Here is a 228,491-nt window from a genome sequence, read left to right as displayed (position 1 = left end):
TGTGCTGACCGGCTCTGGCGGGCGGCCGGTCGAGAGTGGTCGGCGTACGGGAGAAGCGCGGCGCGGGCGCGGCCTGGCGGACGCCGTCCTTGTCGACGAAAACGCCGCGAGCTTCCAGATGCGGGTGGTCACCGGCCATTGGGAGGACTGGCGCGACACACGCGTCAGAGCCGTCGAAGAGTTCGGTCCACTCGGCCTGCGGGCGCTGGCGGAACGTCTCGGCCAGCACCTTGTGAAGGTCCGGCCAGTTGGCCGGGTCATAGCGGTCCGGGGCGTCGATGCCGAGCTTGTCGATCAGCTCGGCGTAGAACTGCGGCTCGATCGCGCCGACCGCGACATGCTTGCCGTCGGCGGTCTCGTACACGTCGTAGAACGGTGCGCCGGTGTCGAGCAGGTTCGTCCCGCGCTCCTGCTTCCACGCTCCCCCGGCGAGCGCGCCGAGCAGCATGGTCGTCAGGTGCGCGGAGCCGTCGACGATCGCGGAATCGACGACCTGCCCTTCGCCGGTGCGCTGGGCGTTGTGCAGAGCAGCCAGCACGCCGACCACCAGGTACAGCGAGCCGCCCGCGAAGTCACCGAGCAGGTTGGCCGGGACCTGAGGTGGTCCACCGGCCCGGCCGATCAGGTGCAGCGCACCGGACAAGGCGAGGTAGTCGATGTCGTGGCCGGCTGACTGCGCAAGCGGCCCGTCCTGGCCCCAGCCGGTCATCCGGCCGTAGACGAGACGCGGGTTGAGTGCGTGACAGTCCTCCGGACCGACCCCGAGCCGCTCGGCAACCCCGGGCCGGAACCCCTCGACCAGTACGTCGGCCTCCGCGACCAAGCGCCGTACGACGTCGATCGCGGCCGGGTTCTTGAGGTCGAGCGCGACGCTGCGGCGACCGCGGTTGACCAGCTCCAGCTCCGGCGGTCCCATCGCGAGGCCGCCGCCGGGCCGCTCGATCCGCAGCACGTCGGCGCCGAGCTCGGCCAGCAGCATGCAGGCGAACGGCGCCGGGCCGAGACCGGCCAGCTCGACGACCTTCACGCCTTCCAGGGGTCCCATGGAGCCATTGTGACAGTTCTACTGTCACAGTCGTCAAGTCATGATCTGTTCTTCTCGTGGCCTTGACGGGTTCACGGCCGACCGCTAGAACCGGATGCGCAGTACTGCACGCTACCGCCCCGAACGAACAGGTAAGCACATGACGATGGACAGGCGTGACTTCCTCCGCACGACCGGACTCACGGCTGCGGCCGCCGGCGTCTTCTCCGCTCTCCCCGAGAGCCTGCAGCGGGCACTCGCGGCGCCGGCCGCCACCGGCGGGCTGGAGACGATCGAGCACGTGGTGATCCTGATGCAGGAGAACCGCTCCTTCGATCACTACTTCGGCACGCTGCGCGGTGTCCGCGGTTTCAACGATCCGCTGGCACGCACACTGTCCACCGGCCGCTCGGTCTTCCACCAGCCGAACGGCACCGGCTACGTCCTGCCCTATCCGGTCGCGAGCCAGTACATGACCGGCACTCCGCATGACTGGGCCTCCGGGCACAACGCCTGGAACCACGGCCGGAACGATCAGTGGATTCCGCAGAAGACGAAGTACACGATGGCGACGCATCTGCGGTCCGAGCTGCCGTTCTACTACGCGCTCGCCGACGCCTTCACGATCTGCGACGCGTACCACTGCTCCGAGCTCGGGCCGACCAATCCGAACCGGTTCTACCTGTTCACCGGCATGCTCGGCTACGAACCCGGTACGTCGACCCGTGCCATCGGCAACGATGCATGGCAGAACGCGAGCCATACCGGCTACACCTGGACGACGTACGCCGAGCGGCTCGAAGCGGCGGGCAAGAGCTGGCGCGTGTACCAGGAGTGGGACAACTACGGCGACAACTCGCTCGACTTCTTCAAGACGTTCCTCGACATCGGGCGCAAGGCGCTCGCCAAGACGTCGTACAGCAAGCTCGAGTTCTTCTACGACAAAGGCATCCGCCCCGGCACGGCCGCCCAGCGCGCAACCTTGCTGCAGCAGCTTGCGGACGGGGTCGCGACGCTCTCCGCGGCCGAGCGCCGGCTCTACGATCGGGGCCTGGCCCGGGTGGCCGCGGACCAGCTCGTGCCTGCCTTCGCCGCCGACGTGGCCAACGGGCGGCTGCCGGCGGTTTCGTGGATCGTGGCTCCGGAGCCGAAGTGTGAACACCCCGCGTGGGGTCCGGCGGAGGGTGCCAACTTCACCAAGGAGATCCTCGACAAGCTCGCCTCGAATCCGGCAGTCTGGAACAAGACCCTCGTCCTGATCACGTACGACGAGAACGACGGCTTCTTCGACCATGTGCCGCCGCCGGTGCCACCCGTCTCGACGAGCGAGGGTCAGTCGACTCCCGGCGTTGCCGACGAGCTGGTCAACGGCGAGCCGATCGGGCTCGGCACCCGGGTGCCGATGCTGGTCGTCTCGCCCTGGAGCCGCGGCGGCAACGTCTGCTCCCAGGTCTTCGACCACACCTCGGTCCTGCAGTTCCTCGAGAAGTGGTCGGGGATCGCCGAGCCGAACATCTCGCCGTGGCGGCGGGCGGTCTGCGGTGACCTCACGTCCGCGCTCGACCTGACCACGACGAACCCGAGTTACCCGACGCTGCCCTCGACACCGCCGACGCCGGGCTGGGAGACGACGTACCCGGCTCCCCCGGCTGTGCAGGCCCTGCCGGTTCAGGAGCCCGGGCCGCGGACGGCCCGGCCGTTGCCGTACGCACTGACCGCGTCCGGCAGAGTTGCCGCCGACAAATTCTGGATCGACTTCGCCAACACCGGAACCGCCGGAGCCCACTTCTACGTTTATGCGAACGCCTTCCGTACCGATGGCCCCTGGCGCTACACAGTCGGTGCCGGAAGCAACCTTTCCGACTACTGGCAAGCCGGTACGCCCAGTGGCGCGTACGACCTGACCGCCGTCGGACCGAACGGCTTCGTCCGGCGCTTCACCGGCAACCGGGTCACGGCGACGACGAGCGGCAACGCCAATCCCGAGGTCACGCTGCGGTACGCGCCGGCCGACAACCTGGTCTGGTTGAAGATGACCAACACCGGGACCAAGGCGTGCGTGATCACGGTCCAGACCAACAACCGCGCGGGCGGACCATGGACGTACGGCGTCGCTGCCGGTGCGACGGTCGAGGACTGGTTCAGCACGGCCAACGGCGCCGGTGGCTGGTACGACCTCACCGCCACCGCCGACACGACCGACGGTTTCAGTCGCCGGTTCGCGGGACATCTCGAGAACGGCACTGCGAGTATCAGTGACCCGGTCATGTCGTCGGGCCGGCTGGCCTGCACAGTCCGCTCGTTCGACAGCCAGGAGACGGTCGGCGAGAACGCACCGGCGAGTGCGGCGATCGACGGCAACACCTCGTCGTACTGGCACACCCGGTGGAGCGACCCGGCGAGCCCGCTGCCGCACGAGATTCAGCTTGATCTGGGTTCCGCGCGTACCGTCACCGGACTCACCTATCTGCCGCGGCAGGACGGCGGCGCCAACGGGCGCATCGGTCAGTACGAGTTGTACCTCAGCACCGACGGCACCACCTGGGGTTCGGCCCACGCCACCGGACGGTTCGCCGACACCGCAGCCGCCAAGACGATCCGCTGCTGGCCCACCACCGCTCGCTACCTCCGCCTCCGCGCACTGAGCGAAGCCGGCAACCGAGGCCCGTGGAGCAGCGCCGCCGAGCTCACCCCACTGGGCTGGTGATCTACTTGAACGTCTCGGCCGCCCGCTGAATCGTGGTGTAGTACTCCGACCAGCCGGCCTCGTCCAGCATCGTGCTGTCCTTGCCTCCTTGGCCATCGATCAGCTCGCGGACGATGTCGGCATGGCCGGCGTGATGCGCGGTCTCGTCGACCACCCGCACCAGCAACGCCCCGAACGTCGTCCGCCGCTCCTCCGCAGCCCAATGCGGAACCTCGGCCGGCGCATCCAGCTCCAACTCGGCGATCGACCGATCGCTGTGCGCACAAGCCTCGCGGTACAACCCAGTGATGTAGTCGGCGCTCTCGTCCGGCTTCACCCACATGTCGGCGCCCTCCCACACCGACCCATCCGCCTCCCACGGCAACGGCCCCGCCGGCGGCCGCCCGACGCTCGTCCCGAGATACACGTACTCGATACCCGCCAGGTGCTTCACCAGCCCGAGCAGGTTCGTCCCTGAAGGCACCAGCGGCCGACGCTGGTCGTAGTCGCTCAACCCCTCCAGCTTCGCCAGCAGCAGCGCCCGGGTATCCCTCAAGTAGTCGTGCAACACCGTCTTCATGGCCGCACGCTATCCGCCCCCTCAGACAGTTTTCGGCGCGCCCGGCGGGATGAAGGGGACGGTGGTGGGGCCGGACTCGATGAGGCGCATCAAAGCGTCGGTGTCGACGTATTCGTTGATGGCGTCGGCGAGGCGGTTGAGGCGGTCTTCGCGGAGGGCGGTGAAGGAGGTGGTGCCGTCGGGGGCGGGTTTGCCGGTGAGGGTGGCGATCTCGGTGAGAAAGGCGTGGCGGGTGGCGTCGTCGTCGAGGAGGCCGTGCCAGATGGTGCCCCAGGTGTTGCCGGTGCGGCAGCCGCCGGGGAAGGGATCGGCGTCGCCGGTGACGCTGACGATGCCGTGGTGGATCTCGTACGCCGTCGGCGCCGGCCGCGCGAGCGTCTTGGCGCGCTCGAACTCGGTTGCTACCGGCAACAAACTCAGGCCGGTGTGAGTGCCGCCGTCTTCGACGCCGTGCGGGTCGGTGATCGCGCCGCCAAGCAGCTGGTAGCCGCCGCAGATGCCCAGGATGGGCCGGCCCTTGGCGGCTCGGGCAGTGATCGCGACGTCCAGGCCGAGCGACCGCAGCCACTCCAGGTCGGCGACGGTGGCGCGTGATCCGGGCAGGACGACGAGGTCGGCATCGCGGATCTCGGCAGCGCTCGTGGTGAAGAAGACGCTGTTGGTCGGCTCGGCGGCGAGAGCGTCGAGGTCGGTGAAGTTGCTGATCCGCGGGAACCGGACGACCGCGATCGAGACCACGTCGGCGCTTCCCGCGGTACGGCGTACCGGGATGTCGAGCGCGTCCTCGGAATCCAGCCACAGCTCGGGCAGCCACGGAAGAATCCCGTACGTCGGCCTGCCGGTGACCGACGTGAGCATGTCGATCCCGGGCTGAAGCAGCGAGACGTCGCCGCGGAACTTGTTCACCAGGAAGCCGCTGATCAGCGCCTGGTCGGCGGCGTCGAGCAGCGCGACCGTGCCGAACATCGAGGCGAACACTCCCCCGCGATCGATGTCGCCGACGACCACGACCGGCGACTTGATGTGCTGCGCGAGACCCATGTTCACGTAGTCCGACTGGCGCAGGTTGATCTCGGTGGGGCTGCCCGCGCCCTCGGCGATGATCACGTCGTAGCGCGACGCCAGGTCGTCGTACGCGGCGAAGGCCGCCTTCGCCAGCTCGGCGCGCTCGGTCAGGAAGCCGCGCGCGGAGAGCTCGCCCCAGGGCTGACCCATCAGGACGACGTGGCTACGGCGGTCGCTGCCAGGTTTGAGCAGCACCGGGTTCATCGCGGCCTCGGGCTCGGCGTTCGCCGCGATCGCCTGGATCCACTGGGCCCGACCGATCTCGGTACCGTCCGCGCAGACCATCGAGTTGTTCGACATGTTCTGTGCCTTGTACGGCGCCACCCGGACGCCCTGGCGCGCGAGCCAGCGGCACAACCCGGTGACCACGGTCGTCTTGCCGGCGTCGGACGTCGTACCGGCGATCAGGAGTCCTGCCACGCGCTCGATCCTAAGGCCCGCATCGTCAGCGCCAGCTGCAGGCGGAACCGGCCGTTCGCATTGCCGAACGAGAACCCGAGCATCGACTCAGCCTGCTCGAGCCGGTACGCCACCGTGCTGTGGTGGCGGAAGACCAGCGCGGCCGCCTTCCGCACCGAGTCCGTGACGGCGAACGCCCGCAGAATCGCGAGCAGGTCCTCGCCGCCGGATTCGGCCGCGATCCGGTCCAGCGCGGCGACATCCGGTGAGGCCGCGATGTCCTCCGGCCGCAGCCGCTCGACCACGACCAGCAAGCCGCCCAGCTCGTCAGCCCGTACGACGGGTGCCTCGGGCGAGGTGAGCCGGTACGCCGTACACGCGTCCCGCCACGAGTCAGCCGCCCGAATAGCCGGCACCACCGGCCCCACCCCAGTCCGCACCTCAGCCGCCGGCTTTACATCCGTATCCGTCCACAAGCTCACCACGTGATCGCCGACCGGACCCGAGATCACGCGCCCAGCAGGAGCCTGCGACGACACCGCGACGCGCAGGGTGCTGGTGGGCGTGATGCCCAGCAGATGCAAAGCTCGGGAGCGTTCGGCGATTCCTGCTGTCGCGGAGACGACCAGCTCGACCAACGCCGGGTCGCCGACCGCCGGAAGGTTGCTGACCGTGCGATCGAGCAGCAGCGAGCCGGCCAGCGCAAAGCGTTCGAGCACCATCTCGTCGAGCGGCAGTGCGGCTCCGGAGCGGGCCAGCCAGAAGCGGGCGTCGGCGTACTCACGAAGATCCGCGTCGGCGGGCGGTCCCTCGAGATCGATGGTGCCGGAAGGGTCGGCGCGCAGGACGAGACCGCGGCCGGGAGCGTCAACACCGACCGGGCATTCGGCGAGTGCCGCCGTACTGCGGAGCAAGGTGGTGAGCTCGGCGCGGTCCGTCATCAGCGCGTCGAAGAAGCCGATCACGCGGACGGCACTCTCCGCATCGGAGTCGAGCGACGACAGCCGCAGCAACAGGCCCTTCATACCGCGAGGTTACGCCGAACGGCGGACAGCGGGCCCCGGATCTCCGCCACCCGGCGGCTGCGGCGTGTCAGGCTGGAGCGGCATGCTCGAAGGGTCGGCGAGCAGAGAGGCACCACCATGACGAAGTACGCGATCGACCCGGAACTGACACCCTGGCTGGCGATGCTTCCGGAGATCGACCTCAGTGACATGTCCGTCGTCCGCGAGCGGGCCGGGGAGCTCGAAGGCATGATTCCGCCGGTCGTCGTACCGGACGGGATCGAGATCCGCGAGGTGACGATCCGCGGCCACGACGGCTACGCCATCCGCACGAAGGTGTACACGCCGACCGCGCAGGACGGGCCGCGGCCCGGGTTCCTCAGCATCCACGGCGGCGGGTTCGTGATGGGCGACCCGGAGATGACCGAACAGTTGTCGGTCGACATCGCGGCCGAGACCGGTGCCGTGGTCGTCTCCCCCGACTACCGGCTCGCGCCGGAGCACCCCTTCCCCGCGGGACTCGAGGACTGCTACGCCACCCTCGAGTGGCTCGCCGCGAACACCGCCGAACTCGGCGTAGATCCGGGCCGGATCGCAGTCGGCGGCGGCAGCGCGGGCGGTGGACTCTCGGCCGCCGTCGCGCTCCTCGCGCGCGATCGGAAGGGCCCGGCGCTCTGCTTCCAGCTCCTGGAGATCCCCGAGCTCGACGACCGGCTGGACACCCCGTCCATGCAGCAGTTCGTCGACACCCCGTTGTGGAACCGTCCGAACGCCGAGTACAGCTGGAAGTACTACCTCTCCGGCACCCCGGAAACCCTCGGACTCCAGTACGCCGCTCCCTCCCGCGCCGAGGATCTGTCCGGGCTACCGCCCGCGTTCGTCTCGGTCTGCGAGTTCGACCCGTTGCGCGACGAAGGGATCAGCTACGCCCAGCGGCTCCTCGAAGCCGGCGTCAGCACGGAGCTGCACCACTACCGCGGTACTTTCCACGGGTCCGGCCTGGTGGCGGGCGCCGAGGTGAGCAAGCGGATGGCGTCCGACGTGATGGACGCCATCCGCCGCGCGCTCAGCTGACGGGCGGTTCCTTCGCGCTTTGCTCCGCCTCGGGTTTGACCGGCGTGATCCGGCGACCCTGGGCATCGGTACTCGGCAGCCGCGGGGCCGCCCCCTGGAAGCGGGTGCCGCCCTCGCGCGCGGACAGCGGCTTGGCGACGTTCTCCAGCGACTGCCCCTCGGCGTCGACACCGAAGAACCACGCGATCACACCACCGACCAGCATGATCACCGCACCGATGACGTAGCCGACGGCCAGCGGCCCGCGGGCCGGGTGCTCACCCTCACCGATCAGCGACGCGAACAGGAACGGCGCCACCACGCCACCGGTCAGCTGCGAGATCGCGAAGAAGAACGAGATCGCCTGACCACGCAGCTCGATCGGGAAGATCTCGCTCACCGTCAGGTACGCCGACGAGGCGCCGGCCGAGGCGAAGAAGAACGTCACGCACCACATCAGCGTCAGAGTGGTCGCATTCAGCGAACCGGCGTTGAACAGCAGCGCCGTGATGAACAGGACGACGGCTGCGATCGAGTACGTCGCGAAGATCATCTTGCGCCGGCCGATGGTGTCGAACCAGTGGCCGAGCAGCAGCGGACCGGCCAGGTTGCCGATCGCGAACGGGAAGAAGTAGAGCGCGACACCGGAGTCGCTCAAGCCGAAGTACGACTTCAGGACCAGGGCGTAGGTGAAGAAGATCGCGTTGTAGAGGAAGGCCTGGGTGACCATCATCGAGAAACCGAGGAACGAGCGGCTGCGGTAGTCGCGCAGCATCACCCGGGCGATCTCGCGGTACGTCACCGGCGGGTAGTCGACGACGTTCAGCGCCTCGTCGTCGCTGACCTCGCGCAGCTGACCACCCTGGGAGCGGACGGTCTCCTCGATCCGGTCGACGGTCCGCTCGGCCTCTTCGACCTTGCCGTGCGTCATCAGCCAGCGCGGGCTCTCCGGGATGTGCCGGCGCAGGTAGATGATCATCAGACCCATCACCGGGCCGACCAGGAAGCACAGCCGCCAGCCCCACTCGATCGGGATGATGTCGGTGTTCAGGAAGACCAGACCGACCGCGGACCCGATCAGCGCACCGGCCCAGTAGGTGCCGTTGACACCGATATCGACGCGGCCGCGGTACTTCGACGGGATCAGCTCGTCGATCGCGGAGTTGATCGCGGCGTACTCACCGCCGATGCCCATACCGGCCACGAAGCGGCACAGCGCGAGCGACCAGAAGTCCCAGGTCAGACCGGCCGCGCCGGACGCGACCAGGTAGACCACCAGCGTGATGATGAACAGGCTGCGCCGGCCCCACTTGTCGGTCAGCCGGCCGAAGACGAGCGCACCGACCACTTCACCGGCCAGATAGATCGAGGCCAGCAGACCGACCTCCGCGGTGCTCAGCCCGAGGGTCGCGCCTTCTTTCAGCGTGTTGCCGACCAGGGAGACCAGCTGGATCTCGAGACCGTCGAGAATCCAGGAGACGCCGAGGCCGACGACGATCATCCAATGGAATCTGGTCCAGGGCAATCGGTCCATCCGGGCCGGCACAAGACTCGGGATCGCTTTGCCTTCGTTCAGTGCGTGCTCGCTACTCATCCGTGCTCCTCCCGAGCCCCGCGTCCCCTGATGGGACACGCCCACCGGAGCCCGTACCCCGAGGACCGCGCTTTCCAAACCCGACCTAGAGTGGCCGGTATGGAGAACGAGATCAGCGTCGTGGACGCCAAGGAGCGCAGCCGGTACGAGGCGCTCGACGCCGACGGCGCCCTGATGGGATTCGTGGACTACGCACTGCATCCCGGCCGGATCACCTTCCTGCACGCGGAGACGCTGCCCGAGTTCCGCGGCCGTGGCGTGGCCGGCCGGATCGCGGTGAAGTCGCTCGACGACGCCCGCGAGCAGGGGCTGCGAGTCAAGCCTGCTTGCCCGTACTACCAGGACTACCTCGCCAAGCACACCGAGTACGCCGACCTGGTGGCCGGATGACCGCCCCGGTACTGGGCAAACTCGACTGGCAGCCGGCGGCCGACGTACCGGAGTTGCTGGCGGCGCCGACCCGCGCGGCGATCGGCGACCTGCCGGCGTACGCGGCGGCGATCGATCCGGGGCTGGCCGACACGGCTGCGTTCTGCGCGGAGTACGACGTACCGATGGCGGCGTCGGCCAACTGCGTGATCGTGCTCGGCAAGCGCGGCGGTGAGTCGTCGTACGCCGCGGTGCTCGTGCTGGCCGACGACCGGGCCGATGTCAACGGCGTGATCCGCAAACACCTCGGCGTCCGGAAGATCTCGTTCGCGGCGCAGGACGACGCGGTCGGCACGACCGGCATGGAGTACGGCGGGATCACGCCGATCGGCCTGCCGGCGGAGTGGCCGGTGCTGGTCGACGAAGCGGTCGTCGCGGCCGGTCCGGTGGTGATCGGGAGCGGCATCCGCGCCTCCAAGATCCTGATCGACGGCGCGGAGCTCGCGAAGCTGCCGACCGCGTCCGTGCTCGCCCTCGCCCAAAGCTGATCCGGGTCCACGGAGCGGCGACCGGCCCCGGCCCGTGGACACGGAGTAGCATCGCGGGCTGAAATGGGTGAGTGGACGGGCGTAGCAGGTGATGGGGTGACGGTGACCGGCGGCAGCGGAGACGGTGGGCCGACGGCGTTACGGATCATGCTGGGCGGACAGCTCCGGCGGATGCGGGAACAGGCCGGGATCAGTCGCGCCGACGCGGGCTGGCAGATCCGCGCCTCGGAGTCGAAGGTCAGCCGGATGGAGCTCGGCCGGGTCGGCTTCAAGGAGCGCGACGTCAGCGACCTGCTCGACCTGTACGGGATGCAGGACGAGGACGAGCGGTTCCGGCTGATGGAGCTGGCCCGGGCCGCGAACAACCCCGGCTGGTGGTCCCGGTACGGCGATGTGATGCCGACCTGGTTCACCAACTACGTCGGGCTCGAGGTCGCGGCGACGCTGATCCGGACCTACGAGGTGATGTTCGTCCCCGGGCTGCTGCAGACCGAGGAGTACGCGCGGGCCGTCGTACAGCTGGGGAAGTCGTACCTGCCGGACGACGAGGTGGCCCAACGGGTGGCGCTGCGGGTGACCCGGCAGCAGATCCTGACCCGAACCAGTCCGGTGCGGCTGTGGGTGGTGATCGACGAGTCGGTGCTGCACCGGCCGGTCGGTGGACCTGAGATTCTGCGGAACCAGATCGAGCACCTGATGAAGCTGGCTCAGGAACCCAACATCACCTTGCAGATCATGCCGTTCAGCAGTGTCGGCTATCCCGGCGCGGGCGGCGCGTTCAGCATCCTGCGGTTCCCCGACGGGGACCTGCCGGACATCGTCTACATCGAGCACGCGGCGAGCGCGCTCTACCTCGACAAGCTCGAGGAGGTCGACGAGTACGCCGCGATCATGGAGGGGCTCACGATCGCGGCCGCACCCGTCTCCGCGACCGAGGGCCTGCTGAAAGAGGCCCTGGCGCGGCTCGACTGACCGATCAGGCTCAGGCCAGCTTGAGGTCCACGACGATGTTGCCGCGGGTGGCGTTGGAGTACGGGCAGACCTGGTGGGCCTTCTCGACCAGGTCCTGGGCGACGTCCTGCTCGAGACCGGGCAGGCTGACGACCAGCGCGACCTGGAGGCCGTAGGCGCCACCGGCGATCGCGCCGAGGCCGACCTCCGCGGTGACGGTCGAGCCGGTCACGTCGACGCGAAGCCTACGGGCGACCGTCATCATCGCGCTCTGGAAGCAGGCCGCGTAGCCGGCCGCGAACAGCTGCTCCGGGTTGGTGCCGTTGCCGGTACCGCCCAGCTCGGCCGGCGGGGCCACGATGACCTCGAGCTTGCCGTCGCTGCTCGCGACCTTGCCGTCACGGCCGCCTTCCGCGGTGGCCTTGGCGGTGTACAGAACCTTCTCGACTGCAGTAGCCATGATTGTTGTCCTTCGAGGTTTCAGCGGGTGGGGTCGAGCAAGAGCTTGCCGACAGTACGGCGGGCTCGCATGTCTTCGTGGGCGGTCGCGACCTCGGACAGCGCGTACTCGCCACCGACGATCGGGCGCAGCGTGCCGTCGGCGACCAGACCGAACATCTCGGTCAGCGGCTCACCGAGCAGCCGCGGGTCGCCGAAGCAGTCGGCGAGCCAGAAGCCGACGACGGTCTTCGAACCCTTCATCAAGCGGCTCGACTCGATCGGGGCGGCGGACTCACGCGAAGCCGCACCGAAGGTGACGAGACGACCGAACTTGGCCAGGGCCGCGAACGATTCGTCGAAGGTCGGTCCGCCGACCATCTCGAGCACGATGTCGACGGGCTTGCCGCCGTTCGCCTCGATGATGCGGTCCTTCAGGCCTTCCGGCGTACCGTCGATGGCGACGTCGGCGCCGAGCTCGAGGGTCTGCTTGCGCTTCTCCTCGGTCGACGCGGTCGCGATCACGCGGCCGGCGCCCCAGTGCTTGGCCAGCTGGATCGCCAGCGATCCGACGCCGCCGGCACCGGCGTGCACCAGCACGGACTCGCCGGGCCGGAAGTGGGTCGAGGTCTTCAGCAGGTGCCAGGCGGTCGTGCCCTGCAGCACCAGCGCGAGCGCCTGCCCGTCGGTGACGCCCTCCGGAACGTCCCAGGCGTACGGCGCGTGGGCGACGGCCTTCTCGGCGTACCCACCGGAGCCGACCAGCGCGACGACCCGGCGGCCGTCGGCCGTGTGACCGACCACCTCACCGCCCGGAATCATCGGCAGCTTGGCCGCCTGCAGGTAGCTGTTCTCCACCTGGTGGGTGTCGGCGTAGTTGATCCCGGCGTGATCGACGGTGATCAGCACCTGGCCGTCACCGGCGACCGGATCCGCGACCTCGCCGGCCTTGAGGACCTCAGGTCCACCGAACTCAGTGATCTCGATTGCTCGCATACGTTGTACTATACACTGTACGTTAGCGACATCGAAGGGAGCTACGTCACATGCCCCGCACACCGCGGAACACGCTGAATCCCGAGCTGGTCGTCCGGACCGCCCTGGAGCTGATGGAGGCGAAGGGCGCCGACGGGTTCAGCCTGCGCGGCGTGGCGGCCGAGCTCGGCGTCGGCCCGATGGCGCTCTACACCTACTTCCGCAACAAGGACGATCTGTACGACGCCATCCGCGACCACCTGATGGGGTTGATGCCACCGCCGCCGGAGGGACTGCCCTGGCCGGACCAGGTCCGCTCGGTCTGCCGCGACCTGCGCGTCCTGATGCTCCAACATCCTTGCCTTGCGCAACTACTCGCGAGCCGGCCACTGAGCGGCCACGAGACCGCCCGGGTCGCCGAAGGTCTGCTGAGCGTCTTGCGATCGGCCGGCTTCGAGCCGGAGACCGCGGCGCGCACCCACACGACACTGTTCACCTACGTGCTCGGCGCGACGACCTGGGAGATCCAGATGGCGCACGAGAAGCTCGATCCGGATGCACTGCGCCGGCTGCGCGCCTCGATGGAGTCGCTGTCGTCGCGCGACTTCCCGACCGTGGTCGAGCTGGCGCCGGAGCTGTCCAGGACCACCGGTGGCGAGAAGCAGTTCGACTACGGCCTCGATCTGCTGCTCGAAGGGCTGATCGCTAGAACAGCATCGTGACGATGGCCAGGATGCCGATGCAGACGATCAGCCCGCGGAGCGCGACCGGCGGCAGCTTGCGTCCGTAGCGGGCGCCGAGGAATCCGCCGATCGTGGATCCGACCGCGATCAGCGCGGCCGCCAGCCAGTCCACGTCGGCGACGATGATGAACAGGATCGCGGCCACGGTGTTCACGACGGTGGCCAGGACGTTCTTCAGGCCGTTCATCCGCTGCAGGTTCGGGTCCAGGCCGAGGCCGAGGATCGCCATCAGCAGGACACCCTGGGCGGCGCCGAAATACCCGCCGTACACGCCGGTGGCGAAGACCGCGGGCAGCACCCACCAGGCGCCGCGATGCGTGTGCGACGGGACGCTGATCCACTTCGACAGCCACGGCTGGAAGGCGACCAGGACACAGCCGAGCAGGATCAGCACCGGTACGACGGCATGGAACGCGGACTCGGGTGTCGTGAGGAGCAGCACTCCCCCGACGACACCGCCGAGCAGCGAGGCCGGCACCAGCCGGATCATCCGGCCGCGCTGACCTTCGAGCTCACGCCGGTAGCCGATCGCGCCGGCCGCCGTACCGGGAGCCAGGCCGACGCTGTTGCTCACGTTCGCGAGCACAGGCGGAATGCCGACGGCGAGCAGCGCCGGGAACGTCAGCAGCGTGCCGGACCCGACCACGGCGTTGATCGTGCCCGCGCCCATTCCCGCCATCAGGACGAACAGCGCCTCGAACCATGTCATCGTTGCCTGACTCTACAGACAGCAACAGGGCCCCCCAGTGATTGGGAGGCCCTGGTGAGACGGCTGTTCAGCGCTCCAGCGGGGGCTCTGCCTCCGGCAGGGTGTGCTCCGGGCTGGTCGACGGCGCGGCGGCCGGAGCCGTCCGGCCACTGACCGCGGCGCTCTGGGCGGCGGCGATCGCCTCCTGGACGGCGTTGTCGGCCTCGGCGACGGCCTTGTCCTGAACACCACCCTCGACCTCCGGCGCGGCGGCGGCGTCGGAGATCTCCGGCGCCTGCCAGTTGCCTTCGGCCTTCTGCGGGATGCCGGCGATCTGGCCGACGGCACTGCCGAGACCCTCCATCGCCTTGCCGATCTCGCTCGGGATGATCCAGAGCTTGTTCGAGTCGCCCTGGGCGATCGACGGCAGCATCTGCAGGTACTGGTAGGCCAGCAGACCCTGGTCCGGCTTGCCGGCGTGGATCGCGTTGAAGACTGTGGTGATGGCCTGCGCCTCACCCTGCGCCTTCAGGATCCGGGCCTCCCGCTCGGCCTGCGCGCGCAGGATGCGGGACTCCTTGTCACCCTGGGCGGTCAGGATCGCGGACTGCTTCTGGCCCTCGGCCGACAGGACGGCCGACTGCCGCATACCTTCGGCGGTCAGGATCGCGGCGCGCTTGTCGCGGTCCGCGCGCATCTGCTTCTCCATCGAGTCCTGGATCGAGGGCGGCGGGTCGATCGAGCGCAGCTCGACGCGGTTCACCCGGATGCCCCACTTGCCGGTCGCCTCGTCCAGCACGTACCGGAGCTTCTCGTTGATCTCCTCACGAGAGGTCAGCGTCTGCTCCAGGTCCATGCCACCGATGATGTTGCGCAGCGTCGTCATGGTCAGCTGCTCGATCGCCTGGATGTAGTTCGAGATCTCGTACGTCGCCCGCACCGGGTCGTTGACCTGGAAGTAGATGACGGAGTCGATCGACACCATCAGGTTGTCCTCGGTGATCACGCCCTGCGGCGGGAACGAGACGACCTGCTCGCGCATGTCGATGGTGTAGCGGACCTTGTCGACGAACGGGGTGAGCAGGTTCAGGCCCGGCTGCAGGCCGGTTTTGTACTTGCCGAACCGCTCGACGATGCCGACGGTCTGCTGCTGCACCACCCTTACGGACTTGGCCAGGGTGACGATCACCAACAAGGCGACGATCGCCAGCACCACAAGGAAGCCGATCACTGGACCCTCCAACTCGACAGAACCCTCAGAACAGACAGTCTTTCGTATCGACGGGGCATCCGGCGTTCCGGTTCCCGGCGCGTCGGTACCGGTTCGGGCACGGTGTGCGGCGTCCCTGCTGTCGAGCCTACTGCGCGGGTGACTGGGGCGGCGGCGGGCCGGGCTCGGGGTCGTTCAGCCCGGGGTGCGTGTCGAGCTCATGGCGCACCGGCTCACTGACCGGATAGACGACCGCGGTCGCGCCGTCGATCGACATCACCTCGACCCGGGTCCCCGGCTTGATCGTCGACACCTCGTCGTACGGGCGGGCGGTCCAGAGCTCGCCGCCGAGCCGGATCGAGCCGCCGCCGTCGGGGTGGATCTCCTTCACCACCGTGCCGGTGCGGCCGATCACGTGCGCCGAGCCGGTCTTCAGCTCCTTGCCGTCATGGATCTTGCGGACGATCATCGGCCGGATCGCGGCCAGCATCGCGGCGGCGGTCACCAGGCCGACGACGATCTGCAGCCAGAGCAGCCCGGGGAAGATCGCCGCCACACCCGCGGCGGTGAACGCACCGGCCGCCAGCATCAGCAGCGTGAAGTCGAGCGAGGCAAGCTCGGCCAGGGCCAGCACGCCGGCGATCGACAGCCAGGCGACCCAGAGGTTCTCGCGCAACCAGTCCATCTGCCAACCCTATCCACGTTCGGGCTATTCGGTAGGCCCTTCGACGCACCCGTTACCGATCCGGCTCCCGAACCATCTCGTGGGTTCACCCATCAGCTTGTGGGTTTCCCACCCGCATGAGGGTGCAGAACCCACAACCTCGTGGGTCAACCCATCAGATGCCGTACGGCGGTCAGAGGGCGCGGGCGGTGTAGCGGCCGTCCTCGTGGGTGAGGGAGAGGGCCATGTCGAAGGTGGTGCTGAGGGTCTCGGCGGTGAGGGCCTGGGCGATCGGGCCGGCGGCGACGACCTTGCCTTGCTTGAGCAGCAGGGCGTGCGTGAAGCCGGGCGGGATCTCCTCGACGTGGTGGGTGACCAGGATCATCGCGGGGGCGCCGACGGCGGTCGCGATCGAGCTGAGTGAGCGGACCAGCTGCTCGCGGCCGGTGAGGTCGAGGCCGGCGGCCGGCTCGTCCATCAGCATCAGCTCGGGATCCGTCATCAGCGCCCGGGCGATCTGGACGCGCTTGCGCTCGCCCTCGGACAGCGTGCCGAACGTGCGGTCGCTGAGGTGCGCGATACCGAGCTCGTTGAGCAGTTCCTTGGCGCGCTGGTGGTCGAGCTCGTCGTACTCCTCGCGCCAGCGCCCGAGGACGGCGTACGACGCGGAGACGACGACGTCGGAGACCCGCTCGCCGCGCGGCAGCCGGTCGGCCAGTGCCGCACTCGTGAGGCCGATCCGCGGCCGCAGCTCGAAGACGTCGACCGTGCCGAGGACGTCGCCGAGCAGGCCGACGACCCCCGAGGTCGGATGGATCTGCGCGGCCAGGATCTGCAGCAGGGTGGTCTTGCCGGCCCCGTTCGGTCCGATGACAACCCAGCGATCGGCCTCGTCCACGGTCAGGTCGATACCGTCCAGCAGCGTTGCCTCACCGCGCACGATCGAGACATCTGCCAGCTCCACCACAGCAGTCATGCGGGCAAACCTACGTGGTGCCGTACGGGGGTGAGACACTGGCATGCGTGCTGACCACCTCCGCCTCCGTCCGGTTCACCGTGTGGACGAACGCGATGCTCACCGGCGCCTGCGATCCCGACACCGCCGCGGAGAAGATCCTCGGCGAGGACGTCGGTCATCAGGTCGCCGGACTGCCCGGCCATCCGGCGCCCGCGACGTTGCCCGTCGCCCTCAATCTGCTCCGCGCCGCCGGCGCCAAGCAGGCGCATCTCGCGCTACCGATTCCGGGTGACCCGATCGGTCTGGCCGGACCGCCGTCGTTCAACGAGGTGGCACTCGAGTCCGGCGAGGCGGTCCTCTTCACCGGACCCGACCTCGGCCTGGTCCCGGCGTACGTCGGTCCTGCGGTGCAGTGGACCGCGCTGCCCGCGACAAGTCCGCAGCCCGCCGACTTCGGCGAGGCCGACCGAGCGCTTCGGCTCGCCCTGATCGATGCCGCCGACTCGCTGGCCGCGATGGACGTCGCGCGCTGGAAGCCCGAGGTGGCCGACGCCCTCATCGACATCCGCCGGATCGGCACCGGCCGCGGCGACGACCTCGCACCCGGCTACCCGTCCCGCGCGGTCAAGTCCGCTGCCACGGCCCGTCGTCTGCTCGCCATCGCCGATGCCGCCCTCGAGGACGACGGCGCCGCGATCACCACCCTCGATGCCGACGCGCGCCGCCGTACGCTGCTGTCCCTGGCCACCGCCGCCCGCCGAGCCCTGGTAGCCGCCTGCGCTCCCCCAGTCCTCGACTGACCGCCGCCCTCCCGCCCAACCGCCCTCCCGCAATTTGAACGGATATCCCCTCACGTTGCTCCTTCTCCCCTCGAAATATGAGTAGAGAAGGAGCAACGTGGACGGATATCCCCTGAAATTGCCGCTCCCCCTCGGATACGAGCAGAGAAGAGGCAAGCCGAGCGGATAACCCGCCGCGTTGCCCGTTCTCCCCCGTTCACCAGGCGGGAGAACGGGTGCGACGGAGGGATATCCGCTCGTGTGGTGGAGCCGGGGCTGGTACGGCGGGGGTGGCGGTGGGGTGGTGTTCATGTTTGGGATGTGGACCGGACCAGCGGTGGACAGGTGTTGTCTGTAGCGTTCGGGGTGTCATGACTGCGCAGCCTGAGTTCGAGATGCATTCGGCCGATCGCCCGACGTTGCTGGTCACGTTGACCGGGACGGATCGGCCGGGCCTGACGTCCGCCGTACTGTCGACGCTGGCGACCCGCGGGCTGGAAGTGATCGACGCGGAGCAGGTCGTGCTTCGGGGGCGGCTGATCCTCGGCGTACTGCTGTCGGCGCCCCGGGACCACAAGGACCTGAAGGAAGAGCTGAAGGCGCTCGCCAGCGCGCTCGATATCGACATCTCGGTGAAGAAGGGTGTCGGCGACAACGAACCCCGGCGCAAGGGCCGCAGCCAGGTGACTGTGATCGGGCACCCGCTGTCGGCGGTCGGGCTGGCGGCGATCGCCGGGCGGATCGCGGACACCGGCGCGAACATCGACCGGATCAGCCGGATGGCGCGGTACCCGGTGACGGCGATGGAGATCGCGGTCTCCGGTGCGGAGCCGGAGACGCTGCGGACTGTGCTCGCGCAGGAAGGTGTGCGGCAGGGACTCGACGTCGCCGTCCAGGATGGCGGGCTGTACCGGCGGGCCAAGCGGCTGATCGTGATGGACGTCGACTCCACGCTGATCCAGGGCGAGGTGATCGAGATGCTCGCCGGGCACGCCGGCCGGCTCGAGGAGGTCGCCCGGGTCACCGACCAGGCGATGCGCGGTGAACTCGACTTCGCCGAGTCGCTCGAGCACCGGGTCAAGGCGCTGGCCGGGCTGCCGGCGTCTGCCCTTGACGAGGTGTACGACGCGATCCAGTTCGCACCGGGTGCGCGGACGCTGGTCCGGACGCTGAAGCGGCTCGGGTACCAGTTCGCGATCGTCAGCGGCGGCTTCAGCCAGATCACCGACAAGCTCGCCGCCGAACTCGGCATCGACTACGCGAAGGCCAACGAACTCGAGATCGTCGACGGGGTGCTCACCGGCCGCGTGATCGGCGAGATCGTCGACCGCGCCGGCAAGGCGACCGCGCTCCGCCAGTTCGCCGAGCGCTCGAACACCCCGCTCTCGCAGACGGTCGCCATCGGCGACGGCGCCAACGACCTCGACATGCTCGCCGCCGCCGGCCTCGGCGTCGCGTTCAACGCCAAACCGGTCGTCCAGGCCGCCGCCGACACCCACCTCAGCGTCCCCTACCTCGACACGATCCTCTACCTCCTCGGCATCAGCCGCGAAGAAGTAGAAACCGCCGACGCCGACCAGCCGACCTGAGCCGGCACCTGCCGTACGGCGACCTCGTGTGCTCCGGCCGAGCGTGTACGGCGTGGGCGGATCTGCGCCACTGACCAAGTGGGTCCGAACGGGGTTATCGGGCCGTCCGTGAGCGTGGCGCAGCAAGCGATCCGCAGGTTGGTGAGTGCTGGCGGTCCGCAGGACCGTGGGCGGCCTAGGCTCTGGGGCTGTGGAGTTCAGGGAGCGGGCGGCTGGGGCTGGGGATGCTGAGGCGATTTACGAGGTGATCGCGGCCGCGGAGGTTGGGTGGCATGGGCGGGCTGAGGTGGGGGTGGATCGGGTCGCGGCGGATTTGCGGCGGCCGTTGATCGACCTTGAGGCGGACACGCTGGTGGTGGAGGCGCCTGGTGGTGAGGTGGCTGGGTGGGCTTGGAACCACGGTGGCAAGCGCGCGCAGGTTGATGTGCATCCGGTGTACCGGGGGTTGGGGCTTGGGACTCGGTTGCTGGACTGGGCCGAGGCGCGGTCACGGGCGGTGGGGAGCGAGTGGATTGCGCAGACGGTTGATGATGCGGACGAGGACGGGACCGCGATGCTGAAGGCGCGCGGGTACGACGTTCTGGCGGTCAACTGGCTGCTGGAGCGGCCGCTGACCACAGAGCACCGGGAGACCCCAGCGGGGATCCGGCTGGCGGGCTACGACTCGGAGCGGGCGGAGCAGGCGCATCAGGTGGTCGAGGATGCGTTCGCCGAGTTCGGGTCGCGGCGGAAGTCGTTCGACGAGTGGGCCGAACTGACGATCGCGCGGGCCAGCTTCGAGCCCGAGGCCTCGACACTCGCGTACGACGGCGACGTACTGGTCGGCGTGGTGATCGCACTCGACGGCGACGAAGGGTACGTCGAGCAGCTCGCGGTCGGCGGCGACCACCGCAACCGGGGTATCGCCCGGGCGATGCTCGACCGCACGGCTGCCGAATTCCACCGCCGGGGACGTGACAACCTGATCCTCTGGACGCACTCCGGGACCGGCGCGCTCGCGATGTACGAGCATCTCGGCCTCCACGTGCGACGCAGTACGACGGTTCATCGGCTGATGCTCTGAACCGTTGACACATGCCGTGAGAGCGCTCACATTAAAGCCAATCGATAGGCCTCAACCCGCCCCCGGAGGTCGCTGTGCGCTCTCGCCCCATGCTGTTGGCATCACTCGCCGCACCACTGCTCATCGCCGCGTCGCTGACTGTCGTCGCGCAGGCCAGCGCTCCACCGCCGCCGACCGGTTGGTCGACCGTCTGGGTCGACGACTTCGACGGTCCGGCGAACACCCTGCCGTCGGGCTCGAACTGGATCATCGACACCGGCCACGGCTATCCCGGCGGCCCCGGCAACTGGGGTACCGGTGAGATCCAGAACTACACGAACAGCACCAACAACATCGCTCTCGACGGCAGCGGCAATCTGAAGATCACGCCGCGCCGCGACAGCGCCGGCAACTGGACGTCCGGCCGGATCGAGACCCAGCGCAGCAACTTCAAGCCGCCCGCCGGTGGAGTGCTCGCGATGGAGAGCCGGATCCAGATGCCGAACGTCACCGGCAACGCCGCGCTCGGCTATTGGCCGGCGTTCTGGGCGCTGGGTTCGCCGTATCGGGGTAACTACTGGAACTGGCCGGGCATCGGCGAGTTCGACATCATGGAGAACGTCAACGGGATCAACTCGGTCTGGGGCGTGCTGCACTGCGGCGTGAACCCCGGCGGCCCGTGCAACGAGACGACCGGCCTCGGCGCCAGCCGCGCCTGCCCCGGCTCGACCTGCCAGTCCGGCTTCCACACCTATCGCTTCGAGTGGGACACGAGCATCTCGCCGCAGCAGTTCCGCTGGTACGTCGACGGCCAGCAGTTCCACTCGATCAGTCAGAGTCAGCTCCCGGCCGACACCTGGTCGAACATGACCTCGCACGCCGGCTACTTCATCCTGCTGAACCTGGCGATCGGCGGGGCGTTCCCGGATGCACTCAACGGCCCGACCCCGCGCGCCGAGACCGTCCCTGACCGGCCGATGGTGGTCGACTACGTGGCCGTGACCCAGAAGGGCGGCGGTACGACGCCTCCGCCGACCACTCCCCCGCCGACCGGTGGCGGCAACGCCTACAGCACGCTGCAGGCCGAGTCGTACCAGCAGCAGAGCGGTACCGGCGTCGAGACCACCACCGACTCCGGCGGCGGCCAGAACCTGATGCAGATCGGCAACGGTGACTGGGCGCTCTACCGCGCCATCGACTTCGGCAGCACAGCTGCCCACCAGTTCACCGGGCGCGTCGCCTCCGGTGCCGGCAGCGGCATCAGCGGCCTGGTCGAAGTCCGGCTGGACAGTCGCAGCAACGCACCCATCGGCAGCTTCGCGGTCGGCAACACCGGCGGCTGGCAGTCGTGGCGCTCGATCCCGGCCAACATCTCCGCGGTCACCGGCGTTCATGACGTCTACCTGACCTTCACCAGCGGCCAACCCGCCGACTTCGTCAACGTGAACTGGTTCACCTTCGGCCACTGAATCGGTTCTTGAGGGTGGGACCACCTATTCTTCGGCTATGTCTGAACTGCACGGTGGTCCCGGGGCTCTGTTCGCGATCGGTGGTGCCGAGGACAAGCTGAAGAAGCGCACGGTGCTGCAGGAGTTCGTCGAGGCGGCCGGTGGATCGAAGGCGCGGATCGTGGTGGTGCCCACCGCGTCGGCGCTCGGGCCGGATGTGGTCGACGTCTACCACGCGCTGTTCGCGGCCCTCGGGGCGCAGAGTGTCGTCGGGGTCCGCCCGGAGAACCGGGAGGACGCCGACGACCCGGCGTTCATCGCGCCGCTGCACGATGCCACCGGCATCTTCATGACCGGCGGCAACCAACTGAAGCTCGCCGGTGTCGTCACCGGTACGGCGTTCGGCCGGGCCGTGACCGCGGCCCACGCGCGCGGAGCGGCGGTCGGCGGTACGTCGGCCGGGGCGAGCATCCTGGCCGAGCACATGATCGCCTTCGGCCGGTCCGGCGCCACACCGCGGCAGCGGATGAGCCAGCTGTCGAACGGTCTGGGCTTGGTGCAAGGCGCGATCGTCGACCAGCACTTCGCCCAGCGGAACCGGTACGGGCGACTGCTGTCGCTGGTCGCCCAGTCCCCCGGCTTGCTCGGCATCGGCGTCGACGAGGACACGGCGGCCGTCGTCCGAGGCACTCATCTCGAGGTGGTCGGCCGCGGCGCGGTGACGATCTTCGACGGCAGCCGCATCACGTCGAACGCACACCACGCGAGCCGCTCGGAGCCGCTGCTCGCGTCCGGCGTCGTACTGCATGTGCTGCCGGCGACGGCGACGTTCGACCTGCAGGCGCGCGTCTTGCTCTCGTACGGCGCGCAGCCGCCGGCCGAGGAGATCGCCGGACTGGAGGCCGCCGAGGCGGACCTGCGGAAGCTGGCCGCGGAGATCGCGGCTGAGGGCGTCTCACCCAAGTACTACGCCGATCGGAAGAAACGCGCCGGACGGCGGACGGCGAAGGCCGTACGCCCAGTGGCTGCCGGGGAGTCCAGACCGGAGGCGACCGAGCCGATCACGGCCGGCGCCGAACTCGACACCCCCGACCGCTTCGACCCAGACAGTGGGACCGCATGACTGAGACGACCGCCACCCACGGGACGCCGAGCCCGGACCTGAAGATCATCGAGACCCGCGTCTACCGCGGGCCGAACGTGTGGAGCTACGAGCCGGCGATCCATCTGGTCGTCGACCTGGGCTCGCTGGAGAACTTCCCGTCGAACACGATTCCCGGGTTCACCGAGAAGCTGCTCGAGCACCTGCCCCGGCTCGACCAGCACCACTGTTCGCGGGGTCGCCGCGGCGGCTTCATCGAGCGGCTGAACGAGGGCACGTGGCTCGGTCACATCGCCGAGCACGTCGCACTGCAGCTGCAGCAGGAGGCCGGCCACGACATGCGGCGCGGCAAGACCCGCCAGGTCAAGGGCCACCCGGGTCGCTACAACATCGTCTACGCGTACGCCGACGAAGCCGTCGGACTGGCCGCCGGTGAACTGGCCGTGCGGTTCGTCAACAACCTCGTCCAGCCGGACCCGGAGTTCGACTTCACCGTGCAGCTCGAGACGTTCATCAAGCAGGCGGAGCGGACCGCGTTCGGTCCGTCGACGCAGGCGATCGTGGACGAGGCCGTCTCCCGCGACATCCCGTGGATCCGGTTGAACAAGGCCAGCCTGGTCCAGCTCGGCCAGGGCGTGCACGCGAAGCGCATCCGCGCGACGATGACGTCCGAGACCGGCTCGATCGCGGTCGACGTGGCCAGCGACAAGGACCTGACCACCCGGCTGCTCGCGTCGGCCGGTCTGCCGGTCCCGCGGTCGGAGTCGATCCGCACCGTCGAGGAAGCCGTCGCGATCGCGAACAAGATCGGCTACCCGGTCGTCTGCAAGCCGCTCGACGGCAACCACGGCCGCGGTGTCTGCCTGAACCTGCAGACGGCCGACGACGTCCGCGAGGCCTTCCCGATCGCCGCCGAGCAGTCCCGCCGCGGCTGGGTGATCGTCGAGAACATGGTGGTCGGCAAGGACTACCGCTGCCTGATCATCAACGGCCGGATGGAGGCCATCGCCGAGCGCGTCCCCGCGCATGTCGTCGGTGACGGCGTGCACACGGTCGCCGAGCTGGTCGACATCACCAACGCCGACCCGCGCCGCGGCGTCGGGCACGAGAAGATCCTGACCCGGATCACGGTCAACAACGCCGCCCGCCAGCTCGTCCGCGACCAGGGTTTCGAGCTGGACGACGTACCGCCGGAGGACGTGATGGTGAAGCTCACGCTCACCGGCAACATGTCCACCGGTGGCATCTCCATCGACCGGACCTGGGAGGCGCACCCGGAGAACGTCGAGATCGCCGAGGAGGCGGCCCGGATGATCGGGCTCGACATCGCCGGCATCGACTTCATCTGTCCCGACATCACCCAGCCGGTGCGCGAGACCGGCGGCGCGATCTGTGAGGTCAACGCCGCCCCGGGCTTCCGGATGCACACCAACCCGACGATCGGCGAGCCGCAGTACATCGCCAAGCCGGTCGTCGACATGCTGTTCCCGCCCGGCGCGACCAGCCGGATCCCGATCGTCGCGGTGACCGGCACGAACGGCAAGACCACCACCTCACGGATGATCAGCCACGTCTTCAAGGGCATGGGCCGCAAGGTCGGCATGACCTCGACCGACGGCATCGTGATCGACGAGCGGCTGGTGATCCGCGCCGACGCGTCCGGCCCGAAGTCGGCCCGGATGGTGCTCCAGAACCCGCGCGTCGACTTCGCGGTCTTCGAGGTGGCCCGCGGCGGCATCCTGCGGGAGGGCCTCGGCTACGAGCGCAACGACATCGCCGTGGTGCTGAACGTGCAGCCCGATCACCTCGGTCTGCGCGGGATCGACACCCTCGAGCAGCTCGCCGACGTGAAGGGCGTGCTGGTCGAGGCCGTGCCCCGCACCGGGTACGCCGTACTGAACGCCGACGACCCGCTGGTGCGCAAGATGCGGCGCAAGTGCTCGGGCCAGGTGGTGTGGTTCAGCATGGCCGAGCCGGGCAGCGAGGTCCGCGACTACATCGAGGGCCACTGCCGTCGCGGCGGCCGCGCGGTCGTCCTGGAGCGCTCCGACCTCGGCGACATGATCGTGGTCAAGCACGGCCGCCGGTCGATGCAGCTGGCCTGGACACACTTGCTTCCGGCAACCTTCGGCGGCCGGGCGATGATGAACGTGCAGAACGCGATGGCCGCCGCGGCCGCCGCGTTCGCGGCCGGCGCGCCGCTGCACGACATCCGGCAGGGCCTGCGGACGTTCAACACGTCGTACTACCTCTCCCCCGGCCGGCTGAACGAGATCGACGTTGACGGCCGCACCGTGATCGTCGACTACTGCCACAACGCGCCCGCGATGCGGATGCTCGGCGACTTCGTGGACCGGCTCGGCGAGAGCCTGAACGCCTCGTCCGAGCTCGGCCGGCCGTCGCGGATCGGCGTGATCGCGACCGCGGGCGACCGGCGCGACGAGGACATCCTCGAGCTCGGGGAGGTCGCGGCCCAGCACTTTGACGTACTGATCGTCCGTGAGGACGCGCGGCTGCGCGGCCGCCAGCGCGGCGAGCTGGCCGACCTGATCCAGACCGGCGTCCGGCGCGCGATGGAGAACGGCGCCCGGTGCCGTCAGGTCGAGACGGTGATCGACGAGCTGACCGCGATCCGGCATGCGCTGGCTCGGTCGAACCGCGGCGACCTGGTCGTCCTGTGCGTCGACCAGCACCAGACCGTCCTGACCGAGCTCGAGTCCGTCTCGCATCTCGCCCAGGCCGGTGCGCGCTCGGGCGACGAGGGCGGCGACCCCGACTTCGTCAAGCCTGCCGAGGAGGCCGACGTACCGGCGGAGTGATCAACTGGCGGAACTCGGGAGGGTGCAGGGTCGTTGGCCGTTGCGTGAAGATGAAGTTGCTGGCGGCCACGATCGCTGTCGCTCTCCCGGTCCTGCTCTCGTCCTGCGGCTCTCCGGAGACTCCCAAAGCTGCGGTTGCGGAGACTCCGCGCGTCCTGGTCGAGGACGCCTGGGTGCGGGCGACGGTCGGCACCAAGGACACCACGATGACCGCGGCCTTCATGGCGCTGACCAACCCCGGCAACGCCGACATCAAGTTGATCTCGGCAACGTCGCCGGTCGCGGGCATGGTGCAGCTGCACGAGATGGCGATGAAGGACGGCAAGATGGTGATGCAGGAGAAGGCAGGCGGCGTCACCGTCCCCGCCACTTCGCACGCGCATCTCTCCCCCGGCGGCGACCACATCATGCTGATGGGCCTGAAGAAGGCGCTGAGGCCCAGTGACGAGGTCCCGCTCAGGCTCACATTCTCCGACAACACCACGCATGACCTCACGGTGCCGGTGAAGGCATTCACGGAAGAAGAAGAGCACTACCACCCCACGCCGACGCCCAAGTGAAGCCATCGCGCCGGCAACTTTTCGGGTACGCCGGTGCAGCCGCCGCCGGCGCTGCGGCCGGCGGCGCCGCGGTCGTTGCCTTCGACAAGGAACCACCCGTACCCGCACCGGTCAGCCGGCTGATCTCCCCGTACGGCGACCACCAGCCGGGGATTGTGGCGGCCGCGCCGCGGCATGGCGAGTTGGTGGCGTTCACGCTGTTGCCGTCCACCGACAAGGCAGCACTTGCCCGGTTGATGCGGTTGTGGTCGGCGGATGTCGTTGCGCTAGGCAACGGTCGGCCGGCGCCCGGGGACACTGCGCCGGAGCTGGTGACAGCCAACGTGCGGTTGACGACGACGGTCGGGTTCGGAGCGCGGGTGTTCGAGTTGGCCGGGCAGAAGGCGGCGGCGCCGGATGATCTACCGGTGATGCGGCATGACCGGCTGCAGGCGGCGTGGTCGGGCGGTGACCTGCTCATCTTCGTCGGCGCCGACGACGAGCTGAGCGTCGTCCACGCCGTACGGCGCTTTGTCGCGGACGCGAAGCCGTTCGCGACGCCGGTCTGGCGGCAGAGCGGCTTCTGGAACAGCACCGGCCCCGACGGGCAACCGGTGACCGGCCGCAACCTCTTCGGTCAGGTCGACGGCACCGGCAACCCGGCCGTCGGTACGCCCGAGTTCGACGCGACCGTGTGGACGGCCGACGGCGGCACGACCCTCGTCGTACGGCGGATCCAGCTCAACCTCGACACCTGGGACGAGCTCACCCGCTCCGAGCAGGAACGCGCGGTCGGCCGCAAACTCAGCACCGGCGCACCGCTCACCGGCACCGCCGAACACGACGAGCTCGACCTCGACGCGCGCGACGCCGACGGCCGCCCGCTGATCGCCGCGAACGCCCACGCGCGACTGTCCCACCACTCCGAGAACGACGGCCGCCGGATCTTCCGCAAGGGCCTCAATTACGTCCACGACACCGGCACGAAGCGTGAGTCCGGTCTGATCTTCCTCAGCTACCAGGCTGACATCGCCGGTCAGTTCCTCCCGCTACTGGCCCGCCTGGACGCCGCCGACGCGCTCAACGAATGGACCACGACGATCGGCTCCGCCGTCTTCGCGATCCCGCCCGGCTTCCAGCCCGGCGGCTGGCTGGGGCAAAAACTTCTCGGCTGAGGTGCGGATCACCGCCGACGGGATCCGTTAGCCCGCGCGGAAGCTCAGGAACTTCGTGCTGGGGTAGCTGTGGAAGTTGTTGGCCGGCTCCAGCGAGGCAGGACCGCTGCAGTCGGCGGTGCGATACAGCAGGACATCCTCGGCCGACCAGTTGAACAGCGACCCGGGAGCGAAGGCGAGCTGGGTGCAAGCAGCGGGCACGTCGGTGTAGATCAGCGACTTGCCACCGAAGCTGGTGGTTTCGTAGAAGCAGGCCAGGCCGGGCTCGCAAGCAGTGCTCTCCGAGTACGCCGACGCGGGGGTCGCGGTGGCGGCGAGCAGCAAGGTGGTGGCAGCGGCGCCGAGCAGGATGTGACGGTTCACGGAAGACTCCTGGTGAGAGAAGGACGGTTCTCCGACACCGACGAGCTTATGGTTGAACCTTCACTCAGACTGCGCTTTCCGGCGTGTTGCGGCGGGAGAGCAGGCGGCGGCGCGGCTCGTCGCGGTCGATCCAGTCCAGGTCGTCACCCAGTACGGCGTCGTTCGGCCGGTCGGCGAACGGGTCGGGCGGCGGCGGGACCGGCGGCAGGGCGCGGAGCTTCAGCGCGACCATCGGGATCGCGAGCAGGACGGCGACCACGAGCCAGGCGCCGTACTCACGCAGGATCGGTTCGAACGAGTTGAAGAACGCGTCCATCGCGGCGTCCACGGTCGGGTTGAAGGCCTGACCGTCGGGCGCACGCTCGATCGTCTGGATCGCGGCGACCACGCCGAAGGCGGCGAGGTACCAGGCGGCCAACGGCACCCAGAAGTACGCCGAACGCCACCCGCGCAGCCAGCAGGCGACGTACAGGAGCAGAGCGAGGCCGACGCCGACGAGCAGCCCGTTCAGTTGCCACAGCCAACGGAAGTCGGTGAGGTGGGCGGCTGGGCGCAGGGCGTACCAGGCGATCGGCAGGGCGAGCGCGAACGCGGCGACCACCGTACTTCTGGTGCCCACGGCACCGAAGATCGCGCCGAGAGCACTTGCCGCCAGCAACGAGATCAGCAGATCCCGGTCCTGCCAGGGGTTTCCGCTCAACCACCAGGCGCCCGCGGCAACGACCAGCACGACCGGTACGGCGACGCGGATCCGCGCGATCAGCAGACCCGCCAGCACTCCCCCGGCGAATCCACCGAGCAGCAACAGATCCAGCCGCGGCGGCACGAACAGCGTCGTACCGCCTGGCAGACCCTTCAGGTATCCGGCGGAGAAGCCACCCACGAACCAGGCGGCCACAGCAGCCGGGATCGACCACAGGTAGCGCATTCTCATCCCCGTCCCACCCCAACCACGGGCGGTGGGGCTAGTGCTGGGCTCTCTCGACCTTTGCCTTCAGATCTTCCGGTGTGTCGACGGTAGCTCCCTCGGACCGCAACCACCCGTCAAGACTCGCCCGATCCTGCAGAGACATCACCGCGACCACGTCACCCGGCTGCGCCTGGGCGACCAGCGACTGCGCCGCCTCGAGCTCGGTCGGGAAGGCCGGTACGTCGTCGACGCCGACCGACGCGGCTCCCTCGCGGAAGACCGCCTCGAGCTCCGACGGCGGCCGCCCGCGCAGGTACTCGCTCTTGTGCCCGATTGCGACCTGGTCGGCACCCCGCGCACCGATCGCACCCAGCGCGGAGACCATGTCGTCGGCGCGGTCGCCCGGCGAGCCGAGCGCGAGCAGCAACCGGCTGCCTTCGTGGCGGACGCCGTTCATGATCTCGAGCAGCGCTTCCAGGCCGGCCTCGTTGTGCGCGAGGTCGATCACCACGGTGAAGCCGCGCAGCGAGTACATGTTCATCCGGCCGGGGTTGTTCTCGTTCGGCGCGAACGAGCTGAGCCCGTCGATGACCGCCCCGCGCGGCAGCCCGAGCCCGAGCGCCGCTGACGCGGCCGCGAGCGCGTTCTCCACGTTGTAGTGCGACAACCCCGACAACGTCATCGGTACGTCGACGACCTTCAGCAGCGGTTCCGGATCACTGGCCTGGTCGAGCACCGTGATGAACCCGTCGAGCACCGTGGTCGCCCGGCCGCCCTCGTCGAGGACCGTACGGATCGACGGCGAGTCGGGATCGCGTGAGAACACCCAGCACTTGGCTGGTGAACCGAGTCGCATCGCGAACGTGCGCGGGTCGTCGCCGTTCACCACGCACCAGCCGCGCGGGCGGGTGATGTGGGTGATGACCGCCTTCACCTCGGCGAGCTGGTCGACGGTGTCGATTCCGCCCAGGCCGAGGTGGTCCGCGGTGACATTGGTGACGACCGAGACGTCGTTCGAGACGACGCCGACCCCGCGCCGCAGGATGCCACCGCGGGCGGTCTCGGTGACCGCGAGCTGGATCCCCGGCTGGGACAGTACCTGCTCGGCGCCGCTCGGGCCGGAGAAGTCGCCGTACTTGACCAGTTCGCCGTCGAAGTACACGCCGTCGGTGCTCGACCAGCCGACGTGCAGCCCGGCCGCGCGCCCGATGTGGGCGATCATCCGGGAGGTCGTGGTCTTGCCGTTGGTCCCGGTGACCGCGACGACCGGCACCTTGGGCCGGATGGTCGGCGGTACCTTGCCGGGCGGTTCGTTGCGAACCCGCTCACCGACGGACGCCATCAGCTCCGGCAGGTGCTCGGCGCCGAACGCGTCCAGCACCTCGACGATCGCCGCGGCCAACGCCCGAGCGCGCTGCTCGTGCGCCCACGGGAACGCGACCACGAGCCGATGGTTGTCCGCCTCCGGCCGGACCCGGACACCGATCCGGCCGATCCCGGCCTCGCGCGCGATCCGCCGTACGACGTGACCGGTGACGCGGATCGCGAACCGCTGCCGGAAGCCGGAGCCGATCCGCCCCGGCCGGGTGCTGCCCAGACCGACCGCCTGCGCGTACGCCTTCGCGGCCGGCGCCGGAGCGTCCACCAGCGTGGTCACATCGAGCGTGAGCTTGATCGCCGCACGGCTGAAGTAGAGGTTGGCGCCGTCCAGGACACGGAGCTCAACAAGGGAGGTGGGCACCCCCTCACGCTCCCATCGCGTGGTAGCCGCCGTCGACGTGAATGATCTCGCCGGTGGTGGAGGGGAAGAAGTCACTGAGCAGGGCGACGATGGTGCGGCCGGTGGGTTCCAGGTCGGTCGGGTCCCAGCCGAGCGGGGCGCGCTCGAGCCACGGCTCCTCGAACTTCTCGAAGCCGGGGATCGCCTTCGCGGCCAGCGTTTTCAGCGGGCCGGCCGAGACCAGGTTGCAGCGGATGCCCTGGGCGCCGAGGTCGCGGGCCAGGTACCGGCTCGTCGACTCCAGCGCTGCCTTGGCCACGCCCATCCAGTCGTAACCCGGCCAGGCCACGGTCGCGTCGAAGGTCATCCCGACGACACTGCTACCGCGGGGCATCAACGGCGCGCAGGTGGTGGCCAGCGACTTCAGCGAGTACGCCGAGACGTGCACCGCCTGCGCCACGTCCTCCCACGGGCCGTCGAGGAACTTGCCGCCGAGAATCGTCTCCGGGTTCCCGTACGCGATCGAGTGCACGACGCCGTCGAGACCGTCGACGTGCTCGCGCACGGCGTCCGGCAGCGCGGCCAGGTGCTCGGGGTTCGTGACGTCCAGCTCGAGCACCGGCGGCTCGGTCGGCAGGCGTTTCGCGATCCGTTTGGTGATGCTCAGCGCGCGGCCGAAGTTCGAGATCAGCACGGTGGCGCCCTGTTCCTGCGCCACCTTGGCCGTCGCGAAGCCGATCGAGGAATCCAGCGTGACCCCGGCGACCAGGATCCGCTTGCCGTCGAGGATGCCCACCGGCGTCCCCCTTCTCAAGAGTGGTGTCAGTTGCCCATGCCGATGCCGCCGTCGACCGGGATCACCGCACCGGTGATGTACCCGGCCTCCTCGGAGGCGAGCCAGCGGACCGCGTGCGCGATCTCCTCGGTCAGGCCGAACCGGCCGAGCGGGATCTGGCTCAGGTACTGCTTGGAGGTCTCTTCCGGCAGTACGGCGGTCATGTCGGTCTCGACGAATCCCGGCGCGACCACGTTGGCCGTGATGCCGCGGCTGCCGAGCTCGCGCGCGATCGACCGGGCCATCCCGACCAGACCGGACTTGCTGGCCGCGTAGTTCACCTGCCCGGCCTGGCCGAGCAGACCGACCACCGAGGAGATGAAGACGATCCGGCCCTTGCGCAGCCGCAGCATGCCCTTGGCCGCGCGCCGGGCGACCCGGAACGACCCGGTCAGGTTGGTGTCGATGACGGCGTCCCAGTCGTCGTCGGACATCCGCAGCAGCAGGGTGTCGCGAGTGATGCCGGCGTTGGCCACCAGCACCTCGACCGGACCCTGCTCCTCCTGGATCGCCTCGAACGCGGCGTCGACCTGCTCCTGGTCGGTGATGTCGCACTTGACGCCGAAGAAGCCTTCCGGCGGCGGGCTGCTGTTGTAGGTGACAGCGACCTGGTCACCGGCTTCCTTGAACGCTGTCGCGATCGCCAGCCCGATCCCGCGGTTGCCACCGGTCACCAGCACAGACCTGCTCACAAAGACTCCTCACCCGTCGCCAGTCGTAGCCGAACGCTATCCTCAGGAGTCTTCGAGCCGGAAACCGACCTTCAGTCCGACCTGGTAGTGGTCGATCCGGTTGTCGACGATGTGGCCGCGGATCTGGGTCACCTCGAACCAGTCCAGGTGCCGCAGGGTCTCGCCGGCCCGGGTGATCGCGTTCGTGATCGCCTCGTCGACGCCCTCCTTCGACGTACCGACGATCTCCGTGACTCTGTAGGTCCGATCCGTCATCAGGCTTCCTTCCGTAGCGGCGTACCGTGGGTGATGGTGAGGAGGATAGATGTCGAAACGTCGTGAACGGTCCGGCGAAACGGTCATTTCGGTGACGAGTGCGCAGCCCGGCCGTTCCGAGGACCTGGACACCCGCATCGTCCGGTACGCCGCGATGATGGGACTGCGGGTCGCCTGCTTCGTGCTGGCCGTCTTCACGCCCTCGCCGTGGCGCTGGCTGTTCGTCGTCGGAGCCGTGTTCCTGCCGTACTTCGCGGTGGTGCTGGCCAACGTCGCGAAGACCGCGACCCAGGACAGCGGCACGCCGTACGTCGCTCCGCAACGGCCGGCGCTGGACGTCGCCCCGGGCCCGGTGATCACCGTCGATCCGGACCCCGAACCGGTGCAACAGACCGACACCGAAAAGTGATCTGTGCCGGGACTGGAAAGTTCGCCGGGTTCCGTGTCAGAATCTCCCGCGTGCGCTGAAGTTCACCGTTGGAATTCAGCCTCTTGATGCGGCGTCGGACGGCTCCCCCCGTGGCTGTCCGACGTCGCTTCATTTGTGCCCGGGACAAATCTTTACCCAGGCTTTTGATTGTTGAGGGATCAGGAATCCATGCCCGAGATCTGTTCCGCGAAGGACTGCCGTACCGCTGCGACCTGGGCGTTGCTGTGGAACAACCCGAAGATCCACACGCCGGACCGGCGCAAGACCTGGCTGGCGTGCGACGAGCACAAGGCGAGCTTGTCGGACTTCCTCGACCGGCGCGGATTCCTGCGCGACGTCGAGCCATTCACGAACTCGTAGAGAAAAAGAGAATTTCCGCTTATCCGCCGATGGCGGACATCGGGCGCACCGGTTGCAGGAACGCGGGATCGTTGATCCCGTGCCCGGGGAGTTTCTTCCACATCGCCCGCCGCCAGCGATCGGCGAGTTCCGCGTCGTCGGCGCCGGAGCGCAGCGCGGCGCGCAGATCGGATTCGGTCCGGGCGAACAAACAATCCCGGATCTGACCATCGGCCGTCAGCCGGACGCGGTCGCAGTCACCACAGAACGGCCGGGTGACCGACGCGATGATGCCGACCGTCTGCGGGCCGCCGCGGACGCTGAAGATCTCGGCCGGCGCACTACCGCGGGCCGCCGCGTCGGTGGGCTGCAGGCCGAACGGCACACTGAGTTGCTCGAGGATCTCGTCCGCCGTCACCATCGTGGCCCGGTCCCAGCCGTGCTGCGCGTCCAGCGGCATCTGCTCGATGAACCGCAGCTCGTAGCCGTGCTCCAGGCAGAACTCCAGCAACTCCGGCGCGTGGGTGTCGTTGATACCCCGCATCAGGACGGCGTTCACCTTCACCGGCTTCAGTCCGGCCTCCTGCGCGGCGGCCATCCCGGCCAGCACATCCTTCAGACGATCCCGCCGAGTCAGCTCCACGAAAGTATCGGGCCGGATGGTGTCCAGACTCACATTCACCCGATCCAGCCCGGCGGCCTTCAAGGCCACCGCCTGGCGGGCCAGCCCGATTCCGTTCGTCGTCAGTGACACCTCGGGCCGTGGCTCGAGTGCCGTTGTCTGCTCGACGATGCCGACGAGGCCGCGGCGCAGCAGCGGCTCACCGCCGGTGAAGCGGATCTCCCGGACACCGAGCCGCGTCACCGCGATCCCGACCAGGCGAACGATCTCGTCGTCGGTCAGGAGCTCCGGCTTGGCGAGCCAGTCGAGGCCCTCTTCCGGCATGCAATAGGTGCAGCGCAGGTTGCAACGGTCGGTCAGCGAGACCCGCAGGTCCGTCGCGACCCGGCCATAGGTGTCAGCCAGGCCTGTCTGCGTCGTCTCCTCGGTCGCCGTCACACGGCCCAGAGTACGTGCCGGACGCCAGGGGTTTCAGGCCATGGCTTAAGTTCGAGACGTGCGTCGACTGATGAACGTCCGGTGGCTCGGCGCCGCGCTGACGATCCTGGTTCTGGCCGCGGTCTGTATTCAGCTCGGCCGCTGGCAGCTGCATCGGCTGCACGACCGGGAAGCACGCAACGAGGTGACCCGGTCCAACCTGGCCGCTCCGCCGGCGCCGCTCGACCAGATCGTCGGCCCACAGGCCGTCGTCGGCGACCAGCACGCCTGGCGGACCGCGGTCGTCACCGGCCGCTTCGACGCTTCCCAGCAGATAGTTCTGCGCTATCGGAACGTGAACGACCGGCCCGGATTCGAGATCGTCACACCGCTCGTCCTTCCCGACGGGAAGGCGATCCTGGTCGACCGAGGCTTCCTCGCCCGCCAGGCCGCGGAGCTCGCGCCGAACCACATCCCCGCCGTACCGGCTGGTGAGGTGACGGTCACCGGGCGGCTGCGGCGCAGCGAGCGCGGCGGGCACACCAACGGCGGTACGCCGGACAACGGCACCGCGCGGCTGATCAACGGACCCGAGTACGCCAAAGCTCTCAACCTGAACCTGTACGACGGGTATCTGACCGTGGACAGCCAGGTACCGGCCAACGACCCGGCGTTCGGGAAGTTCCCCGGACCCGAGATCGACAGCGGACCGCACTTCTTCTACGCCCTGCAGTGGTTCCTGTTCGCGATCCTCGCGGTCGGCGGGCTGATCTACTTCACCCGCCGCCCGGCCGTCGACGCGGCCGGCGAGGTTGTTGCCGAGCGCAACGAAACCCCGGAACCCGCCGCGCCCCGGGAATGAATCGAACGCTTGCCGTCGGCCCCGAACTTCTCGAGGTGCGGAGCTTGCGGGGGTGAGGCAGGATGGTGCCGTGGACCTTGGACTGCGCGACCGTATCTACATCGTCACCGGTGCCAGCACCGGCCTCGGCTTCGCCACCGCGAAGGCACTGGCCGCCGACGGCGCCCGGCTCGTCATCTCCAGCCGGAGCGAGGAGAACATCAACCGGGCCGCCGCCGAGCTCGGCGAGAACGTGGTCGGCATCCCGGTCGACAACGCCGACCCGGAGAGCGCCGAGCGGCTCGCCGCCACCGCGATCGCCAAGTGGGGCGCCCTGCACGGCGCCCTGATCAGCGTCGGCGGACCGAAGCCCGGCAGCGCGCTCGACTCCGACGAGTCCGACTGGACGGCGGCCTTCAACAGCGTCTTCCTCGGTGGGCTGCGGATCGCCAAGTCGGTGGCCCGCGCGGGCTCGGACGGTACGTCGATCGCCTTCGTCTTGTCCACGTCGGTGAAGGCCCCGATCCCCGGCCTGGCCATCTCCAACGGTCTGCGCCCCGGCCTGGCGATGGTCGCCAAGACCCTGGCCGACGAACTCGGCCCGAACGGCGTCCGCGTCAACAGCCTGCTGCCCGGCCGGATCGCCACCGACCGGCTGCGCGAGCTCGACGGCAAGGGCGGCGATCCCGAGGTGGCCCGCCGCAGCGCCGAGCGCACCATCCCGCTGCGCCGCTACGGCGACCCCGACGAGTTCGGCCGTGTGGCCGCCTTCGTCCTCTCCCCCGCCGCGTCGTACCTGACCGGCGCCGTCATCCCCGTCGACGGCGGCGCCCTCCGCTCCCTGTAGGAAGTGAGATCTTCACACCAGTTCTTGGTAATTCCTCGCGTAGATCACAGAGGCGCTGTTATCTTCTAACAACCTCATTCGCCCCCTTTGGAGGGAACTGACCTATGCGACGAACCAAGATCCGCACGGCCGGCGTACTGCTCGGCACCCTGACTCTGATGGTCACCATGACCGGCGTCGCGAACGCCGCCTCCTTCAGCTACGGCGCCTACGAGGGCGGCGGCTACGGGCTCTGGCAGCAGGACCCGGGAGAAGACCCGCGGCCGTTCCACAGCGGGACTGCCCCCGGGGACGCGATCGCCGCGTGCGACATAGAGGCGGACGGGTGGGGAATCGAGGTGCGGCTGGACATCGGCCGCAACGGCACCATCGACCGCAAGATCAGCACCCGAGGCCATGCCGCCGAGTGGTGTTCGGGCTGGGCCAGCGGCGACATCCCTGAGGGCACCCCGGTCCGGGTCTGGGTCGTGAAGGTCAACGGCACCACCGACTACCACCCGGTGTACAAGGACGGCACCGCCTAGTCCTTCGGGCGGTCTTTGTCCTTGGAGGGTTGGACGCGCTTGGGCTCGCCGGGCATCTTCGGATACTCCGGCGGGTAGGGCAGGTCGGCCTCGCCGTGGTCACGCTCGTGCTTGGCCGACAGCTCCAGCAGCGATTCCAGCGAGAAGGCCTGCTCGCCGACCGCGGCGTGCAGGTCACCGACCTCGGCGAACCGGGCCGGCATCGTGAGCACATCGAAATCGTCCGGTACGACGTCCTCGAGCTCCTCCCAGCGCAGTGGCGCCGAGACCCGGGCGCGCGCGTTGGGACGGACCGAATAGGCCGAGGCGATGGTCCGGTCCCGGGCCATCTGGTTGTAGTCGATGAAGATGCGCTCGCCGCGTTCTTCCTTCCACCAGTTGACCGTGACCTGGTCGGGTAGCCGCTTGGACAGCTCGCGCCCGAGCGCGATCACGGCCCGGCGCGCCTGGACGAAGTCCCAGCGCGGCTCGATCGGCACGTAGACGTGCAGACCGCGGCCACCCGAGGTCTTCGGGAACCCTTCCAGGCCGTGCTCCGCGAGCAGCTCACGCAGCGCCGGGGCAACAGCGACCGCACTCTTGAAGTCCGTCCCCGGTTGCGGGTCGAGGTCGATCCGCAGCTGGTCGGGATTGTCGAGGTTCGGCCGGCGGACCGGCCAGGGGTGGAAGGTCAGCGTCCCCAGGTTGACCGCCCAGGCCACCACGGCCAGCTCGGTCGGGCAGACCTCGTCGGCCGGCCGGCCACTCGGGAACTTGATGGTCGCCGTCTCCACCCACTCGGGCGCTCCCTTGGCGACCCGCTTCTGATAGAACGCGTCGCCGCGGTTGTCGGCCCGGGTGGAGAGCTTCGCGCCCTCGAACCAGCCGCCGGGCCAGCGCTCCAGCGTGGTCGGCCGGTCCCGGAGCGCGCCCAGGATGCCGTCGCCGACCGCGACGAAGTAGTTCACGATGTCGAGTTTGGTCAGCCCGCGGTCCGCGAAGTACGGCTTGTCCGGGTTGCTCACCCGCACCTGCCGCCCGCCGATCTCGAGCTCGATCGCCTTGGTCGCCGCCATGCGGTGACGCTACCGCCCAGGACGGACAATCGAGGGAATTACGGCGGAAAGGCAACTTTTCGCAAACCCTGGCCACGCCGGGTAACTGGGCGGTAACGTACACGCACTTCGTTCCTGGGGCGTGAGGCCTCCGGGACGCTTCTTGAAGGAGCGCGAGGATGAACAGATCCGCCCTGTTCGCCGCTGCCACCGCAGTTGCGACCACTACCGCCCTCGGGCTGACCTCGGCCACCACCGCCACCGGTGCGCCCACGGCAGCCCCTCTCCCCACTCCGGCAGCCGCCGTCGCCCGGGCCAAGGCAGCCGTCGGCGACAACCTCGCCGGGCTCAAGGCCACCGCCGCCGACGCGTTCGCCGTCCGGGACGTGATCGTCGACAAGTCCGGCGCCACCCACGTCCGGATGGACCGCACGATCGGTGGGTTGAAGGTCCTCGGTGGCGACGTCGTCGTCCACCAGGCCGCCGACGGCGCCTGGAAGGGCGCGAGTGTGACCCTGACCAAGAGCGCGAACGTCGACCGGACGCCGAAGGTCAGCATCGCCACCGCCACCGGCAAGGCGCTCGCGAAGGGCCAGAAGGCCGAAGGCAAGCCCGCCCTGGTGATCGAGGCCCGCAAGGGCGCGCCGCGCCTGGCCTACCTGGTCACCACGACCGGCACCCAGGCCGACGGGACGCCGAGCCACATCACGACCACCATCGACGCCCTCACCGGCGCCAAGCTGGTCAGCGAGCAGCACATCGAGACCGCGACCGGCGATGGCCAAAGCCTGTACTCCGGCACCGTGCCGCTGGACACCACCGCGGCCACCGGCGGCTTCACGCTGACCGACCCGGCCCGCGGCAACGGCTTCACCGGTGACGCGAACAACAAGACCGAGTCGATCCTGTGCCAGCTGTTCGGCTTCGGCTGCATCGTCCCGACAAAGTTCACCGACGCGGACAACCACTGGGGCACCGGCGCCAACGCCGACCGCGCCACCGCGGCCGTCGACGCCCACTACGGCGCCGCGACGACGTTCGACTACTACAAGAACACGCACGGCCGGAACGGCATCTTCAACGACGGCAAGGGTGTTCCGAGCCGCGTGCACTACGGCTCGAACTACGTCAACGCCTTCTGGGACGGCAAGCAGATGACGTACGGCGACGGCGACAACGTGATGGCGGGACCGCTGGTCTCGATCGACGTGGCCGGCCACGAGATGTCCCACGGCGTCACCTCGGCCACCGCGAACCTGACCTACTCCGGTGAGTCCGGCGGCCTGAACGAGGCCACCAGCGACATCTTCGGCACGCTGGTCGAGTTCTACTCCAACAAGGCCGCCGACCCCGGCGACTACTACATCGGCGAGCGGATCATGAAGGACCGCCCGGCGCTGCGCTACATGGACAAGCCGAGCAAGGACGGCAAGTCGGCCGACTGCTGGTCGTCCGGAGTCGGCAACCTCGACGTGCACTACTCCTCCGGCGTCGCGAACCACTTCGCGTACCTGCTCGCCGAGGGCACCGGCCCGAAGACCATCGGCAACCTGCCGCACAACGGCAGCACCTGCAACAACACGTCGCTGACCGGCATCGGTCACGACAAGCTCGGCAAGATCTGGTACCGCGCGCTGACCGTCTACATGACGACCAGCACCAACTACGCGCAGGCCCGGACCGCGACGCTGAACGCGGCCACCGACCTGTACGGCGCGAGCAGCCCCGAGCGGGCCGCGGTGGCCGCCACCTGGACGGCCGTCAGCGTCAACTAGCAGCTGGTGAGTTCGCCGGTCCTGCCCCACTGGGGCGGGCAGGACCGGCGAATGATCCCCCGTGTGGTTTCAGCTGTTCACGTACTGGACCTTCCGGCGGACCTGCGCGGGTGTGAGAATCCGCGACATGTCTGCCCATCTTCGACCGAGCCGCCGCCTGGGCGCGCTGGTCATCAGTTCCACACTTATCGCCTCCGGCGCGGCCGTCATCGCGGCCGCCCCGGCGGGCGCCGCCTCCACCTCGGTCGTCATCACCGAGGTGTACGGCGGCGGCGGCAACAGCGGAGCGCCGTACACGAACGACTTCGTCGAGCTGACCAACAACAGTTCCGCTCCGGTCGACCTGACCGGCTGGACGATCCAGTACGCCTCCGCGGCCGGCACTTCGTGGACCAACAAGATCACGCTCACCGGCTCGATCGCGCCCGGCGGGGTCTACCTCGCCCAGGGCGCGTCCGGCGGCGCCAACGGGCAGCCGCTGCCGACGCCGGACGCCACCGGCAGCGTGAACATGTCCGCCGCCTCCGGCAAGGTCGCCCTGGTCTCCGCGACCGCCAGCCTGACCTGTACGACGGGCTGCGCCACCGCGCCCGGCGTGGTCGACTTCGTCGGGTACGGCGCCGCCAACGACTTCGAGACCGCTGCCGCGCCAGGCACCTCGAACACGACGTCAGCCACCCGCAAGGTGCCGACCACGGACGCCGACAACAACAGCACCGAGTTCGCCGAGGTAGCGCCGTCGCCGAAGCTGCTGACCAACACTCCGCCGCCGCCGGACCCGATCGACGCGAAGATCCATGACATCCAGGGCGCCGCGCACCTGTCGCCGCTGGCCGGCAAGCTCGTCGGCAACGTCACCGGCGTGGTCAGCGCCAAGAGCAGCAACGGCTTCTGGTTCCAGGACCCGCAGCCGGACGACAACCCGGCGACCAGCGAGGGCCTGTTCGTCTTCACGAGCTCCGCGCCGACAGTCGCCGTGGGCGACGCGGTGACGGTGCAGGGCACCGTGGCCGAGTTCCGGCCGGGCGGCTCCGGCGGTACCACGAACCTCACCACGACCGAGCTGACGCAGGCCAAGATCACGGTCACCGGGACTGCCGCCGTACCGGCTCCGACGCTGGTCGGCCCGGGTGGCCGGGTGCCGCCGTCGACCGTGATCGACAACGACTCGTCCGGTGACGTCGAGACCACCGGCACATTCGATCCCGCCGAGGACGGCCTGGACTTCTGGGAGTCGCTCGAGGGCATGTGGACCGGCATCGCCAACCCCGAGGTGACCGGGCCGACCAGCTCCTTCCGCGAGCTGTCCGTCGTACCGGCGGGTTCGGGTGTCCGCACTGTTCGGGGCGGCATCGTGTCGCAGAAGACCGACAGCAACCCGGAGCGGATCCTGCTCGACGACCTGCTGACGCCGATCCCGGATGCGAAGACCGGTGACAAGCTGGCCGGAACCGTGGCGGGCATCGTCGACTACGGCTTCGGCAACTTCAAGCTGCTGCCGACCACGACGCCGACCGTGATCGACGGCGGTGTGAAGCGCGAGACGACCAAGGCGTCCTCGCCGCTGCAGGTCTCGGTCGCGACCTTCAACGTGGAGAACCTGGACCCGTCCGACGGCGACGCCAAGTTCGACGGACTCGCCCAGGCCGTGGTGAAGAACCTCGCCTCGCCCGACATCATCGGGCTGGAAGAGGTCCAGGACAACGACGGCGCGACCAACTCCGGTACGACGGCCGCCAACCTCACCCTCGACATGCTGACCGCGGCGATCGTGAAGGCCGGCGGACCGACGTACGCGTATCGCCAGATCGATCCGGTGAACAACGCCGAGGGCGGCGAGCCGGGCGGCAACATCCGGGTCGCGTTCCTCTACCGCACCGACAAGCCGGTCAAGTTCGTCGACCGCGCCGGCGGCGGTTCCACGGTCGCGACCACGATCACGACCGACCGGTTCGGCCGGCCGCACCTGAGCGCCTCTCCCGGCCGCGTCGACCCGGCCAACCCGGCCTGGGCCGCCACCCGGGTCCCGCTCGCGGGCGAGTTCACCTGGCACGGGCAGAGCCTGTTCGTGGTGGTCAACCACTTCAGCTCCAAGGGCGGCGACACGCCGCTGTGGGGCCGGACCCAGCCGCCGGTCCAGTCGTCCGCGCCGAAGCGGCACCAGCAGGCGCAGGCCGTCCGCGGCTTCGTCGACCAGATCTTCGCTCACGACAAGGGCGCGAACGTGATCGTGCTCGGTGACCTGAACGACTTCGACTTCTCCGAGACCACCGACATCCTGGTCGGCTCGGGCAAGACCGCGCTGATCGACATGCCCCGGACGCTGCCGCTCAAGGAGCGCTACAGCTACGTGTTCGAGGGCAACAGCCAGATCCTCGACCAGATCCTGATCTCGAAGAACCTGCAGCCGGCCTCGTCGTACGACGTGGTGCACATGAACGCGGAGTTCCCCGACCAGATCAGCGACCACGACCCCCAGGTGGTGCGGGTGATCCCGCTGCCGTCCTGGATCCGGTAGGTATTGCCGCAGTCTTACGTGTCGGCGGTGGCGCGGGGTTTTCCTTGCGCTACCGCCGATACTTATGAGGTGACTGATTCCACCAAGCAGTACGCCGTTCAGAAGTCCGAAGCGGAGTGGAAGGCGCAGCTGTCCCCCGCGGAGTTCCAGGTGCTGCGCAAGGCCGGTACGGAGCGACCCTTCACCGGTGAGTACACCGACACCAAGACCGTCGGTGTCTACAAGTGCCGGGCGTGTGACGCCGAGCTGTTCCGGAGCGAGACGAAGTTCGACTCGCACTGCGGCTGGCCGTCGTTCTTCGCCCCGCTCGCCGAGGACCGAGTCGAGTACATCACCGACACCACGCTCGGGATGAAGCGCGTCGAGGTGCGCTGCGCGAACTGCGGCTCGCACTTGGGCCACGTGTTCGAGGGCGAGGGCTACGGCACCCCGACCGACCAGCGCTACTGCATCAACAGCGTCAGCCTGACTCTCGCTCCCCAGTAGACTGCTGCGGTGCTGGATGTCCTGGGTGCTGAGCAGGCGTGGGAGGTGCCGGGGGCCTGGGTGACGGCCGTCCGGCAGAGGTTGCACGGCTGGGGTCACGACGCGCGGTCGTTGCGGCCGCTGCGCCCGGATGCCTTCGCGGGGTTCGCGAAGGGGACCCCGGCCGCGGTGTGGTTCACCCACCAGGTCGCCCCGCTGCTCGCGGGGTGGATCCCGGTGCTGCACGGCCCGTACGCCGATCTCGGCGCCGAACTGACGCGTGAGTTCCAGCGGCCGACGTACCGGGTCGGCGGAGCCGGGCACATCGTCCAGATCGCCGCGACCGACTGGCCGCTGCAGGTGATCGCGGGCGCGCAAGGATTCCGCGAGCCCAACCGGCGGCACGCGGTCGAGGTGTCCCGGGACGTCGTCGCGATGTTCCTGGACGCGCCGCCGCTGGCCGCACGCGCGAAGGCGCTGACTGCCGTGTTCGACCGAATCCTCGCGGACCGCGAGGCGATCCACCTGCACACGACCGCGGACTATCCGGCGATCGTGCAGTACTGGCGGACGTCGGCGCTCACGGAGGCGGAGCGCGTCGTACTGCCGGAGCTGTCCGGCCCGAACGCTGCGCTGCGCTATTCGCTCAACTCCCTGCGGGACGCGCACGCCAAGCTGCTGATGGCGATTCCGGATGACGATGCCGGTGACTTTGCGCAGCTGATGGCCGGGATGGTCCTGGCCGGTCGGCTGAGCAGCCTGCCGCCGGCCGTCGCGCAGATCCTCGGCCCGGCCGCACAAGACGTCGAAAAGGCCTTCGCCTCCGCGCGGACCGGCTTCCGGCCGCAGGCCTGGCTGTCGACCAACACTGATTGGCTGGCGCGCGCCGTACGGCATGATCAGCGCGCGACCGCCCGCATGTGGGCCGCGGCGGCCACCCGGGTCTCGATGCACCTGTCCGGCGCGCTAAACGACGGGCCGTGGCCGGACCCGCAGATCCCCGATCTCGACGCGCTCTTCCGGCTCCTCGACCGGGACCGTCGGCCGATGGCGGCGGTCGAGCAGACCGAGGTCTCGCTCTCGTCCGCCTGGGACAACGCACAGCCGAGCAACCCCGCGGAGAAGCCGAAGCCCGCCGTACTCGGGCCGGTTGACTTCACCAACGACCCGCTCGCCGAGCTCGACTCGCTGGTCGGGCTGGAGTCGGTGAAGGACTCGGTGCGCAAGATGGTCGCCGAGGTGAAGACCAACCTGCGCCGCCAGGAGCTCGGCCTGCCGAGTCACGAGCGGGCCCGGCACATGGTCTTCGTCGGCAAACCCGGTACGGCGAAGACGACGATCGCGCGGCTGCTGAGCCGGATCTACCACCAGCTCGGCGTCCTGGAGAAGGGGCACGTGGTCGAGGTCGACCGCTCCGACCTGGTCGGCTCCAGCACCGGTACGACGGCGCCGATGACCGCGGAGAAGTTCCGCGAGGCGATCGGTGGCGTGCTGTTCGTCGACGAGGCGTACACGCTGGTCCCGGAGAACAGCCCGGGTGACTACGGCCTGGAGGCCATCGCGACGATCCTGAAGCTGATGGAGGACCACCGCAACGACTGCATCGTGATCGTCGCTGGGTATCACCGCGAGATGCAGCGGTTCATGGAGTCGAACACCGGTCTGGCGTCACGGTTCCCGAAGCTGCTGTCGTTCGCCGAGTACGACACCAACCAGCTGGTCGCGATCTTCGAGCTGCAGGCGCGGTACAAGGGCATGACGTACAGCGACGACGTACTGGACGTGGTCCGGTCGATCATTCCGCCGTCGCCGCGAGGTCACAACTTCGGCAACGGCCGCTTCATCCGCAACGTGCTCGAAGAGGCGATCTCGAACCAGGCGACCCGGTTGTCCGCCCGCGACCCCGACAGCCTGACCGAGAAGGACCTCCGCGAGCTACTGCCCGAGGACGTCCGTCCGCCGATGTCGATGCGCGCCGAGGACTACCTCTTCCAGAAGCCCGGCACTTAAATCGGGGTGGCGAGCGCTACCGGGTTGCCCTCGGGATCGGCCAGGTAAGCCTGGCGCTCGCCCCACGGCATCGTGGCCGGCTCCTGGAGCACCGGGTGCCCGGCCGCGCGGAAGACCGCGACCTCGGCCTCGACGTCGTCGACGTACACGAAGAGCTCGAAGCGCGGCGCCGTACCGACGGTGATGCCGAGAGTCGCCTCCGGCCAGCTGGAGTCGGCGATTCCCAGTGAGGAGTCGCCGCGCTCCAGACCGACGTAGTGCGGGTCGCCCTCGAGCGGGAACTGGTACGTCATCTCGTAGCCGAGGAGCGCGTAGAACTCGACCGACCGCCGGACATTGCTCACGTAGAGCACCGGGAACGCCTTGCGCTGCATGTCAGGCCAGGTTGGCGATCAGCTCGCCCAGCTCGGTCCGCTTGCCGGTGTAGAACGGCACTTCCTCGCGGACGTGCCGGCGGGCGGTGGAGGCGCGCAGGTCGCGCATCAGGTCGACCATCCGGTGCAGCTCGTCGGCCTCGAAGGCCAGCATCCACTCGTAGTCGCCGAGGGCGAACGAGGCGACCGTGTTGGCCCGGACGTCCGGGTAGCCGCGCGCCATTTTGCCGTGCTCGGCGAGCATGAACCGGCGCTCCTCGTCGGGGAGCAGGTACCACTCGTAGGAGCGGACGAACGGGTAGACGCAGACGTACGCCCGCGGCTCCTCGTCGGCCAGGAAGGCCGGGATGTGGCTCTTGTTGAACTCGGCCGGGCGGTGCAGCGCGAGCTGCGACCAGACCGGTGCCAGGTGCCGGCCGAGGCGCGAGCGGCGCAGCGCGTGGTACGCCTTCTGCAGCGCGTCCGAGGTCGGAGCGTGCCACCAGACCAGGAAGTCGGCGTCGGCGCGGAAGCCCTCGACGTCGTAGATCCCGCGGATCACCACGTCGTCGGCGGCCAGCTTGCCGACCAGCTCGGACAGCTCCGCGGTCAGCTCGTCGCGGTCCGCGTCACCGAGCGGGGTCTCCACTTTGAAGACCGACCACATCGTGTAGCGGATCACATTGTTGAGCTCGCGGGCCTTCGGCTTCTCCGTCACGGGACCATTCTCTCCAATGAATCGGTGAAACCACGCACCCGGGTGGCCGCTCTCACACCCGAGGCCACGCAGGCCGCGATCCCGACACCCCGGTACGCCGCCCCGCAGACGGCCAGCCCCGGGAGCTCGTCGACCGCTGCCTCGACCCGCGCGACCCGGTCGAGGTGACCCACGGCGTACTGCGGAAGGCCACCGCCCCACCGGGTGACGATCGAGCCGACGATCGGTCCCTCGAGGCCGATCGCCCGCTTCAGGTCGGCCGCAGCCAACCGCACAAGCTCCTCGTCCGACCGTTGCAGCACGTACTCCTCGCCGAGCCGGCCGACCGAGGTCCGCAGTACGGCGAGCTCTCCCCCGGCGTCGGTCGACCACTGCCACTTGGCATGTGAGTACGTCGACGCCTTGATGGTCCGCTCCTCGACCGACGGGACCAGGAAGCCGGAGCCGGTCGCGTCGGCCGGCCAGTCGGTCTTGCGGACGGCGAGCGTGATGATCGCCATACTCGCGTACTCGATCGCGGCCAGTTCGGTCGATGCCGTGGGCACCAATTCGGCCAGCATCCGGCTCGCGGGCGCGGCCGGCGTCGCGACGATCACCGCGTCCGCGGTCAGATGCGTCGGCGCCGGAACCGGGCCTGCTTCCAACGCATAGCCGTCTGGGGTGCGGGTGATTCGCCGTACGGTGAGTTGGCGCTGGATCACGACACCGCGGGCGAGCAGGTCCTGCTCCAGCGCGGCGATCAGCCGGTTCACACCACCGACGATTCCAGCGAACACCGGCTGGCCGGCTCGCTTCTGCCCAGCTTCGCGCAGCTCGGCCGTGGCGGCGAGCAGGCTCGGCGCCGTCCGCAACTTCGCATACAGATCCGGTACGGCGGCAGCCAGCGAGATCTCGTCCGCCTTACCCGCGTACACCCCGCCCAGCAGCGGGTCGATCAGCTTGTCGGTCACCGCCGAACCCATGCGCTCGGCAACGAACCGACCGATCGCCACGTCCTCTTCGAGCGCAGGCGGCGGCAACTCCGTCTCGTGTGCGACCTGCTCGGCAGCCGCAGCTCCCAGTACGTCGGCCGTGGCAGCCGGGTCGACCGGGACACCCATCACCGTCGGCGGAATCGACCGGATCCGGTCACCGACCCACAAGCCGGCCGAAGTCGTGGCCGGATGCACCAGGTCAGCGCCGAGCCCGACCGCCTTGATCAAGTCGATCGCCTCGGGCCGGCGAGCCAGCACCGACTCGGCCCCCAGGTCCACCGGCACGCCCTCGACCTCGGCGCCCGCGAGCTTCCCGCCGAGCCGCGGCGAACCTTCGAGCACGGTGATCTGCGGCGGATTGGGCCCACTGGCCAGCGCATGCGCAGCCGCCAGCCCAGCAATTCCGCCACCAACCACAACCACCCGGCTCACAGATCCTCCAACGTCAACACGTACTGCACTTGGGGCCTCGCACCGCGTGCATCACCCGCAGGCGCGTCTCCCCGCGATTCACCGACCCGGCGGAAGCCGGCGCGCTCCATGACGGTCCACGACGCGACGTTGGCCTTTGCTGCGCCCGCGGTCAATTGGCGCAGGCCGTACTCCTTCGCCGCGATCCGCGCGATCGCCCGCACTGCGGCCGTAGCCAACCCGCGTCCCGCAGCACGCTCGGCGATCCGGTAGCCCAGCTCAGCCGACCCGTCCTCGATATCGACCAGGTTCACCCGGCCGACCACGGTGCCGTCGTCGGCTACCAGCACGTGGAACTGGCAGACGCCTTCCGTCTGCTCCGCGAGGCGGGCCTGCAGCATCTCGCTGAAGTTCGCGAAGAACTCGTCACCGCGGTCGGCGATCGAGGCGGCGAAGTACGCGCGGTTCTCGCGTTCGAAGTCGAGCAGCGCGTCGGCGTGATCCGGGGTCAACCGCGCGAGAGCGACGCCGTACCCGGGCAGCGGGGTCTCAGACTGCACGGGCAGACGTCGACTGGACGTACTTGACGATGCGGGTCAGCACCTCCGGGTCGGCATCCGGAGGGACGCCGTGACCGAGGTTGAAGATGTGCCCCGGTGCCGCTTGGCCCTCGGCGAGAATCCGGTCGATCTCCGCCTCCAGCACCTCCCAGCCCGCGTGCAGCAGGGCCGGATCGAGGTTGCCCTGCACTGGCTTCCCACCGATCCGCCGGGTGGCCTCGTCGAGCGGCACCCGCCAGTCGGCACCGACCACGTCCGCACCGGCCGCACTCATCAGGCCGAGCAGCTCTCCGGTGTTCACCCCGAAGTGGATCTTCGGTACGTCGTACGCGGAGAGGGCCTCGAAGACCTTCGCCGAGTGCGGCTGCACGAACTGCTCGTAGTCGCGCGGCGACAACGCACCGGCCCACGAGTCGAACAGCTGGATGGCCGACGCGCCCGCCTCGACCTGCGCGACCAGATAGGCGATCGCCACATCGGCGAGCCGGTCGGCCAGCGCGTGCCACAGCTTCGGGTCGCTGTGCATCAGCGCCTTGGTCTTGGCGTGGTCCTTGCTCGGCCCGCCCTCGACCAGGTACGACGCCACCGTGAACGGCGCGCCCGCGAATCCGATCAGCGGGGTCTCCCCCAGCTCCGCCGCGAGCTGCTGCACCGACTCCGTGAGATACGACACCTCGGCCGGCGTCACCGGCCGCACCGCCTCCAGTCCCGCGTGGTCCCGGATCGGGTCCGCCACCACGGGCCCGACACCGGGCTTGATCTCCACCCCGAAGCCGGTCGCCTTCAGCGGCGTCACGATGTCGGAGTAGAAGATCGCCGCGTCGACGCCGTAACGGCGTACCGGCTGCAGCGTTATCTCGACAACGAGGTCGGGGCGCATGCAGGACTCGAGCATCGTGGTCCCTTCGCGGACCGCGCGGTACTCGGGCAGCGCGCGGCCGGCCTGCCGCATGAACCACACCGGAGTGTGCGGACCGGGCTCACCGCGAGCGGCGAGCAAGAAGGGGGAACGGGCAAGCATCGAAGGCACCTGTTGATGATCCCACGCTGCACACAACGACTTTTCCGGGCCCGGCCGGTGCCGGTTTCCGCCCGCTCGCACTCGGTTACCGGCGCGTCGTCGCGGGCGTCGGTGCGTAATCAGTCGTAGGCTGCGAAGCATGGGTGCCCGCAAGCAGGTCGACGCGCCACCCGCGGAGTTCGCCGAGGCCGTGACGCAGTTACGCGGTGCCCGGTTCCGGCCAGAGGTGTTCGTCGAGGAGATGCCCGCACCGCAACGGATCGCTCCGCATGCGGCCGCGGTCAGCGCCGATGTGACGATCGAGGGCGACGATGTCGCCACCGGTCGGCTCGTCGTCCTCTACGACCCGGCCGGGAACGACGCCTGGCAGTCGACCTTCCGCTGTGTCGCGTACGTGCGCGCTGCCGTCGAACCGGAGATGGTGACGGACGCGCTGCTTGGCGGCGTGGGCTGGACCTGGCTGATCGAGGCGCTGGCCGACCGGGGTGCGGAGTACCTGGCCCCGAGCGGTACCGTCACTCGCGTGGTGTCGGAGAGCTTCGGCGGCATGGCCGACGACGAGGCGACGGCGGAGATCGAGATCCGTGCGTCCTGGAGTCCCGTGCCCGGACCTGGTGGACTGGTGGACGTGACGAAGCACGCGGAGGCGTGGGGCGAAGTGCTCTGTACGGCGGCCGGACTGCCGCCGGTTCCGCCGGGCGTGGTCGCGATGCCGACCCGGCGCGGTCAGCGGGGCCGATGAGCCAGCCCGAAGCCCAGCAGCCGCCGATCGCCGAAGAACCGGCCGTAGAGCTGCCTCTCCTCGAACTGCGCGACGGCCTGTCCGACGTCGTCGATGCCGAGCCTGCGCTGACCGAAGTCATCGACGCTTTCCGCGCCGGGAGCGGCCCGGTCGCCGTCGACGCCGAGCGCGCGTCCGGCTACCGCTACTCGCACCGCGCCTATCTGGTCCAGCTGCGTCGCGAGGGCTCCGGCTCCGCGCTGGTCGACCCGATCCCGTTCGGTGACCTGTCCGCGCTCGGTGACGCGATCATCGACGCGGAGTGGATCATCCACGCCGCGAACCAGGACCTGGCCTGCCTCGCCGAGGTCGGCATGGTTCCGCGCAAGGTCTTCGACACCGAGCTGGCCGGCCGGCTGCTCGGCTACCCGAAGGTCGGTCTGGCCTCGCTGGTCAGCGAGGTCCTCGGCTACCGGATGCGCAAGGAGCACTCGGCGGCCGACTGGTCCACCCGGCCGCTCCCGGCGCCCTGGCTCGTGTACGCCGCTCTGGACGTCGAGATGCTGATCGAGCTCCGAGACGCCATCGAGGCCGAGCTGCGGCGCGAGGGCAAATGGGAGTGGGCCGAGCAGGAGTTCGCCGCGATCCTGGCTGCACCGCCGCGCGAACCGAAGCCGGACCCCTGGCGCCGGACCTCGGGCATGCACCGCGTCCGCAATCGCCGCAGCCTGGCCGTCGTACGGGCGCTGTGGGAGGCTCGCGACCAGATCGCCGCCTCCGCCGACATCTCCCCCGGGCGGATCCTGCCCGACGCGGCGATCGTCGAGGCCGCGGCCGCGATGCCCGCCGACCGCGACACCCTGCAGAAGCTCACCGCGTTCAAGGGTCGCGGAGCTCACCGCCACATGCGTGTCTGGTGGGAGGCGATCGACCACGCCCGGCGACTGCCGGACACCGAACTCCCCAAACAAGGCCCCCGGTACGACGGCCCGCCGCCGGCCCGCGCCTGGGCCGACCGCGACCCCGAGGCCGCAGCGAGGCTGTCGGCCGCCCGCGCCGCCGTCTCCGAGATCGCCGAGGCGCACCGGCTGCCGACGGAGAACCTGCTCTCCCCCGACACCATCCGCCGCCTCGCCTGGGCTCCGCCCGCCGACGCCGACCTGGCCGCAGTCTCGACGTTCCTGCGCGACCACCACGCCCGCGAATGGCAGATCGGCCTCACCGCCGACGCGCTGACCGCCGCCATCGCCGTACAGCCCGCAACCCCGCTCGACTGACCTCGCCCCCGCCGTACCCGCGCCCTAGCACCCTCCGCGCACAAGAACGGAATCCGTCCGTGTTGCCCCTTCTCCGTCCGTCTACAGGCAGCAGAACGAGCGACAGCAGCGGATATCCGCTCGTGTTGCCCCGGGTCAGACCTGGGGGCGGTAGAGCGAGTTCTGGACGTAGGTCATGGCGTCGAGGAACTTGGGGTCGGTGTAGCGGCGGGTGAGTTCGGCTTCGTCGACGTGCTCGATGCGGGTGTGCAGCCAGTAGAGGTTGCCGAACGGGTCGCTGACGCGCGCGATGACGTCGCCCCAGAACATGTGCGTGGGTTTGGTGACGACGGTGCCACCGGCGGCGACCGCGTTCTGCAGGGCGAGCTCGGTGTCCGGCACGTAGAGCCGCAGGAAGGCCGGCGTCGGCGGCCAGTCCGGCTGGTCGAACATCATCACGACCGAGTCGCCGATCCGCATTTCGGCGTGACCGATGCGACCGTGTTCGTCGACGACGCGGTCGCCGAGATCGACAGCTCCGAAGGCGGCGGCCAGGAAGTCCATCAGGGCGGCGGTGTCGTGCCCGATGATCCACGGGGTCACGGAGTGATACCCGTCGGGGATCGGGCTAACGGGCCGCGGGGCCGGGGCGACGCTCATGGGCTTCTCCTCCTGGTGGGTTGGTGATCACCACGCTAGGAGGAGAAGCGGCCAATATTCGTCCGCTACTTCGGGAGTTGGGCTTCGATTGCCGCGACGACCTCGGGCGACTCCGGGGTGGTCTGCGGGCGGAACCGCGCGGCGACCGCGCCCTCGGGGCTGATCAGGAACTTCTCGAAGTTCCACTGGATGTCACCGGCCTCGCCGGCCGCGTCGGCGGTCTGCGTGAGCTCGGCGTACAGGGGGTGGCGGTCGTCGCCGTTCACCTCGAGCTTGTCCAGCATCGGGAAGGTGACGCCGTACGTCGTGGAGCAGAAGGTGTCGATCTCCTCCGCCGTCCCCGGCTCCTGGCCGCCGAACTGGTTGCACGGCGCGCCGAGCACGGTGAAGCCGCGTGACGCGTAGGTCTTCTGCAGGTTCTCCAGGCCCTCGTACTGCGGGGTCAGGCCGCACTTGGACGCGACGTTCACCACGAGGACAGCCTTGCCCTTGTACTCACCGAGCGACGTCGGCGCACCGGACAGAGTGGTCAGCGGGATGTCGAACAGACTCATGCGGCTCCTTGCAGGTTGCGGTTGAGGAACTCGACCGTGCGCTCCCAGGCGAGCGCCGAGGCGTCGGTGTCGTGGAAGGCCGGCATCGGATTGTCGAAGGCGTGGCCGGCCTTCGGATAGCGGTAGACCTCGGCGCCGGCCAGCGCGGCCACCACGTCATCCACCGGCAGGTACTCGTCGGCGTCGCCGAAGTGGTGCAGGCTCGGCGCAGTCACATCAGGCACAAGATGCAACAGGTTCGGCAAGGCGGAGCCGTAGTAGCTGACGAGCGCATCAGGCGACGACACCGCGGCCACGTTGAAGGCCAGGCCGCCACCGAAGCAGAACCCGACCACCCCGGTACGCCGATCGCGGCCGCGCAGGTACTCCAGGGCGGCCACGCAATCCGTGACCGCCTGATCCCAGTCGAGTCGCTGCACCGTGCCGATCGCACGCTCCAGCAGATCGTCGGCGTCCTCGTCCAGGTCGACGTCGTCGAGCCGCCAGTAGACCTCCGGCGCGATCACGTAGTACCCGAGCGCCGACAGCTCAGCAGCACGCTGCTCGATGTACGGCGAGACCCCGAAGATCTCCTGCAGCAGCAGGATTCCGGGTGCTGACGAGTCGGGATCTCCCCACTCGTGAACTGGCATCAACCCTGTACCGGTATCGATCTCCAACGTCACACGGTGAAGGGTACGACCTCCTGCCGAACGGAACGCTCCACGGGTGCGGGCACCCAGCGCTTCGTCTCCTCGATGGCAGCCGTCAGCAGATCGAACAGCCGCTCATCCGGATTCGGCACGCAGGCCTGCGAGATCCCCTCGACCGCACACGACACCGCTCTGGGCGCCGTCCGGCGCGCGAAGTCCGGCGTACCGCGATGTGCTCGCGAAGTGAACGAACGCGCCCACTTGGTCGCGGCCGGAACCGACTCCAGTACGTCGCGCGACTCCGGTTCCAGGTCGTCCAGCGGCCGCCCGTCGAGCAGCGCCAACTGCCGCTCCCCCACCAGTAAGGCCACGGCGAGGATGTACTGCCGCTCCTGGGACACCACCGGCAGCGCGTGCTGAATGCACCGGGCCGTCACCCGCGGTACGACGTGCGGGTCGTCCGGCGTCAGCCCGATCACCGACGGGATCAACGGCGCCAGGCGGGTCCGCCCGGCGTCCGACGTACAGTCGTTGACGTCGCGCGCGACCCCCGCCAGCAGCGGATGGGTGCAGGCCGGATGGTCGGACCACGGTTCCCCGGCCAGGTAGGACGCGAACTCCATGAAACAGGCGCCCTTGCGTGGATTGCGATGCTTCCCCCGGCTCAGAACCGGGACTGAGAGATCAAAGTTGTTCATTGAACAGCTCCCGATAAGTACCTGTCGTCTCAGCATGCGCCTGTGTGAGCAGCCGCACAACGCGTGGCGGTTGGGCTGTTCTGTTACTCACGGGTAGCCTAGGGGTAGCTTTCCCAACCCCAGAGGAGCGCCCTCGTGCCCCGTGAGATCCGCGATGTCGTGTTCGTCGACGGCGTTCGCACCCCGTTCGGCAAGGCCAAGGGCCAGTACGCCGAAACCCGCGCCGACGACTTGGTGATCAAGTGCATCCGGGAGCTGCTGCGCCGTAATCCGGCGCTGCCCCCGGAGAAGGTCGAGGAGGTCGCGATCGCGGCCACCACCCAGATCGGTGACCAGGGTCTGACCATCGGCCGGACCGCCGCCTTGCTGGCCGGTCTGCCGAACACCACCCCGGGCTACGCGATCGACCGGATGTGCGCCGGCGCGATGACCGCCGTCACCACGCTCGCCTCCGGTATCGCCTACGGCGCGTACGACGTGGTCGTGGCCGGCGGTGTCGAGCACATGGGCCGGCACCCGATGGGCGAGGGCGTCGACCCGAACCCGCGGATCATCTCCGAGAAGCTCGTCGACACCAGCGCGCTGGTGATGGGGTCGACCGCCGAGAACCTGCACGACCGGTACCCCTCCATCACGAAGGCGCGGACCGACGCCTTCGCCGTCCTGTCCCAGGAGCGCGCCGCCAAGGCGTACGCGAACGACCTGATCCAGCCGGACCTGGTCCCGATCGCGATCCGCTCGGCCGAGCTCGGCTGGGGCCTCGCGACCACCGACGAGCCGATGCGCCCGGGCACCACGCTGGAGGACCTGGCCAAGCTCAAGACGCCGTTCCGCCCGCACGGCCGGGTGACGGCCGGCAACTCCTCCGGCGTCAACGACGGCGCCACCGCGGCGCTGCTCACCTCGGCCGAGGCGGCCGCGGAGCTGGGCCTGAAGCCGAAGATGAAGCTGGTCTCGTACGGCTTCGTCGGCGTCGAGCCCGAGGTGATGGGCTTCGGCCCGGTGCCGGCGACCGAGAAGGCGCTGAAGCTGGCCGGCCTGACCATCGACGACATCCAGGCCTTCGAGGTGAACGAGGCGTTCGCCGTGCAGGTGCTGGCGTTCCTCGAGCACTACGGCATCGCCGACGACGACCCGCGGGTCAACCCGTACGGCGGCGCGATCGCCTACGGCCACCCGCTCGCCTCCTCCGGCATCCGGCTGATGACGCAGCTGGCCAAGCAGTTCGAGCTCAAGCCCGAGGTGCGCTACGGCCTGACCACGATGTGCGTCGGCCTCGGCATGGGTGGAACGGTCATCTGGGAGAACCCGAACTGGGAAGGCGCAGCCGCATGAGCTTGCAGGAACTGATCGACAGCGCATCCGAACTCTCGACCGACGAGGTCGTCACGCTGGCGCACTCCCGGGACGTCGTCCTGCCGAACAAGGCGGGCACGCTCGCCCTCATCACGCTCGACAACGGGCACGACCACACCAAGCCGAACACCTTCGGCCCGAAGGGCCTCGGCTCGCTGAACGCCGCCATCGACGCGGCACTGGCCCGTGACGAGGTCGTCGCGATCGGCGTCACCGGCAAGCCGTTCATCCTCGCGGCCGGCGCCGATCTGACCGGCGTACCGAAGCTGGCCGGGCGCGAGCAGGCGCTGGCGCTCGGCAAGATCGGGCACGGCGTGATGCGCAAGCTGGTGGACGGCGGCAAGCCGTCGTTCGCGTTCGTGAACGGCGTCGCGCTCGGCGGCGGTCTCGAGGTCGCGCTGCACGCGACGTACCGGACCGTCTCGGTCGCGGCCGGGATGCTGTCGACGCCCGAGGTCTTCCTCGGCCTGATCCCGGGCTGGGGCGGCAACTTCCTGCTGCCGAACCTGATCGGGGCCGACAAGGCCGTCAAGGTCGTCGTCGAGAACGCGCTGAACCAGAACAAGATGCTCAGCGGCCCGGAGGCGGTCAAGCTCGGGATCGGTGACGTCCTGCTGGACTCGGCCGACTTCCTCGAGCAGTCGCTGCTGTGGGCGTCGAAGGTGCTGACCGGCGAGATCGTCGTCGAGCGGCCGGAGATCGACCGCGGCGAGGCCTGGGACGCAGCAGTTGCCCGCGGCAAGGGATTTGCCGACGTCAAGGTGAGTGGCGCGGCCCCCGCGCCGTACCGGGCGCTGGACCTGATCGCGGCGGCCAAGGACAACGACCGCGACCGCGGCTTCGCGGCCGAGGACGAGGCGCTCGCCGACCTGATCATGAGCGAGGAGCTGCGCAGCGGCCTCTACGCCTTCGACCTGGTCAACAAGCGGGCCAAGCGGCCGGCCGGTGCGCCGGACAAGTCGCTGGCGCGCCCGGTGTCGAAGGTCGGCGTCGTCGGCGCGGGCCTGATGGCAGGCCAGCTGGCGCTGCTGTTCGCCCGCCGGCTCGAGGTCCCGGTCGTGCTGACCGACCTCGACCAGGAGCGGGTCGACCGCGGTGTCGGCTACGTGCACGGTGAGATCGACAAGCTGCTCGGCAAGGGCCGGATCAACCCCGACAAGGCGAACCAGCTGAAGGCACTCGTCACCGGTTCGGTGGACCGCTCGGTCTTCGCCGACGCCGACTTCGTGATCGAGGCCGTCTTCGAGGAGCTGCAGCTGAAGAAGACGATCTTCGCCGACCTGGAGAAGATCGTCCGGCCGGACGCTATCCTCGCGACCAACACCTCGTCGCTGTCGATCACCGAGATGGCGGCCGACCTGGAGCACCCGGAGCGCGTGGTCGGGTTCCACTTCTTCAACCCGGTCGCCGTGCTGCCGCTGCTGGAGATCATCCGCGCCGCGCAGACCGACGACGCGACGCTGGCCACCGCGTTCGCGGTCGGCAAGAAGCTGAAGAAGTCCTGCGTGCTGGTCAAGGACGCCCCGGCCTTCGTGGTGAACCGGCTGCTGACGCGCTTCCTCGGTGAGGTCAGCGCGGCGGTCGACGAGGGCACCCCGATTCCCGAGGCGGACAAGGCACTCTCGGCGCTCGGTCTGCCGATGCCGCCGTTCGTGCTGCTGCAGCTGGTCGGTCTCCCGGTCGCGCTGCACGTCGCCGAGACCATGAACCGGGCCTACCCGGACCGGTTCCAGGTGTCGGAGAACCTCGCCAAGGTCGTTGCCGCCGGCAAGCCGTCGTTCTACGTCTGGCCCGAGGGCAAGCCGGTCGTCGCCCCGGAGATCGAGGCGCTCGTCACCGTCGGCGACAAGCCGTCGACCGCCGACGAGCTCCGCACGCGCGTGCTCACCGCACTCGCCGAGGAGATCAAGATCATGCTCGACGAGGGTGTCGTGGCCGAGGCGCAGGACATCGACCTGTGCCTGCTGCTCGGCGCCGGCTGGCCGTTCCACCTCGGCGGGATCACGCCGTACCTGGACCGGTCCGGCATCGCCGAGAAGGTGAACGGTAGCCCCTTCCTCCCGGCGGGACTGGCTAGTCTGCCGCGGGGCGTCGCTAGCCTCTGAACTTCCTGACGGCCGCGAGCAACTGGGCCGGCGTCATCTGCGTGTGCTTCTTCAGGATGGCGTCGGCCCCGGTCGCGTGCGCGGCCAGGTCGGCGTACAGGGCGGCGACCTTCTTCTCGCCCAGCCGGTCGACCAGGTACTCCAGGACCCACCAGCTCTGGCCGTACGAGCGGTCTCCGGCCGCGGCGAACTCGGCAGGGCCCGGCAGTGCCTTCATCGAGGCCAGCGTCGTGCGCACCCGCTTGCGGTACGGATCGACCGTCCAGTGCGGATCGTCCTCGATCACCGCGCACCGCACATACTCCGCGAACCCCTCGACCAGCCACATCGGCCCCTGCCGGCCGACTCGTTGCGTCGCCGCGTGCGTCATCTCGTGCACCAGCAGGTCCTTGGTGAGCCCCTTGCGGACCTGCGGGTTGATCACGATCCGGGTACTCACCGCCGCGGTCCGGCCCGGGCTGACCGGGTCCTCGTCGTACGTCGGAACCGCGGTGCCCGCGATCGTCCAGCCGCGGCCGTTGCCGGACACCCACAACACCGAGAGCACCCGCGCCTCCGGCATCGCGACCACCATCACCGAGCCGTCCCAGCCGCCCGCCCAGTGCCGCCGGACACCGTCGACCGAGGCCTTCGAGATCTTCGCGATCTTCTGGCCGAGCGCGAGCTCCCGCTTGTCCACCACGACGACGACCTTGCCGTTGCGGACGACCGCGACCTCCTGGTAGTCCCACGGCTGCCGGTGGCCGTCCCGGCTCAGTTCGGTGTCGATCGCGTTGTCCTCGACCAGGATCCAGCGACCATCGCGCTTCACGAAGGTGTAGCCGAGGTCGGTCCGCACCGGCTTCGGGTCCAGGCCGGTCAGCTGGTACCGCATCATCACGCGGGTCCGGAACCCCGTGGCGCCGAACTTCTGGGCCACCTCCGGCGAGTGCCGCTCCTCGGCGACCGTGTAGGCCAGCTGCCGCAGACCGAACTTCTGCAGGTTGGTGAACAGCATCCTCTGCCGGGCGACCAGCTTCGGCTGCTTGGGGTCGACGGCGGCCAGGAAGCCCCGCAGATCGCCCTTCAGGACCGCGGTCGCCCGGGTCGCGAGGAGCGCGTCGACCTCGGTCCTGCGTACCTTCTTCAGCGCATCGGTCAGCTCCGCAGGCGTCGCGGTCGCCTCCGCGGCCACCGCCACGGCACCGGGCGGCGCCACCGCTCCGCTCTGCCGGTTCCATACGACGGCCACGCCTGCGGCCGACGCCACCGCCAGCGCGGCAACGCCCGCGACCAGGCGCTTCTTGTGCTTCATTCCGGTGTCCCCCTCCGAAGGTCGGCTGATCCTACCGGCAGCCGACCTTCGGGGGACTTCAGGCCTTGATCTGCTGGCCGGTCTTCTGCTCGATGCCGACCCGGCTCTTGCGATAGCCGTAGAGCGCGTAGATCACGAAGCCGAGCACCATCCAGATCGCGAACCGCAGCCAGGTCTCCAGGGACAGGTTCAGCATCAGGTAGACGCAGATCACCGCCGCCAGGATCGGGATCACCGGGTTGCCCGGCACCCGGAACGAGCGCTTGATGTCGGGCCGGCTCTTGCGCAGCAGCGGCACCGCGATCGAGACCAGGGTGAACGCGGCCAGCGTGCCGATGTTCACCATCTCTTCCAGCTTGCCGATCGGCGTCACACCGGCCACGATCGCGACGACGATCCCGATCCCGATCGTCAACCGGTACGGCGTACCCCACTTCGGGTGCGTCTTGCCGAGCTGACGCGGCATCAGGTGGTCGCGGCTCATCGCGAACACGACCCGCGCCGCACCGATCATCAGCGTCAGTACGACGGTGGTCAGACCGGCCACCGCACCCGCCGAGATCAGCGTCGCGAACCCGCCCCGGCCGACCGACCGGAACGCCTCGGCCAGCGCGGCCTCACCGCTGATGTCGGTGTACTTCACCATGCCGGTGATCACGATGCAGACCGCGACGTACAGGACGGTGCAGATCGCCAGCGAACCGATGATGCCGCGCGGCAGGTCGCGCTGCGGGTTGTTCGCCTCCTCGGCGGTGGTGGCGACCACGTCGAACCCGATGAACGCGAAGAACACCAGCGACGCACCGGAGACCAGCCCCATCACCCCGTACGTCGACGGGGTGAACCCGAACAGGGCCTGGAACAACGGCGTCGTGATCGTCACGTCACCGCTTGCGGCCGGCACGCTCGGCGGGATGAACGGGGTCAGGTTCGAGCCCTTGATGTAGAACAGGCCGGCGACGATCACGAACAGCACCACGAACAGCTTGATCGCGACCAGCACCAGGTTGACCCGCAGCGACTCCTTGATGCCGATCGTCGCCAGCGTCGCCAGGACCAGCACCAGCAGCATCGCCAGCACGTTCACGTGACTGTCCGGCCCGATCGACTCGGGCCAGCCCAAGCCGATCTGTTCCAGGAACAAGGCGGCGTACGTCGACCAGCCCTGCGCGACGACGCTTGCCCCGAGCATCAACTCGAGCAACAGGTCCCAGCCGATGATCCAGGCGAAGATCTCACCGAGGGAGAAGTACGAGAACGTGTACGCCGATCCCGACACCGGGACGGTCGAGGAGAACTCGGCGTAGCACAGCGCGGCCAGCGCGCAGCAGACCGCGGCCAGCACGAAGGACAGGGCGATTCCCGGGCCGGCGTAGGCCTTGGCGGCCCGGCCGGTGAGGGTGAAGATGCCGGCGCCGATGATGACGCCGATACCGAAGACCGTCAGGTCCAAGGCGGTGAGGCGTTTCTTGAGCTGGTACTCCGGCTCGTCGGTGTCGGCGATCGACTGTTCGATCGTCTTCTTCCGCACAAGACTCATCTGCGCCTCCTCGACAGCGTCCTGAAAAGGACGGGACGGAACTCTCCGAGCCTGCCCCTCTGACACCGCGAGGTCAATTCGGCACTCAGCGTTGTGGCCGGTACGTCTGTAAAGATGTCCATAACGTGACCTCGGTGAGACCGCTACGGCTGAGCAGGATGCGGTCGCGCGATACCTGATCGGTGCCGTGGGCAGCCATGTCCTCGTAAAGCTCCTCGACCGCGTCCAGACCGATCCGCTGCACCAGGTAGCGGACGGCCAGCCAGCTCACGCCGTACACGTCGGCGGAACTCTCGTAGAAGCCGGCATCGGTCGGCAGCGAGTGCAGCGCCGGCAGCGCCTGGTCGATGACCTCCTGCTCCCACTTCGCGACCTCGCCAGGACCACCGCCGAGCGCCTCGATGCCGCGCCAGGAGACGTACTCCGCGGCGCCCTCGGCCAGCCACAGCGGCTCGTACCCGCCGAGGTCGGCGGTCGCCACATGGGTGAGCTCGTGCGAGAGCAGGATCTCGTCGACCTGATCGCGCTGGTTGGGGTTGATCACGATGTAGGCGCCGGCCACGGTCCCGTCGGCCGTGTCCTGACCGGGCAGCGACGAGAACGTCGACCCGGCGCTCGCCGCGGACTCGACGTCCTCGTCGGCGAACCGCGCGTCGCGGACCTCGGTGTCGTCGAGGGCGATGATGAGGGCCGAACCACGCCAGCGGCGCGGCCAGTAGTCGTGCACCTCGACCAGACCCTCGGCCGCCTCGTTCAGGATCGCCCGGCCGCGGACGTGGTCACCCTTCTCGACCACCACCAGGACGCGCGGTCCGCGCAGCACCTCGATCCGGCCCAGGTCCCAGGCTTCGCGATGGGCGCCGGGCCCAAGGTCCTTGTCCAGATCGTCGTCATCGGTCAGCACCCAGCGGCCGGCCCGGCTGATGAACGTGTAGCCGAGCTCGGTCGTCGCCGGCGCGACGTCGACCTTCGGGATCTGGTACCGCATCAGGATCCGGACCAGGTACGTCGCTCGTCCGCGCGCCTTGACGACCGCCGGGTCGAAGCGTTCCTCGGCCTGGCTGTACCCGAGCTCGGCGAAGCCCATCTCGACCAGGTTCGCGAACAGCACCTTCTGCCGGGCGATCAGCTTGGTGTTCGACGGATCGAGGTCCTTGAGGAACAGCGTCAGGTTCCCGGTCTGGACGGCCTGCGCGCGGCGGATCAGGATCGTGTCGATCGCCACCCGGCGGGCGGTCGCCGCGATCGCGGCCTTCGACGGCGTGCGCGGCGTACTGGTGGGGTTGGCGGCAGCGGCGGCCGCCACCCGGGCCCGGGCGTCCTCGGACCGCTCGTCGACGGCATAGACCACACCGCCGGACACGAGCGCTACCGCCAGCAGTAACCCCAGCCATCGGCCGGGACCTGCCGGAGCGCCTGGCGGCGGGGCGCTAGGGATGGTCGCACTCACGTAGGGACGTTCCTCCGAGTACACGTCTGTCTACAGCCCGGCCACCTTACTCGTTCCGCCGGATTCCACCACCGACACGCCGGTCAGGAGTTCGCGGCGGCCCTCAACGCCCGGAACAGGGCAGTCTCGCTGAGCCCGAGGTGCTCGGTCATGATCCGGTCCCGCTCCGCCTGGCTCGAGCCAAGCGCGGCCAGCTCCTGGTAGAGCGTCGCGACCTCGGTACCGCCGAACCGCTCGAACAAGTAGTCGACGGCGAGCCACGACAGCGGGTACGAGCTGTCGGCGTGCTGGAAGAAGACCGCATCGGCCGGCAGGCTCTTCGCCTTCGCCAGGTACTTCGTCCGGACCTCCTGCCGGTACTTCGGCAGTGCGAGGTCCTGCGCGCCGTCCATCGGCAGGAACTCGACGTACGTCGCGGCGCCCTCGACCAGCCACCGCGGCGCATAGGCGCCGTACGGGGCGGTGGCCACGTGGGTGAACTCGTGCGCGAGGGTGCGGGCGTCGATGCGGTCGCGGTTGCGTGGATTGATCACGACGTACGAGTCGGCGCGCTCACCGGCGCCGCTGACCTCGCCGGGCAGCGTCCGGTAGACCCAGGTCGCCATCGCGAGCGCGTCCTCGGCGTTCTTCGGGACGGTGTAGTCGGCGCCGCGGACGATCTTGTCGTCGAGCGCGATCACCACCCCGGAACCGGTCCAGCCGCCCGGCCAGCTCTTGCTGACCGCCTTCACCGCGCTGGTCGCGATCCCGGTGAGCCTGCTCGCCAGCTGCTGCTGGCCCTTCTCGACCACCACAAGCACCCGTGCGGCGCGTTTGACCAGCACTTCGCCGGTGTCCCAAGCCTCCTCGTGCGATCCCCGGGGCAAGCGCTTGTCGATGTCTCGGTCGGAGACGAGCGTCCAACGGCCGGCAGTGCGCTCGCTGAACGTGTAGCCGAGCATCGAGCGGATCGGAACGGTGTCGATACCGCGGATCTGGTACGTCATCGCGATCGCCACGATGTACGTCGAGGGGCCGTGCTTGCGGGCCACGGCGTCGTCGTACTGCTGGGAGAGCTGCTGGTACGCGAGCTTCGCGAAGCCGAACTGCGTCAGGTTGACGAACAGCATGCGCTGCCGCGCGATCAGGGCCTGGTTGGCCGGATCGACATCGGCGAGAAAGGCGGCCTCGTCATCGGTCAGAACCGCCTGGGCGCGGCGCTTCAGAACCTTGTCGACGGCCGCGGCGCGCGCGACCAGATCGATGTCCGGCGTCTTCGGGCCGGTCGCCGACGGCTGCTCGGCCTGGGTGGTCGACTGGTGCAGCGCCAGGCCGCCGCCGATCGCCGCCGCGACCAGCACGAACGACAGCAGGAACGGCCAGAGCGGCGTACGAGCTCGTCCCGCCGCCCGACGCCGTGCGGGTGCCGCGTGGCGGCCCACTCAGGCCGCCTGCTCAGGCTCCGCCTGGGCGACCGGTCGCCGGCTCGCCGATCTCCTCGCCCAGCTGCGCGATCGTCTCGATGACGTCCCGCGCGATCTGCTGGCCGGTGAGGCCGATCTGCTGCAACACCGCCGCACGCTTCGCATGCTCCAAGAACTGCTGCGGGATGCCGAAGTCACGCACCGGCGTCCCGATGTTGTGGTCACGGAAGGCCTGGGCGATCATCGCGCCGCAGCCACCGGCGCGGCCGTTGTCCTCGACGGTCACGACCAGCTTGAACTTCGGCGCCAGCTCGACGAGCTTCGGATCGACCGGCTTCACCCAGCGCGGGTCGACCACGGTGACGCCGATCCCCTGCGCCTGCAGCCGCTGCGCGACGTCCATCGCCGTGGCGGCCATCGAGCCGATCCCAACCACCAGAACGTCGGTGCCGGAGCGGTGCAGCACGTCGAGCCCGCCGACCTTGTCGATCGGGTCGATGTCCGGGAACACCTCGCCCTTGGCGAAGCGCACCACGGTCGGGGCGTCGCTCACCTCGACTGCCTCGTTCAGCAGCTCGACCAGGCGGGTGCTGTCCCGCGGCGCGGCCAGCCGGAGGCCCGGCACCACCTGGACGATCGACATGTCCCACATGCCGTTGTGACTCGCGCCGTCGTCACCGGTCACCCCGGCGCGGTCGAGCACGAACGTCACGCCGCACTTGTGCAGCGCGACATCGAGCAACAGCTGGTCGAAGGCCCGGTTGAGGAACGTCGCGTACAGCCCGACCACCGGGTGCATCCCGCCCATCGCGAGCCCGGCGGCACTGGTGACCGCGTGCTGCTCGGCGATCCCGACGTCGAACGTCCGGTCCGGGAAGACCTTGGCGAACTCGTTCAGCCCGGTCGGGTTCAGCATCGCGGCGGTGATCGCGACCACGTCCGGCCGGCGGTGACCGATCTGCACCAGCTCCTCGGCGAACACGTCCGTCCAGCCGCGCGGCTTGTTCGGCGGGCGGACCTGGTGGAAGTTGTCCTCCTCGTCCGCCACGGCCGCGGCGTACCCGAAGCCCTTCTGGGTGACCGCGTGGACGATCACCGGGCCCCCGAACGCCTTCGCCTTGTGCAGCGCGTCCTCCATCGCCTCGCGGTCGTGACCGTCGACAGGGCCGACGTACTTGAGGCCGAGGTCCTCGAACATGCCCTGCGGGGCGAGCATGTCCTTCAGCCCCTTCTTCACGCCGTGCAGCACCTCGTACATCGGCGGGCCGACGTACGGCGTGCGGCCGAGGTTCTTCTTGATCAGGTCGAGGATCTTCTCGTACCGCGGGTTCGTGCGCAGCGCGGTCAGGTGCGTCGCCAGCCCGCCGACGGTCGGGCTGTACGACCGGCCGTTGTCGTTGACGATGATGACCAGCTTCAGGTCCTTCTCGGCGGCGATGTTGTTCAGCGCTTCCCACGCCATCCCGCCGGTCAGGCCGCCGTCGCCGATCAGCGCGACCACGTGCCGGTTCTCCTTGCGCAACCGGTACGCCTTGGCCAGGCCGTCGGCGTACGACAGGCTGGTGCTGGCGTGGCTGTTCTCCACGATGTCGTGCTCGGACTCGGCCTGGCTCGGGTAGCCGCTCAGGCCACCCTCCTGCCGCAGGCTGTCGAACTTCGGCGCCCGGCCGGTCAGCAGCTTGTGCACGTACGTCTGGTGGCCGGTGTCGTAGATCAGCCGGTCCGTCGGCGAGTCGAACACGCGGTGCATCGCCAGCGTGATCTCCACCATGCCCAGATTGGGCCCGAGGTGACCGCCCGTCCGCGACACGGTCTCCACCAGCACGTCCCGGATCTCCGTCGCGAGATCGGTGAGCTCCCCCGGCGTCAGCTTCTTCAGATCCGCCGGACCGCCGACCGTCTCCAGCACGCGCATCGAGCCCCTTCCGCAGGTCTTCCTCGAATGCTTGAGTCTATGCACTCCGCCCCGGCGAATCCGAACCCGGAGCGCACGTGCGGTGAATCTCACTGCCTGAGACGCTCACTGCCAGTGATTGGTTCGGGGTCTCCCCTACAGTGACCGCATGCACCAGGTGACCACCCTGTTCACCAAGTACGACGGCACCCCGCACCGCCTGATGGAGGCCGTCCACCTCGGCGAAGACGAACACGGCCTCTGGGTCGGCTCCCTCCCCGGCCAGCGCGCCCGCCGCGCGAACGGCACCTGGATCACCGTCGACCACCACCGCGTCCGCCTCTTCCCCCGCGGCCAATGGTGGTCCGCCCTCTTCAACGACCTCCCCCACCCCACCCACATCTACTGCGACGTCACCATGCCCGCCGTCTTCGGCGTCGACACCGTCACCCTCGTCGACCTCGACCTCGACATCCGCCTGCTCCGCACGGGCGCCGTGCGGGTCATGGACGAAGACGAGTTCGAGCTGCACCGGGTCAAGTACAACTACCCCCCGCAGGTGACCGCCACCGCCCGTGCCACCTGCACCTGGCTAGCCGCCAACATCCCCACCGCCGAACCCTTCACCACCGCCTACAAGCCCTACCTCGCCGCCCTCAAGTCCCTCTAGACAGCAACCGGCCCCCGCCGGCTAGGAGCCCCCCTGAGCCGACAAGGGCCGATCAACTCACGCCCTCTCGGAGCGCGACCCACCCATCCTCAACCACCCTCCGTACTTGTTCCACCCCTAACAGCAAACTTGCACCTTCCTGCAACGGCCATGATCTCGACCAGGTCTACCGCTCCGCCGGATCAAACGCATGCCACTCGGCGATCAGGTCGGCGCTCTCGACGAAGATCACGCCGCCAGTCAGCTTCAGCTCATGTGAACAGCCGACGTCTGTCGGGAGGATCTCGTCCAACTGCAGATCCCCGAAGCGGCGACTCGCGGGCCAGACCCGAGCATATTTCGACAACGGAGTGACCTCCGCACGAATCTGAACAACATCCACATACCGAAGCACCAGATCGTCGGAATGCTTCCACTTGCTCCCGCGAAGGGTCAGAAGAATTTCGACCTGCGCACGACCCGCTTCCTTGGTCACCAGCTCCGCAAACTGCAGATCCTTGACACACCGCAGGCTGCCGAAGTCGTAGTGCCCAGGCTCCGTCACAAAAGCACGCGCACCACTGGGCAACCGCTCAGCCAGACGGGGCAACTCGACCAAGTACGGCTCGGGATCCACGATGACCGGAGCATCTCGCTCATCCGCCCGGAAGACTTTCACGTACTCCATCAGCGCCCCTTGACCTCGCTACCAGCCATCGCATACAAGCTCCTTGACCTCCAGAAGAGCAGGTCCCAGCGAGTCGTCGTCAACGGTCAACCGCTCCACTCCCTTGCATAAAAGATCGACCTGTTCGACCATGCCGGAACCCACTCCGGCAGCCAACCTACTCGTCGTTGACAGCTGACCTCGACAGCACTCTTCGGATTCCTCTGATCGGCGCGGAAAGATCTCTCTGATCAATAGCGGCCGCTTCAAGATGAATCAAGACTGAAGATTCGTTGTTGCATTCAGAATACTGGTTCAGAAATGCTTCGAGGCATGCACTGAGCACATAAACCACATGCTCCTCGACCTCCAGGCGTCCCGCAGTAACTCCTACCGCTGAGACAGGGCTCAGAGGTGTGGCCAGAATAATGCCAGGCGCCCCGTCGCCGCGCGTGTTCGCCAAGACCTGCGCGACCCCCATCCGCGGGATGCCGCCGTAACGCTCATGAGCTAGCGGCGAACTCAGAATGGCAGCATCGCAGTCTTTGCCTGTCTCCGGCACCGACCCGACACGGAACTCGACATTTGAAAGATCCCGCAATCCTTGCCTGCAGGTTTCCACCATGCGTTCAGTGGATGCCGCAATTACGTACCTCATTTACACATCACGCCACCAATACTCATCTTTGTCATGATCGACGGCCGGCCTAGGATCTTCAGTTCATGGTTCCTAAGAGCGACACCACTGTCAATAACGTCGGCAGTGTGAGGCATGTACGCCTTCTCGGGCAGATCTGCAATCTTCACTGTCGTGCGAATCATGGTGTAGGGGCTATCTCCTGGGAATGCCGCGTACGCCCGGCGGGCATATTCAGAGGCGCCTCTCTCGGTGAAGGAGAAGTACTTGACTCCAGAAGGACTATTCCACGACCTATTCGCTGATATGTCCGCCAGTTCTTTATCAGTAACTCCTCGCCAGAGGTAAATCTGACCTTCACCCGGCCCACCATCATTATGGACCAGGACGGGCACCTTGCCCGCTATCACATAGTATGTATGGATGTCTGCCACTGAGAGGTTATAGGCTGCGGCACGATGCGCGGTTCGTGGCACGAGGCCCAAGACACGAACCGGTCGGTTGCCCACGCTGAGGACGAGCTCACCTGGCGCTAGGTCGTCTGCACGCTCAAAGCGGCCATCTGTGACTGACCAGAATGGGTGGTCTTCGGTCGTGGTGAGCTTTCCGCCGTCGAGAACCAGGTCCATGACCGTGTCGTCGTGGACCCAGGTCCGCAGGACTGTCTTCGTGCCACGCCTTCCGGTCTCCGGGTCCTTCGCCAGAACCTCGTCACCGGGTTTGACTTCCTTGATGGGTTTGCGAGTGCCATCCGCCATGAGGACCTCGGTCGATCCTGCGAAGCTACAGAACTTCCTTGCCAGCGGGACCTTGCGGGCCAGCAATATCTCGGCTCCATAGAACCCGACCGTTCCAACAGCTTCGCCGGGCCGCCCACCGGAAGCATCCCGCCAAACCCCCTGCCCGGCGGAAATGAGGCCGTCTGCCATCGCCTGTGCCGGGTTGAGGCTGAGCACCCAGTTCAGACACTCCTCCAGGACGCCATTCACACAGTTGTAATCCCTGCCAACTTCAGCCCGCGCGGCCGGAATAATCCCCTTGACCTGTGCAAGGGCGGTCTTACCGAACCCCTTCAGGACGCCGAAGGCGTGGCCATCCCTGCCGCCGAATCCATGCTCGCGATGATCCGAGCCGCCCGAGTCGCCTTGGTTCGTGTTCGACGGACTCACTGGCGTCGGCGTGTCATCGGAGGTGTCGGCCGGAGGAGTCGGCGTGGGGTGGGAGCCGCACCGGGTCTCGCCTTCGCCGAGGGCGCAGAGGCCGGTGGCGTCGCTGAAGGAGGTCGGGTTGTTGTTCGCGTAGGCGTAGCCCACCAGGGATTGCGGCGTTGCGGGTTCGAGGACCGGGTCGACGCTGATGAAGTGGCCGAGCGTCGGGTCGTATTCGCGGGCGCCGATGTGGGTCAGGCCTGTTGTTTTGTCCTCGGGCTTGCCCAGGAAGTTGTGGGTGTCGGGCCATGCGGTGGGGATTGGACCGCGCGCGGCCCCGAAGGGGGTGGCGTAACGCGCGGTGGGGGTGTGGGTGTCGTTGGTCAGGGTTAGTTGTGAGGTGTTGTGGTAGTCGGTCGCCAGCCAGTCGATTTTGTCGACATTGGAGCGGACTGCGACGTCCTTGCCGCCGATCGAGTAGGTGCGTTTGGCCGATACGGCCTTGACGCTCGAGCTTGAGTCGACGGTGACCTCGAGGGAGCCAACGTAGAGGGTGGTCTCCTTCGGGGACTTGCGGAGGAGGAGGTTCCCCTCGGCGTCGTAGATGTAGTTGGTGTCGCCCGTCTGGCTGGAGAGCTTGCTGAGTTTGCCCTCGGAGTTCCAGTTGAGTGAGTGCTGCTGGCTGTCGGGGCCTGGGCGCGTGGCGGTGTTGCCGGCGTTGTCGTAGGTGTAGTTTGCCTCGGGCTGGGCCGCGGCTCCGGTGGTCGCAACTTTCGAGACCGCGTGATCCTGGGTGGCCGCGTAGGTGTAGGTCGCGGTGGTGTCGCCGGCGGATGTGTGATTGACCTCGGTCTTCCGCGATCCGTTGGTGTTGTACGACCACGACTGCCAGTACGGCGCGGCGCCGCCCAGGCTCGAGACGGTGGGAGACATATCGCAGTTGCCGCTCGCAGGGGTCCAGGCACCCGTCAGGCGGCGGTGGCCGTCGTAGTCGAAGCATTGGACATCGGGTGCGACGGTGTTGTCGTCTTTCAGCAGGTTGCCTGCCGGGTCGTAGCTGAACCGGCGCTGTGAATGGATCGTGTCTCCTTGAGCGACCCAGATCTGCAGGAGACGGCGGGTGCCGACCTCGAGCGGTTGCTGGATCACGAGATCCTGATCGTCGCCGAGGTCGTACGCCTCCGGATCACCCAGCTCGGTGTACTTCACATTCTTCGCGTAGGTGCCGTAGCCACCGATGAGTGACGACGGTTGACCCAGCCGTGTGTAGGTGTACTTGACCGTCTCGGTCGCGATCGGGCCGCCGCCGGGCAGGTAGTAGGAGCTCGGCGTCCGGTCGTCTGGCGAATAGGTGGTGTTCGTCGTGTACGAACCCTTGAGCTCGTCGCCCTCTGTGGCCGGGATGACGACGCTCGTCGAGATGGGGTTGTAGAGGAGGTTCCGCGAGACGATGAGGTTCTTGTACTGGGGCCCGGTCTTACCCGCCGTGTAGCGGATCGACCCGAGCACCTGTCCCAGGTTGCCCGATCCGTCGTACAACCAACTGGCCAGCAGGTTGGCGTCGGTCTTGGCCCCTTGATGCAGGGTGACCTTGCGGTCCAGATTGTCGTACGTCGTCAGCAGGGTCTCCTGCTTCGCATTCGTCGTCGACACCATCCGGTCGACCTCGTCGTACCCATACGTTGATGCGCCCGCGTCGGGATCCGTGGTTCCCACCTTCCGGCCGAACAGGTCGTACGAATACGTCCAGGTCGATCCACCACTGACCAGTTTGGTCAGCCGGCCCGCGAGGTCATACGTGTAGTTCGTCGGGATGAACCCGGACGTGACGACGTTCGAGTCGTACTCACGCCGCTCGACAATCTGACCACGCGCATCCGAGATCTCAGCGGTCGCGGGCGCTCCGGCCGGCGGCAGGGTGGTGACCGTGTCACCGCCGTAGACCTTCCGAGTCGTCCATTTGTTCTGGGCGTAGACCGCGAACGTCGATGCGGTGACCCGGCCGACTCCGTCGTACGTGGACTCCGTTTCGGCAGGCGCGGACGCGTCATCGACCGACACGAAGGTGCCAGTCGGCTCGGAGTCGTCGTCCCACATGTCGCGGTTCTCGATGACGACCTGACCGCGGGAGTTGTACTTCGACTCACTGAGGATCCGGCCGCCGTTGGCCGCGGGCATCTGTGTCTGCTTCGCACGGAGCAGCGAGTCGAAGAGCGCGTAGCTTGTGTTGTAGCCGTTGGCGGTGATGTTCAGGGTGTCGGTCCGGACCGATGAAGGTGCAGTCGCGGACAGGTTGTAGCTGTACTTGGTGTTGGGGCTTTCAGGCTTGCTCTTGGAGCGGTTCGGCAGCCAGACGCCGGTCAGCCGGCCCATCGCGTCATAGCCGAGCTCGGTGACCTTCAGGTTCGGGTCGGTGACTCGAGCCGGGAGTCCCCATTCAGGCAGGTACGACGTCGTCGTTTTCAACCTTGTCGTGTTTGTGCCGGAGATGGCCGGTGTCTGCACGGCGGTCTCCGTCAGCGCGCCTTGCCCCGCCGGCGTGTACGACGTGCTGGTCACGCGGCCGAGCGCGTCGGTCGTCGACAGTGGTCGACCGAGGTCGTCGTACGTCGTGGTCATCGTGGGCGAGTACTGGGCCACCCCGGTCGAGCTGTAGCTGCTCAGCCGCTGCGTCGAACTGACCTCACCCAGAGTCGGCGCTGCACCGAAGGCACCACCGTCATACATCGTCCGGACGTCCGACAGGACCCGATCGGCCCCTGGGGTGTCCGACCCGGCATCGCAGAGCCCCTTTGAGGTGACGATTCGGGACGGGTACGCGATCAGCCCCTTGGCCGCGTTCGAGGCGTAACTGGTGAGTGTGCAGGTCTCGTCGACCTTCGCGGAGTCGCCCGCATCCTGGCTCTTCACCGGCAGACCTGTGGTGTCGTCGTACGTCGTCGAGACCGTGCGAATCAGGTCCGGTCGGCCGGCGTCGCGTGCGGTTCGGCTCTGGGTGGCCGACGGACGCACGAATCCTGCTGTCAGGATCAAGTCGTCGGAGGTCGTCTCCGTTCCGGCGCCTTCGACCTGTTGAGTTGCTGTCGGCTTCACCCAGTAGTCAGTGATCTCGCCCGAGACCTCGGTGTTGCTGCCTGCTGCCTGGAACGTGATGCTCTCGCGCACCTGCCCGGCCAGCGCGGGTACGTCGGCGCGAGTCCCGCCTGCCGTGTCGGCGACGGTTTCGGATTTGGTCCCGCCGGCAGCCAGCTTGTCGCCGTTCATGCCTCGGAAGTACGTCGTCACCTGACGGGACTGCGGACCCGGCTGGGCTGGATCGCCTTGGCTGACCGTCACGGTCTTGTAGCCGCGCCACTCTGCCCAATCCCGCTTCTTCTTGGGAATGAAGGCGTTCTCCTGGTAGTGCCAGGCAGCGCCGCCCGAGTAGGTGTAGTTCGTGACCAAGGCATCCGCGTTGCCGGTCAGGTCGTTGACACGCACCTGGTTGACGACGTACCGGTGGAACCAGTCGTCTCGCTCCGTCTCCTTCGGCGGGGTCCACTTGACCGGGTAGCAGCGCAGGCTGTTCCGGTCGTGGGACGCGGGCATATTCGTCTTCTGGATGCACTCCGGTCCCGAGTAGTTGACGGTGATCTGCGCTCCGGTCTCGGTCCAGATGTTGCCGACGCGCAGCTTGGTCATCGGCGGGAGGCCGTCGCTGCCGTCGCCGTTGTCATCGACACGGTTGGCGAGCGGGGACTTCCCGAAGGTGACCTTCAGCGGAGCCGCGGGAGTCTCGCCTGCGGCAGCCAAGCCTGTGTGCGTGATCGACTGCAGCCACAAAGCCTTGCCCGAGAAGGAGTCGCCCGGGTCCGGAAAGTCGACCGCCGTCTGCCAGCGGTCGACGTTCGCGTACGTCGTTCCTTTCAGTACCTGCGTCGTGATCGTCTCCAGGCGACGACGCGTAAAGAACGTCGGTGCCGGCTTGCTGCAGGCTGCCCCCGACGCGCAGATCTGGTCGAACGGGACGTCCGGCCAGTTCGCTTTCGTCGTACTCGTGAACGAGCTGCAGTTGGACAGGCAGCGCTCCTGGGTGCCGAAGACGACCTGCATCGGCGCGGTGGTGGCCAGGGCCGTCGACCGCTGGCCGTACTTGATCGACGTCAGGTAGCCGCCCCGTGTGTACGCGGCATTGGCCGTCGCCGAGCCGTTCTTCGCGTAGTAGTTCGTCTCCTTGGCGTACCACATCGTCATCGCGTTGCCGTGCGGGTCGACGACGTAGTCGAGGTTCCAGCGCCAGGCCTGGTCACAGAAGGAGCTCGCGAAGGTCGCGTTGTAGCACTCTTCGCCGGACGTGTCGCCGGAGACGGGAACCGTGAACACCGAGTTCGTCGGCGTCGTCACGCCGGGCACGATGTTCTGGCCGAAGAAGTACTGCGTTCCGTCCTGAGTGGTGACCTTCCAGACTTCCTTGTTGTTGTCGGGGTTGTCCGGAGAGACGACCTTCTCGACCATGGAGCCGTCTTCGTCCTTCAGCTTCCAGCCGCTCCCCGACTTCACCAACTCGTTCGACTTGCCGTTCATCACGAGGGTGGCGTTGTCGTACTTCCAGCACAGGTCGTACTTTCCGGCATGCCCCTCGTCGTCACAGCTCGCGTACCTGCGCTCGACGTACGACTCGCTGAGCTCGAAGCCTTCGCCGACCCAGGACGGCTGATTGTTCGAGGCAACGGTCCGGCCGTCCACCGACTGGGCGGAGTACGAGAACGACAGACTGGGCGACGGACCTCCGGTCGCAGGCGGGACCCGCAGCGGATAGGACCAGGTGAAGTCGCCACTCGATCCGCCTGCTGCCCAACTCGAGGCGGCCGCCAGGCTGGTCGCCGTGTAGTCGCCGGCGGTGGACTCCGACGCAGCAGTGACGGCGAGGAGCCGCGCGTTCGAGTCGAGGGCAACCGGTGCCGACAACGTCTGCTGCCGCAGATCGTTGGTCGAACCGAGCTCGGTCTGCGTCAGGCATCCGGCCTTCTGGGGCGTGGTGAGCGCACAAGCCGGAAGAGCGACCAGCTTGAGCCGGGTGCGCCAGTCACCGCCGTAAGCGTTCGCGAACTTGGAGTAGTCGATCTGGACCTGCGTGGTGCCCTTTTCCAGTCGGCTGTCTGCGCGCGATGCAGTGAGCAGTACGCCGTCGATGCCGGCCTGCTCGGCCTTCGCATGGTCGAACACGCGCAGGCGGACCGCCCTGGGTACGGCCGCCGCTCCGCGGCCCTTGGCCGAGGGCGGAGTGCCGACGCCAAAGGTCGAATGCTCAGCTGTGGCCGTCGTGGAAAGAACTTGTTCGGAAGCGGCCGGCCATGCCGGCGCCGGGATCGACGCTGACTGACGCTCGGCCTCGGCGCGCTCGGCCGCCGCCCGCTGAACCTTCGCTGGATCGAGCGGACGGGCATCGACATCGCGAGCCCTCGGCAGCGGCGGGAGGACCGAACTGGCGGCCGCGGTCGGCGCTGCTCCGGGCTGCAGGCCCGAGACCAGCACAGCGCCAGCTGTGAGCGCGGCCGCAAACGTCCAAGAACGCCGGGAGCGCACTGCGCTGAACTTCATCGAAAACTTCCTCACTCGCGGGGCGGCGGTCATCGATCAGCCCTCCGTGCTCGTCGGGCAGACGTCTTCGCCGAGGTCGGGATACTCCGTGCAGGTTGCGCGATCGTCCAGAGCGCCCGTGTACAGGCGGACGTCGTCGATCCAGCCGGCGAACTCACTACCGGTCTCCCGCCCCTTACCGATGACGGTGCTTCCCAGCCGGTACGGCGAAGTGTGGCGGTGCTCGCTGCCGTCGATCGTGCCCTTGTCGACGGTCAGCGTGATCTTGCCGAGCGCCCCACTGTTGATCTGGTCAGGTGCGGCAGCGTCGTAACTGCCGATGAGCAGCCTCCACTCGCCTGCCACGGCATCCTTCGATTCCGGGTACACCGCGGTGTCCGGTGTGGTCGAGTTCGCCGGGGTGCGAGTGAACACCCACTCTCCGCTGATCTCGTCGACCGATCGCCACTCGAGTCGCCAGGCGTCACTGTCGGGGCCCGCCTGGCGGAGGATCACTGCCGACTTGTTCGGATCGGCCACCTTGACCCAGACACCGGCCGAGAAGCTCGTCCCGCCGTCCACCACCGGCCGCGGCAGCGACAACGCCTCGGACGCGGCGCCGGAGAACGCCAGCACCTGACCGCGGTCGTCGTCGGTGACGAACGCCGCGGACTGATCCGCGCCCGTTCCGAATCCACTGATCGGCATGTTCGCGCCGTACACGACGTCCCCGGTCCGCCAGACCTGGTCACTGGCCAAGTAGGCGCTGTTCAGCGGCCAGTGTGCTGCCGAGCCGGTGACCACCTTGTCGTCCTTGCGCGGATCGGCCACGGTCATGACGGCATCCGCCGTCAGGGCTCGTTGCCAGATCTGCACCGAGTCGATCCCGCCGATGAACCGATTGGTGAAGACGTCGTTGTACTGGCCATGTCCGATACTCAGCGGCCCGGTCGCCTTCCAGGCCGAATCGGGATACGCCACATTCCCGGCTCCCTGCAGCCGGCCGTTGACGAACAGCTGGATCTTCCCGAGCCCTTGGTCGTAGACACCGACCACGTGGGTCCACGCGCCCAGCACGCCCGGCTCATCCGACTTCGCCTGAACCGCGACAGGGGTCATCGTGTCGGTCTTGAATCGCAGGAACACCCAGCGGTTCAGCGACTGTGAGTAGTACAGCTCGAAGGCGCTACTGATGTTGCCGGCCGAGGCCACGACTACAGCCTCCTTGGTGGACGTCAACCGCGCCCAGGCGGAGACCGTGAAGCTCTTGGAAGTGTCGACCGGCGTCGTCGCGGTCTGGGCGAAGTCGTCCACACCATCCAGCTGCAGCGACCCTCCGCTCCGACCGGCGTCGTCGAACGCTGCACCATTGGACAAGGTGAGCGGATGTGGCGAACTGGCGCTGTCCGCGGCTGTGGTCCCGGTCTTGTCGTCGAACGACCAGTCGGCAACCGGTGGCGAAGCACTCTTGACGTTCACCACGAAGTCGGTCACTCCGCTACTGCCATGTCCGGCTGAGTCATAGCTCTGAACGTGCAGACGGTTGAAACCTTCTTGGGGAGGCACGATGTTCGTGGTGACGGTATTACCGCTCACCGCGGTCTTCGACGACGCGCCTTGGAACCAGTATTCGTGCTTGATGACGTCGGCAGCGCTTCCTTTGATCGTGAAGGAGACGGGCGCACCCTGCGGTGGCAGTGCTTCACACGGATTCTCGATGTCGCAGTTCTTCACCGCATCCGCGCCGTACTTGGCCGTAACTGTTGGTGGCGCCGGCGCCAATCGATCCACCTTGAAGTAGCAGAACGCGGAGTCCACTGATTTCAGCTCGGCGCCGGTCGCATAGGGATAGATCGTTCTGGCGCGGAAGTGGTACAGGCCCTGGTCAGTGAAGGTGGTGCTCGGCAAGGTGAGCGTCAGGGGTGTGTTCGGGCTGTCGAGCCCGGTTCGCTTGGACAGGAACGGGTTCCCGGTGGTGCTGTAGAACCAGAACTCGATCTGGACCCGCGCGCCGACGTCCGCGGCGGTGAGCTTCGGGGTAGCCGTGAATTGCAGGTTCTTCGAGCCGACATTCACATAAGACGTGGAGCTGTCACAACCGACGTTCGGGTCCTTCAGGCCGACCCCGGTGGGAACCGCAGGGGGCGATACGTACGTGACCTCGAGCTCACCGAAGGAACTGAACTGCTTCCAGGCGATGCCGTCGGTCTCGTCCGTGGCCGCGAGCCGGAAGGTCGTGGTGGTGTACCCCTTGGCAGCCGTGTCGACCATCGAGCTCGTCACCGGGAACTCGACGTACTTGTCAGGACAAGAGGAGTTGTAACCGTTCGCGAAGCTTTGACTCGTGACCGCGAGCTGAACTCCGGGCTGGTTGTTCCAGGTCGTCCGGTCGGTGATCGTCGTCGTGCGGGTAACGCTGACGGAGCGAGCGGAACAGCTGGCCGAATGAACCTCGTAGGTCCGGAGCTTGGAGCTGAGGATCTTCTTGCCCCGGAATATCGCGGCGCCGAACTGGAAGAACGAGCGGACGATCTTGTGCTGCTCGTAGTCCTCGTACCCGACACCGAGACTGTGGGTCGTCTTGTAGAACGAGGTCGTCGGGTAGAGCTGCCAGGCTGCTGCCCAGGCGGACCTGGTGGTCTTGGTCGTGACCGGGTCGAGGACAACCGGGTAGACCGTCGACGGGCTGGTAAGCAGGCCGCTGTCCGGCACCAGGGTCAGGCCGGACGCGTCACCGCGCAGCTCCATCTCAGCCGCGTGCGCACCAGCGGGACCGTCATCGACGAGTTTCGCCGAGGAACGCGGCGCGACAGCCTGCTTGCCTTGCGGAGCCGGCTGCGAAGAATCCCACATCATCGCGTCGCCGGCCGTCATGACCAGCCGGCCGTTAGCGTCGGCATACGCCGGACTGCCCTCACGGTTCGTGCGCAGTGACAGGCCCTCGGTCGTCACGGGGAAGTGGATCGAGCGCAGTGCCGGATCCGAGGCGGCCTCACGAGTCTTGACGACGACGTTGTAGCTCAACCCCTCTGAAGTGGACTCGATGACGAGGTCCACCCCTTGCATCACCTCGGAGTACGTCGCGATCGAGCCCGCCAGCGTCGGGCGCGGCAGGCGCCACGGCGACTTGAGCTCGAACGTGCCCTCGGGCACACCGACCTTGCCGATGGACGTGTTCCCGCCACCGGACAACGTGATCTGCGAGACCGCGGCCTTCGGGCCAACCGTTCCGTCCACGCGGAACTCGAGCGTCGTATCCACGGCTCTCCAGGTGTCGCCCTGCTTCACCCGCACCGGGGCATTGGACACCTTGGCGGTCAGGGACCCGTCCGGATTGGCGAAGGTCTGTGACAGCTCGGTCGTGCGGTCGGCGATCTCCACCGGGGCACCACTGGCGGCGGCGAACTTGGCCGCCTCCTGCGTGTTGCGGCCCACCTTCGGAATCGGCGGTGGCGCGGCCGCCGCCGGAATTGCCTGCAGACCTGATGTCAGGACTGCCATTGCAGCCACTACGGCCACTGAAATCCGGCCGCGCCCATGGCGCGCCAGAGCAGCACGAGATCCCCGCCTCACGTTCCCCACCCCACTGTTAGTTCACAAATCCCGAGAATGACCACTCTGGTGCAACTGGTCGATCACCACCAGCGACAACTCATACAAACGACCCATACAGTTCAGATCAAGCGCCGCACGCCTCCAGGCCTGGGTAGTCCTGGCAGGCCTTGATGGGCGAGAGGTCGCCGGTGTAGATGCGGATGTCGTCGAGGCGGCCGGCGAAGGGGGTGCCGGTGGGGCCGGGCTTGCCGACGACGACGGCGCCGTCCCGGGTGGGGGCCGCGAAGCTGGCTTGGGAGCCGTCGCGGGACCGGAGGTCCATGGTCAGCTCGATCCTGTCGTTGCTCGGATCGCGAGGATCGACGTGGTAGGTGCCGACGAGCAGGTGCCAAGTGTCGAGTGCGTCGCCGTCGTAGATCGGCGATGTTGCGACGGTTTCGGTGTTCGTGTCGGCGTTGACTCGGGCGAAGGTGAACTTGGCGGTTGTTCCATCGGGCTCGTAGGCGAGACGCCAGGTGTCCTTCGTGCTGCTTCCTTGGCGGATGATCACGCCGGGCTTGGTCGGGTCGGCGATCTTCACCATCACGGCGACCGAGAAGCTCGCGCTAGCGTCGACGACCGGGTGGCCGAGGCTGACCGATTCGCGGCGTGCACCGGTGAGTTCGAGGACCTTGCCGCGCTCTGCGTCACTGACGAACGCCTTGGACTGATCGCTGCCTTGGAAGCCCGCGATGGTGAAACCCGCGCCGCGGATGGTGTCTCGAGAACGCCAGATACCGTCCTGACCGCGAACCGCCGTGTCGAGCGGCCAGTGCGCTGCATCTCCCGTCACTACCGGGCCTTGCGAGCTGCGCGGCGCCTGAAGCTCCAATACCTCCTCGGGGCGCAGGACCCGCTGCCAGATCTGCAGGTGGTCGAGCGAGCCACCGAAGTAGCCCCCGGCCGCACCAGCCAGGAAGCTGCGGCCGACGGTCAGTGGGCCGGTGGCCTTCCAGGCGTTGGCGATCGGCGCAGACGTCTCCTGCTGAAGGCGGCCGTTGACGTAGAGCCTGAGGGCTCCGGTCGGGGCGTCGTACGTCGCGAGCAGGTGTGACCAGGCGCCGTTGACGGGCGACTCTTTCGAGGATGCCTTGTACAGCTGGGGAATCGCGACGTCGGCTGCGGTGCGCGCAAAGACCCAGCGTTTGGTCGACGGGTCGTAGCCGAGACCGGCGGCAGCGGTGTTGGCGCCGTTCGCGGAGGCGATGACCCGAGCTTTGACGGGTTGGTGGGCCGGGCCCACACCGAGATCGAGAAGCTCTGCGTGGTGTCGACGACAGACTCGCTCGCGGACGCGTAGTCGTCGGCGCCATCGAGGGCAAGCGCGCCATCGAGGCGGCCGGATGCCTCGAAGGCCGCCCCGGTCAGCGCCAGCGGGTGCGTCAGCCCTGGGCCGTCCGCGGCCGTCGTACCGCTGCCGTCGTTGAACCCCCACGAACCGACCGGGCCGGGCGCTGGGCCGACGAACAGCATGAAGTACGTGTCCTGGCTGGGCTGACCGAAGGAATTGACGCTCTGCACCATCAGAATCAGGCGGCCATCGGTCGGCGGCTCCAGGTCCAGCGTGGCGGTCGGGCCGTCGACCGAGACCGGGTTCGTGCCAAGCCATCGATAGCGAATGCTCACGACATCAGGGGAGGTCGAGGTGACGGTGAATGTCACCTTGTCCCCTAGAACCACGCCCTCAGGACACTTCGGCAGAACCCAGCAGTTCTCGAGCGGCTCGCCGTGATGAGTCGCCGTGACCGACGGTGGCGCCGGCGGCACAGGTGGGTCGGCGGCGGACGCGACGGGCACGAGCGTGATGACTAGAGCTAAAGCGGCCAGCAGCGTTCCGGCCAGACGGCGAACTGACAGCGGGCGTGCGTGATTCATTTGGTCCCTCCCCAGGGCGGCTTTCAGACCAGCGAGCCATCCTGTCGTGTGCGTACGGACGGTGTCCATGAAGTTGCACGAAGCTGCAGAAGGGTGCGCGTGGCGAGCCGGTGGCGCGATAGCGTGCGGGCATGGGACGGGATGTGCGGGTGGTGTACCGGAAGTACGACGAGAGTTTGCACTGGCATCAGTGGATGGAGTGGCTCGGGGAGGACGAGTACGGCGTTTGGCTCGGCGGGCGGGTGGGGGCTGTGATGCAGCGGGGTGAGGGGTTGAAGCTCACTGCGGCGGAGGCGCATGTGCAGTTGTTTCCGCGGGACAAGTGGTTCACGGCGATCTTCAACGATGCGCCGCGGATGACGGAGATCTACTGCGACATCACGACCCCGGTGGAGTTCAGCGAGGATCGGGTGACGATGATCGATCTGGATCTGGATGTGATCAAGAAGCGGGACGGGTCGGTGCTGGTGGACGACGAGGACGAGTTCGCGGAGCACCAGGTGAAGTACAACTATCCGGCCGAGGTCATCGAGCAGGCGCAGGCTTCGTGTGACTGGTTGGTGGGGGCGGTCGTCAACGAGGAGCCGTTCACCGGTGTGTACAAGCGCTACCTGGATATGGTGCGGTAGCTGACGGTTGTGTTCTTCAGCAGGAGCGCGCCGGGTAGGGGTGCGCGTTGGCCGGCGTACATGTCGGCGACCGGGGAGACCGTGAGATAGAGGTTCTGTCCTGCCGGTACGTCGACCGCGATCGCAGGCAGTTCGATCGTACGGCGGACGCCGTGGGCGGCGCGGTGTTCGCGCAGCGGCATGGTGTTGTTCTGGATGACGCGGGCGGTGAGTGGGCTGGTGCCGACGCTGAGCGCGAGGAACGCCGGGGTGCGCGGGACGATCGTGTAGACGTTCGCGGAGACATGTGGGGTGCCGGCGACGGTGAGCGGGCCGGTGGCGACCTTCACGGTGACCGGGACGCCGACGCCGGTCGGGGTGGCGATCTTGCCCAGGCGCTTGACGGTGTTGGCCGCCAGGGACTGTTGCGTCAGGCAACGACCGCCGGCAGTGGACAGGTGGTACTTGCCGAATCCGGTGAGACCGGTCGACTCCCCCAGCAACTGAAGGCGGAGGAACCGCAGAGCGAGGTCGGCGAAGTTCGGGGAGCCGAGGGCGATCGAGCAGGGGTCGCCGGAGGTGCCATAGCCCGGCGGTACGACGGCGGGCAGTGCGTGGCCACCGTTGTAGCCGACCAGAAGCGAGCGGGCGCGGGCACGCGGAGTGAGGGCGTGGTCGTAGATGGACAGGCCCTCGTTGAGGTTGAACAGGTTGTCGGTGATGCCCTGTTCAAGGAGCACCGGGATGTCGAGCTTGCGGCCTTCGGCCACGTGCCACGCCGGTCCGTTGTGCGCGAAGAACCGGGTGAGCTCGCGGCCGGTCTTGCCGGTCGGCCAGGCGCCGGTGGCGATCAGCGTCGCCCAGGCCTTGCCGATCGAGGGCGGGAGGTTCTTGCCGCCGCTGGCGAAGAGGATGCTCAGCCACATGGTTCGCGCGGTCTCGGACGGCGCGAGCGAGCGCTTCAGATCCCACCAGGTGATCTCGGGCGCGAGTGCGTCGAAGCGGGTCCGGCCGAAGTCGCGGAGCTCGGTGAACGCGCCGGCGAGCTGGTAGCCGCCGCCGTACGAGCCGCCGATGGCGCCGATCAGCGGGTCACCGGGTCGTTGCTTGGTCACCCAATCCAGGCCGGCGACGAAGTCCACGAGCTTGATGACGTCGCGGCCCTCGTAGTCGGGGTTCATCACGTGAGCGACGCCGGTGCTCTCGCCGAAGCTGCGCTGGTCGAAGCTCAGTACGCCGAACCCCGCGTCGAGGTGGGCGCGGAACTGCCGGATGTCGGTGGTCCGCGAACCGCCCCAGCCGTGGCTGCTGAAGATCAGCGGCACCGTGTGCGCCGCGGATGCCACGGCGGGCTTGAAGAGCGAGTAGCAGATCTGCACCGGCACCGAGGACCCCGGCTCGGGGACCGACTGCACGCAGCCGGTGGTCACCGTGTCTTCGCGGACGACGGCGGCGGCCGGCGCGGGGACGAGCGCGGCGGCGAGCAAGAGAAGGCCTGAGACGACAGAAGCAGTACGTCGCATGTGATCACTCCGCGTGGTGGACGGATCTCGCTCCGCACACGCTAGACGACGGTGGCCAGTGTCGCTAGTACGAGCTGAGAGACTGTGCTCCGTGCATATCGCGATCGAGATCGTGGCCCTCGTCGCCGTGGTGGCGGGCGGGGCCGCGCTGGCCCGCCGGATCGGGTTGTCGGCTCCCCTGCTGCTCGTGGTGATCGGGGTCGCCGCGTCCTATCTGCCCTTCGTTCCCCGGGTCGAGCTGGAGCCCGAGGTGGTTCTGGTCGGCTTCCTTCCGCCGCTGCTCTACTCCGCGGCGATCAAGACCAGCCTGGTCGACTTCACCAAGCACCGCCGCTCGATCGGCCTGCTGTCGGTCGGGCTGGTGGCCTTCACCGCCATCGGCGTCGGTCTGGTCGCCTGGTGGCTGCTCAACGTCGTGGCCGCGTCCCACGGCTACCAGCCGCTCCCCCTCTGGGCCGCGTTCGCCATCGGTGCCGTCATCGCGCCACCGGACGCCGTCGCCGCGACCGCGATCGCCAAGCGGGTCGGTCTCCCCCGCCGCGTGGTCACGATTCTCGAGGGCGAGAGCCTGGTCAACGACGCGACCGCCCTCGTCATTCTCCGTACGTCGCTCGGCGCGGCACTCGTCGTACCGACCGTGCTCCACGTCGGACTCGACTTCCTCCGCGCGGCCGGCGGTGGTGTCGCGATCGGCCTGATCGTGGCGATCGTGCTGGCCAAGATCCGCAAGCGGTTCACCGACCCGGTGCTGGACACCACGCTCAGCCTGACCGCGCCGTTCATCGCGTACGTCGCCGCCGAGAACCACTGGGTGCACGCGTCCGGCGTCCTGGCGGTCGTGGTCAGCGGTCTGATCCTCGGCCACAAGGCGCCGATCATCCAGTCGGCCAAGTCGCGGATCTCCGAGCGGACCAACTGGCGCACGTTCCAGTTCCTGCTCGAGAACACGGTCTTCCTGCTGATCGGCCTGCAGACCCGCTGGATCCTGGACGACCTCGCCGAGAGCCCGCTGCCGGCCTGGCTGATCGCCCTCTCGACGGTCGCTGTCTTCCTGGCCACGGTCCTGCTGCGGCCGATCTGGGTCGTCCCGACCACCTACCTGTCCCGCCGGATCCTCGGCCGTTCCCGTCCCGGTCCCGTCCCCTTCGGCGCACTGATCGTCGTCTGCTGGGCGGGTATGCGCGGCGTGGTCACGCTGGCCGCGGTCTTCACGCTCCCGGAGGACACCCCGCACCGCGAGGTGCTCGTCTTCATGGCCCTCGCCGTCACCGGTGGCACGCTGCTGCTTCAGGGCTCCACGCTCCCCTGGCTGGTACGGCGGTTGCAGCTGCCCGGACCGGATCCCGCGGAGGACGCGCTGCAGGAGGCCGCCGTACTGCAGGGTGCGCATCGCGCCGCGATCGCGAAGCTGGACGAAATCGCCACTCCGGACGACCCCGAGGGCGTGCTCGCCGTACTGCGGCAGCGCGGCGAATCGCGTGCGCTGGCCGCGTGGGAGCGGTTGGGGCGTCCTGAAACCGAGTACGAGACGCCGAGTGAGGCGTACCGGCGGTTGCGGATGGCGATGCTGGAGGCGGAGCGGTCGCACATTCTCAAGGTCCGCGACGCCGGCCTGGTCGCCGACGAGGTGCTGCAGCGAGCGCAGTCGGTGCTCGACATCGAGGAGTCGATCCTGGATCGCGACGAGGACGACGACGTCGGCGGTCGTTCCGAGGACCTGCGCCCACCGGCGTCGGCGAGCGGCGGCTGTGAGCACCTCGTGCACGCGCCTGTCGTCGTCACTCCGAACACGCCCGAGGGCTGCGAGGAGTGCCTGGCCGAAGGCGGCTCGTGGGTGCACCTGCGGTTGTGCCTGGGCTGCGGTCACGTCGGTTGCTGCGATTCTTCGGAGATGAAGCACGCGAGCAAGCACTACGACGAGACCACGCACCCGGTGATGCGCAGCTTCGAACCCGGTGAGAACTGGCGCTGGTGCTTCGTGGACGAGAAGCTCGGCTGATGGCTGACTGCCTGTTCTGCTCGATCATCGCCGGCACGACTCCGGCGCACATCGTCCTGGACACGCCGGAGCTGCTCGGCTTCCTCGACATTCGCCCGGTCTTCAAGGGGCACACGCTGATCGTGCCGCGAGCGCATGTGCCGACGATGGTGGAGCTCACCGACGAGGTGAGCGTCCCGCTGTTCGGTGCCGCGCGTCAGGTCGCCGCCGCGGTCCGCACGGCGTACGGCGCGCAGGGTTCGTTCGTTGCCGTCAACAACGTTGTGTCGCAGTCGGTCCCGCACCTCCACGTGCACGTCGTACCGCGGACGAAGGGTGACGGATTGCGCGGCTTCTTCTGGCCGCGGACGAAGTACGCCGACGATGCCGAAGCCGCCGAGTACGCCGCCAAGCTGCGAGACGTGCTCAGTTCATAGGCCGGTCCAGCCGCTCACCGAGTTTGGCCAGCGCACGCTCGACGGCGGCCCGGACTGTCGAGTCCGGGTCGCCGGCCAGCTCCTCAACGGCCGCGGCATGCTCGAACTCCCCCGCCGCACCGATCGCCCGTACGGCGGCCGCGCGCACGCGCGGCAGTTCGTGCTCCAGCATTGGCAGCAGCGCATCCACCAACTGACCGAGCTCTCGCTGCGCGGTGATCCGCGCGACGTGCTCACGGACCCGCCACGCCGGATCATCTGCCACCGCCAGCAACGCGTCCACCACGTCATCCCGCCAGACGTACAGGAACACCCGCGCGGCCCAGACCCGGATCCAGTAGTAGTTGGCCGGGTCAACGGGAGCCGCCCAGCCACCCGGATTCGCTGACCCCGTGATCGCGACCAGCTTCGGCAGCTCAGCGCCGTACGCCGCCTCTCCGGAGATCTCGCCGGTCAGGAACGCGACCGCCCAGTCGATCACTGTGTCGCGGCCGTGCTCCGCGCAGGCAGCCATCACTACCTCTCGCGGATGCGCCCGGTCTGCCGTCATGAGCTCAGTAAAACCTGACCCACCGACAATTCAGGCCAGCAGTAGCGCCCAGTCGTCCAGTTCGCGCAGAATCCGCGGCAGGTGCTCGGCGGCGTCGAGCAGTGAGCGGGTGCAGGAGGCAACCTGTTCCGCGCTTTCGTCGCGGTGCCCGAGCGCCACCCACAGGCACCAAGCAGTGAAGCTGAGATGCCCGATGAGCAGTCCGGCAAAGGCTGTCGCGTCGGCGGGCCCGGCCGGGCCACCGGCATCGCGGTAAGACCCGATCAGCGCGCGGATGATGCGGGGGTCGCCGCCGGCAATACTCCGCTCGTTGGGAGCGGCCAGCCGGACGGCGTTGTTGGCCGCGTCCCACCAGGCAACGTCGGCCGTCGCCGACTCCCAGTCGATCAGCATCAGTCCGGTCGGAGTGGCGAGGATGTTGGCTCGGGCGGCATCGCCGTGAGTCATCGTCAGCGGCGGGCGGTTCCGCAGCGCCTCGGCGACCAGGTCGGCGGAGTCCTCGGCCACTCCGAGTACGGCGCGAGCGGCCTGGCCGACCGCTGGGTCCGCCATCCGCTCGGCCTGGCGGACCCAGTCGCGCCACTCCTCCAACGGGAAGACCTGAGACGCATCGGCGTCCTCGTCGACCTCAACATCCAACCGAGCGATCTTGGCCAGCACGCCGCCGAGCCAACCAGCCAGCTCCTCGTCGGCGACGTGGGCTTCCCGCAGGTCACGGCCGTCCACCCACTCGGTCACCCGGACGAGGTCCCTGCCCGGCGGCGCGTACCAGAAGCCCACACTGGGCTCGGGTGGCTGGACCGGGGCCGGCATCGGGATGCCCGCCGCCGCGGCGGCACTCTCCAGCCGGTGCACGGTCCAGGCCTTCGTACGCTGCCATTCGGACAGGTCGGAGCGCTCGGCGGAGCCGAGGCGGTCGTGCTTGACCACCCAGCGTCCAGTCGAGGTCGACACGACGCGAGTGACGGCGGGGCGGTCGCCGTTAGCCAGCGGTCGGTCCTCCAGGACGGATCCGAGGCCGAACGCGTCGGCGACCTGCTCGGCGGTGATTGGCATCCGGCGAGAATGTCACGCACCGCGCCGCGACGCGACACGATTTCGCCGCCCGGACCGCCACCACTCATCAACCTCGCACAGAGCGCGCGGCTCACGCTCAGCGCAGGCGATGCGGGAGGCCGAAACGACAGTTGGTGAGTGGCTGAGGTCCGCCCCGCGAAATGACCTGAGACGCCGCGCATACTGCCGGACATGGACCAGGTATGACCTCACCGGCGGATCCGCAGGACGAGTTCCGCGCGCTGTTCGAGCAGAACTTCCGGGAGCTGCTCGGTTATGCGCTGCGGCGGTGCGGATCAGCCGACGATGCGGCGGACGTCGTGGCCGACACCATGCTGGTCGCCTGGCGCCGGTTCGACCAGGTGCCCGTGGACGGGACAGCCCGGCTCTGGCTGTACGGCGTCGCCCGCCGAGTGCTCGCGAATCACCGGCGCGGGCTCCAGCGGCGGGACCGGCTCGGTGAGCGACTGCGGGTGGAGCTGCACGACGTCGTACCGGACCACGCCGGCGAGGTCGAGGCGAACGCCGTACTGCTGGCAGCCATGGCCGGGCTGAGCGAGAACGACCGCGAACTGCTGATGCTCACCGCGTGGGAGAACCTCGATCCGCAGGAGGCGGCCGTGGTGCTCGACGTACCGGCTCGGGTGGTTCGGACCCGGTTGCACCGGGCGCGGGGGCGGTTGCGGCAACGGCTGGGAGACGCCTTCGCCGATCACGGACATGAACGGGATGACAGAGCACTGCGACCAGCTCAGGAGGAGCGATGAACGACCGCGAACTCGACCGGCTGATCGCACGGGCCAACCCGTACGGCGACGACCGGGTCCGGCAGCTGCCGGCCGATCGCGCCGAGTCCGAACTGCTGGAGGAGATCTTGACCACCACCGAACCCGCCACCCGGCTGCGGCCGAGCCGGCGCCGCCGGGTCGCCATCGGGGCAGCCGCCGCGGTCGCCATCGCGGCAGCCGTCGCCGTCGTGGGGGCCGTGCTCCCCAAGGACAGTCCGATCGCGCCGATCGCCGGTCCGCAGCGGGCGTACGCGGCCGAGCTCGTCGCGGTCGCCGAGGCCAACGAGCGGATCCTGATCGACGACCCGGCCTGGAAGATCTCCCAGGTCGACGAGTTCACCAAAGACTCGGGCGACATGTCGTTCGCCAGCGGCGACAAGATCATCAAGCTCACGTGGTACGCGAGCGCTTCGTACAAGGACTACTACAAGGACCGGCTCCAGGGCACCGTCAGCCACGAAGAGGTCATGGTGCTCGGTCAGCGCGGCACGCTGTTCCGCTACGACGCGAACAGCACGGACCTCGCCTTCATGCTGCCCGCCAAGGGCGCGACCTTCGTCGAACTGCGGGCCGACCTCGGCTCCGAGGCCGCCTACCGGGACGTGCTCGGCAAGCTGAAGCAGGTCGACGTCGACACCTGGCTGAGCGCGATGCCCGAATCGGTCGTGAAGCCGGAGAAGGTCCGCGCGGCCGTCGACGGCATTCTCGCCGGGATCACGGTACCGAAGGGGTTCGACAAGGCGCCGCTGTACAAGGAGACGGTGATCGGGCGGTACCACCTGGGCGCCCGCGTCGCGACGGCCGCGTCGTGTGCCTGGCTCGACCAGTGGACCGCGGCGACGAAGTCCGGTGACAAGGCCAAGGCGGCCGAGGCCGTGAAGGCCATGCAGGGCAGCAAGTCCTGGAAGATCCTCCAGGAGATGAACGCCGAGGGTGACATGCCTGAGCTGATCTGGCAGTACGCCGACGAGATCGCCGGCAAGGCGAAGCCGGAGTCCAAGTCCGGCAAGCCCGCCGACGGCTACAAGGAAGGCCTCGGCTGCCGCTGAGAACGGCGAAAGGGCCGACCGGATTGCAGCCCGGTCGGCCCTTTCGCGTTGCTCAGTTGGCGATCAGCGAGCGCAGCACGTACTGCAGGATGCCGCCGTTGCGGTAGTAGTCCGCCTCACCGGGGGTGTCGATGCGGACGACCGCGTCGAACTCCTTGACGTCGCCGGCGGGCGACGTCGCGGTGACGTGCACGGTGCGCGGAATCGAGCCGTCGTTCAGCGCGGTGACGCCGCTGATGTCGAAGGTCTCCTCGCCGGTCAGGCCGAGCGACTCCGCGTTCTCGCCCTCGGGGTACTGCAGCGGCAGCACGCCCATGCCGATCAGGTTCGAGCGGTGGATGCGCTCGAACGACTCCGTGATCACGGCCCGCGCGCCGAGCAGCGCCGTACCCTTGGCCGCCCAGTCGCGCGACGACCCCGAGCCGTACTCCTTGCCGGCCAGGATGACCAGCGGGATGCCGGCCTCGGCGTACGCCTCGGAGGCCTCGTAGATGCTGGTCACCGGCGCGTCCGGCTTGGTGAAGTCGCGGGTGAAGCCGCCCTCGGTGCCCGGTGCGATCTGGTTGCGCAGCCGGATGTTCGCGAACGTGCCGCGGATCATCACCTCGTGGTTGCCGCGTCGCGAACCGTAGGAGTTGAAGTCCTTGCGGTCGATGTTGTGCTCGGCCAGGTACTTGCCCGCCGGGCTGTCGGCCTTGATCGCGCCGGCCGGCGAGATGTGGTCGGTCGTCACCGAGTCGCCGAGCTTGGCCAGCACCCGCGCCCCGGCGATGTCGGTCACCGGCGACGGCTCGTGCGCCATCCCCTCGAAGTACGGAGGCTTGCGCACGTACGTCGACTCGGCGTCCCAGGCGAAGGTCTTGCCCTCCGGCGTCGGCAGCGACTGCCAGCGCTCGTCACCGGCGAACACGTCGGCGTAGTCCTTGGTGAACATCTCCTTGGTGATCGAGGTCGCGATCACGGCCTCGACGTCGGCCGCGGTCGGCCAGATGTCGCGCAGGAAGACGTCGTTGCCGTCGGTGTCCTTGCCCAGGGCATCGGTCTCGAAGTCGAAGTCCATCGACCCGGCCAGCGCGTACGCGATCACCAGCGGCGGGCTCGCCAGGTAGTTCATCTTCACGTCCGGGTTGATCCGGCCCTCGAAGTTGCGGTTGCCGGACAGCACCGACACGACCGCCAGGTCGGCTTCCTGGACGCCGGCCGAGACCGCCTCGGGCAGCGGGCCCGAGTTGCCGATGCAGGTCGTGCAGCCGTAGCCGACCAGGTGGAAGCCGAGCTTCTCCAGGTACGGCGTGACGCCGGCCTTCTCGTAGTAGTCCGTGACGACCTTCGACCCCGGCGCCAGCGAGGTCTTCACCCACGGCTTGGACGCGAGGCCCTTGTCGACGGCGTTCTTGGCCAGCAGCGCGGCCGCCATCATCACCGACGGGTTCGACGTGTTGGTGCAGGAGGTGATGCTCGCGATCACGACGTGACCGTGGTCGAGCTCGATCTCCTGGCCGTCCAGCGAGATCGTGGTCTTCTTGGTCGGCCGGTCCTTGGCGGCCGGGGCGACGTGCGGGCTGTCGTCGGTGTGACCGTGCCCGTTGGGAGCGTCGCTGCCCGGGAAGCTGCCGAGCTCCGACGGGTCGACCTCGAGCTCCTCGGTCGCGTAGTCACCGAGCACACCGCGGAACGACTCCTTGGCCTTGCTCAGCTCGATCCGGTCCTGCGGCCGCTTCGGGCCGGCGATCGACGGTACGACGCTCGACAGGTCCAGCTCGAGGTACTCCGAGAACCGCGGCTCGACGGCCGGGTTGTGCCACAGACCCTGCTCCTTGGCGTACGCCTCGACCAGCGCGACGTCGTCGTCGGAGCGGCCGGTCAGCCGCAGGTACTCCAGCGTCACGTCGTCGATCGGGAAGATCGCGCAGGTGGAGCCGAACTCCGGGCTCATGTTGCCGATGGTGGCGCGGTTGGCCAGCGGCACCGCGGTGACGCCGTCGCCGTAGAACTCGACGAACTTGCCGACCACACCGTGCTGACGCAGCATCTGGGTGATCGTCAGGACGACGTCGGTCGCGGTCGCGCCGGCCGGCACCGAACCGGTCAGCTTGAAGCCGACGACCTTCGGGATCAGCATGCTGACCGGCTGGCCGAGCATCGCGGCCTCGGCCTCGATACCGCCGACGCCCCAGCCCAGCACGCCCAGGCCGTTCACCATCGTGGTGTGGCTGTCGGTGCCGACGCAGGTGTCCGGGTAGGCCTGGCCGTTGCGGACCATCACCGTCCGGGCGAGGTGCTCGATGTTCACCTGGTGCACGATGCCGGTGCCCGGCGGGACGACCTTGAACTCGTCGAACGCCGTCTGGCCCCAGCGCAGGAACTGGTACCGCTCGCGGTTGCGCTCGTACTCCAGCTCGACGTTGCGCTCGAAGGCGTCCTGACGGCCGAAGACGTCGATGATGACCGAGTGGTCGATGACCAGCTCGGCCGGCGCCAGCGGGTTGATCTTGGTCGGGTCGCCCCCGAGCTCGGCGACCGCCTCGCGCATGGTGGCCAGGTCGACCACACACGGCACGCCGGTGAAGTCCTGCATGATCACCCGGGCCGGGGTGAACTGGATCTCCGTGTCGGGAGCCGCGTTCTGGTCCCAGTTCGCCAGCTTGCGGATGTGGTCGGCGGTGATGTTCGCGCCGTCCTCGGTGCGCAGCAGGTTCTCCAGCAGCACCTTGAGGGAGTAGGGCAGCGTCTCCGCGCCCTCGATACCCGCCAACCTGAAGATCTCGTACGACTGTCCGTTGACCTCGAGTGCCCCCTGGGCACCGAAGCTGTCGACGCTCGCCATCAACCTGCTCCTCTATCCGGTCCAGTTCCGCTGGGCCCATCCTCCCGGGCCCCCGGCCCGGCCACGAGGTCAGGTAAACCTAACTTCATGGCGGGGAAGTCTCTCGACATCAAGATACACGACATCGAGTCACTTCTCACTTCACCTGCGGCAGAACCTCCGCGGCGATCAGGTCCAGGTGGTCCAGATCGCTCAGGTCCATGATCTGCACGTACTGGCGCTGCGAGCCCGCAGCCGCGAACTGACCGATCCGGTCGACGACCTCCGCCGGCGTACCGGCGATCGCGTCCCGCTTCAGCGCCTCCACGTCGCGGCCGATCGCCTCGGCCCGCTGCTTCACCTGGGCGTCGTCCTTGCCGACGACGACGGTGTGCGCGGTCGAGAGGGCGAGCGTCTTCGGGTCGCGGCCGGCCGCCGTACAGGCTGCTTGGACGCGCTCGAACAGGATTGCGGTCTCTTCGGGCGAGCGGAAGCCGGCGTTGAACTCGCTCGCGTACTGCGCGGCGAGGGCGGGGGTGCGCTTCTTGCCTGCGCCGCCGACGATGACCGGCGGGTGCGGCTGCTGGATCGGCTTCGGCAGTGCCGGGGAGTCGGTGAGCTGGTAGTGCTCGCCCTGGAAGTTGTACTTCTCCCCCACCGGCGTGTCCCAGAGACCGGTGATCAGCTCGAGCTGTTCGGTCAGCAGGTCGAACCGGCCGGGCGTGTCCGGGAAGTCCAAGCCGTACGCCTGGTGCTCCCGCTCGTACCAGCCCGCGCCGAGCCCGAGCTCCGCGCGACCGCCGCTCATCTGGTCGACCTGCGCGACGGTGATCGCGAGGACGCCCGGGTTGCGGAACGTGGCCGAGCTGACCAGCGTGCCGAGCTTGATCCGCTTCGTCTCCCGGGCCAGGCCGGCGAGAGTGATCCAGGCGTCCGACGGACCGGGGAGGCCGTCGCTGTCGCCCATCACGAGGTAGTGGTCGGAACGGAAGAACGCGTCGAAGCCGTTCTCCTCGGTCTGCTGCGCGACCGCGAGGAGATCGTCGTACGAGGCGCCTTGCTGGGGTTCGGTGAAGATCCTGAGAAGCATGCGGACCACGCTATCTCGCGTTGCTGTACAACCTCTCCACGTACGACGGCCGCCACTGCGGGTCGCGAGCCGTCAGCCGCCTGGCGAGGTTGCCGATGTCCAGGCGGGACTCGACCGGGGCATCCCACCAGTCGGGAACCTGGTCGTACCAGCGGTCGATCCGCAGCGTGCGGCCGGCCGCGTCGAGCCTCGCGAAGAGCCAACCGCCGTGCTCCCCTTCGGCCTCGGCGAGCCAGAGGTCCCCGAGGAGGCCGCTGAGTTTCTCGGCAGTCTGCTCGGGGTCGTCGACGTGTGGTGGCTCCAGGTCGAACCGGTAAGAGGGCGCCTCGGGGTCGAGCACCTGCACCTGGATGGTGAAGCCGGACGGGACGATCGCGGTGCGTGCTCGGCACCAGGCGTGCAGCGCGTCGAACGCGGGCGTCCGGGGTGGGCGGGGGCGGGCACGCTCGATCTCCGAGCGCATCGCCTCCTCGAGCGAGCCCGGAACCAGCTCAGGCGTGGGGCCGTCGGACCCTACGATCCCCAGTCCTGGGATCGACATCCCGCCGAGGGCCACCGCCCGCTGCGGGGCGGCGTGTGGCGCCGCCTGCGGCGCCAGGTCCGACTCGGGCTCGGGCTCGTCGGCGAACACCGCCGGGATCACCCCGGTCGGCTCGTCCTCCGGCCAGTCCTCGGGTGCTGCCTGAGGCTGGTCCTGGCCGCGGGTCAGCGCATCCGAGCCAGCCGTAGGCTCCCACCGCCCGTTGGCCTCACCATCACCGATCTGCACGGACTCGGTCCGGTCACCACCCGCCGCTGGCGCAGTCGCGTCACCAACCGCCGGCACGCTCCCGGTTGGCTCGTCGTCGCTAAATGCCGGCACAAAGCCGGTCGGCTCATCATCGCCAACCGCCGAGGCAGACTCGGTCCGGTCGCCGCCAGCCGGCGCCACGGACTCAGTCCGCGCGGCATCGCCCGCCGCCACAATCCCGGTCTGCCCGTCGTCGCTAAACGCCGGCACGGAACCGGTCGGCTCATCATCGCCAACCGCTGACGCAGACTCGGCCCGGTCGCCGCCCGCCGCCGCCATGGACTCAGCCGACGCGTCGTCGCTAAACGCTGGCACGAAGCCGGTCGGTTCATCATCGCCAACCATTGACGCAGACTCGGACCGGTCACCACCAGCCGCCGCCATGGACTCAGCCGACGCGTCGTCGTCAACCGCCGCCACGATCCCGGCCCGCTCATCACCAACCGCCAGACGGGCACCCGTCGACGCATCACCACCCACCGGTGGCACGACTCCGGTGGGCTCGTCGTCGTCAACCGCCGAACGAACGCCAGTCGGCTCGTCGTCGCCAACCATCGGTACGAAGCCGGTCGGCTCGTCGTCATCAAACGCGTCCGCCTGCTCACCCGGCCAGTGCGCGGCGTCCCCGGTCGCCGGCATCAAGCCCGGCATGGGCTCAGGGGCGGGCATGGGCATCGGCTCGGGCGTCGGAACGGATCCCGGCAGGGGCTCAGGTGTCGGCACCGATCCCGGCATCGGCTCGGGTCCCGGAATGGGTTCCGGCGTGGGCGCCGGTCCTGGCATCGGCTCGGGCGCGGGGATCGGATCGGGCATCGGCTCCGGGCTCGGAACCGGGCTGGGCTCAGGTGTGGGGTCCGGCTTGTGCTGAGGCTCAGGCGTCGGTTCCTGCGTGGAGTCCGCGTACCGGCCTGCGTCAGGCGCGGGATAGCGATCGGGGCCTGGTGCGGGGTCAGCGGTTGCGCCCGGCGTCGCGTACGAGTCCTCCCCGCGTGCGAGCGCATCCTGACCTGGCCCATGCTCCCGGTCCGGCGCTGATGCGAAGTCCGGCTCCGGCCGTGAAGCGCGGTCCAGCGCAGACGGGTTCGGCTCAGTTACGTCGTACCGGTCGGAGTCCCGTACGGCGTACGAGTCGGCGCCTGGCGCGGCGTTTTGATCCGCCCCGGCGCGGTCCAGCGCAGACGAGTTCGGCTCACCTACGTCGTACGGGTCGGCGTACGAGTCGGTGCCTGAGGTGGGGGTTGGTCTTGTGCCGGCGTGGTCCAGCGCAGGCGCAGCAGACGGATCCGACTCGCGTACGTCGTACCGGTCGGAGGCAGGTGCTGGGTACGCGTCGGCGCGTGGCCCGGCATTCGATTCCGTCCCAGCGAGGTTCGGCGCGGTCGAGCGGTGCGACCCGCGCGCGAGGTACGGGTCGGGATCTGGTGCGGGATACGGGTCTGGGCCTGGCGCGGGGTCTGGATCCGGCGCAGGTGTGGGGTACGGGTCGGGCTCGGGTGAAGGGTGCGGCTCCGGATCGGGCAAGGGCTGCGGGTCGGGAGCCGGTACAGGGTTGGGCTCCGGCGCGGGATATGGGTCCGGCCCTGGAGCGGGGTACGGGTCCGGCGCGGGGTGTGGTTCGGGGCTTGGGTCTGGGGACGGGTGGGGCGTGGGAGCGGGTTGGGGGTCTGTTGGTTGTGGCCAGGGCGCGGGGTTGGGCTGCGGTTGGGGCCACGGTTCGGGTTGCGGTCGGGGCCAAGGCTGAGGGTCGACCTGAGCTTCAGGGTGCAGGTCGGTCGAGGCTTCGAGGATCGCGGGAATCTCCGCGGTCTCGTCGTCGAGTGCGTCCTGCTCCGAGGACTCGGCGAACTGGTCGTTCGACTCACGACCGGCACCAGCGGACTCGCGCGCGAATGGGCTTTCTACGTCAGCGCCCGTGTCCCCGGCGTGGGCTGCGAATGGACTACCCGGCACGACATCGTCCGCCTGCGGCGCAAACGGGCTACCAGTTGCTGCGGTCTCCGAACCACCCGTCGTGGGCGCGAACGGGCTTGCAGGCTGCGGAGCAGACTCCTCGGTCGACTCAGGAGCGAACGGGCTCGCTTGGACCGACCCATCCGCCTGCGGCGCGAACGGGCTGGTGGGCTGCGGGGCGGCGTCGGCGGGCGGCTGGGGTGCGAACGGGGAGCGTCCGCTTGGCTGGGCGGGCTCGGTCGAGCGGCTTGGCTCGGTTGAGGGGGATCGCTCGGTCGACCTCGAGGCGTCGTTCGGTGTGACGAAGGGGTTGGTGTGGGGCTGGGTTGTCGCTAGGGGATCTGCAGGGAGCGCAGCCGGCTGGCCGGTGCGGGCGTCGTCCGGTTGGCTCGAGGGGTGGGCGGCAGGCCCGTTCGATCCCTCGGCCGGTGGGGCGAAGGGGTTGGTGTGGGGCTGGGTTGTGGCTAGAGGGTCCGCGGGGAGCGCAGCCGGTTGGGCGGTGCGGGCGTCGTCCGGTTGGCTCGAGGGGTGGGCGGTGGGCCCGTTCGACTCGTCGGGCGGCGGGGCGAAGGGCGACGGTCCGGTGAACGAGGCTTGATCGTCGGGGACGGCGGCGATCTCGGCGGTGGGGGCTTCGTCGTCGTCGGCGAGCGCGGCGGGTGCGGCGGGTGCGGCGGCAGATGTGGAGGGTGCGTCGGCGGGCGCGGGAGGCACAGCGGCAGGCGCGGGGGGCGTGGCGGCGAGCGCGGGAGGCACCGCGGCAGCCGCGGCGGGCGCGGGAGGCGCAGCGGTGGGAGCGAGAGGTGCAGCGGCGGGCGTGGGCGGCGCAACGGCGGGCGCGGGCGGCTCAGCGGCGGCGGATGCGGGTGCAGCAGGAGCAGCGGCGGCGGATGCGGGCGAGTGCGACTCGGGAGGCGACTCGACCCATTGGCCGTTGATCCAGGCCGGGCCATCCCAGGCCTCGGGGGCGCTAGCCGGCGATGCGTCTTGCTGGAACGGGTTGTACTCGCTGGTGGCTTCCGCGTCCGACCATGCCGGCTGCTCGGCGGTTTCCCAGTCTTGCTCCGGAGCGGCGGCGGTGTCCCAGTCCTGCGCGGCGGGGGGCGCCGCGGCGGCGGGGGTGTCCGCGAAGAGGCTGGCGTAGAAGTCGTCGCCTTCGTGGCGGCCGTCGCCTACGCGTGGGGGTTCGGAGGAGGGCAGGCGGTTGTTGGAGACGTAGGGACCGGGGGCGGCGGGTTGGGCGGCGGCGGGCGGTGGGGCGTCGTCGTGTTTGCGGCGGCGGAGCCAGCCTTGCTTCTTGTTGACGACGCCGTACTCGTCGGGGCCGGCGGCTGGAGCGTCGGTGGCGATCGGCTGGCCGGTGAACGGGCTGATACCGGGTGGGACGACGACGGACTCTTCGTCGTACGCCGGTGGGCCGTCGGGTGCTCCAGTCACGTCAGGCTCAACGACCGAACCCTCGGGTGCGTCATCCGCGACCGCAAGATTGGGCGAGCTCGTGAAGGCCGCGGCGGCGGCGACGCCGGCCGCGAGGTTCGGCTGGACCGGGGATCGCGCGTCCAGGGCGAACGGCTCGAAGAAGGCGGCCAACTGGGAGGGCGTGATGGCTCCGCCGGTACGGATCAGCTCGACGCCGTACGGGAGGAGTTCGTCGAGGCCGCCGAGGTAGTCGGCCCATTCGGCGACCCACTCGATCATTTCGCGGGCGGAGTCCTCCTCGGAAGTGATCCAGCCGCCGATCTCCAGGAAGCCGTCCGGTACCGGCTCCCACGGGTCACCCGGGTACGCCGCGCGCGCCCAGGTGCCGTTGAAGGCGCCGTACACGAAGCCCAACTCCCCCGCGGCGAGCCGCTCGCGCACCTCGGGCAGGCCGATCCACTCGGGTGAGCCTGCGAGCAGGTCGGAGCCGGCGGTCTGGCTGTGCTGGGTCTGGTAGCCGAACAGTACGGCGCGGCCGCCGTCGAGACGCTGGAGACGCAGGACGGAGCCGGTCTCGTCCTGGTGGTAGTACCCGCCGGCATCGGCGTACCACCGCCGGTCGAAACCGGTGGCGTGGGACACGGCGGCCAGCGCGCTCCAGCGAGCGCGCAGCTCCTCCGGGTCGTCGAGGTCAACGAGCGGCATTCAAGGTCTCCAGCGCATTGGAATCCAGACCCAGCACGCTACCCGAGCCTTCCGACACCCACCACTTAACTGTCCACAGGCTGCAACACGGCGACGCACTCGATGTGGTGCGTCATCCCGAAGAGATCGAAGGCGCGCAGCGACGCGATCCCGTAGCCGAGCCGCCCGAAGGTCTTCAGGTCCCGCGCCAGTGCCGCCGGGTCGCACGCTACATACGCGATCCGCCGGGGCGACAGCGCCGCAATCCGCCGTACGACGTCCTTCCCGGCACCCGTCCGGGGCGGATCCAGGACCACCAGATCGACGTGCTCGAGCCCCTCCCGGGCCGCAGTGTTCAGCACCCGATCGACGTCGCCCGCCTCGAGCTGGACGCTCGGCAGGTCGTGCAGATTGCGGCGCGCGTTCTTGACCGCGTCCTTGTCACCCTCGACAGCCAGGACCGTGCACCCAGCTTCCGCCATGAAGGCAGCAAACAGCCCCACACCGGAGTAGAGGTCCAGAGCCGACTCCCCCGCCGCAGGCTCGAGTCCGCTCATCACAGCGTCCACCAGCGTCTCCGGAGCGGCCGGGTGCACCTGCCAGAATCCACCGGCCTCCACCCGGAACCGCCGGTTCCGCACAACCTCCACCACTCGACCAGCAGGCGTCGAGTCAGTCAGTACGGCGGTCTTACCCTCCGACGACACGACAGCCTGCACAGACGACGCATCCGGCCACCGCCGACCCAGCACGTCCGGAGTCCCCGGGTGAGCGATCAGACACCGATCGATCTGGATCAGCTCGTGCGAGCGGTGGGCACGCATCCCCGGCCGGCCGTCGACAACGGCGTACCGCTGCCGGGTGCGCCAGCCGAGCCCGTCGTCACCAGGTGACTCCATGACCACGGTCCGCTCGATTCCACCGATCCGCCGCAGCGTGTCCGAGACCACGGTGGCCTTCAGACGGCGCTGCTCGACGATGTTGGCGTGCTGGAAGTCGCAACCGCCGCACAGCCCAGGACCGGCGTACGGGCACGGTGGCTCGATCCGCTGGGGTGACGGCGTCAGCACGGAGACGGCATCAGCCCGCAGGTACTTCGCGGTCTGCTCGGTGATCCGGGCATGCACCAGCTCGCCGGGGAGCGCGTGCCGGACGAAGACGACCTGGCCCTCGTACCTGGCCACACAGTGGCCACCGTGCGCCACCGGTCCTACCTCGACCTCGACTACGGTCCCAACAATGCTTTCGGCTGTCACCGATCTCCTGACGACTTGCGGGGCCCTCGACGTACCTGTCCGGCCACTCGTTCCTCCCGGTCCTGCCGCTCCTCAGCTGCCTGGGAAGAGATCAGCTGGTACGGAACGGACGTAACCATCACACCAGGTGTGAACAAGAGCCGCCCCTTGAGCCGCAGTGCGCTCTGGTTGTGGAGCACGTGTTCCCACCAGTGGCCGACCACGTATTCGGGGATGTAGACCATCACCACGTCCCGCGGCGACTGCCTGCGGATGTCCCGCACGTACTGCAGGATCGGCCGCGTGATCTCCCGGTACGGCGACGCCAAGCGCTTCAGCGGGATCGGGATGCCCATCCGGTCCCACTCGGCCTGCAGTACGTCGGACTCCTCGCGGTCGACGTCCACCGTGACCGCCTCGACCGTGTACGGCCGGGACGCCTTGGCGAAGGCCAGTGCGCGCAGAGTCGGCTTGTGCAGCTTCGACACCAGCACGATCGCGTGCACCCGGGACGGCAGCATCAGCGTCTCGTCGCTGTCCACAGCCGTCTGCCGGCCGACCGTGTCGTAGTGCCGGCGGATGCCCTTCATCAGCAGGAACAGCGCGGCCATCGCGATGATCGCGATGTAGGCGCCGTGGGTGAACTTGGTCAGCAGCACGATCACCAGCACGATGCCGGTCATCGTCAGGCCGACGGTGTTGATCACCCGGGACCGCATCATCTGGTTCCGCTTGCCGCCGTCGGTCTCGCTCTTCAGGTGCCGCGTCCAGTGCCGGATCATGCCGAACTGGCTGAGCGTGAAGCTGACGAACACCCCGACGATGTAGAGCTGGATCAGCTTGGTGACCTCGGCGTCGAAGGCGACGATCAGCCCGATCGCGCAGAGTGCCAGCAGAATGATCCCGTTGCTGTAGGCGAGCCGGTCACCACGGGTGTGCAGCTGCCGCGGCAGGAAGCCGTCGCGCGCCAGGATCGAGCCCAGCACCGGGAAGCCGTTGAACGCGGTGTTGGCCGCGAGCACCAGGATCAGCATGGTCGCGCCGATGACCAGGTAGAACCCGGGCGGGAAGTTCGAGAAGACCGAGTCGGCGATCTGCGCGATCACCGTCTTCTGCGCGTAGCCCGGGCCGATCGGTTCACCGTTCTGGGTGAGCTGGGTCGCGGGATCCTCGGCGAACCGCAGCCGGATCTTGTCGGCCAGGAACAGGATGCTCATCAGCATCGTGACCGCGATCGTCCCGAGCAGCAGCAGCGTCGTGGCCGCGTTCTTGCTCTTCGGCTTCCGGAACGCCGGTACGCCGTTGCTGATCGCCTCGACACCGGTCAGCGCCGCACAGCCGGACGAGAACGCCCGCGCCAGCAGGAACACCGCCGCCAGTCCGTTGAACACCTCGTGCCCCGGCTCCGGCCGGACCTCGAAGTTCGCGCTCTCCGCCAGCGGCAGCGCGCCGGCGGCGTACCGGATCACTCCCCACAGCGCCATCCCGATCACCGCCGCCATGAAGATGTACGTCGGGATCGCGAACACTGCCCCGGACTCGCGGACGCCGCGCAGGTTCATCGCCGTCAGCAACAACACCAGCCCGACCGCGATCGGTACCTCGTGCCCGGCCAGGAACGGCAGCGCGGACTTCGCGTTCTGGACGCCGGACGAGATCGACACCGCCACCGTGAGGACGTAGTCGACCATCAGCGCGCTGGCGACGGTCAGACCGGCCGTCGGGCCGATGTTGACCGTTGCGACCTCGTAGTCGCCGCCACCCGACGGGTAGGCGTGCACGTTCTGCCGGTACGACGCGACCACCACGAGCATCACGAACGCGACCAGCAGGCCGATCTTCCAGGAGAAGCTGTAGGCGGCCAGGCCGGACAGGGACAGGGTCAGGAAGATCTCGTCAGGTGCGTAGGCGACCGAGGACAGTGCGTCACTGGCGAACACCGGCAGGGCGAGCCGCTTGGGCAAAAGCGTCTCACCCAGCTGGGTGCTACGCAGTTTGCGACCGAGCAGCAGCCGTTTGCCGATATCGCCGAGAGCGGGAGTCACACGGGAGATGTTAGAGGGCGACCGGTACTCCTGTAGCGTCTATCCCTGCCGAACCGACCATTGTGCCCCGCGGGGGCAAGGAGTGATCAGCGAGTGCACGTCGTCATCATGGGGTGCGGCCGCGTCGGCTCGACGCTGGCGAGAAACCTCGAGAAGCGCGGCCATACGGTCGCGATCATCGACCAGTCCGCCGACTCCTTCCGGCGGCTGAGCCCGAACTACACCGGTCGCACGGTGACCGGGATGGGCTTCGACCGCGAGGTACTGATCGAGGCCGGGATCGAGGAGGCCGAGGCGTTCGCCGCCGTCTCCAACGGCGACAACTCCAACATCCTGGCCGCGCGGGTCGCCCGGGAGAACTTCGGCATCAGCAACGTGGTGGCCCGCATCTACGACCCGGGCCGCGCCGAGGTCTACCAGCGGCTCGGTATCCCCACTGTCGGCACGGTGCGCTGGACGGTCGACCAGATGATGCGCCGGCTGCTGCCCGAGGGCTCGGAGCCGGAGTGGCGCGACCCGTCGGGCACGGTCCGGCTCGCCGAGGTGCACGTGCACTCCGACTGGGTTGGCCGGCTGGCCCTCGACATCGAGAAGGCCACCGGGGCGCGGGTCGCGTTCCTGACCCGGCTCGGCGAGGGCTTCATGCCCAAGGCCGACACGGTCATCCAGGAGGGCGACCTGGTCCACGTCGTGATGCTGGAGCGGGACGCCGCCGCGATCGAGTCCCAGCTCGGCACCAAGCCTGAGGAGCTGTGATGCGGGTAGCCATCGCCGGGGCCGGCCAGGTCGGCCGGTCGATCGCCAGCGAACTGCTGGACAACGGCCACGAGGTCCTGCTGATCGACAAGGACCCGCGCGCCATCAAGGCCGAGTCGGTGCCGCGCGCCGAGTGGCTGCTGGCCGATGCCTGCGAGCTCTCCTCCCTGGAGGAGGCCGCCTTGCAGCGTTGCCAGGTCGCGATCGCCAGCACCGGTGACGACAAGGTCAACCTGGTCGTCTCGCTGCTCGCGAAGACCGAGTTCGGCGTTCCCCGGACCGTTGCCCGGGTCAACCATCCGCGCAACGAGTGGATGTTCAACGAGGCCTGGGGGGTGGACGTCTCCGTCTCCACCCCGCGGATCATGTCCGCGCTGGTCGAGGAGGCGGTCTCGGTCGGCGACCTCGTCCGCCTGTTCACCTTCCGGCAGGGCGACGCGAACCTCGTCGAGCTCACGCTCCCCGAGGACTCCCCCATGATCGGCCTGCGCGTCGGTGACATCGACTGGCCGCTCGATACTGCTCTGGTCGTCATCCTCCGCGAAGGCCGCGTCCTGCGTCCGGACCCGGACGGCACTCTCGAGCTGAACGACGAGCTCCTGTTCGTCGCGGCCGACGAGACCGAGGAGCAGCTGGAAGACATGCTCTCGCCGCACCACCGCGGCCGCGAGCGCTAGCCAACTGCCAGACCCCGGAGGGCCCGCTCAGCTTTCGCGAGCGGGCTCTTCCTTCTTCTCCTCGGCGGTGGCCGGAGGCGGCGGCTGGGTGCCCTTGAGGAGATGGGTGAAGTTCTCCTTCACCTCGTCCCACTTGTCCTCGGACATCGACCCCCGCAGTACGGCGTACGCCGCCCAGAGGGTGAGCGCGTAGAACGGCAAGCCGAGCGCGATCTTGGCGACGCCCAGAGCGTTGACGCTGTCGGTGAGGTAGAGCGGCACCATGATGGCCAGCCGGATGCCCACTTGTGCGGCGAACACCATCGTGACCCGGGTCAGTGCCCGGTTGAGCTCGACATCCTGGCGCCAAGCCAGCCACGTCTGCGTGATAGCGCCGTACAGCAGGCCGAACAACGGGTACCGCGTGATCAGCGTGATCGCGTAGAGCGCGAAGAAGCACGAGTTCAGGATGATGCCCGGCAGGAAGACGTCTTCCGCCTGGCCGGTGCGCGACGCGGTGAACGCCGAGATGCCGACACCGACGAAACCGCCGATCACGTTGGCGATCGGCTTGCGCTGGATCAACCGGACGACGCCGACCACGGCCGCCGCCGAGATCGCGACGATCAGGGCCAGCTTCAGGTCATGGTCGCTGAACGCGTAGACGACGGTGAAGGCGATCCAGGGCAGGCCGATGTCGACCAGCATGCCGACCCAGCCGAGGACCTGCTGCGCAGTGCTCTTGGGCGGCGCCTTGAGCGGCTCAGCCATGAGCTGCCGTCGGACGGAGCTCGTAGCGCGGGTTGAACATCACCCGGTCGCCGTCGACGACCCCGATCCGGCCGGAAGCGGTCAGCTCCGAGCCTGGGTGGATGCCGGCGATCTTGCGCCGGCCCAGCCAGACCAGCTTCACCGTCCCGGTTCCGTCGTACAACTCGCCCTCCAAGGCCGGTACGCCGCCGCGCGGGCTGAACGTGATGGTCCGCAACGTGCCGTACAGCGTGACGACCTCGCGGTCGCGGCAGCCGGTGATGGACCGCGCGCCACAGTCGAGCGCGTAGTCACGAAGAACCTCTGCGTCCTGCTGGTCCCGGTCCCCGGCCAGCCCGCGGAACGCCCGCCGGAACAGGCCGGCGGGTTTGTCACTACCCATGGCTCTGATTGTAGTCCGGTTACGCCTGCTCGGATCCCTCGACCGGCTGGGCGCCCTCGGGCAGCCGGAGCGGCAGCGACTCACGCACGGCCATCGGCTCGTCACCGCGGACGACGATCACCTCGCGCAGCGTCTGCTCGAGCGGTGCGGCGGCCTCCGGGTCGACCGCGGCACGGCCGAGAATGGTGGCGCGGAGCAGCCAGCGCGGGCCGTCGATACCGACCACCCGGGAGGTCTGGCTGTAGATCTTGCCGTCCGGGTCCTCGACCGGCACGACCAGCACCAGGTCGGTGCCGAACGCGCTCTCGCTCTCGGTCGCGGTGCCGCCCATCCGGGTCGCCTCACCGGCGATCTCCTGGCGGACCTCGTCCCAGATGCCGCTGCGCTTCGGCGCGGCGAAGGCGCGCAGCTCCAGCGCCGAGTCCTCGACGACGAGCAGAATCGCCTGCACCTCGCCGGACTGCTCGTCGACCTGCAGCCGCAGCTCCATCCCCGGCAGCCCGCTGATCACCAGGGCGCCGAGGTCGATCCGGTCCTCGGCCTCGAGCAGCGCCGGGTCCACCTCGCTGGAGTCGAACGGGCCCTCGGCGCGGGGACCGGCCGTCTCGGCGGCGGTCTCGGTCTCGAGCTCTTCGTTCTTGTCCTTACGGCGGAAAATCACGGTCCTTGCCTACTTCCTGAGTCGTTTCGTGCAGCGGCGGTAGTCTCCCGCATTCGTGGTGTCACCCGTCGCACCTGATCAGCGTGTCACAGTCCCGAAACCGCCCGTCGACCCGTGCCCGCCCTCGCCGCGGTCGGAGCCGGGCAGCGTGGTCACCTCGACGAACTTCACCTTCTCCACCTGCTGAACGACCAGCTGCGCGATTCTGTCCCCGCGCTTCAGCGTCACTTCGGCGTGCGGGTCGAGATTGATCAGGCAGACCTTGATCTCGCCCCGGTAGCCCGCATCCACGGTGCCCGGTGCGTTCACGATCGACACCCCGTGCTTGGCGGCCAGGCCGGACCGCGGGTGCACGAAGGCGGCGTACCCGTCCTGCAAGGCGATCGCGATGCCGGTGCCGACCAGGCCGCGCTCGCCGGGCTTGAGGGTGAGGTCGGAGACCGCCACCAGGTCCGCGCCGGCATCGCCGGGATGCGCGTACGCCGGGATCGGCAGGTCAGGGTCGAGTCGCTGGATCAGAACCTCGGTCACGAGAGGCGACCCTACCGACGCGCGCTGAGACCTCGCATGCCAGGCTGGCACAGTGGGTCATTACATGGGCGAATACCGCGAAAGACTGAGCGTGCCGGTGTCCTGGTGGATCATCTCCGCCGCCGCGGTCGTGACGCTGTTCGGCATCACCGCCGTTCCGGCCGGCCCGCTCGCCGGGACCATCGTCGGAGCCGTCGCACTGCTGGTGCTGCTGGCGCTCCTGATCCGGTACGGCGCCGCCCGCGTCGAGGTGGACGCCGACCGTTTCCACGCCGGCCGGGCAGCGATCGAGCGCCGGTATCTCGGCACCGCCGAAGCCCTGACCGGCGAGGACGCCCGCAACGCGTTCGGCCGCGACTGCGACCCGCAGGCCTACCTGCTGCTGCGCAGCTACGCGCGCGGCGCGGTCCGGGTCGCGATCACCGATCCGCGCGACCCAGCGCCGTACTGGGTGGTCGCCACGCGGCACCCCGAACGGTTGGCGGCGGCTCTGAGCGGGCACAGCGTGACAAGATCCTGACTGACGGGAACTTGTGTTAGGAGGCAGTGGTGGTCGGAGCGAAGATCGGCTGGAAGCTGGTGCAGGCCGCGTTCACGGTGGTGCTGGGCCTGGCCGCGAGCAAGGCGGTCGGCACGGCCTGGAAGCTGGGCCGCGGCGGTAAGCCCCCGAAGAACGGCGAGGGCGGGTACGCCGAGGTGGTCGCCTGGGCGGCTGCCAGCGGTGCGGCTGCGGCGGTGGCCAGGCTGTTCGCCGAGCGCCAGGCCGCGTCGTACTACCTGAAGTCCACCGGGCACGCCCCGCCCGGCTGGGAGCAGGACGCGAAGGCCCGCAGCGGGCTGGTGAAAAGCACGGACTGAGGTCCGTTCGGACACGACGACGGGACCGTCCCCGGCAGGGGTACGGTCCCGTTGGCGTTCTAACGAAGAAGAGGGCGCTGGATCAGACGCAATCGCGGCAGATCAGCTGCCCGTTCTTCGTCTCTGCGAGCTGGCTGCGGTGGTGCACCAGGAAGCAGGTCGAACACGTGAACTCGTCGGCCTGGCGTGGCAGCACCCGCACTGCCAGCTCTTCGTGACTCAGGTCGGCACCAGGCAGCTCGAAACTCTCGGCCGCCTCCGCCTCGTCCTCGTCAACCTTGCCGGAGTTCTTGTCGTGACGGCGAGTCTTCAGTTCCTCGATCGACTCTTCGGAAGCGTCCTCGTCCGTCTTGCGCGGGGCGTCGTAATCAGTCGCCATGGTGTTCCCTGCCCTCTTCGTACCCGTGGTGTTGCCTTGCTGAGCCCTTGAACGGGTGGAGCGGCCGAGAAATTCCGCGCCGAGGTACAGCGCCGAACGTTTCGTCCCCCGAAACCCTTGACAGCCAGGCCGGGAGCGGTAACTTCCGCTCCCGAGGACGGGATTGTGCCCTATCGGGGGCACCTCGCGCGCGCCGGGGTCCAAGTTGTGACCCGCGTGTCGCAACAATTGTCAGGACCGAACAATAGAATGCTCATTACTGCGCACTTCGAGCAGTAACGCGCACTCATCTGCAGTTAGACGCGCAGTGGGTCCGCCGCGGCCAGCAGGTCGTGGAACGGCCCGAAGAGCTCCGGAGCAGCCGCGATCGACATTTCCGGCGACACCGGGGCGCCGTGCAGGCCGCCGACCTTCGCGCCGGCCTCGGCGGCGATCAATGCCCCCGCGCCGTAGTCCCACGGATTCAGGCCGCGCTCGTAGACCGCGTCCAGCCGGCCGCAGGCGACGTAGCAGAGGTCGATCGCACCGACCCCGATCCGGCGGATGTCTCGGACCTTGGCGATCAGGTGCGAGATCACCTCGGCCTGGACCTGCCGCCGGTCCGGGTCGTAGCCGAACCCGGTCCCGACCAGTGCGGTGGAGAGCTCGGTGCAGTTCGAGGCCTGGATCGGCTTGCCGTCGAGGAACGCGCCGCCGCCGAGCGTCGCGGTGAACACCTCGCCCTTGGGCGCGTCCACGACCACCCCGGCGACCGTCGTACCGTCGACCTCGACCGCGATCGAGACGGCGTACGTCGGGTGGTCGTAGAGGTAGTTGACCGTGCCGTCGATCGGGTCGACGACCCAGCGCACGCCGCTGGTGCCGACCACGTCGTCCCCCTCCTCGCCGAGGAACGAGTCGTCCGGCCGAGCCTGCAGCACGCGGGCCCGGATCAGCTCCTCGGACTCGCGGTCGACCGCGGTGACCACGTCGGTGATCGTGCTCTTGGTGTCGGCGACCGTGATGGTCCCCCGGCGCCGCTCGACGATCAGCGCCGCCGCTTCCTCGGCGACCGTGACGGCGAGCTTCAAGAGGTCCTGGGGGTTCATACAGTTTCCTTCGTCGCTGGTCGGGTCGGTCGGCGGAGCGGCGGGCAGCAGTCGCGGCGGCAGTCGTCCCAGCCGGCGCCGAGCGTGCCGACGCACGGCCGCTCCGGCTGCTCACCGCGCTCGGCGGCGGCGCGCTCGACGACCAGGTCGCGCAGCATCGTCACGAACCGCTCGTCGGTCCCGGGCGTCGCCGCGCGGGCCATCGGCAGCCCGAGCTTCTCGGCGGTCGCGGCCCCCTCGGTGTCGAGGTCGTAGATGACCTCCATGTGGTCGCTGACGAACCCGATCGGTACGACGGCCACCCCGGGTACCCCGTCGGCCGCCAAGGCCTCCAGGTGGTCGTTCACGTCCGGCTCGAGCCACGGCACCTGCGGCGGCCCGGACCGCGAGCAGTAGACCAGGTCGGTCCGCCGCTGCTTCCCGGTACGGCGCTCCAGCTCCGCGTCGATGGCCGCGGCCACGTCCTCGTGCCAGGCGACGTACCCGTTGCCGTCGGGGCCGCTGGTCTCGTTCATCGCGGTCGGGATCGAGTGCGTGACGTAGGCGATCGCACTGCCCTCGGGCAGCGTGCCCAGCGCGTCGGCGGTCGCCTCGACGAACGAGCCGACGAAGCCCGGGTGGTTCGCGTAGTGGCGCAGCTTGTCCAGCCGCGGCGCGCCCGGTACGTCGCGCGTCGCGTCCTCGAGGTTCTCGCGGTACTGGCGACACCCCGAGTACGACGGGTAGGCCGACGTCACGATCACCACGGCCCGGCGAATTCCGTCGGCGGTCATCTCGCGCAGCGTGTCGGTCAGGTACGGCGCCCAGTTCCGGTTGCCCCAGTAGATCGGGAGCTCCAGACCGGCCTCGGCGAACGACTCCCGCAGCGCGGTCAGCAGCGCGCGGTTCTGGTCGTTGATCGGGCTCTTGCCGCCGAACGAGTAGTAGTGCTCGCCGACTTCCTTCAACCGCTCGTCCGGGATCCCCCGGCCCCGGGTCACGTTCTGCAGGAACGGCAGCACGTCCTCGGGCTTCTCAGGTCCTCCGAAGGACAGCAGGAGGACGGCGTCGTACGGGGTGGCATCTGTGGTACCCACGGGCATAGGTCCAGTCTCTCAGCCCGGGCGAAACGGCGGTCCGCAGGGCAGGCTAAGGTGCAACTGCCATGCTGAAGCCTTACTTGCACCTGATGCGCCGTCCCGGCGCCGGCGCGTTCTTCAGTGCCGGAGTCCTCGGCCGGATGCCGATCTCGATGACCGGTCTCGGCGTGGTGATCCTGATCGCCCGCGAGAGCGGCTCGTACGGTCTGGCCGGAGCGGTCTCCGGCGTGGCGGTCATCGCCGGCGCGCTGACCGGGCCGATCCAGGGCCGGCTGGTCGATCGCTTCGGCCAGCGGATGCTGCTGATCATCGGCTCGGTGCTCTGCACGGTCGGCCTGGCAGGGCTCCTGATCGCCGTCCGCGCCGACGCTCCGACGTGGGTGCTTTACGCCCTCGCATTCGTTGCCGGTGGCACCCGTCCGCAGGTCGGCTCGTTCGTCCGCGCGCGCTGGACGCATCTGCTCGGCCGCGGCCGGGCGCTGCAGACGGCGTACGCGCTGGAGGCGGTCGGTGACGAGGTCGTCTTCATCATCGGTCCGGTCGTCGTCACGTTCCTCGCGACCGAGATCAGCCCGTACGCCGGGCTCGCCACAGCCGGCGTACTCGGCCTGGCCGGTGGGTTGTGGCTCGCGCTGTTGCGCGGCTCGGACCCGCCCGGCCGCGGCAAGGCGAACGGCCGGGAACAGGCCCCGATGCCGTGGGTCTCGATCGCGCTGCTCAGCCTGATCGGTCTCGGCCTCGGCGCGACTCTCGGCGGTGCCGAGGTGATCACGGTCGCCTTCGCCACGTTCAAGGGCCAGGCGAGCATGGCCGGCGTCGTACTGGCGATCTGGGCGTTCGGCAGCCTGCTGGCCGGCCTTTGGTACGGCTCGGTGCACTGGCGAGCTCCGGTCGAGCGACGGCTGCTGATCGGCACGATCCTGCTCGCCATCACGCTCGCACCACTCCCCTGGGTCAACAGTGTGTGGCTGCTCGGCGTCGTACTGTTCTGCTGCGGTATGACGATCGCCCCGACCATGGTCGCCGTCACGGCCTGCGTCGAGGAGTGGGTCCCGCCCGAGCGCCTCACCGAGGCGATCACCTGGACCGTCACCGGCATCCTGCTCGGCGTTGCCCCCGGCAACGCTGCTGCCGGCCATGCAGTGGACGTCTGGGGCCCTTCCGACGCCTACTGGGTCCCCGAAGTTGTCGGCGTCGCCTGCGCGCTCATAGCGGCCGCCTCGATCACCTTCGCGCGGCCCAAGAACACCTTCGCCCACAACTAGACTTGCATCTCCTCCTAGGGGAGATGTGAGGGTTTCGGCCATGGATCACTCGATCGGTGAGCTCGCGCTCCGAGTCGGTGTCACGGTGAAATCCGTGCGCTACTACTCGGACCTCGGCCTGCTGCCGTCCTGGCGCACAGCGTCCGGGCACCGCAGGTTCGACGAGGATGCGGTGGACCGGCTCGAGCTGATCCGACGGCTGCGTGCACTGGGCATCGACGTACCGACTGTCCAAGCCGTGCTCACCGGCGAACGCACACTCTCAGACGTGGCAACCGCGCACGCCGAGGCGCTGGCAGTGCAGATCCGCACTCTGCAGCTGCGGCAGACAGCGCTGCGCTTGGTTGCCCAACACCCCGAGGAGATAGCTGTCATGGACACTCTCACGCAGACCGGCGCCCAGCGTCAGGCACTCGTCACCGACTTCCTGGACGCCGTCATCGGCGACGACCCCGAGCTCGGGGGCATCCGGCAGACGCTCAGTCCGGAGCTGCCCGACGACGCGACCGATCACCAACTCGGCGCGTGGCTGGAGCTGAGCGCGCTGATGCGGGACGACACGTTCCGCACCACCGTGCGTCAGATGGTCGCCGACTACCGCGCAGATGCCTTCCGCCCGGACGTGGTCTCGACGCTGCGGCAGCGAGTCGGGCCGGCGCTCGAAGCTGCTGTCGATCCGGCGTCACCCGAGGCAGGCGCACTGATCGGCGAGATCACCAAGGACTATGCGGCGCGCGTCGGCAGACCGGCCGACGATGAGCTGCGCACGCAGCTGATCAACCTCCTCGGTACGGCGGGCGATCCGCGCTGGCACCGCTATCTGCAGCTGCTCGCTGCCGTCAACGGCTGGGACGCGCCTGAGCCGTTGTTACCGATCTACCACTGGACCCGGGAGGCGCTTCAGCACGCCGGCTAGTGGGTGCGCGGTAGCGGTGCGTTCCAACCGCGGCGGACGGCGAGGAGTCTGATGATGAAGCAGGTGAGCACGGCGACGTACGGGACCCACATCGCGTCGTAGTCGAGCGCCGCGGCGACGACCACGATGCTCGCGCCGAGGAACGCCGGCGTGGCATAGATCTCCCGCCGCAGTACGACGGGGACGCGACCGCTGAGCACGTCCCGGATGACGCCACCGCCGATCCCGGAGATCATGCCGAGCAGTGCCGCCGACAACGGCGACAACCCGTACGACATCGCCTTCAACGCGCCCGTCACACAGAACAGGCCGAGACCGGCCGCGTCGAAGATGTTCACCAGCCGCTCGAGCCGCTCGATCCCCGGATGCAGGAAGAAGGTGAGCAGCCCGGCGGCGATCGGCACCACGAGATACCGCCAGTCCTTCAACGCGGCCGGCGGCGTCGCCCCGATCAGTACGTCGCGAATGAACCCACCACCAAGCCCGGTCACCAACGCCAGCACCTGAATCCCGAACACATCCAACTGCTTACGAACACCGACCAGCGCGCCCGTGATGCCGAACACGAAGATCCCGACCAGGTCCAGCACGTGCAGAGCCACCCCTGCACGGTAAACCACAGGCGCCCACTCCCCTCGCACCTCTATCGTCTGTGGGCATGAGCGGACCTCCCGTTGTCGACTATCGCGCCACCTCGCTGCGTCCTGGGTGGGAGGCGCTTCCCGACGCGCTCAGACAGGCGCTGACGGTTGCCTTGGGCACCGAAGTTGTGGAGGCGGCACCGTCGGTCACGTCCGGGTTCACCGGTGGATTCGCGGCTCCGGTCCGGCTGGCCGACGGCCGGCGGGTCTTCGTCAAGGCGTCCGACAGCACCCTGCACTCGTACGGCGCTTATCAACGCGAAGCCGAGATCGTTCCTCAGCTCCCGGCCGCCGCCCAGGCTCCCGCGATCATCACCACCGCCCGGACCGACGACTGGTTCGCGTTGGTGTCGGAGTGGGTGGACGCCCGGATGCCCGGCGCGCCGTGGACGGCCGCGGACTTCGACGTCGTGACAGCGAGGTGTGAGGCGATGGCCGACGCCCTGGACCCCAACCCGATCGCCGGCCTGGACACCTTCCTGAAGGATCTCGAGTCCGGTGAGTCGGCGTTGCTGGTGCCCGAGCAGATCCTGGCCGGCGACCGTCCGATCCCCCGCGGACTCCAGGAGTGGGTGCCGCGAATCCTGCCCGAGCTCGCCGAACTGATGCACGCCGTACCCGATGCGCTATCAGGCGACGCAGCTGCGCACACCGACCTGCGCCCGGACAACCTGCTGATCGACACCACCGGCATCTGCTGGACGGTCGACTGGAACTGGCTGGCGCTCGGTCCACGCTGGCTCGACTGGGTCGGCCTGCTCCCGGTCGCGCAGCACCACGGCATCGACACCAGTACGGCGATCCGCAGCAGCCCGCTGACTGCCGACGTACCGGCTGATGAGCTCGACTGCTTCATCGCGGTGATCGCGGCGTACATGCTGAAGAACGCCGACAACCCGCCGCCGGTCGGCACCACGCGGGAGCTGCGGGAGCACCAGCGGTTCTCCGCCTGGACATTCCTGGACTGGCTGGCGACCCGCCGTGGCTGGACGGCCTAACCTCGGAGTATGACCAAAGCTCCGACGTCCCGGTTCAAGGTCGAGGTGCTCGACGGCGAGCGCACCTCGCGGCGTGAGGACGTCGTCGTCACCGAGGAGCCGCTCGAGCTCCGGCTCGAGTGGCCTGGCCGCGCGCCGGAGCCGCTCGTCGTCACTATGCGGACGCCGGGATCGGACTTCGAGCTCGCCGCCGGCTTCTGTCTCGGTGAGGGGTTCGCAGTTCGCCCGGGCGCGATCCGGACCGTGGCCTACTGCACCGACACCAAGCTGACCCGTGACCAGCAGTTCAACACCGTCACGGTCACCTTCGACGGCCCCCCGGATCGCGAACCACCCCAGCGGTACGGCGTCACCTCGGCCGCGTGCGGGGTCTGCGGCCAGCAGTCCCTCGACGAACTCGCCGAGCGCGACTACGCACCGGTCGACCCGGTCGAGGTCGACATCGACGTCGTACGGCGTCTGCCGGAACTGCTCCGCGAAGCCCAGCCAACGTTCTCCCGGACCGGCGGATTGCACGCGGCCGGGCTGTTCACCGCGGACGGCCGCAAGGTCGTGGTCCGCGAGGATGTCGGTCGGCACAACGCGGTCGACAAGGTAGTCGGCTGGACCGTGCTCAACCAGCACAGCCGCACGGGACTGGTGCTCGCGGTCAGCGGCCGCGTCGGCTACGAGATCGTCCAGAAGGCAGTCGCGGCCGGCATCGGCATGATCGTGGCGGTCGGTGCGCCCTCGAGCCTGGCGGTCGACCTCGCACGGCAGTTCGGCGTGACCGTGGCCGGGTTCGCGCGCGGCGAGCGATGCGTGCTCTACAGCACCCCGGAGCGGGTCATCCGTCCAGCTTGATGAAGGTCGCCTTCGGGACGTACTCGTAGCGGTCCGGCATACAGGTCAGGATGATGACCTGCCCGTGATCCCCGGCCCGGCCGAGCAGTGCGCCCATGTCGCGCAGCCGGGCCTTGTCGGACCAACCGAGCGCGTCGTCGAAGATCACCGGAACACTGCCGTCGCCGGTGCTCACCAGGTGGCTGATCGCGAGCCGGGTGATGATCGCGAGCTGCTCCTGCGCACCCGTCGACAGCGCCTCGATCGGCAGCCGCACACCGTCGAGTTCGCGCTCGGCCACCGCGAGGTCGTCATCGAGCCAGACCTTGAACGACGGCCCGTAGACACTGCGCCCCAGCGACTCGATCCGGGTCTGCAGCGGCTCGGAGTACTTGGTCTGTGCCTCGGCCCGATGCCGGCCCAACGTCTCGTAGACCCGGCGCGCCGCCTCAGCTCGTCGCTGCAGACTCTCGTGTTCGGACCGGATCGCGGCCAGCTCCAGCTCGGCGACATCCCGCCGCGTCGCCATGCCGTCACGCCCGGACTGCTCCAACCGGCCTTCGGCGGTCCGCAGTGCGTCCCGCAAGGTGTCCCGCTCCCCCTGCAACCGCGTCGCGACGGCCAACGCATCCGCAAGCTCTCCGGCGACCTGATCCGCGCCGGCCGCATCTGCCTGCTCCTGGACCGCGGTCAACTCCTCAAGCACCGCCTCAACCTCAGCCATCGCTTCGGTCTCGGCCGCCGTCACCGCATCGTCGTCCAGCATCGCCCGAGCAGCCTTGAGCGCATCGACCGCAGCAGCCAGCCGCTCCCCCGCGATCTCGGACCGGGCCCGTGCCTGCTGCGCCTCAGACCGATCCTCGTCCGCGGCCTTGCGAGCCTGCGCCGCGGCGAACTCAGCATCGGACAGCAGCCGCTCCACGGCGGCCAGCTCATCCCGTGCCGTGTCCAGCGCGCGCTGCGCAGCGGCCAGGTCGTCGACCGGCGGCTCCGGCAGCTCGTAGTCGTCGAACAACGTGTCGAGCGGCGAAGCGAACTCCTCGAACAGCGACATCTGCCCAGGCACGCCCTCGACGGCCGCCTGCTTCGAGCCGCCCTGCTCGTCTTCATCATCCGCACCGACCCCGAGCCGCGCGGTCAGCACTGCGATCCGCTCCCCCGGATCGCCCGCCGCCGTCAATGACTTCTCGGTGCGGCGAGCCTCCTGCAGCTCCGCCGACGTCGTATCGGCCTTCCGCAACTGCTCCCGCGCGGCCGCGACGTCCTTGACGCCGGCCTTCTTCAGCAGCTCCTTCTCGCGCCGAACCGCCTCGTCGACCCGCGACCGCAGCGTGGCCGCCTCACCGCCCGCGCGCACGGTCACCTCGACCTGCCCCGGTACGCCGACGACCAGCTCGCCCGAGACCAGCAGCTCCGCCGACTCGTCAAAGCCCAGTTCCTTCGGCACCCGGCCGGCCGCGGACTCGACTCCCTTGCCCGACAACTCGACCGGCTCCGCGCCAAGCCGCCGTACGAGAACCTCCGGTACGCCGGCCGCCAGCGCCGCACGCGCCTCGACCACAGCGGACCGCGCGTCCTCCAGCGCGGCGAACAGCCTGTCGTCGACCTTGATCTTGTCCAGTACCGCCGCGGCCGCCACGATCCGCGCCCGGACGTCGATCAGCTCGGTCTGCTGGCCGATCAGCCGCTCCAGCTCGGCCTGGTCCATCAGCTGGCTGACCCGGCGCTCGGCCTCCTGCACCTCGGTCCGCCGCAGGTCCTTGAGCTCGATCACCTCGGCCAGCGCGGCCTCCGCGGCCTGTACGGTCTCCGCCGCAGCCTTGGCCACCGTGTCCGCATCGGTACGGCGTTCCGCCAGCTCGGCGTCGATCTTGGTGAACCGCTCGACCTCGTCGAGCAGCCGTTCACGCTCGACCCTCGTGCGAGTGTGGTTCTCCAGCCGGGCCCGCGCGGTCTCGGCCTTCGACCGGATCGAGTCCCGCCGAAGCAGGATCTCGTCCGTCGCCTGCTTGCGCTCGCGGACCTCCTCGACCGTGGTCAGGTGATCGGCCAGCCGGCTGTCGACATCCGCGAGGTCGAGCGTCAGCCGCTCGGCCCGGCGGATGTCCTGCTGGACCTCCTCCATCGCCTTCAACGCCTGCGCCGCACCGAGCTCGGCCGCCGCGACCGCCTTCTCCGACTTCGCGAAGTCACCGGTCGGTCGGCCACCACGCGTCCAGTACCGGAGGTACTCGTGCTCGACCGCGCTCACCAACGGCATCGAGGCGCCATCGACCGGCGTACCGGATTCGGCGGTGACGGCGGTGATCAGCGGCTCGGCGTCGGCCGGGGTCGGCAGCACCAGTGACTGGCCCTGGCTGACCATCAGCGTCTGCCAGAGCACCGGGTCGACGTACTCGTGGAAGAGCCGCTCGGCCTCGTTGTGCGCCTCGCGCCCGGTCCACGCCGTACGGCGCCCGTCGGACTCGACGACGGCGAGCTCGGTCGAGCGGTTCTTCAGCCAGCGCTTGGTGTAGGTGAGCTCGCGACCGCCCAAGGTCAGCTCCGCCGTCACCTCCGGAGCGACGTCCTGGCCGACCGGCTGGATGTCGCGGATCCGGGTGGACTTGGAGTCGTCCGGCAGGTCGAAGATCAGCCCGAACGCCTCGACCAGACTCGACTTGCCGACCTCGTTGTCGCCGACCACAACCGTCGTACCGAGGGCGGGCAGGCGAACAGTACGGTCCTTGACGCCACGGAAGTTCCGCAGCGTCAGAGAGTGCAGCCTCATCCCGCGTCCCGCGCCAATCGGTGCATCAACGACAATGCGGCACCCGCGCTCTCGTCGCCACCGGCCAGCGCCTGCCGCAGCTCTTCCATCGCCGCCCGCGCCGGGCCGCTCAGCTGCAACGCATCCAGGTCGGCCGCGTCCGGTGCGGGCCGCACGGTCCAGAACTTGGCCCACCGCTCGACGCTCGCGAAAACCTCGCCCTGCGCGTCCAGCATCGTGTCGAGCCGGCTCAGCAACGGAAGACTCAGCGAGCCGTCGCCGGCCAGCCGCACATACGTGCGCTCCTTGTCGGGCAGCTCGGCGAACCAGTCCTCGAGCGCGGTGAGCGACTCTTCGTCGAACAGTTCGACCCGGTGATCGACCATGTGCCACGCACCGACGCGGATCGGCTCGACGTCGATCTCGGTCTCGCTGACCGTCACCTTCAGCACGTTGCCCGGATCGGTCTCCTCCGGCGTCGTGACCTCCTGCGTGCCGGAGAACCAGATCCGGTCGGTCACCTTCGTCGTCGAGTGCCGGTCGCCGAGGCCGACGTACTGGACTTTGCTGGCGGCGACTGCTGCTTCGAGGGCCGGCTGGTCGATCGGCGGCACCTCGGACATCCCGCCGCTCAAGCTCGTCAGCTGGCCGTGCACGAGCAGGATCCGCGTCGTACCGGCTGGCGCTGGTTCGAGGTGCGCGTACGCCGCCGCGGCCGGATCCGACGTCGGCCGTCGCGACCGCCACGGCGCCCCGACGACCTCGACGCCCGGCACGATCTCCACCGGCGTCGTGTCGGTCAGCACAGTGACGTGCTTCGGCGCATGCGCCTGCCACTGACTCGACGTCCACAGCGATCCCGGCTCGAGCGCGTCATGGTTGCCCGGCAGCAGCACCACCGGCACCGGAATCCGCTTCAGCGCCTCGCACGCCCGCAGGATCGTCTGCCGCTCGACCTGGTTGTGCTCGAAGACGTCCCCGGTCACCACCACGAACGCAGCCTTCGTCCGCTCCGCGACCTCGCCGATCCGCGCGACAGCATCGAGCCGGGCCTGACCCCAGCGGGCCTGACCGTCCGGCCCCAGGAACCGGCGGAGCATCCCCAGCTGCCAGTCCGAACTGTGCAGAAACGTGATCGAGTCGTCCATTGCGCTGAGAACGCTAACCCGCCCGGCCACAACCACCCAACCCAACACACCTCCAACCCCCACACCGCCCACACTCCGGACACCAAATCCCCCCAGCTACCGGCAACCCCCCACTCGCCAGACGACTTTGAGCACGCACCGACCATCCGCGAGGCCGCCGAGTGGTCGGTGGGAGCCCAAGGTGGGGGGCCTCCTCCACCTTGAGCACACGTCAACCATCTGTGGGGTGGGGAAATGGCTGGTGGGTGCTCAAGGTGAGGTGGGAGGGTTGTGGGGTGGAGAGTGAGCGACTGCGGCTGCGTCAGTTCACGGTCGACGATCTCGAGTTGCTGGTCGAGCTCGACTCGGATCCTGAGGTGATGCGGTTTCTGACCGGTCAGCCGACTCCGCGGTCCGAGGTCGAAGACGTGGTGCTGCCACGCATGCTCAAGGTTTACGACGAGCATCCGGGCCTGGGCACTTTCGCCGCCGAGGAGAAGACCAGCGGCGCGTTCGTCGGGTGGTTCGGGCTTCAGCCGACCGCCGACCCCACAGCCGTCGATGTCGGCTACCGACTCAGCCGCACCGCCTGGGGCAAGGGCTACGCAACCGAAGGCACCCGGATGCTGATCGACTACGCGTTCACCGAGCTGAAGGTCGACCGGGTGATCGCCGACACGATGGCGGTCAATCACCGGTCCCGAGCGGTGATGCGGCGGAGCGGCCTGCGGTTCGTGCGGCTGTGGCACGAGCACTTCGACGACCCGTTGCCGGGGACCGAGTTCGGCGAGGTCGAGTACGCCGTTGACCGGCGTACCTGGGAAACTCGTTCTCGTGCCTGACGATCAACGCCCGTACGCCGTTCTCGACATCGACGCGACCTTGTCCGACACGAGCCGGCGCATCCACTACCTGGAGCGGAAGCCGAAGGACTGGGACTCGTTCTTCGCGGAGGCCAAGGACGACGCCGTACTGGACGAGGGACTGGCCGTCGCCGGCACGCTCGCGGCCGACCACGAGATCGTCTACCTGACCGGGCGCCCGGAGCGCTTGCGCCGCGACACCCTCAAGTGGCTGAAGGACAACGGCTTCCCCGAGGGCACCATATACATGCGCCGCAACACCGACCGTCGCGCCGGCGCCCAGATGAAACTCGACCGCCTCAAACGACTCTCCGCGGAGCGGCCGGTCGCCGTCCTCGTCGACGACGATCTCAAGGTCTGCGCGGCCGCCGAGAAGGCCGGCTACACGGTGATGAGGGCCGACTGGGGACTCGATCCTGAGACCCAGCCGACCTTGTTCGAGGCACAGGAGACCGAAGGCCGAACCTGAGCTGGACCCGGTACTTCGAAGGAGGAGACAGCATGCTCAAGGTTGGTGTGCTGACACCGCATGCCGCTCCGGGTCCGGAGGTTGAGCTTCCTGAAATGGCGTCAGCAGGACTTGAGGTGGAGCTCGCCCGCGTCTCGCGGCGCGGAGGGCCACCTTCCGCGGCTGACGAGCTTCGCCAATTGGCCACCCCCGCTGCCCTGCGACCGGCTGTCAGCTCACTCCGTGCGAGTGCGGTCGACGTCGTCGCCTACGCCTCGACGACCTCCGGCTACGCGATCGGTCAACCGGCCGAGGCCGGCCTGGTCGAGGACCTCCGCCGGGCGGCCGGCGTACCGGTGGTGTCCAGCGGCCTCGCCGCCGTACAGGCCCTGACGGCGTTCGGCATCCGCCGGGTTGCTTTGATCCATCCGCCCTGGTTCGAGGCAGCGGTGTCAGCCCTCGGTGCGAGATACTTCGGCGAGCAGGGCATCGAGGCCATCACCTTCGATGCGACGCCGCTCCCCAAGGACCCTGGGCTGGTGCGGTCCCAGCAGGTGGTCGATTACGTCAGTGATCAGGTGGACTCGTCGACCGAGGCGGTGTTCATCGCCGGTAACGGCTTCCGGGCGGCGGCGGCGATCGAAGAGCTCGAACGCCGCACCGGGCAACTCGTTCTCGAGGCGAACCAGCTGCTGCTGTGGGCGAGCCTGGCCGCGACCGGAGCGAAGCTCCAGGTCGGCGGCTACGGCAGGTTGTTCGCGTTGAAGGGGGCCGACCGGCCCCCTTCAGCAGCTCACTGACTACTTGCTGAGGCCCATGATGAGCGTGTTCGGGTACGGCGGGTACGGCGGCAGGTAGAAGCTCTGCACCTTCGAACCGTGCAGGAACGCGTTGCGCGCGTACAGCAGCGGGACGAGCGGGGCGTCGTTCATGATCTGCTTGTCGATGGCGGCCCAGGCGGCACCGGCCTTGGCCTTGTCGGGCTCGGCGGTGGCCGCGGCGATCGCCGCGTCGACGGCCGGGTTGGAGTAGCGGGAGATGTTGTACCCGCCGTTGCCGATCTCCGAGGTGGCGAACAGCGGCTGGATGTTGCCGATCGCGCTCGGGAAGTCCGGCAGCCAGCTCGACACGGTCAGGTCGTAGTCGGGCTTGTTGCCGGTGATCAGGTCGGTCAGCGGCTCGCTGTCCAGCGGCTTGATGTCGACCGTGATACCGGCCCGCTTGAGACCCTGCTGGATCGCCTGGGCGACCGGCAGGCCGCTGGCGTTGTCGGCGACCAAGGTCAGGCGCAGGTTCGAGACACCCGCCGCGGCCAGCAGCTGCTTGGCCTTGTCCGGGTCACCTGCCGGCGGCGCCTCGTAGGTGTTGTACTTCGTGTAGCCCTCGATGCCGGGGGTGATCAGCGTGCTCGCGATCTCACCGCCGAACTCCGGACCGCCCTCGGCGACCTGGACCGCCTGCTTGTCGACGGCGTACTGGATCGCCTTGCGGACCTCGGCCTTGGCCAGCGGGCCGCGCTTGTTGTTCATCGCCAGGTACTGCAGCGCACCGGACGGCGAGGTGGCGACCCGGGCCTTGACCGCGGGGTTGCCGGTCACGGTCGGGATCAGCGCGGCCGGAATGTTGACGCCGGTCGCGGCGGCGAACTTGTCGTCGCCCGCGTCCTGGATCAGGCGCTGGTTGACGGTGTTGGCCTCCAGGCCCATCTGCCAGACGAAGGCGTCCGGGAGACCGGTGCGGGCCGGGTCGCTGGCCTTGTCCCAGTTCGGGTTGCGCTCCAGCTCGAGCTTCGAGCCCGGCTGGTACGTCTTCACCTGGTACGGACCGCTGGCCATCGGCTTCTCGCCGTAGTGGGCCGGGTCGGTGTCGGCCTTCTTCGGCACCGGCGAGAACGCCGGCATGCTGGCGATCCACGGCCAGTCACCGAACGCCTTGTTCAGCTTGAAGATGATCGTGGTGTCGTCCGGGGTCTCGACCGACGCCAGCGAGGCGTTCTTGTACGGCCCGGTGTACTTGTCACCGCCGATCAGCAGCGACTTGTGGTAGCCCAGACCACCGGACAGCTCCGGCGCGAACGAGCGCTCGATGCCGTACTTGATGTCGGCGGCGACGATCGTCGAGCCGTCGGCGTACTTCAGGCCCGGCTTGAGCTTGTAGGTCCAGGTCTTGCCGCCGTCGCTGGTCTGCCCGGTGTCGGTGGCCAGGTCGGGGACCAGCTCGGTGGGCTTGTCCGGCGAGGTCTTCCACGCGGTCAGGCCGCGCAGGATCAGGTGGATCGCGCTCGTCCCGAGGTTCTGGCTCTTCGCCGGGTCGAAGTTGATCTCCTTGCTGGTGCTCAGGAACTGCAGCGTGCCGCCCTGTTCGGCGGCCGCGGACGAGCCACCACTGCTCGAACCGGACTTGTCGTTGGCGTTGCAGGCGGTAGCCGCCAACGCCAGCACGGCCGCGACCGCGACCGCTCGGGTGATGTGTTTCATCATGTCCTCTCAGGAGGGTGGGGGCTCGGGGAAGTAGCAGGCGGCGCGATGGTCAGTCTGGCCGTTCACTACCTCGAGTACAGGTCGTTTCGTGGCGCAGACGTCTTCAGCCTTGTAACAACGGGTCCGGAACGGACAGCCCGACGGCGGGGCGATCGGCGTCGGTACGTCGCCGGTCAGCACGATCCGCTCGCGCGCCACGCCAGGCTCGGGCACCGGCACCGCGGAGAGCAGCGCCTTCGTGTACGGGTGGGCCGGCGCCGCGTAGACCTGGTCGGCGGGGCCTTCCTCGACGATCGTGCCGAGGTACATGACCGCGACCCGGCTCGCGACCTGCCGGACCACGGCCAGGTCGTGCGCGACGACGACGTACGAGAGGCCGAGCTCGTCGCGCAGGTCGGCGAGCAGGTTCAGCACCTGGGCCTGGACGGAGACGTCGAGCGCCGAGACCGGTTCGTCGCAGATCAGCAGGTCGGGGTTGACGGCGAGCGCCCGGGCGATCCCGATCCGCTGCCGCTGCCCGCCAGAGAACTCGTGCGGGTATCGCTCCAGGTGTTCCTCGGACAGACCGACCTTCTGCAGTAGCTCGATCAGCTGGGCCCGCGTCGGACGGATCCCTTGCGCGCGGAACGGCGTACTGAGGATGGTGCCGACCGACTGCCGCGGGTTCAGTGAGGCCTGCGGGTCCTGGAACACCATCTGCACCGTACGGCGAACCGGCCGCAACCGCCGGCCGCGGAGCTTGGTGACGTCCTTCCCGCCGATCTCAACCCGGCCGGAGGTCGGATCGAGCAGCCGCGTCGCGACCCGCGCCAGCGTCGACTTGCCCGACCCGGATTCGCCGACCAAGCCGACCGTCTCACCCTTGCGCACAACCAGGCTGACCCCGTCGACGGCCTTGACGGTCTGGGCTTCACGCCACGGCACCCCGCGCAGACCGAAGTGCTTGCGCACACCGTCGAGCCGCAGCAGCTCCTCGGCAGCGCCGCTCGGGCGCTCGGTCAGCTGGTCACTTGGCCCGCTCATACGATCGCCTCCGGCCGGCGGCCCAGATGGCACGCTGCCTCATGATCGCCTTCACCGGGTCGCGGCGTGAGCTCGGGTCGCTCGGTGATGCAGCGCTCCCCCACCCGCTCGGTGTAGGCGCAGCGCGGCTGGAACGGGCAGCCCGTGGTGATCGATCCAGGTGACGGTGGCGACCCCGGGATCGTGGTCAGCCGCAGCTTCGGCGGTACGTCGATCCGCGGCATCGCGCCGAGCAGTCCCAGCGAGTACGGGTGCGCGGCACGGTAGAACAGGTCGCGGACAGTCCCCCGCTCGGCCGCCCGACCGGCGTACATGACGAGTACGTCGTCCGCCACCTCGGCGACCACTCCGAGGTCGTGCGAGATCAGCACGAGCGCCGTACCGAACTCTTCCTGGACGTCGGCCAGCAGCTGCATGATCTGCGCCTGCACGGTCACGTCGAGGGCAGTCGTCGGCTCGTCGGCGATCAGCACCCGCGGGTCGTTCACCAGAGCCATAGCAATCACGACCCGCTGCCGCATTCCCCCGGAGAACTCGTGCGGGTAACTCTTCGCGCGGCGCGCGGCGTCCGGGATGCCGACCTTGTCGAGCAGCTCGACGGCCCGCCGGAACGCGACCTTCTTCGAGACGTCGTGGTGCAGCCGGTACGCCTCGGCGACCTGCCAGCCGACCGTGTAGTACGGATTCAGCGCCGACAACGCGTCCTGGAAGACCAGCGCGATGTCGTTGCCGCGGATCTTGCGCAGCTCGTCCGCGGGCAGGCCGACCAGCTCACGGCCGTCCAGCAGCACCTCGCCGGTGACCGTGGCATTCGGCGGCAGGATGCCCATCACGGCCGCCGAGCTGACGCTCTTGCCCGAACCGGACTCGCCGACGATCGCCAGCGTCTGCCCGGGCGCGACGGAGAAGTCGATCCCGTCGACGGCCGGCACCAGACCGCCCTCGGTGTCGAAGGTGACCCGCAGATCGTGAACTTCCAGCACCGGGTCAGCCATGACTCACCCTCGGGTCGAGCGCGCCGTGCACTATGTCCACCACCAGGTTCGCGAAGATGATCAGGAACGCCGAGAACAGGGTGACCCCGACGACGACCGCGACGTCCAGCTGCCCGACCGCGCTGATCAGCAGCTCACCGAGCCCCTGCATGCTGAACACCTTCTCGGTCAGGATCGCACCGCCGAGCAGACCGCCGAGGTCCAGCCCGAACAGCGTCACGATCGGTACGAGCGCACCCCGCAGACCGTGCGTTACGACGACGCGACCCTCGCCGGCGCCCTTCGCCCGGGCGGTCGTGATGTGGTCGAGGTTGAGCTCCTCGAGCATCTGCGCGCGGGTCAGCCGGATGTACGACGCGGCCGACAGCACCGCGAGCACCAGCCACGGTGTGACCAGGTGCCAAGCCCAGTCGACCGGACTCTCGGTCAGCGGCACATAGCCACTCACCGGAACCATGTTCAGCCAGAATCCGAAGACCAGGATCGCCAGCAGCCCGAGCAGGAACGACGGCGTCGACACCCCGACCAGCGCCACGCCGATCGCCAGGCGGTCGAGCAACCGGCCCCTGTTGAGGGCGGCAACGACTCCGAGCGAAACGCCGATCACCAACCACAGTACGGCGGCGCCGAACGCGATCGAGGCGGTCACCGGGAGCCGGTCGACGATCAGCGTGGTGACCGGGCGCGCCAGCGGGAACGAGTACCCGAAGCAGGGCGCGTCGCAGTGCACGGCCGCCGCGCCGTCGCCGTACGTGCGACCGGCGAAGATGCCCTTGAGGAAGTTCAGGTACTGCTGGATCGTGCTCTGGTCCAGCTGCATGAAATGCCGTGCCTGCTCCAGGCGGTCCGGCGTACAGGGTTTGCCGCAGGCCAGGTGCGCGGGGTCGGCCGGGATCGCGTAGAAGATCAGGTAGACGGCCAGGCTCAGCGCGAGCATGACGAGCACGGTCGAGAACAACCGCCGGAGGATGAACCACAGGATGTCGGGCATCAGTGGGTCCTCCGCAGCCGTACGTCGAACGCGTCCCGAACGCCGTCGCCGAGCAGCGTGAAGCCGAGGACCGCGACGAACAGGGCGATACCGGGGAACACCATGAACCACGGGTCGTTGCCGGTGTAGACCCAGGCGATCGAGTCCGAGATGGACCGGCCGAGACTCGGTGTCGGCGGTGGTACGCCGACGCCGAGGAACGAGAGCGCGGCCTCGGCGCCGATGTAGCCGGGGATCGCCAAGGTCGCGATCACGAGCACCGGACCGAGCAGGTTCGGCAGCAGCTCGCGGGTGATCACCCACCAGCCCGTCGAGCCGACGCTGCGGGCGGCCTCGACGAACTCCCGCGTGACCAGCGAACGGGCCTGCGCGCGGATCAGCCGGGCCAGCCCGGCCCACCCGAAGAAGCTCAGTACGCCGATCAGCAGCAGCGGCCGCGGCACCTTCGCCGGCACGATGATGCCGAGGGCAATCATGAAGACGAGCTGCGGGAACCCGAACAGGAAGTCCAGCAGCCGGGACAGGATCGCGTCGAACCAGCCCCCGACGTACGCCGCGGTGATGCCGAGCAGCGTCCCGATCACTGTCGTGACGGCGGTGACCACGATCGCGATCACCAGCGACGTCCGCAGTCCGAGCACCACGATCGAGAACAGGTCGCGCCCGGTCAGCGGCTCCACGCCGAACCAGTGGTCACCGCTCACGCCACCCAATGCTCCGCGCGGCCCGTTGCCGCGGGCCGGATCGAGCAGATCGATGTGGTAGGTGAAGGCGTCCTGCCCGGACAGCTTCACCAGCAACGGCGAGGCCGCCGCGACCACGATCAGCGCCACCACCAGCACCAGACCGACGCGCGCGCTCCGGTCCCGCCGTACCCGGCGGAGGGCCTGCCGGGTAGGCGACACAGCCCCGGCAACCGACGAACTCACAAGCACTCCCGACGAGGGTTGTTTTCGAACAGCCGACACAAGCTAGGCCGCATCCTCCCACCCTGGACCGACCATCTTGAATCCTGAGAATCTCGACTCGATAACTCCGGATTCGTTTACCTCCTGTCGGCCGACTACTGTCCGCACATGGACGGCGAAGTGAGGATCGGTTCCAGAGTTCTCAACTACACCCTTTACGGCGCGTCGGACGGCCTGCCGGTGGTGTCGCTGGGCGGCTCGCCCAGCACCCGGTGGAAGCGACCCTCCGTGGTCGAAGCCATCTCGGCCGCCGGCCTTCGGATGGTCATTCCCGATCGACCCGGGTACGGCGGGTCGTCGCGTCAGCCCGGGCGTACGGTCGCCGACGCCGCGGCCGATGTGGCTCGGCTGGCCGATGAACTCGGATGGTCGACCTTCGCGCTGACCGGTGGTTCTGGTGGCGGACCGCACGCGCTGGCCTGCGCTGCTCTGCTGCCTGATCGCGTTGTGAGGTGTGCCGTCGTCGGTGGGATCGCGCCGCCCCTGACCCACGATCCCGAGCCGACCGAGGCCGAAGAGTTGGCCGACCCGCGTCGCGACCGCAGCATCTGGCGTGCTGCGCGCGACAGCGAGGCGCTCCGCCCCGGCATCGCGGAAAGCTTTGCCGGGATCATGGCGTCGGTCGAGGCCGGCGGGCCGGAGTTCCCGCCGGATCCGCACGACCCCGCTCCCCCGGCGCCGCCTGCTCGCGACGACCCAGAAGCCATGGCTCGGCTGACGGCGACCTTCGTCACCAGCCAGGACGGTCTCGTCGACGACCTTGTCGCCTTCGCCACACCGTGGGGCTTCGATCTGGCCGACGTCCGGGTGCCGACCAGCATCTGGTTCGGCACTGCCGACGAGCGCGCCGGCAAGCACGCCGGCTTCCTTGCTGCGGCCATCCCGCACGCCGAATCCATCCAGTACGTCGGCGCCCACGCGCCGCCGGCCGCGGCGTACCGGGAAATTCTGGGATGGTTGCGCGGCGCAACAAACGGGGCTGGTGCGGGTCGGTAGGCTCGACCCATGCTTGAGCTCAGCGGAACGACATGGGCGATCACCATCGGACTGATCGTCGTCCTGCTCGCAGTCGATCTGTTGCTCGCGGCAATCCGGCCGCACCGGGTCGGGTTCAAGGAGGCGGCCGCCTGGTCGGTCTTCTACGTCGCGGTCGCGGTCGCGTTCGGGCTGTGGTTCATGAGTCAGTACGGCGGTGACTTCGGCGCGCAGTACTTCGCCGGCTACATCGTCGAGAAGAGTCTGTCGGTCGACAACCTGTTCGTGTTCGTCATCATCATGACGACGTTCGCCGTACCGGAGGAGCACCAGCACAAGGTGCTCACCTTCGGCATCGTGCTCGCGCTGCTGATGCGCGCGGTCTTCATCGCGCTCGGCGCGACGCTGCTGTCGCTGTTCTCGTTCATGTTCTTGATCTTCGGGTTGCTGCTGCTTTACACCGCGGTGCAGCTGTTCCGGCACCGCGACGAGGACCCTGACGTCGAGAACAACGTGATCGTGAAGACCGCTCGCCGGCTGCTCCCGGTCAGCGAGGAGTACGTCGGAGGCAAGCTGACGGCTCGTATTGACGGCCGCAAGGTGGTGACGCCGCTGTTCGTCGTACTGGTCGCGATCGGTGGGGTCGACCTCCTGTTCGCGCTGGACTCGATCCCGGCGGTCTTCGGCGTCACGGACGAGGCCTACATCGTCTTTGCTGCCAATGCCTTTGCGTTGCTGGGTTTGCGGGCGCTGTTCTTCCTCGTCAAGGGGTTGCTCGACCGGCTGGTGTATCTGTCGGCTGGGCTGGCGATCATCCTCGCGTTCATCGGCGTCAAGCTGATCCTGCACTGGGGTCACGTGGATATCCACAAGAGCATCCCGGAGGTCTCCACACCGGTGAGTCTTGGCGTGATCATCGGGATCTTGGTGATCGTGGTGGTTGCGAGCTTGCTCAAGACCCGCAACGACCCGACGGTTGTCGCGCACGCGGGCTCGTTGCACGGGCAGCGCAAAGACCCGAAGGACTGAAGGCGTGCCTGAGATCGTGTGCATCTGCGGCTCGGTGCGCTTCGAGCAGGAGATGCGTGCGGCAAACCGGGAGCTGACACTCGCCGGCGCCATCGTCCTCGCGCCAGGCGTGTTCGAGCCGATCGCCGACGAGCAGAAGACCGCGCTGGGCGCGCTGCACCTGCGCAAGATCGACCTGGCTGACCGTGTTCTGATCGTCAACCCTGGCGGGTACATCGGCGAGTCCACGACCAGGGAGATCGCCTACGCCCGCGCTGCCGGCAAGCCGGTCTCCTTCACCGATCCGCGCTAGTCGGCGTCGATGAGATCCCAGCGGCGCTGACGCAGGAATCGGCTCGCTGCCCAAGCGAGCACGGCGCCGAGGAGTACGCCGGGCAGTAGCCAGCGCCAACCGGTGAAGACGCTGCTCTCCACCGCCTGGGGTGCAGGCGCAGGGGCAGGCGCTGAATCGAGGGTCGTGGGCCCGCCCTGGAATTGTTCACCGTCGTGGACGCCAGGCAGCAGCTTCAAACCACTGAGCAGCTTGACCAGCGCGACCGAGTCCGTTCCCGTGTGCCAGACCGGCTTACCGAGATCCAGTGGGCCATCCAGGCTTTCGCTCGTAGCGATCCACGGTCCACCGGGCGCATCGGGATAGATGATGTCGACCCGCCAGACAGTCATGTCGTGGATGAGCCAGGTGGCCCGGACGAACGGTCCGGACTCATGCGACAGGTCACCCGGCTCGCGCGGTGTCGTGACCTGCGTGAGCTCCTGCAGTTTGCTGTACTGCGGATCTTCGTAGCCGAAGGCCACTACCTGCGGCGGGGCGCTGAGCAGCACGCTGGTGGGACCGCCCGCGGCCGCGGGGGTCGTGGTGGAAGCAGCCACGACAAGAACTGTGGCGAGCAGAGCTAGAGCGCGTCGGACCATACCCGGATACACCGCTGCGGGTCAGGAGGTTCCGGCCGCCAGCTGAATCGCTCTGGCCTTGTCGGCGACTTCGAGACGGTAGGTGATGCCATCGCGCTCCCACACCAGTGTGGGGCCGGCGATGCGAACCACGCGCTGGTCCACGAGCACCAGCTCATGCGGTGTGCTGAACCAGTAGCCGTTGACAGCGGGCACGTACTCGAGCGAGGTGTAGTACTTCTTCCAGTAGAACGGCTCCACCCCCGACTGGAACTGCTCCAGCCGCACACCGTCCCAGCTCATCGCCACAAACCCCTGCGAAGCCTCAACCCCACGAGGAGCACCCAGCACCGCAGGCAGCGCCGGAGTGAAGCCGGCAACCCGCGCGGCCTCCGTCAAGGAGAGATGCCCCGGAACACCGGGCACCGGAGGCGCACTCGAAGGACCAGTGCCGACCGGCTGCGCCTCCACTCCCCCGATCCGCAACCACTCGGCCACCGTCGCCCGGACCGGCGGTGTGAGCGCGAGACCGGCGAGCAGCACGCACAGTCCGGCCAAGAATGCCCGCCACCGGTCCCGCAGCCGCCGACGTACCGGCAGCTCGGCCACTCGCGCCACCACCGCAGCCGCCAGCCCCGGATCCATCGGAGGTACGACAGCCGACCGCCCCAGCACGCGCAGCTCGTCATCCAGGTTCATGGCCGTACCTCCTTCCGCAACCGCTCCAGCGCCCGGTGCAACCGCGACTTCACAGTCCCCCGCGGCCAACCCAGCACCACCGCCGTCTCCCGCTCATCCAGCTCCAGCAGATACCGGCACGTCACCACCAGCCGCTGCGCCTCTGGCAACCCCCGTACGGCGCTCAGCAGCTCAGCCCGCCGTTCCAGCGACACCGTCTCCTCAGCCGGATCCAGTACGACGTCCAGCGGCGCAGCGAACTCCTCGCGCCGACTGCGACGACTGCGCGACCGCAGGCAATTCCGAGTCTCGTTGGCGACGATCCGCAGCAGCCACGGCCGGAATGCAGACCCGTCACGAAACCCGCCCAGCGCCCGGTACGCCTTCACGAACGCCTCCTGCACCACGTCGTCGGCATCCGCGCCGGCGCCGAGAAAGATCGCCGTACGGTGGGCCATCGGGGCATGCAGCAGCACCAGCTCGCCGTACGCGGCCGAGTCGCCGCCGCGGACGCGAGCCAGGATCGCCGCTTCGTCCGGTTCGCTGATGAAACCTCCTGACACGTTCCAGTCATTGTCACTACACCGCAGCCGGTCTGTCGGTTCCCCTGTATAAGGTCGGTTTCGTGCCAGACATCGATGAATCCTTCCTCGCCCTTCCCCGGCACGAGCTCGCGGAGGCCGCCTTGCAGCGGGCCCGCGATCTCGGAGCCTCGTTCGCCGAGTTCCGCCTCGAGCGGATCCGGTCGGAGTCGATCGCGCTCCGCGACAGCGTGCTGGAGAGTGCGAGCGACGGTGAGGACCTCGGGCTCGCCGTCCGCGTCGTCCACGACGGCACCTGGGGATTCGCGGCCGGAGTGGCGCTGACGACCGATGCGGCCGTGCAGGTCGCCGAGGCGGCCGTGCACATGGCGCAGGTGTCGCGGCCGATCAACGCGGAGCCGATCGAGCTCGCCGACGAGCCGGTGTACGACGACGTCACCTGGGTCTCGTCGTACGAGATCGATCCGTTCAGCGTGCCGCGGAGCGAGAAGGTCGCGCTGCTGACCGACTACAGCGACCGGCTGCTCAAGGCCGACGGCGTCGCGCACGTGAGCGTCCACGTCGCCTCCGTGCACGAGTGCAAGTTCTACGCGAACACCGAAGGTACGTCGTACACACAGCAGCGCGTGCGGATCGGGCCGGACATCACGGCCTTCGCGGTCGACGCCGAGACCGGCCGGTTCGACTCGATGGCCAGCTGCGCGCCGCCGGTCGGCCGCGGCTGGGAGTACCTGACCGGCACCGGCTGGGACTGGGACGCCGAGCTCGCGCAGATCCCGGGCTGGCTGGCCGAGAAGATGGTCGCGCCGAGTGTCGAGGCCGGTGTCTACGACCTCGTGATCGACCCGACCAACCTGTGGCTCACGATCCACGAGTCGATCGGCCACGCGACCGAGCTGGACCGTGCACTCGGCTACGAGGCCAACTACGCCGGTACGAGCTTCGCGACGACCGACAAGCTCGGCAACCTCAAGTACGGTTCGCCGGTCATGCACGTCACCGGTGACCGGACCGCCGAGCACGGCCTGTCGACGGTCGGGTACGACGACGAGGGCGTCGCCGGTCAGCAGTGGGACCTGGTGAAGGACGGCGTACTGGTCGGGTACCAGGTCGACCGCCGGATGGCGAAGGTGAACGAGGAGCTCCTCGGTACCAGCCGCTCCAACGGCTGTGCGTACGCCGACTCGTCCGGGCACATCCCGATCCAGCGGATGGCCAACGTGTCGTTGCAACCGGCGGAAGGCGGTCCCTCCACCGAGGAGCTGATCAGCCGGGTCGAGAACGGGATCTACATCGTCGGCGACAAGTCCTGGTCGATCGACATGCAGCGGTACAACTTCCAGTTCACCGGTCAGCGGTTCTACAAGATCACCAATGGCAAGCTGGACGGCCAGCTGCGCGACATCGCCTACCAGGCCACCACGACCGACTTCTGGGGTTCGATGGAGGCCGTCGGCGGTCCGCAGACGTACGTCCTGCACGGCGCGCTGAACTGTGGCAAGGCCCAGCCCGCGCAGTCCGGCGCCGTCAGCCACGGTTGCCCGTCCGCCCTGTTCCGGGGCGTCCGCATTCTCAACACCACGCAGGAGGCCGGTCGGTGACCGCCATTCAGCTCACCCCGCAGGACACCGTCGAGCGCGGGCTCGCCCTCGCCGCGGCCGCAGGCGCCGACGGCTGCGTGGTCATCGTCGCCGAGACCTCCAGCGCGAACCTGCGCTGGGCCAACAACACCCTGACCACCAACGGCTCCATGCGCGGCTCGCACGTCACCGTGATCGCCACGGTCGGCGCGGGCGAAGGGACTGCGACCGGCGTGATCAGCCGGTCCGCGGTCACCGACGAGTCGCTGGGCGAGCAGGTCGCGGCTGCGGTGGCGACGGCGCGGGCGGCCGCGCCGGCCGACGACGCGCGGCCGCTGATCGACGGCGCCACGAGCCCGGACTGGGACGAGGAGCCGGCCGAGACCTCGGTCACCGTCTACGAGAAGTTCGCGCCCGCGCTCGGCGAGACCCTGCGGCGGGCGACCAGCGAGAGCCGCTGGCTCTACGGTTTCGCCGACCACGAGGTCGTCACCCTGTACGTCGGTTCCTCCGCCGGACTGCGCGTCCGGCAGGCCCTGCCGCGCGGTTTCGTCAGCGCCACCGGCAAGTCCGGCGACCTGAGCCAGTCCGCCTGGGCCGGCGCGGCCACCCGCGACTTCAGCGATATCGACCCGTTGGCACTCGACGCCGAGCTCACTCGGCGGCTGGGTTGGGCGTCCCGGACCGTTGCCGTCGACCCCGGTCGGCACGCGACCGTTCTGCCGCCCGCTGCGGTCGCGGACCTGACGACGTACCTGTTCTGGCAGTTGGACGGTCGGCAAGCGTTCGAGGGACGCAGTGTGTTCGCGAAGCCGTCCGGCGGCACGCGGATCGGCGAGACCCTGTCGACAAAGCCGGTGCAATTGCGGTCAGACCCGAATCTGCCCGGTCTGGAGACCTTCCCGTTCGCGGTCGCGCGCTCCTCGGGTGGGTCGGCGAGCGTGTTCGACAACGGCCTCACGCTCTCCGCGACCGACTGGATCCGCGACGGCAAGCTCGAGACGCTGATGACGAGCCGGCACACGGCCGACGTGATCGGCGCCCCCACGGCCACTCCGGCGATCGACAACTACGTGCTGTCGGTGGACGGCGCGTCCGGTACGACGGACGACCTGGTCGCCGGCCTGGAGAACGGCCTGCTGCTGACCTGCTTGTGGTACATCCGGATGGTCGACCCACAGACCTCGCTGCTGACCGGCCTCACCCGCGACGGCGTCTACCTGGTCGAGAACGGCGAGGTCACCGGTGCGGTCAACAACTTCCGCTTCAACGAGAGCCCGGTCGACCTGCTCTCGAGGATCGGCGCGGCCGGCGCGACCGTGCCGTCGTTCTCCCGGGAGTGGGGCGACGACTTCTCCCGGACGGCGACGCCGCCGTTGCTGATCCCGGACTTCAACATGTCCAGCGTCAGCCAGGCCAGCTGAACAACGAGAACGCCCCGCGAACCCTTGTCAGGTTCGCGGGGCGTTCTGACCAACGTCAGACCGTCGGGTAGCCCGGCTCGGCCGGACCAGCCGGTCCGCCGAAGCCCGCGCCGCGCTCGGCCGCCTTCGGGTCCGGACCGTACTGGTTGTCGCCCTGGTTACCCTCCTGCGCCTGCAGGACGATGTACCAGATCCAGCCGATACAGGGGATCAGGTTGATCAGGATCCACCAGCCGCTGCGGCCGCCGTCGTGCAACCGCCGGATTGCCACCGCGAGCGACGGCACCAGCACCGCCAGGCCGTAGATCGTCTGCAGCCAGCCGCCGCTGCTGACCCCGTTGCTCGTGAAGTCCAGGCCGAGGATCCGATCCAGAATGCTCAGGATGATCGAGATCACCGCGCTGAAAAGGGTGAACATCCAGAACTCTTTGCGGCGAGCGCGACCACTGAACTGCGCGTACCGCTTGGTGATCACATCTGTGAACCAGTGCATTACTGCTCTCCGATGATGAGAAGGTGAGGCGCGGACAGAGCCTGTCGGAGCTGTCCGGCATCGTCAATGCACCGTGTCGGGTTGGTGATCAGACTGCAACGTGGCGCGCCGCAGTTCGAGCTAACTTGACCTTTTCGCGACCGTGACCCGCCACATCCGGTGCGGTTTCGGGCCTTCGGCGTACGGCGTGGTGTCGATCGACTGCCATCCGGCGGTGAGCTCGTCCAGCTGCGGACGGTCGAAGAAACGCCCCGCGAAGCCGTCGTAGACGGAGAGACCGTCGCCCAGCTCCTGCCAGTTCGCCGCACACGGGTCGTCGGCGGACCAGACGGCGTACACGAACAGGCCGCCGGGCCGGAGGACGCGGTGGATCTCGCCGACCAGGCCGCGGAGCTCGTCGGCGGTGAAGGCCATGTTCAGCAGCAGGTTCGCGAAGACGGCGTTGACGGTGGCGTCGGCCGGTGGCAGCGGATCGCGGACGTCGTGCAGGGCGGCGGTGACGCTGTCGTCGAGACCTTCGCGCTGTGCCTGGTGCCGCAGCTGGTCGAGGGCGGCCTCGCTGAAGTCGGTGGCGTGCACGCTGAATCCCTGCCGTGCCAGGAAGAGCGCGTCCCGCCCATGTCCCGAGCCGAGCTCGAGAACGTCATCGATGCCTGCGGCCCCGAACGTCTCCGCTGCCCAGCGGGCCGCCACCGATGGTTCCGCTCCGTGCAGGTGCGGATGCCGCGCGTAAGCGGACTCCCACCGTTCCTGCTGAGCCCGTGCGAGCTCGACGTGTCCAGTGTTCATGTAGTGCTCCCCGTGGTCGTCTCGCCGGTCTGGACGATCGGCAGACCGCGCCAGCCTACAGTGCGGAAAACCAGCTGAGCCCGCCATACTTGGTTCGGAGAGCTTCGCGACCCCGGGAGCCGCATGACGAACCGCAGCGACAAGCAGCCGGCTGACGTGCTGCTGCTCGCCAGCGTGCTCGAGAAGCTCCGCACCCACGACGGTCTCACCGTCGCCCGCCTCACCGCCGGCCGTCTGGGGATCGCCGCACCGTTGCTCGATCTCGCCGCGACCCGACGGTTCGCCAGCGTGCACGATGTCGACCCGCCGACGGCCGCCTTCGACCTCGTGGCGAGCTGCGTCCGCGACGACCTGCACGGCAGCCAGCAACTGGTCGCCGACGCGATCCTCGCGCTGGGTCTGTACGCCGAGGTGCACAGCCACGCCGGCCTCGACGACCGCATCACTCGTGGTCTCTACAGCACGTCGCTCGGCCGCCGCCGCGAGACCCTTCTGAACAACTGGCGCCGCCTGCACGAAGCCCTCGGCCACGCGCCCGGCGAACCCCCGAGCGACCGCGCACTCCGCGGTACGACGGAGCCCGCCGTACTGCGTGAGCTGGCGAACCAGTTGGTGCGCCGCGACATCTACTCGGTCGGCTCGCGGGCCATGGTGCTGCTGGACGGGGCGGAGCCGACGCCCGACGCCCCATCGTCCGGCCGGGTGATCGTGGTCGGCGGAGCCGTGATGGACGCCACGTTCCGGATCAAGTCCGTGCCGGGCCCGGAGACGTCGAGTGAGGCCTACGGCTTCGATCTCTCCCCCGGCGGCAAGGGGCTGACCCAGGCGGTCGCGGCCGCCCGGCTGGGTCTGCAGACCTCGCTGATCGCCGCGGTCACCGACGACCGGTTCGGTGACGAGATCCTGCAGTACCTGCGCAACGAAGGCATCGACACGTCGCTGATCAAGCGGATCCGCGGCCGTCGGACTCCGTTCACCGGGGTCTTCGAGAAGGAGCTCGGCGACAGCATCGCGGTGAACTGGCGCAACCAGGCCGAGGTCTACCTGTCCACCGAAGACATGGACGAACGGGCCGACCAGATCACCGGCTGCGACGCGCTGCTGATGACCTTCGAGGTCCCGCGCGAGACGATGCAGCACACCCTCGCGCTGGCGCACCGCGACCCCGGAAACCGTCCGCTGGTGATCGTCACCCCCGGCCAGCCGTACGTCGACGAACGGATCTCGCGGGACTCCTTCCCACGCATCGACTACCTGGTCGCCCACCCGTGGGAGATCGGCCACTTCGTCGCGCACGGCTCCGGGCCGTTCGATCCCGATCCGGTCGCCCGGAACCTGCTCGCCGTCGGCGTCGAAACCCTGTGCCTGCTGGTGAACGGCGGCTGCACGATCTACTCGGGCCCGGCCCACGACGTGCTGAGCGTGCCGACGATTCCGTCGATCTACAAGGAGTCGTCGGCGGCCCGGGACGCGTTCTGTGCGGCGCTCGCGGCCCGGCTGCTCGACAACGACAGCAGGTTCTCCGGGCAGGTCGCACTGTGGGCGGCCGCGGCGATGTCGTGCGCGGCCGCCGACTTCCCGCTGTCGAACTCGATGCCCGACCGGCAGCGGATCGAGACGCTGCTCGCCCGCTCACCGTTCAGTGTCGACGGGCAGTTGTAGGTCCGGCGGCCTCAGCGACGCAGCCGACGCCGATCAGCCTCCGGGACGGCTTCGGTCTCACCGCGTACTCGGCAGCAGAAGATCAGTGAGTCGGTCAGCGTCGCGCGGCTCTGCTCGAACCGGCCGCGGGGGTTACTCGCCCGCAGGGCCGCCAGGTTCGCGCCACCGAACCGGGTCCGGAGTTGCCGCGGGGTGGCGTACAGGCCGTCGACATACAGGTAGGGACGGGCCTGGATCGACATCCACTGCTGCCAGTTCGCCGCGCGGTAACTGGAGCCGACGAACCCGAGGTTCGGGTCGACCGCCGTGGTCAGCACCTGAGCCGAGGGCAGTTCGCGGCGGACCGTCTGCCTGACCCTGGCCAGCAGGTACGAGATCGCATTCACCGGGGCCACGTCGAACGAATACACCCGGGAGACGTCCCAGGCCGCGTCCATCGGCACCCCGAACTGGAACTCGAGTTGCCGGCCGACCCGCATCCATTCCAACGGTGAAACGCTGCACAAGGTCACCGGCAGACGATGCACCGGGTCGACCAGAGCGAAGTTCAACGAGCCGGCCCGGGCGCTTCGCAGGTAATGCAAAGTGCTGAAGATCCGGTCCGCCTCGGCATTCCCGAACCGCACGAACCGCAGCGCGGAAAGCTCGAACTCATTCTTCGAAACGAGTCCCTGGACCTGCTGCTGATCGCGCCGCAAACGTTCCGCATTGCGGCGCAGTTCGGCGACCAACTGGTTTTCCCCGATCGATCCGTCGGGCCGGGCGAGGCGCGGGAGATGGAGCAGTGTGCGCACCATCAGGGCCCGGCTCGGGACGCCGTAGCGCCCGGCAGCGGCGGCCAGCAGCGCCGCGAACTCCGGAGCATGCCCTCGGCAATCATCCAGCGAAAGTCGCGCACGCACGGGCCGGAGAGCAGTGACCGGAGACTGCCGGACCGGTACCGCGGGAGCCGTCGGCCGCGGCCGGACCGGACACGGGGCCGGTTCCGCGGCATTCATCACCACAGCCGAATGCTAGCGGATCGCCGCACTGGCGCCACAACGTTCCAAACCCACCGGTTTTGGCGGCGTGTCGCGGCGGCGGCTGCCATCTGGCAGCGCCGGGGTGCCAAATGGCCGAACCGGTACGCACCGGTGTCCGCTGGTATCACAACGGGCTTGCCAAAATCATGTCCAGACAAAGCAGGCGATGCCAATCCAAATGGATTGACAACCGTTTGTCGTCGCGTTCACTGAAAGCGTAACCAGCAGCAGATCCGAAGGAAGTGAACGTAGGAAGAGAGGGATCACCATGTCTCCGAACGAATTTATCGCGACCGTCGTGGTACTCGCCAGTGCGGTCCTCCTGATTTCCTTCTGGAAACAGATCCTGTTCATCCTGCTCTTCGGCGTGGTGACCGTCTTCTGCTTCGGTCTCTACAACGTCGCCACCGCGATGGGGCACTAGCGCACCGGCGCACTGCCGGCACCTCGACACCCGCCCGGGATTCGCCGGGCGGGTATTTTTCGTAGGCTCACACCTGTGAGTGATTCCGCTGCCGATCTCAGTCTGACCGAGCTGCTGCATTTGCTGACGGAACGGAAACTTTCGGCACGCGAACTGCTGGCCGATTGCCTGCGGCGGATCGAACGAACCGAACCGGCCGTCCGTGCCTTCATCACCCACACCCCCGAGCTCGCCCAGGACGCCGCCCGGCGCGCCGATCAGGCCCGGGCCGCGGGCGAACCGATCGGCGCACTGGCCGGCGTACCGGTGGCTCTCAAGGATGTCTTCCTGACCAAAGGCGTACTGACGACCGCGGGCAGCCAGGTGCTGGCCGGCTACGTCCCGGCAGAGGATGCGGCCGTTTGGGAGCGGCTGGCGGCCGCGGGCGCCGGCATGCTCGGCAAGACCACGACGCACGAGTTCGCGTACGGTACGGCGTCCTCGCCGACCGCCAACCCTTGGGACCTGCGGCGGACGCCAGGCGGTTCGTCCGGCGGATCCGCGGCCGCGCTGGCCAGCCGGATGGTGCCAGTCGCGACCGGCACCGACACCGGTGGCTCATTGCGCATCCCCGCCGCGGCCTGCGGCGTCAGCACGCTCCGCAGCGCGCGCGGCCGGATCTCCCGTTTCGGCGTGATCCCGCTCAGCCCGACCTTCGACGTGGCCGGGCCGATGGCGCGCCGGATGCTCGACATCTCGATCCTGATGCGGGTCCTCGCCGGAGCGGATCCCCGCGATCCGGCATCACGGCACGAACCGATTCCGGCGTACCCGCTCGAACCTCCTCGCGACCTGACCGGCGTCCGCATCGGACTGCCCACCGCGATGTCGTGGAACTCGGTCGACGACCGGATCGCAGGAGTCTGTCGCGAAGCCCTCGACGTACTGGTCGCGCAGGGCGCCGAACTGGTCGACATCGCCCAGCCGCCGAACGCCACAGTCGTGCTGGAGCAGTCGACCGGCGTCTTCGACACCGTGAACGGAAGCGAAGCACACCAGATTCACGACGCTCTGGTTCTCCACAGCCACCTCTACACACCACAGGTCCGCGAGCGGGTCCGCAAAGGCGAGCAGGTCAGCCCGGAACGATATGCCGAGGCGCTCCGGCTCCGCACGCAGTGGGCGACCGACTGGCGGACGATTATGACCACACTCCGGCTGGATGCGATCGCCCATCCGACCATCGACGCCGCACCGCCGCTGATCGACCCCAACAGGCCGCCGAAGGGTCCGCGGATCCGACTGTCGGTCCCGTGGTCGATCGCCGACTTCCCGGCGCTCAGTGTGCCGGCAGGCTTCGACAACCGCGGCCTGCCCGCCGGACTGTCGCTGGCTGGTCTCCCGGAGCGTGAGGCCGAGCTGGTCAGCCTCGGCGTCCTGATCGACGAGGAGGTTCAACTCTGGCGGCACGGACCGCCCGTCACGCCGTGAGCGGGTTCGGGATCTTGAGGTCACATCACTCCCCGTACGGCGTCCGGGTGAGCACGAAGGTCGCGATGTTCAGGTGGTCGATGGCACCGGCGGTGCGGATGACGCGCAGCCGCTCCCCGGCGAAGTACCCGTCGCGCCCCTGATAGAGATCGGCCCCGATCGGGGTGAAGCGGCAGCTCATCGCGCCCGTCATCTGCAGGATGCCGCCGCTGACCACGATGGTGAGCGGTGTGTTTCCCCAGTACCAGTGGCCGAGCAGGTCGTTGCCCTGCTCGAGCTGCGGCTCCGGCACCCACTCCCGAGTGAGCACCGGCTCGTGCCGGACCAGCGTTCCGATCAGGTCCGTCGCCAGCGAGGCGACCTTCCCGTACGTCGCGTTCCCGAGCGTGACCGCGCCGATCCGCCGTACCCGGTCGACGAACAGCCCGGCCAGGAAGCCCGGCATCGAGCCGGTGTGCCCGGCCAGCAGATAGGGGTCGTCGGCAATCAACCGCAGCCCGAGCCCGTACGACGCGGTCAGCGCCTCCCGCGGATCCGCGGCCGCCGGCGCAGCCATCTCGTCGATCGTGTCGCGACTGAGCACCTCACTGACCGGGTCGATCCAGAAGCTCGCGTACTTCGCCAGGTCCTCGACCGTGCTCCATAACTGTCCGGCCGGCGCCATCGCGCCCGAGTCGTACGCCGGTTCCTCGATCAGCTGTCCACTGAACGGATGCACCGAATACCCCTGCGCGGCCGCCCCGAACGGGAAGTACGACGTACGGCCCATCTCCAGCGGATCGAGAATGCGGCGCTGTACCAGGTCTAGCCAGGATTCGCCGCGCAACCGCGCCACGATCTCGGCCAGCAACGCATAGCCGAGATTCGAGTAGTGGTGCCGCCGATCGGCCGGGCCGGTCGCGTGCGACTCGTCCATCGCCGCGACCAGCTCGTCGAACGAAACCCCCGGATTGCGTTCCCACCAAGGGCCCTCAGGCTCAGCGTTCATCCCACCACTGTGCGCGAGCAGGTGCCGAACGGTCCGGTCCCCGAACGCGATCCCGGGCAAGTGCTTGCCCACGGCATCATTCAGCGCGAGCAACCCGTCGTCGCGGCACTGCATCACCAGCACCGCCGTCAGCGTCTTCGTGATCGACCCGATCCGGTACTGCACGTTCGGCCCCGGCGCCAGGCCGGCCGCATCAGCGAACCGGCCGCGCGCGCCGGTCCACACCAGCTCGCCGTCCCGCACCACGCCAGCGGTCAGGGACGGCACCTTGGTTTCACCCTGGGCGGCTGCGAGATCGGCGAGCAGAGCAGCGGCGGTGTCAGCGCGTACGTCGGTCACCTTATTCGAAGGCCTCCGGCGACGGGCAGGAGCAGATCAGGTTGCGGTCGCCGTAGGCGCCGTCGATGCGGCGCACCGGCGGCCAGTACTTCGAGGCGCGGTCGACCGACTGCGGGAAGGCCGCCTCCTCGCGGGTGTAGGCGTGCTCCCACTTGTCGTTGATCACCGACGCCGCGGTGTGCGGCGCGTTGACCAGCGGGTTGTCGCCGGCCGGCCACTCGTTCGCGGCGACCCGGTCGATCTCGTGCCGGATCGCGATCATCGCGTCGCAGAACCGGTCGAGCTCGCCGAGATCTTCGGATTCCGTGGGCTCGACCATCAGCGTGCCGGCCACCGGGAAGGACATCGTCGGCGCGTGGAAGCCGTAGTCGACCAGCCGCTTGGCGACGTCGTCGACGGTGATGCCGGTCTCCTTGGTCATCGGCCGCAGGTCGAGGATGCACTCGTGCGCGACCAGGCCGTTCTCACCGGTGTAGAGCACCGGGAAGGCGCCCTCGAGCCGCTTGGCGACGTAGTTCGCGGTCAGTACGGCGGCCTTGGTCGCCGCGGTCAGGCCCTCGGCGCCCATCATCCGGATGTAGGCCCACGAGATCGCCAGCACACCGGCCGAGCCGAACGGCGCCGCGCTGATCGGGCCGACACCGGACGCCGGGCCGGCCTGGTCGAGCAGCGGGTGGTTCGGCAGGTACGGCGCCAGGTGCGCGGCGACCGCGACCGGGCCGACGCCCGGGCCACCGCCGCCGTGCGGGATGCAGAAGGTCTTGTGCAGGTTCAGGTGGCTCACGTCGCCGCCGAACTGCCCCGGCTTCGCGAGGCCGAGCAACGCGTTCAGGTTGGCGCCGTCGACGTACACCTGGCCGCCGTGGTCGTGGACGATCCGGCAGACCTCGGTCACGCTCTCCTCGTACACCCCGTGGGTGGACGGGTAGGTGATCATGATCGCGGCCAGCTTCTCGGCGTGCTCAGACGCCTTGCTGCGCAGGTCGTCCAGGTCGATCGTGCCGTCATCGTTGCCCTTGACAACGACAACCTTCATCCCGGCCATCACGGCGGACGCGGCGTTGGTGCCGTGCGCCGACGCCGGGATCAGGCAGACGTTGCGGTCCTCGTTGCCCTGGGCCCGGTGGTAGCCGCGGATCGCGAGCAGTCCGGCGAGCTCACCCTGGGAGCCGGCGTTCGGCTGGATGGAGACCTTCGCGTAGCCGGTCACCTCGGCCAGCCAGCGCTCCAGCTGACCGATCAGCTTCACGTACCCGGCCGCGTCCTCGATCGGCGCCAGCGGGTGCATGTCGGCGAACTCGGGCCAGGTGACCGCTTCCATCTCGGTGGTCGCGTTCAGCTTCATCGTGCAGGAGCCGAGCGGGATCATGCCGCGGTCGAGCGCGTAGTCCTTGTCGGACAGCTTGCGCAGGTAGCGCAGCATCGCCGTCTCGGACCGGTGCGTGTTGAAGACCGGGTGCGTCAGGTACTCCGAGCTCCGCGGTGCGGCGATCGCCGGCGCGGCCAGCGTGTCGTCGTACTGGACGCCGAAGGACTGGCAGACGCGGGTCAGCGCGGCGGCATCGGTCTTCTCGTCGCAGGAGATGCCGACGTGGTCGGCGTCGACCTGGCGCAGCCAGATCCCGTTCTGCCGGGCGGCGTCGACAACATCCGCGGCGGCGCCCGGAACGCGGGCCAGCACGGTGTCGAAGAAGTCGCCGTGCACGACCTCGACCCCACCGGCGCGCAGCGACGCGGCCAGCTTGCCCGCGTAGTCGTGGACACGACCGGCGATCGCCTTCAGCCCGTCCGGTCCGTGGTACACGGCGTACATGGAGGCGACGACGGCGAGCAGGACCTGCGCCGTACAGATGTTGGACGTCGCCTTCTCGCGACGGATGTGCTGCTCACGCGTCTGCAGCGCGAGCCGGTACGCCGGGGCGCCGTCGGCGTCGACCGAGACGCCGACCAGCCGACCGGGCAGCGACCGCTCGAGACCGGCGCGGACCGAGATGAAGCCAGCGTGCGGACCGCCGTAGAAGAGCGGGACGCCGAAGCGCTGCGACGAACCGATGACGATGTCGGCCCCGGCCTCTCCCGGTGCCTCGAGCAACGTCAACGCGAGCAGGTCGGAGGCGACGGCAACCAGCGTCTCGCGCTCATGCGCGGCGGCGATCAGCGGCTTCAGGTCGCGGACAGCGCCGCCGGAGCCCGGGTACTGCACCAGGAAGCCGAAGAAGTCACCCTCGGGCAGACCGTCGGTGGTGTCGGCGACGACGACCTCGATCCCGAGCGCCTCGGCGCGGGTCTGCACGACCGCGATCGTCTGCGCGAAGGTGTCGGCGTCGACCAGGAAGCGGTCCGACTTGTTCTTGCGGTTGGAGCGGTGCGCCAGCGTCATCGCCTCGGCGGCCGCGGTGCCCTCGTCGAGCAGCGACGCGTTCGCGGTCGGCAGCCCGGTCAGGTCCGACACGACGGTCTGGAAGTTCAGCAGCGCCTCGAGCCGGCCCTGCGAGATCTCCGGCTGGTACGGCGTGTAGGCCGTGTACCAGGCCGGGTTCTCGACCAGGCGGCGGACGATCACCGACGGCGTGAAGGTGCCGTAGTAGCCCTGGCCGATCATCGAGGTGGCGACGTTGTTGCGCGCCGCCAGCTGGCGCAGCTCGGTGAGGGCGTCGACCTCGGAGGCCGGTTCCGGCAGCCGCAGCGGCTCGGTGGACCGGATCGAGGCCGGTACGGCGGCGTCCGCGAGCGCGTCGACATCGGCGTACCCGAGGAGTTCGACCATCCGCGCGACCTCGTCGGGCCGAGGCCCGATGTGCCGGTCGGCGAAGATTGCTGAAATTTCGGTCATCAAAGAGGCTCCGTTGCTAGTCGCGTCCGGGGGCCTCCCCCTCTGTCACGCATGCACTGCACGCTTCAGAGTCGCCTGACGCACCCGGTCCATGGGCCTGAGAGGTTCCGGGGAGGAATTGCCCCTTCGGCGCCCGAATTGCACGGGTCTCTCCCGAGTGCGGTGTACGGCTGGGTAGAGCCTACCTCAGCCGGTCATGCGGGCCCGGCGGCGGGCAGCGAGCTCGTCACTCGCGTGCGCCTCGTCGTCGCCTTCGCCGTGACCGTCGGCACGCTCGGTCGGCAGCTCGGACAGCGACCCCTCGACCTCGCGCCAGACACCGCCGAGAGCGATGCCGAAGACCCCCTGGCCACCGGCCAGCAGATCGATCACCTCGTCCGGCGAGGTGCACATGTAGACCGACGCGCCGTCACTCATCAGCGTGATCTGGGTCAGGTCGTCGATCCCGCGCTTGCTCAGGTGGGCGATCGCGGTCCGGATCTGCTGAAGCGAGATCCCGGCGTCGAGCAGCCGCTTGATCACCTTCAGCAACAGGACGTCACGGAACCCGTACAACCGTTGCGTGCCCGAACCCGTCGCCGGGCGGACGGACGGCGAGACCAGCCCGGTCCGCGCCCAGTAGTCGAGCTGACGGTAGGTGATCCCCGCCGCGGCGCAGGCGGTCGGTCCACGGAACCCGACATCGGCCGGCATCGGCCGCAGGTCGTCGTCGAAGAGCAGGCCCTGAACGCCGGCTGTAGCGGCCGCCTCGGCGCGTGCTTCGGACGTCGACTGCGCCGTCAGATCCGTGTCGCCGGTGCGTGTCACGCCTGAGCCTCCCTGGATACCGAGTGGAACGAGCCATCACCGTGAAGTAACAGCACCTCACGACTCCTTCACGGTAAGCCGCCGACCTGGGAGGGTCAACGACCCCCGCTCCGAGCCGGGAGCGTGTCGCGGCCCGCGCACGAATCGTTACCTTCCCGGTCTTGAGCGCATCAGCTCTTGTCGAAGTCCTCGGGGGTGACCTGGTCGAGGAACTCGCGGAACCGCTCGACCTCCTCTTCCTCCTGCACCTCGTCGGCCTCGTCGGCCTCGCTGTCCGGGACCGGGATGCCGGCCTCGGCCAGGATCTCCTCGGTGCAGAACACCGGGGTGCCGGTCCGCAGCGCGATCGCGATCGAGTCCGACGGGCGAGCCGAGATCTCGGTCTTGTCGTCGAAGACCAGGATCGCCTCGAAGACGCCGTCGGTGAGGTTCACGATCCGGACCTGGCTGAGCGTGTGCCCGAGCACCCGGATCGTCTCCGCGAACAGGTCGTGGGTCAACGGCCGCGGCGGCTCCATCCCCTGCTGGGCGAAGGCGATCGCACTCGCCTCGGCCGCACCGATCCAGATCGGCAGGTACCGCTCACCGCCGACCTCCCGGAGCAGCACGATGGGCTGACTCGAGGGCATCTCGACCCGGACTCCGACTACGTCGACTTCGCGCACACCACAACCCTACTCCGCCCACCCACCCGCAGCCTCGCCCCCAGCCCCCCGTCCCACTCCCCGACCACACCAACGGATATCCCCTCCCGTCGCCCCTTCTCCCCCCTTCACCAGCCCCAAGAACAGGCAACACCGACGGATATCCCCGCTTGTCGCCCCTCCCACCCCTCTGAACTGCCGAGAACGAGCAACACCAGGGGTTATCCGCTCGTGTTGCCCGTTCTGGGGGCTTGCAAAGGGCGGAGAAGGGGCAACACGGACGGATATCCGTTGGTGTTGCGGTCAGCGTGGGAGGCGGGAGCGGACGAGGGCGGTGTGCAGGCGGACGGTGAGGGCGGCCAGTTCCTGGGTCTGGTCGGTACGGCGAGGGCCGGTGACCTGCTCGATCAGGCCGACCTCGCGGTCGGCGGCGGTCCGGAACGGCCGCAGGTGCCGCGGCTCGATCCCGTACGTCGCCAGTTCGGCCGCGACCTGGGCGACCACGATCGCGTCGCCGCCGTAGTGCTTGCCGTCGGCCACGACCAGGCCGTGACTCTCCAGCTCCGCGAGCAACGCCGTACTGACGCCGGCGGCCGCGCACAGCTCCGCCCGGGTCAGCCGCAGATCGGTGCCGGTGGCACCGAAGTCGTCGGCGGCCGGCCCGGCGGCCGGCGTACTGGGAGCGATCGGCGGTCCACCTGCTGCCGGGCGCAGTCCGCGGTCGATCGCACCGAGGTGCTCCTTGATGACCTTCAGCGGCAGGTACTGGTCGCGTTGCGCGGTCAGCACGTAGCGCAGCCGCTCCACATCACCCGCGCTGAACTTGCGGTAGCCCGACGCGGTGCGCGCCGGTGTCACCAGCCCCTCGGCCTCGAGAAACCTGATCTTGGAGATGGTGACATCGGTGAACTCGGCCTGCAGGACCTGCAGGACCTCGCCGATCGAGAGCTCAGGCTTGGCCACTGGCGTAGTAGACCAGCCGGTACTTGCCGATCTGCACCTCGTCACCGTTGGTCAGCTGGACCTCGTCGATCCGGTCCCGGTTCACGTAGGTGCCGTTCAGGCTGCCGACGTCGCGCACCTTCACGCCGTACGCGTCGCGGCGGAACTCGGCGTGCCGGCGCGAGACCGTCACGTCGTCGAGGAAGATGTCGCTGTCGGGGTGCCGGCCGGCGGTGACCACGTCGACATCGAGCAGGAACCGGCTGCCCGCGTTCGGGCCTCGCTGGACGATCAGCAGCGCCGAGCCGGCCGGCAGCGCGCCGACCGCGGCCTGGTCGTCGGCCGACAACGGCTCGCCCTGGTCGAAGCGCTCGGTCTCCGGCTCCACGCTGATCGGCGTCAGCATCGCGGTGTCGGTGACACCGGGGGCCGACGTCGCGGGGGCCGGCCGGTCCGCCCCAGGGAGCATGGCTCCGCACTGCGAGCAGAAGCGGCTGCCCTCGGAGTTCTCGTGCCCGCACTGGTTGCAGAACGGCATGCTGTAAATCCTCCCGATGAAACCCCGTGGAACAAGTGTGTACCCGGCCTCAACCCTCTACCAGCGGTTGAGGTCCGGCAAACCTATCAGCTCGGGTCGAGTTGACCCTGATAGGTCTCGGCGTCCATGAGAGCCTCGACCTCGGCGGGGTCGTCGACCTCGATGTCGAGCAGCCAGCCCTCGCCGTACGGGTCGGTGTTGACCAGGTCGGGCTGGTCGGCCAGCGCCTCGTTGACGGCGCGGACCCTGCCGTTCACCGGAGCGAACAGATCGCTCACGCTCTTGGTCGACTCCAGCTCGCCGCAGGCGTCACCGGCGCGCACCGCGCTGCCGACCTCGGGCAGCTGGACATACACGATGTCGCCGAGCGCGTCCTGGGCGAAGTCGGTGATGCCGACCCGCACCGGGCCCTCTTCATTGGCCTTCAGCCACTCGTGCTCGGCCGTGTACTTCAGGTCTTCGGGGTACACCGTCGGTCCTCTTTCTGGAGAGATCTGGAGCTACTTTGACGGGCTGGGCGCCGGGCGAGCGTAGCGATGCTCCTCCTGCGCGTGCAAAGCGGTGATGGCGACGTTGGTCTCCTCGTTCACGTCCGCCGTGCCGCCGACCTGGGGACCGGTCACTTCACTGACCAGCCCGCCGGGAAAGTTGGATGCCTCGGCCAGGCTGTGCGAGTCGCCGATCGCCTCGATCACGTACGGCGAGGTCACCTTCTGACCGTCGATCTTGATGCCGGGAGCGTCGTCGACGAAGTCGGTACTGGCCACCACCCGGACCGAACCGTTGATCTGGATCGCCTCGGCGCCGGCGTCCCGCAGCTCCTCGATCGCGTCCAGCAGGTTGCTCGACGTCATCTTGCTCTGCGGGTCGTTGAGCGTGATCCGGACGCCGGGACCGTGTGCGGGCAGCGTGCCGGCCAGGATGCCGAGCGCGCGGATCTGCGCCTCCGCCTGCTGCTTGGCCGTCTCGGCCTTGTCGGCGCTGGACGACAGCGTGTTCTTCCGCTCCTCCAGCTCGGCAATCTCGCCCTCGAGCCGCCGGGTGTTCTGGCCGAGGCCGTCGAGGATCGCGATCAGGTCTTCACGGCGCGCGTTCTGGTAGCCGTCGTCGGCGCGGTTCACCCGCACCTGGACGACCGCCGTACAGGCGACGAGGGCCAGTACGACCGCGACGATCGCCTGGCCGCGGGACGGTTTGAAACCGGCCTTCAGCCGCCGCAGAGCGAGGTTGGGCGTCCGCGGCTTCTTCGGCATCGGTGTCGGTTCCACCGGATGCGCCTGCTCTGGTTTCTCGTCGGTCATGTCAGGCCCGGAAGATGTGCCGGCGGATGGCGGCCATGTTGGTGAAGATGCGGATGCCGAGGACGACGACCACACCGGTGGAGAGCTGGGAGCCGACGCCGAGCTGGTCGCCCAGGTAGACGATCAGGGCGGCGATCAGCACGTTGGAGACGAACGAGACGACGAAGACCTTGTCGTCGAAGATTCCGTCCAGGAACGCGCGCAGGGCGCCGAAGACCGCGTCCAGCGCCGCGACCACCGCGATCGGCAGGTACGGCTGCGCCCATTCGGGCACGTCCGGGGCGACCAGCAGGCCGACCACCACACCGATGACCAGTCCGAGAACGGCGATCATTTCGAGCCACCGACCTTCGCGTATCGCAGCGCGATGGTCGCATCCGCCGGCACCAGCAAGGAATCCTCCGTCGTGATCGTCATCCGGACATCGAAGTTGCTGACCAGGTACTGCACCCACTGGCCGCCCGAGCTCTGCGCGAACCGGGCCGGCAGCGTCCCGGTGTCACCGATCGCCAGCACCGTGTACGGCGGGGTCAGCGAGCTGTAGTCGACCGTGATCGCGCTGCCCGCGCTGCGGATCGCGGTCATCGAGGTGAGCCGGTGACCGTTCACCGCGATCGCCTCCGCGCCGGCCGTCCACAACCCGTTGACGAGCTGCTGGAGGTCGACGTCGAGCAGCCGGCCCTCCTTGTCCGCGTCCTTGGCGTCGTTGACGACGACCTTGAGGCCGGGACCGGTGACCGCGATCGCGCCGGTCTGCAGTTCCAGGTCGTCGAGCTTCTGCTGCAGCGCCGCGCCGTCGTCCGCGCTGGTCAGTCCCCCGGCCTGCAACCCGCGGACCTCGTCGGCCAGCCGGACCTGGTCGGTGCGCAAACCGTTCAGCCGGGTGTCGGCCTGGGTGATCCGGGTGATCAGCTCCTTGCGCTGCTTCTCCGCCTCCGGCGCGCTGCGGTAGTTCTGCGCGGCGGCAACGGCGAGCAGGAAGCCGAGCACCAGTGCCGCCGCGGCGAGCAGCACCTTGTGCCGCGACCGGACCGGCTTGCCGTCCTGCTGGGTCCGGGCGGCGACGGCGTACCCCTCGTCGATCGGGTGCGCCATCAGGTTGTTCAGCAGCGACATCGAGGCGTCGACGCGACGCGGCTTGGTAGCGGGCTCGGTCACTGGCTACCGCGCCTTGTCGATTGGTTTCACCGTCTGGATCAGGTGCCGCAGCTGCTCGAAGTAGAGCACGCCGGCCCAGTAGTAGAGCGCCGTACCCCAGATCGCGAAGGCCCAGCCGAAGACGCGGGCCAGCAGGTTCAGCGTGCTGTCGCCGTCACCGAGCAGGAGCAGCGGGAAGGCGTAGAGCAGGCAGAAGGTCGCCGACTTGCCGAGGAAGTGCACCGGCAGCGCGTTGAAGCCGCGGCGGTGCAGCGCCGGCAGGGTGAAGGTCAGCAGCAGATCCCGCAGCGGCAGCGCGATCGCCAGCCACCAGGGGATGATGTCGCGCAGCGCCAGACCGATCACGGTGGCGAAGATGTACAGCCGGTCGGCCACCGGGTCGAGCATCTGGCCGAGGCGGGTGGTCTGGTTCATCCGGCGCGCGATCTGGCCGTCGGCCCAGTCGGTGAAGCCGGAGATCGCCAGCACCAGCAACGCCCAGCCGTCCTCCTGCGGCCCGAGCACCAGCCACAGGAACAGCGGCACTCCCAGCAACCTGAGGAAGCTGAGCGCGTTCGGGATCGTGAGCACCCGGTCGGACACTTCCAAGTCCGGCACGCGCCCCCTCCTCTCTCACCCCTGGCTCTGGTCACCCCTGAGGGGCGGTCGTAACTGTACTTGGGCGGACCGACAGGGCCATGCCCGGCCACGCGCGGGGCATGCCCCGGTGACCCGATCGATACGCAAGGGTGATCCTTGAGGCGACAGATGGGTGGGAGGTCCTCGATGAAGTTCCTGGTACTGATCTACGGCAACCCGGAGTCCCGCGCGGTGTGGGACGGACTGTCCGACGAGCAGAAGCGCGAGGGCATGGCCGGGTACGCCGCCTTGCACGAGGCGCTGGCCGAGCGCGACGAGCTCCTCGCCTCCGAGTCGCTGGCCGAACCGTCCGCGACCAAGCAGGTGCTGGTCCGCGACGGCCGGCCGCTGACCACCGACGGGCCGTTCGCCGAGGTGAAGGAACAGCTGGCCGGGTTCTACCTGCTCGACTGCGAGTCGATGGAGCGCGCTGCTGAGATCGTCGCGATGATCCCGGAGGCGCCGTACAGCGTCGTCGAGGTGCGGCCGGTGCGAGACCTGTCGGCGTACAGGTGATGGAGGAGGTACTGCGCGCGCAGGCGCCTGTCGTCTTGAGCGCGCTGGTCCGCCGGTACGGCGATTTCGACGCGTGCGAGGACGCCGTACAGGAGGCGTTGCTGGCGGCGTCGATGCAGTGGCCGACGGACGGCGTACCGGAGAATCCGCGCAGTTGGCTGGTTACGGTCGCTTCGCGGCGACGGATCGAGGTACTGCGCAATGAGGCGGCCCGGCGGCGGCGCGAGGAAGCGGAGGGGTGGCAGCCTTCACCGGAGCCGGCGGGCGCGGTCGACGACTCGTTGACGCTGCTGATGCTGTGCTGCCATCCGGAGCTGACCACGCAGTCACAGGTGGCGCTCACGCTGCGTGCGGTCGGCGGACTGACCACCGGTGAGATCGCCCGGGCGTTTCTGGTGCCGGAGGCAACTATCGGGCAGCGGATCAGCCGGGCGAAGGCGAAACTGCAGGGCGCCCGGTTCGCCTTGCCGCCGGCCGACGAGCTGCCGGCGCGGTTGAGCGCCGTACTGCATGTGCTGTATCTGATCTTCAACGAGGGGTACACCGCGTCGTCGGGAGCTGCGCTGCATCGGGTTGAGCTCAGCGCGGAGGCTCTTCGGCTCACGCGGCAACTGCGTGAACAGCTGCCGGACGAAGGCGAGGTTGCGGGGCTGCTGGCGTTGATGCTGCTCACCGATGCTCGGCGTCCGGCCCGGGCTACTGCTGAGGGTCAGCTGGTTCCGCTGCCTGATCAGGACCGCTCACTGTGGAACGCGGAGGCTATTGCTGAGGGCACCGAGCTGATCAGCGCCACCCTTGCCAGCGCCCCGGTCGGTCCATACCAGCTTCAGGCGGCGATCGCCGCCGTACATGATCAGGCAGCGACGGCCGACGCCACCGACTGGCGCCAGATCCTGATGCTCTACGAACTCCTCGAATCCACCGCCCCCGGCCCCATGGTCACCCTCAACCGCATAGTCGCCGTAGCCATGGTCCACGGCCCCGCCGCAGGCCTGGCCCTACTGGACGACATCGACCCGACTCTCACCAATCATCACCGCGTCTCGGCCGTCCGAGCCCACCTGCTCGACCTGGCCGGTGATACGGCCGCCGCCCGTGACGCCTACCTCCTGGCCGCCCGCCAAACCCAAAGCACCCCCGAGCGCCACTACCTGCAGTCCCGGGCCGACGCACTTCAGTCGTAGGTGGCCTGGAGGTGCCAGGTGGCTTGGCGGAGGGTGAAGAGCCAGGCACGAGTGTCGGCGGTGACGAACTGGAAGCGGGCTTGGCGGGTGGTGCCGTCGGGGTCCCACCAGCGTTCGTCGGTGGTCCAGGGGCCGGCCCAGGCGGTGATCGGGTGCAGCTTGTTGCTGTCGGCGACGCGGCGGCCGGGAGCGAGGCGGAAGGCAGTCGGTACGGCGGTGAGGTCGCCGCGAGCGGTCACCGAGACCTGGACACCATCGTCGCCGTAGACCTGGGCCGGGAGCGGGTCGGTGAAGACGGTGCTGGGGGCGAGTGCGGTGATCGCGCCGGGCCAGGGCTGGTCCGGTGGGCGAGCCGGGATCGGGCGGTCACCCCAGGGAACCATGGTCTGACGCTCGGCGAAGTCGCGGCCGCCGCCGATCACCACGGACACGACGGCGCCGTGCCCGAGCATGCTCTGCACCCTGGTCAGGGCGCGGTGGATCCGCTCGTCCGGACCGCCGCCCCACAGTCCGTCGGCCTGGGCACCGACCGGGTCGACCTGCTCCGGGACGAGCCGGATCCGGGTGACCGGTGAGGTCAGGTCACTGGTCGCCGTACCGCTGCCTTGGAGCTGCCAGCGGACCCGGTCGACCACATCGGCCGCGGTGAACCAGCGGGGGTGCAACCACTCCCGCTCGTGGATCCGGCCGGACTCGGTGCCGACCTCGACCCGCAGCGTCGTACAGACTCCGCCGATCTCGGTCAGCCGGGCGACCAACTCGTCGGCGACCGACCGGACGGCGAACGCCACCTGGTCGACGCGGTCCACCGGCGGCTCGAACTCGAGTGTGCGGGTGAGCTCCGGCGGCACCTCTCGCGCCACCACCGACCGGTCGTCCGCGCCGCGGGCCAGCTGATGCGCGAACGCGCCGTCCGGGCCGAACCTGCTCAGCACTTCGGTGGCGGACAGCCCCGCGAACGCTCCGAGCGAGCGGAGTCCGAGCCTGCGGAGCAGACCGGTGAGCGTCGGTTGCTCCAGTACGTCGACGCTGAGCGGCGCGAGGAACTTCGGTGATTCGCCGGGCGGTATCACCAGCACGCGGGTCTGCTCGGAACTCGTTCGAGCTGCCTGCTCAGCAGCGAACGGGCCGTCCGCCACCCCGATCCGCCCGCCCGGCACCTCGAACGTCTCGAGCCGATCAAGCAGCTTCTCCGCCGCCGCGGCCTCACTCCCGTAGAACCGGGCCGGCCCACGTGCCTTCACCGCACACATCCCTGGGCGGATCACCTGCACTCCCGGTGTCAGCGCCTCCAGGCACTCCACCACTGGCTCGAACGCGCGTGCGTCCGCCACTTCGTCGTACTTCACCACTGCGAGCTCTGGGCACCGCGCCTGGGCTTCCCGAGCGCGCTGTCCTCGTCGCACTCCCTCCCGGCGAGCAGCCGCCGAGGTAGCCAGCACTCGTCCCTTCTCCAGCACCGCAGCAGGTCCCTCCCCCAGCCCGGCCGCCACCACCGGCCAGTCCGGGACCCAGACCACCATCACTCTCATCCGACTGCCTCCTGCTGCCAGGTTGGCGCTGTGGTGAGGGCGGGCGGGGTGATGGTCTGGAGGGTGCCGTCGGGGGCTGGGAGCCAGAGGTGATGGCGGATAGGAGTAGTGCCTGCTCGGCGAGTGGTGACGGCGACGGTGGCTTGGCGGGCGGTGAGGATGCCTTCACCGTCGCCTAGGCCGGTCCAGGTGCTGCTCTCGATCTGAAGGCGGGCTTCACTGCCCGGCCAGGAGCCGGCGGCGATCAGGAGGGCGCCACGGGTGCGCAAGCGGGCCGCGAGGCGAGAGGCCTCACCAGGGGTGACCACACCGGGCGGCCGGACCACGACGACGGTCAGGGCGTCGACCAATGCGGCGACCACGTTGAGCCACTCGGAGCCGGGATCCGGCACCAGCACCAGGCGCTCCACGTCGACCCCCAGCGCCTGCGCCGCCTCCGCGCCGAACGACGGCAGCCCGACCACCCCGCACCAGGCGCCCTCCGCGGACGGGCCTGCCATCAGCGCCATCACCAGCGCGGTCGACCCCTGCACCGAGTACGCCGCGCCGCCGCGTAGCGAAGCGCCGGCCAGCAGCTCGGAGACCACGGGAGACGTCGGCAGCGCCCGGTCCACCGTGGCCGTGTCCAGCGCCTGCTGAACCCGTGCTTTGGCTCCTCGGGCCTTGGTTTTGGACAGGAAGGCACGAGCCTCGTCGAGCGCCGTGATCCCCGTCATGAACCCATGTTCGAACACCTGTTCGACCGTGTCAATCCGGCTGACCGCGCCCCCTCGAACAGTTATCGTCCGACCATGCTCCGTGTCGACCACCCCCGCTTCCAGAGCGCCCTGCGGGAGATCGAGGACAGCCTCGACGCCGCCTGGAAGACGCTCTGCGCGGAGTCCGACGTCACCCCCGGTACGCCGGAAGCCCGCGACCTGGCCGCGGTCGTGCTCCAGGACACCTCTGAGTTCGACTGGCGGGTCGTGGACGGAGCGCTCAAGCAGCTGACCTGCACCGAGTGCGGATCCGGCCTCGGCGCCGGCCCGCTCGGCTGCACCGCCTGCGACCTCGCGAACGGCTTCCGCTTCGCCGCCCGGGAGACCGACCGGCCGGGTGCCGCACCCAACAACGAGCACGCAGTCCGGGTGGCCTCGGCCGTCGCCCGCACCCGGCACCGCTACACCCCGCGCGCCCGGGCCGGCTACGAGATCGCGTTGCCTGGCCTGCTGGCCGGCCAGATCCCCACCACTCCCCAGGCCCAGCGCGCCAAGGACCGCATCAACCAGCTCAGCGACCAGGAGCTGGACCAGCTGATCGACCCGGAGGTCCTCCTGTGATCGACGCAGTGGTCCGGCACCACAACGATCTGGCGGCCTGGCTCGGCGGTCAGGCCGGTCCGGAGGTGCTTGAGCGTTTCCGGGCTGCTCACCGGCCGGAGTTCACGCTGGTCACGATCGACGGCGTCAAGCTCACACTCGATGAGCTGATGGGCGCGTTGGGTACCGCGCACAACGCCGTACCGGGGTTGACGATCGGCATCGAGCAGTTCGAGGTGCTCACGCAGTCCGGGGACACGGTGGTCTGCCGCTTCCTAGAGCAGCACTCGATCGGCACAGCCCGCCGGACAACCGCCGTACTGGTCGGCACGCAGTGGCTGAGCGTCCACGAAACCGCAGTCCTCTGACCGCCCCCGCCACCGAAGCCACCGTGCGAATGCGAGGAGTCGGCCGCCGAGTGTGAGGACCAAGGCGTCGGTAAGGGGTTTCCAGCGACCTGGTCCTCACACTCGTTGAAGTCGCCGCCCCCTGACACGCTGGCTTCGGTGGAGCGCGAGCGCACGGTGGCTTCAGTGGCGGGTGGGGCTGTGGATAACTCAGTGGGGTGAAGTACTGCTTCAGGCATCGTGGGCTGATGGAATACATCGGTCGCGGGTTCCTGCCTCGGCGCAGAATGGACCTGCTCTCTGCCGGAGTCACGCGGGCACAACTGGAGTCGGCATCCTGGATCTCGCCGCATTTCGGCTATCACCGGTCCACGCAGGTCAGAGACCCCATCAGGCAGCGCATCCTGGATGCGGTCGCAGTCATGCCGTACGGCGGAGTTGTCGGCGGCTGGGCTTCCGCATACCTGCAAGGCGTCACCGTGCTGGACGGTGGCTGGGGATCGGCCATCGCCGCGCACGGCCGCCTCGGTGAACCCGTCCTGGTGGCGATCCCGCCGAACAGCGTGGTGAATCGTGCAGGTATCCGGTCCTTGCGTGCAGCATTGGAACCCCAGGACATCACCCAGGTGGTCGGCATACCGTGCACAGCCGGCGTTCGGACGGCGTACGACCTGATGAGGTTCGCGCCCGACCTGACCGAGGCGGTGGTTGCGGGCGACTGTCTCCTCCACGCCGGACTCGCGGATCCGGCCTCGATCGCGGCGTACGAAGCTGCTCACTCCCGGCGTCGTGGTGTCCGCCAGTTGCGCGAGGCTCTGCCTTTGCTCAACGAGCGGGCGGCGTCGCCGCCCGAGTCGAGGCTGCGGATGATCTGTCGTGCCGCGGGCCTGACGCAACTCCTCGTCAACGCGCCGGTTCACGACCTCGACGGGAGATTCCTCGGCATCGTCGACCTGCTGGAGGGGTTTGCCGGTCTCGCTCTCGAGTACGACGGCGAGTACCACTGGGAGCTCGGCCAGCAAACCCGGGACAACTACCGTGAAGAGGGTCTCGAACGCAACGGTCTGACAGTCCTCCGAGTCACAGCTCTGGACCTGCGGAACCCGCCCGCCCTGATCACACGCATCCAAGAGGCTCACCGCGCCTGCCTGGCCAAGCCTTCCCCTGCTCGCCGCTGGCTCCCCCACGTCGCCTGACCTCCGCACACACCCCGACGTCCCCTCGAGTGTGACGACCGGGGCGTCGGAAACCCTTTACCGACGACCCGATCCTCACACTCGCTGGACGACTCCTCACACTCGCACGGTGGCTTCGGTGGCGGCGCACGGTGGCTTCGGTGGCGGCGCACGGTGGCTTCGGTGGCGGACTAGGGTGGTGGCATGGCCAGGACTGTTGCTACGAATACCAAGGTTGATCTCGAGGGGCTGCTGGAGTTCGTGCGGCCGCGTCATCACATGCTGCTGATCACCACCCGCGCCGACGGTACGCCGCAGGCCTCGCCCGTCTCCGGCGGTGTCGACCCCGAGGGCCGCATCGTCATCTCGTCGTACCCGCAGCGCGCCAAGAGCACCAACGTCGAGCGCAACCCCCAGACCAGCGTCCTGGTCCTCTCCGACGACTGGAACGGCGCCTGGGTCCAGGTCGACGGCGAAGGCGAGGTCATCCAGCTCCCCGACGCCGTAGAGCCGCTCGTCGACTACTACCGCTCCATCTCCGGCGAGCACCCCGACTGGGACGAGTACCGCGAAGCCATGCGCACCCAAGGCAAGTGCCTCATCCGCATCACCCCCACCCGCTGGAGCCCCATCGCCACCGGCGGCTTCCCCGCCCACCTTGCTGACTGACGAGGTGAGCGTTGCCACTTCGTGGTCGCGCATCGTCAGCTGGCTCGAAGCCAACGACCCAGCCACAGCCACCCGGATCAATCCACCGGCGACGACCGTCGATCTGCGCTATCTGCAGGCTGCGATGAACCGTCCGCTGCCGACGGAGCTGGTCGAATACCTGGAGATCGCCAACGGGACCGAGCACCGCTACATCCGGGGCGCGCTCGTCCCGCCGTTCTACAACCTGCTTCCAGTGATGGAGATGCTGTCGTCGCGGAAGATGCTGCGGGACATCCAGCGCGGAATCGGTGAGGCCGGCCCGTTGCTCGGCGACAGCGATCCGGCCGGGCATCCGCCGCACGAGTGGCTCGACTGCTTCCTTCCGATCGCGCTCGCGTACGACGGCGGTCTCCTGTACGTCGATCTGCGCGACGGCGACCAGTTCGGCTGTGTCTGGGAGTGGCACGAGTGGAATGTCGAGTCAGCGCCGTACTGGAGAGGCGTCGGCGAGATGCTCGCCGAGATTGCCGGCGCCTTCGTGGACGGACGTCCCGCTCCGACGAGATACCACTCGCCGGATCTTCCTCAGGTGACGGACGGCTATCTGCACTGGGGCGAACTCCCGGTCTGACCTCGTCAGTGGTTGGCGGTGGCGTTGCGGCGTTCCATGGTTTCGGTGATGCGCTTCATCGCGCCTTCGAGGTGATCGCGCAGCGCGGTTTCGGCGCCGGCTTCGTCGTGGGCGGTGCAGGCGTCGAGGATGGCCTGGTGTTCGCGGCGGGTCTGTTCGATGCGGGCCTTGGTCTGGCGGGAGCCGAAGCGATAGCGCTCGCTGTTCTGCCAGACGGGTTCGATCGCGCGCGGGAGCCAGCGGGAGCCGCCGGCGCGGTAGATCGCGAAGTGGAACTCGGTGTGCGCCTGGCGGGAGGCGATGTTGTCGCCGAGCTTGGACAGGCGGACGTGTTCGGCGAGGGCGGCGCGGGCGGCGGCCGCGTCGGCCTCGGTGAAGCGGGTGGCGGCGGCGCGGACTGCCAGCGACTCCAGGGCCAGGCGGGTCTGGTGGGTGTCGCGGAGGTCCTCGACGGACAGCTCGCGGACCCAGGCGCCCTTGTGGGGCACGATCTCGACCAGTCCGAGCGCGGCCATCCGGCGCAGCCCTTCGCGGATCGGCATCTGGCTCATGTCGAGGCGCTTGGCGAGCTCCTCGAGCCGGAGCGCGGTACCACTGGGCAGTTCACCGGACAGGATCAGCTCGTGCAGCTCGGCGGCGGCTTCCTCGGCGAGAGTACGACGGCCGGTCGGTCCCCCAGGCGTGAGCTCGAGACGTCGGGTCATTGGGGCGGGCTGCCTCTCTCCTCCACACAGAACAGCTCTGGGAGGTAACCGTACGGCAGGTGGGGCCAAAGTTCAGCCGAGGGCGGTGAGATCCAGCAAAAACCGTGCACCGGAAGCGGATCGGTCCAGAACTTCACTGACCCGGGCTGCCGGCAACAACTCGACCTCCGGCCGCAGTCGCGCCGGTGCGATGTCCGCCAAAGCCTGACCGATCGCACCGGGTTCGAGTGTCGTCCGTTGCACGTTGACCGGCAGCACTCGCAGGTCACGGCCGATCAGCTGATGCAGATCGAGTGTTGTGAACTCGCCAGTCTTGTAACCCAGCAGGGCGATCCGTCCGCCCGGTGTGATGTGCCCGAGCACGCCACTGGTCACCGGACCGCCCAGAGTGTCGACGGCCAGGTCGCACCACGGCAGGTCGCGACCAACTTGACCGAGCTCGTCCACCCGCACGATCTGGTCGACCAGATCACCCACCAGCTCCACGGGCTCGACGACTCCGGCCAGACCGATCACTCGCGCCGCACCGGCTGACCGGGCGACGGCTGCGCAGAGTCGCGCGACCAGTCCGGTGATACCGGTGACGACGACCGTCTCACCAGCGAGCACCTGCCCAACACGCCGTACGGCGGTGTGTGCCGTCAAAGCCGGGGTGAGCAAGGCCAGCGCCGTCGCCGGCTCCATCGACTCAGGTACCGGATGGACAGCCGCGTCAGGTACGACGGCGTACCGGCCCCACAGTCCAGGTCGCGTCACGCCGACCCCTTCGCCACGCAGCACCACTCCGGCGCCGGTGGCGGCGACTGCCGAGCTCACCACCACACCGAACCCCTCGGAGCCCGGTGTGAACGACGGTGCCGGCTGCTTGCCGCTCAGCACGGTACGGTCCTGAGACGTCACCGCGGCCAGTCGCATCTCGACCAGCGTCTCCCCCGGTCCGGCGGTCTGCTCGATCTCCTCGACCGCGAGCTCCGGTCCTGGACCGTGACTGCGCAGCACGGTCCCTTCCTGCGACCTCATCCGTCCACTCCCCGTGTTTGATATGTGATCACGCCACCGTCCGGCCGAAACAGCCACCTCACCGGACGGAAACCTCCTTGGCCAGCGGGGCGGTCAGCTCGCCGGCAGCCGCCGCACGCTCCGTCGCCACCGCATCGCTGCCCATCGGGAACGGCCAGTCGCTCCCGGCCAGCACGTGCGCCGCGCCGAAGGTCTTGGTGAGCAGCTGCAGCATCGCCTCGTCGTGCACGAGGTCGTCGACGTAGAAACTCCGCACTGCCTCGGTGACCGGCATCGAGAGCTCCTCGATGCCCGGCCGAGCCGTCTGCACACCGCGCTGCCATCGTCCGGCCACAGCCGCAGTCACCCCTCCCCCATGACACAAACAGAACCGGATCCCCGGGAACCGGCCCGGCACATCCGCGAAGACCAGTGCGGCCGCGGCCAGCCCGGTCTCGAACGGATTTCCCAACAGGTTCGACAAGTAGAACGACCGGAGCCGCTTGTCGTCACTGTGTCCCGGATGAATCAGGGTGAAGGCTTCCAGCTCATGCAGTACCTGCCACACCAGATCCAGCCCGGTGTAGTCCGGCGTACCGAGGGCGAAGCCACTGAACACGCCCTCTTGAGCAAGTCCTGCAGCCACAGCAGGTGCGGCCGGATCGAGCAGTGGCAGGTGACCGAGCACCCGCAGCTGCGGAGTGGCGAGCTCACGCAGCCCCTGGTTCACCAGCTCGGCCCACTCGACGCCGGCGTCGTACCTGAACAGTGCTGGCGGCACTGAGACCACTGCGCCGTCCAGGTCCTGGTCAGCAACCCACTGCAGCAGTGCGGCCGGGTCCGCCAGCCGCTTGAGCGGCAGCCGCTGTCCGTCGACCAGCAGCGAGCCGCTGTCGACGGACAGCCCGTGCTCACCCCGGTACGCCGCAGTCAGCACGGTCGGCGGAATCAGATGCGTGTGGACGTCCCAGCCGGGCATGTCAGCGCGCATCCTCGTCGTTGTCGTAGAACGACGGCCGCTCCGGGTAGTGCGGACCGTCGTACACCTCCAGCAGCACCGAGGTCTCCTCGGCCAGCGTCGGTCCGTGCACGTGGCCCTTGGGGTTCCAGTAGAAGCTGCCCTTGACCAACGTGACACCGGTCGGCACGTACACGTACCGCCCGCTCAGACAGAACATGAACTGGTTCGACGCATGCCGGTGCTCGGACGGGATCCCCGACCCCTTCTCGAAACGCACCAGCGCGATCGACGCCTCGGTCTCCGGATCACGCCAGAGCATCTTGTGCGACAGCCCGCCCAAGGACTTCTCGACCCACTCCAGGTCGTCGGTCTGCAGCAACAGCTCACGCAGCGGCTCGTCGAACGACCCCATCAGCTCGCCTCCCGCGGTACCGGGCGGCCAGTGACGCGCGTGTACAGCTCCTCCGCCACTCCGGCCGAGAGCGGCGCCACTGCAGCCACATGCCCATCCGGTCGCAGCAGTACGACGCTCTCCGGCGGTACGCCGTACCGGTTCGTGGCAACGCTGCCCGGATCGAAGAGCGACCGGTCGCGGAGCCCGGAGTCGTGCGGCGCGTCCCAGCGAGACACCGCGTAGTGGCGCAGCGCAGGTGAGTCGTTGACCGGGATGTCCGGCCGCCGCCGCACGTCGGTGAAGTACAGCGCGACGAACGACTCCCGCACCAAGTCGTGAACGGTCACCCGACCCGTCGGCCCCTGCAGGGCCAGGTCAGGCGCCCGGTCCCCAGCCCGTACGGCGGGCGGCTCGGCGGTCGTAGCCACCATCGACCAGTCCCCAACGCCGTCCACGTCCAGCCGCACACCCAGCAAAGTCCTCGTGTACGCCGTCGCCCAGTCACTCGTGTCAGCGGTCACCGCACCCAGTTGGTGCGACATGTACTTGCGAGCAGCCTCGGCCATCTCGCCGGAGCCGTTGACCGCGACCGGTCGTTGCTCCTGCTCGTACCCGTCCAGCAACGCCGGATCGGCCCAGCCACGCAACACCCACGCCAACCGCCACGGCAGGTTGGACGCATCGAGCGCACCGGTGTTCAGACCCAGCGCCCACATCGGGGTGATCAGATGCGCGGCATCGCCCATCAGGAACACCTTGCGGTCGACAGTCCACGTCTCAGCGACCCGGTGGTGCACGTTGTAGATGACCGTGCCGAGCAGCTCGATCCGGTCCACCTCACCGATGAACTGCTTCACCTTCACCAGCAGGTCCACATCACCCGGTGTCTCCGCCCCCGGCGCCAGCGGGAACAGGAACCGCCAGTTGTCCGGCTGCCGGATCAGGACCATCCACTCGGTCCGGTCCGCGAAGTACGCGAGGTACGGGTAGTCACGGGCGTTATCGACGTCCAGGTCGACCGCGACATCGATCAGCATGTAGCGCTCGGGCAGCGTCTCGCCCACGACTGGCACACCAAGCGCATCGCGAATCTTGCTTCGGCCGCCGTCGCAGGCGAGCAGCTGAGCGGCCTCCAGCGTCTGCGGGCCGTCCGGTGTCTCCACCTGCAGCACCACACGATCGTCCAGCACCTCGAACGACGTCAGCCGATGCTTCAACCGCACGGTGTGCCCGGCACGCTCCAGTGCCGCCGCCAGGATCGGTTCCATCCGCTGCTGCGGCAGGTTGATCACGAACGGGAACTGGGTGTCGTTCACCAGCTCGGCCAGCCGCACCGACGCCCGCGGCGTGTTGGTGGCCCGGTCGATGTCACCGATCTCGTCGATCCGGACGGCGGCGTTCAGGATCTCCTCCACCGCGCCGTACCGGTTCCAGATCTCCAGGGTGCGGCTGAGCGTCGTACCGGCCTTGGTGTCCGACGACAGCGTGGCGTCCTCCTCGAGGAGCACGAACGGTACGCCGTAGTGCGCGAGACCGAGCGCCGTGGTCAGACCGATCGGTCCGGCACCTACGACGACAACAGGGAGCTGGTCAGTCAAGAGAGTCACCCCTCGAAAATGCACGCTCGCGGGTCAGCGTGGACCCGGTCATCGTGGCCGCATCGGACAGCAGGAACAGCAACGGGCCGACCACGTCCTCGGGGTCGCCGATTCCTATCGTCTCCCGCCAGTGCTCCCGGTCCGCGCCCTGGTTCGCACTGCGGAACTGCTCGGTGTCGATCACCCCCGGCGCCACCACGTTCACCCGCACCCGGTCCGGCGCCACCTCCGCCGCGAGGGACTTCGCGAAGGCGACCAGTCCGGCCTTGCTCGTCGCGTACGCCGCTGCGCCCGGGTAGCCCGTCGCCGCCATCCCGGAGGTGAACACGACCACCGAACCCGACCGCTGCGCGACCATGTGCGGTACGACGGCCTGACACGCCCACACCACGCCGTCCAGGTTCACCTGCAACGTGCGAGTCCACTCGGACGGGTCGAGCTCCAGAACGGCAGACCGCGGCTGCACTGCCGCACCGGCGACCAGCCCGTCGATGCGCCCGTACTGCGAGACCACTCCGGCCACCGCACGGTCAACCGCCGCCCGGTCCGCCACATCCACCTCGACGTACTCGCACACGACCCCGGCCGGCCGCACCACGTCGAACACCACAGCAGTCCCGCCGTACGACGTGATCGCCGTCGCCAGCGCCGCACCGATGCCCTGAGCGCCACCGGTGATCACGACGACCACCCCTGTCGCGTCAAAGGTCACCTTCACGACTGCTCCTTCTGTCTCGAAGGACTGTGCTGGCTTCCCTCGGCCCGCCTCGTCATAGTCTCGGTGATTCGCTGGAACGCACCAGCCAGGTGATCGTGCAATGCAGTCTCAGCACGGTCAACATCTCGGGCGACACAGGCATCCAGGATCGCCTGGTGCTCCCGCCGGTTCTGCTCGATCATCGCCGCGGTGAGCCGGCTGCCGAACCGATAGCGCTCGCTGTTCTGCCACACCGGTTCGATGGCCCTCGGCAACCACTGCGAACCACTGGCCCGATACAACGCGAAGTGGAACTCCGCATGCGCGTCCCGCGCACCGGCCAGATCCTGTGCCTGCGACAACCGCAGGTGGTCGGCCAGTGCAGCCGCGGCCTTCTCTGCATCGGCTTCGGTGAACCGCTCGGCCGCCGCGCGGACCGCAAGCGACTCCAGTGCCAGCCGGGTCTCGTGAGTGTCGCGCAGATCCTCCAGCGACAGGTCACGCACCCAGGCACCGCGGTGCGGGATGATCTCGACCAGTCCGAGCGCCTCAAGACGCCGAAGCCCTTCCCGCACTGGCATCTGGCTCATCTCGAGCCGGTTGGCCAGCTCCACGAGCCGCAACGGCGTACCGCTGGGCAGCTCGCCGGAGAGGATCAGCTGGTGCAGCTCCGCGGCCGCATGCTCGGCCAATGTCCGGCGCCCGCCGCGACCGCCACCGGTCATCAGGTCCAAGGGGCCTGTCATACCCGCACCACCCGATTCCGCAGTTCACCGAGCTTGTCGGAGCGGGTGATCACCACATCGCCGTCCTGCAGGAACACCTGTGGTTCACGGGCGTTGCCGATGCCGGCGGGTGTGCCGGTCAGCAGCAGATCGCCCGGCCGCAGTGTCATACCGAACGAGAGCTCACTGATCAGCGTGGCGACGTCGAAGGCCATCTGCCGCGTCGACGCGTCCTGCCGCACCTCGTCGTTCACCAGACACTGCAGGTGCACGTCCTGCGGATCGCCGAACTCGTCGGCCGTGACGATCCACGGCCCGAGCGGCATGGTGTTGTCGATGCTCTTGCCCTTCAGCCACTGACCACCGTGCGCACGCTGCAGATCGCGTTGCGAGACGTCGTTGGCCAGCGTGTAGCCCCAGACATGCGACAGCGCGTCGGCCACCGCGATGTTCCGGCCGGTCTTGCCGATCACGAGCGCGACCTCGGCCTCGTAGTCCCATTTCGCCGAGATCGACGGGTCCCACGCGATGTCGTCGTACGGGCCGATCACCACGTCCGGCCCCTTGGTGAAGAACGTCGGATGCAGCGGCCGCTCGACGTCCTGACCCTCACGCTTGCCCTTGCTCTCCTCGAAGTGGTCCCAGTAGTTCCACCCCGTGCAGAGGATGTCGCGCCGGAAACGCCGCAGCGGCGGGCGCAGAAGCTCTTCCCGGTAAGGGATCTTCTCGCCCGACAGCTCCGCGCCAGCAAGCACCACCTCGGTCAAGTCAGTTGCTGCTAGCAACAGAACCGAGTCCCCGTCGAGGACGCCGGGCTTCTCGGCTCCGGCGTCCGAGACCATCACGTACCGCATCTCAGGTCCACTCGACGCCACGCATGGAATCACCTCCGGTCGGTGCGATCACCGCGATCGCGCTGATCTCGATCAGATAGTCGGGATCGGCCAGCTTGCTGACCTCGACCATCGTCGAGGCCGGCAGCGGCTCGCTGAAGTACTGCGCCCGGACCTCGTGGATCTTCGCGAAGTCCTCCATGTTGCGCACGTACACGTCCACCCGGCAGACGTCCGCGAGGGTTCCGCCGGCCGCCCGGACCGCGCTGGAGACGTTCTCGCAGACCTGCCGGGTCTGCTCGGAGATGTCGCCGACGCCGGCGATGCTGCCGTCCGGACGGCGCGCGGTCATCCCGGAGACGAACACCAGCCGCCCGGTCGCCGCGACCGTGGTCGCCTGGGAGAACACGCCGTTCGGGCTGTGCAGTTCGGTCGTCGTGACCTGGGCCTTCACCATCAGTTCAGCACTCCTCCGGCCGGGACGACGGCGCCGACCGCACGCGCGGCCGCCAGTAGTCCGTCCAGTCCCGACCTCTCGATCAGTACGCCGTTACGTCGTTGGTGAGCGGCGCGTTCCGCCTCGATCTCCCCCGGCAGGTAGAGCCGCTCCACTCCCGGAGCGGTCGCACTGCCGCGGACCCGGGCCGCCAGCCCGGACGAGCGGCGGCGGAAGTCGTCGATCCCGCCGAGCAGCTCCGGATCGATGGCCAGGAACAGGTGCGCGCAGTCGTTCGGCCGGCCCGGCTCGCGGTACAGCGGGCGCACCTGGTCGCCCCAGCCGCCGCCGCTCAGCACCCCGGTCAGTACGTCGATCATCAGCGCCAGCCCGAACCCCTTGTGCCCGGCGGCCGGCAGCAGCATGCCGAGCACAGCCTCTTCCGGGTCGGTGGTCGGGCGGCCGTCCGGATCGGTGGCCCAGGTGTCCGGGATCTGTTCCCCGGCCGAGGCCGCGAGCCGGATCTTGCCCAGGGCAACGGCTGACAGCGCCATGTCGAGCACGATCTCCGCACCGGCGGAAGTCGGTACGGCGATCGCCAGCGGATTGTTGCCGACCAGCCGTTCAGCGCCGCCGGGCGCGGGCATCAGCGGGGTGGTGTTCGACATCGCGATGCCGATGCAGCCGGCTTGTGCGGCCTGCATCGCCCACCGGCTGGCCGCACCGAAGTGATGCGCGTTGCGGACCGAGACCAGGCCGATGCCGTAGCGCCCGGCCCGCTCGATCGCCTGCCCCATCGCCTGCGGGCTGGACAGCTGGCCCATTCCGCCGCGGGCATCGGCGATCAGCGCGGCACCCGCGTCGGAGATCACGTCCAGCTCGCGCTCGCGGGTGACCCCGCCGGCGTTCAGGCGGTCGACGTACATCGGAACGAGCATGATGCCGTGCGAGCTGACGCCCCGCAGATCTGCCTCGACCAGCGCGACCGCGATCGACGCGGCGTCGCCCGGCTCGAAACCGGCCGCGCTGAAGATGGCCGAGACCGTTGCCTCCAGCCACGAAGGCCGAACCAGGACGCGGCGATCGGCGTCGGATGCCTGAGTGGTCACCGGCTCTCCTGGGCCCAGGGCAGCAGCAGGTGCTCCAGCAGCACCAGGCCGTAGAACAAGACGATGCTCATGATGCTGAGCAGCGTGATCGCGGCGAACGCCAAGGCGGTGTCCGCGCTCGCGCCGGACTGCTGGATCAGGTATCCCAGGCCCTGCGTGGCGCCGACGAACTCGCCGATCACCGAACCGATCACGGCCAGCGAGATCGCCACCTTGAGGCCGGTGAAGATCTGCGGCATCGCGTGCCAGAGCCGGAGCTTGAAGAACTCCTGGGTGCGGCTCGCGTTCAGCGACCGGAGCAGCTCGACCAGCTCGGCCGGGGTCGACTTCATCCCCTGCGCGGTCGAGATCACGATCGGGAAGAAGCACATCAGCAGCACCATCAGGACCTTCGGTCCCTGGCCGAAGCCCATCCACACCACCAGCAGCGGCGCGACCGCGATCTTCGGGATCGCGTTCACCATCAGCAGCAACGGATAGACCAGCCGCTCGAGAATCGCCGACCGCACGATCAGCAACGCGATCGGGACGCCGATCACGATCGCGAGCAGGAAGCCTTCCATCGTCTCCAGCAGCGAGACCCAGGTGTTCTCCAGCAGCATCGCCGGGTCCTCGGCGAACCGGGCCGCGACATCGGCCGGGCTCGGCACCAGGTACGCCGGGATCGAGAACACCACCGTGGCCAGCCACCACAGGCCGATCGCCGCGATCAGGCCACCGGCCGGAAGCAGGATCGCCGAGCCTCGGGAATCGGTCCACCAGGAGCGACTGGTCATCGCGGCCACACCTCGTCGACCAGCCGCTCGGCGACCGGTGGCGTGCGGTCCGCGAGCAGCGCGTGCAACCGCGCACTGATCCGGGCGACCTCCTCCAGATGGCCGTGCTGACCAAGGCTGCGCGGCCGCGGGATCTCGATGTCGACGACCTCCCGCAACCGCCCGGGACGCGGGGACAGGACGACGGCGCGGTCGGCCAGCACGATCGCTTCCTCGATCGAGTGCGTGACGAACACGATCGTGGTGGAGAGCTCCATCTTGATCCGCTGCAACTCCTCGGACAGCTCGGTCCGGGTGAGCGCGTCGAGCGCGGAGAACGGCTCGTCCATCAGCATCACCTGCGGGTCGCGGATCAGCGACCGGCACAGCGACACCCGTTGCTGCATGCCGCCGGACAGCTCGTGCGGCAACCGCCGTTCGAAGCCTTGCAGGCCGACCAGTTCGAGCAACTCGTGCGCCCGATCCTGGTACGCCGCCTTGTCGCGGGCCGACCGATCCAGCTCGACCGGCAGCAGCACGTTGGACAGCACCGACCGCCACGGCAGCAAGGCCGGGCGCTGGAACATGAACGAGACGTCCTGGCGCGGTCCGGTGACGGGCTGACCCGCCACCTCGACCGTGCCGGAAGTCGGTGACAACAGCCCCGCGATCAGCCGGAGCATGGTGGACTTGCCACACCCGGACCGGCCGATCAGCGTGACGAACTCGCCGGCGCGGACGTGCAGGTCGATCTTCTCGAGGGCCGTGATGGAGCCCTCGCGTCCGTCGAAGACCTGACCCACACCGTCCAGCCGGATCATCGTGACTACCCCTTGGGCGCCAGGTCGACGCTGACGATGTCGGCGGGCTTCATGCCCACCTTCAGGATGTCGATGATCTTCTGGACCCGCTCGGGATCGACCGCACCCAGCGGTTCGCCGGCGGCCGTCTTGCTGTACGGCGCCATCAGCACGAGCTCCTGCTTGGCCACCTCGACGTCGGTCGTCGGCACGTACTTCTTCAGCGTCTCGGCCGCCGCGGCCGGGTCGTCGATGGCGTCCTGCAGACCCTTGAGCAGCGCACCGGTGAACTTCTTCACCTGGTCCGGGTGATCCTTGGCCAGGTCGGTCCGGGTCAGGATCGCGTTGCCGTAGAGCTCCGGCAGCAGATCGCGGTACGGAAGGACGACGGCCTTACGGTGCTGGTTGTCGGCCTTCTCGACCAGCGGTACGCCGACCACGAACTGGCCGATGCCCTGCACCTTGCCGCTGGACAGCAACTGCGGCAGCGCCGGCGGCGGCGACGGGACGAAGTTGACCTTCTTGTCGTCGATGTGGGCGCGCTCGGCGTAGACCGGGAACGTCACCTGGTTGGTCGAACCCGGCTGATCACCGATGTTCTTGCCTTCCAGGTCCTTGGCCTTCTCGATCCCGAGTCCCTGCAGGGACACGATCGCCGCCAGCGACGACTGGTGGATCATGCCGACCGTGGTCACCGGCAGCTTCTGCTTGCCCAACGTGATCGTGAACGCGGTGAAGTCACCGATGCCGTAGTCGGCCTGACCGCCGGCCACCTGCTTCATGACATCGACCGTGCCGCTGCCGGGAGTGATCTTGACGTCGAAACCGGCGTCCTTGAAGTAGCCCTTCTCGAGCGCGACGTACGCATAGGCCTCGCGGCCGAACTGGCCGAACGAGGTCAGGTAGCTGACCTTCTGCAGGCCGCTACCACTGTCACCACCCTCGCCGCCCTTGTCGTTCCCGTTGTTGCACGCGCTGACCAGGGCGAGCCCCAGGACCGCCGTCAGCGCGACGACGGAACGCCTCAACGTCATATCGACCTCTCTCATCCGATATTTGATCAAACATCAAATATGGAGGGGTGGTCAATCGGCCCTCGGGGACTTCACCGTGACTTTACCTGCCGGCGCCGACCGGCGACATCACTGTGCTTTCCCGCAAGGTTCCGCCTGTGCCACCCGTCCTGGAGCCGTTCCCCTGACCCGGCCCTTCCCGACCCGGTCACCCGCCCCGACCACAGACCGTACCCGTCCGGACAGCAGATCGCGACGCCCGCGGAGTGCCGATCGGGGACTTCGGCATCAAATTTACGTAAACCCTCAACCTCTTGTGATTCCGAGCACTCTTTGTGTCGGTGTCAGCTACTTGACGGGGCTCCCTCCGGCGAGGGATGCCCGGTCCGCCGGGGTTTGACACCATGTGGGAGTGGTCAACGCAATCAGGTCGCTCGGCCGGGCGTCGACGTACCTGCGCTGGATCTATCTTCTGATCGGCGCGGCTCTGGTTCTCGCCGTCCTGCTGGTCGGCAGCGCGGTCGGCGCGCTCACCCAGGAACTGCGGCTGCCGGGTCCGGCGAGCGTCGTCATCTTCGTGCTGCTCGGCATCGCGCCGACGCTCGCGATCGGTCTGCTGCCCGCGGTGCGCGAGGTGGAGGGCATCGCGGTCTCGTCGCTGCTCGGCGTCCGGTTCGAGGAGCGACCGCTCGGTCCGGCGCGGACGTGGGCCCAACGCCGCCGTACCGCCGCCTGGTTGACCCTGCATCTGATCGCCGGCGGTCTCGTCGGTGTGCTCAGCACGATCGTCTTCGGCGCCGGCCCGGTGTTGCTCGCGGCCCCCTTCCGCTCGGACGGTCCGCACGAACTCGTGCCGAAAGTCTCGTACGACGTCAGCGGCGGCTGGACCGACCTGTGGATGCCGCTCGCGGTCCTGGTCGCACTCGCTGTGCTCTTCCTGATCTCGTCAGCCGTCGGCGCGCTGCTCGCCCACCTGGCACCGCGCATCCTCGGTCCGACCGCGGCCGAGCGCATCGAACTGCTCGAGCGCCGTACGGCGATGCTTGCCGAACGCAACCGTCTCGCCCGCGAACTGCACGACAGTGTCGGCCACGCCCTCAGCCTGGTGACCATCCAGGCAGCCGCTGCGCGTCGAGTGCTGGCCAGTGATCCGGAGTTCGCGGAGACCGCACTGGGCGCCATCGAGACCTCCGCGCGGTCGGCGCTTGCTGATCTCGACCACGTGCTCGGGCTGCTGCGCGACGATCGGCGGCCGGGGTCCGCGACGGCACCGCAGGCGACCCTCGACGATCTCGAGCGGCTGGTCGAGGCCACTCGGGCGGGTGGCATCACCGTCACGATCGAGCGCTCCGGTGAGCTCGACCGGCTGCCGTCCGCGGTCTCACGCGAGGCGTACCGGATTCTCCAGGAAGGCCTGACCAACGCCATCCGGCATGCCGGGCACCCGGACGACCAACTGACTGTGGCGATCGAGATCCGGCTCGACACCGCCGGGCTCCGGTTGACGGTGACCAATCCGGTCCGCGGAGACAGCGGTGACCTGGGCAAGGCCGGTGGCGGCCGGGGCTTGGCCGGTATCCGTGAAAGAGTCGCCGTACTGCGTGGCGCGGTGGCGGCCGGCCGGGACGAGCAGGACTGGCGGCTCACCGTGACGCTGCCGATCGCAGTGACGACGAAGGGATGACAGGCATGACGCTGTCCGTGGTGGTGGTCGACGACGAGCCGCTGATCCGCAGTGGGCTGCGCGCGATCATCAACGCCGAGCCGGACCTGAGCGTGGTCGGCGAGGCGGGCGACGGCGCCGAGGTGCTGCCGGTGGTCCGCCGGACCAATCCCGACGTCGTCCTGATGGATGTCCGGATGCCCGCAGTCGACGGCATCCAGGCCACCCGGCTACTGCTCGACAGCCTCGACCCGGCGCCGCGCGTCCTGGTCGTGACGACCTTCGAGAACGACGACTACGTGTACGAGGCCCTCCGCGCCGGCGCATCCGGGTTCCTCCTGAAGCGAACCCCGCCGGACGACATCATCGCGGCGATCCGCACGGTCGCGAGCAGCGAGTCCCTGCTCTTCCCGGAGGCGATCCGGGCGCTCGCGCTGGCCCATGCCGGAGCACAGCCGCAGCCGACCGGACTCGACGAGTATCAGCTGACCGACCGCGAGCGGGAGGTCCTCCGGCTGATGGCCCGCGGGCTGTCGAACGCGGAGATCGCGAGCGAGCTGATCCTCGGGCTGCAGACGGTCAAGACCCACGTGGCGAACGTGCTGGCCAAACTGCACGCGCGTGACCGCACCCAGGCGGTCATCAAAGCCTACGAATCAGGCTTCGTGCCGCTGAACCACTAGGACACGCCCTAAGTCGTGGCCGGGTCGACGGTTTCGTCGGCCAGTGTGCAGGCGTTGTGCAGCGGGTCGATCGCGTCCGCCTTGAGCGCGACGCGCTGCAGGAGTCGACGGAAGCTCGCCCGCTCGTCCTCGTCCAGACTGCCGAGCACCTCGTCCTCGGTGGCCGTCAGCCGGCGCTCGAGGTCGCAGAGTGTCTCGCGGGCCTGCTCAGTCGGCACGATCAGCCGGGCTCGCCGATCGGCCGGGTCCGGCTGCCGCTGCACCAGGCCGGCCTTCTCCAGGTCGTCGAGCAGATACGTCATCACGGTCCGGTCGACGCCGAGCTGCGCGGCCAGATCGAGCTGCCGCTTCGGGCCTTCGGACGTCACCGTCGCGAGCACCTGATAGCCCCGCGGCCCACCTGGTACGCCGTCGAGCGCGGCACCGGACGCTTTCGCATACCGGCGGAACACGACGCCCAGCGCCCAGCCCAGGTCAGCCTCGACGGGCGCGCCACTGGCCACCCGTGGCGACACGCCACGCGCCGTCTGGCCACTCACATCCGCCGAAGTGCTGGTCACAAGCCCAGTCTACGTGGTCTACGCCACCCGGAATACGTTCTGACTTGAATATGTTCTGTTCAACAGATTATCTTCATAGCAGCTCGACTGAGCTCAGGAACTCATCTCCAGGGAGAAGAACGACTATGACGACCTTGCTACGCGTCGACGCCAGCGTGCGCCTGAACGGATCGGTCAGCCGGGCGCTCGCCGACAGTGCCGAGGCGGCCTGGCGGGCCGAGCACCCGGACGGCGTCGTGGTCCGCCGCGACCTCGGCCGGAACCCGCTGCCGGCCACCGCCTGGCCGGCCATCGCCCGGGTCGCGGTCGGCGAGCAGCCGGCCACCGACACCGAGCGGGACCAGCTGACCGAGGCTCTCGCGCTGGTCGACGAGATCAGCTCCGAGGTCAAGAACGCCGACGCGATCCTGCTCGCCGTACCGCTGTACAACTACGGGATCCCGCAGCACCTGAAGGTCTGGATCGACTTGCTGCTCACCGACGAGCCTTACCTGCGCGGTGTGAACCCGCTGGTCGGCCGGCCCGTCATCTTCACGTTCGCCCGCGGCGGCGGCTACCAGCCCGGTACGCCGAAGCACGGCTGGGACCACTCGACGGCGTACCTGGAGCGGATCTTCGGTGACGTGCTCGGGATGAAGATCCGGACCGCCGCCGCCGAACTCACACTGGCCTCGGTCACGCCGGGGATGGAGGAGCTGATCGGCCTGTCCAAGGTGTCCGAGACCGAGGCGCACGCCCAGGCCGAGGAGCACGGCGTCGTGGTGGCGAAGGAGCTCGTCGCCAAGGCTGCCTGACCCCCGGCGCTGCTGATCCGATGCCGTGCTAGCCGGCGTCGAATCAGTTCTGTCGCCAGGTGGTCAGCGTGACCGAGAGCGTGACGAGCGCCGGCTCGGGAAGCAACGAGATCCGGTTTGCCAGCTCGTGCGGCGGGATGTGCCGCGCACTCGGCGTCATCAGCACCAACTGCTCCACCGCGGACCGGTCGAGCCGCATCGGCTCCTCGATCAGCTCCCGTCCGGTCTCGACGAAGGTTCCACCGAGCGCGTCCTGCAGGCGCCGCTCCTTGTCCCCGTCGACCGACACCATCCCCAGTACGCCGACCAGCTCGGCGAGGTGCTCCGGATTCGGAGTCACCACCAGCAGCGCGCCGTCCGGACGGAGGATGCGCGCCATCTCGGTTGCGTTGCGGGGGGCGAACACGTTCAGCACCACCTGCGCCGCGGCGTCCACCACGGGTAGCTCCCGCCAGGCGTCACACACGACCGAGCCGATTCTCGGGTCGACCTTGGCGGCTCGGCGAGCGGCGTACCGGGAGACGTCGAGGGCGAGACCGGGGCGCGATCGGCCGGTGACACCGGCCAGGTAGTAGCCGGTGCCGGCGCCGACCTCGACGACCAGTTCGGCGCTGTCCGGGCGGAGGTACTCGGCCGCGCGCAGGATCAGCGCGTCCCGGATCGGGGCGTAGTGGCCGCCGCCGAGGAACACCGTCCGGGCGCCGATCATCCCGGCGGTGTCGCCCTCGATCCCGGTCGATGCCGAGGGCAACAGATTGAGGTAGCCCTGCTTGGCGACGTCGTACGCGTGGCCCTGGGCGCAGCGCGCCGACCGCCCGTCCGGCGCCAAGGCGTCGGCACAGACGGGACAGCGCAGGACGGCGACCAGCTCGGGATCCACCGGGCCATTGTCTCCTCAGACGATGTCGCGGCTGGTGATCCGGGCCCAGGCCGCGGCGTAGAAGACCGCCAGGTAGCCGGCCTGCAGCAGCAGGTTGCGGACGATCGCATCCCAGTACGGCGGGTCGCGGAGCAGGTCGGCGAACGACGTCCAGCCGTACATCAGCAGCCACGGGTGGATCACGTCGATCTGCGGGATCGCCGACAGGATGCCGAGCACGATGAACGTGCCGAAGGTGGCCGCCATCGCCGCCAGCGGGGTCGAGGTCAGCGACGACACGAACAGGCCGATGCCGGCCAGGCCGAGCAGCGAGAGCGCGATCAGTACGGCGATCGCGAGCGCGCGGAGCAGGCCCTCGCCCAGCGAAATGGTCGAGCCGGAGAGCAGCAGGACATCGCCGACCGGGAACAGCACGAACCCGACGATCAGGCCGGCGAGCCAGATCGTGAGGGTCGCGGCCAGGCAGAAGATCGCGAGCGCGACCATCTTCGCGGCCAGCAGCCGGGACCGGCCGGCCGGTGCGGTGAGCAGATTCCGCAGGGTGCCGAGGCTGGACTCGCCGGCCAGGGACTCCCCCGAGATCACGGTGACCGCGGTCGGCAGGAAGAACGGCAGGGAAAGGCCGAGACTGGCCACGATCAGGAACAGGCCGTTGCCCGCGACCTGCCCCAGGAAGCCCTCGGCACCGCCTTCGGTGCCGGACAGCTTGATCGCGATCCCGATCATCAGCGGAACGGCGGCGAGCACCGCGAGCAGGACCCAGGTCCGGGCCCGGCCGAAGACGAGCTTCAGCTCCGACTGGAACAAGGCCACGGTGTGCCGGCCGGCGCTCGGCCGTGCGACGGCAACCTCGGCGACCGCATTACTCGGCGACATCGAACCCCTCCCCGGTGAGTGCGACGAAGGCTTCTTCGAGGCTGGGACGCTCCAGGCCGAAGCCGTGGATCCGGACATCCGCGGCGACCAGGCCGACGGCGAACTTCTCGATCGGGAGGTCCCCCGCGTCACCCTCGACGGTCTCCTCGGTGGTGCGCAGGTCGGTGACGCCGAGACTCTTCAGGGTCTCGGCGGCGGCGCCGACATCCGGCGTACGGACGACCAGGCGCGGACGCAGCTCGGACCGCAGCTCGGCCATGCTGGACTGCCGGATCAGGCGGCCGCGGCTCATCACCGCGGCATGCGTGCAGACCTGCTCGACCTCGGCCAGGAGATGGGTCGAGGTAAAGATCGTGGTGCCGTCGTCGGCCAGCTCGCGGATCAGGTTGCGCACCTCGCGGGTGCCCTGCGGGTCGAGACCGTTGGTCGGTTCGTCGAGGACAAGCAGCTCGCGGCGCTGCATCAGCGCTACCGCGATCGCGAGCCGCTGCTTCATACCGAGCGAGTACGCGCGGACCTTCTTGCCGGCCGCGTTCGACAGGCCGACCCGCTCGAGCGCCTCACCGGCGCGAGCCTTGCGAGTGCGCGGGTCAGCGGTGCGGTCGGCCGCATCGAAGCGGAGCAGGTTCGCCTGACCGCTCCAGAACGGATAGAACGCTGGGCCTTCCACGAGCGCACCAACCTGCGGCAGCACCCGCAACTGTGCCTTCGGCATCGGCTGCCCGAGCAGCTGAACCTCACCCGAGGTCGGCGCGATCAGACCGAGCACCATCCGGATCGTGGTGGTCTTGCCGGACCCGTTCGGCCCGAGAAACCCGAAGACGCTGCCGGCTGGTACCTCAAGATCAACCGAGTCGACCGCGATCTGACCGCCCCGAAACCGCTTGGTGAGCCCACGAGTGACAAGCGGCGAGCCGCCCGTCGGGGTAACGAGCGGAGAGCCGCCGGTCGAAGTCGCGAGCGGAGCGCCGCTGGCCCGAGTCGCGGGAGTGCCTGCGTCCGAGGGGCGACTTGAACCCCCACGGCCCGTCTCCCCGGCAGACCGCCCGGATGCCAACTCCCCGTCAGCTCCCCCATGCACCAACTCCTCGCCAGCTCCCACCTGCGCCCGGCTCCCACCAGCTCCCACCGGCGCCGGGTTCCCGTTGGATCCCCCCTGCGCCGACTCCTGCCCAGCTACCCCCCGCGCCGACTTCTGCCCAGCTACCCCGGGCGCCGGCTCCTGTGTGTTTGTCACGGTCAGCGGGGTGCCTTGGCGGCGGCGTCCTGGAGAGTTTGCGCGGTGACCAGGCCGGCGAAGACTCTGCCGTCATCCGTGATGAGCGCGTTGATCATCTTGCTCGAGACGAGCTTGCCCTTGCCCCACGAACCCTGGACCGTCGGTGCGCTCGCGAGCAACTGGTCGACGGGACCACCGGCGCCGGTCAGCTTGACGCCGCGGACCATGACGACCGAGCTCCAGCCTTCACCGAGCACGGTCGGCTCGTTCGCCGTACCGGGCTTCTTGCCGGCTTCAGGCTTGCTGGGAAGGGACTTGGGGTGGTCGGGCCGCGTCGTCGGGAGCTTCGGCTGCGTGACCTCGACACCCTTCGGCGGCGTGAACGCGAACGTGCTCGCCGCCGGCACCGCGAACGAGACCTGGGTGAAGCCGATCTCGACCGCCGGGTCCTTGCCCGTCCTCGGCAGCACGGTGACCTGCAGCGGGACCCAGGTCTTGGAGTCGACCGCCAGCGTCACCGAACCGACCGTCGTCTTGTCCGTCTTCGGCGTCAGCCTCAGCTTGTAGGCGTCCCGCCCGGCGACCTTCTCGGTGCCGCTGACGTCGACCTTCGTGGTCGGGTCGATCGCGGCCAGGAACTGCTTGGCCACGGCCTGCGGGTCGTAGTTCTGCGGCGCCTTCTCCGGCTTGCCGCTCGTGCTGTGCTCGGGGACCTGCAGCTTGACGGCCTCGCGCTTGCCCGAGTCGTAGGCCCAGGCGGACTTGCCGTCCGTCGTCCAGACCCGCTCGGCCATGTTGTCGAGCACCGAGACCCGCGCCTTGTCCGGCGCGGCGAACGCGACCCGGGCGGTGTGCTCACCGCTCAGCATCTCGGTCACCTGACCGCTCGCGGAATCGCTACCGCCGGTGACACCGGGGAGCGCGGGCAGGCCGAGGTCCGCGGACGAGTGCACCGTGCCACTCAGCCCGTCGACCTTCGCGGTCTGCACCTTGGCCAGCAGCTCCTGCGCGGAGATCCCCGGCAACTTCGGCGAGGCGTCCGCGACCACCGGCCCGAGCGTCCCCACTCCGGCCACCACGGCCACTGCTGTTACCGGAACCAACCACCGTCGACTGCGCTGCGCTGCACCCATGCCTTCAAGACTCGCACCGTCCACAAGCCCAGCCAAGGGCCTTCAGGGTCAGTTCACCCGAAAGAGTGAGCCCGCCGTACGACCCCAGTAGTACATGAGGCGTACGGCGGGCCCGAGAGCGGTGGATCAGCGGCTCTGGAGCGCGTCCAGCGCCACCGTCATCGCGGCGGCGACCCGGAAGTCGACGCGCTGGTCGTGCACCGAGACGCGGTACCGGTCCCGGATCGACATCTTCCGCTCGACCGACAGGATCGGCTGCTGGGTCGCGTTGTCGGTGAAGTCGAAGTGGAAGATGAACGGCAACGGAATGTCACCGACGACCGGGACGAAGTCCCAGACCCGGCGCAGGATCGCGATTCCGGCGCTCCGCTCGGTCCCCGACGACTCGAAGCCGGCCCCCGACAGCTGCCAGCTCGACCGCAGCAGGCTCTTGCCGAACTCCTTCTTGAACCAGCCGATCGGCTGGCCGCTCGCGTCGAAGACGTCGTACCCCGAACCGAGGTCGATCCGCTTGCGCGCCTTGAACGAGAACACCACCTGCGACTTGGTGTCGTCGGTGTAGAACGTGACTTCTTCCTTGAACGCCATCCGCTTCTGCTGCGCGAACGCCAGCAGCTGCCCGTCGGACCCGTCCGGGTTGGTCGTGATCAGTTCGTACTTGTTGGCCATCAACGTGATCCGCTGCTTCATCGAGAACGCGGGCACGTACATGGCTCCCCCTCCGGGTGGCACAGTCATGCGGAGGAGTCTGACATCTCCCCCGGCTCATCGCGCCACCCAACCCCGCACGCACTTGCCCCGACCCGCAGCCCACGCGCCACCGCAGGTGCCACCTCACCGCCATCGACCACCTGTACGACGATCTCCGTGGCACCCTGCAGCGCGAGATCCCGCACCAGCTCGACGCCCATCTCGACCGCGGTGACGGGATCGTCGGTCGGCCGCCAGATCACCCCGAAGTCGGCCGCCGGCTTCGCGCCCAGCTGCACGACAAGCGTTTCAGCCCGCCCGAGGTAGTCCGCGGGATCGCCGCCGATGACGATTCGGACGACCTGCCCCGGTCCTCGGCGTACCGGCTCAGCCTGTGCAGCTCGCTCGGCGTCTTCGACGATTGAGGTTGGTTCGGCACCCGGGAGCCCTCGTTTCCCCCACGACTCCTGGTGCACCGACCAGCTGAGCGGGCGCCGCGACGCCCAGCCCGAGCGCACGAGCTCAGGTGCGGGCGCGAACTCGTCGACGTACCCGACACAGAGGTAGCCGACCAGCTCGATGTGCGTCGGCAGATCGAGCACCGCGGCGACCTCGCCCGGCTCGAAGAACGAGACCCAGCCGACCCCGAGCCCCTCGGCCCGCGCCGCCAGCCACAGATTCTGAATCGCGATCGCCACCGAGAACCACGTCGTCCGCGGATCCGCATGCCGGCCGAGCACGTGCCGCCCGCCACGCCCGGCGTCACACGTGACCGCGATGTTCAGCGGGGTGTCGAGAATTGCCTCGATCTTCAACCCGTCGAACTGCCTGCGCCGCGACTCCGGCAACGACGCCGCGAACGCATCCCGCTGCGCGGCCGCCAGATCATGAATCTTCCGTCGCGTCGCGATGTCGCGGATCAGCAGGAAGTCCCAGGGCTGGCTCAGCCCGACACTCGGCGCCCGATGCGCGGACTCCAGCACCCGAGTCAGTACGTCGTCCGGAATCGGCAAGTCGACGAACCCCCGCCGGACATCCCGCCGCTCGGCCAGCACGCGATGCACGACGTGCCGCTCCGCTGGCGCATACCCCGGTGCCGAACGCAGCAGTCCTACCGCGACAGTCGCCCGCCCTCGCACCTCACGACGGCCGCCCGAGCTTCGTTTCGGAACCACGAGCTCGGCCCCCGTGCTCAACACGGCGGCCTCCGCGACACTCGGCGTGCCGGCGAGCCGCTCGACCTGTTCACTCGGACTCGGAACGTTCTGCCGCCGCAGCTCGGCGGGAGCGACCGTCTGCAGTTCAGCATCCAGGTACGCCGCGACCCGCTGCACCGCCGGTTCGGTCTCGCGACCGTCGGCCGTGATCAGGATCCGCACCTTGCCACCACCGGCCGCGGCGACAGCTTCCGTCACCAACGCCCGGAGTTCGCGGTACGACGTACCGGCGCGCAGGCCGACGCCGACGACCAGGTTCACTTCTCCAACCCAGCGTGCACCCGAGCCGCGGCGACCAGCCGAGCCGGTACGTCCGGAGTCGCGGTCCAGTGCAGATGAAGGTACGACGCGTGCACGCGCGGCTCAGCGATCCCTTCGACTCCGCCAGGCAGGTACCAAGCCGGAGCTACCTCACTGTCCAGCTCGACCGCAGTCCGGTGGAACTCATGCCCGCGCACCCGGCGACCTTCGTCGAAGAACGACGTGGTCGTGGCCGCGATCGCGGTCCGGTAGCCGAGCGTCAGCTTGCCGGTCATGCGAGCGGTCGCCGGGAGTACGCCGGTCATCGGGTGACCGTCGAGTTCGCGGCAGAGATACAGCAGCCCGGCGCACTCCGCGATCACCGGCAGCCCGGCCGCGATCTCGGTCGCGACCTGTCTCCGCAACGCTTCATTGGCAGCCAGCGCCTCGGCGTGCAGCTCCGGGAACCCACCGCCGAGATACAGCGCAGCAGTTGCCTCCGGCAACGGCTCGTGCAGCGGATCGAACCGCACCACATCGGCGCCGGCCGCGGTCAGCAACTCTGTCGTCTCGGTGTAGTGGAAGGAAAACACGGGTCCCCCGGCGACCGCGACGACGGGCCGGCCATCCTCGGCCGGCGTCACCTCCTCGGTCGGGTCCCAGGCTTCGGTCTCCAGGTCGGAGGCAGCGCGGGCCGCCGCGACGAAGGCTTCGAGATCGACTCCGGCGCGCACCAACTCGGCTGCCGCCTCGACCGCGTTCTCCGCCTGCTCGCGTTGCTCATCAGCCGGGACCAACCCCAGGTGCCGGCTGGGCACCGTCAGCCGAGTGTCCCGCCGCAGCACCCCCAGCACCGGTACGCCGGTCGGCGCCACACCGGCTCGCACTTCGGCCTCGTGCCGATCCGACCCGACCTTATTGAGGATCACGCCGACAATCCGCACTTCGGTGTCGAAGGCAACGAAGCCCTGAACGACCGCGCCTACGCTGCGTCCCGCCGCCGACGCGTCGACCACGAGCACGACCGGTGCCTTCAGCAACTTCGCCACGTGCGCGGTCGACGAGAAACCCTCGGTACCGAGCGCGCCGTCGTACAAGCCCATGACGCCCTCGACGACTGCCAGGTCTGCACCCCGCGCGCCGTGGGCGAACAGCGGCGCGACACGCTCCTCGCCACTCAGCATCGCGTCGAGATTCCGTCCGGGGCGGCCGGTGGCAACCGCGTGGAAGCCGGGGTCGATGTAGTCCGGCCCCACCTTGAACCCGGCCACCACATGCCCGGCTCGCCGCAGCGCCGCCATCAAGCCGACGGCAACTGTCGTCTTGCCGGCACCGGAAGAAGGCGCCGCCACCACTATCCGCGGAATCACCACGGCCGGCTCCCTGCGGCTACCACTCGATACCTCGCTGACCCTTTTGGCCGGCATCCATCGGGTGCTTGACCTTCGTCATCTCCGTGACCAGGTCCGCCGCGTCGATCAGGCGCTGGTCGGCGTTGCGACCGGTGATCACGACGTACTGGTGTCCGGGGCGGTTGACGAGCGTCTCGACGACCTCGTCGACGTCGATCCAGCCCCACTTCATCGGGTAGGTGAACTCGTCGAGCACGTAGAGGTCGTGGGTCTCCGCAGCGATCCGGCGCTGGATCTCGCGCCAGCCTTCGACGGCATCGGCGGCGTGGTCCTCCTCGGTACCGGCCTTGCGCGACCAGCTCCAGCCCTCACCCATCTTGTGCCACTCGACCGGCCCGCCCTGACCGGTTGCCTCGTGCAACTGGCCGAGCGCCTTGAAGGCACTCTCCTCGCCGACCTTCCACTTCGCGCTCTTCACGAACTGGAAGACCCCGATGTTCCAGCCCTGGTTCCAGCCGCGCAGCGCCATCCCGAAGGCGGCGGTCGACTTCCCCTTCATCTCACCGGTGTGCACCATCAGCAGCGGCCGGTTCCGGCGCTGGCGAGTGGTCAGGCCGTCCTGCGGCACGACCTCCGGTTGTCCCTTCGGCATCAGGCCGCCTTCCGATCCGTCACCGCGCGTACAAGGTTGCCGGCGGCAACATCGCCGAGATCGAGGTACTCCGCTCCGAGGTCACCGGCGAGCTCACCGGCCAGTCCGAGCCGCACTCCGCGCCGCGGCTCGCAGTCGACGACCACGGTCGCGATCCCACGCTGAGCCAGCCAACCGGCCGCCTGCTTCGCGCGGGCGAACGCCTGGTCCCCATGGGTCGCCCGGCCATCCGTGACCAGCACGAGCAGCGGGCGTCGGCGTGGGTCGCGGATCGCCGCGATCCGCAGTACTTCCGCGGCCTGCAACAGTCCCTCGGCGAGCGGCGTACGGCCACCGGTCGGCAACGACTCAAGGCGCCGTACGGCGGTCTCGACGCTGCCCGTCGGCGGCAACGCGACGGTCGCCTCCGCACCGGCGAAGGTCACGAGGCCGACGGTGTCGCGGCGCTGGTACGCGTCGAGGAGGAGGGAGACGATCGCCGTCTTCACCTCGCTCATCCGGCGCTTGGTGCCCATCGACCCGGAAGCGTCCACGCAGAACAGCACGAGGTTCCCCTCCCGCCCTTCGCGCACCGACAACCGCACGTCACCCGCCCGCACCACCAGCCCACGCCGCCTCCGACCGGCACCACCCGCGCCGCCTTCAAAACCGTGCCTACCTCGAGCGTGCTGATGTGGTGCTGCGGCTCGGATCGTGGCCAGCAGGTGCGGCCGACCCGACTCACGTCCCACGCGTGCCCGATCACCCACCACTCGCCCGACCTCGGTGATCGCGCGCGACCGCCTACCAGCTACGCCTGCACCTGCGGCTTGCACGCTCAGCAGCCGCGCTTTGTACGGCTCCGAGCTGCCCGCAACGTCACCACTCGGCGCTTGCCCGGGAACCGACTGCTCGGTGCTCGCCGCGTCCGGTCCGTCGGAGGAGTCCGTCGGCTCGGGGTCGATGCCGCCGCCCGGTCCACCATCGTCCGGACCGCCGTCGGGATCGTCGTCCGGGTCCGGCGGAGGCGGCGTACTGTCTTGGATCGCTTGCTCGAGCTGGTCTTCGTCCATGCCGGGAGCATCGAACGGGTTGCGCCGGCGGCGGTGCGGGAGCGCGAGCTTGGCCGCCGCGCGGACGTCCTCGACCTCGACGACCGTCCGCCCGGACCACGCCGCGTGGGCGACCGCGGTCCGCGCGGTGACCAGGTCGGCGCGCATGCCGTCCACGTCGAACGACGCACAGATCTCGGCGATCTGCCGCAGCGCCGAGTCGGTCAGGATGACCTCGCTCAGCAGGTCACGTGCTTTCACGATCCGCTCGGCGAGCTCGCGCTGCGGGCCGTCGTACCGGGTGACGAAGGCGGCCGGGTCGGCCTCGTAGGACAGTCGCGCGCGCATCACCTCGACGCGTACGGCGGGGTCCCGGCTGGCGACCACGTCGACGGTCAGCCCGAACCGGTCGAGCAGCTGCGGGCGCAGTTCGCCCTCCTCCGGGTTCATGGTGCCGACCAGCACGAAGCGTGCCGGGTGCGTCACCGACACCCCGTCGCGCTCGACGGTCGCGCGGCCCATCGCGGCGGCGTCCAGCAGCACATCCACCAGGTGGTCGTGCAGCAGGTTGACCTCGTCGACGTACAGCAGGCCGCGGTGCGCGGCCGCCAGCAGTCCCGGCTCGTACGCCGTGACTCCCTCGGCCAGCGCCTTCTCCAGATGCAGCGATCCGAGCACACGGTCCTCGGTCGCGCCCACCGGCAGCTCCACCAGCCGTGCCGCCCGGCTCACCGTCTCCGGTGCATCGTGCGGTCCATCGGGGCAGTCCGCCGCAGGGGCCTCGGGGTCACAGGAGAAGCGGCACCCCGGTACGACGTCGACCGGGGGCAGGATCTCGGTCAGGGCGCGGACGGCGGTCGACTTCGCCGTACCCTTCTCGCCGCGGATCAGGACCCCGCCGATCGCGGGTGAGATCGTCGCGAGGATCAGCGCGAGCTGAAGGTCTTCCATGCCGACCACCGCGGTGAACGGAAAGCCGGTCGAGGGTGGCGCAGGCCGCATCAGCGGGGAATCCCTTCGTCAGCGGGTGTCCGCGCCCGCTTCGGCAGCTGGTACGCCGCAGGACCGCGGCGGACAGGGTGTGGATGTCCTGGCTTCCGGTTTCCCGGTCACAGTGGCGGGACCGCCCCGGAATCCCGGTTTCCCGGTCACCGGTGTTCCTCCACACCTGTCGGCCCGATCATGGCACACCCGGCCCGGCTGCTCAGCGACGAGGTCACACCCTCGTCTTTATAGGGTCGGCTCCATGATCAAGGCCTGTCTGAACGGTGACCGCACCCGCGCCGACAACCCCGGTGTCCCCATCACCCCGGCCGAACTCGCCGATGCCGCGGCGGCCGCCGTACAGGCTGGAGCGGACGCACTCCATCTGCACCCGCGCGGAGCCGACGAGCTGGAGAGTCTGCACTGGCCCGACATCCGCGCCGCCGTCGAAGCAGTCCAGGCAGCCTGCCCAGGCGTCCCGCTCGGCGTCTCGACCCGCGAGCCGATCGTCCCCGACCTCACCGAACGCCTCCGCCTGATCGCCGACTGGCAGCCCGGCCCCGACTTCGCCAGCGTCAACTTCCACGAACCCGGCGCCACCCAGGTCGCCGACCTCCTCCTCGCCCGCGGCATCGCCGTCGAGGCCGGCCTCTTCACCCCCGAAGCCGCCGCCACCTACCTCGCCTGGTCCGGCCCCACCCACCGCATCCTGATCGAAGCCATCCCCGGCATCTCCCCCGGCCCCGACGGCCCCACCGCCGCCCAAACCATCCTCGCCGCCCTCCCCACCACCGACATCCCCGTCCTGGTCCACGGCGAAGCCCACTGGACCTGGCCCACCCTCCACTGGGCCCGCACCCAAGGCCACCACCTCCGCCTAGGCCTCGAAGACACCCTCACCACCCCCCACGGCGACCCAGCCACCTCCACCGCCCACCTCTTCAGCTACCTCTGATCTTCCGAAGAACAGGACGTATAACCCCGCTACCTGGCCCCCGGAGCCTGACGCCGGCGCTCCATCGGCCACAGTGGGCGTATACGTCCTGTCGGTAGGAGACCTGTAACTCCGGCGGCGTCTGCTGACTTCCAGTCACCATCGCGGTGATCCCGCCTCGCTGTACTGCTCGACGTACAGATTCACCGGTACGACGACAGTCGTTTGGCCAGTGCGTTGGCGGCGTCCTCGTCGGGGAGTACGCCGATGCCGGTCAAGGGGCTGACGGTGACGTAGCCGGCTTGGAGCAGGGCCATGTCGCTGGCGGCGGGGAGGTCGGAGCGGGTCGGCTCCAGAGTGACCATCGGTTCGCCGGTCGGGGCCGTGGTACCGATCAGGCGCGAGTACTTGATCGGGGCCAGCGTCGCGTGGCGGACGCCCGCGAGTGCGTCGAGTGGGCGGTCCGGGACGTTCAAGGTCAGGACGGTCCCGGCCGGTTCGGAGGCGATCCAGTTCAGAGCCTCGGCGGCCATCGTGGCTGCCGTCTTCCAGTGCTCCGGGACCTCGCTGTCGATGCTGACCGCGATCGCCGACACACCCTGCGCGGCTGCGGTGAGCGCTGCGGCCACTGTGCCCGAGTGAAAGATCGGTACGCCGAGATTGGCGCCACGGTTGATCCCGGACAGCACCAGGTCCGGCGGCGGCCCGAAGGAACCGAGGGTCGCGAGCGTCACTGCGAGGGCCGGTGTCCCGGCGACCCCGCAGTACGCGATGCCGTGCTCGTCTTCGGTCACAGTGCGGATCGGGCGATCGACCATGCCGGCCCGGGCGGAGCCGACGCCGCTCTGGTCGTCCAGCGGGGCGACCACGAGTACGTCGTGCCCCAGCTCGGCGATCACCGGCGCAAGCGCGCGGATGCCGGGTGCCTGGTAGCCGTCGTCGTTGGTGATCAGGATCCGCGCCATGGTTTTACCCAATCAGCCGCGGTCCTCGATGTCACCCTCTGTCTCAAGGACTGCGTTCCGCAGGGTCTCCAACGCCTCGGGCGAAGGCTCGGCCCACAACCCGCGCTGGGCCGCCTCGAGCAGGCGCTCGGCGATCCCGTGCCGGGCCCATGGGTTGGACTTGCGGAAGAACTCCGCCATCTCCGGATCCGCGACGTACTCGGTGGTGAGCGTCTCGTACATCCAGTCGTCGACCACGCCGGCGGTCGCGTCGTATCCGAAGAGGTAGTCGACGGTCGCCGCCATCTCGAAGGCGCCCTTGTAGCCGTGCCGCCGCATCGCTGCCATCCAGCGCGGGTTCACGACGCGCGCCCGGAAGACGCGCTTGGTCTCCTCTTCCAGCGTCCGGGTCCGAACCTGCGCCGGTACGGCGGAGTCCCCGACATAGGCCTTCGGGTTGGAACCGGTCAGGTGCCGGACCATCGCGATCATGCCGCCGTGGTACTGGAAGTAGTCGTCGGAATCCATGATGTCGTGCTCACGGGTGTCCGCGTTCTTGGCCGCGACCTGGATCCGGGCGTAGGCCCGCTCCATCGAGCCGCGCGCCTCGGCGCCGTCCAGGCCCTTGCCGTACGCGTAGCCGCCCCAGACCGCGTAGACCTCGGCCAGCTCGGCGTCGGTGCGCCAGTTCCGCGCGTCGACGAGCGGCAACAACCCAGCCCCGTAAGACCCCGGCTTCGACCCGAAGACCCGCGCCGTCGCCGACCGTACGTCGTTGCCCGCGGCAACGTCAGCGTCGACGTGCGCGCGGAGGTAGTTGTCGGCGGCATCTTCGTCCAGCGCGGCGACTGTGCGGACCGCTTCGTCGAGCATCGCGACGACGTGCGGGAACGCGTCCCGGAAGAAGCCGGAGATCCGGATCGTCACATCGATCCGCGGCCGGCCGAGCTCAGCCAGATCGACCACCTCGAAGCCGGTGACACGGCGGGATGCCTCGTCCCAGACCGGGCGGCAGCCGAGCAGCCACAGCACCTCGGCCAGGTCGTCGCCCTGGGTCCGCATCGCCGACGTACCCCAGACCGTGAGGCCGACCGAGCGTGGCCACTCCCCCGTCTCGGTCTTGTGCCGGGCCAATAGCGAGTCGGCCAGCGCGACACCGACGTCCCAGGCGTTCCGGCTCGGGATCGCCTTCGGATCGACGGCGTAGAAGTTGCGGCCGGTCGGCAGCACGTTCACCAGGCCGCGGGTCGGCGAACCCGAGGGACCGGCCTCGACGAAGCGCCCATCCAGCGCGCGCAGCACGTTCGTCAGCTCATCGGTGGTTCGCGCCAGCCGCGGCACCACCTCGGTGGCGGCGAAGGTCAGCGACGACTCGACGCCGACCGACTGCCGACCGATCACCTCGGCGACGACGACCGGAACCTTGGCCGCGTCCCAACTCAGCGTCTCCATCGCGACGACCAGTTTGCGGGCGACCGCTTCCAGGATGTCGACGCCGTCGGCGCCACTGACCGCCGGCAGGTCGGCGAGCGTCGCGAGATCGGTCAGCTCGGCGGCCAGGCCGGGGTTCGCCAGCAGCTCGGCCTCGTCGACGCCGAACGTCTCGCCGAGCGCGGCGCGCAGGCCCGGGATCGAGTACGAACCGCCCCACAGTTGCCGCGCCCGCAGTACGGCGAGGACCAGGTTGACCCGGGCCTCGTCAGCCGGGACGCCACCGAGAATGTGCAGACCGTCGCGGATCTGCACGTCCTTGATCTCGCACAGATAGCCATCGAGATGCAGCACGAACTCGTCGAACGCCTCGTCGTCAGGCTTCTCGTCGGTGTGCAGATCGTGGTGCAGCTGGGCCGCCTGGATCAGCGTCCAGATCTGCGCCCGCAGCGTCGGGACCTTCTCCGGGTCGAGCGCCTGCACGGTCGCGTACTCGTCGAGCAGGTACTCCAGCTTGGCCATGTCGCCGTACGTCTCGGCCCGCGCCATCGGCGGCACCAGGTGGTCGACGACGACAGCGTGGGCGCGCCGCTTGGCCTGCGTCCCCTCGCCGGGGTCGTTGACGATGAACGGGTAGACCATCGGCAGGTTGCCGAGCACGGCGTCCGGCGCACAGTCCGCGGCCATCCCAATGCCCTTACCAGGAAGCCATTCCAGCGTCCCGTGCTTGCCGAGGTGGACCACGGCGTGCGCGCCGAAACCACCGTCGGCCGGAGCGTTCTCGAGCCACCGGTACGCCGCCAGGTAGTGGTGCGACGGCGCCATATCCGGGTCGTGGTAGATCGCGACCGGGTTCTCGCCGAAACCACGCGGCGGCTGAATCATCAGTACGACGTTGCCGAACCGGAGCGCGGCCAGCGCGATCGCCGGCTCGGGTCCGGAGGTGTCGACGTACAGGGAACCGGGCGCCTCGCCCCAGGCCTCGGTCATTGCCGCACGCAACGTCTCCGGCACCTGCCCGAACCACTTGGCGTACGTCGACAGCGGGACCTTCGCGACGGCGTTCTCGAGCTGCTCGTCGGTCAGCCAGTCGACATCGTGACCGCCGGCCGCGATCAGCCGATGAATCAGACCGTCGGCGCCATCAGCGCCCTGCAGTTCGGCCAGGTCGAGCCCACCGAGGTCGTAGCCGGCCTCTTCGAGCTTGCCGAGCAGCTGGACTGCTGAGGCCGGCGTGTCCAGACCGACGGCGTTGCCGATCCGCGCGTGCTTGGTCGGGTACGACGACAGCACCAGCGCGAGCTTCTTCTCGGCCACCGGAACATGCCGCAGCCGCGCGTGAGCGACCGCGATTCCCGCCAGCCGGGCACAGCGTTCGGGGTCCGGCGCGTAGCGCGCCAGCCCGTCGGCGTCGTACGCCTTGAAGGAGAACGGGATCGTGATGATCCGGCCGTCGAACTCCGGGATCGCGACCTGGGTGGCGGCGTCGAGCGGGCTGATCGCCGCGTCGCTGGCCAGCCACTGCTCGCGGGTCGAGGTGAGCGCGAGACCCTGGATCAGCGGGATGTCGAGCGACGCCAACGCGCCCGCATCCCAGGCATCGTCGGCACCACCGGCGCTGGCGTTGGCCGCGACGGATCCACCGGCTGCGAGCAGCGTCGTGACCAGTACGTCGCACTTGCGCAGCAGCTCGAACAGTCCGGCGTTCTCAGCGCTCGTCGGGTCGAGCCCGCGCAGCGTCCCGCAGTACACGGGCAGCGGTTGTGCTCCAGCCGCCTCGACCGCAGCCGCGAGTGAGTCGACGAACGCCGTGTTCCCGGCGATCTCGTGCGCGCGGTAGTACACGATCCCGACCACCGGCCGGTCGTCCTCGGTGAAACTCCCCCGCACCCCGTACGCCGGGAGTGCGGCCGGCGGGTCGAATGCGTCGCCGGTGAGCAGGATGGTGTCGCTGAGGAAGCCGGCGAGGTTCCGGAGATTGTCCGCGCCACCCTCACGCAGGTAGGCCAGCGCCTCGGTCACCGCACCGGCAGGCACGGTCGACAGCGACATCAGCTCCGCATCCGGAGCCGCCTCACCGCTGACCACCACAGCGGGCTTCCCGGACGCGAGCACCGCCACCAGGCCGTCCTCCCAGGCACGCTTGCCGCCCAGCAGCCGGACGACCACCACATCCGCGGCCGCCAGCAAGGGCGTCAGCTCGGCCAGCTCGAGGCGTGCGGGGTTAGCGACCTTCCAGCCGGCCCCCGCCTCCGCCGCGGCCAAGAGGTCAGTGTCGGCAGTAGACAAGAGCAAAAGGTTCGCGGGCACGCTGAACCAGTCCTTCCTCGAGGTATCCACGCCTCGTCCGGAGGTGCGGCAGCAGCAGTTCCTGACTCCCCACAGCAGTGTCTTTACTGGCGTGGGTCACAGTGGCGGGACCGTCCCGGACTCACACCGGGTTCCTGCACAGCTGTCGCTTGAACGCCTGAACCCTATCTCAGCGGTGCTGGGCGTAGTGGGCCGCGAGCAGGTCGGTGCCCCAGTCGGACCGGTGGGAGCGCCAGACGGAGTGGATGTGGTTGGCGTTGTCCTGGGTGTTGTCGTACTCCGCCAGGAACGTGGGGGCGGCCAGCGAGTAGTAGTGGCGGTGACCGATGCCGGGCGTGGTTTCGCCGGCCCAGGCGAAGGTGAGGTTCTCGATACCCTGCTCGGTCAGGTCCTGCCAGGTCTGGAGGCCGATGGGGCCGGCTGCGCGACCGACGTACTGGCCGACGAGCAGGCTGAGAAGCTGGCGCTGCTCGGCGGTCATGTCGCCGTAGGCGAGGCCGCGGTGCAGCAGGGCCGGGTCGGCCACCGGGTCGTGGCGGGTGAGGATGTCGTCCGGGGCGTCAGGTGAGACGACGGCGACGGCGCGCTGGCTGTCGTCGAGCGCGTTGAGGAGCTGGAAGCCCAGGTCGGTCTCGGCGGCCAGGAAGCGGCGGCCCGACGGCGCCACCGCTGGGTTGGAGCCGATGAACGACGGTGTGAACGAGATCGCACCGTCGACCAGGGTGACGTGGATGGCCAGGTGGTGGCCGTTCAGTCGGTAGGCCCAAGGCTCGAAGTCAGCAGGGTCCCCCAGGATCCGCAGGTAGTAGCGCCCGCCCAGGACAGTGCCCTCCCAGTCCCCCGACTCCGGCAACGCCGGGATACCGCGCAGAATCACCTCTGCGTCCAGTACGGCGAGTGAATCGGCCAGTCCGCGTTCACTGCAGCCCAGCGCGAGCAGCCGGAGCGCCAACTGCTGCTGTGCGGGATTCAGCGCGGACAACGGCAGTCCCGGCCGCTCCCCCGGCAGGTAGGTCCACTCCTGGTGATCGGGAGTGTCGAACGGCGCCTGCATCAGCCCGCGCTGCTCCGCGCTCAGGCTCCGCAGCAGGTCGATGGCCGCTTCCCGGGTCTGCTCTACAACCACGCCGATCGCTCTCTCTCCGTCGGTTCGTACGCCGTCGTCCAGTGTTCGAAGGGTCGGTCCAGTTTGTACCGGTAGTCGGGCTGCCGCAGCAGGACCCGGGTCTCCGCGTTCGCCGGGTTCCGCAGCGTCTCGAAGTACTTCACCGACCAGTGGAACCAGCGCATGCAGAACAAGCGCATGGTCAGCCCGTGCGACACCAGCAGGACGTTGCGCGGGGCATCCGCCTGCTCGAAGTCCCGGTGCATCGTCTCCAGAAAGCTCGATACCCGGTCGTACACATCCGAACCCGACTCGCCGTGAGTGAACCGGTAGAAGAAGTGCCCGTACGAGTCGCGCAACTGCTCCTGCCGCTCGATGTCCTCGGTGTCCTGGAAGTTCGCCCAGTCCTGCTCGCGCAGCCGCGGCTCCTCCCGGGCGACGCCGATCAGGTCGTCGAGTGCGAGCCCTTTGAGCGTCTGCAGCGTCCGCAGGTACGGCGAGACGTAGACCCGGATCGGCTCGTTCTCGAACAGCTCCCGCAGCTCGTGCCCGGCCTTGGCCGCCTGCTCCCACCCGTGGTCGGTCAACGCGACGGCGTGGTCCGGAACCCGCTCGTAGATCGACTTGTCCAGGTTCGCTTCGGACTCGCCGTGCCGGATCAACGCAATCCGCACCGGCCGCTTGCTCAGCCCCATGGTCGCCCCTTCCTGGCCACTGCAAGCATTGCCGCCACACCGACCGCGGCTACTCCGACTCGCCGCGCCAGCACGGCAGTACGTCGTACGTCGGCGACTGTCGGTGTCGGGCCGTCGCCCAGCGTGCCGCGGTCCTCCTGGTACGAGCCATAGTCGTTGGTGCCACCAAGTGACAAGCCGAGCGCACCGGCGAAGGCCGCCTCGACCGGACCGGCGTTGGGACTCGGGTGCTGCGGCGCATCGCGCTTCCACACCCGCCGTGCCTCGCTCAGTCGGCCAGCCGCGACCCCGGTCAGTACGGCGCACACCCGCGCGGGCAGGAGGTTCACCAGGTCGTCCAGTCGCGCCGACGCCCAGCCGAACTTCGCGTACTTCGGTGAGAGGTACCCGACCATCGCATCCAGCGTGTTGATCGCCCGATAGGCCAGGAGCCCCGGTACTCCGAGCAGTCCGCCCCAGAGCAGGGGTGCCACACAGGCATCGGAGGTGTTCTCCGCAATCGACTCCACGGTCGCCCGGGCGAGCTCATCCGCTTCCAGATGGGTCGCATCACGCGCGCACAGGTGGCTGAGCCGATCGCGTGCCGCGGGGATGTCCTTGTCCTCCAGCAGGCAGGCCATGGTCTCCGCCTCACGCTCGAGGCTCCGGGCTCCCAGCACGGCCCACGTGGTGGCCGCTGTCACCAGCGTGTGCGCGATCGGCCGTCCGCGCGTCAGCCGCTCCGCAGCGACGCCGACGAGTAGCGTCGAACCGACCAGTGCGGTCGTGTACGCCGTACCGGCCGCGCGGGAATCGGCGTACAGCGACTGCTCCAGCCGGGACGCGGTCTGCCCGAACCCGGCGACCGGATGGAAACGCCGCGGATCGCCGAGGACACGGTCGGCGACGAACCCGAGCACGAGCCCGAAAGGTGTGGACACCCGGAGAAGTGTGCCAGGTAATAAATGTGCGGGGTCGAGTGTGGACCACGAAACATATATGCGAGGCTGAGCGTATGGGTATTGCGGAACTGCTCCGAGCAGTCGGCGGGAGCGGCCAGTTCGGGGTGTGGCTGGGGCGGACCGACGGTACGTCGGTGTTCGAGCACGAAGCGGAGCGGACGCACTACTCGGCGAGCACGATGAAGCTGCCGGTGGCGATGGCGATGCAGCGCAAGATCGAGGCAGGTGAACTGTCGCTGGATCGGCCGGTGCTGGTGCACAACGACTTCGCGTCGCAGGCCGGTGGGCGATTCGGCGTGAACCCGGACGAGGACGAGGCGCCCGCGACGTGGACCAAGCTCGGTTCCACGGTGCCGCTGGGCTGGCTCGCGACCGAGATGATCACAGTGTCCAGCAACCTCGCCACCGACCTCGTCCTCGAGCAGGTCGGGATCGACGCGGCGCACGCCGTACTGGCCGAGTACGGCGACGGCGCCAGCGCGATCCGCCGCGGGATCGACGACCGTGCGGCCCAGGCGGCCGGGATCAGCAACGAGATGAGCCCGGCCGGGCTGGCCGGCGTACTCGTTGCCGTAGACAACCAGTACCTGCGCGATCTGCTCGCGGGCAACCAGTGGAACGGCGAGATCCCCGCGCTGCTGCCGGCCGGGACCCGGGTCGAGCACAAGAACGGCTGGGACGCTCGCATCCGGCACGACGGCGGGATCATCCGGCCGCCGGACGCGGATCCGTTCGTCCTGGTCGTCTGTACGACGTCCGACCTGCCGGATGCGCGAGCCCAGCAACTGATCGCGGAGATCGCTCTGGAGGCCTGGAACCACCGGCACGACCTGGGAGCGATCCGATGAAGCTCACCACCCACCGCATCTCCGCGCCGCTGCACACGCCGTTCGTGACGGCGCTGCGGACGGCGACCCACGCCGAGTCACTCCTGGTCGAGGTCAGCGACGGCTCGCTCAGCGGCTGGGGCGAGGCTCCGCAGGTCTGGAAGGTCACCGGTGAGTCGCTCGCCGGTGCTCAAGCCTGTGTCGAGGGACCGATCGCCACTGCTCTGGAGGGGCTTGGCCCGGACGACCTCACCGAGGCTTTGCGTCGCGTGCAGAACGCCACCGCCGGGAACTTCGGCGCGAAGGGTGCCGTGGACGTCGCGCTGCACGACCTGGTCGCGCGGCGGCTCGGTGTGAGTCTGCACGGCTTCCTCGGCTCAACCGTCGACACGGTCCAGACCGATGTGACGCTGTCGGTCGGCGATGCCGACGCACTCGCGGCCGCCGCCAAGGCACGGGTCGCCGACGGGTTCGGCGTACTGAAGGTGAAGGTCGGCACCGACGCCGTCGCCGACGTGCAGCGCGTCCGGCAGGTCCGGGAGGCGATCGGGCCGGAGCCGCGGTTGCGGCTGGACGCCAACCAGGGCTGGTCCCGCCGGGACGCGGTGACCGCCATCCGCGCGTTGGAGGACTGCGATCTCGAGCTGGTCGAGCAACCGGTCGTGGCCGCCGACCTCGAAGGGATGGCCTGGGTCACCGACCGGGTGAACACGCCGATCCTCGCCGACGAATCCGTGTACGGCGTCCGCGACCTGGTGGCGGTGATCCGGCACGGCGCGGCCGACATGGTGAACGTGAAGCTGGCCAAGTGCGGTGGACTCGCACCGGCCCGGACACTCCTGGAGCTCGCCCGTGAACACGGCCTCAAGACGATCGTCGGATCGATGATGGAAAGCCACGTCGGAGTCGGTGCCGCGGCCGCACTCGTCGCGGCCTATCCGACCTCCGCGGTCAACGATCTCGACGCGGCGTGGTGGCTGCGTGACGCACCGGTGACCGGCGGGATCCGGTACGACGGCGATTTGATCAGACTTCCGTTTGAGGCTGGTCTCGGAGTGACAGGCTTGTCGGTATGAAGCTTGTTGCCGCCAAGGTCCCGATCAGCACGGTGTGGACCGAGCCGGACGCGCCCCGCGAGGTCGACGCGCCCGCTACCGCCGCTCAGCCCGATGTGGCCGCCTGGGCGAAGTCGATGGATGTGGAAAGCCGCCTCGGGCTGCACGGCCGGACGCTGTCGCAGTTGCTGTTCGCCGAGCCGGTCCTGGTGCGCTCCGAGCGCGAAGGCTGGTCGGAGATCGTTGCACCGTGGCAGCCGTCGTCCGGAGACCCGCTCGGCTACCCGGGCTGGGTTCCGTCGAGCCATCTGGGCGAGCTGCCCGGCAGCGCGACCGATCCGGTCGCTGTGATGGTTCCGACCGCGCCTCTGCTCGCAGAGCCTGCTGTCGGTGCGCCGCTGATGACACTGTCGTTCGGCACGGTGCTGGCCTCGGTTGAGCAGGCTGACGGGTACACGCGGGTTGCCACTCCGGACGGCGGGTCAGGCTGGCTGGCGAACGACGTACTGCGTTCTGCGGCGGAGCCTTCGACCCCAGAAGACCGGTTGCGGCTCGGCGGTCAGTTCCTCGGGCTGGAGTACCTCTGGGGCGGTACGTCGGCGTACGGGCTGGACTGCTCGGGGCTGACGCACGCCGTGAGCCGGGTGCTCGGTCTGCGGATCCCGCGGGACGCGCACGACCAGGCCGACACGCTGGAGAACATTCCGATCGAGGAGGCGCGGCCCGGCGATCTGTACTTCTTCGCCCGGCCGGGCAAGGAAGTCCATCACGTCGGGTTCGTCTCCCCCACCGGGATGCTGCACGCCTCCGAGACCGGGAAGCGGCTCGAGGACGCGCCGCTTCCCGACGAGCGCCGTACGACGTTGGTCGCGGCAGCGCGGTTCTGACTCAGGCGTTCTTGTTGGCGTCGTCCTGGACGCGCTCGGCGGCCGGCTCGTCGGCGGGCTGCGTGATGGCCTGCTTGCCGGACTTGCGCAGGCTCAGGACGGTGGTGATGCCGAGCGTGACGATGATGAAGCCGAGCGAGAACCAGATCGGGATCTCCGGCGCCCACTCGATGTGGTGACCGCCGTTGATGAACGGCAGTTCGTTGACGTGCATCGCGTGCAGGACCAGCTTCACACCGATGAACGCGAGCACCACCGAGAGACCGATCGACAGGTACACCAGGCGCTTCAGCAGGTCGCCGAGCAGGAAGTACAGCTGCCGCAGACCCATCAGGGCGAAGACGTTCGCGGTGAAGACCAGGAACGGCTCCTGGGTGAGGCCGTAGATCGCCGGGATCGAGTCCAGCGCGAAGAGCAGGTCGGTAGTGCCGAGCGCGATGATCACGATCGCCATCGGGGTGACGAGGCGCTTGCCGTTCTTCACCACGGTCAGCTTGACGCCGTTGTACTCGTCGGTCGCGTTCAGCCGCTTCTTCGCGAACCGGATGACCGCGTTCTCCTTGTAGTCCTCGTCGTCGTTCTCACCCTGCGAGGCCAGGTGGATCGCGGTGTAGACCAGGAACGCGCCGAAGATGTAGAAGACCCAGGAGAACTCGTTGATCGCGGCCGCACCGACGGCGATGAAGACACCGCGGAAGACCAGCGCCAGGATGATGCCGATCAGCAGTGCGGTCTGCTGGTACTTCCTCGGCACACTGAACCTGGACATGATGATCAGGAAGATGAAGAGGTTGTCGACGCTCAGGCTGTACTCGGTCAGCCAGCCGGCGAAGAACTCACCGGCGTACTGCCCGCCGGAGAAGACCCAGACGCCGAGCCCGAAGATGACCGCCAGACCGACATAGAACGCGATCGCAGTGGCCGACTCCCGGGTCGTGGGTTCGTGCGGGCGGCGGCCGATGATGAAGACGTCGAAGGCCAGCAGCGCGAGCAGCAGTCCGACCGTGATGTACCAAACGTAGTCAGCGACGTGCATACGAAACCTCCGGAGCGCAGACGAAACAGGACTCCGAAGGTCTCTTCCGCCGACCCGCTGGCCGACCGGGGGCACCGGGCGTGGGACTGAACCCACGGCCGTGATGACGATGCCGCCGCGAAGGAATACTCCCCTTCTTCGCCTCTAGTCTGACGGGTCGCCGTCCCGGATACCAAATCCGGGACACCGTGTCCGCCCGTCGGAATGATCACAAGGCGGTCCGGGAATAGTTACCAACTGTTACGGAACGCTGTATCCACCATCGGCGACAATCACCGCACCGGTCACGAAGCTCGAGCGCGGCGACGCGAGGAACAGCACCACCTCGGCGATCTCCTCCGGCGTACCGACCCGGCCCAGCGGTGCGGGTGCGCTGGTCACCTGCAGCACCTCCTCCGGGACGATCGCCAGCAGGGTGTCGGTCCGGACCGCGCCGGCGCAGACGGCATTGACCCGCACGCCGGACGGCCCGAACTCGACCGCCCACGACCGAGTCATCGACTCCAGCGCCGCTTTGGTCCCGCTGTAGGCGGCCGCGACCGGCATGCCGATCCGCGCGCCGATCGACGAGGTGTTGACGATGGTCCCGCCGCCGTTCGCCGCCATCCGGCCGGCGAGCGCGGAGGTCAGAAAGTAGGCGCTGCGCAGATTCACGTCGTAGATGCGCTGGTACTCGTCCGGCGTGAGCGCTGCCGTCGGGACCATCGGGTAGTACCCGGCGTTGTTGGCCAGGATGTCCACCTCGCCGACCAACTCCGCCAGCCGGTCGACCTCCGCCATCTCGGCGAGATCAGCCTGGATGTATGTCGCCTTCCCGCCTGCCCCGGTGATCAGGTCGACCGTCTCCGCGCCCTGCTCGGCTCGGCGCCCGGTCACCACAACCTCGGCCCCGGCCGCCGCGAAGCTCTGCGCGATGGCCCGTCCGATCCCTGACGTCGCCCCGGTCACGAGCGCCTTCTTCCCCCACAGCTCAGTCATGCCCTGAGGTTAGAGTCACCACCCGATTACCGTCCCGACTCGCCGACCAGCACCCCGAAACTGCTCAGGTGAGCAACCCTTGGTGGTGGGCCACAGCGCCGGCCTCGGTTCGGGTGCTGACCCCGAGTTTGCGAAGGATGCGGGCGACGTGAGTGGCCACGGTATTGGTCGAGACGAACAGCTCGCGGGCGATCTCGGCGTTGGACAGACCACGTGCCAGCACCTGCAGAACGACGAGTTCGCGATTCGTCAGCCCGTAGTCGTTGACGACCGGCGTCGCGGCCAGTCCGGCCCGCCTGGACAGACTGTCGATCTCCGCGAGCAGCGGCGCGGCGCCAAGAGCGGCGGCCAGCACCTGAGCCTCGGCCAGCCGGTTGCGGGCGCCAGGTTTGTTGCTGTTGGCCAGCGCTGTGGCTGCCGCGGCGGTCAGCGCCATGGCGAGCTCGAAGGGATCGTCGAGCTCTCGCCAAGCGTTGGCAGCGATGTCCCACAACGGCAGCGTGCCGCTCGCGGCCGCCTCGGCAGTGAGCACCGTCGCGGCGACCGTCGGCCACCGCTGACCACCGTCAGACAGCAGCGTCCGTACGTCGTTCAGCCGGGTTGCGACCGGTCTGCGCTGCGCCCGCGACTGCCGTTCGAAGTAGACGCCGGCGAGCAGGACCCGGGCGGTTTCGTAGTACAGCACGTCCTTGGCGGCCAGCACCTTGTCCACGTGATCGTTGAGCACCTTCTCGGCGCCGTCGAGATCGCCGTGGCCGGCCTTGACCAGGATCTGCAGACTGCTGAGGAAGTGCTCGAACGCGATCGGCCGCCGGTCGCCGAAGGTCTCCTGGGCCTGGACGATCAGTTCGCTCGCCGTCCCGAAGTCACCGCGCCGAGCGGCGATCTGGGCCACGACGAACCGCAGCCCGGCCTCGATCCGCGACGGCGGCGCATCCGCGAGGGAATCGTCGACGACATCGAGGGCCTCGTCCCAGCGGCCCAGGTAGAACAACGCGTAGGCACGGTTCTGCGCGAGCATGCTGCCCCGGGCACGACCAAGCCCCCAGGCCTCGGCCTGCTGCTGTCCGGCACTGATCAGGTCGACCGCTTCCGCCCGTCGGCCGGCCTGGTTCAGCATCAGCCCCTCCCACTGGAGGGCGGTCAGATACGTCGAGTGCTCACCCGCGGCTGCTGCCGCCTGCCGAGCATCGGCGTACCGGCGCAGGGCCGACGGAACGTCGCCATTGCGATCGTCGACCCAGCCGAGCCCCAGCAGCGCCGCTGCTCGCAAGCCGTCGTCGCCGAGTCGTTCAGCGATCTCGTAGGCCGCCGTGGCGCACTCCAGTGCCTCCGGCTTCGCGCCCTGAATGCAGTACAAGTAGGCCAGCGAGGACAGCAGCCGGCTCCGCAGGGAACCGTCCGGCACCAGCGCGACCGCGCTGCTGAGATCCTCGATTCCGCTGTTGTCGATCCGGTTGCGCAGCAGGCCCCGGTATCCCAGCAGTCGCGCCACCCGGTCCGGATCCGCCGCCGGGTCGAGCAGCGCCAGCGCCTCGGTCGCCCACGCGACCCCGGACTTCGCTCGTCCGGCCGCATACGCCGCCTCGACCGCGACGAGCAGCACCTCGACCCGCTCGGCGCCGATCAGCGCCGCCGGTTCGCCGGTGTCGTCCCACCAGGTCAGGACGCGCTCGACCAGATGCAGTTGCTCGTCGTAGGCGTGCTGCGTCAACGCCGTCGCCGCTGCTTGCCACGCGGATTGCAGCGCCAAGGCCGCCTCACCGGCGGCGGCCCAGTGCTCCGCGAGCACTGCCGCCGTACGGCTGCGGCGCGAGATGGCCTCTGCGTAGCGCGCATGCAGCCGACGGCGCCGGCCGGGTAGTAACGACCCGTACACCGCCTCCCGGATCAGATCGTGCCGGATCGCGTAGCCGTCCGGAGTTGCGAGCACCTGGTTGCGCTCGATCAGCTCACGCAGAGCCTCGTCCGGCGGCAGCCCGTCCGACACCTCTGACAGCAACTCGTCTGTCACTTCGGCCCCGGCGACCGCGATCGTGGCCAGCAGGTCGCGAGCCGCCGGCGACAGATCTGCCACCCGGTCCAGCAGCAGGGCGATCAAGCTGGTCATCCCGGCCGGTGAGGTACCGGAGGCGCGCAAAGCCTCGACGAACAACGGGTTTCCGCCGCTCCGCCGATGGATCTCGCTGCTCACCACCGGATGCGACGGACGACCTTCGATGGCCGACAGCAACGCGCCGACCTGCTGCCGGCTCAGCGGCCGCAGCTCCAGTTCGACGACCTCTGCCCGCCGCCCGAGTTCGCCGAGCAGCTGCCGCGTCGGATGGCGCCTGACGAGGTCGCCGGTCCGCACGGTGCCGACGAGAAGGACGGCTCGCGTCCCGAGGCCACGCGCCAGGTAGACGAACAGCTCGCGACTGGACGCGTCGGCCCACTGCAGGTCCTCGATCAGTACGACGACGGGCCGGGCCCGCGACGCCTGGTCGAGCAACGCCATCAGCTCTTCGAAGAGCCTGATCTGACCGCCTCCAGCCGGGGCCACTCCGAGCTCGGGCAGCCATGACGCGAGCGCGGTCCCGTCGGAGGGCAGTTCGGCACGCAACCGGTCAGGTCCCCAGGCACGCAACAGATCGCGCAGTACGGCGACGAACGGAACCCACGGTGTCCCGCCCGCGCCGAGCTCGAGACAACCGCCGGTGAGGACGAGCGGGTCGCCGGGGAGCGAGTCGATCGCGGTCGCCGTCAGCCGGGACTTGCCGATCCCGGCCTCGCCGGAGACGAGCACCGTCACCGATTCGCCACCGGCCGCCTTCTCGTAAGCCGCGAGGATCTCGGCGAGCTCGTCGCTGCGCCCGATCAGGTGCGGGCTGACGATCGTTGTCGGCATGGCGTCATCGTCGCATCCACGGAGGCCGGGATCGATTGTCATCAGATCAGGTGACGCCCGGGACCGGGGTCACGAGCCAGGGTTGAGACATCGGCACAACCTCAGGAGGAACCAGAAATGACCACCACCCCATCCCGGACCGTCGTCGCGAACATCTCCCTCACCCTCGACGGGCGGGTCAGTGGTCCGGGCGGCGACTACGACCAGAGCTGGGTCGTACCGCACGTCATCAGCTCGGTCGCACTGGCCCACATGACCAAGGTGACCGCGCCGGCCACCACGGCTCTGCTCGGCCGGAAGAACTACGAGGGCTTCGGCGGCTATTGGCCGGCCGTGGCCGACGACGAGACGGCGCCGGCCGACAGCCGGGCCTTCTCACGGTGGCTCAACGAGGTGGAGAAGGTCGTCTTCTCGACCACGCTGAAGAGCGCCGACTGGAACAACAGCCGGATCGCCGCCGGTGACCCCGCGGCCATGGTGAAAGAGCTGCGCGAGCAAGACGGCGGCGACATCATCGTCCTGGCCAGCACGAGCGTGATCAAGGCACTGCTCGCGGCCGACGAGGTCGACCGGCTGTCGATCACCCTGTGCCCCGAGCTGGTCGGCGGCGGCGTCCACTTTTTCGACGAGACCCTCACCCCGGGCTCGTGGACGCTGACCGAATCGGCCCAGACCGACACCGGCGCGCTCTGCCTCGTCTACGACCGCAAGCGGGGCTGAACCAGACCCCCGAACACCCGGCGGTGCGGCGATCGTCGCGCCGCCGGGTCACCAAGGTTCTACTTCGCGCCGGCGTTGGTCATTTGGCGGAGTTCCTTCTTGAGCTCGGAGATTTCGTCGCGGTAGCGGGCCGCGACCTCGAACTGGAGCTCGGCGGCGGCGTTGTGCATCTGGTCGGTGAGTTGCTGGATCAGGTCGGCCAGGTCGGAGGACGGCAGGCCGCCGGCCAGTTCGCGGGCCTTCTCGCCGGCGCGGCCCTTGCCGCCGCCGGGCACCGGTGCTTTGCCGCGAGACTGGGTGCGGCCGGAGCCGAGGAGCTCGGCGGTGTCGGCGTCCTCGCGGGCGAGCATGTCGGTGATGTCGGCGATCTTCTTCCGCAGGGGCTGCGGGTCGACGCCCTTCTCCAGGTTGTAGGCGATCTGTTTCGCGCGACGGCGGTTGGTCTCGTCGATCGCCTGCTCCATCGACGGGGTGATCTTGTCCGCGTACATGAAGACCTGGCCGGAGACGTTTCGGGCCGCACGACCGATGGTCTGGATCAGGGAACGGCCGGAGCGCAGGAAGCCTTCCTTGTCGGCGTCGAGGATCGCGACCAGCGAGACCTCGGGCAGGTCCAGGCCTTCCCGGAGCAGGTTGATGCCGACGAGAACGTCGTACTCCCCCATCCGGAGCTCGCGGAGCAGCTCGACCCGGCGCAGGGTGTCGACCTCGCTGTGCAGATACCTGGTCCGGATGCCCATCTCCAGCAGGTAGTCGGTCAGGTCCTCGGACATCTTCTTGGTCAGCGTGGTGACCAGGACCCGCTCGTCGCGCTCGACCCGGAGCCGGATCTCGTGGATCAGGTCGTCGATCTGGCCCTTGGTGGGCTTCACGATCACCTCGGGGTCGATCAGACCCGTCGGGCGGATGATCTGCTCGACGAAGCCGTCGGACTTGTCCTGCTCGTACTGCCCCGGGGTCGCGGACAGGTAGACGGTCTGGCCGATCCGCTCCAGGAACTCCTCCCAGCGCAGCGGCCGGTTGTCCATCGCCGACGGCAGCCGGAAGCCATGCTCGACCAGGGTCCGCTTGCGCGACATGTCGCCCTCGTACATCCCGCCGATCTGCGGGACCGTCACGTGCGACTCGTCGATGACGAGCAGGAAGTCCTCCGGGAAGTAGTCGAGCAGACAGTGCGGCGCCGTCCCGGCCTCGCGGCCGTCGGTGTGCCGGGAGTAGTTCTCGATCCCCGAGCAGGTGCCGATCTGGCGCATCATCTCGATGTCGTACGTCGTGCGCATCCGCAGCCGCTGAGCCTCCAGCAACTGACCGCCGCGCTCGAGCTCGGCCAGCCGCTCGGCCAGCTCGGCCTCGATCGAGTTGATCGCGCGCTCCATCTTCTCCGGCGCGGTCACGTAGTGCGTCGCGGCGCCGATGTAGAGCTCGGTCTCCTCGCTGAGCACCTCGCCGGTGAGCGGGTGCAGCGTCATCAGCCGCTCGATCTCGTCACCGAAGAACTCCACCCGGACGGCGAGCTCCTGGTAGACCGGGAAGACCTCGAGCGTGTCGCCGCGGACCCGGAAGGTGCCGCGGGTGCCGGCCAGGTCGTTGCGCGCGTACTGCACGCCGACCAGCTTGCGGAGCAGACCGTCGCGGTCCATCTCGTCGCCGACCTTCACGTGGATCATCCGGTTCAGGTACTCGTCGGCGGAGCCCAGGCCGTAGATACAGGAGACGGTCGCCACCACGATCACGTCGCGCCGGGTCAGCAGCGACCAGGTCGCCGAGTGCCGCAGCCGCTCGACCTCCTCGTTGATCGAGGAGTCCTTCTCGATGTAGGTGTCCGTCTGCGGGACATACGCCTCGGGCTGGTAGTAGTCGTAGTACGAGACGAAGTACTCGACGGCGTTCTCGGGGAAGAAGTGCCGGAGCTCGGTCGCGAACTGCGCGGCCAGCGTCTTGTTCGGCTGCAGGATCAGCATCGGGCGCTGGATCTTCTCGGCCAGCCAGGCGATCGTCGCCGTCTTACCGGTACCCGTGGCGCCCAGCAGGACGACGTCCTGCTCGCCGGAGTTGATCCGCCGCTCGAGCTCGGCGATCGCGGCCGGCTGGTCACCGGCCGGCTCGAAGTCGGACACCACCTTGAGCGGCGCCACCATACGCTGGAGATCCGTGACCTGTCTCATGTCACCAAAGGTACGTGGCGCCGCCGACAAAAACTGAAAGCGCAGGTCAGAAGCTCTTTTCCACGCTTTCGTTCATCGACTTGAGGTTGTCCTTGCGGCGCTCGTACACCCGCGTCTCCAGCCCGACGTCGGTCGCCGTGATCCGGTCCCACTTGTCCGAGTACGCCGTGACGAAGCCCTGGTAATCGATCAGCCCGTTCTTGGCGGTCTTGATCTTGGCGGTGTAGTTCAGCCGGTAGCAGGCCTTGATCGCCTCGTTGGCCGGCTTGCAGACCTCACCCTTGCCGATCACCACGTTCTGCATCCCGTTCGACTCCACGTCGACCAGGTGCTCGGCGAACCCCTTCGCGTCGTACAGCTCGGTCTGCCGGACCCAGAAGTACCCGTCGATCAGGCCGCGGACGTTGAACTGCTGCAGGATGTAGTTCTTGCCCGACTTCGACCTCGGGTCCGGCAGCCAGCCCTTGGCCGGGGTGAACCAGATCCCGCGGCCGACCTCGACGCCGACGTCGTTCGGGCCCTTGGAGTCGTCCGGCTTCGAACCCGCCGGCGGCGTGTAGAGCGTGCCCGGGGCGTCCGGGGTCTGAGCCGCGACCGGCTGCTTCTCGTCGCCGCCACCGGTCACCAGCAGAACGACGCCGACCGCGACCAGCACGATCGCGAGGACCGCGCAGCCGATGATGATCAGCTGCGAGCGGTTCGACTTGGCCGGCCGGCCCTGCGGCCGGATCGGACCAGGGCCCCAGCCGCCGGGACCGGCCGGTCCGGCGCCACCGGGGCCCGTTCCCCAGCCACCGGGTGCGGCGGCGGGCGGCGGGCCCGGAGGTGGTCCGTACTGCTGACTCATAGCTGTTCCTCGTGGTGTCGGGGGCTCGTCACAAGACCGGGGTGGTGGGGCGGGGAAGGTTTCAGAAACTGTCGAGAACCGACGTCTTCATCTGGGCGGCGTCCGCCTCGGCCTTCGGCGCGAAGTCGGTCCGGGTCCGGAAGTCCACCGCGGTGGCGACCTTGTCCTTGCGCAGGTAGACCTCCACGTAGCCCTGGACCGCGACGTCCGCACCGGCCTTGTCCTTGGCCGTGGAGGTGTAGCTCATCGCGATGCACTCCTCCAGGACGTCCTTGGGGCACGGCAGGTTCCGCTCGTCGCCGAGTTTGGCGATCTCGTTCTCGGTCTCGCCCTCGACGATCGCGAGCAGATAGGCCTTCGCCGTCACGTTCTCCTTCTGGCGGACCCAGAAGAACGCGCGGGCCTCGCCGTTCGGCGCGTAGGTGACGAGTTCCTTGCCCTGCTTCTCGGTCTCCAGCACGCTCCACCCCGGCACCGGTACGACGGAGACGCCGTACGCGACCGGGATCGCGCCGGCCGGCGGCGTGTACGGCGTCGTCGGCGTGGCACTCGGAGTCGTCGACGGACCGGGGCCCGGGTCGGCGCCTTTGTCGTCGCCACCGGACAGCAGCACGAGCGCGACCGCGACCAGCACGACCACGATCAGGCCGGCGCCGATCGGCAGCAGCACCGGCGGGAGCTTCGGCCGCTTCTTCTCGGGCACCGGCCGGCGCAGCGACGGCGGCCCGACCTTGTCACCCCACGCGGACGACGTCTGCGTCGCCGGACCACCGGGAGCCTGCTCGGCGGGCGGGACCTCGAGGTTCCACGGGGACGGCGGCAGCGCCGGAGCAGGCGCTGCCGCGGGGTCCTCGCCGGGGCCGGGTTTGCTCACCCACGGGTTGCTGTCCCCGGCCCCTTTGTCACGTTTGCCGCTCACTGGCTCTTGAGCACCGACTGCAGCATCGCGGTGCTGTCCGGCTGGGCGGTCGAGGCCTTGTCCTTACGGGCCAGCACCCGGACCAGCGTGATGACGCCGTCGTTGCGCTCGATCACGCCGACGTACCCGACGACCTCGGTGCTGCCCTGCTGACCGGCCGACAGACCGGAGTAGGACTGCGTGATCGCGACCTTGACCGGGGTCTTGTCGTTCGGGCCCGGGGTGACCCGGATCGGGTCCTTGGACTTCACCGAGGTGAGGCTCTTGGTCTCGGCGGTCAGCAGCTTCGGCAGGACGGTGTCGGCCGTCTCGCCCTGCGCCTTGAACACCTGGACCATGAAGTAGGCCTCACCCGACTTGAGCAGGTAGACGCCCTTGAAGTCCTTCAGCTCCTTGCGGACGTAGCCGGACGCCGGCTTCACGAAGACGCCTTCACCGACCTCGATGCCCTCGTCGGCGGCCGGCTGGTTGGTGCCGTCACCACCGCCACCGGTCGTCGGCGGCGGCGGCTGGACCTGCTTCTTGTCGTCCCCGCCGAAGATCAGCGCGAGCACGATGCCGATCACCGCGACGACGACCAGACCGCCACCGGCCAGGTACAGGATCTTGTTGCTGCCCTTGCCGCGCGGCGCACCGCCGCCGTACTGCGGCTGACCGGGGTAGCCCTGCTGCGGGAACTGCTGCTGCCCGGGGAACCCCTGCTGCTGACCCGGGTAGGGCTGACCCTGCGGCTGCCCGTACGGCGGTTGTCCCGGCTGCTGGCCGTATCCCGGCGGAGGACCCTGCGGCGGCTGGCCGTAACCAGGCGGCGGACCCTGCGGCGGCTGCTGCCCGTAACCGGGCGGAGGACCCTGCGGCGGCTGCTGCGGCTGGCCATACCCAGGAGGCGGACCCTGCGGAGGCGGACCGTACCCAGGAGGCGGAGCCTGCGGCGGCTGACCCTGCGGGCCGTAGCCCGGCGGCGGACCCTGCGGCGGCCGACCCTGCGGCGGCTGAGGCTGGCCGTACGGAGGTTGCTGGTTGCTCATGCCTGCGTCTCCCCAGTCGTCGCGTCGTACCCACTGGCCGTCGCCGCGGTCACACCACGGGCCGACTTCGGCACCGAGCGGACCGAGTTGCCACAGGCGGAGCAGAAGTCCGAGTGCGGCAGCAGCGGCATCTCACAGCGGGAGCAGAAGGCCTGGTCGCCGGAGGCGTGGTTGGAACCACCGCGCGCGGCGGACTCCAGTGCGGCCTCGAGCAGGCCCTTGTGCAGCACGGTCCGGACCCGGATGATCAGCGCGCCCAGGATCAGCAAGCCCCAGACGGCACCGAGCACGGCGCCGATCGTCGAGCCGTGACCGCCGACGAAGCCGAGCAGGTAGACACCACCCTGGAACAGCGCGTTCACCACGATCGCCTGCAGCAGTCCGGCCACCCAGCGCGGCGTGAAGCCGTCGTACCCGGCGCCGAGGCCGGAGAACTCCGCACCGGCCAGACCGGTCGCGGAACCGTAGATCAGCGGCTTGATGAAACCGTGCAGCACCACGATCGAGATCCAGGTGCCGGCACTGCTGCCCGGACCCGCGAACCCGCCGCTGATCCAGCCCCAGTGCAGAACGAGCGTCTCGAAGCACGCATAGCCGACACCGGCTACGACTCCGAAGGTGAAGCCGTCCATCAGGTCGTCGTACCGCGGCCGTGAGGCCAGGTAGAGCGGACCGAGCTGACGGATCAGCTCCGAGACGACCGGCACCAGCAGGAGCAGGATCAACAGGTCGCGCCCGGACGGGCCGATGTCGTTCGACCCGATGGTGTCGGTGGACAGCGCCATGCTGTCCGACCACAGCCAGGTGAAGACCGCCGCCAGCACGCCGGTCAGCACGAAGGCCGCCGCGACGACCGGGATCGGCTCGTCCTCCCACAGGTTCACGTCGTACAGATAGAGGATGTAGACGATCGGCACCGAGAAGGCCGCCACCATGATCGCCACCGGCAGCGCGCCGAGTGCGGCCGTGATGACGGTCAGCAGCAGCGCGGCTCCGAGGGCGATCTTGTAGGTGGAGGGCTGTTTGCCCGACCCCTGCGGCATGATCGTGGAGACCAGCTTGAACGACGCCACCGGCTCATCCGGCCTCGCCGCGTACGCGTTCTTGCGCTCCGTGTCCCCGGACCGCAGGTCGTTGCCACAGTGATGGCAGAACCGCGAGACCTCGGGGACGTCAGAGTTGCAGCGCGGACACACCACGCCATCCTCCCTACTTCGGGGCTTTCGGACCGGACAGATTGTCGTACAACCGATCCCGGAAACATCATTTACCGCGCAGGGGTCACGCTTTCGTGTCCGGACCGTGCCCTGCGCGCTGCCGCAGAGTGGCCCACACCTCATCCAGCCGGGCATCCAGCTCGGCCAGCGTTCCGGCGTTCTCGACCACCACGTCCGCGACGGCCAGGCGCTGCTCGCGCGTGGCCTGGCTGGCGATCCGCTGCTCCGCCTCGGCGGCCGCCATCTTTCGTTGCCCGGTCAGCCTGTCCAGCTGGATGTCAGCCGGTACGTCGACCACCAGCACCACGTCGAATGTGCCGGCCTGACCGGTCTCGACCAGCAACGGAATGTCGTGCACCACGATCGCGTCGTCCGTCGCCGCCGCCTCGATCTCGGCGGCCCGCGCGCGCACGCGCGGATGGATGATCGCCTCCAGCCGGCGCCGAGCGTCGGCATCACCGAAGACGATCCGCCCGACCGCGGGCCGATCCATCTCGCCCTCGGCGGTCAGCACCTCGGTCCCGAACGCGGCCACCACCTCGGCCAGCCCGTCGGTCCCCTTGGCCACCACTTCGCGCGCCAGCACGTCGGAATCGATCACGATCGCACCCCGCGCCGCCAGCCGCGACGACACCGCACTCTTGCCGGATCCGATTCCGCCGGTCAGTCCAACTCGTAGCACGGGACCTACTATGGCTTATGGGGTGGAGACGACGACGCAAGGACCTCCGAGAGCTGGAACACGTTCGCCTGATGGCGGAAGAGGACGCCATTGTGTTCGGCGAGGAACTGACGCGGTTCGGCGACGCTCACGAACTCGATGCTGATGCCCGGCACGACTATCAGACCGCCTTGGATGCTTACGAAAGCGCCAAGCGGCTCGTCGACAAGCTGCGGACCGTCGAGTCGATCAGCGCAGTGATCGACACGTTGACCGCCGGCCGCTACGCGCTGGCCTGTGCGCGGGCCCGGGTTGACGGGCTTCCACTGCCAGAGCGCCGTACGCCGTGCTTCTTCAACCCGCAGCACGGACCGGCAACGGGAGACGTGGTGTGGACGCCGCGCAGCGGACCGACGCGCAAGGTCCCGGCCTGCGCGCAGGATGCCGCGCGGATCAAGGCCGGTGAGGATCCGCCGGTGCGCATGATCAGGTACGGCGAGCAGCAGGTGCCGGCGTGGGAGGCGGGTGCGCCGAACGAGCCGTACCGGATCGGCTTCTTCACGTCGAGCAGCGCCCGGGCCGTGGTGATCGAGCTGAAGACGCGGCTGAAGGGCGAAGGCGGCGGCGACTGGGGCAACGGCTTCAGCAACTCCAACCGCCGCGGTCCATAACGTGCGAGACCCCCGCACCCCAAGGGGATGCGGGGGTCTCGGCAGAACTACCGAGAGATGATCAGCCCTGGCCGGTCAGCTTCTCACGCAGTGCCTGAAGCGCCTCGTCGGAAGCGAGCGCACCCTCGGCGGGAGCGTCGTCCTTCGGAGCGGCGCTGGTGCTGCCACCGGTGGCCGAGGAGTACGTGGAGGCCTCGCCGGCCTCGACGTCCGCCGTCTTGGCGTCCTCGATCTGCTTCTTGTGGGCCTCCCAGCGCGTGTGGGCCTCGGCGTACTGCCGCTCCCACTCCTCACGCTGAGCATCGAAGCCCTCGAGCCACTCGCCCGTCTCCGGGTCGAAGCCGTCGGGGTAGATGTAGTTGCCCTGCTCGTCGTACGTCGCCGCCATGCCGTAGAGCGTGGGGTCGAAGTCGTCGGAGACCGGGTCGACACCCTCGTTGGCCTGCTTCAGCGACAGCGAGATCCGGCGCCGCTCGAGGTCGATGTCGATGATCTTGACCATCACGTCGTCGTTCACCTGAACGACCTGCTCCGGGATCTCGACGTGACGCTCGGCCAGCTCGGAGATGTGCACCAGACCCTCGATGCCCTCCTCCACGCGGACGAACGCACCGAACGGAACCAGCTTGGTGACCTTGCCGGGCACGATCTGGCCCATCTGGTGGGTCCGGGCGAACTGCTGCCACGGGTCTTCCTGGGTCGCCTTCAGCGACAGCGAGACGCGCTCGCGGTCCATGTCGACGTCCAGCACCTCGACGGTGACCTCCTGGCCGACCTCGACGACCTCGGTCGGGTGGTCGATGTGCTTCCAGGACAGCTCCGAGACGTGCACCAGACCGTCGACGCCGCCGAGGTCCACGAACGCACCGAAGTTGACGATCGAGGAGACGACACCCTTGCGGATCTGGCCCTTCTGCAGCTGGGTGAGGAAGTTCATCCGCACCTCGGACTGCGTCTGCTCGAGCCAGGCGCGACGCGACAGGACCACGTTGTTGCGGTTCTTGTCGAGCTCGATGATCTTGGCCTCGATCTCCTGGCCGACGTACGGCTGGAGGTCGCGGACGCGACGCATCTCGACGAGCGAGGCCGGCAGGAAGCCACGGAGGCCGATGTCCAGGATGAGACCACCCTTGACGACCTCGATGACGGTACCGGTGACGACGCCGTCTTCTTCCTTTATCTTCTCGATCGTGCCCCAGGCCTTCTCGTACTGGGCGCGCTTCTTCGAGAGGATCAGGCGGCCTTCTTTGTCCTCCTTCTGGAGAACCAGGGCCTCGACGTGGTCGCCGACGTTGACGACCTCGTTCGGGTCGACGTCGTGCTTGATCGACAGCTCGCGGGAGGGGATCACGCCTTCGGTCTTGTAACCGATGTCGAGGAGGACCTCGTCCCGGTCGACCTTGACGATGGTGCCCTCAACGATGTCGCCGTCGTTGAAGTACTTGATGGTCAGATCGATCGCCGCGAGGAAGTCTTCCTCCGACCCGATGTCATTGACCGCTACCTGCGGGGTGCTGCGAACTGCGGGGTCGAGAGGTGCCTCGATGCTGGCCGTCATGTGGTGGGTTGCTCCGTGGACTGGTGGTCTCGTCAGGTTGCGTCATGAGCCGTTGGATCGCATCACACCGCTGGACTGCCTGAAGAGCACAGATTCACCACCGACAAGCTGCGAGCACGAGCCTGCTCCGTCCGAGGTCGCGCAGGCTCATAGCGCATCTCACAGAATACCGGTCTTGACGGAGGCAACACAACCTGGGGCACCCGGTAGGCACCGGCTGCCCGCCGAGGTGTCCCGACGTGCCACTCAGCTCAATCTACGACGTCCAGGTCAGGACGGCCGCCGGAGAGCTCTCGCGTGTCCGCCATCCGGGCGACGAGCGCCGCCGCGGCGGCCGCCACCGGGTTCTGATCGGCCCGGGCGGCGAGGTCGAGCAGCGCCCACAGATCAGCCGCCCGGCCGCGCTCCACGAGCGGTCCGGGCAGCCTCGGCCGCAGGACATCCAGTACGGCGCCCGCCAGCACCGGGTCGGTCTCGAACCGCAGGAGGTTACCGAGATCGGCGTACGGCGATCCGGCGTGCGCGAACTCCCAGTCGATCAGCCCGGTGATGCGAACCGTCTCGGGGTCGATCAGCAGGTTCTTGGGGTTGAAATCGCTGTGCACCAGACAGAACCGATCGACGTCGGCCAGCAGGCCCTCGGCCTGGTCCACGATCTCCCACGGGATCTGCAGGCCCAGCTCGGCGGCGAACTGCTCCAGGTCACCAACACCGAACGGCTCGACCGTCAGGTCGCCGCCGCGGAACAGGCCGGCGGTCAGGTACGGCATCCCGCTCAGCCGGGCCAGCAGCTCCCCGAGCTGCGCTCCGACCTTCCGCCGCTCGTCGGGACCGGCCGTCTCCAGGAAGGCCTGCAGGTTCACGCCGGGCAACCGCTCCATCAACAGGTACGGCGGGTCCTCGAACGACCCCTCGCGCTTGAGGTCGAGCACCCGCGGCACCGGCAGCAGTCCACGAACGAGCTGCAGCAGTGCCGCGTCGACGACCGCACGGTCAGGGTCCTTCACGTACAACTTCAGTACGGCGTCCTCGCCGCCTGCCGTCACCGCGAAGGTCTGACCGCCGTACCCACCGGCCAGCGGAACTGCGCTTGCTTCTAGTCCTTCCACCCACCTGATCCTGCCATCGCCGCCCGGACGGCCGGTACGGCGTTGCGCAGGCCGGCGGCGTTCGGGTGCAGCGGGACCAGGCCGTTCGTCGTCACACTCGGGATCAGCCCTTCGATCCACCGCGTCCCGGCGGGCTTGCACATGTCGTGACCGACGCTCGGCGTGGCCAGGTCGACGTACGTCGCGCCGTGCGCGCTCGCTTGTTGCGCCATCCGCAGGTTGAGCCGGGTCAGCGCCGCCTGTAGGTAGTCGGCATCGGTGGGCCAGACCGGCACGACCGGCCAGCAACCGCCCTTCCTGATGCCGGTCGGGTAGCCGACCATCAGGATCTTCGCGTGCGGCGCCCGCTGCCGGATCTGCTCGATCACGGTGCCGTAGGTCGGGGCGAACGCGTCGATCTTCTGCGCCAGCTTGTCCACGCCACCCGAGGTGTTGGTCGCCTTGCAGGACGTTCCGACGCCTGGCGGCAGCAGGTTCACGCACGAGAACGCCAGTCCGACCAGGCCGATGTCGTTGCCGCCGATCCCGACCGAGACCACGGTGGTGTCCGCGCTCAAGGCGTCGTACTGGGGTGCGGCCTGGCCGAGGACGATGCCGGGCTGGGGGTTCGCGAAGTGCGTCGTCGTCGCGCCTCCGCAGGTGACGTCGCGAAACTTCGCTGGCTTCAGCTCCGCGGCGATCAAAGAGGCGTAGTTGACCGCGGACCGCGCGCAGGTCAGCACCTCCTTGGCCGGCAGCACGAGCGATCCGGCGGCGAACGAGTCGCCCATCGCGACGTACACCATCGGCGCCTCGGAAGCCGACGCCTGAGCAGGAATGAGGGCCCCGGCGAGCAGGCCTGTCGCGGCCAGCGCCGCCACCGTTCGCGCACGTAGTGAGTTCATCTGCATACCGTTAGTAGTGACGAGAGTTCATCTTTTGGCAAGAGCTCGGAACCGTTTGCCTCATTTACGAAACTGCAGTAGCGTAAATGGCATGGCGCAGCGAGGACGTCCCCGGGACACCGCGATCGAAGGCAGGCTGCTGGCCGCCGCGGCCGAAGAGCTGCGGCACGGCGGGTACGACGGACTGTCGATCGACCGGGTCGCGGACCGGGCCGGCGTCGCCAAGACCACGCTGTACCGGCGCTGGGCCTCGAAGGCCGAGCTCGTGGTCGCGCTGATCGGCGCCATGCGCGAGGAGGTTCCGTTCGAGCCGTCCGGCGATCCGCGGGCCGACCTGACTCGTCTGGTCAGCACGATCGCCGCCGGACTGGCCTCGACGCCGACCAGCCTGGTCGCCGACCTGGCGGCCGCGGCGGCCCGTGATCCACGCGTCGGCGAGAGCGTCCGTGCGCTCTGGTCGGAGCGCCATCGAGCCGTCACCGCTGTCGTCGCGAAGGCGCAGCAGGCCGGAGTGGTGCTCGACCACGTCGCACCGGCCGTGCTGGTCGACCAATTGGTCGGCCCGCTCTACTACCGGCTCCTCGTCACCGGTGAGCCATTAACCCCTGACTACGCCCGGACGCTCGTCGTGAGCGTCCTAGGACCTGAGGAGTCCCTATGAAACGCCGCCTGCTGATCGGCCTCGGCGCCTTCGTCCTGCTGCTCGTCGGCTACACCACCTACTCGATCGTCCGGCCGACGACGCTGCGCACCGAGATCGAGATCAACGCCTCCCCCGACCAGGTCTGGACGGTGCTGACCGACCGCGCGAACTACCCGGCCTGGAACCCGTTCATCGTCTCCTCGACCGGCGAGCTCACCGTCGGCGCGAAGATCACCAACGTCCTGCGCGACACCAAGGGTGCGGAGACGACCTTCACGCCGAAGCTGCTGGCCGTGCAGCCCGGCCGTGAGCTGCGCTGGATCGGCCGGCTCGGGTTCGGCGGCGTCTTCGACGGCGAGCACAGCTTCCGGATCGAGGCCCTGCCGGACGGCCGGTCCAAGCTGATCCAGGAAGAGGTCTTCCGCGGCGCGGTGGTTCCGTTCACCGCCGGGATGCTGCGCGACACGATCGAGCCACAGTTCCGCGCGATGAACCAGGCGATCGCGACGCGGGCGGCCACCGCTCGCTAGGGTGACCGGCGTGGTTGAGCCGCAACGTATTGAGCTGACCGAGGCCGAGAGCTCGCAGGCCAGCCGCACCTACTGGAACTCCGCCGCCGCCGAGTACCTCACCGACCATGGCGAGTTCCTCGGCGACGACCGGTTCATCTGGGGTCCCGAAGGCGTCGACGAGGAGAGCGCCCAGCTGCTCGGACCGGTCCGCGGCAAGCGCATCCTCGAGGTCGGCTGCGGCGCGGCCCAGTGCTCGCGCTGGCTCGTCGGTCAGGGCGCGGATGTCGCTGCCTTCGACATCTCGCTGGAGCAACTGCGGATCTCCCGGCAGCTCGACGCCCGCACCGGTACAGCCGTCCGGACAGTCGCCGCGGACGCGACCGCGCTTCCTTATCCGAGCAACACGTTCGACATCGTCTGCTCGGCCTTCGGCGCGCTGCCGTTCGTGGCCGACGCCGGGACCGCGCTGCGCGAGATCGCCCGGACGCTCAAGCCTGGTGGGTTGCTGGTCTTCTCGGTGACCCACCCGTTCCGCTGGACGATGCCGGACGATCCGTCCGCCGCCGGTCTGCGGATCGACAAGTCCTACTTCGACCGCACGCCGTACGTCGAGGTCGACGACGCCGGTACGCCGATCTACGTCGAACACCACCGCACGATCGGCGACTGGATCCGCGCGCTGACCGAGTCCGGCTTCGCCATCGACGACCTGTTCGAGCCGGAGTGGCCGGCCGGTCACACGCTCGTCTGGGGTGGCTGGGGACCGCATCGCGGCCGCTACGTCCCCGGTACGGCGATCTGGTCGGCCCGCAAGGAGGGGTTGGGATGACGCGGCACAGGTTTCCCGCACTGGACGGTCTGCGTGTTCTGGCCGCGCTGGCGATGCTGACCGCACAGGTCGCCCTGCACAGTGACGCCGGTGCCCTCTCCGGTCTGCTGTCCCGGCTGGACGTTGGCGCCGCGGTGTTCTGCGCGATCTCCGGCTTCCTGCTCTACCGGCCGCATGTGGTCGCGTGGTTCGAAGGCACCACACCACCTTTGACACTGCCGTACCTGCGCAACCGGGCGCTGCGGATCGTGCCTGTGCTGTGGGTCGCCGTACTGCTGGCTGTGGTGCTGCTGCACTCGGCGGACTGGTTGACCTACCTGCAGCACGCCACCCTCACCCAGGTCTACTTCGAAGGCGAGCCCGCTGCCGGTCTGACGCAGCTGTGGCGCCTGTCGGCGATAGCTGCGTTCTACGTGCTGCTGCCGGCACTGGCGAAGCTTCTGACCGGATACGAGCGTCCAACTCGACGCAGTGTCCGCTGGCGGCTCAGTGTCCTCGCGGCGCTGACCGTGGTCGGCCCGGCCTGGCTAACTGTGATGACCGCGACGCATCACCCGAACGCCGGCCTCTGGCTGCCCGGCTACATCGGCTGGTTCGCCGTCGGCATGGGCTTGGCGCTCTGGCAGGTCGCCCGCAGTACCGGCCGGCTCGGCGCCTCGGCACTGGACATCCTCACCAAGATCCCCGGAACGGTCTGGGGTATCGCCGCCGCGCTCTTGCTGCTCGCCGCGACCCCGCTAGCCGGTCCGTACGACTTGGCGACCGCCACACCCGGGCAGGCTGCGGTCAAGAGCTTGCTCTACACAGCTATCGCAGCGTGTGTGCTGTTCCCGGCGTTGGCGCCCAGCGAACGCACCGCTCAGTACCTGGGTGGCAGACCGGCTCGACTGGCCAGCAACCTCACGTACGGCGTCTTCGCCTACCAGGTCGTCGCGCTGACACTGCTAGCGCGCATCAGCACGCAGTTCGTGTTTCTGTTCGCTACGACGCTGGTCGCGTCCATCGGGCTCGCTGCAGCCAGCTTCTACACCATGGAGCGGCCTTTAGCTGGTGTCCGGAGCGGCGGGTCCGGCGCCGGTAGAACAGCGCCATCGCCATCACCGCAAGCACTGCAAGCGAGCCGACCAGGAGGCCGGCCCGATACGCCCGGTCCGGCATGAAGCGTGCGTTGACCAACTGCTCTTCGCCTGCGGGCAGCACCCAGCCCTGCTGCCACCCGGCGACGCGGATCGGCGCCAGCTTGCGCCCGCTGCCGTCGTACGCGACCCAGCCCTTGCTGTAGTTCTGCGCGACGGTCACCACCGACTGCTTGCTCGAGGCGGGGACCTCGAGGGTCAGCGCGGCCGGGTTCGACCGCCACACGTTGACACCCTGCACCGGAGTGACGGAGACGTCGCCGAAGCCTGCCTTCGTCAGCGTGGCCTCGGTCGGGACCAGACCGCCGTTCGTCAGCACATCGACCTCGTGCCGGCCGGCCTGCAGGACGACGGGACCTGAGTCGCAGCTGGTGAAGCTGACCGGTCGCCGCTGCAAGAGGTCCCGCATCGTGGCGGTCACTCGGGTCATGGTCGGCTTGCCGTCCACCTTGACGACCGGTCCGGAGCCACAGGACTCCCCCACCCCGGAGTCCAGTCGCAGAGCCTGCCGCAGTTCGTCGGCGCCGACCACGCGGATCTCCGAGACCGCTACCGGGTTCACGAACCGCACCTCAACGGTTCGTGCGAGCTGCTCTCCGAACCGCACATAACCGTCTGCATCGAGCTTGTGAGCCGTGGCCGGACCGCCGTCGAGGCTGAGCGTGACCTCTGTGGGCGCTCCTGATGCGAGCGCCGAATCAGTCCGGAACTGCAGACCGCTGAGCTTCCGGGCGGTCGGCAAGGTCAGGGTGAGACTCGGGTCGCGGTCGGCAGCGTCTGCGACCCAAGTGGTGGTGATGTCCTGGTCGACGACCGCAGCCGGCCGTCCTTCAGGCGCTGCGACTGCACGCGACGAGGCGCTGACCCCGATCGGGCCTGACAACAGCCGCTCGAGCGCAGGTCCGTCCTGCGGCAGCGCCATACCCTTCAACTCGTACGACGCGGTCTGCGGCAGGTCCACGGTCCGCAGCAGCCCACCCGGTTCGTCGGCGTCGCGCGCCGTACTCGGCCGGCACTGCGACCGACTGGCCACATGCAGGCAGGCGGAGCGTCCGATCTGCGGGTTCCTGAACACGAGAGCACTCGGCTGTCGGCCCGCGGGCGGCAGCTCCACGCGCTCGGCCCGGCTCCCCGCCGGCTGGTCCACGCCGAGCTGTCGACGCTCCAGCCCGTCGGTCTGGATCAACGGCAGCAGTCCCTGCCCGCTGCTCACATCGGCGGCGGTGACTGCCTCCCGGTCACCACCCAGCGCCGAGAGCACAGCCGGTACGTCGCTTGTGGCCCCACGCACCTCGACGAAACGCGACTCCGGAATCAGCCGGGCGACGTTCGCGCTGCCGACGTCGTAGATCTCCACACTGGGGTACTCGCCGACCGTCGGACCAAAGTGCGCGACACGCTTCAGTCCTGCCTCGTCCAGCGTCTCGTGGACCGCGGCAGCAGGCGGTACGTCGGCCGCCCGGTCATTGCGAAGGACGACGTACCGGACGCCGGCGTGGGCGAGGGCCTGCGGCAGCGTGCGGTCGCCGACGCCGGATGCGAGGCGGCGCTCGATCTCATCGTCCAGCCAGCTCGGATGCGCGGTCGGGAGGACGAGCACGTTGCCGCTCGTGTTCTGCTTGTCGACCCACGGACGCCACTGCGCGGCGTCCAGGTCATCTGTCTCGCCCCGAGGCTGCGCCAGCGCGGCCGAGCGATCCGCCGGGGTGCCGTAGTGGAAGACCAGTAGTAGCGGTACGAGCCACCAGACCGACACGGCCAGTACGCAGCCGATCCAGCCCGCGGCGACCTTGAGCGTCCAGCGATCACGACGCCGCGTGAGCAACCAGACGATCGGCAGGATGAGCGTCAGTCCGGCGGCCAGTGGGTCCGCACCGCCGATCAGTGCGAACGCCATGGCCGACCAGCCGACGCGCCACCAGCCGGACCGCGCCCGCGGCGTCACCAGCGGCAGTAGCACCCAGGGGGCCATGGCCAGCGGCCAGACCTCCGCCGAGCTGATCGACATCCCGCTGAGGAGCAGCGGGCTGGCGCCGTACAGGAGTGCGACCGCGAAGCGGGTCCAGGGCACGCCGTACCGCCAGGCGTTGGCCAGCTTCCAGACGCCGAGGAACGCAACGCACAGCACCACGCACCACCAGAGGCGTTGCGCCACCCACTCGGGCATCGACAGCGCGTGCATCAGCCACTGGAACGGGCCGATCGGCAGCAGGTAGCCGAAGGACTGGCTCTGCAGTTGTCCCAGCGCGCTGTCCGGGTCCCACAGGTGCAGGGAACCCCGCAGCAACGCACTCGGATCGTCGAGCCGCGAGCCGGGCGCGACCGGTCCCGGCGCCCGCTGAAAACAAAGTGCCGACAGCAACAGACAGCCCAGCACGAGCCTCGCTCGCCAGACCACCTGCTCGGACGTTCCTGCCTTCAGCACAGGCGGACCTTAACGGATCACGAGCGCGCAATCGCCGGGCGTGGCCATAGTGATATCGAACTCCCAGCGCCGTACGGTGAACGCGATGAATTCCGTCACAGAGCCGCGGCTCAGCTTCCTGCGCAGTGCCACCGTGGTCGCGGTCGGCATGGCGATCATGAACGTCGCCGCCTACGGCTTCACGCTGATCGGGACGCACCGGCTCGTCCCGGAGCAGTTCGGGGCGATCACCGCACTGCTCGGGCTGCTGCTGATCGGCAATGTCGCGTCCCTCGGGCTCCAGGCCACCGGCGCGCGCCGGCTGGCCACGCACACCGACGACGGCTCGCTGGCGCACTCGATACTCCTGGCCGGACGCCGGACCGCGATTGCTTTGATGGTGCTCTGTCTGCTCGCGACGCCGCTCATCAGGTGGCTGCTGCACATCGACTCGGTGGTCGCCGTGCTCCTGCTCGCACCGACGCTCGGTGGGCTGACCCTGATGGGCGCCCAACTCGGCATCCTCCAGGGCACCCAGCGCTGGACCGCGCTGGCGTCGGTCTATACCTCGCTCGGACTCGCCCGACTGGTCCTCGGAGGCGGCGCACTCCTCGTGCATCCGTCACTCGAGTGGGCGATGGCCGGGCTCGCGCTGGCCGCCGTCGTACCTCCCGTCCTGGGCAGCCGCTATGTGCGGAAAGCCAGTGGCGGCACCCGTGCCCTCACCAACAGCCTCCTGCGGGAGACCGCGCACGGCACGCACACCCTGCTCGCGTTCTTCGTGATCGCGAACGCCGACGTACTGCTGGCGCGCAGCCTGCTCGACGGCCGGCACAGCGGCTACTACGCCGCCGGAGTGATCGTGGCGAAGGCCTGCCTGTTCCTCCCGCAGTTCGTGATCGTCATCGTCTTCCCGTCGCTCGCCAGCTCCCCCGGCGACACGGCCAAGCTCCGCCGCGCGATCCTCGCGGTGGCCGGGCTCGGCGTCTGCACAGTCGTCGGCACACTGGTCCTGCCGGACCTGGTCGTCACCGTCATCGGCGGCCCCGAGAAGTACTCCGCCCTCGGGCCCTACACCTGGATGTTCGCGATCGCCGGCTCGGCCTACGCCGTACTGCAGATGGTCGTGTACGCCGCCATCGCGCAACAGGAGAAGCGCGCCGCATTGGCGATCTGGGCCGGCCTGATGGTCCTCGCGGTGACCGCCGCACTCGTCCTCGCCGAAGGCATGACCGGCGTCAAAACCCTCGTGGCCCTGACCAGCGGCTGCGCGCTCGTCCTGTCGGTCGCCCTGGCCGCGGGCCTGCACCGCGGGCAGCGCCCGGCCGGCGTCCAGGAGACCGGCCAGGCGCTCACGCCCTCACCAGAGGCTTGATTTCGCGAACTTGCGGGCCAGGGTGTTGGCGAGGACCAGCAGCACCAGGCCGATGACGGATCGGAAGAGCCCGATCGCGGCGGCGTAGCTGAACTGCGGGACCTGGGAGGCGAAGCCGAGCTTGTAGACGTAGGTGTCGAGCACCTCCGACGTCTGCAGGTTCAGCGTGTTCTGCAGTAGCAGGACCTTTTCGAAGCCGGCGGTCATGATCGTGCCGATGTTGAGGATCATCAGGATCACCGCCACCGGCCGGATCGCCGGGAGGTCGATGTGCCAGACGCGGCGCAGCCTGGACGCGCCGTCGACGATCGCCGCCTCGTGCAGCTCCGGGGAGACGCTGGTCAGCGCGGCCAGGTAGATGATCGCCGAGAAGCCCATCGTCTGCCACGAGCTGGACCAGACGTACAGGTGCCGGAAGTAGTCCGGGTTGCTCAGTACGTCGATCGGCCCGGCCCCGAAGAGGCCGAGGAGCTGGGTCAGGACGCCGGTGTTCGGGTCGACGAGGACCACGATGATGCCGACCACGACCACGGTGGAGATGAAGTGCGGTGCGTAGGTGATCAGCTGCACGGAGCGGCGGTACCACTTGCGGCGGGCCATGTTCAGGCCGAGGGCGAGCAGGATCGGCGGCCAGAACGTGGCGAACAGCTCGTAGACCTGTAGCACCAGCGTGTTCTTGATCAGTCGCCCGAACTGGTACGACTCCACGAACCGCTCGAAGTGCTTGAACCCGACCCAGCGACTGCCCAGGATGCCGTCCACGACGTTGTAGTCCTTGAACGCGATGATCGCGCCGTACATCGGCCAGTAGGCGAAGATCGCCAGCCAGACCAGCGGAATCGCCAGCATCGCGTAGAGCTGCCAGTTGCGCCGCATCCGCGTCCCCAGCCCGACCGCCTGCTTCCGCGGCCGGGCACCGGCGCGGGCCGGCGTCCGTCGTACCAAGGTGTCGGTAGCCATGACGTCAACCCTTCAGTGAGCCGACCATGGCCCCCTTGACGAAGTGCTTCTGCACGAAGGGGTAGATCAGCAGTGGCGGAATGGTGGCGATCACGATCAGCGAGTACTTGAGCTGCTCCTGGAGTTCCTTCATCCGGATCAGCTCGGCGGTGTCGCGGACCTGGGACGGGTCGAACTGGTTCTGCAGCAGGATCTGGCGCAGCACCAGCTGCAGCGGGAACAGGTGCTCGTTGGTCAGGTAGATCAGCGCGCTGAACCACGAGTTCCACTGGGCGACGGCGTAGAAGAGCAGATTGACCGCGATGATCGGTTTGCTCAGCGGCAGTACGACGCGCCAGAAGAAGCCGAAGTCGGTGCAGCCGTCGACCTTCGCCGCCTCGACCAGCTCCTCGGGGATCGTGGACTGGAAGAAGGTCCGGGTGATGATCATGTTCCAGACCGCCAGCGCGGCCGGCAGGATGATCGCCCACCGCGTGTTCAGCAGGCCGAGCCGATCGACCACCAGGTACGACGGGATCAGGCCGCCGGAGAACATCATCGTGAAGACGAACAGCGCCATGATCAGGCCCTTGCCCGGCAATCCCTTGCGGGACAGCGGGTACGCCGCGAACAGGGTCAGCACCGTCGCGAGCAGCGCCCCGCCGACGGCGTAGAGGACGGAGTTCGAGAAGCCGCTGACGATCGAGTCGTAGTCGAAGACGGCCTTGAACGACTCGATGCTCAGGCCGACCGGCCAGAGCCAGACCTTGCCGGAGACAACGTTCTTCGGATCGCTCAGCGAGGCGCTCGCCACGTAGACGAGCGGGTAGAGGACGGCCAGCGTGAACAGGCCGAGCGCGGTGTAGTTGCAGATCATCACGATCCGGTCGGCCCGGGTCTCCTGCACCGGGGCGGGTGCGCTCACGGTCTCGGTTGCCACGGTCATCACCCCTGGTAGGTCTCGTAGGCGGCTTGCTGGATCTCCAGGTACGGATTCAGCCCGATCGCGGCGATCCGCGCCTTGTAGTCGTTCCACTGCCCGTCGTCGGACGGGTCGAGCCGGCCGGTGACGAACTTGGCCAGCGACGTGGTCACCTCGGTCTTGAGGTTCAGCCCGATCTCGGCGTCCAGCGCGGCCTGGTCGGCCTCGAGCGTGACCGGCGGGAACTGCTGCTCCATCGGCTGCCGGTGCGGGAACAGGTGGTCCCGGGTCTGCTCGTACAGCGGCGACTCGAACGTCGGCTTCTTCGGGTCCACCCGCTCGGCCAGGCGGAAATCGCCGGAGCGGTACATCACGCCGTACTGGTCCCAGGTCTTGCCCTTGGTCTCGTCGGTGTTCCACGAGTCCATGCCGTAGATCGACTGCTTGCCGTTGATGCCCTTGTCACCCTTGGCCGACCAGCGGAAGTCCGGGCCGGCGTACGAGCGCAGGATGACCTCGAGATCGAGCTGGTAGTCGGCCCAGCGGACCAGCAGGTCGGGGCGCCGGCACTTGCGCGTCACGACCAGGGTGGAGACCTCGAGGCCGACCTTGAGGTAGTCCCACGGCGCGACCTGTACGCCGTTCGGCCCCTTCAGCGGGTCCATCGTCTGGTACTGGTGCCAGCGCGCGTCGGGGTCGACAAGGTCGAGCGTCATCAGCGTGCCCCAGTAGTACACGCGGGCGCCGCCGAGGACCGGCGTACCGGGGTTGTCGCCGTACCGCTTGATCTGGTCCTCGGTCGCGGTGAAGATGTCGCGCGCCAGCAGGCCGTCGGCGTACAGGCCGTGCAGGTACTTCAGGCCCTCGCGCCACTCGTCCTTGACGTAGTTGGCCTCGACCTTGCCGTCGTTGACGGCCAGCCACGGGTCGCCTGCGTTGTAGAGGAACGAGTTCATGAAGAACGTGTCCAGCGGCGCGTCCTTGTAGCCGCCGAACGGGATCGTCTTGCCACCGCCGGCGAGGTCGGCCTTCTTGAACGCCTGCAGTACTTCGCGGAATTCATCGGTGGTCTGTGGCATCGCGAGCCCGACCTTGCGCAGCCACTCGGTGTTCAGCAGGGCGCGGCCGTTGGAGGCGCGGCAGTGGTAGCAGTCGTTGATGTCGGGGAAGCTGTAGATGCCGCGGTCCGGCGAGACCATCAGCTTCGGCGCTTCCGGGTAGTCCTTCATCGCGAGCTGGAGGTTCGGCGCGTAGCGCTCCAGGTACGGATTGAGGTCGACGAAGAGGTTCTGGGTTCCGTACAGGTAGAGCTGCGAGCGGGTGAAGGTGATGCCGAGGAACGCGTCCGGGATGTCACCGGCCGCCATCATCGCGTTGATCTTCGTCATCGTCTCCGGGTCGTTGCCCTTGCCGGCCACCTGCCGCCACTGGATCCGGATCCCGGTCTGCTGCTCCATCCAGCGGGTGAACTCGTTCGTCGACCAGTCACCGACCGTCAGGCTCTGCGGAACCACGACGGTGAACGTCACCGGTTCCTTCACGATCGTCTGCTGCCGCCGCGCCTTCGGCCCGACGTACCCGGGCGGGTAGTTCACGCCGGACTTCAGCGGCGCCGGCTCCACGGGCGGCTGGGTCAGGCTCTCCGGCGCGGCGCCCGCCTCCGCCGTACCGGAACTGCACCCGCTCAGCAGGCCACTGCCACCTGCCGCGGCGATCCCCAGAGCCCCCGCGACGAACGACCTTCGCTTCACTGTGCGCATCCCGCCTCCCACTACGGATTGTGAGATATCCGATAGGATCTACGATTGGATGCCCCGCAGGATGGCAGAGATCGGATCTGTCCGAAAGGGGTGAGCGGGCACCGGCTGCAACTTTCCTTCAGAAAGAAAGTCCTCCGCGGATTGGCTAGGCTCGCCCCATGCCCACCCCGAAGTTCATCCTCGAGCTGCGCGCGAAGATCGGTCACGACCCGTTGTGGCTGACCTGCCTGACTGCCGTCGTCCTCGACGACCACGACCAGGTCCTGCTCGTCCGGCGCGCCGACAGCGGCCAGTGGTCACTGGTCGCCGGCATCCTCGAACCCGGCGAACAACCCGCCGTCGCCGTCGTCCGCGAGATCCTCGAAGAGACCGCCGTCGTGGCCGAGGTCGAGCGCCTGCTCAACGTCGAGTCCTTCGAGCCGCACACCTATCCCAACGGCGACCAGGTCCAGTTCCTCGACCTCTGCTTCCGCTGCCGCCCGATCAGCGGCGAGGCGAAGGTCAACGACGACGAGTCCACCGACGTCCGCTGGTGGCCCCTCGACAACCTCCCACCGCTGCGCGACGAAGAGCTCCGCTTTCTGGAGCGGGCCCTCTCCCCTGACCCATTGCCCCACTACGTCACCTGAGCAACGATCTCCTCCAGCACGCGGGACACCTCGTCCGGAGCCGCGCGACCAGCTGGCCGGCACACCGAGATCCGCCGGGTCAGCGGCGGCTCCAACGGCACGGCGACCAGCCCGGCTCGATGGTGCGCCCGCAGCGCCAGCGCGGGCAGGACCGCCGGGCCTTGGCCGGCCGCGACCATCGCCTGCATCACGACATAGTCGTCGGTGTCCTGATGGTGCAGTTCGAGGCGCACCCCCGCGCGCAGGCCGTGCTGCCACAACCGCCGCCGGCAACGGTTGCACCCGGCAACCACCGTGTACTCGCCGAGTCGCGCGACGGCCACCGATGGCATCGAGGCCAGCTCGTGTCCTTCCGGTACGACGAGGACCAGCGCGTCGTCGAGAAGCTGGACCCGATCCACCGGAACCAGCGCGGGCTCATCGTCGAAGACGACCGCGAGATCGGCCTTCCGCTCGGCCAGCATCGCCAGCGCGGCCTCTGGTTCGGCCTGCGTCAGCTGCACCCGGACCGGCGCCACCGCCGATACGGCGTCGACGAGAAAGGTTGCACAGGCCGTTGGAAAAGCAGCCACCCGTACGACGGCGCTGCCCGCCGCACCCAATCGTCGGAGCGTCGCCGCTGCCACCGACTGCGCCGAGGCCAGCATCGCGGTCGCCGCGGCCAGCTCCGCGCCGGCCGCGGTGGGCCGGACCCCACGTCCGTAGCGGATCAGGAGCGCCGTACCGGCTGCTCGCTCCAGCCGTTGGATGTGCTGGCTGATCGCCGGGTGCGTCCAGCCGAGCCGGCGGGCCGCCGCGGACATCGACCCTTCCTCGACCACGACGTGGAAGACCAGCAAGCTGCGGGAATCTGGTTCCAGCTCGGACATGTCACCAATGCTGACAGGTCCGGTCACCAGATCGCTCTTCTGCTACCACCTCAGGCTGGCCATGATCGGATCCATGGAGATCATCGGCGTACTGGGCGGGATGAGCTGGGAATCGACCACGGAGTACCTGCGGTTGCTCAACGAAGGCGTTCGGGAACGCCTCGGTGGCCTGCACTCAGCCCGGCTCCGGGTGGCAACCGTCGACTTCGCGCAGGTCGAACGGTTCCAGGCCACCGGCGACTGGACGGCCGCCGGAGCGCTGCTGGCCCGTGAGGCCGCTGACCTCGAAGCGGCCGGTGCCGCGCTGATCCTGATCGCGACCAACACGATGCACAAGGTGTACGACGTCGTCGCGGCCGCCGTCACCGTGCCGGTCATCCATCTCGGCGATGTGACGGCCGAAGCGGTCCGCCACCAGGGCCTCAGCCGGATCGGCCTGCTCGCAACCCGCTACACGATGGAACAGACCTTCTACACCGACCGGCTCCGCGGTCACGGCGTCCAGACCCTCGTCCCGGACGCCGCCGACCGCGCCGAGGTCCAACGCATCATCTACGACGAGCTGTGCGTCGGCCTCGTCTCGGAGCCCTCGCGGCAATCCCTCATCGAGATCGCCAACAAGCTGGTCGCCCAGGGCGCGGAGGGGATCGTCCTCGGCTGCACCGAACTGGAGCTCAGCCTGACAGCCGCCGACCTGACCGTCCCCGTCTTCCCCACCACCGCCCTGCACTGCGCAGCCGCCCTCGACCGCGCACTGCAGGCCCGGCAAACGCAGCCCTGATCCCCTCGCCCGAAGCCGCGCCAGGCTAGTGGGCGGCTTCGTGCCAGGTGCGGCCTACCCCTACGGAGACGTCCAGCGGGACGTCCATCTCGACGGCGGCGCCCATGTCGCGGCGGACCAGCTCTTCGAGAGCCTCGCGCTCGCCGGGGGCCACTTCGAAGACGAGTTCGTCGTGGACCTGGAGGAGCATGCGGGACTGGAGGCCGGAGGCCTTGAGGGAGGCATCGACCTTGAGCATGGCCATCTTGATGACGTCGGCGGCCGAGCCCTGGATGGGGGCGTTCAGGGCCATCCGCTCGGCCATCTCGCGGCGCTGGCGGTTGTCGCTGGTGAGGTCGGGCAGGTAGCGGCGGCGGCCGAGGATGGTCTCGGTGTAGCCGCTCTTGCCGGCCTCCAGGACGATGCTGCGCAGGTAGTCGCGGACGCCGCCGAAGCCCTCGAAGTACTCGTCCATCAGGCCCTTGGCCTCGTCGACGCCGATCTTCAGCTGCTGACTCAACCCGTACGCCGACAGGCCGTAGGCGAGGCCGTAGTTCATCGCCTTGATCTTGGCGCGCTGCTCCTGGCTGACCTCGGCCGGCTCGACCGAGAAGACGCGGGACGCGGTCACCGAGTGGAAGTCCATCCCGGAGTTGAACGCCGCGATCAGGCCCTCGTCCTTGGAGACGTGGGCCATGATCCGCATCTCGATCTGGCTGTAGTCGGCCGACATCAGCGACTCGTAGCCGTCGCCGACGACGAAGGCCTGCCGGATCCGGCGGCCCTCCTCGGTGCGGATCGGGATGTTCTGCAGGTTCGGGTCGGTGGAGCTGAGCCGGCCGGTGGCGGCGATCGTCTGGTTGAAGGTCGTGTGGATCCGGGCGTCGCGCGGGCTGATCGTCTTCAGCAGGCCCTCGACCGTCTGCCGCAGCCGGGTCGCGTCGCGGTGTGCCAGCAGGTACGCCAGGAACGGGTGCTCGGTCTTCTCGAACAGCGCCTGCAGCGAATCCGCGTCGGTGGTGTAGCCGGTCTTGGTGCGCTTGGTCTTCGGCATCTGCAACTCGTCGAACAGCACGACCTGCAACTGCTTGGGCGAACCGAGGTTGATCTCCTTGCCGATCACCTCGTACGCCGCCGTGGCCGCCTCGCGGACGCCGGTCGCGAACCGCTCTTCCAGCTCCTCGAGATACGGCCGGTCGACCGCGATCCCGTCCCGCTCCAGGCCCGCGATCACGTCGATCAGCGGCAGCTCGACATCCGCGAGCAGCGCCGTACCGGCCTGCTTCTCGAGCTCGGCGTCCAGGGTGTCGGCCAGGTCGGCGATCGCGCGGGCGCGCAGCATCGTGTGATCCGCGGCCGGCCCGCCCTCGACGTCGTCGAAACTGAGCTGACCGTTCTCCACCTCTTCGGTGCGGAGCTCACGCTTCAGATAGCGGACGGTCAGGTCGGCCAGATCGTACGACCGCTGATCCGGCCGGGCCAGATACGCGCTCAGCTGGGTGTCGGAGCTCAGGCCGGCCAGCGTCCAGCCGCGCTCCAGGAAGCCGAGCAGCGGCCCCTTCGCGTCGTGCAAGGCCTTCGGCTGCTTCGGGTCCGCGAGCCAGACCTGCCAGGCGGTCGCGTCCTCCGGAGTCAGTGCGGTCGGGTCGAACCACGCCGCCGCACCCGAGGTGTTGGCCAGCGCCAGCCCGGTGATCTCACCGGTACCACGCCCCCAGCTGCCCTGCACCGCGACGCCGACCCGCTCGCCGGAGCTGACGTGCTTGCTCAGCCAGGCCGCGACCTCGCCGGGCTTCAGCTGCACACCGTCCAGCTCGAAGCCCTGCTCGACCGTGGCGTCGACCTCCTCGTGCTCCGCGACCAGCCGCTCGCGCAGCACCCGGAACTCCAGGCTGTCGAACAGCGTGTGCACCTGCTCGCGGTCCCACGGCACCCGGACCAGGTCGTCGACGGTGACATCCAGCGTCAGGTCGCGGATCAGCTCGTTGATCTGCCGGTTCCGGATCACGTCGGACAGGTGCTCGCGCAGCGACTCACCGGCCTTGCCCTTGATCTCGTTGACCCGGTCGATCACGTCGTTCAGCGAGCCGAACTGGTTCAGCCACTTCGCCGCGGTCTTGTCCCCGACGCCCGGCACACCGGGCAGGTTGTCGCTCTTCTCCCCCACCAGCGCGGCCAGATCCGGGTACAACCGCGGCGGTACGCCGTACTTCGCCTCGACCGCGGCCGGGTCCATCCGGGCGATCTCGGAGACACCGCGCTTCGGGTAGAGCACCGTGACGTTCTCGCTGACGAGCTGGAACGCGTCGCGGTCGCCGGAGCTGATCAGCACCTCGAAACCCTGGTCCGCGGCCTGCGTCGCGAGGGTGGCGATGATGTCGTCGGCCTCCCAGCCGTCGATCTCCGTGGTCGGGATGCGGAGCGCGTCCAGCACCTCCTTGACCAGCGACACCTGACCCTTGAACTCGTCCGGCGACTTCGACCGGCCGGCCTTGTACTCCGTGTACTGCTCGGAGCGGAAGGTCTTGCGGGACACGTCGAACGCGACGCAGACGTGCGTCGGCTGCTCGTCGCGCAGCATGTTGATCAGCATCGAGGTGAAGCCGTAGACCGCGTTGGTGTGCTGCCCGGTCGAGGTGGAGAAGTTCTCCACGGGCAGCGCGTAGAACGCGCGGTAGGCCAGCGAGTGCCCGTCCAGCAGCAGGACCCGCGGTCGGCCGGTGCCTGCCGTCGCAGCAGTCTCCTGCTTGTCCTTGGTCATCGTCGAAGTGTCGGTATCTGGAGCCACACACCGACTCTAGTGGTTCCCTGGGACAGTTTCCGACCCGGCGGCTAGGCTCCTGATGTGACAGATAACAGCGCGCTCCTGCCAGGCATGGACGTCGAGGGCACCCTGCTGCAACTCATGGGCATCGTTGTCAGCGAAGCAGCACCCGAGCGGGTGGTCGCGACCATGCCGGTGAAGGGCAACACCCAGCCGTACGGGCTGCTGCACGGCGGCGCGTCCTGCGTGCTCGCCGAGAGCCTCGGCTCGATCGGTTCCGCGTTGCACGCCGCGGCGTACGGGAAGGTCGCGGTCGGTGTCGACATCAACGCGACCCACCACCGGGCCGTCCGCGAGGGCACCGTCACCGGGGTCGCGACGCCGATCTACCTCGGCCGGACCACGACGTCGTACGAGATCGTCATCACCGACGACCGGGACAAGCGGGTCTGCACGGCGCGGATCACGTGCCAGCTGATTCAGGCTCCGGCGGGGAGCTGACCGGCCGGGCCAGCTGGGCCCGGCGGGCGAGCACCGAGCGTCGCGACGAGAGCAGCGCCAGCAGGTTCGGCGCGTGCTCGGCGGCGAGCCGGCGGGCCACCGTGTGCGTGTTCGCGAAGCGCAGTACGCCGGCCTGCCCCAGACCGAGGCGGGCCAGGAACCGGTTCGCCTCGCGGGCGATCGAGGGCGCGACCACGGCCAGGTGCGGGCAGCCCTCGTGCTCGGCCCAGGCGACCGCCTCGGTGATCATCGCCTTGCCGAGGCCGTGCCGGCGCGCGGCGTCGCTGACGTGCAGATACTCCACCGTGAGCGTGGTGTCGTCGTGCAGCGGACTGACCGCCGCCCGGCGCAGGTACGCCATCGCGTGCACCTGGCCGTCGAGCTCGCCGACCACCAGCCGGCCCCACGGGTCGGCCAGATGCTTGCCGACGGCAACCTCCACCGCGGCCACCGTCGGGATTCCCGGCAACCGGGAGGGATGATGACCGGCACCGGCCGTGGTCATCTCGCGCCACAGCGCGACCAGAGCGGCTGCATCACCTCGCTGGGCGTCCCGCACCGCAATGGCAGCAGCCACGGCGACCTCCTGGTTCGGTCCACCCCCGAGGTGAACGGGACGGGCCCGATACGCTCGTCCTCGCGCAACAGTAGGCCCTCCAGGGTCACTTGCAAAGCTGCGCCCTGGTCACTGAGCGGAGAGCTGCCTTGTTCGTCGGAATCGGCACAGTTGTCAACGTTGCAACGGTTCTGATCGGTTCAACACTCGGTGTGCTCGTCGGCCACCGGCTCAGTCACCGGACCCGTGATCTGGTCACCGACGCGCTCGGCCTGGTCACCCTGCTGATCGCGATCAGCTCGGCACTGACCGTGGGCGCCAAGGCACTCAGTGACGCGGTCGGCAGCAGCGCACCGGTGCTCATCGTGCTCGGCGCGATGCTGATCGGCGGCATCACCGGATCACTGCTTCGGATCGAGCAGCGGCTGGAGGGATTCGGAGCCTGGCTACAGCATCGGTTCCGCCGCAGCGACGGCGAGAGCACCTTCGTGGAAGGCTTCGTGACCGCGTCGATGGTCTTCTGCGTCGGCCCGCTGACGTTCCTCGGCGCGTTGTCCGACGGCCTCGGCCGGGGCGCCGACCAGCTGTTCCTCAAGGCCGTGCTGGACGGGTTCGCCTCGATCGCGTTCGCCGCGTCCTTGGGCTGGGGCGTGATGGCGTCGGCGCTCGTCGTACTGGTCGTGCAGGGGCTGATGACCGCGGTCGGCGCCGTACTGGGTGATGTGCTGCCCGAGGCGCACGTGACCGCGCTCGGGGCCACCGGTGGCGTGATGCTGATCGGTGTCGCCCTGCGATTGCTGAAGATCAAGCAGATCGCTGTCGCGGACATGCTGCCCGCGTTGATCGTCGCGCCCCTCCTCGTTCAGCTGCTGGTAGTGATCCGCAGCTGAACGAGGAGGGCGCAGCGATTCAGTCCTCGCCGAGGTACGCCTTACGTACATCGTCGTTGACCAGGAGCTCGCGTCCGGTGCCCGACAGTTTGATCTGCCCGACCTCCAGCACGTAGCCGTAGTCCGCCCGCTTCAGGGCGGCCTGGGCGTTCTGCTCCACCAGCAGGATCGTGGTGCCCTGCTTCTGCAGCTCGGTCACCGTCGACATGATCCGCTTCATCATGATCGGCGACAGACCCATCGACGGCTCGTCGAGCATCATCAGCTTCGGCCGGCTCATCATCGCCCGGCCCATCGCCAGCATCTGCTGCTCACCGCCGGAGAACGTGCCGGCCGGCTGCTTGCGCCGCTCCCCCAGGATCGGGAACAGGTCGTACGCCGAGTCCAGGTCGGTGCGGATCCCGGCCGCGTCCCGGCGCGCGAACGCGCCGAGCAGCAGGTTCTCCTCGACGGTCAGCCGCGGGAAGATCCGGCGGCCTTCCGGTGAGTGCGCCAGGCCGCGGGTCACGATGTCGTGCGCCGCGACGTTGTCGATCCGCTCGCCCTGGAACCAGATCTCGCCGTGGGTCGGCCGCAGCAGCCCGGAGATCGTCCGCAGCGTGGTGGTCTTGCCGGCGCCGTTGGTGCCGATCAGCGACACCACCTGCCCCTGCTGCACGCTGAAGCTGATCTTCTTCACGGCCACGATCTTGCCGTAGGCAACTTCCAGGTCCCGGACCTCGAGCATCGCCTCGAGCGGCTTGTCCGCAGTGGAATCGGTCATGACTTCGCCTCCTCTGAGGTGACGTCCTGCGGGCGGTCGTCCTCGTCGTCCTCGTCGTCCTCACCGGAGCCGATGTAGGCCTCGATGACGCGCGGGTCGGACTGCACCTCGGCCGGGGTGCCCTCGATCAGGGCCTCACCGCGGACCAGGCAGAGCACCCGGTCGCAGAGGTTGAAGATGAACCGCATGTCGTGCTCGATCACCACGACCGCCAGGCCCGAGTCCCGGATCTTGAAGATCAGGTCCATCGCCTGCTTGGTCTCCTGCGGGTTCATGCCCGCCGTCGGCTCGTCCAGCAGGATGAGCTTCGGGTCGGTGGCCAGTGCCCGCGCGATCTCGAGCCGGCGCTGGTCGCCGTACGGCATGTTCCGGGCCAGGTGCTCGGTCGAGCGGCCGAGGCCGACGAACTCGAGCAACTCCTGGGCCCGGGCCCGGGTGGCCGCTTCCTCGCGCCGGAACTTCGGTCCGCGCAGCACCGAGGTGAGCGCGCCCGCGGAGGTCCGGCAGTACCGGCCCACCATCACGTTCTCCAGCGCCGTCATGTTCGCGAACAGCCGGATGTTCTGGAACGTCCGCGCCATGCCGGCCCGGACGACCGCCCGCGGCTTCGGCGGCAGCGACGCGAGCGCGCTGGCCACCGGCGGGGTGAGTACGGCGTTCCCGAGCGTCGGCTCCGGCTCGTCGAGCTCGGTCAGCGTCGTCACCTGGCCGTTGATCGCGACCTTGCGGCTCGGCGCCCCCGACCCCTTCTGCCGCGGTGACGGCGCGAACCGCACCTGGCCGCTGGTCGGCTTGTACAGGCCGGTCAGGCAGTTGAAGAACGTCGTCTTGCCGGCGCCGTTCGGCCCGATCAGGCCGACGATCTCGCCCTGCCGGACGGTCAGGTTGACGTCGTTGACCGCCAGCAGACCGCCGAACCGCATCGTCACACCGGTCGCCTCGAGCACCGGCATACCGCCTGTGTGCACCGTGTCCGTGACGGTCATTTCGCCTCCTCGACGAGCTGGTTCTCGACCGACTCGGCCAGTTGCTCGTCCTCTTCGTGGAACTCGAGCTGCCGCCGCTTGCTCGCCACCAGCCCCTCGGGCCGGAAGCGCATCATCAGCACCAGCGTGATGCCGAACAGCAGCAGCCGGTACTCCGAGAAGAACCGCAGCTTCTCCGGCAGCAGCTTCAGGATCGTTGCTCCCAGCAACACACCGGCGATGGTGCCCATACCGCCGAGCACGATCGCGGCGAGCAGGAACGCCGACTCCAGGAAGATGTACTGGTCCGGGCTGACCGCGCCGTCCTGGTGGGCCTTGATGGTGCCGGCCAGACCGGCCAGGAACGCACCGACCGCGAACGCCAGCAGCTTCAGGCCGAAGACGTTCACGCCCATCGCCTCGGCGGCCTTCTCGTCCTCCCGGATCGCCACCCAGCCGCGTCCGATCCGGCTGTTGTTCAGCCGGGAGAAGACCAGGATGACGCCACCGGTGAGGACCAGCAGCAGGAAGTAGTAGTTCGAGAACCGGCCGAGCTCGATCCCGAGCGGCGCGTGCGTCGCCCCGAAGTCGAAGCCGAACAGCTCCAGGTCCGGGATGCCGGGGACGCCGTTCGGGCCGTTGGTCAGGTTCGGGCCGTTGTTGCCGTCCAGGTTGAACATCGCGAACCGGAAGATCTCACCGAAGCCCAGCGTCACGATGGCCAGGTAGTCACCCGAGACCCGCAGCGTCGGCGAACCGATCACCAGGCCGAGCAGGGCGGCCACACAGGCGCCGACCAGCACGACCACCAGGAACGGCGGCTTCCAGCCGATCGTCGCGAACGCCGACTGCGACAGCGTCGCCGCGACGTACGCACCCGAACCCAGGAACGCGATGTACCCGAGGTCGAGCAGGCCGGCCAGGCCGACCACGATGTTCAGGCCCATCGCGGTGGCCGCGAAGACCAGCACCGAGGTCGCGATCGACATGTTCGCGTCCGACCCGTTCTGCGTGAACGGGAACAGGAACGCGACCGCGAACGAGGCCAGCGTGAGCACCTTCTTGTGGCGCTGGCCGACATGCCCGACCCACGACATCGCGCCGGTCCGGAACAGCCCGAACGTGATCGTCGCGATGAACACCAGGCACAGGATGAACAGCCAGGCGTCGTCCAGGCCGAGCGCGTACGCCGCCACGAACAGCAGCGCCGCCATCAGCAGCGCGATCGCCAGGATCTCGGCCCAGGCCGGAGCCTTCGCCTTGCTCAGGTCACGCAGTTGCCGCAGCGGCAGCAGCCACCCCGACACGGCGATCAGCAGCGCACCGACCAGAGCGACGTACCCGCCGGGGTTGACGTTGATCAGACCGTCGGACTCGACGCTGATCGCGGCCAGGACCAGGATCATGAACAGCGACAGGCCGGTACCGAGCGACCGCAGGCCGGCCGTCACGTCCAGCCAGGCGCCGAGCCGGGCCAGCGGGCCCTTCTCGGCCAGCAGCAGCACCAGCGCGAGCACGGCGACGATGATCGCCAGGATCTGCAGGCCGCCGGGGTAGAAGTTGATCGACAGGTCGTTCAGGATCGAGCCGTCGTAGCTCCAGGACAGGAACGCTCCGGCGATCACCAGCACCGCGCCGGCCAGGCCGAGCGGCCAGGCGATCGGCTTGGCCTTCTGGGGCCCCACAACCTCCGGCGCTGCCGGAGTTGCCGTCTGTACGTCGGTCATGCGCGGTCCACCACCCTCGCGCCCAGCAGGCCCTGCGGCCTGAACACCAGAACCAGAATCAGGATCACGAACGCCCAGACGTCCTTCCAGGTGCTACCACCGAACTGGCCCGGGATGTACTGCGTCGCCATCGCCTCGACCACACCGAGGACGAGACCACCGACGACCGCACCGTAGATGTTGCCGATACCACCCAGGACGGCGGCGGTGAACGCCTTCAGACCGGCCAGGAAGCCCATCCGGTACTGGATCTGGCTGTTCTGCAGCCCCTGCGATACACCTGCGATCGCAGCGAGCACCGCACCGAGAGCGAACGCGACCACGATGATCCGGTCGACGTTGATACCCATCAGGCGGGCCGTGTCCGGGTCCTGCGAAACGGCCTGCATACCGCGGCCGATCCGGGTCCGGTTGATGAAGAACCACAGCAGTACGGCGCAGATCGCGAGCGCCGCGATCGTGAAGATCGCCGACCGCTGGATGGTCACGCCGCCGACGTCGATCGCCTTGCCGGAGACCACGTCGAGCTGCGGGAACGGGATGCTCAGCTTGGCGCTGGGCCACTCGACGTGGGTGATCAGCGTCCGCCACAGCACCCAGCCGATCTCGGCCGCCACCGCGGCACCGGCCGCGGCCGTCGCGATCGTCTGCAGGCTGAACGTGACGCGGGCCTTCTTCTTGGCCGCCGACGCCGCCAGCAGACCGGCACCCGTGCCGACCGCGGCACCGACGACGATCACACCGACCGTCATGACGCCCAGCTCACGCACGACCAGACGAGCCACGATCCACAGCAGTACGGCGCCACCGGCCGCACCGAGCAGCGGGGCCCGGTCGTACCACTTGGTCACCGGGTGGTCGAGGTTCGGCCGGCCCGGCCGGCTGCCCAGGAAGTACCCGAGCGCGAGCGCGCCACCGGCGAAGACGATGACGGTCCACCACGGCTGGTCGTACATCAGCCGGATGAACTCCTGGAGGAACACCGAGATGCCGATCGCGGTGATCAGCGGCGCGAGTCGTGGCGCGTTCCGCAGGGGACGGTACGCGACACGCTCCATCAGCACCGCGGTGCTGACCGACGCGACGATGGCTCCGATGATCATCACCGGCAGGATCCAGACCGACGTCTGGCCCTCGAAGAACAACAGATAAGTGGTCAGTGCGCCGAACGCACCGATCATGAACACCTCGCCATGGGCGAAGTTGATGAGCTGCACGATGCCGTAGACGACGGTGTACCCGACGGCGATCAGGGCGTACAGCGATCCCAGCGTCAGCCCGTTGACGAGCTGCTGGAAGAACTGGTCCACGTCGACCTCCCAACTACCTCTGTTCCGACATGCCTCGGGGGCGGGAGGATCACTCCCACCCCCGAGCACATGAGGTCGACCTTGCTTACTTGGTCTCGAACGCCTTGGTCTCCACGGTGGCCCAGGCACCCGCGTCGACCTTGTAGACGGTCAGCACCTTGGAGGTGCTGTCGCCGTACTGGTCGAACGCGACCTTGCCGGTCACGCCGTCGAAGGAGACCTTGCCGAGCGCGTCGACGGTGGCCTGACGGGCCGATTCCACGTCCTTGGCGTCCTTCAGCGACGTCTTCAGGGCGTTGATGATCGCGTTGGCCGCGTCGTAGGAGTAACCGCCGTACGCGGCGGAGTCCTCCTTGTAACCCTCGGTCTTGTAGTCGGCGAGGAACTTCTTGCCGGCGTCGGTGGAGTCCGTCGGGGCACCCACCGAGGTCGAGAGGTCGTTGGTGCTGTCCTTACCGGCCAGCGTGATGTACTTCGGGTCCTTGATGCCGTCGCCGCCCATCAGCGGGACGTTCAGGCCGGCGGCCTTCATCTGCTGCGAGAGCGGACCGGCCTGCGGGTACTCACCGCCGTAGTACACGGCCTGCGGGCCGAACGGCTTGATCGCCGAGACGACCGCGCTGTAGTTGACGTCGTCCGGGTTCACCGTCTGCGCCGTGACGACCTGGCCGCCGAGCCGCTTGAACTCGTCGGTGAAGGTGCCGACCAGACCCTGGCCGTACGCCTTCTTGTCGTGGATCGTGGCGACCTTGGTGATCTTCGCCGTCTCGTACAGGTACCGGGCCGCGAACGGGCCCTGGACCGCGTCCGTGGTGCAGGTACGGAAGTAGTTCGTGTACGGGCGCTTCGGGGCCGTCTGCCAGTCCGCACCCTGGGTCAGGCCGGGGCCGGTGTTGGCCGGCGAGACCTGCACGATGTGCTTCGGGTCGAGCACCGGCTGCACCTGCTGGGCGACGCTGGTGTTCAGCGTGCCGACGACGCCGATGACGTCCTTGTCGCCGGCCAGCGCGGTGGCCGCGTTCTTGCCCGGCTCGGTCTTGCCCTCGTCGTCCTTCGCCACGGCCTCGAGCTTCCAGCCCGGGATCGCGTTGCTGTCGTTGGCCTGCTTGATGGCCAGCTCGACGGAGTGCTGGATACCGAGGCCCAGCGCCGACAGATCACCCGACAACGGCGCGATGATGCCGATCTTGGCGGTCTTGGTGCTGCCGCCACTCCCCCCGGCGTTGTCGCCACCGCTGCGGGAACCGCAGGCAGTCAGGGCCAACGACGCAACGATCAGCGACGCGCCGACCCTTACTACGGAACGCTGGTGCACTGTTCCTCCCATGTCTGGATAGTCCGGCCGATCCCCGGACTCCCGCGTTTGCCGCGAGCATCCGCAGGTTAGACCGCCTGATGCTCCCAAGCGAACAGCGCACTGCCTGTGTTGTGAGGTCGTTACAGCTGTAAGGACCATCTTGCATTCTGAGAACTGTCCGAGCGGCTGGTTGATGACGCAGCGTCAGTACGTCGTCCGGTTGCGTGAGAAATCACGGGTTCGGAATCGGGCACTCCGGTACGGTCCGTGACAAATCTTCACGAGTCATCACCTTCGGGTGACAATCCGTACCCGTGCGCGGATGGATGCCGTCGGCAACCAGCCGGTTCAGTTGCCGCCGGCCTCGTCGACCACCAGCTCCGCCACCTGCCGCATCGACACCCGCTTGTCCATCGCGGTCTTCTGGAT

209 protein-coding genes, 1 pseudogene and 3 riboswitches (2 of these 213 running past the window's edge) are annotated in these 228,491 nt (G+C 68.7%); of the genes and pseudogenes, 77 read left to right on the top strand and 133 right to left on the bottom strand.

All coding sequences use genetic code 11. From position 1 onward, the window contains the following. Positions 1-1,045 carry the 5' portion of a CaiB/BaiF CoA-transferase family protein gene (locus tag ABZS29_RS31160; RefSeq protein WP_355467308.1) on the bottom strand. Its footprint begins 77 nt before the window's first position, so the window shows 1,045 of its 1,122 coding nt (coding positions 1-1,045); the start codon lies at positions 1,043-1,045; the stop codon falls past the left edge of the window. A 145-nt stretch (positions 1,046-1,190) separates the two neighbouring features. Between ABZS29_RS31160 and ABZS29_RS31155 the strand changes: the two genes are divergently transcribed. Further along, positions 1,191-3,731 carry a phosphocholine-specific phospholipase C gene (locus ABZS29_RS31155; RefSeq protein ID WP_355467306.1) on the top strand — a complete coding sequence of 847 codons (2,541 nt, stop codon included), beginning with the start codon at positions 1,191-1,193 and terminating at the stop codon, positions 3,729-3,731. A 1-nt stretch (position 3,732) separates the two neighbouring features. On the opposite strand, the gene ABZS29_RS31150 is transcribed toward ABZS29_RS31155, so the two are convergent. Genes ABZS29_RS31150 through ABZS29_RS31140 form a run of 3 tightly spaced genes read right to left on the bottom strand, consistent with a single transcriptional unit; the run spans position 3,733 to position 6,779 of the window. Next, complete coding sequence (locus ABZS29_RS31150; protein ID WP_355467304.1) at positions 3,733-4,290, bottom strand: DinB family protein; 558 nt, start codon at positions 4,288-4,290, stop codon at positions 3,733-3,735. 21 nt (positions 4,291-4,311) lie between these two features. Further along, positions 4,312-5,775 carry a cobyric acid synthase gene (locus ABZS29_RS31145; RefSeq protein ID WP_355467302.1) on the bottom strand — a complete coding sequence of 488 codons (1,464 nt, stop codon included), beginning with the start codon at positions 5,773-5,775 and terminating at the stop codon, positions 4,312-4,314. Next, a complete protein-coding gene (locus ABZS29_RS31140) occupies positions 5,760-6,779 on the bottom strand; it encodes a helix-turn-helix domain-containing protein (RefSeq protein WP_355467300.1) in 1,020 nt (339 codons plus the stop codon). The genes ABZS29_RS31145 and ABZS29_RS31140 overlap by 16 nt, the downstream gene beginning before the upstream one ends. Before the next feature lie 117 nt (positions 6,780-6,896). Between ABZS29_RS31140 and ABZS29_RS31135 the strand changes: the two genes are divergently transcribed. After that, entirely contained in the window at positions 6,897-7,832 is a 936-nt protein-coding gene (locus ABZS29_RS31135) for an alpha/beta hydrolase (RefSeq protein WP_355467298.1), read from the top strand. Here the strand turns inward: ABZS29_RS31135 and ABZS29_RS31130 are convergent. Further along, positions 7,825-9,405, bottom strand: a complete 1,581-nt coding sequence (locus tag ABZS29_RS31130; protein ID WP_355467296.1) for an MFS transporter — start codon at positions 9,403-9,405, stop codon at positions 7,825-7,827. The genes ABZS29_RS31135 and ABZS29_RS31130 overlap by 8 nt on opposite strands. A gap of 99 nt (positions 9,406-9,504) precedes the next feature. Here ABZS29_RS31130 and ABZS29_RS31125 point away from each other — a divergent pair, with 99 nt between their 5' ends. The 3 genes from ABZS29_RS31125 to ABZS29_RS31115 all read left to right on the top strand — a co-directional run bounded on the left by ABZS29_RS31125 (position 9,505) and on the right by ABZS29_RS31115 (position 11,294). After that, positions 9,505-9,795, top strand: a complete 291-nt coding sequence (locus ABZS29_RS31125) for a GNAT family N-acetyltransferase (protein WP_355467294.1) — start codon at positions 9,505-9,507, stop codon at positions 9,793-9,795. After that, a complete protein-coding gene (locus ABZS29_RS31120; RefSeq protein ID WP_355467292.1) occupies positions 9,792-10,322 on the top strand; it encodes a YbaK/EbsC family protein in 531 nt (176 codons plus the stop codon). Before ABZS29_RS31125 ends, ABZS29_RS31120 begins: the two co-directional genes overlap by 4 nt. A gap of 147 nt (positions 10,323-10,469) precedes the next feature. Then, positions 10,470-11,294 carry a helix-turn-helix transcriptional regulator gene (locus tag ABZS29_RS31115; protein WP_355467527.1) on the top strand — a complete coding sequence of 275 codons (825 nt, stop codon included), beginning with the start codon at positions 10,470-10,472 and terminating at the stop codon, positions 11,292-11,294. A gap of 10 nt (positions 11,295-11,304) precedes the next feature. Here the strand turns inward: ABZS29_RS31115 and ABZS29_RS31110 are convergent, their stop codons facing one another. Further along, positions 11,305-11,733 (bottom strand): organic hydroperoxide resistance protein, encoded by a 429-nt coding sequence (locus ABZS29_RS31110; RefSeq protein WP_355467290.1) that lies wholly within the window; start codon positions 11,731-11,733, stop codon positions 11,305-11,307. Positions 11,734-11,753: 20 nt separating this feature from the next. Next, positions 11,754-12,707 (bottom strand): zinc-binding dehydrogenase, encoded by a 954-nt coding sequence (locus tag ABZS29_RS31105; protein ID WP_355467288.1) that lies wholly within the window; start codon positions 12,705-12,707, stop codon positions 11,754-11,756. A gap of 50 nt (positions 12,708-12,757) precedes the next feature. Between ABZS29_RS31105 and ABZS29_RS31100 the strand changes: the two genes are divergently transcribed. Then, positions 12,758-13,408, top strand: a complete 651-nt coding sequence (locus tag ABZS29_RS31100) for a TetR/AcrR family transcriptional regulator (protein ID WP_355467286.1) — start codon at positions 12,758-12,760, stop codon at positions 13,406-13,408. On the opposite strand, the gene ABZS29_RS31095 is transcribed toward ABZS29_RS31100, so the two are convergent. From ABZS29_RS31095 to ABZS29_RS31080, 4 genes are all read right to left on the bottom strand, one after another. Beyond that, positions 13,392-14,138 carry a sulfite exporter TauE/SafE family protein gene (locus tag ABZS29_RS31095; RefSeq protein WP_355467284.1) on the bottom strand — a complete coding sequence of 249 codons (747 nt, stop codon included), beginning with the start codon at positions 14,136-14,138 and terminating at the stop codon, positions 13,392-13,394. The two genes, ABZS29_RS31100 and ABZS29_RS31095, sit on opposite strands and share 17 nt — an antisense overlap. A gap of 67 nt (positions 14,139-14,205) precedes the next feature. Continuing rightward, positions 14,206-15,348 (bottom strand): SPFH domain-containing protein, encoded by a 1,143-nt coding sequence (locus tag ABZS29_RS31090; protein ID WP_355467282.1) that lies wholly within the window; start codon positions 15,346-15,348, stop codon positions 14,206-14,208. A 127-nt stretch (positions 15,349-15,475) separates the two neighbouring features. Then, on the bottom strand, positions 15,476-16,012 hold the full coding sequence (locus tag ABZS29_RS31085; RefSeq protein WP_355467280.1) for an NfeD family protein: 537 nt from the start codon (positions 16,010-16,012) through the stop codon (positions 15,476-15,478). 172 nt (positions 16,013-16,184) lie between these two features. Next, complete coding sequence (locus ABZS29_RS31080; RefSeq protein ID WP_355467278.1) at positions 16,185-16,967, bottom strand: ABC transporter ATP-binding protein; 783 nt, start codon at positions 16,965-16,967, stop codon at positions 16,185-16,187. Between the two features lie 47 nt (positions 16,968-17,014). Here ABZS29_RS31080 and ABZS29_RS31075 point away from each other — a divergent pair, with 47 nt between their 5' ends. From ABZS29_RS31075 to ABZS29_RS31040, 8 genes are all read left to right on the top strand, one after another. Next, on the top strand, positions 17,015-17,749 hold the full coding sequence (locus ABZS29_RS31075; RefSeq protein ID WP_355467276.1) for a hypothetical protein: 735 nt from the start codon (positions 17,015-17,017) through the stop codon (positions 17,747-17,749). Positions 17,750-18,099: 350 nt separating this feature from the next. Then, positions 18,100-19,317, top strand: coding sequence for a phosphoserine phosphatase SerB (serB, locus tag ABZS29_RS31070; protein WP_355467274.1), 1,218 nt, complete (start codon positions 18,100-18,102; stop codon positions 19,315-19,317). A 190-nt stretch (positions 19,318-19,507) separates the two neighbouring features. Then, positions 19,508-20,380: a GNAT family N-acetyltransferase gene (locus tag ABZS29_RS31065; protein WP_355467272.1), complete on the top strand. Its 873-nt coding sequence runs from the start codon at positions 19,508-19,510 to the stop codon at positions 20,378-20,380. Positions 20,381-20,469: 89 nt separating this feature from the next. Further along, on the top strand, positions 20,470-21,828 hold the full coding sequence (locus tag ABZS29_RS31060; protein ID WP_355467270.1) for a glycoside hydrolase family 16 protein: 1,359 nt from the start codon (positions 20,470-20,472) through the stop codon (positions 21,826-21,828). Positions 21,829-21,865: 37 nt separating this feature from the next. After that, complete coding sequence (locus tag ABZS29_RS31055; protein ID WP_355467268.1) at positions 21,866-22,930, top strand: cyanophycinase; 1,065 nt, start codon at positions 21,866-21,868, stop codon at positions 22,928-22,930. After that, positions 22,927-25,728 carry a cyanophycin synthetase gene (cphA, locus tag ABZS29_RS31050; protein ID WP_355467266.1) on the top strand — a complete coding sequence of 934 codons (2,802 nt, stop codon included), beginning with the start codon at positions 22,927-22,929 and terminating at the stop codon, positions 25,726-25,728. The genes ABZS29_RS31055 and cphA overlap by 4 nt, the downstream gene beginning before the upstream one ends. Before the next feature lie 50 nt (positions 25,729-25,778). Then, a complete protein-coding gene (locus ABZS29_RS31045; RefSeq protein ID WP_355467525.1) occupies positions 25,779-26,288 on the top strand; it encodes a copper chaperone PCu(A)C in 510 nt (169 codons plus the stop codon). After that, positions 26,285-27,442, top strand: a complete 1,158-nt coding sequence (locus tag ABZS29_RS31040) for a Dyp-type peroxidase (RefSeq protein ID WP_355467264.1) — start codon at positions 26,285-26,287, stop codon at positions 27,440-27,442. Before ABZS29_RS31045 ends, ABZS29_RS31040 begins: the two co-directional genes overlap by 4 nt. A gap of 27 nt (positions 27,443-27,469) precedes the next feature. On the opposite strand, the gene ABZS29_RS31035 is transcribed toward ABZS29_RS31040, so the two are convergent. The 6 genes from ABZS29_RS31035 to ABZS29_RS31010 all read right to left on the bottom strand — a co-directional run bounded on the left by ABZS29_RS31035 (position 27,470) and on the right by ABZS29_RS31010 (position 32,217). Beyond that, entirely contained in the window at positions 27,470-27,805 is a 336-nt protein-coding gene (locus ABZS29_RS31035; RefSeq protein WP_355467262.1) for a hypothetical protein, read from the bottom strand. Positions 27,806-27,869: 64 nt separating this feature from the next. After that, on the bottom strand, positions 27,870-28,739 hold the full coding sequence (locus ABZS29_RS31030; RefSeq protein WP_355467260.1) for a hypothetical protein: 870 nt from the start codon (positions 28,737-28,739) through the stop codon (positions 27,870-27,872). Positions 28,740-28,770: 31 nt separating this feature from the next. Further along, on the bottom strand, positions 28,771-30,456 hold the full coding sequence (locus ABZS29_RS31025; protein WP_355467258.1) for a Mur ligase family protein: 1,686 nt from the start codon (positions 30,454-30,456) through the stop codon (positions 28,771-28,773). 4 nt (positions 30,457-30,460) lie between these two features. After that, complete coding sequence (fabI, locus tag ABZS29_RS31020; protein WP_355467256.1) at positions 30,461-31,231, bottom strand: enoyl-ACP reductase FabI; 771 nt, start codon at positions 31,229-31,231, stop codon at positions 30,461-30,463. 26 nt (positions 31,232-31,257) lie between these two features. Next, positions 31,258-31,962 (bottom strand): 3-oxoacyl-[acyl-carrier-protein] reductase, encoded by a 705-nt coding sequence (fabG, locus tag ABZS29_RS31015; RefSeq protein WP_355467254.1) that lies wholly within the window; start codon positions 31,960-31,962, stop codon positions 31,258-31,260. A gap of 42 nt (positions 31,963-32,004) precedes the next feature. Continuing rightward, on the bottom strand, positions 32,005-32,217 hold the full coding sequence (locus ABZS29_RS31010; RefSeq protein WP_355467252.1) for a dodecin: 213 nt from the start codon (positions 32,215-32,217) through the stop codon (positions 32,005-32,007). Between the two features lie 49 nt (positions 32,218-32,266). On the opposite strand from ABZS29_RS31010, the gene ABZS29_RS31005 reads away from it, so the two are divergent. After that, positions 32,267-32,626 carry a DUF3099 domain-containing protein gene (locus ABZS29_RS31005; protein ID WP_355467250.1) on the top strand — a complete coding sequence of 120 codons (360 nt, stop codon included), beginning with the start codon at positions 32,267-32,269 and terminating at the stop codon, positions 32,624-32,626. Positions 32,627-32,815: 189 nt separating this feature from the next. Further along, positions 32,816-33,007 carry a hypothetical protein gene (locus ABZS29_RS31000; protein WP_355467248.1) on the top strand — a complete coding sequence of 64 codons (192 nt, stop codon included), beginning with the start codon at positions 32,816-32,818 and terminating at the stop codon, positions 33,005-33,007. A gap of 19 nt (positions 33,008-33,026) precedes the next feature. On the opposite strand, the gene moaA is transcribed toward ABZS29_RS31000, so the two are convergent. Next, positions 33,027-34,046 (bottom strand): GTP 3',8-cyclase MoaA, encoded by a 1,020-nt coding sequence (gene moaA / locus ABZS29_RS30995; RefSeq protein WP_355467246.1) that lies wholly within the window; start codon positions 34,044-34,046, stop codon positions 33,027-33,029. Between the two features lie 58 nt (positions 34,047-34,104). Between moaA and ABZS29_RS30990 the strand changes: the two genes are divergently transcribed. The 3 genes from ABZS29_RS30990 (at position 34,105) to ABZS29_RS30980 (ending at position 36,237) form a co-directional block, all read left to right on the top strand. Next, positions 34,105-34,887 carry an SURF1 family protein gene (locus ABZS29_RS30990; RefSeq protein ID WP_355467244.1) on the top strand — a complete coding sequence of 261 codons (783 nt, stop codon included), beginning with the start codon at positions 34,105-34,107 and terminating at the stop codon, positions 34,885-34,887. A 70-nt stretch (positions 34,888-34,957) separates the two neighbouring features. Continuing rightward, complete coding sequence (locus tag ABZS29_RS30985; protein WP_355467242.1) at positions 34,958-35,713, top strand: SDR family oxidoreductase; 756 nt, start codon at positions 34,958-34,960, stop codon at positions 35,711-35,713. Between the two features lie 104 nt (positions 35,714-35,817). Then, complete coding sequence (locus tag ABZS29_RS30980) at positions 35,818-36,237, top strand: hypothetical protein (protein ID WP_355467240.1); 420 nt, start codon at positions 35,818-35,820, stop codon at positions 36,235-36,237. Here ABZS29_RS30980 and ligD read toward each other — a convergent pair. Next, entirely contained in the window at positions 36,234-37,292 is a 1,059-nt protein-coding gene (gene ligD, locus ABZS29_RS30975) for a non-homologous end-joining DNA ligase (RefSeq protein WP_355467238.1), read from the bottom strand. The two genes, ABZS29_RS30980 and ligD, sit on opposite strands and share 4 nt — an antisense overlap. A gap of 158 nt (positions 37,293-37,450) precedes the next feature. Here ligD and ABZS29_RS30970 point away from each other — a divergent pair, with 158 nt between their 5' ends. The 4 genes from ABZS29_RS30970 to ABZS29_RS30955 all read left to right on the top strand — a co-directional run bounded on the left by ABZS29_RS30970 (position 37,451) and on the right by ABZS29_RS30955 (position 44,039). Further along, the gene (locus ABZS29_RS30970) at positions 37,451-39,046 is read left to right on the top strand and encodes a M4 family metallopeptidase (RefSeq protein WP_355467236.1); all 1,596 of its coding nucleotides are present in this window, start codon (positions 37,451-37,453) and stop codon (positions 39,044-39,046) included. A gap of 127 nt (positions 39,047-39,173) precedes the next feature. Beyond that, entirely contained in the window at positions 39,174-41,564 is a 2,391-nt protein-coding gene (locus tag ABZS29_RS30965) for a lamin tail domain-containing protein (RefSeq protein WP_355467234.1), read from the top strand. A 69-nt stretch (positions 41,565-41,633) separates the two neighbouring features. Continuing rightward, complete coding sequence (gene msrB / locus ABZS29_RS30960) at positions 41,634-42,050, top strand: peptide-methionine (R)-S-oxide reductase MsrB (protein ID WP_355467232.1); 417 nt, start codon at positions 41,634-41,636, stop codon at positions 42,048-42,050. A gap of 9 nt (positions 42,051-42,059) precedes the next feature. Continuing rightward, complete coding sequence (locus ABZS29_RS30955) at positions 42,060-44,039, top strand: AAA family ATPase (protein ID WP_355467230.1); 1,980 nt, start codon at positions 42,060-42,062, stop codon at positions 44,037-44,039. On the opposite strand, the gene ABZS29_RS30950 is transcribed toward ABZS29_RS30955, so the two are convergent. From ABZS29_RS30950 to hemE, 5 genes are read right to left on the bottom strand one after another with little or no spacing between them, the layout of a single operon-like run. Further along, complete coding sequence (locus ABZS29_RS30950) at positions 44,036-44,413, bottom strand: VOC family protein (protein WP_355467228.1); 378 nt, start codon at positions 44,411-44,413, stop codon at positions 44,036-44,038. The two genes, ABZS29_RS30955 and ABZS29_RS30950, sit on opposite strands and share 4 nt — an antisense overlap. A gap of 1 nt (position 44,414) precedes the next feature. Next, positions 44,415-45,110 carry a hydrogen peroxide-dependent heme synthase gene (hemQ, locus tag ABZS29_RS30945; RefSeq protein WP_355467226.1) on the bottom strand — a complete coding sequence of 232 codons (696 nt, stop codon included), beginning with the start codon at positions 45,108-45,110 and terminating at the stop codon, positions 44,415-44,417. Then, positions 45,107-46,516 (bottom strand): protoporphyrinogen oxidase, encoded by a 1,410-nt coding sequence (hemG, locus tag ABZS29_RS30940; RefSeq protein ID WP_355467224.1) that lies wholly within the window; start codon positions 46,514-46,516, stop codon positions 45,107-45,109. Before hemG ends, hemQ begins: the two co-directional genes overlap by 4 nt. Further along, positions 46,513-47,055, bottom strand: coding sequence for a GNAT family protein (locus ABZS29_RS30935; protein ID WP_355467222.1), 543 nt, complete (start codon positions 47,053-47,055; stop codon positions 46,513-46,515). The genes hemG and ABZS29_RS30935 overlap by 4 nt, the downstream gene beginning before the upstream one ends. Then, entirely contained in the window at positions 47,045-48,076 is a 1,032-nt protein-coding gene (hemE, locus tag ABZS29_RS30930; RefSeq protein WP_355467220.1) for a uroporphyrinogen decarboxylase, read from the bottom strand. The genes ABZS29_RS30935 and hemE overlap by 11 nt, the downstream gene beginning before the upstream one ends. Positions 48,077-48,215: 139 nt before the next feature. On the opposite strand from hemE, the gene ABZS29_RS30925 reads away from it, so the two are divergent. Beyond that, positions 48,216-48,818 (top strand): DUF3000 domain-containing protein, encoded by a 603-nt coding sequence (locus ABZS29_RS30925; RefSeq protein ID WP_355467218.1) that lies wholly within the window; start codon positions 48,216-48,218, stop codon positions 48,816-48,818. Next, positions 48,815-50,074, top strand: coding sequence for an HRDC domain-containing protein (locus ABZS29_RS30920; protein ID WP_355467216.1), 1,260 nt, complete (start codon positions 48,815-48,817; stop codon positions 50,072-50,074). Before ABZS29_RS30925 ends, ABZS29_RS30920 begins: the two co-directional genes overlap by 4 nt. A 135-nt stretch (positions 50,075-50,209) precedes the next feature. On the opposite strand, the gene ABZS29_RS30915 is transcribed toward ABZS29_RS30920, so the two are convergent. The 4 genes from ABZS29_RS30915 to ABZS29_RS30900 all read right to left on the bottom strand — a co-directional run bounded on the left by ABZS29_RS30915 (position 50,210) and on the right by ABZS29_RS30900 (position 52,522). After that, the gene (locus ABZS29_RS30915) at positions 50,210-50,713 is read right to left on the bottom strand and encodes a VOC family protein (protein ID WP_355467214.1); all 504 of its coding nucleotides are present in this window, start codon (positions 50,711-50,713) and stop codon (positions 50,210-50,212) included. A 65-nt stretch (positions 50,714-50,778) separates the two neighbouring features. Further along, positions 50,779-51,267 (bottom strand): glutathione peroxidase, encoded by a 489-nt coding sequence (locus ABZS29_RS30910; RefSeq protein WP_355467212.1) that lies wholly within the window; start codon positions 51,265-51,267, stop codon positions 50,779-50,781. Then, on the bottom strand, positions 51,264-51,899 hold the full coding sequence (locus ABZS29_RS30905) for a dienelactone hydrolase family protein (RefSeq protein WP_355467210.1): 636 nt from the start codon (positions 51,897-51,899) through the stop codon (positions 51,264-51,266). The genes ABZS29_RS30910 and ABZS29_RS30905 overlap by 4 nt, the downstream gene beginning before the upstream one ends. A gap of 29 nt (positions 51,900-51,928) precedes the next feature. Continuing rightward, the gene (locus ABZS29_RS30900) at positions 51,929-52,522 is read right to left on the bottom strand and encodes a hypothetical protein (protein WP_355467208.1); all 594 of its coding nucleotides are present in this window, start codon (positions 52,520-52,522) and stop codon (positions 51,929-51,931) included. Between the two features lie 210 nt (positions 52,523-52,732). Here ABZS29_RS30900 and ABZS29_RS30895 point away from each other — a divergent pair, with 210 nt between their 5' ends. Beyond that, the gene (locus ABZS29_RS30895; protein ID WP_355467206.1) at positions 52,733-53,932 is read left to right on the top strand and encodes a thiolase family protein; all 1,200 of its coding nucleotides are present in this window, start codon (positions 52,733-52,735) and stop codon (positions 53,930-53,932) included. After that, positions 53,929-56,058, top strand: a complete 2,130-nt coding sequence (locus tag ABZS29_RS30890; RefSeq protein ID WP_355467204.1) for a 3-hydroxyacyl-CoA dehydrogenase NAD-binding domain-containing protein — start codon at positions 53,929-53,931, stop codon at positions 56,056-56,058. Before ABZS29_RS30895 ends, ABZS29_RS30890 begins: the two co-directional genes overlap by 4 nt. On the opposite strand, the gene ABZS29_RS30885 is transcribed toward ABZS29_RS30890, so the two are convergent. The 5 genes from ABZS29_RS30885 to dxs all read right to left on the bottom strand — a co-directional run bounded on the left by ABZS29_RS30885 (position 56,048) and on the right by dxs (position 63,660). Beyond that, on the bottom strand, positions 56,048-57,352 hold the full coding sequence (locus tag ABZS29_RS30885; RefSeq protein ID WP_355467202.1) for a hypothetical protein: 1,305 nt from the start codon (positions 57,350-57,352) through the stop codon (positions 56,048-56,050). The two genes, ABZS29_RS30890 and ABZS29_RS30885, sit on opposite strands and share 11 nt — an antisense overlap. A gap of 58 nt (positions 57,353-57,410) precedes the next feature. Beyond that, the gene (locus ABZS29_RS30880) at positions 57,411-58,892 is read right to left on the bottom strand and encodes an amino acid permease (RefSeq protein WP_355467200.1); all 1,482 of its coding nucleotides are present in this window, start codon (positions 58,890-58,892) and stop codon (positions 57,411-57,413) included. 85 nt (positions 58,893-58,977) lie between these two features. Continuing rightward, positions 58,978-60,342, bottom strand: coding sequence for a hypothetical protein (locus tag ABZS29_RS30875; RefSeq protein WP_355467198.1), 1,365 nt, complete (start codon positions 60,340-60,342; stop codon positions 58,978-58,980). A gap of 83 nt (positions 60,343-60,425) precedes the next feature. Continuing rightward, positions 60,426-61,763: a hypothetical protein gene (locus ABZS29_RS30870; RefSeq protein ID WP_355467196.1), complete on the bottom strand. Its 1,338-nt coding sequence runs from the start codon at positions 61,761-61,763 to the stop codon at positions 60,426-60,428. A 13-nt stretch (positions 61,764-61,776) separates the two neighbouring features. Beyond that, entirely contained in the window at positions 61,777-63,660 is a 1,884-nt protein-coding gene (gene dxs / locus ABZS29_RS30865) for a 1-deoxy-D-xylulose-5-phosphate synthase (RefSeq protein ID WP_355467194.1), read from the bottom strand. Between the two features lie 148 nt (positions 63,661-63,808). Here dxs and ABZS29_RS30860 point away from each other — a divergent pair, with 148 nt between their 5' ends. Next, the gene (locus ABZS29_RS30860; protein ID WP_355467192.1) at positions 63,809-64,309 is read left to right on the top strand and encodes a DUF402 domain-containing protein; all 501 of its coding nucleotides are present in this window, start codon (positions 63,809-63,811) and stop codon (positions 64,307-64,309) included. Between the two features lie 166 nt (positions 64,310-64,475). On the opposite strand, the gene ABZS29_RS30855 is transcribed toward ABZS29_RS30860, so the two are convergent. The 5 genes from ABZS29_RS30855 to ABZS29_RS30835 all read right to left on the bottom strand — a co-directional run bounded on the left by ABZS29_RS30855 (position 64,476) and on the right by ABZS29_RS30835 (position 77,136). Beyond that, positions 64,476-64,976, bottom strand: coding sequence for a hypothetical protein (locus tag ABZS29_RS30855; RefSeq protein ID WP_355467190.1), 501 nt, complete (start codon positions 64,974-64,976; stop codon positions 64,476-64,478). Positions 64,977-65,133: 157 nt separating this feature from the next. After that, positions 65,134-65,613, bottom strand: coding sequence for a hypothetical protein (locus tag ABZS29_RS30850; protein ID WP_355467188.1), 480 nt, complete (start codon positions 65,611-65,613; stop codon positions 65,134-65,136). Beyond that, positions 65,610-72,320 (bottom strand): polymorphic toxin-type HINT domain-containing protein, encoded by a 6,711-nt coding sequence (locus ABZS29_RS30845; RefSeq protein ID WP_355467186.1) that lies wholly within the window; start codon positions 72,318-72,320, stop codon positions 65,610-65,612. Before ABZS29_RS30845 ends, ABZS29_RS30850 begins: the two co-directional genes overlap by 4 nt. 36 nt (positions 72,321-72,356) lie before the next feature. Beyond that, positions 72,357-75,800: a LamG-like jellyroll fold domain-containing protein gene (locus ABZS29_RS30840; RefSeq protein ID WP_355467184.1), complete on the bottom strand. Its 3,444-nt coding sequence runs from the start codon at positions 75,798-75,800 to the stop codon at positions 72,357-72,359. Between the two features lie 178 nt (positions 75,801-75,978). Then, positions 75,979-77,136, bottom strand: coding sequence for a LamG domain-containing protein (locus ABZS29_RS30835; RefSeq protein ID WP_355467182.1), 1,158 nt, complete (start codon positions 77,134-77,136; stop codon positions 75,979-75,981). A 763-nt stretch (positions 77,137-77,899) separates the two neighbouring features. Between ABZS29_RS30835 and ABZS29_RS30830 the strand changes: the two genes are divergently transcribed. Then, positions 77,900-78,397, top strand: coding sequence for a DUF402 domain-containing protein (locus tag ABZS29_RS30830; RefSeq protein WP_355467180.1), 498 nt, complete (start codon positions 77,900-77,902; stop codon positions 78,395-78,397). On the opposite strand, the gene ABZS29_RS30825 is transcribed toward ABZS29_RS30830, so the two are convergent. Continuing rightward, positions 78,376-79,899, bottom strand: a complete 1,524-nt coding sequence (locus ABZS29_RS30825; RefSeq protein ID WP_355467178.1) for a CocE/NonD family hydrolase — start codon at positions 79,897-79,899, stop codon at positions 78,376-78,378. The genes ABZS29_RS30830 and ABZS29_RS30825 overlap by 22 nt on opposite strands. A gap of 91 nt (positions 79,900-79,990) precedes the next feature. Between ABZS29_RS30825 and ABZS29_RS30820 the strand changes: the two genes are divergently transcribed. Both ABZS29_RS30820 and ABZS29_RS30815 read left to right on the top strand, forming a co-directional pair. Then, complete coding sequence (locus tag ABZS29_RS30820) at positions 79,991-81,898, top strand: Na+/H+ antiporter (protein ID WP_355467176.1); 1,908 nt, start codon at positions 79,991-79,993, stop codon at positions 81,896-81,898. Beyond that, entirely contained in the window at positions 81,898-82,314 is a 417-nt protein-coding gene (locus tag ABZS29_RS30815; protein WP_355467174.1) for an HIT family protein, read from the top strand. The genes ABZS29_RS30820 and ABZS29_RS30815 overlap by 1 nt, the downstream gene beginning before the upstream one ends. Here the strand turns inward: ABZS29_RS30815 and ABZS29_RS30810 are convergent. Together ABZS29_RS30810 and ABZS29_RS30805 are read right to left on the bottom strand one after the other, a co-directional pair. After that, the gene (locus ABZS29_RS30810) at positions 82,304-82,864 is read right to left on the bottom strand and encodes a HEAT repeat domain-containing protein (protein ID WP_355467172.1); all 561 of its coding nucleotides are present in this window, start codon (positions 82,862-82,864) and stop codon (positions 82,304-82,306) included. The genes ABZS29_RS30815 and ABZS29_RS30810 overlap by 11 nt on opposite strands. Before the next feature lie 30 nt (positions 82,865-82,894). After that, complete coding sequence (locus ABZS29_RS30805; protein WP_355467170.1) at positions 82,895-83,920, bottom strand: aminoglycoside phosphotransferase family protein; 1,026 nt, start codon at positions 83,918-83,920, stop codon at positions 82,895-82,897. Positions 83,921-84,123: 203 nt separating this feature from the next. On the opposite strand from ABZS29_RS30805, the gene ABZS29_RS30800 reads away from it, so the two are divergent. Next, positions 84,124-84,687, top strand: coding sequence for an RNA polymerase sigma factor (locus tag ABZS29_RS30800; protein WP_355467168.1), 564 nt, complete (start codon positions 84,124-84,126; stop codon positions 84,685-84,687). Then, positions 84,684-85,757, top strand: a complete 1,074-nt coding sequence (locus ABZS29_RS30795; protein WP_355467166.1) for a hypothetical protein — start codon at positions 84,684-84,686, stop codon at positions 85,755-85,757. Before ABZS29_RS30800 ends, ABZS29_RS30795 begins: the two co-directional genes overlap by 4 nt. Before the next feature lie 52 nt (positions 85,758-85,809). Here the strand turns inward: ABZS29_RS30795 and acnA are convergent, their stop codons facing one another. The 5 genes from acnA to ABZS29_RS30770 all read right to left on the bottom strand — a co-directional run bounded on the left by acnA (position 85,810) and on the right by ABZS29_RS30770 (position 97,776). Beyond that, positions 85,810-88,584: an aconitate hydratase AcnA gene (acnA, locus tag ABZS29_RS30790; protein WP_355467164.1), complete on the bottom strand. Its 2,775-nt coding sequence runs from the start codon at positions 88,582-88,584 to the stop codon at positions 85,810-85,812. A gap of 136 nt (positions 88,585-88,720) precedes the next feature. Next, positions 88,721-89,653, bottom strand: a complete 933-nt coding sequence (locus ABZS29_RS30785) for an LLM class F420-dependent oxidoreductase (protein WP_355467162.1) — start codon at positions 89,651-89,653, stop codon at positions 88,721-88,723. Positions 89,654-89,663: 10 nt separating this feature from the next. Continuing rightward, positions 89,664-94,517, bottom strand: coding sequence for a hypothetical protein (locus ABZS29_RS30780; RefSeq protein ID WP_355467160.1), 4,854 nt, complete (start codon positions 94,515-94,517; stop codon positions 89,664-89,666). A gap of 65 nt (positions 94,518-94,582) precedes the next feature. Beyond that, positions 94,583-95,752, bottom strand: a complete 1,170-nt coding sequence (locus ABZS29_RS30775; RefSeq protein ID WP_355467158.1) for a TRAM domain-containing protein — start codon at positions 95,750-95,752, stop codon at positions 94,583-94,585. Beyond that, positions 95,749-97,776, bottom strand: coding sequence for an APC family permease (locus tag ABZS29_RS30770; RefSeq protein WP_355467157.1), 2,028 nt, complete (start codon positions 97,774-97,776; stop codon positions 95,749-95,751). Before ABZS29_RS30770 ends, ABZS29_RS30775 begins: the two co-directional genes overlap by 4 nt. A 108-nt stretch (positions 97,777-97,884) precedes the next feature. Between ABZS29_RS30770 and ABZS29_RS30765 the strand changes: the two genes are divergently transcribed. Both ABZS29_RS30765 and ABZS29_RS30760 read left to right on the top strand, forming a co-directional pair. Beyond that, a complete protein-coding gene (locus ABZS29_RS30765) occupies positions 97,885-98,532 on the top strand; it encodes a TrkA family potassium uptake protein (RefSeq protein ID WP_355467523.1) in 648 nt (215 codons plus the stop codon). Continuing rightward, entirely contained in the window at positions 98,532-99,209 is a 678-nt protein-coding gene (locus ABZS29_RS30760; RefSeq protein ID WP_355467155.1) for a TrkA family potassium uptake protein, read from the top strand. Before ABZS29_RS30765 ends, ABZS29_RS30760 begins: the two co-directional genes overlap by 1 nt. A gap of 27 nt (positions 99,210-99,236) precedes the next feature. Here the strand turns inward: ABZS29_RS30760 and ABZS29_RS30755 are convergent, their stop codons facing one another. The 4 genes from ABZS29_RS30755 to dut form a co-directional block, all read right to left on the bottom strand. Further along, complete coding sequence (locus ABZS29_RS30755; protein ID WP_355467153.1) at positions 99,237-99,959, bottom strand: DUF3159 domain-containing protein; 723 nt, start codon at positions 99,957-99,959, stop codon at positions 99,237-99,239. Further along, on the bottom strand, positions 99,952-100,341 hold the full coding sequence (locus tag ABZS29_RS30750; protein WP_355467151.1) for an OB-fold nucleic acid binding domain-containing protein: 390 nt from the start codon (positions 100,339-100,341) through the stop codon (positions 99,952-99,954). Before ABZS29_RS30750 ends, ABZS29_RS30755 begins: the two co-directional genes overlap by 8 nt. Positions 100,342-100,360: 19 nt before the next feature. Further along, the gene (locus ABZS29_RS30745; RefSeq protein ID WP_355467149.1) at positions 100,361-101,002 is read right to left on the bottom strand and encodes a DUF3710 domain-containing protein; all 642 of its coding nucleotides are present in this window, start codon (positions 101,000-101,002) and stop codon (positions 100,361-100,363) included. Between the two features lie 78 nt (positions 101,003-101,080). After that, complete coding sequence (gene dut / locus ABZS29_RS30740) at positions 101,081-101,533, bottom strand: dUTP diphosphatase (RefSeq protein WP_355467147.1); 453 nt, start codon at positions 101,531-101,533, stop codon at positions 101,081-101,083. A 91-nt stretch (positions 101,534-101,624) separates the two neighbouring features. Here dut and ABZS29_RS30735 point away from each other — a divergent pair, with 91 nt between their 5' ends. Continuing rightward, positions 101,625-102,053 carry a DUF3093 domain-containing protein gene (locus tag ABZS29_RS30735; RefSeq protein ID WP_355467146.1) on the top strand — a complete coding sequence of 143 codons (429 nt, stop codon included), beginning with the start codon at positions 101,625-101,627 and terminating at the stop codon, positions 102,051-102,053. A gap of 29 nt (positions 102,054-102,082) precedes the next feature. After that, positions 102,083-102,391 (top strand): DUF4235 domain-containing protein, encoded by a 309-nt coding sequence (locus tag ABZS29_RS30730; RefSeq protein ID WP_355467144.1) that lies wholly within the window; start codon positions 102,083-102,085, stop codon positions 102,389-102,391. Between the two features lie 82 nt (positions 102,392-102,473). Here the strand turns inward: ABZS29_RS30730 and ABZS29_RS30725 are convergent, their stop codons facing one another. From ABZS29_RS30725 to ABZS29_RS30715, 3 genes are all read right to left on the bottom strand, one after another. Then, complete coding sequence (locus tag ABZS29_RS30725; protein ID WP_355467143.1) at positions 102,474-102,770, bottom strand: DUF4193 domain-containing protein; 297 nt, start codon at positions 102,768-102,770, stop codon at positions 102,474-102,476. A gap of 296 nt (positions 102,771-103,066) precedes the next feature. Next, positions 103,067-103,858 (bottom strand): inositol monophosphatase family protein, encoded by a 792-nt coding sequence (locus tag ABZS29_RS30720; protein ID WP_355467141.1) that lies wholly within the window; start codon positions 103,856-103,858, stop codon positions 103,067-103,069. Then, a complete protein-coding gene (locus tag ABZS29_RS30715; protein WP_355467140.1) occupies positions 103,855-104,940 on the bottom strand; it encodes a ferrochelatase in 1,086 nt (361 codons plus the stop codon). Before ABZS29_RS30715 ends, ABZS29_RS30720 begins: the two co-directional genes overlap by 4 nt. A 62-nt stretch (positions 104,941-105,002) precedes the next feature. Here ABZS29_RS30715 and ABZS29_RS30710 point away from each other — a divergent pair, with 62 nt between their 5' ends. Together ABZS29_RS30710 and ABZS29_RS30705 are read left to right on the top strand one after the other, a co-directional pair. Next, on the top strand, positions 105,003-106,202 hold the full coding sequence (locus ABZS29_RS30710) for an MFS transporter (RefSeq protein WP_355467138.1): 1,200 nt from the start codon (positions 105,003-105,005) through the stop codon (positions 106,200-106,202). A 40-nt stretch (positions 106,203-106,242) separates the two neighbouring features. After that, entirely contained in the window at positions 106,243-107,118 is an 876-nt protein-coding gene (locus tag ABZS29_RS30705) for a MerR family transcriptional regulator (RefSeq protein WP_355467136.1), read from the top strand. On the opposite strand, the gene ABZS29_RS30700 is transcribed toward ABZS29_RS30705, so the two are convergent. Beyond that, positions 107,115-107,720: a trimeric intracellular cation channel family protein gene (locus ABZS29_RS30700; RefSeq protein WP_355467134.1), complete on the bottom strand. Its 606-nt coding sequence runs from the start codon at positions 107,718-107,720 to the stop codon at positions 107,115-107,117. The genes ABZS29_RS30705 and ABZS29_RS30700 overlap by 4 nt on opposite strands. Positions 107,721-107,776: 56 nt before the next feature. Between ABZS29_RS30700 and ABZS29_RS30695 the strand changes: the two genes are divergently transcribed. Together ABZS29_RS30695 and fdhD are read left to right on the top strand one after the other, a co-directional pair. Further along, positions 107,777-108,757: a phosphotransferase gene (locus ABZS29_RS30695; RefSeq protein WP_355467132.1), complete on the top strand. Its 981-nt coding sequence runs from the start codon at positions 107,777-107,779 to the stop codon at positions 108,755-108,757. 9 nt (positions 108,758-108,766) lie between these two features. Next, positions 108,767-109,600, top strand: a complete 834-nt coding sequence (gene fdhD / locus ABZS29_RS30690) for a formate dehydrogenase accessory sulfurtransferase FdhD (protein WP_355467130.1) — start codon at positions 108,767-108,769, stop codon at positions 109,598-109,600. On the opposite strand, the gene ABZS29_RS30685 is transcribed toward fdhD, so the two are convergent. Further along, positions 109,584-112,349: an AAA family ATPase gene (locus tag ABZS29_RS30685; RefSeq protein WP_355467128.1), complete on the bottom strand. Its 2,766-nt coding sequence runs from the start codon at positions 112,347-112,349 to the stop codon at positions 109,584-109,586. The two genes, fdhD and ABZS29_RS30685, sit on opposite strands and share 17 nt — an antisense overlap. Beyond that, a complete protein-coding gene (locus ABZS29_RS30680; protein ID WP_355467126.1) occupies positions 112,346-113,476 on the bottom strand; it encodes a metallophosphoesterase in 1,131 nt (376 codons plus the stop codon). The genes ABZS29_RS30685 and ABZS29_RS30680 overlap by 4 nt, the downstream gene beginning before the upstream one ends. Positions 113,477-113,751: 275 nt before the next feature. Here ABZS29_RS30680 and ABZS29_RS30675 point away from each other — a divergent pair, with 275 nt between their 5' ends. Genes ABZS29_RS30675 through ABZS29_RS30665 form a run of 3 tightly spaced genes read left to right on the top strand, consistent with a single transcriptional unit; the run spans position 113,752 to position 115,566 of the window. Continuing rightward, positions 113,752-114,297: a GNAT family N-acetyltransferase gene (locus ABZS29_RS30675; RefSeq protein WP_355467124.1), complete on the top strand. Its 546-nt coding sequence runs from the start codon at positions 113,752-113,754 to the stop codon at positions 114,295-114,297. Beyond that, positions 114,290-114,787, top strand: coding sequence for an HAD family acid phosphatase (locus ABZS29_RS30670; RefSeq protein ID WP_355467123.1), 498 nt, complete (start codon positions 114,290-114,292; stop codon positions 114,785-114,787). The genes ABZS29_RS30675 and ABZS29_RS30670 overlap by 8 nt, the downstream gene beginning before the upstream one ends. 32 nt (positions 114,788-114,819) lie before the next feature. Beyond that, entirely contained in the window at positions 114,820-115,566 is a 747-nt protein-coding gene (locus tag ABZS29_RS30665; protein WP_355467121.1) for a hypothetical protein, read from the top strand. Here ABZS29_RS30665 and ABZS29_RS30660 read toward each other — a convergent pair whose 3' ends face one another. Genes ABZS29_RS30660 through ABZS29_RS30640 form a run of 5 tightly spaced genes read right to left on the bottom strand, consistent with a single transcriptional unit; the run spans position 115,567 to position 121,184 of the window. After that, positions 115,567-117,243 (bottom strand): ABC transporter substrate-binding protein, encoded by a 1,677-nt coding sequence (locus ABZS29_RS30660; RefSeq protein WP_355467119.1) that lies wholly within the window; start codon positions 117,241-117,243, stop codon positions 115,567-115,569. Between the two features lie 9 nt (positions 117,244-117,252). Then, positions 117,253-118,269 (bottom strand): ABC transporter ATP-binding protein, encoded by a 1,017-nt coding sequence (locus tag ABZS29_RS30655; protein ID WP_355467117.1) that lies wholly within the window; start codon positions 118,267-118,269, stop codon positions 117,253-117,255. Next, complete coding sequence (locus tag ABZS29_RS30650; protein WP_355467115.1) at positions 118,266-119,264, bottom strand: ABC transporter ATP-binding protein; 999 nt, start codon at positions 119,262-119,264, stop codon at positions 118,266-118,268. The genes ABZS29_RS30655 and ABZS29_RS30650 overlap by 4 nt, the downstream gene beginning before the upstream one ends. After that, positions 119,257-120,255, bottom strand: a complete 999-nt coding sequence (locus ABZS29_RS30645; RefSeq protein WP_355467113.1) for an ABC transporter permease — start codon at positions 120,253-120,255, stop codon at positions 119,257-119,259. Before ABZS29_RS30645 ends, ABZS29_RS30650 begins: the two co-directional genes overlap by 8 nt. Beyond that, complete coding sequence (locus ABZS29_RS30640; protein ID WP_355467111.1) at positions 120,255-121,184, bottom strand: ABC transporter permease; 930 nt, start codon at positions 121,182-121,184, stop codon at positions 120,255-120,257. The genes ABZS29_RS30645 and ABZS29_RS30640 overlap by 1 nt, the downstream gene beginning before the upstream one ends. A gap of 147 nt (positions 121,185-121,331) precedes the next feature. Between ABZS29_RS30640 and ABZS29_RS30635 the strand changes: the two genes are divergently transcribed. From ABZS29_RS30635 to ABZS29_RS30625, 3 genes are read left to right on the top strand one after another with little or no spacing between them, the layout of a single operon-like run. Next, positions 121,332-122,219 carry an alpha/beta hydrolase gene (locus tag ABZS29_RS30635; protein WP_355467109.1) on the top strand — a complete coding sequence of 296 codons (888 nt, stop codon included), beginning with the start codon at positions 121,332-121,334 and terminating at the stop codon, positions 122,217-122,219. A 9-nt stretch (positions 122,220-122,228) separates the two neighbouring features. Further along, positions 122,229-123,227, top strand: coding sequence for a TerC/Alx family metal homeostasis membrane protein (locus ABZS29_RS30630; RefSeq protein ID WP_355467108.1), 999 nt, complete (start codon positions 122,229-122,231; stop codon positions 123,225-123,227). A 4-nt stretch (positions 123,228-123,231) separates the two neighbouring features. Next, entirely contained in the window at positions 123,232-123,519 is a 288-nt protein-coding gene (locus ABZS29_RS30625; RefSeq protein ID WP_355467107.1) for a hypothetical protein, read from the top strand. On the opposite strand, the gene ABZS29_RS30620 is transcribed toward ABZS29_RS30625, so the two are convergent. The 3 genes from ABZS29_RS30620 to ABZS29_RS30610 form a co-directional block, all read right to left on the bottom strand. Continuing rightward, a complete protein-coding gene (locus ABZS29_RS30620; protein WP_355467106.1) occupies positions 123,516-124,097 on the bottom strand; it encodes a hypothetical protein in 582 nt (193 codons plus the stop codon). The two genes, ABZS29_RS30625 and ABZS29_RS30620, sit on opposite strands and share 4 nt — an antisense overlap. 63 nt (positions 124,098-124,160) lie before the next feature. After that, entirely contained in the window at positions 124,161-124,817 is a 657-nt protein-coding gene (locus ABZS29_RS30615; RefSeq protein ID WP_355467104.1) for a hypothetical protein, read from the bottom strand. Continuing rightward, the gene (locus tag ABZS29_RS30610; RefSeq protein ID WP_355467102.1) at positions 124,814-125,359 is read right to left on the bottom strand and encodes a sigma-70 family RNA polymerase sigma factor; all 546 of its coding nucleotides are present in this window, start codon (positions 125,357-125,359) and stop codon (positions 124,814-124,816) included. The genes ABZS29_RS30615 and ABZS29_RS30610 overlap by 4 nt, the downstream gene beginning before the upstream one ends. A gap of 62 nt (positions 125,360-125,421) precedes the next feature. On the opposite strand from ABZS29_RS30610, the gene ABZS29_RS30605 reads away from it, so the two are divergent. Next, positions 125,422-126,939 carry a TldD/PmbA family protein gene (locus ABZS29_RS30605; protein ID WP_355467100.1) on the top strand — a complete coding sequence of 506 codons (1,518 nt, stop codon included), beginning with the start codon at positions 125,422-125,424 and terminating at the stop codon, positions 126,937-126,939. Further along, the gene (locus ABZS29_RS30600; protein ID WP_355467098.1) at positions 126,936-128,342 is read left to right on the top strand and encodes a metallopeptidase TldD-related protein; all 1,407 of its coding nucleotides are present in this window, start codon (positions 126,936-126,938) and stop codon (positions 128,340-128,342) included. The genes ABZS29_RS30605 and ABZS29_RS30600 overlap by 4 nt, the downstream gene beginning before the upstream one ends. A gap of 55 nt (positions 128,343-128,397) precedes the next feature. Here the strand turns inward: ABZS29_RS30600 and ABZS29_RS30595 are convergent, their stop codons facing one another. Continuing rightward, positions 128,398-128,835, bottom strand: coding sequence for a DUF805 domain-containing protein (locus ABZS29_RS30595; protein WP_355467096.1), 438 nt, complete (start codon positions 128,833-128,835; stop codon positions 128,398-128,400). A 120-nt stretch (positions 128,836-128,955) separates the two neighbouring features. Continuing rightward, complete coding sequence (locus ABZS29_RS30590) at positions 128,956-129,624, bottom strand: class I SAM-dependent methyltransferase (RefSeq protein WP_355467094.1); 669 nt, start codon at positions 129,622-129,624, stop codon at positions 128,956-128,958. A gap of 123 nt (positions 129,625-129,747) precedes the next feature. On the opposite strand from ABZS29_RS30590, the gene ABZS29_RS30585 reads away from it, so the two are divergent. Beyond that, positions 129,748-131,286: a PfkB family carbohydrate kinase gene (locus ABZS29_RS30585; protein WP_355467092.1), complete on the top strand. Its 1,539-nt coding sequence runs from the start codon at positions 129,748-129,750 to the stop codon at positions 131,284-131,286. An 11-nt stretch (positions 131,287-131,297) separates the two neighbouring features. On the opposite strand, the gene ABZS29_RS30580 is transcribed toward ABZS29_RS30585, so the two are convergent. Continuing rightward, a complete protein-coding gene (locus ABZS29_RS30580; RefSeq protein ID WP_355467090.1) occupies positions 131,298-132,188 on the bottom strand; it encodes a hypothetical protein in 891 nt (296 codons plus the stop codon). A 388-nt stretch (positions 132,189-132,576) separates the two neighbouring features. Here ABZS29_RS30580 and ABZS29_RS30575 point away from each other — a divergent pair, with 388 nt between their 5' ends. Further along, complete coding sequence (locus tag ABZS29_RS30575; protein ID WP_355467089.1) at positions 132,577-132,732, top strand: hypothetical protein; 156 nt, start codon at positions 132,577-132,579, stop codon at positions 132,730-132,732. A gap of 75 nt (positions 132,733-132,807) precedes the next feature. Then, the gene (locus ABZS29_RS30570; protein WP_355467087.1) at positions 132,808-134,202 is read left to right on the top strand and encodes an amidase; all 1,395 of its coding nucleotides are present in this window, start codon (positions 132,808-132,810) and stop codon (positions 134,200-134,202) included. Between the two features lie 25 nt (positions 134,203-134,227). On the opposite strand, the gene ABZS29_RS30565 is transcribed toward ABZS29_RS30570, so the two are convergent. From ABZS29_RS30565 to ABZS29_RS30515, 11 genes are all read right to left on the bottom strand, one after another. Continuing rightward, positions 134,228-135,529, bottom strand: coding sequence for a serine hydrolase domain-containing protein (locus ABZS29_RS30565; protein ID WP_355467085.1), 1,302 nt, complete (start codon positions 135,527-135,529; stop codon positions 134,228-134,230). 1 nt (position 135,530) lies between these two features. Then, positions 135,531-138,362 carry an aminomethyl-transferring glycine dehydrogenase gene (gcvP, locus tag ABZS29_RS30560; RefSeq protein WP_355467083.1) on the bottom strand — a complete coding sequence of 944 codons (2,832 nt, stop codon included), beginning with the start codon at positions 138,360-138,362 and terminating at the stop codon, positions 135,531-135,533. Positions 138,363-138,437: 75 nt separating this feature from the next. After that, positions 138,438-138,528: riboswitch (glycine riboswitch) on the bottom strand. A 20-nt stretch (positions 138,529-138,548) separates the two neighbouring features. Next, entirely contained in the window at positions 138,549-139,055 is a 507-nt protein-coding gene (locus ABZS29_RS30555; RefSeq protein WP_355467522.1) for a MerR family transcriptional regulator, read from the bottom strand. Positions 139,056-139,339: 284 nt separating this feature from the next. After that, entirely contained in the window at positions 139,340-139,834 is a 495-nt protein-coding gene (locus tag ABZS29_RS30550) for a bifunctional nuclease family protein (protein WP_355467081.1), read from the bottom strand. Positions 139,835-140,116: 282 nt separating this feature from the next. Then, positions 140,117-140,776, bottom strand: coding sequence for a MerR family transcriptional regulator (locus ABZS29_RS30545; protein WP_355467079.1), 660 nt, complete (start codon positions 140,774-140,776; stop codon positions 140,117-140,119). Next, the gene (locus tag ABZS29_RS30540) at positions 140,763-141,293 is read right to left on the bottom strand and encodes an FHA domain-containing protein (protein WP_355467077.1); all 531 of its coding nucleotides are present in this window, start codon (positions 141,291-141,293) and stop codon (positions 140,763-140,765) included. The genes ABZS29_RS30545 and ABZS29_RS30540 overlap by 14 nt, the downstream gene beginning before the upstream one ends. A gap of 86 nt (positions 141,294-141,379) precedes the next feature. After that, on the bottom strand, positions 141,380-141,763 hold the full coding sequence (gene gcvH / locus ABZS29_RS30535) for a glycine cleavage system protein GcvH (RefSeq protein ID WP_355467075.1): 384 nt from the start codon (positions 141,761-141,763) through the stop codon (positions 141,380-141,382). Between the two features lie 30 nt (positions 141,764-141,793). Next, positions 141,794-142,594, bottom strand: a complete 801-nt coding sequence (locus tag ABZS29_RS30530; protein WP_355467073.1) for a DUF881 domain-containing protein — start codon at positions 142,592-142,594, stop codon at positions 141,794-141,796. A 1-nt stretch (position 142,595) separates the two neighbouring features. Further along, positions 142,596-142,928 (bottom strand): small basic family protein, encoded by a 333-nt coding sequence (locus ABZS29_RS30525; RefSeq protein ID WP_132285273.1) that lies wholly within the window; start codon positions 142,926-142,928, stop codon positions 142,596-142,598. After that, positions 142,925-143,752 (bottom strand): DUF881 domain-containing protein, encoded by an 828-nt coding sequence (locus tag ABZS29_RS30520; protein ID WP_355467071.1) that lies wholly within the window; start codon positions 143,750-143,752, stop codon positions 142,925-142,927. The genes ABZS29_RS30525 and ABZS29_RS30520 overlap by 4 nt, the downstream gene beginning before the upstream one ends. Positions 143,753-143,755: 3 nt before the next feature. Then, positions 143,756-144,349, bottom strand: coding sequence for a CDP-alcohol phosphatidyltransferase family protein (locus tag ABZS29_RS30515; protein WP_132171818.1), 594 nt, complete (start codon positions 144,347-144,349; stop codon positions 143,756-143,758). A 168-nt stretch (positions 144,350-144,517) separates the two neighbouring features. Here ABZS29_RS30515 and ABZS29_RS30510 point away from each other — a divergent pair, with 168 nt between their 5' ends. Then, positions 144,518-144,886, top strand: a complete 369-nt coding sequence (locus ABZS29_RS30510; RefSeq protein WP_355467068.1) for a YciI family protein — start codon at positions 144,518-144,520, stop codon at positions 144,884-144,886. Next, a complete protein-coding gene (locus ABZS29_RS30505) occupies positions 144,886-146,070 on the top strand; it encodes a DUF6596 domain-containing protein (protein ID WP_355467066.1) in 1,185 nt (394 codons plus the stop codon). The genes ABZS29_RS30510 and ABZS29_RS30505 overlap by 1 nt, the downstream gene beginning before the upstream one ends. On the opposite strand, the gene ABZS29_RS30500 is transcribed toward ABZS29_RS30505, so the two are convergent. Both ABZS29_RS30500 and ABZS29_RS30495 read right to left on the bottom strand, forming a co-directional pair. Next, positions 146,061-147,602, bottom strand: a complete 1,542-nt coding sequence (locus ABZS29_RS30500) for a DNA polymerase Y family protein (protein ID WP_355467064.1) — start codon at positions 147,600-147,602, stop codon at positions 146,061-146,063. The two genes, ABZS29_RS30505 and ABZS29_RS30500, sit on opposite strands and share 10 nt — an antisense overlap. Then, positions 147,599-148,318: a hypothetical protein gene (locus tag ABZS29_RS30495; RefSeq protein ID WP_355467063.1), complete on the bottom strand. Its 720-nt coding sequence runs from the start codon at positions 148,316-148,318 to the stop codon at positions 147,599-147,601. Before ABZS29_RS30495 ends, ABZS29_RS30500 begins: the two co-directional genes overlap by 4 nt. A 75-nt stretch (positions 148,319-148,393) precedes the next feature. On the opposite strand from ABZS29_RS30495, the gene ABZS29_RS30490 reads away from it, so the two are divergent. The 5 genes from ABZS29_RS30490 to ABZS29_RS30470 all read left to right on the top strand — a co-directional run bounded on the left by ABZS29_RS30490 (position 148,394) and on the right by ABZS29_RS30470 (position 151,704). After that, positions 148,394-148,921, top strand: coding sequence for a hypothetical protein (locus tag ABZS29_RS30490; RefSeq protein ID WP_355467061.1), 528 nt, complete (start codon positions 148,394-148,396; stop codon positions 148,919-148,921). Continuing rightward, positions 148,918-149,268 (top strand): hypothetical protein, encoded by a 351-nt coding sequence (locus ABZS29_RS30485; protein ID WP_355467060.1) that lies wholly within the window; start codon positions 148,918-148,920, stop codon positions 149,266-149,268. Before ABZS29_RS30490 ends, ABZS29_RS30485 begins: the two co-directional genes overlap by 4 nt. A gap of 227 nt (positions 149,269-149,495) precedes the next feature. Beyond that, positions 149,496-150,443, top strand: a complete 948-nt coding sequence (locus ABZS29_RS30480) for a hypothetical protein (protein ID WP_355467058.1) — start codon at positions 149,496-149,498, stop codon at positions 150,441-150,443. 183 nt (positions 150,444-150,626) lie between these two features. Then, complete coding sequence (locus ABZS29_RS30475) at positions 150,627-151,091, top strand: PPOX class F420-dependent oxidoreductase (protein WP_355467056.1); 465 nt, start codon at positions 150,627-150,629, stop codon at positions 151,089-151,091. A gap of 4 nt (positions 151,092-151,095) precedes the next feature. Continuing rightward, a complete protein-coding gene (locus tag ABZS29_RS30470; protein ID WP_355467054.1) occupies positions 151,096-151,704 on the top strand; it encodes an SMI1/KNR4 family protein in 609 nt (202 codons plus the stop codon). Positions 151,705-151,709: 5 nt separating this feature from the next. Here ABZS29_RS30470 and ABZS29_RS30465 read toward each other — a convergent pair whose 3' ends face one another. From ABZS29_RS30465 to ABZS29_RS30405, 13 genes are all read right to left on the bottom strand, one after another. Then, on the bottom strand, positions 151,710-152,408 hold the full coding sequence (locus ABZS29_RS30465) for a GntR family transcriptional regulator (RefSeq protein WP_355467052.1): 699 nt from the start codon (positions 152,406-152,408) through the stop codon (positions 151,710-151,712). A gap of 72 nt (positions 152,409-152,480) precedes the next feature. Then, entirely contained in the window at positions 152,481-153,428 is a 948-nt protein-coding gene (locus ABZS29_RS30460) for a zinc-binding alcohol dehydrogenase family protein (protein WP_355467050.1), read from the bottom strand. Between the two features lie 58 nt (positions 153,429-153,486). Beyond that, the gene (locus ABZS29_RS30455) at positions 153,487-154,398 is read right to left on the bottom strand and encodes an amidohydrolase family protein (RefSeq protein WP_355467048.1); all 912 of its coding nucleotides are present in this window, start codon (positions 154,396-154,398) and stop codon (positions 153,487-153,489) included. Continuing rightward, positions 154,388-154,780: a cupin domain-containing protein gene (locus tag ABZS29_RS30450; protein ID WP_355467046.1), complete on the bottom strand. Its 393-nt coding sequence runs from the start codon at positions 154,778-154,780 to the stop codon at positions 154,388-154,390. The genes ABZS29_RS30455 and ABZS29_RS30450 overlap by 11 nt, the downstream gene beginning before the upstream one ends. Continuing rightward, a complete protein-coding gene (locus ABZS29_RS30445; RefSeq protein ID WP_355467044.1) occupies positions 154,780-156,369 on the bottom strand; it encodes an FAD-dependent monooxygenase in 1,590 nt (529 codons plus the stop codon). Before ABZS29_RS30445 ends, ABZS29_RS30450 begins: the two co-directional genes overlap by 1 nt. Continuing rightward, the gene (locus ABZS29_RS30440) at positions 156,353-157,078 is read right to left on the bottom strand and encodes an SDR family NAD(P)-dependent oxidoreductase (protein ID WP_355467042.1); all 726 of its coding nucleotides are present in this window, start codon (positions 157,076-157,078) and stop codon (positions 156,353-156,355) included. Before ABZS29_RS30440 ends, ABZS29_RS30445 begins: the two co-directional genes overlap by 17 nt. Next, entirely contained in the window at positions 157,075-157,803 is a 729-nt protein-coding gene (locus ABZS29_RS30435; protein ID WP_355467040.1) for a GntR family transcriptional regulator, read from the bottom strand. The genes ABZS29_RS30440 and ABZS29_RS30435 overlap by 4 nt, the downstream gene beginning before the upstream one ends. Continuing rightward, positions 157,800-158,636: a fumarylacetoacetate hydrolase family protein gene (locus tag ABZS29_RS30430; protein WP_355467038.1), complete on the bottom strand. Its 837-nt coding sequence runs from the start codon at positions 158,634-158,636 to the stop codon at positions 157,800-157,802. The genes ABZS29_RS30435 and ABZS29_RS30430 overlap by 4 nt, the downstream gene beginning before the upstream one ends. A 1-nt stretch (position 158,637) precedes the next feature. Then, the gene (locus ABZS29_RS30425) at positions 158,638-159,072 is read right to left on the bottom strand and encodes a RidA family protein (protein WP_355467037.1); all 435 of its coding nucleotides are present in this window, start codon (positions 159,070-159,072) and stop codon (positions 158,638-158,640) included. Beyond that, on the bottom strand, positions 159,072-160,160 hold the full coding sequence (locus ABZS29_RS30420; RefSeq protein WP_355467035.1) for an Ldh family oxidoreductase: 1,089 nt from the start codon (positions 160,158-160,160) through the stop codon (positions 159,072-159,074). Before ABZS29_RS30420 ends, ABZS29_RS30425 begins: the two co-directional genes overlap by 1 nt. Next, entirely contained in the window at positions 160,157-160,936 is a 780-nt protein-coding gene (locus ABZS29_RS30415; RefSeq protein WP_355467033.1) for an ABC transporter permease, read from the bottom strand. Before ABZS29_RS30415 ends, ABZS29_RS30420 begins: the two co-directional genes overlap by 4 nt. Then, positions 160,933-161,736: an ABC transporter ATP-binding protein gene (locus ABZS29_RS30410; RefSeq protein ID WP_355467031.1), complete on the bottom strand. Its 804-nt coding sequence runs from the start codon at positions 161,734-161,736 to the stop codon at positions 160,933-160,935. Before ABZS29_RS30410 ends, ABZS29_RS30415 begins: the two co-directional genes overlap by 4 nt. Positions 161,737-161,741: 5 nt before the next feature. Then, positions 161,742-162,749, bottom strand: coding sequence for an ABC transporter substrate-binding protein (locus ABZS29_RS30405; protein WP_355467029.1), 1,008 nt, complete (start codon positions 162,747-162,749; stop codon positions 161,742-161,744). Between the two features lie 391 nt (positions 162,750-163,140). Between ABZS29_RS30405 and ABZS29_RS30400 the strand changes: the two genes are divergently transcribed. Further along, positions 163,141-164,412, top strand: coding sequence for a histidine kinase (locus tag ABZS29_RS30400; RefSeq protein ID WP_355467027.1), 1,272 nt, complete (start codon positions 163,141-163,143; stop codon positions 164,410-164,412). Between the two features lie 5 nt (positions 164,413-164,417). Beyond that, a complete protein-coding gene (locus tag ABZS29_RS30395; RefSeq protein ID WP_355467025.1) occupies positions 164,418-165,074 on the top strand; it encodes a response regulator transcription factor in 657 nt (218 codons plus the stop codon). Between the two features lie 8 nt (positions 165,075-165,082). Here ABZS29_RS30395 and ABZS29_RS30390 read toward each other — a convergent pair whose 3' ends face one another. Next, positions 165,083-165,634 carry a MarR family transcriptional regulator gene (locus tag ABZS29_RS30390; protein WP_355467023.1) on the bottom strand — a complete coding sequence of 184 codons (552 nt, stop codon included), beginning with the start codon at positions 165,632-165,634 and terminating at the stop codon, positions 165,083-165,085. A 125-nt stretch (positions 165,635-165,759) separates the two neighbouring features. Between ABZS29_RS30390 and ABZS29_RS30385 the strand changes: the two genes are divergently transcribed. Beyond that, entirely contained in the window at positions 165,760-166,428 is a 669-nt protein-coding gene (locus tag ABZS29_RS30385) for an NAD(P)H-dependent oxidoreductase (protein WP_355467022.1), read from the top strand. A 43-nt stretch (positions 166,429-166,471) separates the two neighbouring features. Here the strand turns inward: ABZS29_RS30385 and ABZS29_RS30380 are convergent, their stop codons facing one another. The 9 genes from ABZS29_RS30380 to ABZS29_RS30340 form a co-directional block, all read right to left on the bottom strand. Beyond that, on the bottom strand, positions 166,472-167,308 hold the full coding sequence (locus ABZS29_RS30380; RefSeq protein WP_355467020.1) for a putative RNA methyltransferase: 837 nt from the start codon (positions 167,306-167,308) through the stop codon (positions 166,472-166,474). A 15-nt stretch (positions 167,309-167,323) separates the two neighbouring features. Next, on the bottom strand, positions 167,324-168,184 hold the full coding sequence (locus ABZS29_RS30375) for an ABC transporter permease (protein WP_355467018.1): 861 nt from the start codon (positions 168,182-168,184) through the stop codon (positions 167,324-167,326). Further along, a complete protein-coding gene (locus tag ABZS29_RS30370; protein ID WP_355467520.1) occupies positions 168,171-169,049 on the bottom strand; it encodes an ABC transporter ATP-binding protein in 879 nt (292 codons plus the stop codon). Before ABZS29_RS30370 ends, ABZS29_RS30375 begins: the two co-directional genes overlap by 14 nt. A 374-nt stretch (positions 169,050-169,423) precedes the next feature. Further along, positions 169,424-170,536: a hypothetical protein gene (locus ABZS29_RS30365; RefSeq protein WP_355467016.1), complete on the bottom strand. Its 1,113-nt coding sequence runs from the start codon at positions 170,534-170,536 to the stop codon at positions 169,424-169,426. Between the two features lie 126 nt (positions 170,537-170,662). Next, positions 170,663-171,274, bottom strand: coding sequence for a hypothetical protein (locus tag ABZS29_RS30360; RefSeq protein ID WP_355467014.1), 612 nt, complete (start codon positions 171,272-171,274; stop codon positions 170,663-170,665). After that, positions 171,271-172,704, bottom strand: coding sequence for a 5,6-dimethylbenzimidazole synthase (gene bluB / locus ABZS29_RS30355; protein WP_355467012.1), 1,434 nt, complete (start codon positions 172,702-172,704; stop codon positions 171,271-171,273). The genes ABZS29_RS30360 and bluB overlap by 4 nt, the downstream gene beginning before the upstream one ends. Continuing rightward, positions 172,701-174,056: a cobyrinate a,c-diamide synthase gene (locus ABZS29_RS30350; RefSeq protein WP_355467010.1), complete on the bottom strand. Its 1,356-nt coding sequence runs from the start codon at positions 174,054-174,056 to the stop codon at positions 172,701-172,703. The genes bluB and ABZS29_RS30350 overlap by 4 nt, the downstream gene beginning before the upstream one ends. A 16-nt stretch (positions 174,057-174,072) precedes the next feature. Next, complete coding sequence (gene cobO / locus ABZS29_RS30345; protein ID WP_355467008.1) at positions 174,073-174,687, bottom strand: cob(I)yrinic acid a,c-diamide adenosyltransferase; 615 nt, start codon at positions 174,685-174,687, stop codon at positions 174,073-174,075. After that, complete coding sequence (locus ABZS29_RS30340) at positions 174,687-176,720, bottom strand: putative cobaltochelatase (protein WP_355467006.1); 2,034 nt, start codon at positions 176,718-176,720, stop codon at positions 174,687-174,689. Before ABZS29_RS30340 ends, cobO begins: the two co-directional genes overlap by 1 nt. Before the next feature lie 60 nt (positions 176,721-176,780). Then, positions 176,781-176,926, bottom strand: a riboswitch (cobalamin riboswitch). Between the two features lie 38 nt (positions 176,927-176,964). Between ABZS29_RS30340 and ABZS29_RS30335 the strand changes: the two genes are divergently transcribed. Further along, positions 176,965-177,657, top strand: a complete 693-nt coding sequence (locus tag ABZS29_RS30335) for a 3-keto-5-aminohexanoate cleavage protein (protein WP_355467005.1) — start codon at positions 176,965-176,967, stop codon at positions 177,655-177,657. A 182-nt stretch (positions 177,658-177,839) separates the two neighbouring features. Here the strand turns inward: ABZS29_RS30335 and surE are convergent, their stop codons facing one another. From surE to ABZS29_RS30310, 5 genes are all read right to left on the bottom strand, one after another. After that, positions 177,840-178,601, bottom strand: a complete 762-nt coding sequence (gene surE, locus ABZS29_RS30330) for a 5'/3'-nucleotidase SurE (protein ID WP_355467003.1) — start codon at positions 178,599-178,601, stop codon at positions 177,840-177,842. A gap of 12 nt (positions 178,602-178,613) precedes the next feature. Next, positions 178,614-182,321: a cobaltochelatase subunit CobN gene (gene cobN, locus ABZS29_RS30325; RefSeq protein ID WP_355467001.1), complete on the bottom strand. Its 3,708-nt coding sequence runs from the start codon at positions 182,319-182,321 to the stop codon at positions 178,614-178,616. Between the two features lie 55 nt (positions 182,322-182,376). Further along, positions 182,377-182,458, bottom strand: a riboswitch (cobalamin riboswitch). Between the two features lie 32 nt (positions 182,459-182,490). Beyond that, positions 182,491-183,447, bottom strand: coding sequence for a DUF3500 domain-containing protein (locus ABZS29_RS30320; protein ID WP_355467000.1), 957 nt, complete (start codon positions 183,445-183,447; stop codon positions 182,491-182,493). Continuing rightward, the gene (locus ABZS29_RS30315; protein WP_355466998.1) at positions 183,438-184,121 is read right to left on the bottom strand and encodes a phosphoglycerate mutase family protein; all 684 of its coding nucleotides are present in this window, start codon (positions 184,119-184,121) and stop codon (positions 183,438-183,440) included. The genes ABZS29_RS30320 and ABZS29_RS30315 overlap by 10 nt, the downstream gene beginning before the upstream one ends. After that, a complete protein-coding gene (locus ABZS29_RS30310) occupies positions 184,112-185,041 on the bottom strand; it encodes a cobalamin biosynthesis protein (protein ID WP_355466996.1) in 930 nt (309 codons plus the stop codon). The genes ABZS29_RS30315 and ABZS29_RS30310 overlap by 10 nt, the downstream gene beginning before the upstream one ends. A gap of 74 nt (positions 185,042-185,115) precedes the next feature. Between ABZS29_RS30310 and ABZS29_RS30305 the strand changes: the two genes are divergently transcribed. Genes ABZS29_RS30305 through ABZS29_RS30295 form a run of 3 tightly spaced genes read left to right on the top strand, consistent with a single transcriptional unit; the run spans position 185,116 to position 187,831 of the window. Next, complete coding sequence (locus ABZS29_RS30305; RefSeq protein WP_355466994.1) at positions 185,116-185,910, top strand: serine hydrolase; 795 nt, start codon at positions 185,116-185,118, stop codon at positions 185,908-185,910. Further along, positions 185,907-186,965: a dipeptide epimerase gene (locus ABZS29_RS30300; RefSeq protein ID WP_355466992.1), complete on the top strand. Its 1,059-nt coding sequence runs from the start codon at positions 185,907-185,909 to the stop codon at positions 186,963-186,965. Before ABZS29_RS30305 ends, ABZS29_RS30300 begins: the two co-directional genes overlap by 4 nt. Then, the gene (locus ABZS29_RS30295; protein WP_355466990.1) at positions 186,962-187,831 is read left to right on the top strand and encodes an NlpC/P60 family protein; all 870 of its coding nucleotides are present in this window, start codon (positions 186,962-186,964) and stop codon (positions 187,829-187,831) included. The genes ABZS29_RS30300 and ABZS29_RS30295 overlap by 4 nt, the downstream gene beginning before the upstream one ends. A gap of 1 nt (position 187,832) precedes the next feature. Here ABZS29_RS30295 and ABZS29_RS30290 read toward each other — a convergent pair whose 3' ends face one another. The 3 genes from ABZS29_RS30290 to ABZS29_RS30280 all read right to left on the bottom strand — a co-directional run bounded on the left by ABZS29_RS30290 (position 187,833) and on the right by ABZS29_RS30280 (position 192,732). Beyond that, positions 187,833-188,867 (bottom strand): TerC family protein, encoded by a 1,035-nt coding sequence (locus tag ABZS29_RS30290; protein WP_355466988.1) that lies wholly within the window; start codon positions 188,865-188,867, stop codon positions 187,833-187,835. Between the two features lie 240 nt (positions 188,868-189,107). Further along, entirely contained in the window at positions 189,108-189,845 is a 738-nt protein-coding gene (locus ABZS29_RS30285) for an SDR family oxidoreductase (RefSeq protein ID WP_355466986.1), read from the bottom strand. Positions 189,846-189,909: 64 nt separating this feature from the next. Continuing rightward, the gene (locus ABZS29_RS30280; protein ID WP_355466984.1) at positions 189,910-192,732 is read right to left on the bottom strand and encodes an AAA family ATPase; all 2,823 of its coding nucleotides are present in this window, start codon (positions 192,730-192,732) and stop codon (positions 189,910-189,912) included. A gap of 117 nt (positions 192,733-192,849) precedes the next feature. On the opposite strand from ABZS29_RS30280, the gene ABZS29_RS30275 reads away from it, so the two are divergent. Then, a complete protein-coding gene (locus ABZS29_RS30275; protein WP_355466982.1) occupies positions 192,850-193,452 on the top strand; it encodes a dihydrofolate reductase family protein in 603 nt (200 codons plus the stop codon). Between the two features lie 59 nt (positions 193,453-193,511). Here the strand turns inward: ABZS29_RS30275 and uvrB are convergent, their stop codons facing one another. From uvrB to coaE, 6 genes are all read right to left on the bottom strand, one after another. Next, positions 193,512-195,617: an excinuclease ABC subunit UvrB gene (gene uvrB / locus ABZS29_RS30270; protein ID WP_355466980.1), complete on the bottom strand. Its 2,106-nt coding sequence runs from the start codon at positions 195,615-195,617 to the stop codon at positions 193,512-193,514. A gap of 46 nt (positions 195,618-195,663) precedes the next feature. Further along, a complete protein-coding gene (locus tag ABZS29_RS30265) occupies positions 195,664-196,464 on the bottom strand; it encodes a hypothetical protein (RefSeq protein ID WP_355466978.1) in 801 nt (266 codons plus the stop codon). 61 nt (positions 196,465-196,525) lie between these two features. Further along, complete coding sequence (locus ABZS29_RS30260; protein ID WP_355466976.1) at positions 196,526-197,338, bottom strand: hypothetical protein; 813 nt, start codon at positions 197,336-197,338, stop codon at positions 196,526-196,528. Between the two features lie 41 nt (positions 197,339-197,379). Next, a complete protein-coding gene (locus tag ABZS29_RS30255) occupies positions 197,380-198,411 on the bottom strand; it encodes a hypothetical protein (protein WP_355466974.1) in 1,032 nt (343 codons plus the stop codon). Then, positions 198,408-199,610 (bottom strand): zinc ribbon domain-containing protein, encoded by a 1,203-nt coding sequence (locus ABZS29_RS30250; RefSeq protein WP_355466972.1) that lies wholly within the window; start codon positions 199,608-199,610, stop codon positions 198,408-198,410. The genes ABZS29_RS30255 and ABZS29_RS30250 overlap by 4 nt, the downstream gene beginning before the upstream one ends. A gap of 82 nt (positions 199,611-199,692) precedes the next feature. Continuing rightward, positions 199,693-200,310, bottom strand: a complete 618-nt coding sequence (gene coaE / locus ABZS29_RS30245; protein WP_355466970.1) for a dephospho-CoA kinase — start codon at positions 200,308-200,310, stop codon at positions 199,693-199,695. 71 nt (positions 200,311-200,381) lie between these two features. On the opposite strand from coaE, the gene ABZS29_RS30240 reads away from it, so the two are divergent. Next, complete coding sequence (locus tag ABZS29_RS30240) at positions 200,382-200,960, top strand: hypothetical protein (protein WP_355466968.1); 579 nt, start codon at positions 200,382-200,384, stop codon at positions 200,958-200,960. Between the two features lie 61 nt (positions 200,961-201,021). Here the strand turns inward: ABZS29_RS30240 and rpsA are convergent, their stop codons facing one another. The 3 genes from rpsA to ABZS29_RS30225 all read right to left on the bottom strand — a co-directional run bounded on the left by rpsA (position 201,022) and on the right by ABZS29_RS30225 (position 204,511). Continuing rightward, positions 201,022-202,518: a 30S ribosomal protein S1 gene (gene rpsA / locus ABZS29_RS30235; protein ID WP_355466966.1), complete on the bottom strand. Its 1,497-nt coding sequence runs from the start codon at positions 202,516-202,518 to the stop codon at positions 201,022-201,024. A 251-nt stretch (positions 202,519-202,769) separates the two neighbouring features. Continuing rightward, entirely contained in the window at positions 202,770-203,627 is an 858-nt protein-coding gene (locus tag ABZS29_RS30230; protein WP_355466964.1) for a phosphotransferase, read from the bottom strand. Beyond that, positions 203,615-204,511, bottom strand: coding sequence for an SGNH/GDSL hydrolase family protein (locus tag ABZS29_RS30225; RefSeq protein ID WP_355466962.1), 897 nt, complete (start codon positions 204,509-204,511; stop codon positions 203,615-203,617). Before ABZS29_RS30225 ends, ABZS29_RS30230 begins: the two co-directional genes overlap by 13 nt. A 91-nt stretch (positions 204,512-204,602) precedes the next feature. Between ABZS29_RS30225 and ABZS29_RS30220 the strand changes: the two genes are divergently transcribed. From ABZS29_RS30220 to ABZS29_RS30205, 4 genes are read left to right on the top strand one after another with little or no spacing between them, the layout of a single operon-like run. Then, positions 204,603-205,172, top strand: a complete 570-nt coding sequence (locus ABZS29_RS30220) for a TetR/AcrR family transcriptional regulator (RefSeq protein ID WP_355466960.1) — start codon at positions 204,603-204,605, stop codon at positions 205,170-205,172. Then, positions 205,169-205,684 (top strand): SRPBCC domain-containing protein, encoded by a 516-nt coding sequence (locus tag ABZS29_RS30215; RefSeq protein WP_355466958.1) that lies wholly within the window; start codon positions 205,169-205,171, stop codon positions 205,682-205,684. Before ABZS29_RS30220 ends, ABZS29_RS30215 begins: the two co-directional genes overlap by 4 nt. A 10-nt stretch (positions 205,685-205,694) precedes the next feature. After that, positions 205,695-206,495: a class I SAM-dependent methyltransferase gene (locus tag ABZS29_RS30210; protein ID WP_355466956.1), complete on the top strand. Its 801-nt coding sequence runs from the start codon at positions 205,695-205,697 to the stop codon at positions 206,493-206,495. Continuing rightward, complete coding sequence (locus ABZS29_RS30205) at positions 206,492-207,655, top strand: acyltransferase (RefSeq protein WP_355466954.1); 1,164 nt, start codon at positions 206,492-206,494, stop codon at positions 207,653-207,655. Before ABZS29_RS30210 ends, ABZS29_RS30205 begins: the two co-directional genes overlap by 4 nt. 1,138 nt (positions 207,656-208,793) lie before the next feature. Here the strand turns inward: ABZS29_RS30205 and ABZS29_RS30200 are convergent. Then, a pseudogene (locus ABZS29_RS30200) lies at positions 208,794-210,008 on the bottom strand (alpha-(1->3)-arabinofuranosyltransferase family protein); the annotation flags it as partial. Between the two features lie 133 nt (positions 210,009-210,141). On the opposite strand from ABZS29_RS30200, the gene ABZS29_RS30195 reads away from it, so the two are divergent. After that, a complete protein-coding gene (locus ABZS29_RS30195) occupies positions 210,142-211,410 on the top strand; it encodes a polysaccharide biosynthesis protein (protein WP_355466952.1) in 1,269 nt (422 codons plus the stop codon). Here the strand turns inward: ABZS29_RS30195 and ABZS29_RS30190 are convergent. The 3 genes from ABZS29_RS30190 to ABZS29_RS30180 are packed head-to-tail and all read right to left on the bottom strand — an operon-like array spanning position 211,396 to position 215,031. Next, the gene (locus ABZS29_RS30190; protein ID WP_355466951.1) at positions 211,396-212,370 is read right to left on the bottom strand and encodes an ABC transporter permease subunit; all 975 of its coding nucleotides are present in this window, start codon (positions 212,368-212,370) and stop codon (positions 211,396-211,398) included. The genes ABZS29_RS30195 and ABZS29_RS30190 overlap by 15 nt on opposite strands. A 4-nt stretch (positions 212,371-212,374) precedes the next feature. Continuing rightward, on the bottom strand, positions 212,375-213,295 hold the full coding sequence (locus ABZS29_RS30185) for a carbohydrate ABC transporter permease (RefSeq protein WP_355466949.1): 921 nt from the start codon (positions 213,293-213,295) through the stop codon (positions 212,375-212,377). Beyond that, a complete protein-coding gene (locus ABZS29_RS30180; protein ID WP_355466947.1) occupies positions 213,295-215,031 on the bottom strand; it encodes an extracellular solute-binding protein in 1,737 nt (578 codons plus the stop codon). The genes ABZS29_RS30185 and ABZS29_RS30180 overlap by 1 nt, the downstream gene beginning before the upstream one ends. A gap of 158 nt (positions 215,032-215,189) precedes the next feature. On the opposite strand from ABZS29_RS30180, the gene ABZS29_RS30175 reads away from it, so the two are divergent. Next, positions 215,190-215,660, top strand: coding sequence for an NUDIX domain-containing protein (locus ABZS29_RS30175; RefSeq protein WP_355466945.1), 471 nt, complete (start codon positions 215,190-215,192; stop codon positions 215,658-215,660). Here the strand turns inward: ABZS29_RS30175 and ABZS29_RS30170 are convergent. After that, positions 215,648-216,529 carry a LysR family transcriptional regulator gene (locus tag ABZS29_RS30170; RefSeq protein ID WP_355466943.1) on the bottom strand — a complete coding sequence of 294 codons (882 nt, stop codon included), beginning with the start codon at positions 216,527-216,529 and terminating at the stop codon, positions 215,648-215,650. The genes ABZS29_RS30175 and ABZS29_RS30170 overlap by 13 nt on opposite strands. A 73-nt stretch (positions 216,530-216,602) precedes the next feature. Between ABZS29_RS30170 and ABZS29_RS30165 the strand changes: the two genes are divergently transcribed. Continuing rightward, on the top strand, positions 216,603-217,310 hold the full coding sequence (locus tag ABZS29_RS30165) for an amino acid racemase (protein WP_355466941.1): 708 nt from the start codon (positions 216,603-216,605) through the stop codon (positions 217,308-217,310). A gap of 25 nt (positions 217,311-217,335) precedes the next feature. Here ABZS29_RS30165 and polA read toward each other — a convergent pair whose 3' ends face one another. Continuing rightward, positions 217,336-220,050 carry a DNA polymerase I gene (gene polA, locus ABZS29_RS30160; protein WP_355466939.1) on the bottom strand — a complete coding sequence of 905 codons (2,715 nt, stop codon included), beginning with the start codon at positions 220,048-220,050 and terminating at the stop codon, positions 217,336-217,338. A gap of 84 nt (positions 220,051-220,134) precedes the next feature. On the opposite strand from polA, the gene ABZS29_RS30155 reads away from it, so the two are divergent. After that, on the top strand, positions 220,135-220,554 hold the full coding sequence (locus tag ABZS29_RS30155; RefSeq protein ID WP_355466937.1) for a hotdog fold thioesterase: 420 nt from the start codon (positions 220,135-220,137) through the stop codon (positions 220,552-220,554). Here ABZS29_RS30155 and ABZS29_RS30150 read toward each other — a convergent pair. Continuing rightward, positions 220,517-221,131: a GNAT family N-acetyltransferase gene (locus ABZS29_RS30150; protein WP_355466935.1), complete on the bottom strand. Its 615-nt coding sequence runs from the start codon at positions 221,129-221,131 to the stop codon at positions 220,517-220,519. The genes ABZS29_RS30155 and ABZS29_RS30150 overlap by 38 nt on opposite strands. Before the next feature lie 128 nt (positions 221,132-221,259). Here ABZS29_RS30150 and ABZS29_RS30145 point away from each other — a divergent pair, with 128 nt between their 5' ends. Further along, complete coding sequence (locus ABZS29_RS30145) at positions 221,260-222,000, top strand: DUF554 domain-containing protein (RefSeq protein WP_355466933.1); 741 nt, start codon at positions 221,260-221,262, stop codon at positions 221,998-222,000. A 19-nt stretch (positions 222,001-222,019) separates the two neighbouring features. Here ABZS29_RS30145 and ABZS29_RS30140 read toward each other — a convergent pair whose 3' ends face one another. The 6 genes from ABZS29_RS30140 to ABZS29_RS30115 form a co-directional block, all read right to left on the bottom strand. Next, positions 222,020-222,727 carry an ABC transporter ATP-binding protein gene (locus ABZS29_RS30140; RefSeq protein WP_355467518.1) on the bottom strand — a complete coding sequence of 236 codons (708 nt, stop codon included), beginning with the start codon at positions 222,725-222,727 and terminating at the stop codon, positions 222,020-222,022. 32 nt (positions 222,728-222,759) lie between these two features. Next, entirely contained in the window at positions 222,760-223,749 is a 990-nt protein-coding gene (locus ABZS29_RS30135) for an ABC transporter ATP-binding protein (protein WP_355466931.1), read from the bottom strand. Then, complete coding sequence (locus ABZS29_RS30130; protein ID WP_355466929.1) at positions 223,746-225,455, bottom strand: branched-chain amino acid ABC transporter permease; 1,710 nt, start codon at positions 225,453-225,455, stop codon at positions 223,746-223,748. The genes ABZS29_RS30135 and ABZS29_RS30130 overlap by 4 nt, the downstream gene beginning before the upstream one ends. Further along, positions 225,452-226,765: a branched-chain amino acid ABC transporter permease gene (locus tag ABZS29_RS30125; protein WP_355466928.1), complete on the bottom strand. Its 1,314-nt coding sequence runs from the start codon at positions 226,763-226,765 to the stop codon at positions 225,452-225,454. The genes ABZS29_RS30130 and ABZS29_RS30125 overlap by 4 nt, the downstream gene beginning before the upstream one ends. Before the next feature lie 85 nt (positions 226,766-226,850). After that, entirely contained in the window at positions 226,851-228,092 is a 1,242-nt protein-coding gene (locus ABZS29_RS30120) for a branched-chain amino acid ABC transporter substrate-binding protein (protein WP_355466926.1), read from the bottom strand. Between the two features lie 318 nt (positions 228,093-228,410). Continuing rightward, positions 228,411-228,491: the final stretch of a response regulator gene (locus ABZS29_RS30115; protein ID WP_355466924.1), read on the bottom strand. The gene runs 498 nt beyond the window's last position; only the last 81 of its 579 coding nucleotides appear in the window; its start codon lies beyond the right edge, outside the window; its stop codon occupies positions 228,411-228,413.

This window comes from Kribbella sp. NPDC005582 (assembly GCF_040605415.1).
Classification (GTDB): domain Bacteria; phylum Actinomycetota; class Actinomycetes; order Propionibacteriales; family Kribbellaceae; genus Kribbella.
This window is presented reverse-complemented; position numbering and strand designations above follow the sequence as displayed.

Excerpts from the sequence above, each read along its gene's own strand:
- ABZS29_RS31155 (WP_355467306.1), top strand. The coding sequence starts at position 1,191 with ATGGACAGGCGTGACTTCCTCCGCACGACCGGACTCACGGCTGCGGCC.
- ABZS29_RS31150 (WP_355467304.1), bottom strand. The coding sequence starts at position 4,290 with ATGAAGACGGTGTTGCACGACTACTTGAGGGATACCCGGGCGCTGCTG.
- ABZS29_RS31140 (WP_355467300.1), bottom strand. The coding sequence starts at position 6,779 with ATGAAGGGCCTGTTGCTGCGGCTGTCGTCGCTCGACTCCGATGCGGAG.
- ABZS29_RS31135 (WP_355467298.1), top strand. The coding sequence starts at position 6,897 with ATGACGAAGTACGCGATCGACCCGGAACTGACACCCTGGCTGGCGATG.
- ABZS29_RS31130 (WP_355467296.1), bottom strand. The coding sequence starts at position 9,405 with ATGAGTAGCGAGCACGCACTGAACGAAGGCAAAGCGATCCCGAGTCTT.
- ABZS29_RS31125 (WP_355467294.1), top strand. The coding sequence starts at position 9,505 with ATGGAGAACGAGATCAGCGTCGTGGACGCCAAGGAGCGCAGCCGGTAC.
- ABZS29_RS31120 (WP_355467292.1), top strand. The coding sequence starts at position 9,792 with ATGACCGCCCCGGTACTGGGCAAACTCGACTGGCAGCCGGCGGCCGAC.
- ABZS29_RS31115 (WP_355467527.1), top strand. The coding sequence starts at position 10,470 with ATGCTGGGCGGACAGCTCCGGCGGATGCGGGAACAGGCCGGGATCAGT.
- ABZS29_RS31110 (WP_355467290.1), bottom strand. The coding sequence starts at position 11,733 with ATGGCTACTGCAGTCGAGAAGGTTCTGTACACCGCCAAGGCCACCGCG.
- ABZS29_RS31105 (WP_355467288.1), bottom strand. The coding sequence starts at position 12,707 with ATGCGAGCAATCGAGATCACTGAGTTCGGTGGACCTGAGGTCCTCAAG.
- ABZS29_RS31100 (WP_355467286.1), top strand. The coding sequence starts at position 12,758 with ATGCCCCGCACACCGCGGAACACGCTGAATCCCGAGCTGGTCGTCCGG.
- ABZS29_RS31095 (WP_355467284.1), bottom strand. The coding sequence starts at position 14,138 with ATGACATGGTTCGAGGCGCTGTTCGTCCTGATGGCGGGAATGGGCGCG.
- ABZS29_RS31085 (WP_355467280.1), bottom strand. The coding sequence starts at position 16,012 with ATGGACTGGTTGCGCGAGAACCTCTGGGTCGCCTGGCTGTCGATCGCC.
- ABZS29_RS31080 (WP_355467278.1), bottom strand. The coding sequence starts at position 16,967 with ATGACTGCTGTGGTGGAGCTGGCAGATGTCTCGATCGTGCGCGGTGAG.
- serB (WP_355467274.1), top strand. The coding sequence starts at position 18,100 with ATGACTGCGCAGCCTGAGTTCGAGATGCATTCGGCCGATCGCCCGACG.
- ABZS29_RS31060 (WP_355467270.1), top strand. The coding sequence starts at position 20,470 with ATGCTGTTGGCATCACTCGCCGCACCACTGCTCATCGCCGCGTCGCTG.
- ABZS29_RS31055 (WP_355467268.1), top strand. The coding sequence starts at position 21,866 with ATGTCTGAACTGCACGGTGGTCCCGGGGCTCTGTTCGCGATCGGTGGT.
- cphA (WP_355467266.1), top strand. The coding sequence starts at position 22,927 with ATGACTGAGACGACCGCCACCCACGGGACGCCGAGCCCGGACCTGAAG.
- ABZS29_RS31045 (WP_355467525.1), top strand. The coding sequence starts at position 25,779 with ATGAAGTTGCTGGCGGCCACGATCGCTGTCGCTCTCCCGGTCCTGCTC.
- ABZS29_RS31030 (WP_355467260.1), bottom strand. The coding sequence starts at position 28,739 with ATGAGAATGCGCTACCTGTGGTCGATCCCGGCTGCTGTGGCCGCCTGG.
- ABZS29_RS31010 (WP_355467252.1), bottom strand. The coding sequence starts at position 32,217 with ATGACGGATCGGACCTACAGAGTCACGGAGATCGTCGGTACGTCGAAG.
- ABZS29_RS31005 (WP_355467250.1), top strand. The coding sequence starts at position 32,267 with ATGTCGAAACGTCGTGAACGGTCCGGCGAAACGGTCATTTCGGTGACG.
- ABZS29_RS31000 (WP_355467248.1), top strand. The coding sequence starts at position 32,816 with ATGCCCGAGATCTGTTCCGCGAAGGACTGCCGTACCGCTGCGACCTGG.
- ABZS29_RS30980 (WP_355467240.1), top strand. The coding sequence starts at position 35,818 with ATGCGACGAACCAAGATCCGCACGGCCGGCGTACTGCTCGGCACCCTG.
- ligD (WP_355467238.1), bottom strand. The coding sequence starts at position 37,292 with ATGGCGGCGACCAAGGCGATCGAGCTCGAGATCGGCGGGCGGCAGGTG.
- ABZS29_RS30970 (WP_355467236.1), top strand. The coding sequence starts at position 37,451 with ATGAACAGATCCGCCCTGTTCGCCGCTGCCACCGCAGTTGCGACCACT.
- ABZS29_RS30965 (WP_355467234.1), top strand. The coding sequence starts at position 39,174 with ATGTCTGCCCATCTTCGACCGAGCCGCCGCCTGGGCGCGCTGGTCATC.
- ABZS29_RS30950 (WP_355467228.1), bottom strand. The coding sequence starts at position 44,413 with ATGCAGCGCAAGGCGTTCCCGGTGCTCTACGTGAGCAATGTCCGGCGG.
- hemE (WP_355467220.1), bottom strand. The coding sequence starts at position 48,076 with ATGCTTGCCCGTTCCCCCTTCTTGCTCGCCGCTCGCGGTGAGCCCGGT.
- ABZS29_RS30925 (WP_355467218.1), top strand. The coding sequence starts at position 48,216 with ATGGGTGCCCGCAAGCAGGTCGACGCGCCACCCGCGGAGTTCGCCGAG.
- ABZS29_RS30920 (WP_355467216.1), top strand. The coding sequence starts at position 48,815 with ATGAGCCAGCCCGAAGCCCAGCAGCCGCCGATCGCCGAAGAACCGGCC.
- ABZS29_RS30915 (WP_355467214.1), bottom strand. The coding sequence starts at position 50,713 with ATGAGCGTCGCCCCGGCCCCGCGGCCCGTTAGCCCGATCCCCGACGGG.
- ABZS29_RS30910 (WP_355467212.1), bottom strand. The coding sequence starts at position 51,267 with ATGAGTCTGTTCGACATCCCGCTGACCACTCTGTCCGGTGCGCCGACG.
- ABZS29_RS30905 (WP_355467210.1), bottom strand. The coding sequence starts at position 51,899 with ATGCCAGTTCACGAGTGGGGAGATCCCGACTCGTCAGCACCCGGAATC.
- ABZS29_RS30900 (WP_355467208.1), bottom strand. The coding sequence starts at position 52,522 with ATGGAGTTCGCGTCCTACCTGGCCGGGGAACCGTGGTCCGACCATCCG.
- ABZS29_RS30890 (WP_355467204.1), top strand. The coding sequence starts at position 53,929 with ATGAGCTTGCAGGAACTGATCGACAGCGCATCCGAACTCTCGACCGAC.
- ABZS29_RS30885 (WP_355467202.1), bottom strand. The coding sequence starts at position 57,352 with ATGAAGCACAAGAAGCGCCTGGTCGCGGGCGTTGCCGCGCTGGCGGTG.
- ABZS29_RS30880 (WP_355467200.1), bottom strand. The coding sequence starts at position 58,892 with ATGAGTCTTGTGCGGAAGAAGACGATCGAACAGTCGATCGCCGACACC.
- dxs (WP_355467194.1), bottom strand. The coding sequence starts at position 63,660 with ATGCGCGTGCTGGAGACGGTCGGCGGTCCGGCGGATCTGAAGAAGCTG.
- ABZS29_RS30860 (WP_355467192.1), top strand. The coding sequence starts at position 63,809 with ATGCACCAGGTGACCACCCTGTTCACCAAGTACGACGGCACCCCGCAC.
- ABZS29_RS30855 (WP_355467190.1), bottom strand. The coding sequence starts at position 64,976 with ATGGAGTACGTGAAAGTCTTCCGGGCGGATGAGCGAGATGCTCCGGTC.
- ABZS29_RS30850 (WP_355467188.1), bottom strand. The coding sequence starts at position 65,613 with ATGAGGTACGTAATTGCGGCATCCACTGAACGCATGGTGGAAACCTGC.
- ABZS29_RS30845 (WP_355467186.1), bottom strand. The coding sequence starts at position 72,320 with ATGAAGTTCAGCGCAGTGCGCTCCCGGCGTTCTTGGACGTTTGCGGCC.
- ABZS29_RS30840 (WP_355467184.1), bottom strand. The coding sequence starts at position 75,800 with ATGGCAGTCCTGACATCAGGTCTGCAGGCAATTCCGGCGGCGGCCGCG.
- ABZS29_RS30830 (WP_355467180.1), top strand. The coding sequence starts at position 77,900 with ATGGGACGGGATGTGCGGGTGGTGTACCGGAAGTACGACGAGAGTTTG.
- ABZS29_RS30825 (WP_355467178.1), bottom strand. The coding sequence starts at position 79,899 with ATGCGACGTACTGCTTCTGTCGTCTCAGGCCTTCTCTTGCTCGCCGCC.
- ABZS29_RS30815 (WP_355467174.1), top strand. The coding sequence starts at position 81,898 with ATGGCTGACTGCCTGTTCTGCTCGATCATCGCCGGCACGACTCCGGCG.
- ABZS29_RS30810 (WP_355467172.1), bottom strand. The coding sequence starts at position 82,864 with ATGACGGCAGACCGGGCGCATCCGCGAGAGGTAGTGATGGCTGCCTGC.
- ABZS29_RS30805 (WP_355467170.1), bottom strand. The coding sequence starts at position 83,920 with ATGCCAATCACCGCCGAGCAGGTCGCCGACGCGTTCGGCCTCGGATCC.
- ABZS29_RS30800 (WP_355467168.1), top strand. The coding sequence starts at position 84,124 with ATGACCTCACCGGCGGATCCGCAGGACGAGTTCCGCGCGCTGTTCGAG.
- ABZS29_RS30795 (WP_355467166.1), top strand. The coding sequence starts at position 84,684 with ATGAACGACCGCGAACTCGACCGGCTGATCGCACGGGCCAACCCGTAC.
- acnA (WP_355467164.1), bottom strand. The coding sequence starts at position 88,584 with ATGGCGAGCGTCGACAGCTTCGGTGCCCAGGGGGCACTCGAGGTCAAC.
- ABZS29_RS30785 (WP_355467162.1), bottom strand. The coding sequence starts at position 89,653 with ATGCTTCTCAGGATCTTCACCGAACCCCAGCAAGGCGCCTCGTACGAC.
- ABZS29_RS30780 (WP_355467160.1), bottom strand. The coding sequence starts at position 94,517 with ATGCCGCTCGTTGACCTCGACGACCCGGAGGAGCTGCGCGCTCGCTGG.
- ABZS29_RS30765 (WP_355467523.1), top strand. The coding sequence starts at position 97,885 with ATGGGGTGCGGCCGCGTCGGCTCGACGCTGGCGAGAAACCTCGAGAAG.
- ABZS29_RS30760 (WP_355467155.1), top strand. The coding sequence starts at position 98,532 with ATGCGGGTAGCCATCGCCGGGGCCGGCCAGGTCGGCCGGTCGATCGCC.
- ABZS29_RS30755 (WP_355467153.1), bottom strand. The coding sequence starts at position 99,959 with ATGGCTGAGCCGCTCAAGGCGCCGCCCAAGAGCACTGCGCAGCAGGTC.
- ABZS29_RS30750 (WP_355467151.1), bottom strand. The coding sequence starts at position 100,341 with ATGGGTAGTGACAAACCCGCCGGCCTGTTCCGGCGGGCGTTCCGCGGG.
- ABZS29_RS30725 (WP_355467143.1), bottom strand. The coding sequence starts at position 102,770 with ATGGCGACTGATTACGACGCCCCGCGCAAGACGGACGAGGACGCTTCC.
- ABZS29_RS30720 (WP_355467141.1), bottom strand. The coding sequence starts at position 103,858 with ATGAACCCCCAGGACCTCTTGAAGCTCGCCGTCACGGTCGCCGAGGAA.
- ABZS29_RS30715 (WP_355467140.1), bottom strand. The coding sequence starts at position 104,940 with ATGCCCGTGGGTACCACAGATGCCACCCCGTACGACGCCGTCCTCCTG.
- ABZS29_RS30710 (WP_355467138.1), top strand. The coding sequence starts at position 105,003 with ATGCTGAAGCCTTACTTGCACCTGATGCGCCGTCCCGGCGCCGGCGCG.
- ABZS29_RS30705 (WP_355467136.1), top strand. The coding sequence starts at position 106,243 with ATGGATCACTCGATCGGTGAGCTCGCGCTCCGAGTCGGTGTCACGGTG.
- ABZS29_RS30695 (WP_355467132.1), top strand. The coding sequence starts at position 107,777 with ATGAGCGGACCTCCCGTTGTCGACTATCGCGCCACCTCGCTGCGTCCT.
- fdhD (WP_355467130.1), top strand. The coding sequence starts at position 108,767 with ATGACCAAAGCTCCGACGTCCCGGTTCAAGGTCGAGGTGCTCGACGGC.
- ABZS29_RS30685 (WP_355467128.1), bottom strand. The coding sequence starts at position 112,349 with ATGAGGCTGCACTCTCTGACGCTGCGGAACTTCCGTGGCGTCAAGGAC.
- ABZS29_RS30680 (WP_355467126.1), bottom strand. The coding sequence starts at position 113,476 with ATGGACGACTCGATCACGTTTCTGCACAGTTCGGACTGGCAGCTGGGG.
- ABZS29_RS30665 (WP_355467121.1), top strand. The coding sequence starts at position 114,820 with ATGCTCAAGGTTGGTGTGCTGACACCGCATGCCGCTCCGGGTCCGGAG.
- ABZS29_RS30660 (WP_355467119.1), bottom strand. The coding sequence starts at position 117,243 with ATGAAACACATCACCCGAGCGGTCGCGGTCGCGGCCGTGCTGGCGTTG.
- ABZS29_RS30655 (WP_355467117.1), bottom strand. The coding sequence starts at position 118,269 with ATGAGCGGGCCAAGTGACCAGCTGACCGAGCGCCCGAGCGGCGCTGCC.
- ABZS29_RS30650 (WP_355467115.1), bottom strand. The coding sequence starts at position 119,264 with ATGGCTGACCCGGTGCTGGAAGTTCACGATCTGCGGGTCACCTTCGAC.
- ABZS29_RS30645 (WP_355467113.1), bottom strand. The coding sequence starts at position 120,255 with ATGCCCGACATCCTGTGGTTCATCCTCCGGCGGTTGTTCTCGACCGTG.
- ABZS29_RS30635 (WP_355467109.1), top strand. The coding sequence starts at position 121,332 with ATGGACGGCGAAGTGAGGATCGGTTCCAGAGTTCTCAACTACACCCTT.
- ABZS29_RS30630 (WP_355467108.1), top strand. The coding sequence starts at position 122,229 with ATGCTTGAGCTCAGCGGAACGACATGGGCGATCACCATCGGACTGATC.
- ABZS29_RS30615 (WP_355467104.1), bottom strand. The coding sequence starts at position 124,817 with ATGAACCTGGATGACGAGCTGCGCGTGCTGGGGCGGTCGGCTGTCGTA.
- ABZS29_RS30595 (WP_355467096.1), bottom strand. The coding sequence starts at position 128,835 with ATGCACTGGTTCACAGATGTGATCACCAAGCGGTACGCGCAGTTCAGT.
- ABZS29_RS30590 (WP_355467094.1), bottom strand. The coding sequence starts at position 129,624 with ATGAACACTGGACACGTCGAGCTCGCACGGGCTCAGCAGGAACGGTGG.
- ABZS29_RS30585 (WP_355467092.1), top strand. The coding sequence starts at position 129,748 with ATGACGAACCGCAGCGACAAGCAGCCGGCTGACGTGCTGCTGCTCGCC.
- ABZS29_RS30575 (WP_355467089.1), top strand. The coding sequence starts at position 132,577 with ATGTCTCCGAACGAATTTATCGCGACCGTCGTGGTACTCGCCAGTGCG.
- gcvP (WP_355467083.1), bottom strand. The coding sequence starts at position 138,362 with ATGACCGAAATTTCAGCAATCTTCGCCGACCGGCACATCGGGCCTCGG.
- ABZS29_RS30555 (WP_355467522.1), bottom strand. The coding sequence starts at position 139,055 with ATGCCGGCCGATGTCGGGTTCCGTGGACCGACCGCCTGCGCCGCGGCG.
- ABZS29_RS30540 (WP_355467077.1), bottom strand. The coding sequence starts at position 141,293 with ATGCCGTTCTGCAACCAGTGCGGGCACGAGAACTCCGAGGGCAGCCGC.
- ABZS29_RS30530 (WP_355467073.1), bottom strand. The coding sequence starts at position 142,594 with ATGACCGACGAGAAACCAGAGCAGGCGCATCCGGTGGAACCGACACCG.
- ABZS29_RS30525 (WP_132285273.1), bottom strand. The coding sequence starts at position 142,928 with ATGATCGCCGTTCTCGGACTGGTCATCGGTGTGGTGGTCGGCCTGCTG.
- ABZS29_RS30510 (WP_355467068.1), top strand. The coding sequence starts at position 144,518 with ATGAAGTTCCTGGTACTGATCTACGGCAACCCGGAGTCCCGCGCGGTG.
- ABZS29_RS30505 (WP_355467066.1), top strand. The coding sequence starts at position 144,886 with ATGGAGGAGGTACTGCGCGCGCAGGCGCCTGTCGTCTTGAGCGCGCTG.
- ABZS29_RS30500 (WP_355467064.1), bottom strand. The coding sequence starts at position 147,602 with ATGAGAGTGATGGTGGTCTGGGTCCCGGACTGGCCGGTGGTGGCGGCC.
- ABZS29_RS30495 (WP_355467063.1), bottom strand. The coding sequence starts at position 148,318 with ATGACGGGGATCACGGCGCTCGACGAGGCTCGTGCCTTCCTGTCCAAA.
- ABZS29_RS30490 (WP_355467061.1), top strand. The coding sequence starts at position 148,394 with ATGCTCCGTGTCGACCACCCCCGCTTCCAGAGCGCCCTGCGGGAGATC.
- ABZS29_RS30480 (WP_355467058.1), top strand. The coding sequence starts at position 149,496 with ATGGAATACATCGGTCGCGGGTTCCTGCCTCGGCGCAGAATGGACCTG.
- ABZS29_RS30475 (WP_355467056.1), top strand. The coding sequence starts at position 150,627 with ATGGCCAGGACTGTTGCTACGAATACCAAGGTTGATCTCGAGGGGCTG.
- ABZS29_RS30465 (WP_355467052.1), bottom strand. The coding sequence starts at position 152,408 with ATGACCCGACGTCTCGAGCTCACGCCTGGGGGACCGACCGGCCGTCGT.
- ABZS29_RS30460 (WP_355467050.1), bottom strand. The coding sequence starts at position 153,428 with ATGAGGTCGCAGGAAGGGACCGTGCTGCGCAGTCACGGTCCAGGACCG.
- ABZS29_RS30455 (WP_355467048.1), bottom strand. The coding sequence starts at position 154,398 with ATGCGCGCTGACATGCCCGGCTGGGACGTCCACACGCATCTGATTCCG.
- ABZS29_RS30450 (WP_355467046.1), bottom strand. The coding sequence starts at position 154,780 with ATGGGGTCGTTCGACGAGCCGCTGCGTGAGCTGTTGCTGCAGACCGAC.
- ABZS29_RS30435 (WP_355467040.1), bottom strand. The coding sequence starts at position 157,803 with ATGACAGGCCCCTTGGACCTGATGACCGGTGGCGGTCGCGGCGGGCGC.
- ABZS29_RS30430 (WP_355467038.1), bottom strand. The coding sequence starts at position 158,636 with ATGCGGTACGTGATGGTCTCGGACGCCGGAGCCGAGAAGCCCGGCGTC.
- ABZS29_RS30425 (WP_355467037.1), bottom strand. The coding sequence starts at position 159,072 with ATGGTGAAGGCCCAGGTCACGACGACCGAACTGCACAGCCCGAACGGC.
- ABZS29_RS30415 (WP_355467033.1), bottom strand. The coding sequence starts at position 160,936 with ATGACCAGTCGCTCCTGGTGGACCGATTCCCGAGGCTCGGCGATCCTG.
- ABZS29_RS30410 (WP_355467031.1), bottom strand. The coding sequence starts at position 161,736 with ATGATCCGGCTGGACGGTGTGGGTCAGGTCTTCGACGGACGCGAGGGC.
- ABZS29_RS30405 (WP_355467029.1), bottom strand. The coding sequence starts at position 162,749 with ATGACGTTGAGGCGTTCCGTCGTCGCGCTGACGGCGGTCCTGGGGCTC.
- ABZS29_RS30395 (WP_355467025.1), top strand. The coding sequence starts at position 164,418 with ATGACGCTGTCCGTGGTGGTGGTCGACGACGAGCCGCTGATCCGCAGT.
- ABZS29_RS30385 (WP_355467022.1), top strand. The coding sequence starts at position 165,760 with ATGACGACCTTGCTACGCGTCGACGCCAGCGTGCGCCTGAACGGATCG.
- ABZS29_RS30375 (WP_355467018.1), bottom strand. The coding sequence starts at position 168,184 with ATGTCGCCGAGTAATGCGGTCGCCGAGGTTGCCGTCGCACGGCCGAGC.
- ABZS29_RS30365 (WP_355467016.1), bottom strand. The coding sequence starts at position 170,536 with ATGGGTGCAGCGCAGCGCAGTCGACGGTGGTTGGTTCCGGTAACAGCA.
- ABZS29_RS30360 (WP_355467014.1), bottom strand. The coding sequence starts at position 171,274 with ATGACTGTGCCACCCGGAGGGGGAGCCATGTACGTGCCCGCGTTCTCG.
- cobO (WP_355467008.1), bottom strand. The coding sequence starts at position 174,687 with ATGCCGAAGGGACAACCGGAGGTCGTGCCGCAGGACGGCCTGACCACT.
- ABZS29_RS30340 (WP_355467006.1), bottom strand. The coding sequence starts at position 176,720 with ATGCGGCCTGCGCCACCCTCGACCGGCTTTCCGTTCACCGCGGTGGTC.
- ABZS29_RS30335 (WP_355467005.1), top strand. The coding sequence starts at position 176,965 with ATGATCAAGGCCTGTCTGAACGGTGACCGCACCCGCGCCGACAACCCC.
- surE (WP_355467003.1), bottom strand. The coding sequence starts at position 178,601 with ATGGCGCGGATCCTGATCACCAACGACGACGGCTACCAGGCACCCGGC.
- ABZS29_RS30315 (WP_355466998.1), bottom strand. The coding sequence starts at position 184,121 with ATGGGGCTGAGCAAGCGGCCGGTGCGGATTGCGTTGATCCGGCACGGC.
- ABZS29_RS30305 (WP_355466994.1), top strand. The coding sequence starts at position 185,116 with ATGGGTATTGCGGAACTGCTCCGAGCAGTCGGCGGGAGCGGCCAGTTC.
- ABZS29_RS30300 (WP_355466992.1), top strand. The coding sequence starts at position 185,907 with ATGAAGCTCACCACCCACCGCATCTCCGCGCCGCTGCACACGCCGTTC.
- ABZS29_RS30295 (WP_355466990.1), top strand. The coding sequence starts at position 186,962 with ATGAAGCTTGTTGCCGCCAAGGTCCCGATCAGCACGGTGTGGACCGAG.
- ABZS29_RS30290 (WP_355466988.1), bottom strand. The coding sequence starts at position 188,867 with ATGCACGTCGCTGACTACGTTTGGTACATCACGGTCGGACTGCTGCTC.
- ABZS29_RS30285 (WP_355466986.1), bottom strand. The coding sequence starts at position 189,845 with ATGACTGAGCTGTGGGGGAAGAAGGCGCTCGTGACCGGGGCGACGTCA.
- ABZS29_RS30280 (WP_355466984.1), bottom strand. The coding sequence starts at position 192,732 with ATGCCGACAACGATCGTCAGCCCGCACCTGATCGGGCGCAGCGACGAG.
- ABZS29_RS30275 (WP_355466982.1), top strand. The coding sequence starts at position 192,850 with ATGACCACCACCCCATCCCGGACCGTCGTCGCGAACATCTCCCTCACC.
- uvrB (WP_355466980.1), bottom strand. The coding sequence starts at position 195,617 with ATGAGACAGGTCACGGATCTCCAGCGTATGGTGGCGCCGCTCAAGGTG.
- ABZS29_RS30265 (WP_355466978.1), bottom strand. The coding sequence starts at position 196,464 with ATGAGTCAGCAGTACGGACCACCTCCGGGCCCGCCGCCCGCCGCCGCA.
- ABZS29_RS30255 (WP_355466974.1), bottom strand. The coding sequence starts at position 198,411 with ATGAGCAACCAGCAACCTCCGTACGGCCAGCCTCAGCCGCCGCAGGGT.
- ABZS29_RS30240 (WP_355466968.1), top strand. The coding sequence starts at position 200,382 with ATGGCGGAAGAGGACGCCATTGTGTTCGGCGAGGAACTGACGCGGTTC.
- rpsA (WP_355466966.1), bottom strand. The coding sequence starts at position 202,518 with ATGACGGCCAGCATCGAGGCACCTCTCGACCCCGCAGTTCGCAGCACC.
- ABZS29_RS30225 (WP_355466962.1), bottom strand. The coding sequence starts at position 204,511 with ATGAACTCACTACGTGCGCGAACGGTGGCGGCGCTGGCCGCGACAGGC.
- ABZS29_RS30220 (WP_355466960.1), top strand. The coding sequence starts at position 204,603 with ATGGCGCAGCGAGGACGTCCCCGGGACACCGCGATCGAAGGCAGGCTG.
- ABZS29_RS30215 (WP_355466958.1), top strand. The coding sequence starts at position 205,169 with ATGAAACGCCGCCTGCTGATCGGCCTCGGCGCCTTCGTCCTGCTGCTC.
- ABZS29_RS30205 (WP_355466954.1), top strand. The coding sequence starts at position 206,492 with ATGACGCGGCACAGGTTTCCCGCACTGGACGGTCTGCGTGTTCTGGCC.
- ABZS29_RS30195 (WP_355466952.1), top strand. The coding sequence starts at position 210,142 with ATGAATTCCGTCACAGAGCCGCGGCTCAGCTTCCTGCGCAGTGCCACC.
- ABZS29_RS30190 (WP_355466951.1), bottom strand. The coding sequence starts at position 212,370 with ATGGCTACCGACACCTTGGTACGACGGACGCCGGCCCGCGCCGGTGCC.
- ABZS29_RS30185 (WP_355466949.1), bottom strand. The coding sequence starts at position 213,295 with ATGACCGTGGCAACCGAGACCGTGAGCGCACCCGCCCCGGTGCAGGAG.
- ABZS29_RS30180 (WP_355466947.1), bottom strand. The coding sequence starts at position 215,031 with ATGCGCACAGTGAAGCGAAGGTCGTTCGTCGCGGGGGCTCTGGGGATC.
- ABZS29_RS30175 (WP_355466945.1), top strand. The coding sequence starts at position 215,190 with ATGCCCACCCCGAAGTTCATCCTCGAGCTGCGCGCGAAGATCGGTCAC.
- ABZS29_RS30170 (WP_355466943.1), bottom strand. The coding sequence starts at position 216,529 with ATGTCCGAGCTGGAACCAGATTCCCGCAGCTTGCTGGTCTTCCACGTC.
- ABZS29_RS30165 (WP_355466941.1), top strand. The coding sequence starts at position 216,603 with ATGGAGATCATCGGCGTACTGGGCGGGATGAGCTGGGAATCGACCACG.
- polA (WP_355466939.1), bottom strand. The coding sequence starts at position 220,050 with ATGACCAAGGACAAGCAGGAGACTGCTGCGACGGCAGGCACCGGCCGA.
- ABZS29_RS30140 (WP_355467518.1), bottom strand. The coding sequence starts at position 222,727 with ATGCTCGAGGTCCGGGACCTGGAAGTTGCCTACGGCAAGATCGTGGCC.
- ABZS29_RS30135 (WP_355466931.1), bottom strand. The coding sequence starts at position 223,749 with ATGACCGTCACGGACACGGTGCACACAGGCGGTATGCCGGTGCTCGAG.
- ABZS29_RS30130 (WP_355466929.1), bottom strand. The coding sequence starts at position 225,455 with ATGACCGACGTACAGACGGCAACTCCGGCAGCGCCGGAGGTTGTGGGG.
- ABZS29_RS30120 (WP_355466926.1), bottom strand. The coding sequence starts at position 228,092 with ATGGGAGGAACAGTGCACCAGCGTTCCGTAGTAAGGGTCGGCGCGTCG.